At 47.8% G+C, this 230686-nt stretch carries 201 protein-coding genes, 3 rRNA genes and 2 riboswitches (2 of these 206 running past the window's edge); of the genes, 53 read left to right on the top strand and 151 right to left on the bottom strand.

Features of this window, described 5'->3' with window-relative positions; translation table 11 throughout:
- Positions 1–53, top strand: partial view of a glutamate-1-semialdehyde 2,1-aminomutase gene (locus NKT06_RS03510; protein ID WP_253429959.1) — the 3' portion only. The gene continues 1267 nt to the left of window position 1, outside the view; the window shows 53 of its 1320 coding nt (coding positions 1268–1320); the start codon falls outside the window, past its left edge; its stop codon occupies positions 51–53.
- Between the two features lie 138 nt (positions 54–191).
- Here NKT06_RS03510 and NKT06_RS03505 read toward each other — a convergent pair whose 3' ends face one another.
- Complete coding sequence (locus tag NKT06_RS03505; RefSeq protein WP_253429956.1) at positions 192–1586, bottom strand: aminotransferase-like domain-containing protein; 1395 nt, start codon at positions 1584–1586, stop codon at positions 192–194.
- Between the two features lie 158 nt (positions 1587–1744).
- Here NKT06_RS03505 and NKT06_RS03500 point away from each other — a divergent pair, with 158 nt between their 5' ends.
- The 4 genes from NKT06_RS03500 (at position 1745) to NKT06_RS03485 (ending at position 6612) form a co-directional block, all read left to right on the top strand.
- Positions 1745–2677: a DMT family transporter gene (locus NKT06_RS03500; RefSeq protein WP_253429954.1), complete on the top strand. Its 933-nt coding sequence runs from the start codon at positions 1745–1747 to the stop codon at positions 2675–2677.
- 224 nt (positions 2678–2901) lie between these two features.
- Positions 2902–4008, top strand: a complete 1107-nt coding sequence (locus NKT06_RS03495; protein ID WP_253429951.1) for a GerAB/ArcD/ProY family transporter — start codon at positions 2902–2904, stop codon at positions 4006–4008.
- The gene (locus NKT06_RS03490; RefSeq protein ID WP_253429947.1) at positions 3989–5458 is read left to right on the top strand and encodes a spore germination protein; all 1470 of its coding nucleotides are present in this window, start codon (positions 3989–3991) and stop codon (positions 5456–5458) included. The genes NKT06_RS03495 and NKT06_RS03490 overlap by 20 nt, the downstream gene beginning before the upstream one ends.
- A complete protein-coding gene (locus NKT06_RS03485) occupies positions 5455–6612 on the top strand; it encodes a Ger(x)C family spore germination protein (RefSeq protein ID WP_253429944.1) in 1158 nt (385 codons plus the stop codon). Before NKT06_RS03490 ends, NKT06_RS03485 begins: the two co-directional genes overlap by 4 nt.
- Positions 6613–6693: 81 nt before the next feature.
- On the opposite strand, the gene NKT06_RS03480 is transcribed toward NKT06_RS03485, so the two are convergent.
- The 14 genes from NKT06_RS03480 to NKT06_RS03415 all read right to left on the bottom strand — a co-directional run bounded on the left by NKT06_RS03480 (position 6694) and on the right by NKT06_RS03415 (position 22572).
- Positions 6694–7110, bottom strand: a complete 417-nt coding sequence (locus NKT06_RS03480) for a sensory rhodopsin transducer (protein WP_253429941.1) — start codon at positions 7108–7110, stop codon at positions 6694–6696.
- Positions 7111–7484: 374 nt separating this feature from the next.
- Complete coding sequence (locus NKT06_RS03475; protein ID WP_483311608.1) at positions 7485–8693, bottom strand: rhamnogalacturonan acetylesterase; 1209 nt, start codon at positions 8691–8693, stop codon at positions 7485–7487.
- Between the two features lie 108 nt (positions 8694–8801).
- On the bottom strand, positions 8802–9641 hold the full coding sequence (locus NKT06_RS03470; protein ID WP_253442366.1) for a carbohydrate ABC transporter permease: 840 nt from the start codon (positions 9639–9641) through the stop codon (positions 8802–8804).
- Between the two features lie 5 nt (positions 9642–9646).
- A complete protein-coding gene (locus NKT06_RS03465) occupies positions 9647–10549 on the bottom strand; it encodes a carbohydrate ABC transporter permease (RefSeq protein WP_253429934.1) in 903 nt (300 codons plus the stop codon).
- 139 nt (positions 10550–10688) lie between these two features.
- A complete protein-coding gene (locus NKT06_RS03460) occupies positions 10689–11972 on the bottom strand; it encodes an ABC transporter substrate-binding protein (protein ID WP_253429931.1) in 1284 nt (427 codons plus the stop codon).
- A gap of 220 nt (positions 11973–12192) precedes the next feature.
- Positions 12193–13746 (bottom strand): response regulator transcription factor, encoded by a 1554-nt coding sequence (locus tag NKT06_RS03455; protein WP_253429928.1) that lies wholly within the window; start codon positions 13744–13746, stop codon positions 12193–12195.
- Positions 13721–15508: a sensor histidine kinase gene (locus NKT06_RS03450; RefSeq protein WP_253429925.1), complete on the bottom strand. Its 1788-nt coding sequence runs from the start codon at positions 15506–15508 to the stop codon at positions 13721–13723. Before NKT06_RS03450 ends, NKT06_RS03455 begins: the two co-directional genes overlap by 26 nt.
- A 247-nt stretch (positions 15509–15755) precedes the next feature.
- Positions 15756–17078, bottom strand: coding sequence for an SGNH/GDSL hydrolase family protein (locus NKT06_RS03445; RefSeq protein ID WP_253429922.1), 1323 nt, complete (start codon positions 17076–17078; stop codon positions 15756–15758).
- A gap of 305 nt (positions 17079–17383) precedes the next feature.
- Positions 17384–17674: a hypothetical protein gene (locus tag NKT06_RS03440; RefSeq protein WP_253429919.1), complete on the bottom strand. Its 291-nt coding sequence runs from the start codon at positions 17672–17674 to the stop codon at positions 17384–17386.
- 156 nt (positions 17675–17830) lie between these two features.
- On the bottom strand, positions 17831–18694 hold the full coding sequence (locus NKT06_RS03435) for an inositol monophosphatase family protein (RefSeq protein WP_301289691.1): 864 nt from the start codon (positions 18692–18694) through the stop codon (positions 17831–17833).
- A gap of 107 nt (positions 18695–18801) precedes the next feature.
- Complete coding sequence (gene uvsE / locus NKT06_RS03430; protein ID WP_253429912.1) at positions 18802–19803, bottom strand: UV DNA damage repair endonuclease UvsE; 1002 nt, start codon at positions 19801–19803, stop codon at positions 18802–18804.
- A 157-nt stretch (positions 19804–19960) separates the two neighbouring features.
- Positions 19961–20284 (bottom strand): hypothetical protein, encoded by a 324-nt coding sequence (locus NKT06_RS03425; RefSeq protein WP_062837611.1) that lies wholly within the window; start codon positions 20282–20284, stop codon positions 19961–19963.
- Between the two features lie 30 nt (positions 20285–20314).
- Positions 20315–21415 carry a D-alanine--D-alanine ligase gene (locus NKT06_RS03420; protein WP_036614110.1) on the bottom strand — a complete coding sequence of 367 codons (1101 nt, stop codon included), beginning with the start codon at positions 21413–21415 and terminating at the stop codon, positions 20315–20317.
- Positions 21416–21552: 137 nt separating this feature from the next.
- Positions 21553–22572, bottom strand: coding sequence for an amidase domain-containing protein (locus NKT06_RS03415; RefSeq protein ID WP_301290261.1), 1020 nt, complete (start codon positions 22570–22572; stop codon positions 21553–21555).
- A gap of 352 nt (positions 22573–22924) precedes the next feature.
- Between NKT06_RS03415 and acnA the strand changes: the two genes are divergently transcribed.
- Positions 22925–25639, top strand: a complete 2715-nt coding sequence (gene acnA / locus NKT06_RS03410) for an aconitate hydratase AcnA (protein WP_253429909.1) — start codon at positions 22925–22927, stop codon at positions 25637–25639.
- Positions 25640–25778: 139 nt separating this feature from the next.
- Here acnA and NKT06_RS03405 read toward each other — a convergent pair whose 3' ends face one another.
- The 5 genes from NKT06_RS03405 to NKT06_RS03385 form a co-directional block, all read right to left on the bottom strand.
- Positions 25779–25988, bottom strand: coding sequence for a hypothetical protein (locus tag NKT06_RS03405; RefSeq protein ID WP_253429906.1), 210 nt, complete (start codon positions 25986–25988; stop codon positions 25779–25781).
- A gap of 13 nt (positions 25989–26001) precedes the next feature.
- A complete protein-coding gene (locus NKT06_RS03400) occupies positions 26002–26562 on the bottom strand; it encodes a VanZ family protein (RefSeq protein ID WP_253429903.1) in 561 nt (186 codons plus the stop codon).
- 28 nt (positions 26563–26590) lie between these two features.
- The gene (locus NKT06_RS03395; protein ID WP_253429900.1) at positions 26591–27454 is read right to left on the bottom strand and encodes a M15 family metallopeptidase; all 864 of its coding nucleotides are present in this window, start codon (positions 27452–27454) and stop codon (positions 26591–26593) included.
- Between the two features lie 99 nt (positions 27455–27553).
- On the bottom strand, positions 27554–28642 hold the full coding sequence (locus NKT06_RS03390; protein ID WP_253429897.1) for a HAMP domain-containing sensor histidine kinase: 1089 nt from the start codon (positions 28640–28642) through the stop codon (positions 27554–27556).
- Positions 28635–29333, bottom strand: a complete 699-nt coding sequence (locus tag NKT06_RS03385) for a response regulator transcription factor (protein ID WP_253429893.1) — start codon at positions 29331–29333, stop codon at positions 28635–28637. Before NKT06_RS03385 ends, NKT06_RS03390 begins: the two co-directional genes overlap by 8 nt.
- A 119-nt stretch (positions 29334–29452) precedes the next feature.
- On the opposite strand from NKT06_RS03385, the gene NKT06_RS03380 reads away from it, so the two are divergent.
- The 6 genes from NKT06_RS03380 to NKT06_RS03355 all read left to right on the top strand — a co-directional run bounded on the left by NKT06_RS03380 (position 29453) and on the right by NKT06_RS03355 (position 34040).
- A complete protein-coding gene (locus NKT06_RS03380) occupies positions 29453–30403 on the top strand; it encodes a helix-turn-helix transcriptional regulator (RefSeq protein WP_253429890.1) in 951 nt (316 codons plus the stop codon).
- A gap of 81 nt (positions 30404–30484) precedes the next feature.
- Positions 30485–31303 carry a zinc ribbon domain-containing protein gene (locus NKT06_RS03375; protein WP_253429887.1) on the top strand — a complete coding sequence of 273 codons (819 nt, stop codon included), beginning with the start codon at positions 30485–30487 and terminating at the stop codon, positions 31301–31303.
- Between the two features lie 452 nt (positions 31304–31755).
- On the top strand, positions 31756–31923 hold the full coding sequence (locus NKT06_RS03370; protein WP_253429884.1) for a hypothetical protein: 168 nt from the start codon (positions 31756–31758) through the stop codon (positions 31921–31923).
- Positions 31924–32102: 179 nt separating this feature from the next.
- On the top strand, positions 32103–32792 hold the full coding sequence (locus NKT06_RS03365; RefSeq protein WP_253429881.1) for an aspartate/glutamate racemase family protein: 690 nt from the start codon (positions 32103–32105) through the stop codon (positions 32790–32792).
- Between the two features lie 232 nt (positions 32793–33024).
- A complete protein-coding gene (locus NKT06_RS03360; protein ID WP_253429878.1) occupies positions 33025–33801 on the top strand; it encodes a hypothetical protein in 777 nt (258 codons plus the stop codon).
- Positions 33802–33896: 95 nt separating this feature from the next.
- Positions 33897–34040, top strand: coding sequence for a hypothetical protein (locus NKT06_RS03355; protein ID WP_179198606.1), 144 nt, complete (start codon positions 33897–33899; stop codon positions 34038–34040).
- A 150-nt stretch (positions 34041–34190) separates the two neighbouring features.
- Here NKT06_RS03355 and thiC read toward each other — a convergent pair whose 3' ends face one another.
- Positions 34191–35972, bottom strand: a complete 1782-nt coding sequence (gene thiC / locus NKT06_RS03350) for a phosphomethylpyrimidine synthase ThiC (RefSeq protein WP_253442362.1) — start codon at positions 35970–35972, stop codon at positions 34191–34193.
- Between the two features lie 422 nt (positions 35973–36394).
- Positions 36395–36508, bottom strand: a riboswitch (TPP riboswitch).
- A 148-nt stretch (positions 36509–36656) separates the two neighbouring features.
- Positions 36657–37400 (bottom strand): IclR family transcriptional regulator, encoded by a 744-nt coding sequence (locus NKT06_RS03345; protein ID WP_076216717.1) that lies wholly within the window; start codon positions 37398–37400, stop codon positions 36657–36659.
- Between the two features lie 359 nt (positions 37401–37759).
- On the opposite strand from NKT06_RS03345, the gene NKT06_RS03340 reads away from it, so the two are divergent.
- Positions 37760–38785 carry an alpha/beta hydrolase gene (locus NKT06_RS03340; RefSeq protein ID WP_253429875.1) on the top strand — a complete coding sequence of 342 codons (1026 nt, stop codon included), beginning with the start codon at positions 37760–37762 and terminating at the stop codon, positions 38783–38785.
- 159 nt (positions 38786–38944) lie between these two features.
- Complete coding sequence (locus NKT06_RS03335) at positions 38945–40225, top strand: Fe-Mn family superoxide dismutase (RefSeq protein ID WP_253429873.1); 1281 nt, start codon at positions 38945–38947, stop codon at positions 40223–40225.
- A gap of 147 nt (positions 40226–40372) precedes the next feature.
- Here NKT06_RS03335 and NKT06_RS03330 read toward each other — a convergent pair whose 3' ends face one another.
- From NKT06_RS03330 to NKT06_RS03295, 8 genes are all read right to left on the bottom strand, one after another.
- Positions 40373–40597 carry a hypothetical protein gene (locus NKT06_RS03330; RefSeq protein ID WP_091039003.1) on the bottom strand — a complete coding sequence of 75 codons (225 nt, stop codon included), beginning with the start codon at positions 40595–40597 and terminating at the stop codon, positions 40373–40375.
- A 71-nt stretch (positions 40598–40668) separates the two neighbouring features.
- Positions 40669–41523 carry a lipoate--protein ligase family protein gene (locus NKT06_RS03325; protein WP_253429870.1) on the bottom strand — a complete coding sequence of 285 codons (855 nt, stop codon included), beginning with the start codon at positions 41521–41523 and terminating at the stop codon, positions 40669–40671.
- A 191-nt stretch (positions 41524–41714) separates the two neighbouring features.
- The gene (gene folE / locus NKT06_RS03320) at positions 41715–42308 is read right to left on the bottom strand and encodes a GTP cyclohydrolase I FolE (protein ID WP_062837627.1); all 594 of its coding nucleotides are present in this window, start codon (positions 42306–42308) and stop codon (positions 41715–41717) included.
- 112 nt (positions 42309–42420) lie between these two features.
- Positions 42421–42684: a YneF family protein gene (locus NKT06_RS03315; protein WP_017690778.1), complete on the bottom strand. Its 264-nt coding sequence runs from the start codon at positions 42682–42684 to the stop codon at positions 42421–42423.
- A gap of 165 nt (positions 42685–42849) precedes the next feature.
- The gene (locus NKT06_RS03310; RefSeq protein ID WP_091039000.1) at positions 42850–43881 is read right to left on the bottom strand and encodes an HD-GYP domain-containing protein; all 1032 of its coding nucleotides are present in this window, start codon (positions 43879–43881) and stop codon (positions 42850–42852) included.
- Positions 43882–43896: 15 nt separating this feature from the next.
- Positions 43897–45786, bottom strand: coding sequence for a tRNA epoxyqueuosine(34) reductase QueG (gene queG, locus NKT06_RS03305; protein ID WP_253429867.1), 1890 nt, complete (start codon positions 45784–45786; stop codon positions 43897–43899).
- 172 nt (positions 45787–45958) lie between these two features.
- The gene (lepB, locus tag NKT06_RS03300; RefSeq protein WP_442034854.1) at positions 45959–46543 is read right to left on the bottom strand and encodes a signal peptidase I; all 585 of its coding nucleotides are present in this window, start codon (positions 46541–46543) and stop codon (positions 45959–45961) included.
- Positions 46544–46887: 344 nt separating this feature from the next.
- Positions 46888–47313 (bottom strand): GNAT family N-acetyltransferase, encoded by a 426-nt coding sequence (locus NKT06_RS03295; RefSeq protein WP_145326471.1) that lies wholly within the window; start codon positions 47311–47313, stop codon positions 46888–46890.
- 419 nt (positions 47314–47732) lie between these two features.
- Between NKT06_RS03295 and NKT06_RS03290 the strand changes: the two genes are divergently transcribed.
- A complete protein-coding gene (locus NKT06_RS03290) occupies positions 47733–48344 on the top strand; it encodes a superoxide dismutase (protein ID WP_150364015.1) in 612 nt (203 codons plus the stop codon).
- A gap of 322 nt (positions 48345–48666) precedes the next feature.
- Here NKT06_RS03290 and mutY read toward each other — a convergent pair whose 3' ends face one another.
- Together mutY and acpS are read right to left on the bottom strand one after the other, a co-directional pair.
- Positions 48667–50031 (bottom strand): A/G-specific adenine glycosylase, encoded by a 1365-nt coding sequence (gene mutY / locus NKT06_RS03285; protein ID WP_253429861.1) that lies wholly within the window; start codon positions 50029–50031, stop codon positions 48667–48669.
- A gap of 29 nt (positions 50032–50060) precedes the next feature.
- Positions 50061–50459: a holo-ACP synthase gene (gene acpS, locus NKT06_RS03280; protein ID WP_253429858.1), complete on the bottom strand. Its 399-nt coding sequence runs from the start codon at positions 50457–50459 to the stop codon at positions 50061–50063.
- A gap of 249 nt (positions 50460–50708) precedes the next feature.
- Here acpS and NKT06_RS03275 point away from each other — a divergent pair, with 249 nt between their 5' ends.
- Positions 50709–51524, top strand: coding sequence for an alpha/beta hydrolase family protein (locus NKT06_RS03275; RefSeq protein WP_253429855.1), 816 nt, complete (start codon positions 50709–50711; stop codon positions 51522–51524).
- A 131-nt stretch (positions 51525–51655) separates the two neighbouring features.
- Here NKT06_RS03275 and nadE read toward each other — a convergent pair whose 3' ends face one another.
- The 3 genes from nadE to NKT06_RS31840 form a co-directional block, all read right to left on the bottom strand.
- The gene (gene nadE, locus NKT06_RS03270; protein ID WP_253429852.1) at positions 51656–52465 is read right to left on the bottom strand and encodes an ammonia-dependent NAD(+) synthetase; all 810 of its coding nucleotides are present in this window, start codon (positions 52463–52465) and stop codon (positions 51656–51658) included.
- Positions 52466–52603: 138 nt separating this feature from the next.
- Entirely contained in the window at positions 52604–53038 is a 435-nt protein-coding gene (locus tag NKT06_RS03265) for a BrxA/BrxB family bacilliredoxin (protein WP_253429849.1), read from the bottom strand.
- 221 nt (positions 53039–53259) lie between these two features.
- Positions 53260–54954, bottom strand: a complete 1695-nt coding sequence (locus tag NKT06_RS31840) for a two-component system sensor histidine kinase NtrB (RefSeq protein WP_253429846.1) — start codon at positions 54952–54954, stop codon at positions 53260–53262.
- A gap of 195 nt (positions 54955–55149) precedes the next feature.
- On the opposite strand from NKT06_RS31840, the gene NKT06_RS03255 reads away from it, so the two are divergent.
- Positions 55150–56418 carry a BaiN/RdsA family NAD(P)/FAD-dependent oxidoreductase gene (locus NKT06_RS03255; protein ID WP_253429842.1) on the top strand — a complete coding sequence of 423 codons (1269 nt, stop codon included), beginning with the start codon at positions 55150–55152 and terminating at the stop codon, positions 56416–56418.
- A 148-nt stretch (positions 56419–56566) separates the two neighbouring features.
- Here the strand turns inward: NKT06_RS03255 and NKT06_RS03250 are convergent, their stop codons facing one another.
- The 8 genes from NKT06_RS03250 to NKT06_RS03215 all read right to left on the bottom strand — a co-directional run bounded on the left by NKT06_RS03250 (position 56567) and on the right by NKT06_RS03215 (position 64697).
- Positions 56567–56953: a hypothetical protein gene (locus NKT06_RS03250; RefSeq protein WP_253429840.1), complete on the bottom strand. Its 387-nt coding sequence runs from the start codon at positions 56951–56953 to the stop codon at positions 56567–56569.
- Between the two features lie 111 nt (positions 56954–57064).
- Positions 57065–58312 (bottom strand): ABC transporter permease, encoded by a 1248-nt coding sequence (locus NKT06_RS03245; RefSeq protein ID WP_253429837.1) that lies wholly within the window; start codon positions 58310–58312, stop codon positions 57065–57067.
- Between the two features lie 21 nt (positions 58313–58333).
- A complete protein-coding gene (locus NKT06_RS03240; protein ID WP_253429834.1) occupies positions 58334–59065 on the bottom strand; it encodes an ABC transporter ATP-binding protein in 732 nt (243 codons plus the stop codon).
- 185 nt (positions 59066–59250) lie between these two features.
- Positions 59251–59658, bottom strand: coding sequence for a type II toxin-antitoxin system death-on-curing family toxin (locus tag NKT06_RS03235; RefSeq protein ID WP_253429831.1), 408 nt, complete (start codon positions 59656–59658; stop codon positions 59251–59253).
- On the bottom strand, positions 59655–59918 hold the full coding sequence (locus NKT06_RS03230; protein WP_091018775.1) for an AbrB/MazE/SpoVT family DNA-binding domain-containing protein: 264 nt from the start codon (positions 59916–59918) through the stop codon (positions 59655–59657). The genes NKT06_RS03235 and NKT06_RS03230 overlap by 4 nt, the downstream gene beginning before the upstream one ends.
- Before the next feature lie 153 nt (positions 59919–60071).
- Entirely contained in the window at positions 60072–61760 is a 1689-nt protein-coding gene (locus NKT06_RS03225) for a hypothetical protein (RefSeq protein WP_253429828.1), read from the bottom strand.
- Between the two features lie 45 nt (positions 61761–61805).
- Positions 61806–63158: a hypothetical protein gene (locus tag NKT06_RS03220; protein ID WP_253429825.1), complete on the bottom strand. Its 1353-nt coding sequence runs from the start codon at positions 63156–63158 to the stop codon at positions 61806–61808.
- Between the two features lie 207 nt (positions 63159–63365).
- Positions 63366–64697: an MFS transporter gene (locus NKT06_RS03215; RefSeq protein WP_253429822.1), complete on the bottom strand. Its 1332-nt coding sequence runs from the start codon at positions 64695–64697 to the stop codon at positions 63366–63368.
- A gap of 390 nt (positions 64698–65087) precedes the next feature.
- Here NKT06_RS03215 and NKT06_RS03210 point away from each other — a divergent pair, with 390 nt between their 5' ends.
- Complete coding sequence (locus NKT06_RS03210; RefSeq protein WP_253429818.1) at positions 65088–65549, top strand: MarR family winged helix-turn-helix transcriptional regulator; 462 nt, start codon at positions 65088–65090, stop codon at positions 65547–65549.
- A gap of 425 nt (positions 65550–65974) precedes the next feature.
- Here the strand turns inward: NKT06_RS03210 and NKT06_RS03205 are convergent, their stop codons facing one another.
- The 3 genes from NKT06_RS03205 to NKT06_RS03195 form a co-directional block, all read right to left on the bottom strand.
- Complete coding sequence (locus NKT06_RS03205) at positions 65975–67480, bottom strand: MDR family MFS transporter (protein WP_253442360.1); 1506 nt, start codon at positions 67478–67480, stop codon at positions 65975–65977.
- Between the two features lie 119 nt (positions 67481–67599).
- Complete coding sequence (locus tag NKT06_RS03200) at positions 67600–68172, bottom strand: GNAT family N-acetyltransferase (protein WP_253429815.1); 573 nt, start codon at positions 68170–68172, stop codon at positions 67600–67602.
- A gap of 198 nt (positions 68173–68370) precedes the next feature.
- The gene (locus NKT06_RS03195; protein ID WP_253429812.1) at positions 68371–68667 is read right to left on the bottom strand and encodes a hypothetical protein; all 297 of its coding nucleotides are present in this window, start codon (positions 68665–68667) and stop codon (positions 68371–68373) included.
- A gap of 185 nt (positions 68668–68852) precedes the next feature.
- On the opposite strand from NKT06_RS03195, the gene NKT06_RS03190 reads away from it, so the two are divergent.
- Positions 68853–69350: a GAF domain-containing protein gene (locus NKT06_RS03190; RefSeq protein WP_253429809.1), complete on the top strand. Its 498-nt coding sequence runs from the start codon at positions 68853–68855 to the stop codon at positions 69348–69350.
- A 138-nt stretch (positions 69351–69488) separates the two neighbouring features.
- Here the strand turns inward: NKT06_RS03190 and NKT06_RS03185 are convergent, their stop codons facing one another.
- The 7 genes from NKT06_RS03185 to NKT06_RS03155 all read right to left on the bottom strand — a co-directional run bounded on the left by NKT06_RS03185 (position 69489) and on the right by NKT06_RS03155 (position 77579).
- Complete coding sequence (locus tag NKT06_RS03185; protein ID WP_253429806.1) at positions 69489–70262, bottom strand: MerR family transcriptional regulator; 774 nt, start codon at positions 70260–70262, stop codon at positions 69489–69491.
- 373 nt (positions 70263–70635) lie between these two features.
- Positions 70636–72060, bottom strand: coding sequence for an aldehyde dehydrogenase family protein (locus NKT06_RS03180; protein WP_253429803.1), 1425 nt, complete (start codon positions 72058–72060; stop codon positions 70636–70638).
- Between the two features lie 94 nt (positions 72061–72154).
- The gene (locus NKT06_RS03175; protein WP_253429800.1) at positions 72155–72577 is read right to left on the bottom strand and encodes a universal stress protein; all 423 of its coding nucleotides are present in this window, start codon (positions 72575–72577) and stop codon (positions 72155–72157) included.
- A gap of 18 nt (positions 72578–72595) precedes the next feature.
- Complete coding sequence (locus NKT06_RS03170; RefSeq protein ID WP_253429797.1) at positions 72596–73816, bottom strand: MFS transporter; 1221 nt, start codon at positions 73814–73816, stop codon at positions 72596–72598.
- 229 nt (positions 73817–74045) lie between these two features.
- The gene (locus NKT06_RS03165; protein ID WP_253429794.1) at positions 74046–74498 is read right to left on the bottom strand and encodes a helix-turn-helix domain-containing protein; all 453 of its coding nucleotides are present in this window, start codon (positions 74496–74498) and stop codon (positions 74046–74048) included.
- Between the two features lie 190 nt (positions 74499–74688).
- On the bottom strand, positions 74689–75051 hold the full coding sequence (locus tag NKT06_RS03160) for an SdpI family protein (RefSeq protein WP_253429791.1): 363 nt from the start codon (positions 75049–75051) through the stop codon (positions 74689–74691).
- A 185-nt stretch (positions 75052–75236) separates the two neighbouring features.
- Entirely contained in the window at positions 75237–77579 is a 2343-nt protein-coding gene (locus NKT06_RS03155) for a heavy metal translocating P-type ATPase (protein ID WP_253429789.1), read from the bottom strand.
- A gap of 227 nt (positions 77580–77806) precedes the next feature.
- Between NKT06_RS03155 and NKT06_RS03150 the strand changes: the two genes are divergently transcribed.
- Positions 77807–78178, top strand: a complete 372-nt coding sequence (locus tag NKT06_RS03150; protein WP_253429786.1) for an ArsR/SmtB family transcription factor — start codon at positions 77807–77809, stop codon at positions 78176–78178.
- Between the two features lie 151 nt (positions 78179–78329).
- On the opposite strand, the gene NKT06_RS03145 is transcribed toward NKT06_RS03150, so the two are convergent.
- From NKT06_RS03145 to NKT06_RS03100, 10 genes are all read right to left on the bottom strand, one after another.
- Positions 78330–79490 (bottom strand): AI-2E family transporter, encoded by a 1161-nt coding sequence (locus NKT06_RS03145; RefSeq protein ID WP_253429783.1) that lies wholly within the window; start codon positions 79488–79490, stop codon positions 78330–78332.
- Positions 79491–79803: 313 nt separating this feature from the next.
- Positions 79804–80838 (bottom strand): LLM class flavin-dependent oxidoreductase, encoded by a 1035-nt coding sequence (locus tag NKT06_RS03140; protein WP_253429780.1) that lies wholly within the window; start codon positions 80836–80838, stop codon positions 79804–79806.
- Between the two features lie 159 nt (positions 80839–80997).
- Positions 80998–81309 (bottom strand): ArsR/SmtB family transcription factor, encoded by a 312-nt coding sequence (locus NKT06_RS03135; RefSeq protein WP_253429776.1) that lies wholly within the window; start codon positions 81307–81309, stop codon positions 80998–81000.
- Positions 81310–81423: 114 nt separating this feature from the next.
- A complete protein-coding gene (locus NKT06_RS03130; protein WP_253429773.1) occupies positions 81424–82005 on the bottom strand; it encodes an NAD(P)H-dependent oxidoreductase in 582 nt (193 codons plus the stop codon).
- A 174-nt stretch (positions 82006–82179) separates the two neighbouring features.
- Positions 82180–82602 (bottom strand): MarR family winged helix-turn-helix transcriptional regulator, encoded by a 423-nt coding sequence (locus NKT06_RS03125; protein ID WP_253429770.1) that lies wholly within the window; start codon positions 82600–82602, stop codon positions 82180–82182.
- Between the two features lie 191 nt (positions 82603–82793).
- Positions 82794–83471, bottom strand: coding sequence for an NAD(P)H-dependent oxidoreductase (locus tag NKT06_RS03120; RefSeq protein ID WP_253429768.1), 678 nt, complete (start codon positions 83469–83471; stop codon positions 82794–82796).
- Between the two features lie 215 nt (positions 83472–83686).
- Positions 83687–84145 carry a 2-thiouracil desulfurase family protein gene (locus NKT06_RS03115; protein ID WP_253429765.1) on the bottom strand — a complete coding sequence of 153 codons (459 nt, stop codon included), beginning with the start codon at positions 84143–84145 and terminating at the stop codon, positions 83687–83689.
- 58 nt (positions 84146–84203) lie between these two features.
- Positions 84204–85481 (bottom strand): hypothetical protein, encoded by a 1278-nt coding sequence (locus NKT06_RS03110; protein WP_253429762.1) that lies wholly within the window; start codon positions 85479–85481, stop codon positions 84204–84206.
- Complete coding sequence (locus tag NKT06_RS03105; protein WP_253429759.1) at positions 85478–86056, bottom strand: RNA polymerase sigma factor; 579 nt, start codon at positions 86054–86056, stop codon at positions 85478–85480. The genes NKT06_RS03110 and NKT06_RS03105 overlap by 4 nt, the downstream gene beginning before the upstream one ends.
- Positions 86057–86286: 230 nt before the next feature.
- A complete protein-coding gene (locus NKT06_RS03100; RefSeq protein ID WP_253429755.1) occupies positions 86287–87021 on the bottom strand; it encodes a class I SAM-dependent methyltransferase in 735 nt (244 codons plus the stop codon).
- A gap of 162 nt (positions 87022–87183) precedes the next feature.
- Between NKT06_RS03100 and NKT06_RS03095 the strand changes: the two genes are divergently transcribed.
- On the top strand, positions 87184–88539 hold the full coding sequence (locus NKT06_RS03095; RefSeq protein WP_253429752.1) for an MATE family efflux transporter: 1356 nt from the start codon (positions 87184–87186) through the stop codon (positions 88537–88539).
- A 164-nt stretch (positions 88540–88703) separates the two neighbouring features.
- On the opposite strand, the gene NKT06_RS03090 is transcribed toward NKT06_RS03095, so the two are convergent.
- From NKT06_RS03090 to NKT06_RS03045, 10 genes are all read right to left on the bottom strand, one after another.
- Positions 88704–89057, bottom strand: a complete 354-nt coding sequence (locus NKT06_RS03090; protein WP_253429749.1) for a FlxA-like family protein — start codon at positions 89055–89057, stop codon at positions 88704–88706.
- Positions 89058–89320: 263 nt separating this feature from the next.
- Positions 89321–89437, bottom strand: a 5S ribosomal RNA gene (gene rrf, locus NKT06_RS03085).
- Between the two features lie 144 nt (positions 89438–89581).
- Positions 89582–92507: ribosomal RNA gene (locus NKT06_RS03080) — 23S ribosomal RNA — on the bottom strand.
- Between the two features lie 347 nt (positions 92508–92854).
- Positions 92855–94406: ribosomal RNA gene (locus NKT06_RS03075) — 16S ribosomal RNA — on the bottom strand.
- The 16S, 23S and 5S rRNA genes sit together here, the layout of an rRNA operon.
- Positions 94407–94943: 537 nt before the next feature.
- Positions 94944–96164: a TraB/GumN family protein gene (locus tag NKT06_RS03070; protein WP_253429746.1), complete on the bottom strand. Its 1221-nt coding sequence runs from the start codon at positions 96162–96164 to the stop codon at positions 94944–94946.
- A gap of 139 nt (positions 96165–96303) precedes the next feature.
- The gene (locus tag NKT06_RS03065; protein WP_253429743.1) at positions 96304–97599 is read right to left on the bottom strand and encodes an ABC transporter permease; all 1296 of its coding nucleotides are present in this window, start codon (positions 97597–97599) and stop codon (positions 96304–96306) included.
- Positions 97592–98494, bottom strand: a complete 903-nt coding sequence (locus NKT06_RS03060) for an ABC transporter ATP-binding protein (protein ID WP_253442358.1) — start codon at positions 98492–98494, stop codon at positions 97592–97594. The genes NKT06_RS03065 and NKT06_RS03060 overlap by 8 nt, the downstream gene beginning before the upstream one ends.
- Positions 98495–98514: 20 nt before the next feature.
- Positions 98515–99411 (bottom strand): ATP-binding cassette domain-containing protein, encoded by an 897-nt coding sequence (locus tag NKT06_RS03055; RefSeq protein ID WP_253429740.1) that lies wholly within the window; start codon positions 99409–99411, stop codon positions 98515–98517.
- A gap of 15 nt (positions 99412–99426) precedes the next feature.
- Positions 99427–99816 (bottom strand): GntR family transcriptional regulator, encoded by a 390-nt coding sequence (locus tag NKT06_RS03050; RefSeq protein WP_091038380.1) that lies wholly within the window; start codon positions 99814–99816, stop codon positions 99427–99429.
- Positions 99817–99905: 89 nt separating this feature from the next.
- Complete coding sequence (locus NKT06_RS03045; protein ID WP_253429737.1) at positions 99906–100619, bottom strand: hypothetical protein; 714 nt, start codon at positions 100617–100619, stop codon at positions 99906–99908.
- 209 nt (positions 100620–100828) lie between these two features.
- Between NKT06_RS03045 and NKT06_RS03040 the strand changes: the two genes are divergently transcribed.
- The gene (locus NKT06_RS03040; protein WP_253429734.1) at positions 100829–101143 is read left to right on the top strand and encodes a hypothetical protein; all 315 of its coding nucleotides are present in this window, start codon (positions 100829–100831) and stop codon (positions 101141–101143) included.
- Between the two features lie 110 nt (positions 101144–101253).
- Here NKT06_RS03040 and NKT06_RS03035 read toward each other — a convergent pair whose 3' ends face one another.
- The 9 genes from NKT06_RS03035 to NKT06_RS02995 form a co-directional block, all read right to left on the bottom strand.
- Positions 101254–101625: a hypothetical protein gene (locus NKT06_RS03035; protein WP_253429731.1), complete on the bottom strand. Its 372-nt coding sequence runs from the start codon at positions 101623–101625 to the stop codon at positions 101254–101256.
- A 144-nt stretch (positions 101626–101769) separates the two neighbouring features.
- On the bottom strand, positions 101770–102234 hold the full coding sequence (locus tag NKT06_RS03030; protein ID WP_253429728.1) for a DUF420 domain-containing protein: 465 nt from the start codon (positions 102232–102234) through the stop codon (positions 101770–101772).
- Positions 102235–102269: 35 nt separating this feature from the next.
- The gene (ctaG, locus tag NKT06_RS03025; RefSeq protein WP_253429725.1) at positions 102270–103193 is read right to left on the bottom strand and encodes a cytochrome c oxidase assembly factor CtaG; all 924 of its coding nucleotides are present in this window, start codon (positions 103191–103193) and stop codon (positions 102270–102272) included.
- A 108-nt stretch (positions 103194–103301) separates the two neighbouring features.
- The gene (locus tag NKT06_RS03020) at positions 103302–103622 is read right to left on the bottom strand and encodes a cytochrome C oxidase subunit IV family protein (RefSeq protein WP_253429722.1); all 321 of its coding nucleotides are present in this window, start codon (positions 103620–103622) and stop codon (positions 103302–103304) included.
- Positions 103623–103625: 3 nt separating this feature from the next.
- Positions 103626–104252 carry a cytochrome c oxidase subunit 3 gene (locus NKT06_RS03015; RefSeq protein WP_047840264.1) on the bottom strand — a complete coding sequence of 209 codons (627 nt, stop codon included), beginning with the start codon at positions 104250–104252 and terminating at the stop codon, positions 103626–103628.
- Entirely contained in the window at positions 104249–106099 is a 1851-nt protein-coding gene (ctaD, locus tag NKT06_RS03010; protein ID WP_483311607.1) for a cytochrome c oxidase subunit I, read from the bottom strand. Before ctaD ends, NKT06_RS03015 begins: the two co-directional genes overlap by 4 nt.
- Before the next feature lie 71 nt (positions 106100–106170).
- Positions 106171–107223, bottom strand: a complete 1053-nt coding sequence (gene coxB / locus NKT06_RS03005; RefSeq protein WP_253429715.1) for a cytochrome c oxidase subunit II — start codon at positions 107221–107223, stop codon at positions 106171–106173.
- Between the two features lie 567 nt (positions 107224–107790).
- The gene (gene map / locus NKT06_RS03000) at positions 107791–108552 is read right to left on the bottom strand and encodes a type I methionyl aminopeptidase (protein ID WP_253429712.1); all 762 of its coding nucleotides are present in this window, start codon (positions 108550–108552) and stop codon (positions 107791–107793) included.
- 133 nt (positions 108553–108685) lie between these two features.
- Positions 108686–108874: a hypothetical protein gene (locus NKT06_RS02995; protein ID WP_017690840.1), complete on the bottom strand. Its 189-nt coding sequence runs from the start codon at positions 108872–108874 to the stop codon at positions 108686–108688.
- 400 nt (positions 108875–109274) lie between these two features.
- Here NKT06_RS02995 and NKT06_RS02990 point away from each other — a divergent pair, with 400 nt between their 5' ends.
- A complete protein-coding gene (locus NKT06_RS02990) occupies positions 109275–109553 on the top strand; it encodes a transposase (protein ID WP_091018633.1) in 279 nt (92 codons plus the stop codon).
- Positions 109554–109647: 94 nt separating this feature from the next.
- Positions 109648–109986: a DUF4870 domain-containing protein gene (locus tag NKT06_RS02985; protein ID WP_062837331.1), complete on the top strand. Its 339-nt coding sequence runs from the start codon at positions 109648–109650 to the stop codon at positions 109984–109986.
- 280 nt (positions 109987–110266) lie between these two features.
- Here the strand turns inward: NKT06_RS02985 and NKT06_RS02980 are convergent, their stop codons facing one another.
- Both NKT06_RS02980 and NKT06_RS02975 read right to left on the bottom strand, forming a co-directional pair.
- Positions 110267–111628 carry a nucleobase:cation symporter-2 family protein gene (locus tag NKT06_RS02980; RefSeq protein ID WP_253429709.1) on the bottom strand — a complete coding sequence of 454 codons (1362 nt, stop codon included), beginning with the start codon at positions 111626–111628 and terminating at the stop codon, positions 110267–110269.
- A 1-nt stretch (position 111629) separates the two neighbouring features.
- Positions 111630–112217: a xanthine phosphoribosyltransferase gene (locus NKT06_RS02975; RefSeq protein WP_036613196.1), complete on the bottom strand. Its 588-nt coding sequence runs from the start codon at positions 112215–112217 to the stop codon at positions 111630–111632.
- A gap of 302 nt (positions 112218–112519) precedes the next feature.
- Positions 112520–112619, bottom strand: a riboswitch (purine riboswitch).
- A gap of 272 nt (positions 112620–112891) precedes the next feature.
- On the opposite strand from NKT06_RS02975, the gene mscL reads away from it, so the two are divergent.
- On the top strand, positions 112892–113386 hold the full coding sequence (mscL, locus tag NKT06_RS02970; protein ID WP_253429706.1) for a large conductance mechanosensitive channel protein MscL: 495 nt from the start codon (positions 112892–112894) through the stop codon (positions 113384–113386).
- A 236-nt stretch (positions 113387–113622) separates the two neighbouring features.
- Here the strand turns inward: mscL and NKT06_RS02965 are convergent, their stop codons facing one another.
- Positions 113623–113925 (bottom strand): hypothetical protein, encoded by a 303-nt coding sequence (locus tag NKT06_RS02965; protein ID WP_253429703.1) that lies wholly within the window; start codon positions 113923–113925, stop codon positions 113623–113625.
- 80 nt (positions 113926–114005) lie between these two features.
- Here NKT06_RS02965 and NKT06_RS02960 point away from each other — a divergent pair, with 80 nt between their 5' ends.
- Positions 114006–114698, top strand: a complete 693-nt coding sequence (locus NKT06_RS02960; protein ID WP_253429700.1) for an NUDIX hydrolase — start codon at positions 114006–114008, stop codon at positions 114696–114698.
- Between the two features lie 280 nt (positions 114699–114978).
- Here NKT06_RS02960 and NKT06_RS02955 read toward each other — a convergent pair whose 3' ends face one another.
- Positions 114979–115785 (bottom strand): TrmB family transcriptional regulator, encoded by an 807-nt coding sequence (locus NKT06_RS02955; RefSeq protein ID WP_253429697.1) that lies wholly within the window; start codon positions 115783–115785, stop codon positions 114979–114981.
- Between the two features lie 73 nt (positions 115786–115858).
- Positions 115859–116674 (bottom strand): zinc ribbon domain-containing protein, encoded by an 816-nt coding sequence (locus NKT06_RS02950; protein ID WP_253429694.1) that lies wholly within the window; start codon positions 116672–116674, stop codon positions 115859–115861.
- Between the two features lie 349 nt (positions 116675–117023).
- Here NKT06_RS02950 and NKT06_RS02945 point away from each other — a divergent pair, with 349 nt between their 5' ends.
- Complete coding sequence (locus NKT06_RS02945; RefSeq protein WP_253429691.1) at positions 117024–119609, top strand: UvrD-helicase domain-containing protein; 2586 nt, start codon at positions 117024–117026, stop codon at positions 119607–119609.
- 97 nt (positions 119610–119706) lie between these two features.
- Positions 119707–120075 carry a hypothetical protein gene (locus NKT06_RS02940; protein WP_253429688.1) on the top strand — a complete coding sequence of 123 codons (369 nt, stop codon included), beginning with the start codon at positions 119707–119709 and terminating at the stop codon, positions 120073–120075.
- A gap of 90 nt (positions 120076–120165) precedes the next feature.
- On the opposite strand, the gene NKT06_RS02935 is transcribed toward NKT06_RS02940, so the two are convergent.
- The gene (locus NKT06_RS02935) at positions 120166–121236 is read right to left on the bottom strand and encodes a Gfo/Idh/MocA family protein (protein ID WP_253442356.1); all 1071 of its coding nucleotides are present in this window, start codon (positions 121234–121236) and stop codon (positions 120166–120168) included.
- Positions 121237–121283: 47 nt separating this feature from the next.
- Complete coding sequence (locus tag NKT06_RS02930) at positions 121284–121760, bottom strand: GNAT family N-acetyltransferase (protein WP_124117826.1); 477 nt, start codon at positions 121758–121760, stop codon at positions 121284–121286.
- Positions 121761–122009: 249 nt separating this feature from the next.
- Between NKT06_RS02930 and NKT06_RS02925 the strand changes: the two genes are divergently transcribed.
- The gene (locus NKT06_RS02925) at positions 122010–123080 is read left to right on the top strand and encodes a copper amine oxidase N-terminal domain-containing protein (protein WP_253429685.1); all 1071 of its coding nucleotides are present in this window, start codon (positions 122010–122012) and stop codon (positions 123078–123080) included.
- Between the two features lie 636 nt (positions 123081–123716).
- On the opposite strand, the gene NKT06_RS02920 is transcribed toward NKT06_RS02925, so the two are convergent.
- The 15 genes from NKT06_RS02920 to NKT06_RS02850 all read right to left on the bottom strand — a co-directional run bounded on the left by NKT06_RS02920 (position 123717) and on the right by NKT06_RS02850 (position 143939).
- Entirely contained in the window at positions 123717–124118 is a 402-nt protein-coding gene (locus NKT06_RS02920; protein ID WP_253429682.1) for a RidA family protein, read from the bottom strand.
- Positions 124119–124347: 229 nt separating this feature from the next.
- On the bottom strand, positions 124348–125322 hold the full coding sequence (locus tag NKT06_RS02915) for a M15 family metallopeptidase (RefSeq protein ID WP_253429679.1): 975 nt from the start codon (positions 125320–125322) through the stop codon (positions 124348–124350).
- A 392-nt stretch (positions 125323–125714) separates the two neighbouring features.
- Positions 125715–126410, bottom strand: coding sequence for a hypothetical protein (locus tag NKT06_RS02910; protein ID WP_253429676.1), 696 nt, complete (start codon positions 126408–126410; stop codon positions 125715–125717).
- Positions 126411–126456: 46 nt separating this feature from the next.
- Positions 126457–129660: a DEAD/DEAH box helicase gene (locus tag NKT06_RS02905; protein ID WP_253429674.1), complete on the bottom strand. Its 3204-nt coding sequence runs from the start codon at positions 129658–129660 to the stop codon at positions 126457–126459.
- 202 nt (positions 129661–129862) lie between these two features.
- On the bottom strand, positions 129863–130285 hold the full coding sequence (locus NKT06_RS02900; RefSeq protein ID WP_253429671.1) for a chemotaxis protein CheW: 423 nt from the start codon (positions 130283–130285) through the stop codon (positions 129863–129865).
- Positions 130286–130942: 657 nt separating this feature from the next.
- Positions 130943–131890 (bottom strand): aminopeptidase, encoded by a 948-nt coding sequence (locus NKT06_RS02895; protein WP_253429668.1) that lies wholly within the window; start codon positions 131888–131890, stop codon positions 130943–130945.
- Between the two features lie 94 nt (positions 131891–131984).
- Positions 131985–133976 (bottom strand): alpha/beta fold hydrolase, encoded by a 1992-nt coding sequence (locus NKT06_RS02890; RefSeq protein WP_253429665.1) that lies wholly within the window; start codon positions 133974–133976, stop codon positions 131985–131987.
- A 60-nt stretch (positions 133977–134036) separates the two neighbouring features.
- Positions 134037–134603 (bottom strand): TetR/AcrR family transcriptional regulator, encoded by a 567-nt coding sequence (locus tag NKT06_RS02885; RefSeq protein ID WP_253442354.1) that lies wholly within the window; start codon positions 134601–134603, stop codon positions 134037–134039.
- A 341-nt stretch (positions 134604–134944) separates the two neighbouring features.
- Positions 134945–136177, bottom strand: a complete 1233-nt coding sequence (locus NKT06_RS02880; protein ID WP_253429662.1) for an MFS transporter — start codon at positions 136175–136177, stop codon at positions 134945–134947.
- The gene (locus NKT06_RS02875) at positions 136174–137442 is read right to left on the bottom strand and encodes an ATP-grasp domain-containing protein (protein ID WP_253429659.1); all 1269 of its coding nucleotides are present in this window, start codon (positions 137440–137442) and stop codon (positions 136174–136176) included. Before NKT06_RS02875 ends, NKT06_RS02880 begins: the two co-directional genes overlap by 4 nt.
- The gene (locus tag NKT06_RS02870; RefSeq protein WP_253429657.1) at positions 137439–138491 is read right to left on the bottom strand and encodes a YqcI/YcgG family protein; all 1053 of its coding nucleotides are present in this window, start codon (positions 138489–138491) and stop codon (positions 137439–137441) included. The genes NKT06_RS02875 and NKT06_RS02870 overlap by 4 nt, the downstream gene beginning before the upstream one ends.
- Before the next feature lie 22 nt (positions 138492–138513).
- Positions 138514–139737, bottom strand: a complete 1224-nt coding sequence (locus NKT06_RS02865; RefSeq protein ID WP_253429654.1) for an ATP-grasp domain-containing protein — start codon at positions 139735–139737, stop codon at positions 138514–138516.
- A gap of 316 nt (positions 139738–140053) precedes the next feature.
- Positions 140054–141352, bottom strand: coding sequence for an ABC transporter substrate-binding protein (locus NKT06_RS02860; RefSeq protein WP_253429651.1), 1299 nt, complete (start codon positions 141350–141352; stop codon positions 140054–140056).
- 869 nt (positions 141353–142221) lie between these two features.
- A complete protein-coding gene (locus NKT06_RS02855) occupies positions 142222–143058 on the bottom strand; it encodes a carbohydrate ABC transporter permease (RefSeq protein WP_253429649.1) in 837 nt (278 codons plus the stop codon).
- Positions 143058–143939 (bottom strand): carbohydrate ABC transporter permease, encoded by an 882-nt coding sequence (locus NKT06_RS02850; protein WP_253429644.1) that lies wholly within the window; start codon positions 143937–143939, stop codon positions 143058–143060. The genes NKT06_RS02855 and NKT06_RS02850 overlap by 1 nt, the downstream gene beginning before the upstream one ends.
- A 143-nt stretch (positions 143940–144082) precedes the next feature.
- On the opposite strand from NKT06_RS02850, the gene NKT06_RS02845 reads away from it, so the two are divergent.
- The gene (locus tag NKT06_RS02845) at positions 144083–145912 is read left to right on the top strand and encodes a cache domain-containing sensor histidine kinase (protein WP_253429641.1); all 1830 of its coding nucleotides are present in this window, start codon (positions 144083–144085) and stop codon (positions 145910–145912) included.
- Between the two features lie 5 nt (positions 145913–145917).
- Complete coding sequence (locus NKT06_RS02840) at positions 145918–147546, top strand: response regulator (protein ID WP_253429638.1); 1629 nt, start codon at positions 145918–145920, stop codon at positions 147544–147546.
- A gap of 207 nt (positions 147547–147753) precedes the next feature.
- Here the strand turns inward: NKT06_RS02840 and NKT06_RS02835 are convergent, their stop codons facing one another.
- On the bottom strand, positions 147754–148719 hold the full coding sequence (locus tag NKT06_RS02835; protein ID WP_253429635.1) for an arsenic resistance protein: 966 nt from the start codon (positions 148717–148719) through the stop codon (positions 147754–147756).
- 225 nt (positions 148720–148944) lie between these two features.
- On the opposite strand from NKT06_RS02835, the gene NKT06_RS02830 reads away from it, so the two are divergent.
- Positions 148945–149703, top strand: a complete 759-nt coding sequence (locus NKT06_RS02830; RefSeq protein ID WP_253429632.1) for a tryptophan-rich sensory protein — start codon at positions 148945–148947, stop codon at positions 149701–149703.
- Between the two features lie 101 nt (positions 149704–149804).
- Here the strand turns inward: NKT06_RS02830 and NKT06_RS02825 are convergent, their stop codons facing one another.
- The 4 genes from NKT06_RS02825 to NKT06_RS02810 form a co-directional block, all read right to left on the bottom strand.
- Positions 149805–150179, bottom strand: coding sequence for a RidA family protein (locus tag NKT06_RS02825; RefSeq protein WP_017690870.1), 375 nt, complete (start codon positions 150177–150179; stop codon positions 149805–149807).
- A gap of 148 nt (positions 150180–150327) precedes the next feature.
- A complete protein-coding gene (locus NKT06_RS02820) occupies positions 150328–151014 on the bottom strand; it encodes an oxidoreductase (protein ID WP_253429628.1) in 687 nt (228 codons plus the stop codon).
- 52 nt (positions 151015–151066) lie between these two features.
- On the bottom strand, positions 151067–152224 hold the full coding sequence (locus tag NKT06_RS02815; protein ID WP_197997917.1) for an MFS transporter: 1158 nt from the start codon (positions 152222–152224) through the stop codon (positions 151067–151069).
- 208 nt (positions 152225–152432) lie between these two features.
- Entirely contained in the window at positions 152433–153848 is a 1416-nt protein-coding gene (locus NKT06_RS02810; RefSeq protein WP_253429625.1) for a sensor histidine kinase, read from the bottom strand.
- 264 nt (positions 153849–154112) lie between these two features.
- Here NKT06_RS02810 and NKT06_RS02805 point away from each other — a divergent pair, with 264 nt between their 5' ends.
- Positions 154113–154766 (top strand): phosphatase PAP2 family protein, encoded by a 654-nt coding sequence (locus tag NKT06_RS02805; RefSeq protein ID WP_253429622.1) that lies wholly within the window; start codon positions 154113–154115, stop codon positions 154764–154766.
- A gap of 4 nt (positions 154767–154770) precedes the next feature.
- Here the strand turns inward: NKT06_RS02805 and NKT06_RS02800 are convergent, their stop codons facing one another.
- From NKT06_RS02800 to NKT06_RS02775, 6 genes are all read right to left on the bottom strand, one after another.
- Positions 154771–156282: an HD domain-containing phosphohydrolase gene (locus NKT06_RS02800; RefSeq protein WP_253429619.1), complete on the bottom strand. Its 1512-nt coding sequence runs from the start codon at positions 156280–156282 to the stop codon at positions 154771–154773.
- A 249-nt stretch (positions 156283–156531) separates the two neighbouring features.
- Positions 156532–157515, bottom strand: coding sequence for an anti-sigma factor (locus tag NKT06_RS02795; protein WP_253429616.1), 984 nt, complete (start codon positions 157513–157515; stop codon positions 156532–156534).
- Positions 157512–158108, bottom strand: a complete 597-nt coding sequence (locus NKT06_RS02790; protein ID WP_091018589.1) for an RNA polymerase sigma factor — start codon at positions 158106–158108, stop codon at positions 157512–157514. The genes NKT06_RS02795 and NKT06_RS02790 overlap by 4 nt, the downstream gene beginning before the upstream one ends.
- Positions 158109–159269: 1161 nt before the next feature.
- Positions 159270–159581 (bottom strand): hypothetical protein, encoded by a 312-nt coding sequence (locus tag NKT06_RS02785; RefSeq protein ID WP_017690878.1) that lies wholly within the window; start codon positions 159579–159581, stop codon positions 159270–159272.
- A 263-nt stretch (positions 159582–159844) separates the two neighbouring features.
- Positions 159845–159952, bottom strand: coding sequence for a YjcZ family sporulation protein (locus tag NKT06_RS02780; protein WP_253429613.1), 108 nt, complete (start codon positions 159950–159952; stop codon positions 159845–159847).
- A 43-nt stretch (positions 159953–159995) separates the two neighbouring features.
- Positions 159996–160100, bottom strand: a complete 105-nt coding sequence (locus NKT06_RS02775; protein WP_017690880.1) for a hypothetical protein — start codon at positions 160098–160100, stop codon at positions 159996–159998.
- 444 nt (positions 160101–160544) lie between these two features.
- Here NKT06_RS02775 and NKT06_RS02770 point away from each other — a divergent pair, with 444 nt between their 5' ends.
- Positions 160545–161669 carry a PsbP-related protein gene (locus NKT06_RS02770; protein ID WP_253429609.1) on the top strand — a complete coding sequence of 375 codons (1125 nt, stop codon included), beginning with the start codon at positions 160545–160547 and terminating at the stop codon, positions 161667–161669.
- 84 nt (positions 161670–161753) lie between these two features.
- Here the strand turns inward: NKT06_RS02770 and NKT06_RS02765 are convergent, their stop codons facing one another.
- From NKT06_RS02765 to NKT06_RS02755, 3 genes are all read right to left on the bottom strand, one after another.
- Positions 161754–162986 carry a sialidase family protein gene (locus NKT06_RS02765; protein WP_253429606.1) on the bottom strand — a complete coding sequence of 411 codons (1233 nt, stop codon included), beginning with the start codon at positions 162984–162986 and terminating at the stop codon, positions 161754–161756.
- A gap of 25 nt (positions 162987–163011) precedes the next feature.
- Entirely contained in the window at positions 163012–163380 is a 369-nt protein-coding gene (locus NKT06_RS02760) for a hypothetical protein (RefSeq protein ID WP_253429603.1), read from the bottom strand.
- Between the two features lie 228 nt (positions 163381–163608).
- Positions 163609–163935, bottom strand: a complete 327-nt coding sequence (locus NKT06_RS02755; protein ID WP_253429600.1) for an MTH1187 family thiamine-binding protein — start codon at positions 163933–163935, stop codon at positions 163609–163611.
- Between the two features lie 775 nt (positions 163936–164710).
- Here NKT06_RS02755 and NKT06_RS02750 point away from each other — a divergent pair.
- From NKT06_RS02750 to NKT06_RS02735, 4 genes are all read left to right on the top strand, one after another.
- On the top strand, positions 164711–167044 hold the full coding sequence (locus NKT06_RS02750; RefSeq protein WP_253429597.1) for a ribonucleoside-diphosphate reductase subunit alpha: 2334 nt from the start codon (positions 164711–164713) through the stop codon (positions 167042–167044).
- A 192-nt stretch (positions 167045–167236) separates the two neighbouring features.
- Positions 167237–168268, top strand: a complete 1032-nt coding sequence (locus NKT06_RS02745; protein WP_105601435.1) for a ribonucleotide-diphosphate reductase subunit beta — start codon at positions 167237–167239, stop codon at positions 168266–168268.
- Between the two features lie 165 nt (positions 168269–168433).
- A complete protein-coding gene (locus tag NKT06_RS02740) occupies positions 168434–169408 on the top strand; it encodes an SMI1/KNR4 family protein (protein WP_253429595.1) in 975 nt (324 codons plus the stop codon).
- Between the two features lie 21 nt (positions 169409–169429).
- Positions 169430–170464, top strand: coding sequence for a phosphotransferase family protein (locus NKT06_RS02735; RefSeq protein ID WP_253429591.1), 1035 nt, complete (start codon positions 169430–169432; stop codon positions 170462–170464).
- A 98-nt stretch (positions 170465–170562) separates the two neighbouring features.
- Here NKT06_RS02735 and NKT06_RS02730 read toward each other — a convergent pair whose 3' ends face one another.
- Complete coding sequence (locus NKT06_RS02730; protein WP_253429588.1) at positions 170563–172374, bottom strand: alpha/beta hydrolase family protein; 1812 nt, start codon at positions 172372–172374, stop codon at positions 170563–170565.
- A gap of 139 nt (positions 172375–172513) precedes the next feature.
- Complete coding sequence (gene fosB, locus NKT06_RS02725) at positions 172514–172933, bottom strand: metallothiol transferase FosB (RefSeq protein WP_253429584.1); 420 nt, start codon at positions 172931–172933, stop codon at positions 172514–172516.
- Between the two features lie 156 nt (positions 172934–173089).
- On the opposite strand from fosB, the gene NKT06_RS02720 reads away from it, so the two are divergent.
- The 4 genes from NKT06_RS02720 (at position 173090) to NKT06_RS02705 (ending at position 178878) form a co-directional block, all read left to right on the top strand.
- Positions 173090–173989 carry an SDR family oxidoreductase gene (locus NKT06_RS02720; RefSeq protein ID WP_253429581.1) on the top strand — a complete coding sequence of 300 codons (900 nt, stop codon included), beginning with the start codon at positions 173090–173092 and terminating at the stop codon, positions 173987–173989.
- 218 nt (positions 173990–174207) lie between these two features.
- Positions 174208–175818 carry a gamma-glutamyltransferase family protein gene (locus NKT06_RS02715; protein ID WP_253429578.1) on the top strand — a complete coding sequence of 537 codons (1611 nt, stop codon included), beginning with the start codon at positions 174208–174210 and terminating at the stop codon, positions 175816–175818.
- Between the two features lie 367 nt (positions 175819–176185).
- Positions 176186–177199 carry a BMP family lipoprotein gene (locus tag NKT06_RS02710; RefSeq protein WP_253429575.1) on the top strand — a complete coding sequence of 338 codons (1014 nt, stop codon included), beginning with the start codon at positions 176186–176188 and terminating at the stop codon, positions 177197–177199.
- A gap of 26 nt (positions 177200–177225) precedes the next feature.
- Positions 177226–178878 (top strand): methyl-accepting chemotaxis protein, encoded by a 1653-nt coding sequence (locus tag NKT06_RS02705; protein WP_253429572.1) that lies wholly within the window; start codon positions 177226–177228, stop codon positions 178876–178878.
- 796 nt (positions 178879–179674) lie between these two features.
- Here the strand turns inward: NKT06_RS02705 and NKT06_RS02700 are convergent.
- From NKT06_RS02700 to NKT06_RS02655, 10 genes are all read right to left on the bottom strand, one after another.
- On the bottom strand, positions 179675–181354 hold the full coding sequence (locus NKT06_RS02700; protein ID WP_253429569.1) for an NAD(P)H-hydrate dehydratase: 1680 nt from the start codon (positions 181352–181354) through the stop codon (positions 179675–179677).
- A 202-nt stretch (positions 181355–181556) separates the two neighbouring features.
- The gene (locus NKT06_RS02695; protein ID WP_253429566.1) at positions 181557–182189 is read right to left on the bottom strand and encodes an NAD(P)-dependent oxidoreductase; all 633 of its coding nucleotides are present in this window, start codon (positions 182187–182189) and stop codon (positions 181557–181559) included.
- A gap of 263 nt (positions 182190–182452) precedes the next feature.
- Complete coding sequence (locus NKT06_RS02690; RefSeq protein WP_253429564.1) at positions 182453–184207, bottom strand: alpha/beta hydrolase family protein; 1755 nt, start codon at positions 184205–184207, stop codon at positions 182453–182455.
- A complete protein-coding gene (locus NKT06_RS02685; protein ID WP_253429561.1) occupies positions 184189–185655 on the bottom strand; it encodes a tetratricopeptide repeat protein in 1467 nt (488 codons plus the stop codon). Before NKT06_RS02685 ends, NKT06_RS02690 begins: the two co-directional genes overlap by 19 nt.
- Positions 185652–186452 carry a hypothetical protein gene (locus tag NKT06_RS02680; protein WP_253429558.1) on the bottom strand — a complete coding sequence of 267 codons (801 nt, stop codon included), beginning with the start codon at positions 186450–186452 and terminating at the stop codon, positions 185652–185654. Before NKT06_RS02680 ends, NKT06_RS02685 begins: the two co-directional genes overlap by 4 nt.
- Entirely contained in the window at positions 186430–189174 is a 2745-nt protein-coding gene (locus NKT06_RS02675; protein WP_253429555.1) for a lanthionine synthetase LanC family protein, read from the bottom strand. Before NKT06_RS02675 ends, NKT06_RS02680 begins: the two co-directional genes overlap by 23 nt.
- Positions 189175–189292: 118 nt before the next feature.
- Entirely contained in the window at positions 189293–189430 is a 138-nt protein-coding gene (locus NKT06_RS02670) for a hypothetical protein (RefSeq protein WP_161799395.1), read from the bottom strand.
- 186 nt (positions 189431–189616) lie between these two features.
- On the bottom strand, positions 189617–190888 hold the full coding sequence (locus NKT06_RS02665; protein WP_253442352.1) for an MFS transporter: 1272 nt from the start codon (positions 190886–190888) through the stop codon (positions 189617–189619).
- On the bottom strand, positions 190878–191255 hold the full coding sequence (locus NKT06_RS02660) for a ribbon-helix-helix domain-containing protein (RefSeq protein ID WP_253429552.1): 378 nt from the start codon (positions 191253–191255) through the stop codon (positions 190878–190880). The genes NKT06_RS02665 and NKT06_RS02660 overlap by 11 nt, the downstream gene beginning before the upstream one ends.
- A gap of 157 nt (positions 191256–191412) precedes the next feature.
- On the bottom strand, positions 191413–191826 hold the full coding sequence (locus NKT06_RS02655) for a GNAT family N-acetyltransferase (RefSeq protein ID WP_253429549.1): 414 nt from the start codon (positions 191824–191826) through the stop codon (positions 191413–191415).
- A 111-nt stretch (positions 191827–191937) separates the two neighbouring features.
- Between NKT06_RS02655 and NKT06_RS02650 the strand changes: the two genes are divergently transcribed.
- Entirely contained in the window at positions 191938–192825 is an 888-nt protein-coding gene (locus NKT06_RS02650) for a hypothetical protein (RefSeq protein WP_253429546.1), read from the top strand.
- 772 nt (positions 192826–193597) lie between these two features.
- Here the strand turns inward: NKT06_RS02650 and NKT06_RS31620 are convergent.
- Positions 193598–196309: an S-layer homology domain-containing protein gene (locus tag NKT06_RS31620; protein ID WP_301289683.1), complete on the bottom strand. Its 2712-nt coding sequence runs from the start codon at positions 196307–196309 to the stop codon at positions 193598–193600.
- A gap of 364 nt (positions 196310–196673) precedes the next feature.
- Here NKT06_RS31620 and NKT06_RS02635 point away from each other — a divergent pair, with 364 nt between their 5' ends.
- Entirely contained in the window at positions 196674–198995 is a 2322-nt protein-coding gene (locus tag NKT06_RS02635; RefSeq protein WP_253429543.1) for a helix-turn-helix domain-containing protein, read from the top strand.
- Positions 198996–199310: 315 nt separating this feature from the next.
- Positions 199311–200849, top strand: a complete 1539-nt coding sequence (locus NKT06_RS02630) for an extracellular solute-binding protein (protein WP_483311557.1) — start codon at positions 199311–199313, stop codon at positions 200847–200849.
- 75 nt (positions 200850–200924) lie between these two features.
- Here the strand turns inward: NKT06_RS02630 and NKT06_RS02625 are convergent, their stop codons facing one another.
- The 6 genes from NKT06_RS02625 to NKT06_RS02600 all read right to left on the bottom strand — a co-directional run bounded on the left by NKT06_RS02625 (position 200925) and on the right by NKT06_RS02600 (position 208054).
- Entirely contained in the window at positions 200925–201164 is a 240-nt protein-coding gene (locus NKT06_RS02625; RefSeq protein ID WP_253429537.1) for a YezD family protein, read from the bottom strand.
- Between the two features lie 156 nt (positions 201165–201320).
- Positions 201321–202196 (bottom strand): sulfate ABC transporter permease subunit CysW, encoded by an 876-nt coding sequence (gene cysW, locus NKT06_RS02620; protein WP_253429535.1) that lies wholly within the window; start codon positions 202194–202196, stop codon positions 201321–201323.
- A 67-nt stretch (positions 202197–202263) separates the two neighbouring features.
- Entirely contained in the window at positions 202264–203100 is an 837-nt protein-coding gene (gene cysT / locus NKT06_RS02615; RefSeq protein ID WP_253429533.1) for a sulfate ABC transporter permease subunit CysT, read from the bottom strand.
- Positions 203101–203187: 87 nt separating this feature from the next.
- Complete coding sequence (locus NKT06_RS02610; RefSeq protein ID WP_253429531.1) at positions 203188–204267, bottom strand: sulfate ABC transporter substrate-binding protein; 1080 nt, start codon at positions 204265–204267, stop codon at positions 203188–203190.
- A gap of 483 nt (positions 204268–204750) precedes the next feature.
- On the bottom strand, positions 204751–206628 hold the full coding sequence (locus NKT06_RS02605) for a rhamnogalacturonan lyase (protein ID WP_301289682.1): 1878 nt from the start codon (positions 206626–206628) through the stop codon (positions 204751–204753).
- A 370-nt stretch (positions 206629–206998) separates the two neighbouring features.
- Complete coding sequence (locus NKT06_RS02600) at positions 206999–208054, bottom strand: lactonase family protein (RefSeq protein WP_253429529.1); 1056 nt, start codon at positions 208052–208054, stop codon at positions 206999–207001.
- A gap of 235 nt (positions 208055–208289) precedes the next feature.
- On the opposite strand from NKT06_RS02600, the gene NKT06_RS02595 reads away from it, so the two are divergent.
- The gene (locus NKT06_RS02595) at positions 208290–209150 is read left to right on the top strand and encodes an AraC family transcriptional regulator (RefSeq protein ID WP_253429527.1); all 861 of its coding nucleotides are present in this window, start codon (positions 208290–208292) and stop codon (positions 209148–209150) included.
- Between the two features lie 159 nt (positions 209151–209309).
- On the top strand, positions 209310–209993 hold the full coding sequence (locus NKT06_RS02590) for an S-layer homology domain-containing protein (protein WP_253429525.1): 684 nt from the start codon (positions 209310–209312) through the stop codon (positions 209991–209993).
- A 194-nt stretch (positions 209994–210187) separates the two neighbouring features.
- Here NKT06_RS02590 and NKT06_RS02585 read toward each other — a convergent pair whose 3' ends face one another.
- Complete coding sequence (locus NKT06_RS02585) at positions 210188–210814, bottom strand: nitroreductase family protein (RefSeq protein WP_253429523.1); 627 nt, start codon at positions 210812–210814, stop codon at positions 210188–210190.
- 285 nt (positions 210815–211099) lie between these two features.
- The gene (locus tag NKT06_RS02580; RefSeq protein ID WP_253429521.1) at positions 211100–211564 is read right to left on the bottom strand and encodes an RrF2 family transcriptional regulator; all 465 of its coding nucleotides are present in this window, start codon (positions 211562–211564) and stop codon (positions 211100–211102) included.
- A gap of 432 nt (positions 211565–211996) precedes the next feature.
- Here NKT06_RS02580 and NKT06_RS02575 point away from each other — a divergent pair, with 432 nt between their 5' ends.
- Positions 211997–212728: an MBL fold metallo-hydrolase gene (locus NKT06_RS02575; protein ID WP_253429519.1), complete on the top strand. Its 732-nt coding sequence runs from the start codon at positions 211997–211999 to the stop codon at positions 212726–212728.
- The gene (locus tag NKT06_RS02570) at positions 212725–213300 is read left to right on the top strand and encodes a TetR/AcrR family transcriptional regulator (protein WP_253429517.1); all 576 of its coding nucleotides are present in this window, start codon (positions 212725–212727) and stop codon (positions 213298–213300) included. Before NKT06_RS02575 ends, NKT06_RS02570 begins: the two co-directional genes overlap by 4 nt.
- 1001 nt (positions 213301–214301) lie before the next feature.
- On the opposite strand, the gene NKT06_RS02565 is transcribed toward NKT06_RS02570, so the two are convergent.
- The 4 genes from NKT06_RS02565 to NKT06_RS02550 are packed head-to-tail and all read right to left on the bottom strand — an operon-like array spanning position 214302 to position 218226.
- Positions 214302–214487 carry a hypothetical protein gene (locus NKT06_RS02565; protein WP_253429515.1) on the bottom strand — a complete coding sequence of 62 codons (186 nt, stop codon included), beginning with the start codon at positions 214485–214487 and terminating at the stop codon, positions 214302–214304.
- Complete coding sequence (locus tag NKT06_RS02560; RefSeq protein WP_253429514.1) at positions 214465–215595, bottom strand: hypothetical protein; 1131 nt, start codon at positions 215593–215595, stop codon at positions 214465–214467. Before NKT06_RS02560 ends, NKT06_RS02565 begins: the two co-directional genes overlap by 23 nt.
- Before the next feature lie 53 nt (positions 215596–215648).
- Positions 215649–217091 (bottom strand): glycosyltransferase family 2 protein, encoded by a 1443-nt coding sequence (locus NKT06_RS02555; RefSeq protein WP_253429512.1) that lies wholly within the window; start codon positions 217089–217091, stop codon positions 215649–215651.
- A complete protein-coding gene (locus tag NKT06_RS02550; protein ID WP_253429510.1) occupies positions 217072–218226 on the bottom strand; it encodes a HEAT repeat domain-containing protein in 1155 nt (384 codons plus the stop codon). The genes NKT06_RS02555 and NKT06_RS02550 overlap by 20 nt, the downstream gene beginning before the upstream one ends.
- Positions 218227–218443: 217 nt before the next feature.
- Here NKT06_RS02550 and NKT06_RS02545 point away from each other — a divergent pair, with 217 nt between their 5' ends.
- The gene (locus tag NKT06_RS02545; RefSeq protein ID WP_253429508.1) at positions 218444–218929 is read left to right on the top strand and encodes a CcdC family protein; all 486 of its coding nucleotides are present in this window, start codon (positions 218444–218446) and stop codon (positions 218927–218929) included.
- Between the two features lie 120 nt (positions 218930–219049).
- Here NKT06_RS02545 and NKT06_RS02540 read toward each other — a convergent pair whose 3' ends face one another.
- On the bottom strand, positions 219050–220063 hold the full coding sequence (locus tag NKT06_RS02540; protein WP_253429506.1) for an NADP-dependent oxidoreductase: 1014 nt from the start codon (positions 220061–220063) through the stop codon (positions 219050–219052).
- A gap of 174 nt (positions 220064–220237) precedes the next feature.
- Positions 220238–220984, bottom strand: a complete 747-nt coding sequence (gene map / locus NKT06_RS02535) for a type I methionyl aminopeptidase (RefSeq protein ID WP_253442348.1) — start codon at positions 220982–220984, stop codon at positions 220238–220240.
- A 207-nt stretch (positions 220985–221191) separates the two neighbouring features.
- Between map (NKT06_RS02535) and NKT06_RS02530 the strand changes: the two genes are divergently transcribed.
- Entirely contained in the window at positions 221192–221401 is a 210-nt protein-coding gene (locus tag NKT06_RS02530) for a hypothetical protein (protein ID WP_017690946.1), read from the top strand.
- A gap of 419 nt (positions 221402–221820) precedes the next feature.
- On the opposite strand, the gene NKT06_RS02525 is transcribed toward NKT06_RS02530, so the two are convergent.
- The 3 genes from NKT06_RS02525 to NKT06_RS02515 form a co-directional block, all read right to left on the bottom strand.
- Positions 221821–222069: a hypothetical protein gene (locus tag NKT06_RS02525; RefSeq protein WP_253429504.1), complete on the bottom strand. Its 249-nt coding sequence runs from the start codon at positions 222067–222069 to the stop codon at positions 221821–221823.
- A 165-nt stretch (positions 222070–222234) separates the two neighbouring features.
- Complete coding sequence (locus NKT06_RS02520) at positions 222235–223056, bottom strand: serine/threonine protein kinase (protein ID WP_253429502.1); 822 nt, start codon at positions 223054–223056, stop codon at positions 222235–222237.
- Positions 223057–223193: 137 nt separating this feature from the next.
- Complete coding sequence (locus NKT06_RS02515; protein WP_253429500.1) at positions 223194–223880, bottom strand: hypothetical protein; 687 nt, start codon at positions 223878–223880, stop codon at positions 223194–223196.
- A gap of 544 nt (positions 223881–224424) precedes the next feature.
- On the opposite strand from NKT06_RS02515, the gene NKT06_RS02510 reads away from it, so the two are divergent.
- Complete coding sequence (locus NKT06_RS02510) at positions 224425–225378, top strand: L-lactate dehydrogenase (RefSeq protein WP_253429498.1); 954 nt, start codon at positions 224425–224427, stop codon at positions 225376–225378.
- Positions 225379–225638: 260 nt separating this feature from the next.
- On the opposite strand, the gene NKT06_RS02505 is transcribed toward NKT06_RS02510, so the two are convergent.
- Positions 225639–228347, bottom strand: a complete 2709-nt coding sequence (locus tag NKT06_RS02505) for a PAS domain-containing hybrid sensor histidine kinase/response regulator (protein WP_253429496.1) — start codon at positions 228345–228347, stop codon at positions 225639–225641.
- A 340-nt stretch (positions 228348–228687) separates the two neighbouring features.
- Here NKT06_RS02505 and NKT06_RS02500 point away from each other — a divergent pair, with 340 nt between their 5' ends.
- On the top strand, positions 228688–229248 hold the full coding sequence (locus NKT06_RS02500) for an acyltransferase (RefSeq protein ID WP_253429494.1): 561 nt from the start codon (positions 228688–228690) through the stop codon (positions 229246–229248).
- Positions 229249–229343: 95 nt separating this feature from the next.
- Here NKT06_RS02500 and NKT06_RS02495 read toward each other — a convergent pair whose 3' ends face one another.
- Positions 229344–230078 carry an ABC transporter permease gene (locus NKT06_RS02495; protein ID WP_253429491.1) on the bottom strand — a complete coding sequence of 245 codons (735 nt, stop codon included), beginning with the start codon at positions 230076–230078 and terminating at the stop codon, positions 229344–229346.
- A gap of 1 nt (position 230079) precedes the next feature.
- Positions 230080–230686, bottom strand: partial view of an ABC transporter permease gene (locus NKT06_RS02490; protein ID WP_253429489.1) — the 3' portion only. It continues 110 nt past the right edge of the window; only the last 607 of its 717 coding nucleotides appear in the window; the start codon falls outside the window, past its right edge; its stop codon occupies positions 230080–230082.

Genomic DNA, 230686 nt, shown 5'->3' with positions numbered 1-230686 from the left:
AGGCTACATTGGAAGCCGCAGAAGCTTCCTTTAAGGCGATGGCTCAAGAATAAATTGGATTATTTCCATCTACAATATAGCGTACAAGCTGTATTGTAGATGGATAACAACTCATGGAAAAGGAGTCCAACAAGTGCTCAACTTGTGTGGACGCCTTTTGATATATACGGACAACATTCCGATTTTTCTAGTTATTTCTGCCTGATCTGAAGTTTCAGAATTTCCTCCCGGATCACCTGCATCCCTTCCTCGATTCGCTGCTTCGGCACATTGGAGATGTTCAATCGCAACATCTGATCCTGATGTACCTGATAGGTTCCCTCCGGATAATACCGTTCAGTCGTATCCACGATGACTCCGCGCTTTTGAAGCCGGGACAGCAGAACACGAAGCGGCATATCACCCGCCAAAGGTAACACCGTATGCTCCCCTCCTGTTCGAGGAGCCTCCATAAATGGAGCAAAGTCTGGATAGGCGTCCAGCTGCTCATGCACCGTGTGCATCCGGGCAGCATATCGGTTACGAATCACTTTCCTGTGATGAGCAAACATACCGCTATGGACATAGATCTCCAGAGCAGCTTGAGACAGGACGGAAGTGTCGATATCAAGCATTTTTTTGTAAGCCCCAAAAGATTGAATGAGTGGTGCGGGCAGAACAGCTACACCAATGCGCAAGCCTGGAAACAAAATTTTGGAGTAACTCTTCAGATAGATGATCCGGCCTTCCGTATCATAGGACCATAGCGGGTCCTGTTTCGTATTGTCCTCCAGATCCGCCAGATAATCATCCTCCACCAGATACACATCGTACCGCTGTGCAAGCCGGATCAGTCTCTTCTTCTCAGCAACCGTTAACGATGTGCCAATCGGATTGTGAAAGCGCGGCATGACATAGAAAAACTTGATCTCTTCCTCAGCGAACTGACGTTCAAGCGATGCCCAGTCCAACCCATCTTGGGTACGTCTCACACCTGAAATAGGCACATTCAATCCACTCAGTAGGGAGGGCATATTGTGATAGGTTGGTAGTTCAAGCATTACTGTTCTCTTTCCATTGGGAAAAGGCATCAATGCAAGTACAGCCAGCGCCTGTTGCACACCTGATGTGATAAAGAACTGCTCCGTTCTCGCAAACACCTGATAATCCGCAAACTGCTTCTGCAACAATAGAATTAGCGAAGGTAATCCCTGATCCGTGCCATACATGAACAACTCTGTCTGTTTTTTCTCCATCGCCTGATCCACACAATGACGAAAGTCTGCATAAGGGAACACCCGCGGATCCGGAGCAGCCGAAGCGAAGTCCAATGCTCCCTGCCAGTCCATGTCCTGAGCACCTGTCCCGTTCTGTACGGCATAATAACCGGATTGAGGGATGGCGTACACCAAATGCCGCTGTTCCAGCCACTCATATGCACGAATTGCTGTGCTTACACTGCATTGATACTGTTCAGCTATAACTCGAACTGCTGGAAGTCGGATGCCCTTATCTGCCCACTGGCGACGATCCTGCCGCTGCATCTGTTCCTGAATCCATTGCTTTAATGCTTCGGCAATCACTTCATATTTTCTCACCGCACCCATCCCTCTCCTACAATTGTACCGTTACAGTTTAACCTTTTATCTATTGTAGCACGATGCACCCGGCAGTATATTGAATAAGGCAAGCACGTGCCTTGAACCTGACATATTTCAGGATGATAAAGATCATACGCTATGACAAATGTATTGGAGGAGCATTCATGAACACAGCACATACTCGGGGATACGCATATATCGCAGCTGTATTGTACGCGGCTATTATCGGCCTATCTTTTCTATTTGTTAAAATGACGGTCACTGTTGCACATCCCATTGATGTGCTTGCCCACCGATTTGCGCTGTCGCTGATTGTTGTTAGCATTCCTGTCATTTTGGGTTGGATCAAAATCCGACTGAGCCTTCGTGATCTGTGGCGAATTATTCCACTGGGGCTGTTATCTCCCGTCCTATTTTTTGCCTTTCAAGCCTTTGGACTCGTCTCGTCTAACTCATCGGAAGCCGGAATTATTCAGGCTATGGCCCCTGTATTCACACTCGTTCTCGCTTCAGTTTTCCTGAAGGAACGTACATCCACGATGCAGAAGCTGTTCCTGCTACTGTCTGTCGCTGGAGTGGTCTTTATTTTCATGATGCAAGGAAGCGGCGTATCGATGAGTAACCTGAAGGGCATTGCATTATTGCTGCTATCCACGGTCTGTTTTGCAGGTTATGGTGTGCTTGCAAGACCATTAACCCAGAAGTACAAACCAATGGAACTAACATGGGTCACATTAATGGTTGGCTGTATTGTATTTAACGCCGCTTCCCTGATCCGACATGCGTCCAGTGGTTCCATGATGGACTACATCAAACCACTTGGAGATACATCCTATCTGGGTGCCCTCGCATATCTGGCAATTCTCTCCACCATGATCTCCACCCTGCTCGCGAGCTATGCCCTGACCCATCTGGAGGCCTCGCAAATGAGTGTATTCAGCAATCTGTCCACACTCATCTCCATCGTAGGAGGTGCATGGATATTGCATGAACCAGTGGGTAGCTACCACTATATTGGTGCATTGTTGATTATCGCCGGTGTGCTTGGCACTAATATGAGCGGTCGCAAACACAGGCTGGTCACCGGGATCAAGTAAGATTTCCCATATTGAGGCAGCGCGGAAGTTGGTTCGCCGGTTCAACGAGTTATTCGCTCCCATCCTCCCCAAACTCTGCATTTTGACTGGAGAGCGGCTCGGGAAACGATGCTAAAGGTAAAAGAGAAGCCATGGGTATTCGTTATTTCGACTGACAGTATGAAGCACTCCAATCCCGTTAACACTGCTGAGGACAGTCTATCGGGAAAAGGAGACCCCTCAGCATGAAACGAACACAACCTTCTTTTTTACAAGCTATGATGTTGATCATGTTGTCCGTTGGCTTGATCAGCCATGTTCTGATTATTCCTGCCCTTTTGGCTGCGGCCAAAAGGGATTCTTGGATTTCCGTCCTGCTATCAGCCGGACCATTTCTGATATTTGCGCTAATGCTCGCTTATGTCTCTCGTTTCCTCCAGCATCAAACCCTGCATGAATGGTTAACATCCCGTCTCGGCAAGCCTATCGGCCTGTTCTTTCGAGTTGGTAACAGTCTCTTTTTTCTGAGCGCAATCTATTTCACCCTACACGATACCACGACTTGGGCCAAAACAAATTACCTGACAGAAACGCCAATTCTGGTAACCAGTATTGCTCTCATGTCTCTATGTGCCTATGGGGCATATAAAGGCATCCGCTCCCTGGCATTTACGGCAGGATTGATCCTTCCACTGGTGGTACTACTGGGCTTCTATGTTGCAATTGTGAACACTCAATACAAGGATTACAGCCGTCTCCTGCCTGTGTTAGAACATGGCTGGCATCCTGTACTGAATGGCATGATTTATAGTCTTGCAGGCATGTTTGAACTGCTGTTCATCTGGTATATCCAGCCTCATCTCACCAAACGTATACGTGTATGGCAGTATCTGATGCTCGCACTCATTCTTGTGGGACTAACAGTCGGCCCACTCATCGGGGCGATTGTGGAATTTGATCCTTTTGAGGCTGCCAAAATGCGCTATCCCGCCTTTGAAGAATGGCGAATTGCCTCCTTGGGCAAGTACATCGCCCAGACCGACTTCTTTTCCATCTACCAGTGGCTCGCAGGCTCGTTCACCCGGATTAGTCTCGCCATGTATATTGTAGTAGAAATATGGAATATTAAGAGCTCTACCAGAAGGCTTATCAGTTGTATCTCGTTAGGTGTCTTCTTTATTCTAACCATGTTGTATCCTCTGGATGATATGACCTTCGAAAAGCTTCTGGTCGAATACATATTTCCGTTCAATCTCGTGTATCTGAGCGGACTTGCGATTATCGCGACGACGGTTGCCTTTATCCATTCACGCCATCAGAGGAGGAAACATCATGGAGCATCAAGCGATTGACACCACGTCCCATGAAACACTGCTTGCCTCTTTGAAAGAGCAGTTTAATCCATGTGCAGATGTCGTTATTCAGACCTTTCCTGTTAAAGACGAATCTGATCAGCCAGTAATCTTACTGTATTGCGAAGGGCTTGTCGACGGTAAACAAATCAACCAATTTATTATCCCACGTCTAGAGCAGCATGCTCTAATCATTGAGGAATCACAACCCAAAGAGTTGGGATTAACCTTAAATCCGATTGAGGATATCACAAATTTCAAGAAACTTAATCTGTTGATTTTTAGTGGACAACTACTGATCATTTTTGATAATGGTGTTCAGTCCTGCAGTCTGGATATTGCTGATATACCAGGACGCAGTCCAGAAGAATCAGCCATTGAGACATCCGTTAAAGGCCCGCGCGATGGATTCACCGAAGAACTCACTACAAACGTGGCCCTTATTCGCAAACGGATGAAAACATCTTCGATGTGTTACGAGAAATATGTCAAAGGCGGTCGTACTCAAACTGCCATTGGACTACTGTATGTGAAAGATATTATTAATCCAGACATTCTAAAAGAAGCACGACACAATCTGGACCAGATTGAGATCGATGGCATTCTGGGTACCTCGATCATGGAGCGGGCTGTCATGGGAGGGGTTCGGAGCATCTTTCCGCTCACGGATAACACTGAACGTCCTGATTTTGTTGTCGACTCCCTGTTAAATGGACGTTTTGCCGTTCTCATTGAAGGTTCTCCAGTAGCGGTCATCGCGCCAACTACACTTTTCAATCAATTGAAATCTCCTGAAGATAGGAGTACACCGTTTTTCATCGTTACCTTCGAACGAATCTTGCGCATCTCCGGACTGCTGATTGCCTGTTTCTTCCCGGCCTTCTATATTGGCCTGACCAGTTTCAATGTGGAACAGATCCCGCTACCGCTCTTGGCTACAATTGCTGGTACTCGAATGGGCCTGCCCATGCCTGTGACACTGGAAGCATTTCTGATGATTTTTATGTTCGAGCTATTTAACGAAGCAGGTCGCAGATTACCACGTGCATTGGGCCAGACCGTCAGCGTGGTCGGCGGGCTTATCATTGGGGATGCCGCTATTCGCGCGGGGATTACGTCTCCCACCATCATAGTCACGGTAGCCATTTCAGTTATCTCCAGCTATATTCTCGTGAACACCGTGCTGAGCGGAGCTACTGCCCATGTCCGGATCGGGATGCTTCTCATCTCTTCCATTCTTGGATTATTCGGATTTATGATTGGAATATTCGCCCTCTTGGTACATCTCGTATCCTTAGAATGTTATGGGGTGTCTTATCTGACCCCCGTCTCTCCTTACATACCAGGAGATTTCACACAGGCCGTATCCATGCCGCCTTCCATGAAAAAAAATAAACGTCCGGAAGCTCTTCACACTCAAGATTCCACTCGCCGGAGAAAACGGCCATGATCAGATGGACCTCTATGAGTGGCCTACTAGCCGGATGCTTGATCTTGCTAACGGGATGCTGGGATTCCAAAGAGGTGCAAAGTATTAACTTCATCACGGCCATTGGGATAGACTACGTGGACAACCAATATATTGCGTATGCCCAGTTAATTGATTTTTCCAGTATTGCCAAGCAGGAGGGCCCGACTGCGCGGGAAGCGAGTGAGATCTGGGTTGGACGGGGTGAAGGCGCAACATTGAGTATGGCTATTAATGCTCTATATGAAACTTCACAACAACAAACATTATGGACTCATGTCAAAGCCATTGTTTTATCCAAAAATGCTCTGGACGATAAGCTGGGGGATATATTCGACACCTTGTTGCACTCGGGACAGCTGAGATACACACCATGGATTTACGCTACGGAGCAGAATATTCCAGAAGTTCTCTCACCCTCTGCTTTGCTGAACCAATCTGCTCAAACGATTGAATTATTCGAACCGATGAGGCTATATAAACAGCATTCGGGTTATGAGCCCATTCGACTTCATCAGCTTCTCGATGGCCTGAGAGAACCTGCTGCTGTAGTTCTTTTGCCATCCATTACGAATAAGAACCAGACTTGGTACAATGGCGATGAGACTCCCTCACTGATTAAAATGGACGGATTTTATGTCATTTCCAATGGGAAAAGTCAGGGTAGAGTTGCAGGAGCAGATGCGGATGGTACACGATACGTCAATTATGATGAAGTCCATCAATATCCATTGTACGTATATGGCGATGGCGGGAAGATACCTGATCTGACCCTTGTGCTTCATCATCCCAAGACCAGCATTCAGGCGAGGAAAAAAGGAGATGGTGTTACTTTCGATCTGGTGACTTCAGTTAAAAGTTCTATCATTGAGGAGCACGGAGCCCCACGCACACCTCATGCCATGGAACAGGAAGCCGAGAAACAGATTGAGTCCCAAATCCGCGATACATTTGAGAAAACCAAATCACGTAAAATTGATTCATACGGTCTTGTGGAACATCTCTATCGCCACAATTTACCCTTATGGAAACAGGAGGTCGCCCAACGGGCTGACCCTCTCAAGCGTTTCAAACTTGGCAAAGTGGAAGTGCATGTGGATATCCTTAATGCAAGCACGTATAAATACAGTAAATAAAAGAAGACCGGTGACCTGCATTACATGCTCAAGGTTACCGATCTTCTTTTTGGGTTTGAATTTTATGCCAAGTCGCAATGCCTATCCCAATGGATACGCCATGACACTCATCAGAGCCAATTCTGGCTGGGTCGTGTCCAAACGGCTGTACTGGATGATGACAGGGATATTGCTTGAAACAGTGATTGCATAAGGTACGCCTGACGGGATAGAATGCTCCCCAGATTGCAGCGATGCCGTACGAATATGTTTTGTTCTTCTCGCTTGCACCTCCGCCACCATATCTTCTAGTGGTTCTCTGTCTTCAAAGTAAATCGTGATGTGCAGCTCCGCATCCGTGGCACTGGTGTTCAGTACACAAATGCTCTCATGACTCTCCAGTGTGCCACTGCTCTCCGGCGGAATGTAGCCATCAGGGATAACCCAGTAGGTATGACCTGTGGCTGTCGGATCGTTCTTATGGGCTGATGCGCCTTGTTTGGTCGGCTCCAATGTCATTGAATATATCCTCCAATAATTAGATTAAAAACGTGGCGAGGCTCGCGGGGCTGTCGCTCCGGCGGACGGATCGGGCTGTGGGCCGCTTGTTGGCTCGGGATTTCTATTCATTCCCCCTCAAGCAGGGGAAATCCCGCTCCAAAGGCGGACGCTTCGCTCCCACTGCTCCGATTCCGCCCTTCTTCGCTGCTACGCTCGCCATGGGCTTTTTAAAAAATTATTGCCTTCGCTCTTCGCTGGGCAACTTTTTGCTCGCTCGTTAATTCGTTTAACTCGCTTCGCTTAAATACAGACGCACAGGACTTAAAATCCTGCGGTAGTTTATCTCCAAGAGTAGTAAAAACAAGTCGTCTACAACTGCTACGATTAGTCACCTACCGCAGATACATCTGCAACGGTTGTAATTGCAACTCACGGATGGCTTCTGCCACCTGCTGGGCAAGGCGACGGGCACCGCGTTCCTGAAAATGCGTGTTATCCTCCACGCCTGAAGGGAAGTTCACATACTCTCCTGGCAGCACCCACATAAAGTCGTCCTTAGTGGCTTCCACACCCGCCTGCTCGAACAGAAGGCGGCTGCGCTCTGCCAGATCGATCAGCGGAACACCTTCCTCTTCCGCCAACTCACGCACGGCGATGATATAATCGCCATGGGTATCGGTCAATGTGCCATCATCCGCAAAATAGCGACGATGCACCGGGGTTATGAGCACCGGACGAGCCTTGGCTTCACGGGCAGCATCGATATACTTTTTCAGATATTCCTTATATGTTGTGAATGGATCGGTCCCACGTTCAGGGTCCGGCTTCTCATCGTTATGTCCAAATTGAATAAACAGAAAATCTTCGGGCTTGATTCGCTCCAGAATGGCGCTTAATCTGCCTTCATTAATAAAGCTGCGGGAACTTCGCCCTGACTGGGCGTGATTATCCACTGCCACATCATGTTTGAACTGCGCAGGCAACAGCTGGCCCCAACCGCAATACGGATATCCACTTTCCGGCTGATCTGTTACGGTTGAATCCCCGGCAAGAAATACGGTCATGGTCTGATTCGCAAGAGTAATCTCCAAAGCATTGATTCTCGGTGCAGGACCGGAGAATGACAGACGAAGTCTGCCGCCACGAACAACGACCGAGAATCGCACCTCTGCAAATTGCCCAGGAAGTGCACGAATGGTTGGCAGTACAAGCCTGCCCTCACCAGCTTTCACACGGGTCACTGTCTCAGCCAATTCATCACCTGCAACGAGTAATACTTGGTAGGTTCCATCGGGAACATCCACGATGAACGATGCTTTGAGCGGAATACAGAAGCCTGAACGCAATCGGGCAGACATGGTTGTCTGCCCCGGATGGTTATGATGTTGGTTCGTGGAATTCGGCACGTCATCATCTCCGATGCGTTGTTTCTCATACACCAGAGAACCTGCTTCGAATCCGTATCCTCCTCGTTCCTCATATGCGGTTGTTGCAGTTACTTTCAGATAATCCCCTGTCTCATCTGCTCTTCCCGAGTCCGGTCCAAAGTTAAACTTCCAGCGGGTCACGGACACTGCCTGGCCCTCTGCCGCTGCCTCCATGGCAACGGCCTGACTATCCTGAGCTTTATTCAAAAGCGATAACCTCCTTGGTTAACTTTCCGTAAACGTTCAATCGGGCAAGATACGAAGAAATACAGTGAAGCCTGCTTATCCTTTCAATCCGCTGGTGCTCATCCCTTGAACAATTTGTTTCTGGAAGATGAAGAACACAGCTACAACCGGAACCAGACTGACGATGGACATCGCGAACATGGCGCCCCAGTTGGAAGCAGATTCGCTATCCAGGAACATTTTCAGTGCCATCGATACGGTATATTTCTCAGGCGAGTTGAGGTACAATACCGGACCGAGCAGATCCTCCCATCTCCAGTAGAAGGAGAAAATCGCTGCTGTTGCGAGAGATGACTTGATTAGTGGCATAATAATCTGAATATACAGCCTGAATTTGTTACACCCATCAATGGTAGCAGCCTCATCCAGCTCCTTCGGAATCGTTCGAATGAACTGTACCATCAGGAAGATGAAGAACGGCATTCCGAAGAATGTAGGGACAACAATTGGCAGAATCGTATTCAGCCAACCCAGCTTCGTGAAGATAATGTATTGAGGAACCAATACCACGTCATGTGGCAGCATCAGCGTCAACATCATAATGGAGAACCAGAAACTACGACCTTTGAAGCTAAGTCTGGCAAAACCAAAAGCGATCAGCGATGACGATATCACAGCACCGATGGTAGATATAACTACAATTACAAGTGAGTTGGTGATGTAATCCATGAACGGTCTTCCTGCTGTGCCTTTCCAACCATCCACATAGTTACTCCAGATCCACTCCGTTGGAAACAGGGTATCTGCGGTGACAAAGATCGTACGACTTTCCTTGAATGAACTGAAGAGCATCCAGAGTACGGGATAGAGCATCAGGAGGGCAAGAGCTGCAACGAACAGGTGATACACGGGCCATTTCACATTTTTCCATACCATCATCGTTACTTCCCTCCTTCAGATTCGTAGAATACCCAGTACTTGGATGTCAAGAACACAGCTACCGTGAGTATTCCAATCATAATGAGCATGATCCAGGCCATTGCCGAAGCATACCCCATGTTGTTAAACATAAATGCCTGACGGAACAGATACAAGGAGTACAGCATGGTACCATCCATTGGGCCACCTTCGCCTTTAGAGATAATGTAAGCAGGTACGAAGGTCATGAATGCTCCAATCGTCTGCATGATCATATTGAACAGAACGATTGGGCTAAGAAGTGGCAAGGTGATGCTGAAAAATTTTCGAACCGGATTCGCACCATCCACGCCTGCTGCCTCGTACATCTCAGGGGAGATATTTTTGAGACCAGCCAGGAAGATCAGCATGGACGAACCGAACTGCCACACCGACAGTGAGATCAGCATAACCAGGGACGCATTCGGATCACCAAACCAGCTTATAGGCCCAATCCCAATTGCTGTTAGAGCACTGTTGATAACACCCTCATTACTGAAGAGGTTACGCCACATAATGGATACGGCCACACTACCACCGATAATAGATGGCAGGTAATACAGCGTCCGGTACGTTCCAATCATACGAGAGCCAGTGTTCAGGACCATCGCTACGAAGAGAGCAAAGATCAATCTTAACGGTACCCCAATGAATACATACAGAAACGTCACTTTGACCGAATTCCAATATTTCGGGTCATCAAAAAACATTTTGGTGTAGTTATCAAGCCCAATCCACCGCGGAGAAGTGAACAAGTTATAACTCGTGAACGACATATATAAAGACACAAACATGGGGATGAGTGTGAAGCCCAGGAATCCAATAATAAACGGGCTTATGAACGCATATCCGGTTAAGTTTCTACGTAACGACGAATACTGCCTCAATGGAACGAACCTCCTTCATGGATCAGCTTGCTCCCTCATCCTTACTTCGGTCATCTGGACGGGGAAAGGCCCTCGCATTAGCGAGCAGCCCCATTCCCGACCATCCCTGAAGTGGGACGAGCAAGCTATCATTCAACTGTTATTTATTGTTTGCAAGTACCGATTCGGCATTTTTGCGGAATGTTTCTGCTGCCTGCTCAGGTGTAATTTTGCCAAAGTTCAACTCTTCAACCACATCGGCCAGAGCAGAGATTACTTCAGGTGAACCCACCGGTGGCGGAGAACTCATTGGTGAAGCCTTAGGCTCCATGGTTGCTACGAATTCAAAGACCTGTTTCGTGGCGTCACTCAGCTCAGGTGCGATGGCTTCCTTGATTGCTCCTGAGATAGGCACACCGCGCTCCCCTTTGATCAGTTTGTTGGCTTCCACGTCATTCACCCAGAAATCAATGAATTTAGCCGCTTCTTCCTTCACTTTGGAGTTGGACGTTACACCCCAATACATACTTGGTTGCATATAAAGTCCTTTTTCCATATCCGGTCCTGGCATTGGAGCGATTTCGAGCGGACGGTTCGCTACCTGTTGCAAGGCTACGAACTGGTTGGACCATTGCCACACGCCAATTCCTTTTTCCTTCACGAGATCCGATTCCTCAATAATGCCTTTGGTTTGGTTGGCTACATCCGGTGTAGGTGCTGCGCCCTGCTCAATCATGCGACGCATAAGTCCGAAGAATTCAACAAACAATTGGTCATCATCATAACCAAGACCTGTACCTTCCGCATTGTATAGCGACAACCCTTTGGTACGCAGGAAATAGTGGAAGAAGATATCCGGAGCTACCCCTCCATCCAAATACAAACCTTTCTCAGCGGCTTGTTTACCCAGTGCTTCGTACGATTCCCAAGTCATATTGTCAGGGATTGCATCCACGCCTGCTTTTTTAAGCAACGCCGGATCATATTGGAAGCCCAGAACGTTAACACCGGCAGGTACACCGTATTGTTTGCCATTAATTACACCTGTGCTAATTACATTCTCGGACACATCGTCCACTTTGATCTGATTGCCCAGATAAGGAGCTAGATCCTCAAGCTGACCATTCTGTGCATATTGGCTGATGTAGGAAATATCCATCTGAACGATGTCAGGCAACTGATTTGCAGCTGCTTGTGGTGCGAGCTTTTTCCAGTAGTCATCAAATGAAGCATATTCCACGTCAATTTTGACATTCGGATTTTTCGACTTGTACAGGTCAATGACCTTCTGTGTATATTCATGCCGTGCATCCGAGCCCCACCAAGCGATCCGCAGAGTAACCGATCCATCCGAAGACCCTTGTTCGCTTCCTCCACCTGAACTACATGCCGCTGTAAAAACGAGCAACGCAGCCATCATCAGGAATATTGCCTTTTTCACCATGCCAATCTCCCCTTTTATGTTGAAATGGTTGTGTGAACGAGTTATCCTTTTGTTTCTGATAACGCTTTCACAAACTTGTTAATGTCATTTTCGCAAATGTACGACCAGAGTTGAATACACAAAACCGTCTTGTTGGTTCAAAAAACAGAGGAGGACAACAGCCTCCTCTCGGCGCTGTTCGTCCTCCTCAGATAGGAGTCACATGATTGGTAGCCCATTGTTATATGCCGATCCTGCGGAATTCTGTAGGTGTCATGCCGGTCCACTTTTTGAACACCTGACTGAAATATTGCGAATTACCGCCGAATCCGAACAACTCAGCTAGTTCGAATACTTTTACATCCCCGCCTCTGCGAATATGATCACACGCCCGTTCGATGCGCAGACGATTGACGTAATTGGAGAAATTCTCGCCCGTGACTTTTTTGAAAATCTTGCCCAGATAATCCGGGTTCATATATAACATCTGATGAGCGACTCCATTAAGAGAGAGATCCGCCTCTCCATAATGACGATCCACGATATCCATCATCTTCTCCACGGCGGAAGACTGGCGACTGATATGGTTTTTGTAATAACCGGAAGTTAGCCGGGCTGCACTGCTTGCAACAAAAGACTTCAACCCAGATAACGTATCGATATGAGGCAGTTCCGCCATACGCTGGGTGAATTCTGTTGCCTCCTCGGGCGGACAAACATGAACCATCGCAGAATACAGCTGCACTACATAAGAACGAGTCACCTCAATCTCCAACTGCTGACGCGATAATAGATCAAACAGACGATCCACCTCTGCCGCGGTTTCTTCTGTATTGCCCGATTTGATCAACTGACATAGTTGCTCCGCATCCTGCTCTACATGCACACCGTCGCATTCTCCAGCCAGAACGAGATCATTCTTCGTGATTAGTTTGCCTTCACCGATAAAAAAGCGATGGTTCAGATACTGCAATGCCTCACGAAACAACCGCCGGGACTGGATCATTCGATCTGCTTCACTCAGCGCAGCGGTCACTTCCAGCTTATATAGTCGGGTAAATGCAGCCCGAACCTCTTCAATACTTTCTTTCAATCCGGCCGGATCAGCTGAATCCGCAAGCAAAATCAAGAGTTTGCCTTCAATAGTTGTGCTTAACAGGACATGTGGGAGCAGGTCACTGGCAATGTTTTTGATCGCAAATAAGTGACTGTAATCATGCTCATCTACGATTCGGAACAGCAGTAACCGAACTGTGTTCTCTTCAAGCTCCAGATCGAACAGCTCCTGATAATATTCCAGATCAACTGGCCCATAGGTTCGGTTGGTCATGAACTCCAGCAGAAATTGTTCCTTCACATGTGGAAGGACACGCTGTAATCGTTGTTTCATCTCACCAGCAACATGTTCCTTCACCTGGGCATCCTGATGCTCCTGCAACAGTTCAGTTAACGCATCATGGATCTGAGTCTCATTACATGGTTTGAGCAAATAATGCTTAACACCATATTGCATCGCCCTGCGGGCATATTCGAACTCCTTGTAGCCGGATAACATGATGAAACGTACCCCCGGATATGCTTCGGATGCCTTCTCTATGAGTCCGAGACCATCCAGACCTGGCATGGAAATATCCGTAATAATAATGTCAGGTCTCGACTGCCCAATTTTGTCCAATGCTTCGATCCCGTTCCTCGCCGTACCCACCAATTCCGTACCTGCTGCGGCCCAATCGACCACTTGGGAAATCCCCTCCAGAATGACACGTTCGTCATCCACGAGCATCACTTTGTACATCGTCATCGTCCTCTCTAATCCAAGGTATGCTGATCGATACTACAGTTCCTGATCCAGGCTTGCTGCTTATCACCATTCCGCCTTCATCACCGAAGGTCAGTCTGATTCGTTCCTGGATGTTAGATAACCCAATGCCCTGTCCTCTTGTCTGGATACGTCCTTCGTGTAATTGTTCCAGGAATTCCGGTGTCATCCCCGGACCGTCGTCCTCGACTTCAATAATCACCTTATCTCCATCTGCTCTCGCCCGAATACGGATCCTGCAAGGGTCAATGCTTGGTTCGAGTGCATAATGTATGGCGTTCTCCACCAAAGGCTGTAATGTTAACTTCGGTATCCGCGCCGTTCCTACCTCTGGGGCAATTTCCATGTCGAAATCCAGTCTCTCCTCAAAACGAGTACGCTGAATCGTCACGTAACTGCGGACAATGTCCAGCTCTCTTTCCAGCGTGATCCACTTCTCGGACATATTCACAGAGCTGCGCAGTAGAAATCCGAGCGCCTCAACCATTTCCGAGATCTGTCGTTGCTTCTGTACTTTAGCCAGCCAGTTAATCGATTCCAGCGTGTTATATAGAAAATGTGGATTAATCTGCGCCTGAAGCGCTTTCAACTCCGTCTCACGAATCACCAATTGCTTGGCATAGTTCTCATCAATCAATTCGCGTATCCGTTGAAGCATCATCTTGAATGTGCGATGCAGCAGCCCAACCTCATTCTGTGGAGATATCGGAACATTGCCGAGGGCAGCCTCCTCCAGTTTATCCAAATCGCCTTTCTCGATATTACGCATCTTTTTGATCAACTGCGCAATTGGATGGGTAATACTGCGAGAGAATCTTGCTCCAATGATAAGCGCCGCCAGAAAAATCATGATGAAGATTACCATAACCAACTGTTTGACAAACTGGATCTGTTTAAACATCTGGTCATACGGGGTGGTGTACAAATAGGTCCAATCCGTATAGGAAGAATGAGCACGAGCTACAAAGTGTCTTCCCTGCTCCAACATGGCAATTCCGTAGGGCTGGGTGCGCTTCAGTTCAGACTCAATCTCAGCTTCACTGACGGCTGATTCTGTTGGATAGATCACTTCTCTTCCATCGGTAATCAATAATTGGGAGTCCTCGGCCGGTTCTTGCATCTGATCCTGTACAATTCGGTCCAGCCTTACGCGGATGATCAGTGTGCCGAGGTCCTCCAATGTAAATGCTCCGCCAATAAAGGATTTCACCTGTCGGACCGACAAGAGTCGGGACTGTTTATCCCCACTGGTATGCCAGGCATTGGAGCCCGAATATTGCTGCCCCAGTGCAACCAGTTCCTTTTGCTTGGATTCTGAGATTCCCTCCCGATTGCCTGCGGCCATAACGTTATTATCATTATCGATAAATAGCATGGAATAGACGTATTTTTCGGAACCCGCGTAAGCGACTAACCTGTTGGTAATCTTTTTACGCAATCCATTTTTCTCATAACCCGTTTCTACCTTTTTCAGTTGGAGCAGATATTGCTGAAGCGGCTCGTCCGACATCACCTTGAAGGAAAGGTTGGAAATTTCACGCAGTTGATTCTCAATGCCTACTGAAGACATATTGAGGACTTGCGAGGATTTCTCATAGATCTGACGGTCATAGATACTGAACACATATCGGAGTACGGACGCATAAAACGTAAAGCTGATTAACATCAAAAGCCCGATGAGAAGAATTGTTTTGTGATGAATCGGCAGTGTTGTGAAAGCGTTCTTAATTTTACTCATCCTAAGCGCTCCTTTGCCTTGCGAAGGGTTGCTGTCATGTAATGGGTTAGTGGTTTTATTGTAAGTTATTTTCATATTTACACATCCATTGGTCATCTGACAAGATATATTTATGCAACATTTCAGGTCATTAGAGAAGGTATAAACCTCTGTCAGCAATTTTAAAAGAACACAAAACAGCCAGAATGCTTTGATCAGGTCAAGGCATTCTGGCTGTTGAATAACATGTTAGAGCACAAAATACATATTACGGATTAACAAAAACAGTTTTCAGCTTCGCTACATACTGCACATCAAAGCCAAGACCTTCAGCTACCATGGCAAGGGGTACATATGTTTTGGACTCTTTACCTACTTTATTCAGGAATGCAGGTGTATCCACAGTAACCGATGCTCCATTTACCTTCACAGCATTGGCACCAATCTTCACAGCGACCTTTCGGTCTCCATATGTAATGGTTGCGGTTGAAGTTTTGTTATCCCACACCGTAGTAGCACCTACAGCGTTTACGATGTCTTGAATCGCCACAAAGTTTTTACCGTTACGGATAATCGGTTTGTATGGTGTGTTCAATGTTTTGCCACTCACGATAATATTCATGGGTTCACCTGTGGCAGGTGCAGTCAGCTTGGTGTAATCTCCCCAGATCGTTTTGGCAAATACTTCGGCAATGGCCGCATATCCAAATTGGTTCGGGTGGAAATCACGATCTTTGATCATATGCGTCATCGTGCCTTCGCCACCAACAAACTCCTTGGCCACGTGTGCGACTTTGACATCAGTACCTTGAGCAGAGAATTGAGTCGCGATTCCATCAATAGTCTGTGTGAAACCTTGGGAGGCCTCCATCAGTTTGGCATAGAGTGCCTTGCCTGCTACCTCTGGCATCGGTTGATACTGATCGGCGATGACAATTTTAGCTGTTGGATTAATTTCATGGATATCATTAATCGTTGCACTAACGTTGGCAGTATAAGTTGCGAGTAATTCTTTTACCTTCGCTTGCAGTTCCTGATCACTCAGTTTGTCTGCTGTACCGAGAAGTTCAGATACATCATTTCCCCCAATGGTAATTGCAACCAGATTGGCCTGTGCTACACTCTCACGAATTGCAGCAGTATTGGCTCCGATCTGCCCCGCTCTTGGATCAGGAAGACTTGGTTGAATGGCTTCGGAAGTCAGTGTTTTGCCATCCTTAATTGCAGTAGTGAAGTTTTTTAGGCCACTGGTTTTTAATCCGGCAATCCCGTAGTTGTCCACCTGTGTACGTCCATGCAGCAAACCTTGCTCCTGCAGACGTTCTACATAACCATAAGGCAATTCTTTCGTGTTGGGCTCATAACCTACCGTTATGGAATCTCCCAATGTGACGATGCGGAACTCCTTTGTTACGGCTACTGCATCTTTCTTCGCTGTCAGCGAAGTCTCGTTTGTACCCGCTGGCAATACACCGGTTTTGGTGTCAGCCGCGTGTGCAGGCAATGCAGATGATGTAAAGAGCAGCATTCCCGCCAACATGCTTACCGTTAAACCGGCAGCTGTATTTTCCCATATACGTTTACGCTTCATTCGGGGTAACACTCCTTTTCGCGAATCTATCTTAATTCACACTAATATGCGTGTTCACAAAGAGCGCTTTTCAGTACCGACAAGATGGATAAAGCTAAGCATCCTTCGTAATCAAAAGCGGACTTTCTGACCAGTCTCACTATTGTATAGTACATCGGTCAAACCAATGACATAAGTTCGTGTTACTCTATTCTATCATTTTAAAGTAGGCGCTGTCCTCTCTGCTGGAAGTGCGCATGAAATAACAGACTCCCTAATGGGGAGCCTGTTACTGGTGAAGCATAGCTATCACGTTCAGTGACTAATTAAGATTGCGGCTTATCCGAGTCTTCAGCAATCGAATGACCCTTGTCGCTCTCCGGTTTGTTCCCGGTAGTTCGCTCCAGATATCGATCATAACGATCATCCACTTCGCGTGCCATCTTCCGGTACTTTAACGTTTCCTCGACAATAGGATCACGTTCTGTCTGGATTCGCACTTCATATTTGGGAGGAATCAGCTGGCGTTCACGCTGATCGGTGTCGCCGGACTCTTCCATGTCCCCTTCCGTCAGCATATCACTGAGCCGTCGTTCCAGTTCTTTGGATTCATCCATTGTTTTCGCTCCTTTAATTAAAATCATACCTGCGTAACTATTACTTTTTTACTTTCACTTCGTGTACAGAACCATCTTCCACTTCTTCAGATGCTTTCTGTCCCCTCCGTTAATGTACAATTAAAAGTATTTAAAGCATGGATGAGTTGAATAAACTCACTCCAACCCAGTAGCTTTCGCTTCCTTCAGCACATCCGTCAGTGCATCATGGATTTTGCCATTGCTGGCAACAACATGACTCACGGACAGTTGATAAGGCGTTCCAATGGTATCGGTCACCTTGCCGCCGGATTCTTCAACCAGCAGCGCACCTGCGGCAATATCCCACGGTTTCAATCCAACTTCGGTATAGGCGCTGAGACGTCCTGCGGCAACATACGCCAGATGAAGAGCGGCAGATCCGCCTGCACGCAAGTTACGAACTTGCGGAGCAAGCGCCTGCACAGCGGCCATATTCAGTGGCAATGCAAAGGTTGTGTCTGCCGGGAATCCAACCGCAATCAGGCTCTGAGCCAGTTCCTGTTCATCAGATACAAGCATCCGGTTGCCGTGGACGTAAGCTCCTTTACCTTTTTCCGCAACAAACAGTTCATCACGGGAAGGGTCGTAGATCACGCCGACAATGACTTCACCATTGTGAGCCAATGCGATGGACACCGAATAAAACGGGAATCCGTGTACAAAGTTCGTCGTTCCATCCACAGGATCAACAATCCAGAGGAATTCTTCTTCCTCGGCCTCTTTTAGTGCTTTTGCCGAAGCTTCCGGTCCCGGTTCGACGCCTTCTTCACCCAGAATGGCATGGTGGGGAAAATGCGTGAGAATCAGGCGGCGGATCATCTGCTCCGCTCCTTTATCCACTTCGGTCACCAGATCCTGGGGTGAATATTTGGTGCCTGGTTCGGTTACCGTCCCAAGACGGCTTTTGATCCATTCGCCAGCTTTGGAAGCTGCATTAATGGCAACGGCAGTATAGCTTTTGCTTGTCACGACATAAGGTGTCTTTTCCTTCTCATTCAAAGCGTTCACTCTACTTTCTATATCAATCTACGAAAAGTTGAAATACTTGTTAAAAGTATACGCCCCACAGGTCGTAAAGTTTCTCGTTGCCCAGGCCCCTTTTGGCACTACGGATGAATGATGACGGTAGACTCGTCCACCCACTCCACACCCTCTTCGTGATAGAATGCCAGCTTCTGCATCAGCTGCACAAGAGCCTCATCCTTGCGTTTGGCCTCAATCATCACGTCAAGCCTTGGGGTGTCTGCTGCGATATGACGCAAGAAGTCGAGCATAGGCTCTACCTCCACACCATCGGCATGACCTCGCAGATCCTTTTCACTCTTTGGACTGGAGACATGAATTTTGGGTGGCAATGGCTGATCAGCCGGTGAATCTGCCTGGGCGAGTGGTGACTCCCAGGTCTTCAGAATATCAGCCCACAGATCCCACGGCTGTTCTCCTTCGTTGTTCACCCACTGGTGATGGATATCCAATACCATGGGTAATCCCAGGCGCTGGCACACGGCCAGTGTCTCGGGCGCATTGAACGTTTTGTCATCATTTTCGAGTGTCAGCCGCTCCTGGATGTCCCGATCCAGCTTCAAAAAGTTTTCTTCAAAACGAAGCGCCGCCGAAGGCTTGTCCCCGTATGCACCACCAATATGTATATTGTTCTTGGCAGTGGCATTCAGACCCATGGCATCCAGCATCCGAACATGATGACGAAGGTCGCGAATTGAGTTGCGCAGAACTCCCTCACGGGGTGTACTAAGTACGGTAAAATGATCCGGATGAAAGGATACACGCATATGATTTTCCTTCACAAAATCACCAATGGCAGCAAAGTCCTGCTTCAGTGCCGGGAACGGGTCCCAGTCATTCAGGTCCTCGTGTGTTGCCAGTGGAATCAATTTGGAAGAGAAGCGATATACATGAATATGGCTGCCCTTGTTGTGCCTGAGCAAACGTAATGTATTATGCAGGTTCTCTGCTGCAATCCGTTCGAGCTTGCGGATGGCTGCTTCCCTGTCATCAATTTTGTTAAAACTCGACATGGTCATGGTCCGGGAAGGCGAGGCATTCTCTATAAGCACGGACATGGCCACGTAACCAAAGCGTACGAGCATGAATTTCTTCCTCTCTATTAGGGCGGAGAACCAGCACGGCATATTCAGCCGTCAGGATGTACCGTCACTGTATATAACCAAGTTTTACCCTAAAAGAGTGACCATAATCGTATTCTGGCAAATCAGTCCATCCAACCCGCATTCACGGTCAAAATCACTATTCCTGCGCTTGTTCTCCAAAGAACATCTCATCGGCAAGCGCGGTCTGAATACGTGATTCTTCCTCCGTCAGTTTACGGATCAGTTGCATCTCCACCTCGGTTACTTCTTGCCCCTGGAAGTTGATCTCTGCAATGGAAACCACGATCTTGACGATGGCTACAGCCACGTTATCCGGTGTGTATGCAATCACTTTCTGGCCGGTAGGAAATACCCGGAAGCCCTGTTTGACCATTTTGCCGCGTCCGTATTCAAGCAGTTCGAACAGCTCCTGCTCACTCTTGAACTTGCATACGGAATTGAATTCAGTCTGAAATCCCATGCATATCCCTCCTGATCTTATGGTTGCAGGCTACGCCTGTACGCCATTCTCGTAATTCAGTGCCTGCTTGCGGTTATAACGTTCCAGCGCCAGCTCAATCATGCGATCCAGTAACTCGGCATACGATACACCTGTCTCACGCCAAAGAAGTGGATACATGCTATATGGTGTGAAACCAGGCATGGTGTTCACTTCATTAATAAGCAATGCGCCGTCATTTTTCCGAATGAAGAAATCCGCACGTGAAATGCCGTTACCTTCAATCGCACGGAACGCCTGCAGAGCTGCCTCGCGAATGCGATCTGCGGCCTCCGGGTCCAGTGGAGCTGGGATCAGCATCTGTGATTGACCATCAATATACTTGGCTGCATAGTCATAATATTCACCGGAGGATACGATCTCGCCTGGAACGGAAGCCATTGGCTCGTCATTGCCAAGGACGCTGACCTCAACTTCGCGGGCTTCCACAAACTCCTCAATGACAACCTTCGTATCATACCGAAGTGCAAATTCAACAGCTGTCTTCAGCTCATCGCGGTTACGCGCTTTGGAGATGCCTACACTGGAGCCCAGATTGGCCGGTTTGATAAAACAAGGATACCCCAGCTGATCTTCGACCTGTACGATCATTTCGTGCTCTGTCTGCTTCCATTGTGTAGCATTAAAATACGTAAAGGCACATTGGTCGATGCCAGCCTGTGCGAACAGCTTTTTCATGACCACTTTGTCCATGCCGCCAGCCGAAGCCAATACGCCTGCACCTACATATGGCATATCCGCCATCTCGAACATGCCCTGAATGGTGCCATCCTCTCCAAACGTACCATGCAGCAGAGGGAACATCACGTCCAGCGCTTCCGCTCCGCCATACAAACGGCCAAACAGCGCGTTCAGCGCATCCTGTGTTCCACCCGCGGATTGCTCCAGCTTCAAATCTTCAATCTGCGCGAACGGCGCATGCATGACAGGTCCTTTTTTCCACGTCCCCTGCTTGGAGATATAAAAAGGAACCAGTTCATACTTCTCGTAATCAAATGCGTTTGTTACAGCAAACGCCGTTTGCAGCGACACCTCATGCTCGCCTGATTTTCCGCCGTACACGACGCCTACTTTTAATTTATCCATACTCATGTGTACCCTCCGATTATCTGTGCCTGATGCTGTCATGCTTGCATGCTCAGCACCCTTGTTTTTCTGCTTGTGTTATCTGGTCTTATTTTACACGGAACTGGATGTCTGCGTCACCGCATCCCGAAAATCTTTCGTCTTCAAAACTCATCTGCAATATGAAAAAGCCGGTATACCGTCCGCTCCGTCCAAGCGTAAGAATCCCGGTAATCCCAAAATCGGTGACGGCTGCTAACCGTATGTGCGTTAACCAGCGGCATACCGCCCGCATCAAACGCAGTCACAACGGTGCTGTGCTGAAATCGTCCATCTCCATCCCAATCATAGAGAATAACATCGCCGAGCATCAGCTGCTCAGGACGCTCCACTTCTGTCGCAGTCAGACCCCAACTGCTGCCTGACAAATAACGCTCCAGACTATTGGAGACTGCCCAGCTGTAACTCCACATTTCGGAGCCGTTCACATACCCTTTATACCACCAGCCAGCTTCTCTTCTACCAGTATAGTGGATGGGTGCGCCCCCTGCAAAGAGACATTGGGACACGTAATTGGTGCAATCCACATCAAATTCCTCAAATGCCGGATTCCCCGCATTCCACCACCGATCTGCATAGGCAACCGCCAGATCTCTGCGATAGGCCTGTTGCCGTGAGCTTCTTCCCTGACCCAACACTTCCCGATTCAGCAGCGGTCGATTCATCGCCTGTACAAAATCGGCTTGTTGAAACGGACGTCCTTCCCCCGCAGGGCGACGCTCCGGCACTTCTCGCTCAACCCGTCCAATGATCCATCCACCACTCTGCCGCAGAAAGGTTAACCGCTCCCGCTCAATCCGGTCCTCCCGGTGGGTGATACCGCTCTTCTCATAGAACAGTCTGCTGTACAATTGTACATCCACCACCGCTTCTTCCTGTCCATCCATAAGCGTGCGCACAAGCTTGGCGCTGGTCTCGCTGCGAAGAGGCACGGCGCGCCGCTTACGATACCATTCGTCCAGCCTTGCCATACGCTCTCCCCGTTCCACCACGAAGTCAGGATCGGTAACGATCCGTTCGCTGGTCTGTGGACGGTAGTCGATCTCACAGCGATTGTACTGGTTCACGTAAGTATATAAGGCACTCTTCCATTCCCGTTCCAAGCCTATGTCCCCCTTTGGCATGAGTTCTGTCCATTGCGTATATAAACTCCTACTATTCATATGAGAGGGTCCCCGGTTGTATGTACACGGCTCGGGAAGGAGATCCAAAATTCGGCAAATACAGGTACACGAGATATCTTATTCCTGCCCGCTTCACGAAAACGCCTTCATTGGTCCAAAAGCTTGCTTGATCAGGCAAAAAGACCTTTACGTACGGAGGTGAAAACGGTATACTTAATACTAAAGTCATGATTATGAAATTACGTTTCATCTGATGAAACTAACGAACAAGAACACGGAACGATGAAGGCCTGTTCTTCACCTAAATGAACGTTTTCTTCATCTCACCGACACATCCCAAGGAGGTACATGTATGTCAGCAAAGAATCATTTCTCCGCCGCTCGCAGTCTTGAGGTTGGAGGCAAGTCTTACCGCTACTACAGTCTCGATGCTCTTCAGGAAAACGGCCACGGCGATCTTTCCAGGCTTCCTTTCTCCATTAAAGTGTTGCTTGAAGCAGCAATTCGTCAATTCGACGGACGTGCCATTACCGAAGAACATGTAAAACAACTGACCGGCTGGGCAGATGGCCGTGATAATAACAAGGAAATCCCATTCATTCCTGCACGTATCGTACTGCAGGATTTCACCGGTGTACCGGTTGTCGTTGACCTCGCTGCGATGCGTGATACCGTAAAAAAAGCAGGCGGCGACCCGAAACAGATCAACCCGCTTGTACCCGTCGATCTCGTTATCGACCACTCCGTTATGGTTGATGCTTTTGGTACCAACGATGCACTTGATTACAATATCAAAGTTGAGTTCGAGCGTAATGAAGAGCGTTACCGCTTCTTGCGCTGGGCGCAAACGGCATTCAACAACTTCCGTGCAGTTCCACCATCCACAGGGATCGTTCACCAGGTTAACCTGGAGTATCTGGCTTCCGTGGCAGCAACGAAAACTGTTGACGGCGAGACCGTTGTATTCCCGGATTCCCTCGTAGGTACTGACTCCCACACCACCATGATCAACGGACTTGGCGTTGTTGGTTGGGGTGTTGGTGGAATCGAGGCCGAAGCAGGTATGCTGGGCCAACCGCTTTACTTTGTAACACCGGACGTTATCGGTTTCAAACTGACAGGCAGCCTGAGTGAAGGCGCAACAGCAACGGATCTGGCACTGACAGTTACCCAATTGCTTCGTAAAAAAGGCGTTGTTGGTAAATTCGTAGAGTTCTACGGACCTGGTCTTGCCAACATCGGTCTGGCTGACCGTGCAACAGTAGCCAACATGGCACCAGAGTACGGCGCAACGATCGGTTTCTTCCCTGTCGATAGTGAAACGTTGAACTATCTGCGCAGCACTGGCCGTCCTGACGAGCAAGTGGAGTTGGTTGAAGCTTACTACAAAGCTCAAGGCATGTTCCGTACTTCCAGCACCGTTGACCCTGAATTCACAGATGTGATTGAACTGGATCTCGGTTCTGTTGTACCAAGTCTTGCCGGACCAAAACGTCCACAGGATCGCATCGAGCTGACACAAATGAAGGAAAGCTTCAATAGCATCATCCGTACACCTGTAGATAAAGGTGGTTACGGGCTGAGCGATGAGAAAATTGAGCAAGCGGTACCTGTGAAGCACCCGAACGGTTCCTCCAGTGAACTGAAAGCAGGCGCTGTTGTGATCGCGGCGATCACAAGTTGTACGAACACTTCGAATCCAAGTGTTATGGTTGGAGCGGGACTGCTGGCGAAAAAAGCAGTTGAACGCGGCCTGACCAAGCCAGGATATGTGAAGAGCAGTCTGACACCAGGTTCCCTTGTAGTTACCGAGTACCTGGAAAAAGCAGGCCTGATTCCATATCTGGACCAACTCGGATTCAACGTTGCCGGCTATGGCTGTGCGACTTGCATCGGTAACTCTGGCCCGCTGCCGGACGAAGTGAGCGAAGCGATTGCTGAGAACGATATGACCGTAGCGGCTGTATTGTCCGGTAACCGTAACTTTGAAGGCCGTGTGCACGCACAAGTTAAAGCCAACTACCTGGCATCTCCACCACTCGTTGTGGCATATGCACTTGCAGGTACTGTAAATATTGACTTTGAAACCGATCCAATCGGTTATGATACGAACAATGAGCCTGTATTCCTGAAAGACCTCTGGCCTAGCTCCGAGGAAATCAAGGATACCATTGCAAGTTCCCTGAACGCTCAGATGTTCCGCAACAAGTACGAGAACGTATTTACAGCCAATGAGCGTTGGAATGCAATCTCTGTACCGGAAGGTGAATTGTACGAGTGGGATCCAAATTCCACGTACATTCAGAATCCTCCGTTCTTCCAAGAGCTTGGCGACAAGTTGAACGATATCGCAGATATCCGTTCTGCACGCGTTATGGCATTGCTTGCGGATTCCGTAACAACGGACCATATCTCGCCAGCTGGTAATATTGCAGTATCCAGCCCAGCTGGACTGTACTTGAAAGAGCATGGCGTAGAGCGCAAAGACTTCAACTCCTACGGTTCACGCCGTGGTAACCATGAGGTCATGATGCGTGGTACGTTTGCCAACATTCGTATTCGTAACCAGGTAGCTCCGGGTACCGAGGGTGGTATCACGAAATACTTGCCGACAGACGAAGAAATGTCCATCTACGATGCTTCCATGAAGTATCAGGATGAAGGACAGAACCTGATCGTCATCGCAGGTAAAGAGTATGGTACAGGAAGCTCCCGTGACTGGGCGGCAAAAGGAACATTCCTGCTCGGCGTCAAAGCCGTTATCGCCGAAAGCTTCGAGCGTATCCACCGCAGTAACTTGGTAGGCATGGGCGTAATGCCATTGCAATTCCAGGAAGGTCACGGCTGGTCCAGCCTTGGTCTGAACGGACGTGAAACGTATGACATTACTGGCCTCAGCAATGATGTGAAGCCAGGACAAGAGTTGAAAGTTACTGTAACTCGTGAAGACGGTACACAGTTCGAATTCCCTGTTATCGCTCGTCTGGACAGCATGGTTGACGTGGATTACTACCATAACGGTGGTATCCTGCAAACTGTATTGCGTCAAATGATGAAAAAAGCTTAATGATATAAATCATTAATGTGATGAAGTTATACAGAAAAGCTCCCCATTACGTGCACTCAGCACGATGATGGGGAGCTTTTTTGGCTTTGCTTTTCATAATCGGGATACATTTAAAATCAATTTTCAATCCAATCACCTGCTAATGCCCAATGTGATGTGAGGCTTGATCGAACAGTTGAATCGTGCCCATGATCAGAAACAGACACGCCAAGATAATTAACGAGCCTCCGACCCATCTAGACGTAATAACTCGATCCTTGATCTGTTGATCCGAAGCATTCGTAACACTGTGCGGATACACGAGAAACATCAGCCCTGCGCTAATGAATAATACAGCCATTATAATCAAGTTGTTCCCCTCCTTACACGTGACTTTCCTTAGAATTTAACTTTTTCGCCGTCACGCGGGATTCTCCTCCCACCAACACCCTTTTCAGGCCAATGGCCATGGTGAAAATGATATACCCAATCAAGCCGCCGAGCGTATTAAGCATCAGGTCATCCACATCAAATATGCCCATGCCAGTCACTAACTGTGTCACCTCATAGCCCAGACTGAGCAGCAGGGACAGCAGGAATACCTTTATTCCAGAGAATAATTTGTTGCCCGTCAGAACAGGAATGAAGATACCCAGTGGGATAAAAGCCAGAACATTCCCAACCAGATGAATTGCTGTACCTGGGCGATGTGATGACAGGCTGTTCCAGTCTCGTGAAATTTCCTGAAATGGCGTCAGGTTGATGGTTCGCGTATGAATCAGATCCGGTTGTTGCAAGAACGCCATCAGTCGAACCTTCACGATGCCAAAGTCGACAGCACTTCCTTTGAACAGGATCAGCTTAGTCAACAGATATAGATAGATAATGAACACGGCAGTCCAAAGGATGTAATGTTTGCTTTTCTTCTGGTTGTTGTGTTTCATGTTGTTTTGCCTCCTTTGTGTTGCCCTGTTATTTCTTTACGGTGACAATGACGCCATCCATGTTGTCACCCGATATTTCAGTTTCGCCGTGCTCAGGTATGTAAACAGTCGTATCTCCAGTGGCCCGATAATAGCGGATATGATACGTCTCATCCTCTACTTCAACAGAGATGTTCTCCTTCTCCTTCAACATATCAAGGTACTCCTCCAGTACCAGATTGTTCTTATGCATGATAGCACTGTGGGGCAACCCCACATATCGAAAGTGCCATGGTTCATATTGAATACCCGTGATGCTTACTTTATCTTTCGGGTAACGCAAAATAAATCCGTATTTCCATGCATTTTTCTCCAGCCAGTCACCCTCCGGTGCTTCATTCATGGCAGCCAGACTTGAACCGACATCCAGGGATAAGCCGAGATTATGCTCACTGTGACCCGCAGGAAGTGCATAGTCTGAACCCATTTCCTGATATAGCTCGTCCTGCTTCTCAAAGTCCCTGTACCCACTGCTCATGAGAAAATATCGGACTCCCTCTTCGCCTGCTGCTTCAACCATCTTCCGAAACTCCTGTGCCACCTGCCGGGATAACATGATTTTCCGATCCATTATTCCATATCCACGAAGCAGATCATCTTCATCCGCCACATATACAATATCGGATCTACCCCCCTCCTCGTGAACGGGGTATTGCTTATTAACCAGTAACAAATTGCCCTTATGTACCTGATCCTTAATATTTCCTGTGACGGATACCGTATAACCTGCAGGATTTTCACGCGTATTCTGAATCTCGATGGGCATCTCATTCTTCTGCTGAAGCCATCCCGGTGATTGTGTAACAATATATCCAACCAAAACGATACATATTAAAAAGCCCCACTTTTTCATGCTTGTTCCTCCTTTTACCTCATACATCAAGGATAGACAAAACAAGTTAAAGAAAAAGCAGGGCAATTTTAAAGTTTTTCTTAAATTTGACGTCGAACCTTATTGGAATACGGGCAAACGAACTTCAAATTGCGTCCGTACCACATCACTCTGGGCCGAAATCGTACCGTCATGCTGCTCCACGATATTGCGTGCAATAAATAAGCCAAGGCCTGTCCCACCCTCTTGAGGGGTCCGGGCACGATCTCCGGTGTAATACATATCGAAGATATGCGGCAATTCCTCTGGACGAATATGTCCCCCATAGTTAATCACCTGAATAATGATCTGTTCTGCATCACGATATCCGTTAATATCCACGTACATGCCATCCTTGCCGTGCCGTGCAGCGTTAATCAGCAGATTCTCGAACACACGAGCCAGCAGCTCACCATCACCGGAGACAGTAAGTTCAGTGTCTATTTTTAAACGGGTGATCAGTTGGTTCTTTTCAAATACAGGATAGAGCTCTTCGTTCATCTGTTTTAGCAGTTCACTAAGATCCAGCTGTGTCTTGTTTATAGGCAGCATGCCATAATTCATACGGGTAATTTCGAACAAATCATCAATCAGCTTCTCCAGACGTTGTGATTTGGTGAATGCAATCGATGTAAAGTGTCGTACTTGCTCCTCTGTCAGTTGATCATCCTTCATCAGCAGATCCAGATAGCCCAGCACAGAGGTCAGCGGCGTTCGCAGATCATGCGCGAGGTTTACGATGAGCTGGTCTTTGCTGTTCTCGGCAAAGTCACCTCGTTCCATCGCCTCCCGCAGCTTCTGGCTTGCCATATTCACACTCTCCGCAATCGAACCCAATTCATCCTTGGACGAGATCTGGACACGATGCTGAAAGTCTCCATTGGCCAAGTGATTAATGCCTGCGGAAATCTCTTTGAAATACGTGACATAGGGTCTCGTAAACAAGTAGAAAAATAAAATTGCAAGCGGGATGAAGAGCAGCATAAACACATATAAATCGCCAATACTTCTCATGATATTACGATATTCCGCCAGCGGATCTTCTCTCCTGACCCCTGCATAATACATCTGCAACAGCCTGTACACGATAAATGTTACGGCGCCAGAAGACAGCATGCTCAGACCGAGCAGCATAATCATCGTTGTGCGAAAGCTTCTGCGTTTAGTCATTGAACGTGTACCCCACGCCCCAAATGGTTTTGATAAACTTGTTCTTGTCTACATCTTCTCCGAGCTTCTTGCGCAGCGTCCGAATATGTACCATAACGGTATTGCCACTTTCGAAATAAGCCTCTCCCCATACCTTTTCAAAAATGCTTTCTGCGCTAAAGACCTGTTTCGGATTGCTCGCGAGCAACACTAAAATATCAAATTCCTTCGGTGTTAACTCCAGCGGTTTACCGTAAAGCGTCACGCTATGCTGCTCCGGTACAATGACAAGTCCGCCCTTTTCCAGAATCGAGCGCTGAACCGCCGCTGTGGACTGGCTAAATTGCAATGAACGCCGCAATTGAGAATTCACGCGTGCTACAAGTTCCATCGGATTAAACGGTTTGGTCATATAATCATCCGCACCCATCACGAGCCCCGTAATTTTATCCATGTCCGAGGTTTTGGCACTCAGGAAAATGATCGGAAAATGATGCTGTTCCCGTATTTTGCGGGTCACCTCATACCCATCCATACCCGGCATCATAATGTCCAGAACAGCCAAATCAATGGCATGTGTCTGAATCGCCTGTAGTGCTGACTGTCCGTCAGATGCCTTGACGGTATGATAGCCTTCTTTTTGTAAATGTAAAGCCACCAGATCCGCGATCTCAACTTCATCGTCTGCGATCAGAATCGTAATTCGCTTCATTGCTTATTTCACTCCTATATGGGATGCTGGGCAATATAACACCTATGAATCTAACAGATAAGTACCAGATAAACAATTGAAAGCAATGTTATCGCCATAATTGAAAGGACATTAAAGCTATGAAACTGGAGCGTTTGTTGGCCATCGTGGTGCTGCTAATCAATCGTGGGCGGGTACAGGCAAAAGATCTGGCCGATATGTTCGAAGTGTCAATCCGGACGATCTATCGGGATATCGACACATTGGGACAAGCCGGAATTCCGGTCGTGACCTATCAGGGAGCAAGCGGAGGCATCGGTCTAGCGGAAGGGTATCGTCTGGATCGCAATCTGTTAACCGACAAGGATCTTGTTTCCATCGTCACAGCCCTGCGCAGTATATCCACCTCACATACAAATGCTGCACGTGAACTGCTGGTGGAAAAGCTAAGCAGTATCGTTCCGGAAGCCAAAAATGAAGATTTTCAAGCCAGCACGCACCGCTTCATCGTGGATCATTCAACGTGGACGCACCCTGAAGCGCTGCAACAGAAACTAAAAGTTATTGATCAGGGAATCGATCAGCTTCAATGCATTTATTTCGCCTATTGCAGCGCCGAAGGTGCACAGACCTATCGTACGGTTGATCCCCACACGCTTGTGCTGAAGAGGCACGCGTGGTATCTGTATGCTTTTTGCCATGAACGAAATGAATTCCGCATGTTCAAGCTGGTTCGTATGAAAGACGTCTCTCTTGCTGCAGAGCACTTTGAACGAAAATCCATCAACCTTCAAGACCGGCCGTGGCAGCAGGAATGGAGCCGGCCAGACAACCAGATTGGGATTACCCTGAGATTCCATGCCCGTATCCATCATGTTGCGGAGGAATGGTTCGGTATTGAAAATGTATTGCCTGACGGGAACGGCTATTATATCAGCCAGGTCGCTTTTCCAGAAGATAACTGGCTGTACGGCTTCATCTTGGGCTTTGGGGCGGATGTTGAGGTGCTGGAACCCTTGCATATTCGGGATAATGTGTGCCGTATAGCCGAACAAATTGTTCAAAATTATAAAACCTCCGCTCAAACCTGACAGACAGCTGTCCAGTTCCTCCCCGTATACTTCAAATATGTTCAGGTTGAAGTTGCATATATACCCAAGGAGGAATAAAAGATGAACGTTACTGTATGTCAAAGCTGCGGCATGCCACTCACCACCCCTGTTCAATTCGGAACGGAAGCAGATGGAAGCACAACCCGTGAATACTGTATCTATTGTTACAAAGAGGGCCAGTTCGCGCAGCCCGGTATTTCACTCGAAGGCATGACGGAGATGTGCACTGCCATTCTGAAGGACGAGGGCATGGATGAAGAATCCGCTCGTTCGATGCTGCGTAATCAGCTCCCTTTTTTGAAACGTTGGCGCACGAATACAACGGATCAACATGAAGAATCTCTGGAGGAAAACGCTCCCACTTCTGCTATACCTGGCCAGGTTACAACAACTCAATCGTTATCTGCCCAGCCCGTTCGTTATGTCACGCTCCCAGGCAAACGTCTTGCCGGCATATCCGCCCGCACAACCAATGCCATTGAGATTAGTGGCAAAGGCTGTATCCACGGACTCTGGAACAATTATTTTGCCTCAGAGCACCTCCCTGCACCCGAAGCTGCCCGCTATGGCTGTTACACGGATTACACCGATGGCATAACCGGAGAGTACACCATACTGGTTGGGCATGAGGTCAGTCCGGAAGAATCATTACCTGAAGGATTGGACGACATTCTGCTCCCGCCTGCAACTTACGCCATATTCACTTCCAGAAAAGGGCCAATGGCAGAGGTTGTTAGCGAAGCATGGGGAGCCGTGTGGGCATGGGAGAGACAAAGTGATCGTACGTTCACCGGGGATTTTGAATTGTATGATGAACGCAGCCTGAATCCCGAAAGTGTACAAGTCGATATATACATCGCCGTTCGCCAAAGTAGATAAAGCCAACACTATATCACCTCAGACAGGATCAAAGTTTCCTCGCATCCTTCTGCATATCATGCAAGCTGCCGAGTTCGCTCGGCAGTTTTTTGATGTTCATCCCATGATACAACCGCCTATAGTACCAAGTTAGTTAGCATGTAACCTACCTATTCAACCGGACAATATGCCTCATAAGCGGGTACCATTGACTTCCTTAAAATTGGGACTATTCACATAACAACCATTGCTATCCTCCCACACAAAACCTTTCAAATCAGGTCCTTTACTCCTGAATTTCCCTAAAAACGTTTACATCTCCTTAAAACCGGGTAAAATCACTACAATCCAATTGGAATTACGCCTTAAACTCTTCTATTTCGTCTAACAAGTCACATGTACCTATATGCGCACCTGGCATGGTAACCAGTCGAAATACATAACTCAAAAAATGTTTCAAAGGAGGAACCAAGATGATCCAAATGCCTATTCAGCAAATGATCCCGTACCATCACCAATATCCGCGCAACACGGCGACCACTGCTCCTAAAAAGGAGAATGAGAACACTCAAGGTCTATCCTTTCATGAAATTTTACAGCAAAAAATGGCGAAGAAAAATGCTTCTCCTTCCCTTAGATAATAAATGGAACCCGGATGATTGCCAGTCCGTTATGAACCGTCTCTCCGCAGCTTGGCGGAAGGACGGTTATTGGCGTTGAGCAGCAAACAACTGTACAGTTCTCAGGCATGTTTCTATAATGGTTTAAATATCTACGATTGCCATGACATTATACGAACTGTAAAAAGGGGACCTAGCATATGATCACCATCGGTTGTTTTCACGCTCACTATTCCAACATCGCCTTAATTGAAGAGACGCTTGCTGCTTATGAAGTTGAATTGGTCCATTACGTCGATCCAGGTCTGGATCGTCTTAAACATGACGCTGACTTTTCCGAGGTCGTCATTCACAAGAAGGTAGCCCAGACGCTCCAATGGATCGCCGAGTGTCATGCCGATGCTATTCTGGTCACGTGTACCCTGTTTGCGACAGTACTGGAGCAGGAAGCCACACAGGTCCCTGTGCCTGTGATCGGCATAGATGATCCGCTATTGCAGGAGATGCGGCGAGTACCAGGAGATTACATCATCGCATTCACCAACCCAGCAACCATTGAAGGAACGATGGCACGGGTGAATCAGGCATTACAGCAAGAGGATGAGAATGGGCAACTACACATTGCCAAGACATATCAGACGGAAGCGGTATGCATTCCTGGGACATTTGAATTGATTATGCGTGGGGATCAGCAAGGGTATCTTGAAGTGGTACGTGAGGGATTACAGCAGATTGCTGAGCAGTATCCGGGTAAAGCGGTAGTGGCAGCCCAACTGTCTATGGCTCCCGCAGCTGCTCAGGTTACAGCAGACACGGGCATTGCGATCCATAGTCCGCTGGCATTGCTTGCGGCGTATTTGGAGAAGAATTTGGGTGTGACTCGACAGTAGATTCTTCAAACAATTAATTGATTCAAATTTTGGATGTACTCCTGTGATCTAGTTAAGGTTTAGTATAATAAATATAAGTATGTTTAATTTTATTATTTACATTAATACATATTAATCCTATTTTTTAAAATAATAATTAAATATACATAATTTAGGTATACAAACCTAGGGGTTTTATGGTAAATTTATATTGTTATAATTTAACAAATTACTCAGAGGGTGAGGTTTTACATTGAAATTATTGCGTTTATCGAAGTTACTGTTGGTTTGCTGTCTATGCCTATTGCTTGTTCCTACCAGTGCTTTCGCTTCTGCAGAGAATAGAACTGTGAAATTGGATATAACTTTATTAAAGCAGGGTATTCCTTATGAAGTAATAGAATCCTGGAGCCCTGAGTTTAAGAAAAGTCTTTCGAAAGAAGATGGATCAATTGAAGTAGTGGCTCATGAAAAAGCCTCAACACCTGAATTCAACGGAGAGGTTGGACCACTCGGAAATATCAAGGATGATCAATTTGATTATTATATAACCGTAGTTCGAACTGATAACGTTGATAATCGTGAAAGATTTATGGTTGCATTAACGGGCAAATGGAAATCAATGCCTGTATGGCGTTTATCCGATGCCTATGGCGCTTCTTTCGATAAAGATATTTGGAGAGCCGTCCCAGGTTCTGCATATTATGAAGATAAAGTTAAGTACAGTGGGAACTCTACTTTTACAACTTTAGGAAGTGGACGTAATTTTTCATATACTGGTGAGAGTGGTGTTGGATTCAATGCTGATCTCAAAGGGGGCATTATTATAACAGAACAGGTTGCCGCCGCTGTCTTTACAATAGAACATAAAAAGCAAGGAAATCAAAGTGGTCTCTCCCAGATACAATCCAATTATTATCATATTAAAGGTTCTGGTAGTGTTGGATTATCTTTTGGAGCTTTGAGCGTTAGTTTTTCGGGCTCAGCCAATAATGATTCCAGAGGAACACTAAAAGATTTCTACTATTAATTTACTCTGAGTATTAAGAACATTATATCTTATTAGATTCACACTCTTAAGATATGTTAAGCACAGTTCCATTTATTGTAGAGGAGTGAATGCTAGTGCGTTACTTATACATTCTAATTTTGTTTATTATAGGCTTGGCCTGTTCTGCGTTTATCTACGGTGGAAGTCTTAAACTAGCGGACGGCATACTGTTTGTCATTGCAGGTATTCTGTTTCGAATTTGGAGTAAAATGAAGTAAACTATAGTATAGATATCTGTGAAAGACGGCCAATATTCAGTTAAATCCAATAGAGCTAATCTGAAGGCTACAAACAAAAAAACAGTTCATCACTCATTGTATGTGATGAACTGTTTTTTATTGGGCTACACTATCAATCTCCAATCTCACCTACCGCATCCGGTACTCCTCAGCCTTCGCCTGCATCCCTGCGGCTACGGCCTCGTCTTCAGGCAATTTCTGTTCAGCAGCGTAAGCACGAATGTCCTGCGTAATGCGCATGCTACAGAACTTAGGTCCGCACATGGAGCAGAAATGAGCTTCTTTGGCCCCTTCTGCCGGTAGCGTCTCATCATGGTAGGACAGCGCCCGTTCCGGGTCCAGCGAAAGGTTGAACTGGTCACGCCAGCGGAACTCGAACCGTGCCTTGGACAATGCGTCATCGCGGCGTTGAGCACGCGGATGGCCTTTTGCCAGATCAGCGGCATGAGCTGCGATCTTGTAGGCGATGACCCCTTCCCGCACATCATCCTTGTTGGGCAGGCCCAAATGTTCTTTTGGCGTAACATAACAGAGCATCGACGTGCCAAACCAGCCAATCATGGCCGCACCAATGGCGGACGTAATATGGTCGTATCCCGGGGCAATGTCGGTCGTCAGTGGTCCAAGTGTGTAGAACGGTGCCTCTTGGCATATCTCCATCTGCAGATCCACATTCTCTTTGATCTTATGCATCGGCACGTGACCCGGCCCTTCGATCATCACCTGCACATCATGCTTCCATGCGATCTGCGTCAGTTCCCCGAGCGTAGCCAGTTCCGCCATCTGTGCTTCATCATTCGCATCGTAGATACTGCCTGGACGAAGTCCATCTCCCAGCGAAAAAGCCACATCATACCTTTTCATAATCTCGCAGATTTCTTCAAAATGAGTGTACAAAAAATTCTCCTGATGATGCGCAAGGCACCATGCTGCCATAATGGAACCGCCCCGGGACACAATGCCTGTCATCCGCTTGGCAGTCATAGGGATATAACGCAGCAGCACGCCTGCATGAATCGTAAAGTAGTCCACGCCCTGCTCTGCCTGCTCAATGAGCGTGTCACGGTATAATTCCCAGGTCAGCGCTTCAGCCTCTCCATTCACCTTCTCCAGCGCCTGATACAGCGGCACCGTACCAATCGGCACCGGTGAATTACGGATGATCCATTCCCGGGTAGTATGAATGTTTTTACCTGTGGACAGATCCATCACGGTATCCGATCCCCAGCGTACCGCCCAAGACATCTTCTCGACCTCTTCCTCGATGGAAGAGGATACGGCAGAATTACCAATGTTAGCATTGATCTTCACGTGAAAATGACGACCGATCAACATTGGCTCACTCTCCGGATGGTTGATGTTGGATGGCAGAATCGCCCGTCCACTCGCCAGCTCCTGCCGTACAAATTCCGGTTCCACGCCCTCACGAATGGCGGCGAATTCCATCTCTGCCGTAATGACTCCCTGCCTCGCGTAGTGCATCTGGGTCACGCAGCGTCCGCTCTGTGCCCGCAGGGGTTTGCCACGTAATCCGGGGTACTCTTCGGCGCCGGCTCTCTTTCCGCCGGGCTTTAATCCGTTATCCTCCGGTTTAACCGTACGGCCCTGATAAGCTTCGACATCGCCACGCTCTGTGATCCAGCGGGTGCGCAGGGTTGGCAGACCTGCACGGATATCCGCATGAAATGCGGGATCCGTCATGGGGCCGCTCGTATCGTAGACACGCAGCGGTTCGTTATGCTCCACCCCTTGGGGAGTATTCGTGTCATGAAGGGCTATCTCACGCTCCGGTACAGCTATGTCCGGCCGTGAGCCCTGAATGTAGACTTTGCGGCTGCCCGGAAAGGGCTGAACCCGTCCGGCCGCGCTTGTTTCCTTTTCCACCTGCTGACCGTTATGTTCCTGTTCCATCGCTTGTTGTTCTGTTTGATTTCCTGTACTCATGTTTACTCGTCTCCTCCTCCGTGTTCGTTCACTTGGTTTGGTTGGTATCGTCATCAGCTCGCTTACGCACCTATCCCAAATCATGCAGAGCGCAGAGAAGAAAGAGCGATCCTACACCAGACCAAGGGGGAGACATTATTCATGTACAGTTAACGACAGAACGGAGGGTACCACAGATCATGAACCTGTGATGACATCTCTCTTCATCCAAGCCCACTTTCGCAGGTTATTGAAAAAGCAGTCCATGGAATGTGTATTATCTCGCCCGTTCACTGTATATAAAAAAGCCGGTCCCCGAAGGAACCGACTTTAATGTCCATCACCAATAATGCTCCTGGTTGCAGCTCCATAACGGAGTCCCGCAAGAGTCACACATGTGGTGGTTGTGGTCATATCGCCGATTACTTCCCTACGCTGGTATGATCCAGATCAGGTGCTAAGGGTCCGGAATCTCATGCGATTCCGTCTCAGTCCGGACAATTCGGACTCCCCCAGTAACGTTAACAAGTTGCGGCATACATAAGCCGCCGTACATATTCAATGAAGCTGGCCCCGTTGGGCCGTCCATTACAGAGTAGCGCAACCGGAACATAAAAACAACCTTTATATTCCAGAACACCAATTCAATTGGAGAAAAACCTTACATCAACATCAGGATAACATGAGGCCCATCTGCGTAGCAGCTTCCTTTAGCACCGGTGCGTATTCATGCAATGTCTCCTGCGAGAGTCGACTGACAGGCCCTGAGACCGAGAGGGCAGCTGCAATATTGCCTCTGCGATCCATAATCGGTACAGATACCGCGGCAGCTCCCGGCTCACGCTCCTCATAACTTGTCGCATACCCGTTATCCCGGATATCTCCCATCTGCGCCAAATACACCGCCGGATCAATAAACACCGGCCATTCCGGCCCGTTCATCAGTTCCTCACGATCCTCATCCGTGGCAAACGCCATCAAGACTTTGCTGGAAGCGCCCACAGACAGCGGAAGTCTAACACCAACGGGAGCGACTCGGCGAATCGCCTGATCACTTTGCACAGCCTGAATCCGAATCCGTTCACTGCCATCACGCAGGTACAGACTCACGGTCTCCCCCAATCGATCTCTCAGTCGCTCCATCGCAGGCAGCAGCAGAATAGCGGGATCATCACTGCGAGACATATGAGCCGACAGCTCCCAGATTCGGATGCCAAGTCGGTACTTCTCTGTCGCTGCATCGCGGATCACGAACCCTCGATCCTCCAGCGTAGCCATCAAACGGTGCACTGTACTTTTGTGCAGGCCGATCTGGCTGGCAATCTCGGTGAGTCCCAGATCACTGCGAGTGGTAAAACATAATAATATATCCAGCGCCCGTTCCACAGCCCGGACGGTTAACTTACGATCTTCCATGGCATAATGCCCTCCTCATGTTTCATCACATGAAACTTGGTTACATAAATTATATGAGAAACGGTCTCATCTGTAAACCAAAAAGAGCCAAAATTGAAATATGCCAACGTGTAAATTTTTCCTTTTTATAAGACTTAATCCCCTGTAATTTACACACTAAGGTAATGTTACCCATATATCTTAAGAACTATATAACAATTGCGTAACAAATGCCCTCAATCAATTGACTTTGACTATATTGGAACATACGATAAAGATATATTACATTAAGATATCGCTCTGAAGCAGGCTCTGAAATAGACGCAATTCTCTTTTCATGTCGTTGTTATCTTCAACTGAACTTCAAAGGAGGGGCATTCATGTATCCAACATCCCAGAGCGAAGCCCCGCTGCAAACAAAAGTGTCCGATATGCCCTCTTCCCTATCACCGAGGCTGATTCGGTTCAAACATATTATCGTAGCGCTGCTGCTCTCCGTTGTATTTTTTCTACTGTTTTGTTTTATAGCACTGCATGGTTACATCGCATGGGTATTATCCAACCCCACTGTAGCGCCTGTCTTCTCCAATCCGATGCAGGCCAAGAACATGAAGTACGAAGACATCACGTTCCCGGCAGCAGATGGTAGCCGGACGATGCAAGGATGGTATATACCTGCTGACAATGCCGCAAGCAAAACGATTATTTTCAGTCACGGCTATGGTGCCAATCGGGAAGAAACATGGGTACCCATGTATGACCTGGCACACTATGCCCATCAACTTGGGTTCAACGTGGTCATGTTCGATTATGGCTTCGCCTCCCAGGTGAACAAAGCTGTAGCCACAGGTGGCAAGGCTGAGTCACAGCAATTGCTGGGTGCCATCCAGTTCGCCAAGCAGCGCGGTGCGCAGGAACTGGTAGTCTGGGGTTTCTCCATGGGTGCCGGTACGGCGCTTCAAACCGGACTGATTACACAGGAAGTAGATGCGATGATTCTGGACAGTACGTTCCTGCTTGAGCCGGATACGCTGTACCACAACATTCATAACCAGATCGATCTCCCGCGTCAGCCTACCCTGGAGATCATGAAGCTGTTGTTCCCTGTTCTGAATGGTACCGGATTGCAGCAGATTCCATACCAGGAAGTGAAAAAGGAAGATTATCCGTTCCCGATTTTCTTCATTCATGGTACGGAAGATGAGAAGGCGCCTTACCCGATTGCAGAACAGCTCGCCGCCAACCAGACCAATCCGTACTCGGATGTATGGATTGTCCAGGATGCGCACCATGAGTTGATCTTCCGGGAGCATCCAAAGGAATATTTGCGCCGTGTCTCGACTTTCCTGAGTCATGTAACGAAAACAAGCAGTGACGATGTGCAGAACACGAATAATGGAGAATAATCAAACTTCAATCATCGAATTTTCCGTTGATTCTTGAGCCCCTCAGGGGCTCTTTTTTTTGCACTCATAGGACAACAGCCCGGCGGAATATACTCTTGGGACGCATGAAGCAACGATCTACATATGCGATGAAATTCAACTGAAGGAGGTCCATCATATATGAACTGGGATGGATATGGTCACTTGCTGCCTCTGCGGACCTTGGAAGAAATCCGTTTCTGGAAAGAGCAGGAGAAAGAACATACACTCGTCATTCGTGCACTGGTGCCCGATCTGGAGCCCCCATATGTCAAGCTGCTGGAGGAATGGGAGGCTACCTTTGCGAACAGTGAGCGAGTAGCGAATCAGCTGTTAAAACAACTATTCCCCGCAACCCATCCACCTGCTCCCTACATGGTTCGTTGTATCGATCAGCTAGTGTTGGCAGCTCGCGAGCAATCGAGAGAGTTCATCAAACAGCTGTATGTTCTTCTGGAGCAAAGTGCTGCGGTGCAAGCTGTTCCGCTTGCCAAAGTACTTATTCTGCATTTTATCCGCGAATCAGAGTATTTTCTGGGCGTATTGGATACGCTTGGCCAACCTGGCATCTTGCGAGAAACGGATTCGGAGACATCACTCTTTCTGAAAAATGCACTGCATACGTCAGGGTCAGAAAGCATTCATCGCCAAGCCTCAGAAGCTCCAACTTCTCCAGAGGGGAATGTAAACGCACCTGTTGCTTCGGCGCAGATCCAATCCGCAACCGTTCAACCACCTTCTACCGAAACAACACAAGCCATGCCCAGCGCTACTGCAACTCCCGTACAAGAAAAGCCGGTTCCCATTGGAGGCCACACACTGCCACCCCTTCCCTATGCGTACAATGCGCTGGAGCCGCATATTGATGAACTAACGATGCGTATCCATCATGACAAACACCATCAATCTTATGTGGACGGACTAAATGTAGCAGAGAAGAAGCTGGCAGAATCGCGAAAAAAGAACAACTTTGAACTCATCAAGCACTGGGAACGTGAACTCGCCTTCAACGGGGCAGGCCACTACCTGCATACGATCTTCTGGACAATTATGAATCCTGCTGGCGGAGGTAAACCTTCCGGTATGCTCGCAGAGCAGATCAAGCGGGACTTCGGAAGTTATGAAGCGTTCAAGAATCAATTCACGGAAGCTGCGAACAAAGTGGAAGGCAGTGGCTGGGCGATGCTTGTCTGGAGCCCGAGAGCACATCGTTTGGAGATTTTGCAGGCGGAAAAACACCAGAACCTGTCCCAGTCCGATATCGTACCGCTCCTGCCACTGGATGTATGGGAACATGCCTATTATCTGAAACACCAGAATGAACGTAAAAAGTATATCGAGGATTGGTGGAATGTCGTCTACTGGCCGGCTGTTGCCGAGCGTTACGAAACGGCACGCAAGTTGTTGTGGCCGCCTTATTAAGCTTGGGGTTAGATGGATTAGAGGAAAAAGAGATATCTCCAGCCGAGTGACTGAAAGATATCTCTTTTTGGTGTAAACAAAAAAGCAAGCCTCTTGTAATAGAGACTTGCTTATATTTTGAGAGACTTCCTATTTCAAAATGCTCACTTAAGAAGCACAGCCCTCGCACGCCACATAGTTGTCGCCAACCTGTTTGCTAATAGCGATCAGGTCGCCCAGCTTGATATCTGCCTCATCTGTAAACTCCAGATCAGCAATACGAGCAACGATCAGTGCAGCAGCCTCTTCCTTGCTTGTTGCCATTTGGCTGAACTCAGACTTTTCGCCTGTAGATACAACCTCATATAAGTACGTATATCTCAACGTCTCCATCCTAACACTCTCCTTCCGAAATCACATCATATCATCTCTATTACCCAATTCCAAGTCCGATTATCAAGAACTCAATCATAGCGCAGCTTCATCTGCTCAGCTGTCAGACGTACTTCTTCAGAGCCAACGCTAAGCACCCTGCTGGCTTCCGCCTGTGGATAGCGATCACGCAGAGTTCGAACCAAAGAGGCAGTATATGCTGCCGCAGAAGGAACACCTGCCAACTCCTTCAGACTGGCCATCGTGCCAGTCTGAACATCAGGATATCCTTCACTGGCCCCACCTGATGCATGTTGATAAAATTGACGCACGTCTGCTGCCAGTTGATCTCCCTGTCCTTCCACGATGATAAAAGCCGTAATAATATACGCCTTTGCCTGCCTGCGCTGGGCAATACCACAGAATTTCAGCCCACCTACACTGACATCATAATCCCCCGGGCAAAAAGCACCCTGGACCTCACCCGTTTGCGCCTGATTCGACCAAGGCGTTAGCGACTCGGCAATAATCGAAGCCATCTCCCGGAAATCATCATGGATATTGATAGCATGTCCGGGATTAGGCAGAATCAGTGACACATTAACTACCCCTGGATTCAGAGGTACGGCCGCTCCACCGGAAGGTCGGACACAGACTGCTGTCCCTTGGCTTCTTATCCGTTCCATCGCTTCTACAGCCTGTGGCAACCTGCGGTCACGCAGACCGGCTACAAAGGCATCTGGGTGTCTCCATATATGTGCAACAGGTAGATGCCCTGCCCCAACTCGCCTGCACATGACTTCTTCCCAAGCAAAAGCTTCGAGTACACTACTGCCCTGTCGCATGAGTGGTGTCTCCCAGATTTGCAGACGCAATGTAGCCTGTTTATCTGCCTGTAGTCCCTTTTCCGGCTGAACCGGTTGATCTGAATGGGAAGGTACACTCATCGTTCCATTACCTCCGGCTTAACGAATTCGTATGTATTCAGTATATATAGGAATGACAACGCCATATATAAATAAGCCGGTTCCCCTAGGAACACGGCTTATTTATATCACATCCTGCGGCTTCAGAAGCTCTTGCTTCCAATGCTACAAGGAGCTAATCTGGCTTGTCCATGAATTGGACATACCCGATCTTAATCTTTTACCAGAGACAAGAACTCTGCACGTTGTGCCGGGTTCTCACGGAAAGAACCACGTACAGCAGACGTTACCGTCTTGCTTCCCGGTTTCTTCACGCCGCGGGAACACATGCACAAGTGCTCGCCTTCCACCACGACCATCACGCCATGAGGCTCGACAGCTTCTGTCAGAATGTCAGCGATCTGTGAAGTAATTCGTTCCTGAACTTGCAGGCGACGTGTTACCGCTTCAACCAGACGAGCCATTTTGCTCAAACCAACGATCTTGCCGCTTGGTACATACCCAATGTGCACTTTGCCGAAAAACGGCGCCATGTGGTGCTCACACTGGCTGTAGTAGACGATATCCTTGACGATAACCAGTTCTTCATGATTCTCGTCAAACGTGACACCGAGCACATCGCGCGGATCTACTTCATATCCACCAAAAATTTCTTCATACATTCGGGTCACACGTGCAGGCGTTTCAAGCAGCCCTTCACGTGTACTATCTTCTCCGATCAATTTCAGGATCTGCTCTACATGATACTCGATCTTCTCCCGATTGTCGGATACTTTTGAATTCATATAATCTTTAACGCCAGCCACTGCCGAACGCCTCCTTTCGAACCACTACTGTAAGAGGTTGTTCAAAAAGTTCGCTTCAGGTACTGAAAACTCAACTTTTTGAACACGCAATTTAAGCAGCCATTCCCTGCTATTATTTTCGGCGGCCCGAACTTTTACGCGCAGGATGCTGTTGCGGCTGAGGCATTTTCGCTCCTGGCTGCTGATTCTTCATCATCTGCTGGGCACGCTGCATTTGCTTGCCATTCAGGTTGTAGCCCATTTGCTTCGCCATTTTCTGAAGCATGTCCGGATTGCTTTGCATTTTCTCGAGTTGTTTACGCAAGTAGAACACCCCGATGAAAAATCCCCCGACCAGACCAACAATCAATGTGATAATCGGTATAACAATATCCATCTCTTAGACACCTCTGTATGCATTCTAAAAAGCCTGATAATCCGTGTCAATTCATGATGTTAAGCGCACATGTTGCAAACCTGACACAGACCGGATTTCCTGAAAGTATCATAGCATTTCCGCACGCCTTGAGCAAACGGATTTTCCAGTTGAACCGCACACAAGCTACGTCATGACGGCTTCAATGAAAACGGTTGTATGCTGAGCCAGATCAATTTCCACCACATCCAGAGAATAACGCGTACTTCCGCGCGCCACCCGGATTACAGGTCTGCCGGGCAATCCCCGATGTTGACGCACAATGACTCCAGTCTCTTTGGTAGACAGTCGTACCGCTGTACCATTGGGATACACGGATACACTCTTGTTGAACTCAATCAGAATGTCCCGATCCAGCTTTGTACCAGACAACGCCATCATCTCTTCACAGGCCTCATGTGGCATCAAACTGTCCTTGGATAAACCATTAATGAGATTATCATAGATATTAGCCACACTAACGATTCTCGCAAACAGATGAATGTCACTCCCCTTGATCCCTCTCGGCATGCCTGTACCATCTACATGCTCATGATGTTGCAGGGCTGTATGGGCGACCAACAGACTGAACTCCCGTTTGTTCTTAATCACTTCGAATCCACGCCATGTATGGTGCAGCGAAGAATTCGCAGCCGAGCCACTGCCCGGAGGTTCCCCCACTTTGCCTATATCATGCAATAATGCCCCCACAGCGAGGTCTTTCAGTTGATTATAATTGAGTCCCATATTCAGTCCGATGACCGAAGATAACAAACATACATTCATCGCATGAACATACTGTGCATTGTCTTTGGTACGAATATCGGTGAGTTGCACTAACAATTCACGTCCGTTCAGTACATCATTCAGCAACTTCTCTATACTGAGGGCAACCTTTCTCGGACTCCAATCTTTCCCGGAGCGAATGGATTCGAGTGTGACACTCATTTCGTTAATTATTGCCCGTTTCGTGGTTTCATCCAGAATGTCCTCTGGTTCCACATCTTTATACGCTTCATCCTGGATGTATAACATGGTCACGCCAATACGCTTCAGCGTATTGACCATATATACGGTGAGCTGGACTCCGGCGGACAGCAGTACCGTACCGTTACTGGAATATACCGTCTTGCCCAGAAGCTCCCCCGCTTCCACGCTCTCCACGTTTACATACTTCATGAACGTCCCCCGCTCTTACGATAGCTGCTCCAATGCGAGCAATTGCTCCTTGGTTTGCAGACCGCCTACATAACCCACCAGGGTACCGTCTTTACCGCTGATGCGGTGACAGGGAATAATAATCGGAATCGGATTCTTGCTAATAGCGTCCAGAACTGCACGAACAGCCTTGGGTCTGCCGATCTTTTCCGCAACCTGTTGGTGTGATGAGGCCTCTCCATAAGATATATCGGACAGAACTTGCCATACTTGTAGCTGGAATGGTGTTCCAAGCTGATCAAGCTGCAAGTCGAACGTTTTTCTCTCCCCTGCAAAATACTGCTGTACCTGCTTTGCAGCTTCGCTGAGCTTCTCTTCATTCTTCTCATATCGATACTCGCCAATCCAGGTACGTGCCCATTGTTGCAGATGAGCTTCACGTACGTGAAATGCGCCAAAATCAATGTGACACAGTCCTTCATCCGTCGCGCATAACGTAAGTGTACCAATCGGTGTCAGTACCTCATCATAGTATACGGGCTTGCCATGAAGACCCGTAACTGCAGAAGGCCTCCACGCTGCGGCTTCCAGTTTGGCAGGCTGTGCAGGCTGCTCACTACCCGGTTCAATCCCCGCTTCCATTTTCAAATCCTGTTGTAACGCCCGTAAAGCATTGTGCTCTTTCTGTTGTTCTTTTTGTTGCTCTGGCTGCTTCTCACTCATTTGCCCAGCCTGTGGCTGTTTGGGTAAGGTCTCGGACGAACTCAGTCGTTCCTCGGCCTTCTGCAGCATGCTTAGTACGTTCCCATCTTGTTCGTTAGCGGCAGCTTCCCCAATTGCTCTCATGGCGTCTTCTCCTCCGATTCTGCTTAACGCCCAAGCTGCGGTTCCCCGCAACTCAGGGCGCGGATCACGTTTTAGTACTTCTGTAAGTTTGGGTATAGCACTTTTGTCTTTGAAATTGCCCAGGGCAATAACGGCATTGCGTTGAATTGGCTTCTTGCCCCGCCAAGCGGCGGAACTCTGACCGAAACGTTCCTTGAATTCCCGATTACCGATATCTAGTAGCGGCAGCAGGAGTGGCTTCACGATCTCCGGATCGGGGTGAAACTCGGGATGGTGATCCCAGTTCTTGCCCCGGTTCTTCGGACAGACAATCTGACACGTGTCACAACCGTACAGACGGTTGCCTATTTTCAGCATAAATTCTTCATCCACGAACCCTTTCGTCTGGGTTACAAAAGAAATACAACGCTGTGAATTCAACTGTCCCGGCCCCACCAATGCGCCTGTCGGACAGGCATCGATACATTTCGTACATTCACCACAGTCTTCGGTCACAGGAGTGTCCGGTTGAAACGGAATATTCGTCACCAGTTCCCCGAGAAAAATCCATGAACCGAATTTGGGTGATATAATGGCACAGTTCTTGGCACTAAAACCAATCCCCGCACGCTGGGACACCGCACGATCCACCAGTGCTCCTGTGTCTACCATGCTTTCGATCATGGCTTCAGGTACACGTTCACGTATAAAATTTACCAGCTTGTCCATCGCTGTACGCAGCACCTGATGATAGTCCTGGCCCCAAGCCGAACGGGCAAAAATGCCGCGATACGCACCAGGCTCCGATTTCGGTGGATTCACCATTTTGGATGGGTATGCCACGGCTATCGCAATCAGTGACGCCGGCTCGCCATCTTTTAAGGCGGGGTGTACCCTTTTTTCAATATCCGGCTCTTCAAAACCTGAAGCATACCCCTTATCCCGCGACTGCTCCAGCAGCGACTTCAGGGAAACAAAGGGATCAGCAGAAGCAAATCCGATATCGTCAATGCCCAGTCCGGGGCCAGCTGCCTTGATCTCCTGTTTTAACTTCTCCCATACGGAGGCTTCCTGTGCTGCCCCGGTCTGTACGCTCGTCATTTCTCTTCCCTCTCTTCTTCCAACACGTATTCCGTAAATAGTGAACGCCCGCCTCACGGTAAGAGGACAGGCGTTAATTTCTGTATATGCCTTGCTTACTTGATTTCAAAACGGAACGAGTCTATATGGTTTAACGCAAAATGCAGTCTGAAGTTGTTGTCCTGTCAGCATTTTACAATTTCTTCAATTCAGAAAACGGCCAGAAAATAAATTCAGCCTTGCCTACAATCTGGTCGGATGTAATACTGCCGAACACTCGACTATCCTTACTTTTGCCTTCATGACGATTATCCCCCATCACAAAGAAATGATCCGGCTCCAGTGTGATTGGGCCAAAATCCGGGTCCTGCACTTCGATATCCGTGTACGTTTCCGCTTGCCGCTCGCCGTTCACATATAGATGGTGATCCTTGACTTCAATGGTATCTCCAGGAAGTCCAACGATCCGTTTCACCAGAAAATCCTTCTTCTCCACACCTTCACTTGGATCACGAAGTACAATCACATCGGATCGGGATGGTGTATCCAGATGATATACAATTTTGTTCACGAAAAGACGATCTCGCTCAACCAGTGTCGGCTGCATGGACTGTCCCTTGACCATCGACAGATTAAACACAAACAGATTCAGCAGCATCATGATGACAAACGCAACAACAATCGTTTTGACCCAGTCCCACAGCTCGACAACCCAGGATTTCTCCGGTTGTTCAGGCTTTGGCGGTTGATTACGTTCCTCGGAAACCATATGTTCCATTGAATGATTATTGGAATTCAAAGGGACACCTCATTTATGAATTAGTTGAATTAAACTTGTAAAATGGTGACCATACTCCTTTTCAGTCTACTCCATTTGGGAGAGTGAAACAATTGGTTATGAGCACCAATACCTTGGATATCATGTATACAGCCGGGATAGGTGCAGTGGTCTAATCAAATTGGGAGGCACCGAAGCGTGTTCAGAGAATGAGAAAACCAGAGGAATATTACGTAAAGAACGCTCATACAAATAGAAAGGCACATCCCTCACGTTTTTACACGTTAAAGAGATATGCCTAATATGAAATGAACATCTTTTTTATTTCTTTTTAAACATGCAAACTAAGCTTTAGACAAAATACTAAGATTCTGGAAAGCGCTCATAATCTGATTGGCACCGTAACCCATAGCTTCATATAGAGGCATGGCTACTTTGTTGTGCTCATCACCCGCCACCCATACTTGGCTGACTTTACGCTGCTGGAATCTTTGTTCCATAGCCTCGACAAGTGTTTTGCCGACTCCACGGCGACGATAGTCTGGATGTACCGCAATACGGTAGATGCAACCCTGGTTGTGATCAATCGTACCGATCAAAGCGCCGACGAGGTCTCCCTCTTCTTCCGCAACCATGATCAGGTCAGAATCCCATGACAATTGACGGGCAAACGGGCCCATCGTGTTCTCATAACACTCTTCCGATAGTGCAACCTGGAGAAGCTCCGTCATCTGGCTTGCATCACTCAACTGAAAGGAACGAACGTGCATGTCTTAAATCTCCCTTTTCGTTAGCTTAGATGAGGTTTTTTACAAAAAGGAATTCCCTTTTACCAAAAACCCAATGTTCATATAATGACAAAAAACGAGAAAATACCGCTTCTTCGTCAATTAAACCATACTTTACTCCATAAAACACGCATTTTCTTTTGAAAGCGCTTAATTGTAACCGTTTACAATATGATTCTTCATATTTCTGCTTTTTTTTCTATTAAAATCACATAAATATATTCATAAAGGGTAAAATATGTTTGTTATCTCTGGCCCATCATTAGATCAACGCCTCGGGGGACTTAATAAACAAAAATGTTGCTTAATTAGCCCGAATGCGGTTTAATATTAGTGGCAAGGGTATTATTACATATGTACCTGATTTAAAAAAAACCTAAAATCTCAGGAGGTATTTCATTATGGCTTTTCAATTACCGGCACTTCCTTACGCTAACGACGCACTGGAACCACATATCGATGCACAAACGATGGAAATCCACCACGATCGCCATCACAATACTTATGTAACTAACTTGAACGCAGCTCTGGAAAGCGCTCCTGAACTGCAAGAAAAAAGCTTGGAAGATCTGATTGCTAACCTTGACAGCGTACCTGAAGGCATCCGCACAGCGGTTCGCAACAATGGTGGTGGACATGCTAACCACAGCTTGTTCTGGGAAATCATTGGACCTAACGGCGGCGGCGCTCCTACTGGCGATATCGCAGCAGCAATCGATAGCGAACTGGGTGGCTTTGATAAATTCAAAGAAGATTTCGCTAAAGCAGCTACAACTCGCTTCGGTTCCGGCTGGGCTTGGCTCGTAGTTGGCAAAGACGGCAAGTTGTCCATCACTAGCACACCTAACCAAGACAGCCCTCTCTTCGAAGGTCTGACTCCGGTTCTGGGTCTGGATGTATGGGAGCACGCTTACTACCTGAAATATCAAAACAAACGTCCTGATTACATCGGTGCTTTCTGGAATGTAATCAACTGGGATGAAGTGAACAAACGTTACGCTTCTGCAAAATAAGACTATTATTATGCAACAGATAACATAAAAGAGAGCCTGATTCGGTCATCGTGACCGTGATCAGGCTCTCTTTTTGCTATCGCAATCGGTATAGTTATAAGTTAATGGATGTTTTTTTCTAACGAATCCCGGACACGCTATTGCTCCATATTTCATCGTATCGCGAACCTAACGAATCTCAGCGTAGCTATTTCCCAAAATACGGGCTTTGATGCGCACTTTTGGGTTGATTTGGCTAAGATAACGTCACTCAGGTTCGTTAGAATTTATAATTGTGGTATATCCACATGATAAGACCTCTGGAGTTCGTTAGCTCCCCCATTTAATCATTCACTTGATCATACGCACCGGCAAAATAACTGCTGATCAGCTTCAGGAAGATATTCGGGAATGCCATCTTATCCATGTCTTCCGGTCCGATCCAGCGATAGGTCAATCCATCGCCTTTCCCTGTCAGTGTCGGAGTGACCAGCGCCAGGTCACTACCATCCGATGCCGCCAACATCTCTCCATCGTTAAGCGATGTTGAGATGTTCTGCGCATCAGGCATGCCTGACTGCGATGAATGTGTTGTCTCTGACTCAGGTGACGCAGCTGATGACAAGGCTGTGTCCTCCTTCGTTGCCGTCTGTGCATCGTAGGCGGCTCTAGCTTCCGCTGCGATCAGCGGAAGCTCACTGCTCTGGTCCTGCTCGGTACACTTGTACACCTGCAGGCTCCAGACAATGTGACTGAACACATGCTCCGCATGGGTAGCCAGCCCTTCCGGGCGGGCAGCGAAGCCTTCCGCCCACAGACTGCCGGCCAGCAATGCCATGGCCGGCTCATCCGCCAGCGGCGCCGCCTTCTTGCTCGCTGCGGCAGGCGCCGCGAGCACATGCGGCAGCTCCCACATCCGGGCCAGCAGGCCCGTCTCTGGGCGCTGGCGCACAAGCACTTGGCCGCGGTGATCCCCGCGGCCCTCCACAATCGCGACCAGCCGCTGCTCAGGGCGCGGCGGCTTCGCCTTGGTCTTGACCGGCAGCGTAAGCTCTCTTCCGGCGATGCGCCCGGAACATTGCTCCATGACCGGACAAGTCAGGCAGTGCGGCGCTTTGGGCGTGCACACCAGCGCGCCAAGTTCCATCAGCGCCTGATTGAAATCACGCGCTCGCCCTTCCGGAATGAGCTCTCCTGCGAGCTCTTCCATCAACACCCGGGTGCTGCCCTTCATAATGTCCTCATCGATGAGGAAGTATCGGGACAGGACCCGCATGACATTGCCATCTACCGCAGGCTGCGGCTGGTTGAAGGCAATGCTGAGAATGGCCCCGGCCGTATAGGGGCCAACCCCTTTTAATGCGAAGACAGCCTGCTTGTCCTGAGGCATCTCGCCTCCGTGCAGCTCCATGACTTGTCTCGCGGCTGCCTGAAGATTTCGTGCACGGGAGTAATAACCAAGTCCCTCCCAATTTTTCAGAACTTCCTCCTCCGGTGCTTCCGCAAGTGCCTGCACGGTCGGAAAATTCCCGATAAAACGATTGAAATACGGAATGACCGTATCTACCCTCGTCTGCTGAAGCATAATTTCCGATACCCATGTGAAATACGGATTGTTGTGGCGACGCCACGGCAAATCCCGTCGGTTGATCATATACCAGTCCAGCAAATTCACGCTGAAGTGTTGTTTCTGTTCCTGTAAACCCATATTTCCGTCCTCTCCTATTGCCAAGCTAACTACTTTTCCATCTGTTCTACGATCGCAAAGGCCGCTGCCAATTCCGTCTGATGCGTAATGCTCAAATGTATGTCATATTGTTTGTCGTATGGCAGCTGCAGACGCTCCCAGGCTTGACTGGACAGCGAGGCCACTGGACGTCCTGTCCCATCAGGAAGCACTTCAATGTCAGTAAAGCCCATGACGCCACCAATACCGCAGCCAAATGCCTTGGACACCGCTTCTTTCGCTGCAAATCGACCGGATACAAACTCCGTCATCTGCTTTCCTCGAAGAAGCGCGATATCCCGCTCTGCTGGTGTTAAAATTCGTTTCAGAAAAGCTTCCGCATGGCGACCGGACAGCAATTTCCGCATACGTCCAATCTCCAGCACGTCATTACCAATGCCATATATCATCAACGCTTCACCCGCTTAATCTTTTATACTGTAAAGGTGATTCAAAAGGTTCCATCTTCTCTGTACTGAGAACCACTCTTTTTGAACATACATTGTATAAAATCTCCATTCAATCACATGATCCGTATCTATCCGAACACGTATTCTATTGTAGCAGGAGGGGCGCCCAGAAGCGAGTACCTATCCGCATTACCATATATGCTAAAATATGAATCAGGAATCGTCTGAAATTCTGAGGAGGTCTGAATCATGCCCATCACTTTTGAATTGCCCACTGACGTAGAAGCTATCATTCGCGGGGACTTTTTCCCTGCACAACAACCCGCTCAAGGCGTCATCATTCTGTCTCATGGATACAAAGGCTTCAAAGACTGGGGGATGTTCCCTTATGCAGCTGCACAGCTAAGCCAGACGCATCATGTGCTAACCTTTAATTTCTCTCACAACGGTATTGGCGAATATCTGGAGCAATTCTCTGAACTTGAAAAGTTCGCAGTGAATACCTACAGCCGGGAGCTTGCCGATCTGGCCCTGGTACTGGAATATGTGGCTACACAACCTGAACTCACTGGACTTCCTGTATACCTGGTTGGCCATAGCCGCGGTGCGGGCGTAAGTCTCGTCTATGCACTCGATCATCCTGAGCAGGTGGCAGGTGTCATCTCCTGGAATGGCGTAACCAATCTCGATCTCTTCACTGCTGAGCAAAAAGAAGAGATGCGTACCCATGGCCGCAGCCATGTCGTTAACGGACGTACAGGTCAGCAGATGCCACTGGACGTGTCTATACTCGAGGACTTGGACAGGCATAGCGAACGTTACGCTATCATTGACCGCTTGGGTGCTTCACATTTGCGAGTCGCACTCATTCAGGGAACCGAAGATCCCCAGCGTCTGCGGGACGGTTCTGCTGCACTTGTGCAAGCCCGCCCTGATATCCCATGGCACCAGATTAATGAGGGAAACCACACTTTTAATACCGTACATCCATTTAAAGAAACCACTCCGCAACTGGAGCAAGCCATCACCCAAACCCTGCAACAGATCAAAGACTGGAGTAGCTGAACGTGTTCTCATTCCACATAACAAAAAGAGTCACTGCGTGAGCAGTGACTCTTTTTGCATTCCCTAAGAGGGACGGTATTTCAATGTTGGTGTTAACAGCCTAATATAACGATCATGCTCATCCATCCGTATTAGATACCAGGAATGGCATTGCGTTTGTGATGTGTCCGCGTATAGAACGCTTCAAGGCGCTCTTGTGCAGCCGGATCGATCTGTTTGCCTTCGAGATAGTCACTGTTCGCTTCATACGAGATTCCCAGCTCATCTTCGTCCGTCTGACCTTCCCATAGCCCTGCAGATGGTGCCTTGTCCAAAATAGCCTGTGGCACGTTCAAATATGCTGCCAGCTGGCGTACCTGACGTTTGTTCAGCGTGCTCAGTGGTGTAATATCCACAGCACCATCGCCCCATTTGGTATAGAAGCCCGTGATGGCTTCGGACGCATGATCCGTACCTACAACGAGCAGGTTTTCTTCAAACGAAAGCGCATATTGCATAACCATACGAGTTCTCGCCTTAACGTTACCTTTGCCTTGGTGAGTCATATGGCGTGGGCTACCCAAGGATTTGAATCCTTGCTCCACTTCCAGAGCAATCTCGTTCACCGCATCTTCAATATTCGTTTCCACAACATGTTTCAGATCATATGCTTTTGCTACAGCGTAGCTGTGGTCGATATCGGATTGTTCACCATACGGTTGGAATACACCCAGCGTTTTGTACTCTTGTTTATTCTCTTCCGTAAGCTCGTCCGTCGCTTTTTTGCAAAGCGCCGTTGCCACTGCACTGTCAATACCCCCGCTGATCGCAATCAGCAAGCCCTTGGCACCCGCATTTTTAACATACGTCTTCAGAAAATCAACACGCTTGCGTACTTCCTCTTCTTCATTAATGCTTGGTTTAACCTTCAATTCAGCGATGATCTGTTGTTGCAAACTCATCGTTCACACACCCCGTTTCTAAATTAATGAAATTTGATGTCCATCTTGAAAGGTCCGAATGGTTCAATAACCTTATCTATCCAAAATGAAACGCCCCGGCATCGGTGATCCGAAGGGCGGGGCGTTCTATGGAGCGAATTAACGGCAATAACGTTCAAATGCACTTGTCAGATCAGCCGCAATTTCCTCTGCAGAACGGTCTTCCACTTGATGACGCTCGATAAAGTGAACGAGTTCTCCGTCTTTCATCAGGGCAATGGACGGTGAAGATGGAGGATACGGTGCAAAGAATTCACGTGCTTTTGCAGTTGCTTCCTTGTCCTGACCAGCAAATACAGTGTACAGGTGATCCGGTGTAATATCGTGCTGAAGTGCTTGGGACACACCTGGGCGACATTGACCTGCGGCACATCCGCAGACAGAGTTAATGACAATCAATGCTGTTCCTTTTGCATCTGGAATACTTGCTTCCACTTCTTCAGGAGTACGCAACTCCTGGATTCCTAGACGAGTTAACTCATCCCGCATGGGTTGAACCATATCTTTCATGTATTGATCAAATGACATCGACATTCGGTTTCACTCCTTATAAATGGTTGTTCTATGATCTCGATCGAATTAAAGGCGAATAACTTTTCAAAACAACGTTACATTCATATCGAACATTATGGATGTAATGATGTGCTATTCCTATTATACATCCATAAGCAATGAAAGCAAGATTCAGAAACCGCCTGCGGAAAGGCTTCTTCTATAATATTATGTCTCAATGTCTGGCAAAATATGCTGAATGACTAACGTTCAAATGCCACTTTGAAGGTAGTACCCTGGCCTTCCTCCGATTCCACAGTAATGGTTCCATTATGTCGTTCCACAATACTAAGGCACATCGACAATCCAAGTCCAGTTCCCTTAGCTTTTGTCGTGTAAAAAGGTTCAAACAGCTTTTCCTTCTTCACCCGGGGTATACCAGGTCCTGTGTCACGCACACACAGTTCCACCTTATCATCCACGATCCGTGTTTCCAGCGTAAGCACGCCCTTCTCATTCATGGCTTCCATCCCGTTACGGGCCAGGTTCAACACTACCTGTTTGATTTCCTTTGAATTGAGATGCAACTTCGGCACATTATGGGCGAGCATGAGTTCAATACTCTGACCACGCAGGTTCGCATCCGCCCATAACAATGGACTGAGTTCATGTATGATATCGTGCAGCTGGGATTCCTCTTTCTCGGCAATACGATTCTGAGCCAGAGACAAGAAATCATTAATGATACTGTTGGCCCGGTCCAGTTCTTCCAGAACGATCCGGTAATAGTGATCCAGGGAGTCCGGACTTTTTTCCTGCATGAGTTGAAGAAAGCCCCGCACAACCGCCATGGGATTACGCACCTCATGCGTAATGCTTGCAGCCATCTGACCCACCAGACTGAGACGATCCACATTATCCAGTTCACTTCGCAACATCTCAAGCTCCGTGATATCCTGAATGATCAGCATGGCTCCTGTAACTTCTCTCGCAGTCTCTGTTGAAAAGGCATAGATTGGAACGGTTCGGGATTGAAAGACGTGCGCACCATAACGAACGGTTAATCCACTAATCTCACCATGAACGACGGCTCTGCGAATGCTTTTATCCATCTTGTCCGCCTGACCTTGTTCAACAAATTGACTGGCAGGCTGTCCAATGAGATCAGGGGTGGAGGTACAAGGAAGCTGCTCTCTTGCGGTTTGCTCCATCATCTCATTAACAAACATCACTGTGCCTTGTTTATCTACGGTGGCAATGGAGAGCGGCACTGCGTTCAGAATCTGATGAAGTTTCTCCGTTTCGGTTATGTATCGGTGGTGGACTTCCGAGAGATGCTGCTCCAGCCCGCGATAGTGCTTCATCCGTTCCAGCCATAGCAGACTCAGACTGCCCGCAACAATGGCTCCAGCGGTATATCCAAGTGCTGTAAGTATCAGGTAGGTCGCAGAGTACGTGGATTCATTCTGGAGGGATGCGATCCATAACAGACTCGTTACAACCAGTTCCATTGTAATTAGCATAATGAGGATCGTCATTTTGCGCGAAGGTGTATTATGCTTGAATCGTTTGGCAGACAACCATACAATAGGATAGAGAAGAATGCCCGTATGAAGGAGAAATCCGAACAGATCATAGGGATGCGCAAACAGAAAATAGAAGAGAATATGAAGAATGGACAGCGTTACGCCTAGAGCGGATTTACAATACAGAATAACAAGTATCACAGGTACCATACTTAATGATATGGGTACGGCTACCGGGCTTGCATAGAGTGCAAATAGCAGACACAATAGCATGCTCAGGGCACTTGTCACAGCAAAACTGGTATGAACGGTTCCGGCATGATCCATTCTGGCAATAGCCCGCTTGGAGAGTACCAGACGGAATAAGGGAATCAGAAATACCGCCGACCCTGCCAGCAGTACTTGTAAAAGCATGTCCTTTAACGCAACCACAATGCCATCTCCTCCTCTGCCTGCACATTCCCTCATGTATTTCTGATTAAAACATAGGCGACAGTATATTACAATATATCCCTTAGGACTCCACAATAGAACTACCCATAACTCCATTATATTTCAGAAAAAGCCAGGAGTAGACACAGTTTACGTAATACAGACAAAATCAATGAAAAAAGAGGGTAATAACATATGTATGATGTCATTGTAATTGGTGGTGGATCCGCGGGCCTAATGGCTTGCGTTGCAGCTGCCGAGCATGGAGCGTCCGTGCTTCTGCTGGATAAAGGAGATCAACTGGGTCGTAAACTCGGCATCTCTGGCGGAGGTCGATGCAATGTGACCAATGCCAAGGAAACGGATGAACTCATCCGACATATTCCGGGTAATGGACGCTTTTTATATAGTTCGTTTCAGAATCTGGACAACCAGGGAATCATGCGTTTCTTCGAGAATCTCGGAATCGCCCTGAAAGAAGAAGACAACGGCAGAATGTTCCCTGTAACCGATAAAGCAAAAACAGTTGTGGATGCGCTGGTAGGCAAAATTGTCTCCCTTGGCGTTGAGATTCGTACCAAAGAACCAGTTAAGGAACTCATTCAGAACGGTCAGCAAGTGCAGGGTGTTAAATTGATTTCAGGTAAAACCATTCTTGGACGCTCCGTCATTATCGCTACTGGTGGCAAATCCGTACCCCAAACCGGATCAACCGGAGATGGTTACCCCTGGGCTGAGGCTGCGGGTCACACGATTACGGAGTTATATCCAACCGAAGTGCCTATTGTGTCTGGGGAGAGTTGGATTCAATCCAAAGAACTGCAAGGTTTGTCATTGAGAGATATCGGTTTATCTGTATTGGACGCCAAAGGAAAAACCGTCATCTCCCATCGCGGGGATATGATCTTCACGCATTTTGGAGTGTCTGGACCGGTTGCACTGCGTTGTAGCCAATTTATTCGCAAAGTTCAGATGAAGTCTGGAAACCCACAGGTCATCATGAGCATTGATCTGTTCCCAGAGCTGTCGGCAGGGGCACTAGAAACACAGGTTCAACAGGTATTGGAACAAGAGTCCCGCAAGGCTGTCAAAAACATACTGAAAACATGGGTTCCAGAGCGCATGATTCCATTAATGATGAAACGGGCAGAGATCAGCGATGACCTCACGTTCCACCATTTCCCCAAAGGGATGTTAAGCAACTTGTGTGCGTTAATGAAAGCTTTTACCTTCCGTGCAGACGGAACGAGATCGCTCAAAGAAGCCTTCGTCACTGGGGGAGGAATTCACTTAAAGGAAATATACCCAAAAACAATGGAATCCAAGCTGCTGCCTGGACTATTCTTTTGCGGTGAAGTGTTGGATATTCACGGCTACACCGGCGGATATAATATCACCGCTGCATTCTCCACGGGATATACGGCTGGCATGCATGCGGCAGAATATAAACACGTTACAACATAATAGGTATTACACACTTAAAGCGCATGATGAAAAGCTTCAGATGTCAAAAACCCCGATATCCACTGTTTGTGGAGTATCGGGGTTTTTGGGAATTATGCCATATTAGAAAGACGGAACGAACCACTCTTAGCTTGTGATTTTATCCCTTCTATGCTTTGACACTGCCTGAGAATCCATCAGCCGAATCATCGTATGTCGGGTCCTCGCTATAGTTATGTCTGCCTTGCTCCGTCTGGCTTCCCTTATTTCCGCTCGCATACCCCTCATTCCAGTCCTCATTCACGAGATGAGCCGGAATCGATATGTTCTGAAACTGATCCAGTTCTTCCGTCTGCGAGGCAAAAACGGCACTTCCCCCATGAGATTGTACAATCTCTACAGCAGACTGAGGATCTTGGCGATCTGTGGGGATATACAATTCCAGCGGGCCAGACTGATATGGCTTATATCCCAATTCCTCCAAGGTTGCCTTGGCGGCATTCAACGCTGAACCATCTGAGAAATGCACCTGTAGTTCGCTATTATCCATCATCATCAGCTCTTCCTCCTTGCTATAGCAAATCTCTCATCATCCATAGATGAGATTCTTCTTCTATAGCATGGTCAGTTATAGCGTGTGATATGCTCTAACCTGGAAGGAATTCTTTTAAGCTCGGGTCAGCCGGACCCATCCGGCAATAGATAACACACAGAGTCCAAAGACCACCGCACCTGCAGCTGTCAGAATACCCACGATCCAACCGAGCCAGGCCAATCCCAGCGTGAATCCCATAAGAATACCAATCGGGACAAACAACATCCTAACCATCATTGAACCTGCACGATGCAGCGCCTCCGAGTCATACGTTACAAGCTGAACATAGTCCGACGTTGCAAAAACATCCCATGAACGATAAAATATCACCGTCAACATGATGATTAATAACGCACACACGATGACATTGACCGGAAAAGGGGGTAATGCAACTGCTGCAATGGATAGTCCACCAAGCTGCAAATACAATTTCATCGTGGCCGAGTTCCGAAAAAATGCCTTGAATGCAATCTCTGCTGTCCGATTCGCGATGGAACGATTGCGTAACAGTTTACGTGGTTTGCGGAAGATCATGGACCGTGTTCGTGGTGCTTTTGGCTTGCTTACCGCCCGACTTAACATTAGAGCTGTAAGCTGCAACCTGCTCCGCAGATCCTCTCGGACATCCCCTTCAAACGTTCCCTTCATTAACAGCCGCATCTGTCCGACTGTAATTAAAAGAAGCATGATCACCCCGGTACCAAAGATAATCTTCCACGTCTGTCCATGCATCCATGATGTCGCATGGATGGTCACATAACCTATGCCAATCACGAGAGGGATCATCTGAATCCAGCGTCGCCATCCCGTATGTCGAACCTTCGTTATATGTAGTGTTATAGCTTGGAATGAAGCCACTGCACCGAACCAGACAGCCATAAGTGCAATCTGGAGATTCGACATCTCATAGACACGGGACCACAGAGGAGCAGTTAGTGCCGTAACCAAAATCATTTTGCCCAGATGTTGCAGACAGGACCGGTACAGCCCTTGCCTCATTAGGGTGCGTATCCACAACGGCCTTGATTTCAGGAACAATACATCCGCTTCCTCCACAAATATCAGCACACCCCCGGTAAGCATGACCACGTCAATTAGCCCAGTCAGTACGGGAAGCGGTAATCCTGTTGCCCATGCAGGCAGCATTTTGGTCCATAAACTCATGTACCATCCAATCAGATAGAGCAGACCCGGAACAAGCAGGTATACCCACACCGTCCAATCCACGACGAGTCTGAGATTTTTCATCTGTTCCCTAAAATGTTCTTTGCGTCTTCGCCTGTATAAACGAAGTGGTGTATAACGCCGGGAAGTTTCCATCCTCTCTCACCCTCTCTCTATCTAAGACGTCAGTATATCAAAACAGTCAAACAAAGAGGCTTCCGGTAATCCTGCCGCTTCACGAATCTCATCCAATGTTCCCTCGGCAGCAGATCTGCCCGAAGCAATCAGAATAAATCGGTCGCAGATTCGTTCAGCGGTATCCAGTACATGCGTAGACATGAGCACACCCGCACCGCGGCGGCATTCATCATCAAGTAATTTCAGAAAATCCTTGGTTGCACGGGGGTCCAGTCCGATGAAAGGCTCGTCCACAATATAGATATCCGGTGAAGACAGAAATCCGATCATCAGCATCATTTTCTGCCGCATGCCCTTCGAAAAACTGGCTGGAAGATCATTGCGAACGTGGTCCATGCCGAAGCGAACCAACAGCTCCTCCGCTCTGGCGACAAAGACCTCTTCCTCCATTTCATACGCCGCTGCGGCCAGATCAAGATGTTCCCATAGGGTCATATATTCGTAAAAAACCGGTTGCTCCGGAATATAGGCATAGCGACCATCTCCCCCAATCGTCACTTCATAGTTCGCATGTTCCAGCAGACCAAGCAGTGTTTTGATCGTGGTACTTTTGCCCGCACCATTCGGTCCGATAATACCTACCAGTTCTCCTCGCGCCACATTCATTTGAATATTACGTATGGTCGATTGTCCTGGCTCATATCCTGCCTCTGTAATATGTACGTCCAATATGGACTCTTGTATGGCTGTACTGTTATATTCCGTTCCCATATCATTCACTCCCTGTTCTGATCAGGTGTTTAACTCGTTCTTTATGTTTTATTGTAATCTATATCCGTTGAACTAAAGACAAGTTACACTGCACACTCAGATGACAGAATAACCTTCCGATCGCGGTTATTCTCGCAAAAAAATAAAGCAATAAATCATAGTAAAGTATGACTTATTGCTTACTATTATATTTCATTTTCAGTAACACAGTATGTACGAATAATCGAGACTAGTTCCTCAAATGTGTACTTGTGGTTCACCATATTGACAGTAAAGTCCTCAGCAAAAGTTTGATCCATTTTAAGATACACATTGTTATAACGCAGGAAGATTACCAGTGCGGTAAAAGCGGTTCTTTTATTGGCATTATGAAAAGGGTGATTTTGGCCCAAAGATTGAAAGAGCGCAGCAGATTTTTCATATATAGATGGGTAGGCTTCGTTACCAAAAGCCGATGATTGTGCTCTTACAATCGCAGATTCAAGCAGACCAGAATCTTTAACTCCAATCTGCTCTCCAGGACTGTAACGCTTGATCATAGCGACATTGATCGCAATAACCTCTTGAATGCTCAAATACCGGGTCATACTCATCTATCCTTGAGACCTTTCAAAGTTTGATCATATTCACCTATCACATCAGCTAATGTATCCATAAAATCACTACTGATTCCGTTAGGCAAATTGACTTTTGTAGACTTCTTAATAATAATTTCTCCGTTAGACTGATTTACCTCGATTTGAACCATGTCACCTTGCTCAAGACCAATTTGTTTGAAGGCATCCGTCATGGTTAATCCAAGACTATTACCAAATTTCGTTACTTTTCGTTCCATCTCACTCACCCTATTCATTCATTTCCCTCCTTAATTATACTATTCAACTGTTATAACAATTATACTGAAATTCTTGTCCATTTGCATATTATTTCGAATTTTGAAAAGCAAAAAAAAAGAAGCAGGGGTTCCGGAGCCCCTGCTTCTTCATATTACAGTGAAAATCTCATTTTACCGATTTGTCTCCACCACAGATGCAGTTTCACTCTCTGCATCCGCATCCACGTTCAGGCCCAGATCCAGTGCTCCACGGCTTTCGTTCGCATAGCTGCTGCTTGCGTTACGCTCGCTGTCTTTCACGCTGTTGTTGCGTTCAGATTGAGCCCATGTTGCACTCTCTCCTTCGGCTTTTGCGTTCAGACCCAGATCCAGGGCACCGCTGCTTTCGCTCGCGAAGTTACTGCTCACGTTACGCTCACGGTCATTCACGCTGTTGTTGCGTTCAGTTTGAGCCATTGTTGCACTCTCGCCTTCCGCTTTAGCGTTCAAACCCAGATCCAGCGCACCACGGCTTTCGCTCGCATAGCTGTTGTTCACGTTACGCTCACGGTCGTTCACGCTGTTGTTGCGTTCAGTTTGAGTCATTGTTGCACTCTCTCCTTCTGCTTTCGCGTTCAGACCCAGATCCAAGCTTCCACGACTTTCGTTCGTGAAGTTACTGTTCACGTTACGCTCACGGTCATTCACGCTGTTACTGCGTTCGGATTGAGCCATCGTTGCACTCTCGCCTTCAGCTTTCGCGTTCAGACCCAGATCCAGGGCACCGCGGCTTTCGCTCGCATAGCTGTTGCTCACGTTACGCTCACGGTCGTTCACGCTGTTGTTGCGTTCAGTTTGAGTCATTGTTGCACTCTCTCCTTCCGCTTTTGCGTTCAGACCGAGATCCAGTGCACCACGGCTTTCGCTCGTGAAGTTACTGTTCACGTTACGCTCACGGTCATTCACGCTGTTACTGCGTTCAGTTTGAGTCATCGTTGCACTCTCACCTTCCGCATTCACGTTCAGACCCAGATCCAGCGCACCACGGCTTTCGCTCGCAACGTTTTTGCTCACGTTACGCGCGCTGTCTTTTACGCTGTTGTTGCGTTCAGATTGAGCCATCGTTGCACTCTCGCCTTCCGCTTTTGCGTTCAGACCCAGATCCAAGCTTCCACGACTTTCGTTCGTGAAGTTACTGCTTGCGTTACGCTCACGGTCGTTCACGCTGTTGTTGCGTTCAGTTTGAGCCATTGTTGCACTCTCGCCTTCTGCTTTCGCGTTCAGACCCAGATCCAGCGCACCACGGCTTTCGCTCGCATAGCTGCTGTTCACGTTACGCTCACGGTCATTCACGCTGTTATTGCGTTCAGTTTGAGTCATCGTTGCACTCTCACCTTCCGCATTCACGTTCAGACCCAGATCCAGGGCGCCACGGCTTTCGCTCGCGTAGCTGCTGTTTACGTTACGATCATCGCCGCCTCGTGAATAGTCGCTCATCGTTGTACCTTCTCCCGACACATTGGCATTCAAGCCAAGGCCCAGCTTGCCAGAACTACTACGCTCAGCAGTGTGGTCGGAAGAACGGTCATTGTATCGGTTCGTGCTCTCTGAGGATAAGCCGGCATTGAGTCCAAGATCCAAATTCAATGCTCCGCTTGCACTGGAGGAACCTCCGTAACTTCCATTGTTACCGTAACCTGTGTCACGGTGTCCTGACAGAAGAGATCCGAGCTCCAGACGCAAACCTGCATTCAGATCCAGATTGCCACTGCTGTTATTGCTATAGCTATCCGCGTAAGTTGCCTGCGAAGCTCCCAGCAATCCAGCCACCAACGTACCCGACAATACCGACAATTTTACCCAACGATTCACTTTTTTCATGATTATATACACTCCTTCTCAATTTTGGTTGAATTAACGCCATTGTTATTGAGAGAAAGAGGTATATTGCGGCGGCCGCCCAGGCGGTGCCTGTGACCATTGACTGAACCCATCGAGTCGTTCCATTCGAAAAGCATAACCGTAATCTGGCGTAACCAGACCCACTGTTGCTCCCGGAAGTGCAGCGGCTGGAGCGGTTGCTCCACCTCCAGTTACACCGGACGAACCGGAGCTTGTCCCTGCGGAAGCATTAGCCGCTCCGGGAGAAGTTGCCGCAACAGACCAACTTGTTGGTCGTTCTGTGCGAGGCTGCAATGGAGATGCTGCATTATCATCATCTTGTTTCGAATTGGCTTCCAGGTTACTCCGCACTTGTTCAATGACAGATGGTTTAACAGAGTTCTGATCCACGAGGAATAACTCGTTATCAGGCACATCTGCATTGACATCGGAATCCTGCGTCAGATCGGTTCCGTCAACAGGCAATGCCTGCGGGACAACAGGTTGTTCAGGACGTACTCCTGGTTCCGGGGTGACCTCAATCACGTTGCCCGTAACCTGAACTGCGTCCTGCCCTTCCACGTTATTCTGTGATGAAACAGGATCTGGGAGTGCACTCGTAATGGAAGTTTCAACATTCGGTGTTTTGACGACCGGCTGTTGTTCCGGAGTGACTACAGGCCGTTCCGGCTTCACACTTGGAATCTCCATCTTCTCCTGATCAGGATTGAGTTCAGCGGATACGTCTACAACAGGAACCTCTGCTTTCACAGAAGGTAGCTGGACATTCCCCTTACTCAGATCCACTCGGGATGAAGAGATATTGACCGAAGTAACCTCGGGTACATCCACCTTCACGGAAGGTAATTCAACCTTGCCCTGCCGAAGGTTAGTTTTCACAGCAGACGTCTCTGCCTTGATTACCTCGGGTACCTCTGCGGTAATCCCGGGCAAGGAAGCTGTACCTTCGTTCAGGTTCACCTGACTGCTTGATACATCGGCTTTGATCGCCGGCGTATCCGCCTGCACAGACGGCAGTTCAACGGTTCCCTTCTTCGCATCAATACCTATCTCTGATGTTCCGGCCGATCCAAGCGGTGTATCTACTTTCAGCTCAGAGACACTTAGCTTACCTGTGGATTCATTCGCTTTGATCGACGGAACTTCAACATCCAGTAATGGTGTGGATACCGATACCGACGGAGTCAGGTTCAACCCGCCATCCGAATCGCGTGAAAACAAATTTAGCGACAATCCGCTGGACGGTTTTTCAGAAGATATCTGAGCATCATCCGCATACACATGCGAAGATCCAAACCCCAGCATCAAGGTCCCGGCAAGTATTGCCAGTGGTATGCTTCCAAGACGTACTATGGATTTTGGTAACTTTACATTCAAGTTGCTTCACCCCCTTTCCGCTACTGCGTTGGTGGGACAAGGCATATGAGTTTTCCCCTAGGAATAATTAGAATACAGGGATTTCTGCCTGTTCCTCATTAAACGTGAAGGCGTTTACTCAAACGCTTTTTAATCAAAAACTTAAAATTTGAAGTACATTCAAACCTTCATTTCAACTGTTCTAACCTGAACATTTCCGGCATGTTTTCAGTCGCCTGCAATCATGGTCTTAGCCGCAATAGAGCCATTCAGATCGGCTTTTTCCCCGCTCCGTTTCATCAAATAAATCAAACCAAGCAGGGTCAGTAAAATGCCTGAACAGACAAAAGCTGGCACTACACCGAATGAGGTGACCATGAATCCACCTACCACCGGGCCCATAATATTACTGGCTGTCATAATGCTGCCTACCGTTCCAAATACCCTGCCTGTCATTGGCTCAGGTGTCTGTTCCTGCAACAGGATTTGAAAGGGTACAATCGCAAACCCAATTCCGACACCTGCCAAGGCAAAGAGGGATACTAGCAACAGATTGGCACCTAACCCAGCGTGCGGCCAAATCCCAACAATAACTCCGGCTCCACCTATAACCAGACCCATGAGTATGGTACCCAAACCCATTTTCAAAACATGTCCTGCATGCTTCCACTTCCGCACACTCATCGCTGCAATTAATGTACCTACACCACTGGCCGCCACACACCATCCCAGCAGATCACTTGAAATTCCGGGAAGTTGTCTAAATAACACCACGGTCTGGGAATCGGCAAATTGCAGAAAAAGTATAGCTGAAGCAAGCAAGATCAGAGACGTTCCTACATGAGGGAGAGATGCGAGCATGCGGATGCCCTCCTGTGTTTCCTTCCAAAAAGAGTCTTTAGGGCGGTTGCGAACACCCCCAGCTGTCTCTTCCTCTACTTCTGTTACGTTATGAATTGCAGATTGGATCACCCGCGTTCCAGGAATCCACAATAAAATGATGCCGGAAATCAGAAATGACGCTGAATCGAGAACAAAACACCAGGTGATGCCAAAAGCGGCTACCAGCAGCCCACCAAGCGCTGGACCGATGATTTTGGACATCTGTTCAATGATCGAGCTAATGGATACAGCTTGCGCAAGCTGCTCATGAGGTACAATTTCTTTTAGTTTTCCGTTTTTCGCAGGAGAAAAAATGACATCGAACAGGGATTTGAGGACAAGCAGTATGTAGACATGCCAGATCTGATCAGCAAAAATCAATGCACCCACGATGATGATCCGTGCACCATCAGCTACAATCATCAGCCATTTTCGGTTCAAGCGATCTGCAAGCGTGCCTGCGAATGGCCCTGTCAACAGAACGGGTAGTGCTGCAGATAGTGTGACAAATGTAATCTCCCATGGCGTTGCATTCCAGCGGATACCTACGAGGGTCAGGATTGCGAGCAGATGCAGCCAATCACCCAGATTGGAAATGGCCTGTGCCACCATCAATGTTACAAAAGATCGGTTATTCTTCAGCGGTCGATGTCCTCCAAACGTTAAATCACTTGTCATCCTTCTTCTCCTCCAGTACCTTCCGAATTCATGATATGAACTCATTATAAGAGAGCAGGGCTTGACTCAACCTCCTGCCAGAGGCGGAGAAGAAGCGGCACCTCAAGGATGATTTTTCGGTATGATGAATGATCAAATTTTAAATGCTAAAAATGCAAATCTTGTGACATATCGCATGTTTTTCGTAGAAATAGAAGTTTACAATTAAACCATGGTGACAACCTGAATCTTCAAACATAACTAACCAACGCATATAAGTTGAAATTCTCTTTTACATGACAGCATAACGATGGGGATAACAGTGATTGGAAGGTTGTTCTGTCCTCGTAGTGGTAGGTTCTAACTTCATCATTTCAACTTATAAAACTAATCTGAAAAGGCGGGATCAGCATGCTGGAATTACAAGAAATCGGAACCGAACGTTCACTTCATCTGTACCGCACCTTGGCCCAGACATTCAAGAGCGTGAATGAACACGCTGTATCCGGAAGCAAAGTGCATGGCTTCAACCCCACCGCATATGGGGTGCTCGAAGTGTTATATATGAAAGGAGCTCAGCCGATTCAACAGGTTGGTGCACAGCTTCTGCTGCAAAGTGGGAATGTGACCTATGTAATTGATAAGCTGGAGCAAAAAGGATTGCTGCACCGCAAACATTGTCCGCAAGACAGACGGATCATTTTTGTGGAATTAACGGAAGAAGGCCAGCGCACCATGGATGACATCTATCCAGGTTATGCGATGAAAATCGATCGTGCTGTCAGTGGACTGAGTGAGGAAGACAAGGATTTGCTGTCCGAACTTTTGGGAAGGCTTGCACATTCTGCAGACCGTCTATCAGCGAATAGCTAGAGCGTATCTTCAAACCTGCCTAAAGCCGGAGCAGGAGCGCTAACGAACCTGTGACGTCTTATTCAGGGGTTTGAAGCGCTCGCAGCATTTTAAGGAATCTGACACACGCTACCCTTGAATAAACAGCCGTATACAATGTGTTTTTCAGGTGATTTCGGGACATAACGTGTCTCATGTTTCTTACAATTTAAAAAAAGCAGCAGAAGGTCAAATAAGACGTCCTCCGTTCCTTAGAAATTCGTCATTCGTCTGGAAGATTCACCAGGATCATCCAGCCTGTACTTCAAAATACTTTTGACTCGGACATCCTCCAGCGTATCCCTCTCCTGAGTGAAGATACACTCAAGTTCACTGCACATGTGCCAACAAAAATAACCGGATTTGCCTGACAACGGCGAATCCGGTTTTTCGTATATATCCACTTTTTACTTCGAGCCTTGAGGTTGCGGTGGAGCATCTGCATCTTCGGGTACAATTAAACGTTTGCGTAGAGCAAGCGTCGTTACCCATGAGACCAGTGCAATGACAAACATAATGACAAACAAGGAATGCAAGCTTCCTTCCAGCACGCTCCGCAGTAGCGCCCACTTGTCATCCGATAGCGCTGCATCCGTATGTGGTGCGAGAAGTTCGTTCAGATCACTCTCCGAAATCCCAGCTTCGGCCAGATTCTGTTCACTCGATAATGTGGAGATCCGATAGTTCAACCAAGTGCCAAAAGCCGCTGCACCAATCGTCTGTCCCAATGTACGCATGAACGTATGCAGTGCCGTAGAGGAACCACGTTCCTTATATCCTACGGAAGACTGCGAAATAATGGTAAAGATCGTAAACGCAAATCCGAAGCCGAGACCATAAATAAAGGTCAATATAAATAGCACAGCTTGCGGGGATGTCCCTCCCACCAGAAAAAGTCCACCCGATCCGATCGCAATGCCGGTTACTCCAATCAATGCGGTCAACCGTGACCCAATTTTCATCAGCAGGCGACCTGCGAGCACACTACCAATGAGCCAACCGACCGACATCGGTGCGAGTAGCAATCCGGATTCCGTCGCATTTCCTCCCCGAACTCCCTGCACCCAGAGCGGCAAATAACTGGTCAGACCGATCATCAGGGTACTGGTTAACAGTCCGGCGATATTCGCCACACGGATGTCTCGAATTCGGAACAGATGTAGTGGAACCATTGGAGCCTGAGCTCTTTTTTCCACCACAAAAAATAAAATAATAAACAGAGCGGCAACCACACTCAGTCCTACAATCAACGGAGAACTCCAGGCATAATATTGCCCACCCGCCGACAGGACAAATAACAATGCGGTAATGCCCACCGTGAAGGTCAGTGCACCGACATAATCAATTTTGGCTGTACGTGGAGAGATATCTTCCTTCAGGTAACGAAATACAAACCACATCGCGAGCAGACCAAACGGCACATTAAAACCAAAGATCCACTGCCAGCCAAGATTGTCTACAAAATAACCGCCAAGCAGCGGTCCTGCCAGAGACGAAATCCCCCAAACGGAGCTGATCCAACCCTGGATTTTGCCACGTTCTTCAATGGAGTAGATATCGCCAATAATCGTAAATGTAACAGGAACTACCGCACCCGCACCAATCCCCTGAATAGCACGAAAAATAATCAATTGCTCCATATTCTGCGACAGACAGCACAAGAGTGAACCCAGTAAAAATAAGGCACAGCCAATTAGAAATACAGGCTTTCGTCCATACAAGTCACTGATTTTGCCGAAAATGGGCGTACTCACAGCCATCGTCAGCAGGTATGCGGTGAAAATCCAGCTCAGCAGCTGTACACTCCCCAGCTCACTGACAATGGTAGGCCCTGCCGGACCAATTACGGTGCCTTCAATCGCTGACAGAAATGTTGCGAGCAACAGCCCCGTCAAGATGAAACTGCGCTTCAAACCTCCAGTTGCATTCACACGAACCCTTCTCTCTTTGTTCTCTATATAAGTGGTGCTTCTCCAGCTTTGTTCTGTTTCTTCGTTTACGTGTAAATAAAAAACAAATATATACTGTCTCTTTACTTACCTTTTTTACGAAGAAACTCATCATACAACATCGAATACATCACCATATCTTTGTATCCGGTAGATGTATGTTGCACCTGTCGCAGCAGCCCTTCTCGCGTGAAACCGCGGTTTGTCAGGAACTCGCCGGAAGCCAGATTACGCGGATCAACCAGCGCTTCAATTCGATTAAGCCCCATGGTCTCATACCCGAAGGGCAGCAATGCCGAGAAAGCCTCTGTCATATAACCGTGACGCCAATAGTCCCGTCCCAGCTCATAACCAATTTCCCCCCGGAATGCGCCTTCAAGCTGCCATGTGTTAAATCCACAGCTGCCGATGAGTCTGCCTGTTTCTTTGAGTTCGATCCCCCAGCGGATCGCATCCTCTTCCCCTGCCATTTGGTTGAGCAGTGCAATCATGTCCGCCGCTTCGCTTGTCCCAATCATGGGTGCAAGATTCATGTAACGGGTCACCTCGCGATCTGACCAGCATGCGAACATCTGGGCCGCATCCCGGCGACGCATTTTACGCAGACGAAGCCGCGCAGTCTCCATTTCGGGAATTCTTCCTTTGCATTTATACATATCAAGACACTCCGATCCGATCTATCTCCGCAGACCATAAGATTCATTAGTCATCTAATCATAACCTGCGCCGAATGGCAACTGTTCAGTCACGGATACACGTCAAAAAACCGGGCCAATGTCGCTCCCGGTCTTGTTGTCCGTATGGATCCATTCAAGTTTGAATCAATCACGTCATCATGCTTGTCCGAATGAATTTTAGGCTTTGGACGTTTTCTTGCCATTTGCCAGCAATTCGTCGCTAACTCGGCCAAGTACGGTGGTGATTTCCTTGAATTCTTCAATACCAGTCCCGGTTAGGCTCCATTGGTCCCCGTGGGCGGTCAGGAAGTTCTCCTGTGTCAGGTGTTCAAGCTCCTGCTTGATCTCCCGCTCTCCAACGCGATATCCCCGTTCTTCTAGTAGGGGCAGCGCCTCGCTAACGTTCAAATCCTGATTTTGGGCGAAATATAGTAGATGAATCCGTACAAAAAGATTCTGTACCTCTGCATGCATAAGCCAAGCTCCTTCCCGGGTTATAGCCCTCCGTGGTTGCTAAGTAATTACCCCACGCGAGAAGCTGAGAAACAGGAGGATTCTTCTGGTATTCCCTTGCCTTTCCGAAATCCTCCGCTTGACTAACCGCATCCTCTGCACTATCTTGAAAATAAGTACCATTATGCTCGGGAGGGTGATTTACCATGTTTCAAGCTGTTTCCTATGAAGGAACACGAAGTGAGCAGCACACCGCCGTCCTGGGACAGTTAAGTGCTCTGATCCGCGATGAACCTAGTGCGATTGCCAATCTGGCGAACGCTGCTGCGCTGCTCAATGTATTTATGACCAACACCAATTGGGTCGGCTTCTATCTGTATGATGGAAAAGAATTGGTCCTCGGACCATTCCAAGGACTGCCTGCCTGTATCCGAATTCCACTGGGACGTGGGGTATGCGGCACATCTGCTGCGGAAAAACGTACCCTGGTCGTTGACGATGTTCATGCCTTCCCAGGCCATATTGCCTGTGATGCAGCATCGAACAGTGAGATTGTCGTACCTATTATCAAAAACGGCGAACTGTACGGGGTGCTGGATATCGACAGCCCGCTCAAAAATCGTTTTGATGACGAAGACCGTGTCTTCCTGGAGAAAGCCGTTAGCCTGCTCACTGAGCAGTTGGAAGCAACCATAACTCTTTAGGAAATGATGAGGAGTCTCATCACCCGATGATGAAGAACCCGTAATAACAAAGAGCGCAGTCCTCTTAGAGGTCTGCGCTCTTTGTTATCCAAGTTGTATCACACCCATGTTCTTGCTCGCCCATGTTACTTTATGCATCTAGGATAAATCGTGTTCCGCTTTAATCATCATCCCGTCCCGCAGGAATTCAGCCAGCCTCGGGTGGTAACCATCATACATCTGGCGGAAATTTTTATGCTCTACATACAGATTGGCCAGATCCCGATAGATCTCAGCAGTGGGTGTATAATAACCTTTGATCCATTCAAGATGCCTGCCGATAATCCGTTGTACTTTCGCACTACCGGGTTCCAATCCATCCTCAATGGCCTGTTGCAAGTCGAGATGAACCTGATCAATTTTCGCCTGGGAGTCCAGATAATCTTCTTTCGATTTTATCTCCTGGTCAGACTTCTGAACGCTCTCTTTCTGCACTCGTTTCACATCATTATTGACAGGGTTAGAACCCGATTCATTCAACAACTGATGACGCCCCTTATCTACAAAACCGATATACAGCTCATGTTCGTCAATTTCCTGATCTCCTTGCAAATGCGCGATCGTTTTGTCCAGTGTCTGAATCAATCCATGCAAGCGAAGTGCCTTCTCCAGAATCTCAATGCGATGCTGTTTCATGATGCGTATGACATCCTGAGGATCATCCCTTAGCATAGGGCCAATCTCATTTTCCTCCATACCCACTTCCTTACAGAAAAGAATTTGCTGGAGTCTCAATAATTCCTGCTTTTCATAATAGATAGCTTCATCCAAATCCCCAAAGGCCGGATTCAGAAGACCTGTCTCCGCATACTGGCTCAGTTCGTTCAGACTTACGCCTGACATTCCCGATACATCAACCATGGAATATGCCATTTGAATACACCTCCTGCCTGTCCTGCAACTCCAGAGTTCAGGCTTATTATTTCATACTGCATTTTATTTGAATAATGAGAGAATATAAGACTTTCGGCAGTGCTGTACCGCTTCATTCCGCTCGTGCTCTGGATGGGTACATCATGCTTCGGTGATATGAGCGGCGTTTAGTCAGTTAAGTTACGGTATGTTAACTATGTTATACCCGTCTCATCAGATGTGAACCCGCAGTCAGTGAAGAATCCGTATGTATTTTTGAAACTTTTTCCATGATCTTCAATTAAAAAAAATCCTGTGCCATTATTCTGGCACAGGAGCGTCTGGTTATATTTCCATTAGCATACGGTTTATTGAGTAAAAGAATGGAAGAGAATCATCCTTTGTTAAACATGACAAATTTCAATTCCGTCATTTCTTCTACTGCATATTTTACACCTTCACGCCCAATCCCACTTTGTTTCACCCCACCATAGGGCATGTGATCGACTCGGAACGTGGGAATATCATTAATCATAACTCCGCCTGCTTCGATCTGATCGACAGCATGGAGGGCGGTATGAATATCGTTTGTAAATACACCTGCCTGAAGCCCGTATATAGAATCGTTAACATGTTCAATACCCTCTTCAACGGAATCCACCGGATTGATAACAACGATGGGTGCAAACACTTCCTGGCAGGATACCTTGGCATCACGTGGAACGTTAACCAGCACCGTTGGACGTAGAACGCCTCCTTCAGCTTGACCGCCTGCTGCCACTTTAGCCCCGGCCTGTTTGGCTTCTTCAATCCAGTCGAGTGTACGCTGTACATCCTTGGAGGTAATCAGTGCAGAGACTACCGTATCCGGGCTCAGTGGGTCTCCGATCACCACTTGATTAGCCGCTTCAGCGAAACGTCGAATGAATTCTTCCGAGATATCACGATGTACGTAGATTCGCTGTAGTGAGATACATACCTGTCCCTGATACGTGAACGCACCGGTCACACAACGAGGAACCACTTTGTCCAGATCCGCGTCCTTATCCACGATTACCGCTGCATTCGACCCAAGCTCCAATGTCACGCGTTTGAGTCCTGCTTTGCTACGAATGCTCGTACCTACCGCTGGACTGCCTGTAAACGTAATGTGGGCAACACGAGGGTGTTCAACAAGCACATCCCCAATAGTTTTGCCGTCACCACTCAGTACATTCAGTGCACCATCCGGCAGTCCGGCTTCCTGAAGCAGATTAGCGATGTAATAGGATGACAGGGGTGTCTGCTCCGCAGGTTTGAGAACAATCGTATTGCCTGCTGCCAGCGCTGGGCCTACCTTATGTGCTACCAGGTTCATTGGAAAATTAAACGGCGTAATCGCACCGATGACACCTAGAGGTTGCCGCATCGTATAGCCGATACGCCCTTCTCCCCCTTTGGCTGCATCCATCGGAACGGTCTCACCGGTCAGCCGCTTGGCTTCTTCAGCGGCAAAACGATACGTTTCCACCGTACGGTCAACCTCGGCTAGTGCTGCGGTAATCGGCTTCGCCGCTTCAAGCGCAATGATCCGCGCTGCTTCTTCCTTGCGTTCTTCAAGCATGGAGGACAACTTGTACAGAATATCTGCACGCTGATGTGCAGGCATCTGGCGCATTGCCTTTCCAGCCTGAACCGCAGCTGCAACAGCGGCCTCCGCTTCCTTGGCTGAAGCCGACGAGACTTCTGCCAGCGTTTCCCCGGAGTATGGTGCTTGCAGTGCTTTATAATCTACGGATTCGGTCGGCTTGCCACCGATAAACAGATGTTGTTTTTTCATATGCTGCAACCTCCATCCAATAATGACTACAAAAATATGACGGTATATTACCTTATCTATTTATACACTATTTCCGTGCCATCAACCCACTCACCTACTTCACCGTCAGGACGGGGCACTCTGCATGTTTTAACACGCCATGGCTGACACTACCCATGATCATCTCTGCGAGTACACCTTTCCCGCCTGTACCCATCACGATCATTCCACACTCTCGTTCGCGTGCCACACGGCAGATCTCATTAACGGGATCACCCGCAATTAATAGTGTTTCATATGCAACGTCTCGTCCAGACAATTGTCTGGTCACCGGTTCGATAATATGTTGCCCTTCTTCGGCAATCCGAGCTTCCAGATCAACCCCCAGTGCAGGTTCATTAATGGAAATGGCAGGATTAACATGCACAATGATCAGACTTGCGGGTTGTTTCATACTTTCAGCCAATGTTAGAGCTTGCTCCAACGCTTTATGCGCATGATCCGAACCATCAACAGCAACCAATATACGTTTCAGCATTGCAATTCCTCCCGTGAATTAATGAGATGTAATGGCAGAATCAATATCCCGCAGGTGACGACGGCGTACCAGCAGTACCACGACACCAATGAGAACCATTAATGCGCCAAAATAAAACGGCGTTTCTGGCAGGAACCACTCGGACAATTTACCTGCAAGCCATGGAGCAAGTGCACCACCCAGGAAGCGAACGAAGCTGTATGCAGCAGAAGCAACAGAACGCTCCACAGGTGCAGCTTCCATAACAGCCGTTGTAATCAATGTGTTGTTAATCCCAAGGAAGATCCCTGCCACAATGACCGCCACAATAACGGTAGTTGGTGACCCCATCACCGTACCAATGGCCATAACAACCAGATCAATCGCGAACAATGTAAGCATAACACTCATGGACGGCACTGAACCGAATCGGCGTTGTAGTCTTGGAGCGACAAATACGGACGTAATGGCCAGCATCAGTCCCCAGCCAAAGAATACATAACCCAATCCGTGCTCATCCAGATTCATGACATAAGGTGAATAGGCCATCAAAGTAAAGAATCCAAAGTTATAAAGGAAGGCGGTAATCGCCAATGTTTTCAGTGAAGGATAACTTAATGCTTTGAACGGATCAGACAACGAACTTCGTGTTTTTGGTTTTGCCATTTTGGGCAACATAAATGTAATGCTTATAAAGGCAATCGCCATCAGCACAGCAACCCCATAGAACGGGCCACGCCAAGAGATGGAACCCAGCTCACCACCAAGCAATGGACCAACTGCAATCCCGAGACCAAGCGCTGCTTCGTACAAAATAATCGCTTTGGCTGTCCCCGACGTGGACAGTCCCACAATGGCGGATAACGCCGTTGCGATGAACAAGGCATTACCAAGTCCCCAACCGCCACGGTAACCAACCAGTGCACCTACCGTGTCTGAGGTACCGCCAAGGAACGAGAAGATAATAATCAGCAATATGCCGCTGAGCAGCGTCCATTTCACACCGATTCGGCTGGATACCACACCTGTAATCAGCATCGCTACCCCAGTTACAGCGTTATAACTGGTAAATAGCAGCGACACCTGGCTTTTGGAAGCATGCAGCTGATCAGCAATTGCGGGCAAGATCGGGTCAACCAGACCCAGACCCATAAAGGATATGATACATGCAAAGGCGACCGCCCATACCGCTCTCGGTTGAGACAGCAAGTCTCCACGGGATGACGGCAATTCGTCCGGTAATGATGGCTCTCTTTTCATACGTAATTCCTCCTGTGAATCATTTATGTGGTGAAATTTTTTATTTGAAAATGTCGTGAAAAACAATGAAAACCCGTGCTCATTTTCAAAATTGGAGGTAGCAAAACGGCACAAATGACACCGGAACATCCGGTGTTTGTACAGGATTGCCACAGGTACTATGGTGCTCACTCCATGTAGCGATTATGTGTATATACAGTTTTGTATATAACTTTGATTGCCATTCGGGTTAGCCGTCCTCATCACTCTGCGGATCATGTACCTGTAATTTCTGAATACCGCTCCGAACGCGTTCACGCAGCTCTTCCAGTTCAGTCTGTACGGCATGTATGCTCTGAAGTTTCTGCTCAATCAGTTGCAGCTGACCATCCAGCGTTGTTTCCATCGTGGTGAGCTTCTCGATCCGTTCTCTTACTTCGGTCGTCTGCTGGTAGTCAAAACGTTGTTCGTTCAAGGCATCTGCCGTGGCTACATAGGTATGTAACTCCTGAAGGGAGAATCCAAGTACCTCTTTGGCGCGAACCACCTTCTTCAGATAATCGATATCCTCTCGAGTGTACAATCGCGTCCCGCCATCTGTCCGCTGAGGTGAAGGCATGACACCAATCTCTTCATAATACCGAATGGTTCGCTTGGTCAAACCGCATTCCTTGGCTACGTCGTCGATTTTATATAAACTCATTCCCTCACCTCTCTCATATGTCTGTAATGTTATGTATATAATTATATATACTATTAACGTTAACGTCAACGTTAGATTTTATGCATGAAGTCTTGGCGAGTTTAACAGCGTGTTCGCTTCTCCAATTTCAACAAAAAAAGACCCACTTCACTCGCGAGTCTTCCTCTCTACACGATTCATTCATTTTACCTTAAACGTCCTGCTCATTCTGTTGTTGTTGCTGTTGAGCACGCTGCATTTGCTTCAACCGGCCTTCAACTCTGGTAAACAGTCTGAACGTATAAAACCCTGTAGCCACCAGACTCAGCACCAAAGCTCGTACATCTGTAAGCCAGAAACCGATAATGCCGAATATCGTGATAATCACGCCGAATTGCATCATCAGATTGGCACTGTAACTTTGCGCTTCGTCCCACAACTCGGGATTACTCATTGCACGCGGGGTTCGATACCCATATATCCCGTTAATCATTTTCGGTGGTTTTTTGAACACCATTAACCCCAGAATGAAATAGCACACACCAATGATGATCCCAACTACTGCTCCTGTCAAAACGTTCTCCCCTTCTCTGTGTCTTCCATCGACCTGCTTACACTGGCACTTCGATGACAGAATAACCTTTCAGGTTATGTCTGTCCTCTCTGTTCTCGTGTAAATGTCCAGTTAGACTTATCTACATAAAAATATAAAAACGGCTCTACGTATATACGAAGAGCCGCCTGGATCGTTTCGTAAACTTAGATATTCTTCACACGAAGTACACGCATGGCGTTCAGAACAGCCAGCACCGTGACACCGACATCCGAGAATACCGCTTCCCACATGGTAGCTATGCCGAACACACCGAGTAGCAGGAAGATCGCTTTAACCCCCAGAGCAAACGCGATATTTTGCCACACAATCATTCGTGTACGCTTTGCAATGCGGATTGCGCTCGCAAGTTTTGACGGTTCATCGGTCATGATGACCACATCAGCCGCTTCAATTGCGGCATCTGAACCGAGTCCACCCATCGCTACGCCAACGTCGGCGCGTGCCAGCACAGGTGTATCGTTGATGCCGTCACCGACAAACACCATTTTTTCCTTCGGAGATTTGGCAGCTTCCAGTTGCTCCAGTCGTTCGACTTTATCCTGTGGCAACAATTCAGCGTAGACCTCATCCACACCCAGCTCACGTCCTACCGCTTCACCTACGGCTTTGGCATCACCTGTCAGCATGACCGTTTTGCGGATGCCAAGTTTCTTCAGCGCCTGAATAGCAGCGGCTGCATCGTCCTTCACTTCATCGGCGATGATCAGATGACCAACATACGTGCCACCTTCAGCAAAGTGGACTATCGTTCCGGCCGTCTCTGGTGTGGTATAGGATATACCTGCCTGCTTCATTAATTTGGCGTTGCCTGCCAGCACTTCCCGACCATCCACACTTACCTTGATCCCGTGTCCGGCAACCTCATCATAACCTTCCACACCTTGCGTGGGAATGGCCTTGGCCCAAGCTGCGCGAATGGATTCGGCAATCGGGTGATTGGAATTTGCTTCGGCAATGGCTGCCAGCTTCATCAGTTCTTCTTCCGTGCGTCCACCTTCGGGATGAATGGCTGTTACTTTGAATACACCTTTGGTTAGTGTACCCGTTTTATCAAAAACAACGACTTTCACATCGTTCAATGCTTCAAGATAATTACTGCCTTTGACAAGAATCCCGTTACGTGAAGCCGCTCCGATACCACCGAAGAATCCAAGTGGAATGGAGACCACCAGCGCACAAGGACATGAAATAACCAGGAAGACCAATGCACGATAGATCCAGTCCGCAAATGTTGCACCACTAAGTATCAACGGTGGAACAAATGCAATCAGGGCTGCAAGGATCACAACAACCGGGGTATAATAACGGGCGAATTTACTAATAAAATGCTCTGTTTTTGCCTTCCGACTGCTCGCGTTCTGCACCAGATCCAAAATTTTAGATACCGTTGATTCACCAAATGTTTTGGTTACTTCAATCGTCAACAACCCGTTTTTGTTTACAAATCCACTTAGTACATCACTTCCGGGCTCCAGTTCACGAGGTAGTGATTCACCTGTCAGAGCAGAAGTGTCCACCATGGAACGCCCAGCTTGAACGATACCATCCAGCGGTACTCGCTCTCCTGCCTTCACGACAATACGATCACCGATCCGTACGTCTTCCGGAGATACACGACGTGTCTCGTCACCCGACCCCGTCAGAATATTCGCGTAGTCCGGGCGAATGTCCATCAGTGACTGAATCGACTTGCGTGACCGATTAACCGCCATGCCCTGAAACAGCTCTCCGAGCTGATAGAAGAGCATGACCGCTACCCCTTCCGGATACTCTCCAATGGCAAAGGCACCCAAGGTAGCGACGGACATGAGGAAGTATTCATCGAACACCTGACCGCGGATGATGTTTTTGGACGCCTGGAGCACGATATCTCCCCCGGCAATCAGATAAGCGAGTGCATATAGAGTGAACTGTGCCCAGCCCTCCAGCGGCGACCAGATCGCAGCTGCAAGCAACACAGAACCGGCAGCAAGACGAGCAAGCAACACTTTGGTCTGTCCTGCACCATGTTCATGCGAGTGGCCTGCATGGGCATCATCATGGGTATGGCTGTGATCGTGATTATGTCCAGCATGACTCCCGTGCTCGTGTGCGTGGCCCTGCGAATCTCCATGATCATGAGTATGCGAGTGATTGCCATGTGTATGTGAATGTCCGTGATCATGTCCGGCATGGTCATGAGCGTGTCCGTGTGAATCAGCCGCACTCCCTTCATGGGTCTGTACATGTCCGTTTACCTGTTTTCCTTTTTCCGAGATGCGAATATGAGGCTCCAGCCGAAGCACTTTGCGCTTCGCTTCTTCCACTACTTGTTCATCCATATCAGAAGTGGTGTGTAGCGATAATGTTTTGGTAACAAAATTGACAGAGCATTCGTTAATGCCCTTAATTTTTTTGACGCCATTCTCGATCTTTAATGCGCAGTTCGCACAGTCTAACCCATCAAGCAGAAGTTCCCTTTTCACCTGTTCCTGTCCGGTTCCCATGTGAATTCTCCCCTTTGCAGTCCAAAAACAATGTTATAACCCAACTACATTCAATATATGAGCATTCATTCATATGTTTAGATACCCCTATTATATGCACGCCTAAACATGAGTGTCAACAATCGTTGTTGATTTTTTATACAGACTATGCTAATAGTAATTATTTCGCTTTAGACGTTTTTTGGATATAATAGAACTACAGTTGTTAACATAGGCGGTGATAGGAAATGGAACAACCGGTTAAAGCACCAAGCGAATGTGATGCAGCCTGCTCAGGTACTGAAGCGGATGTAGAGAAGATTCGCACTTCACTCATAGATCGGGAGACCTCTTCCGAGATGGCAGATTGGTTCAAGGCATTCAGCGACCCAACCCGTCTACGTATTATTGATGCGCTGTTACAGAAGGAATTATGTGTTCATGACCTGACGGTTCTGCTCGACATGGGACAGTCGGCCATTTCACACCAGCTGCGTTCACTCCGCAACATGCGGATCGTCAAGCGGCGTAAGGAAGGCAAGACCGTGTATTACTCTCTGGATGATACTCATATTGAGCAGATTTTCCTGCAAACGCTCCAGCATATTAAACACAGCTAGGCAGCAGCCAAGCTTGTTCATGAAGAAGAACCCCCGCCTCTCGGCTATATGCCGATGGACGGGGGTTCTTCTTGGTAAGGGTACCGTTTTGTACAGAATACAAAGTGACTATTCCTTCTGATTACCGATCCATTGGAGCTTGCCACTTCGGTTACAACAGATTGTTCTTGTTTGGATCGTACAGGCCGGATCTGTCCTTAAACCAGTTGAAGATATGCGATACACATACTTTCAGCACTGCGTATCCTGGAACAGCGAGCAAAATGCCTACGACTCCAAACAGATTACCTGAAGTCAGGATGACAAAGATAATTGTAATGGGATGAATCTTCAGCGTTTTACCCATGATCTGTGGCGAGATGAATTTACCTTCGATTAACTGTACGATCGTCCATACGGCAACCATCTTCAACAGCATCACCGGCGAAGTGACGAGTGCCACGATTAACGCAGGTGTAATGGCAATTGCAGGTCCCAAATACGGAACAACACTTGTAAACGATGCGATAATTGCAAGAATCAGTGCATAATCCAAACCAATGACCATATAACCGATGTAGAGCAGAATACCGATGCAGAAGCTGACGATAATCTGTCCACGAATAAATGAACTGATCTGGTGATTGATATCTTCCAGCACATGCATTGCACCCGTACGACTCTTGATTGGCAGGAAAGACAGAATTTTGGTTGGAAGCTTCTTGCCGTCTTTCAGCAGATAGAACAGGATGAACGGGACGGTTACGATGGACAGCACGGTCTCAGTGAAAGCTCCGAGGAATCCGCCCAATTTGGTCCAGGTCGAGTTTAGAATTTCAGTAGCCTTCTGGGAGATGGTTCCCCACCAATCCTGAGAATTCAGATTCACCGTCTCCTGGACCTGACCGAACAGTTTACTGCCCGTAAGCTCCTCAAACTGCTGTTTTACCGTCTCGCTGTACGTTGGGAAATTTTCGATTAGCCCCACAATCTGGTTACGCACAACCGGAATGACCGCCAACACGACGACTGTCAGAATGCCTCCAATTGCAAGATACAAGATCAGAATGGACCAGCCGCGCTTAATTTTCCACCTCTCCATCACATCTACAATCGGATTCAACAGATAGTAGAGTATGCCTGACAGAATAATAGGTAACACAATGGTTTTGATGAGTACTGCGAGCGGATGAAGAACAAAGGATACTTTGGTCAGAACCATGACGTTCAGTCCCACTAACAGCAGAATTAGCAGAAATAGGACAAACTTGTTGTTAAGAAAAAATCGCTTGAACCGCTCCGGCCAAACGCGGGGTTGCTCAGGTTGCTCCATAGGCGTGTCGTCCTCTCTTATGTATCCTTAATCAATACTAAACTGTGAATCTAATAATTGCCTCTTACGTGAAAAAATAAAGTACCTTGTACAAGCCAACATATGTATAACACTCTGGATTTATACGTATGGTGCTGATTACCCGTTTCAAATTAAACCGGTAAAGTCATTTTACCCCAAAATGAATCTTCTGCCCCATACAAATCATTTGCAAATTTTCCCTACTCAAAAACGGCTCGCCTCACTCGGAGACGAACCGTAAATTTGGATCTATAGCTACTATTAAGCCAGCTTATATGGTGGAAATTTAAGATTAGGCTTTTCCCGCCAATTGCGCGATTAGCTCATAGGAATGCAGACGTGCCTTATGATCATAGATCATCGACGTAATAATCAGCTCATCTGCCTGCGTCTGCCGAATGAAGGATTCCAGCTGTCCACGTACGGTTTCTGGGGAACCATTAACAGCCGCCTTCAGCGTCTGCTCCACACCAGCTTTCTCACGGTCCGTCCACTTGCCTTCCATCTCTGCTGGAGGCTGTACCAATCCCGTTGTGCCGCGGATAATGTTCAAGAACTGCTGTTGCATCGTTGTACCCAGCCATGCTGCTTCCTCATCTGTATCTGCAACAACAGCATTAACCCCAACAATCACATGCGGCTCCTTTAAGTGATCAGATGGTTGGAAATTGTTTCGATACGTTTCCAGTGCAATCCGGGTGTAATCCGGCGAGAAGTGGCTGGCAAAAGCAAACGGCAATCCCAGCTGACCTGCCAGACGTGCGCTGAAATCACTGGACCCCAACAGGTAGATTGGAATATTCAATCCTTCTCCAGGAACTGCGCGAACAGGCGCATGATAGGATGTCGCCGATGCATCAAAGTATGCTCTGAGCTCTGCGAGCAGCTCCGGGAAATCTTCCCCACTGTTCAGATCTTTGCGTAACGCAAGCGATGTACGGCGGTCACTGCCTGGTGCACGACCCAGTCCCAGGTCAATTCTGCCAGGATACAGGGATTCCAGTGTACCGAACTGCTCAGCGATGACAAGCGGTGCATGGTTGGGTAACATGATACCTCCTGAACCAAGACGAATCGTCTTGGTCCCACCAGCCAGATATCCAATAACAACCGAAGTTGCAGATGAAGCAATACCCGGCATGTTGTGATGTTCAGCTACCCAGTAACGATGATACCCCCAACGCTCGGCATGCTGTGCCAGATCCAGGCTGTTGCGCAAAGCATCAGCAGGTGTTGCACCTACAACGACGGGAGCCAGATCCAGGATGGAAAGCTTAACGTCATTAATATGTTCTTTATGGGATGAAGCCGTATTTTCTGTAGTCATTATCGTTTAATCTCCTCGATGATTATATTTTTGTATATCCAGATATATAGATTAATTAAATCGCAACCGGATAAGGTGATGTGTTCATAAACTAGCCGTTTACATCCGGACGGAATCCCTGCCTGCATATGCATCCTAGCTTCCGTTCCGGCATCCGGCTTATAACTCGTTCTGCACGTACTCGGCAAACTGACGAATCGTCTCTTCGTTGCGCCGATAATACGTCCATTGTCCTCTTCGCTCGGAGAGCAGTAACCCTGCCTTGAGCATGGTCAGCAGGTAACTGGATATAACCGACTGAGCCAGTCCAGCCTTCAATTGAATCGTGCCGACACAGATTCCGTTCTTGCCACCATCCGGATGATGGGACAGTTCCAGCGGTGAAAAGTGTTGCTCCGGATTTTTGAGCCACAGCAAGATTTGTCTACGTGTCTCGTTCGATAATGCTTTGAATATAAGTATAGGTTCCATGGGTACGATTATACCCCCTTTCATCCATTTTGCAAACACATGAACAAACAAACCGACTCATGATCGAGTCGGTTTGGAATCATATGGAATCCGTATCTGGAATCAACATCCATATTAGAATTTGGTTTTAATCGTTTGTTTAACCTGATCCAACATGGCTTGATATGCGGGTGCATCCAGATATCCAATACTTCCGAAGAGCAGATGATCTACGGCTTCAATGCCTACAAAATCGAAGATACCTACGTCTGAAGTTAATTTCAATCCGGTGGTCATGCCAATCTGATCATAAATTTCACTTGGTGTACCATGTGTGTTGATGATGAGTCCTTTTTTGCCTGTCAGTAATTTCTCGATTCCCGCTTCACCCGCTGCATATGCAAAACCATAGGCGAATACACGGTCAACATATCCTTTCATAATGGCAGGAAGACCTGTCCACCAGATCGGATAGATGAATGTAATGGCTTCTGTGTCCGTAACAAACTGTTGCTCTGTCGCGATATCCTGTGGTGTCTGTCCTGCGCGCATGGAAGCTGTATCGGCTTCAGTCAGTACGGGTTGGAATCCAAGCTTATATAAGTCACGAACAACCACTTCATGACCTTGAGCTTCGAGAGCTTCTACAGCAGTATTGAGGATTGCATTATTAAGGCTGTCTGTGCGTGGGTGAGCATATACGATAAGATGTTTCATAGTGTGAATCCCTCCATGTTTGGTTTGAGTATGGTTGCGAAAATGGCGTTACATTGATACGCCTGATACGTTCCATATACATAGACATCTATGTATATGGTCAAAAAATATTTGGGCTCCCCTGCCTCCACCCCATTCGAATGTGGAAGGGTTGCAGACAGAAGAGTTCATTCATTATAACTTTCGGACAATAATGGACAGCAAGCTCTCCAATTGCTCCGATTGTTCATCGGACAAGCCACTATAGATGATGTCATTAATCTGCTCTGATACCTGATGGAAGATCGGTTCGAGTCGTTTCCCCTGTTCGGTAAGGCGAATCATCGTCACCCGGCTATCTTCGGCACTCTTGCTACGTTCAACATAGCCGAGCTTCTCCAGCTTGTTGACCAGTACCGTTACCGTTGGTTGCGTGCGTTGAACACGTTCAGCCAACATCTTGATCGACAGCGTCTCTTCACGGTACAAGAACATCAACACATCCCCATGAGAAGGTACAATGCCTGTCACTTCATGCTGTTCTAATTCGTGTACAATCCGTCTGTTAACATGATCCCTGATTCTTGCAATCAGTGCAATTGCGTTGTATTTTGGCATGATCTCATTATACATAGACATCTATGTATTTTCAAGTTCTTTTTTATAAAAAGAAAAACAGCCCTTTCCATCCTTTTAACATGTGGAAATTTCGGGCTGTTTCGATCCTGCCTTGATCCTGTTCTATAATGTTAGATCTTAGATCATCGTTTTTGGATTCATGTTGGATTCATGTTGAATTTATGCTGTATTCAGTTAATCCATTGGGTAATTTTCTCAACGGATTGTCGGGACTTCTCACGCGTGGGCTCCTCTACCCGATAACCGAAGGCTGCCATCACCGAGACGTCCCATGCACCATCCTCCAGCAAACCCTCTTCTTCCATAATCCGATGGACATCCTCACGGCTGAAACCTTCAATTGGGCAGGAATCAATCTCGATCTGAGCTGCCGCCGTCATCATGTTACCAAGTGCAATATACGTTTGTTTGGATGCCCAGTCGAATAATGATCGTGGATTCTCCAGAATTCTCTGGTTATTTTGGAACTTTCCATAAGCCTGACTTGTTAGCTCAAATACGTCATCCGGCATTCCTTTTGTTTCCTTCAGCATGTACTCCGCATAGGGAGAATTATAACTGGCATCGGACCGGGCCAAAATAACAACAAAATAGCTTGCTGTAGCCAGTTGCTTTTGAGCGCCGGAAGAGAATTCGGACAAACGCTTACGCAGGTTCGGATTTTGTACAATCAGAAACTTCCACGGTTCAAGACCAATGGAACTTGGAGATAATCGGCCTGTTTCCAATATAAATTGGAAATCCTCATCCGAGATTTTGCGGGTATCATCAAATATCTTCGTTGCATGCCGGAAATGATAAGCCTTTAAGATGTCTTCCTTTTTCTTTGACTTTGCTGTAACTTCCATGGAGCTCCACGTCCTTTTTTATATTTTTTATGTTGAATCGTTAGTCTCTATTTTTGGATTTACTTAAGTATTAGTTTAGAATCTATATCCTAAAATGAAAAGTACGCACATTGTTGTTCCTCAGTTTCCAAAAGTAACTATTGTGTCCTAACAAGGAAATAGCCGTTGCTGGATCATAAATCTTCTCCTAGACGGCATATTTTCACACATGAAGTTTACAGTTGCTCCATCCATTCATTTTCAGAAATAACGGTATATCCTTCTTGTCGCAGCAATGCTGAGGTGACACCCTCTCCAGCAATCTTGTGGTTGGCAAAATTCCCATCATAGATCATCTGTGTACCACAGGACGGACTGAACTCCTTCAATACCACACACGATACATTCAATTCTCGTGCCCATTCGAGTGTCTGATAGGCTCCCTTGATATAAAGGTCTGTGACATCCATGCCACTTTTCTCGATCACTTTTGCAGTGCCTGCCAGCACATCCCTGCCCGTGCCACCGATAATTTCAGCCGGTTCCCGTGGGGTGGAGAATCCACCAAGCAGCTCCGGACATACCATCTTAGCCTGCTCCTTCTCCACAAGCTCCTGAATTTTCTTATCCAGGCTCGCTGTTCCATTGTAACGGCAAGCTACCCCCGCCAGACATGAACTCACCAAATATTTCATCGTTATCTCCTTATGCTCATTCCATCTATGAAATAAATTGTAACATAAAGATCAAGCCCTATAACCCGCCTCTGGTAATCATCGTAATTTTTATATCTTCATTGTAACGAACCTGTATAACATCCTTCGTGGACTCTAGTTCAAATATGGCAAGCCCCGGATTATCAACTTCCCTATGAAGAGTGTATCCTTGGAGATCAACGTTAAATACCTGTTTAATCATCGCCCCTACCTGCTCCCTGAGGATTGACTCCTTTACGTCATAAATCTCCTGATGATACGCTTCTACTTCGTCCCAATTAGTAAAATCATTTCGATATAAGTTCTCCCCAATTACAGAGTAAACTTTAGTTTCTTCTCCTACAATCATTTGAACTAAATAATGATCATTGAAACTAAGATTAATTATATCTCTCCCAATTTCATCATCTTTGGAACGACTTACACCCCTAAGTTTTAGAGATGTTTCACCGAATACTGCCTTAACGGCATCCTCGGCATCCGCCAATACTGAATGAGATACCTGATCAGGACTAAGATCGCCTGAAATGGATACGGCTTGGTCCTGCTGCCATACAATCTCCCCATAATTACTCTCATTCACTAATGTTAATGTCGTATGCGATATCGGCTCCGATTCCCCTTGCTTCATACTCACATAACGTTGTACTGCTACAGGTTTAAGCGTTGGAGCAGTACCTATACTTTGCAAAAGCGATGGAACTTGACGCAGATAACGGTGTTCCAACTCGCTTGGCTGCATCTCACGTCTCATCTGTACTTCTCGCAGATTGCCTGTTGCCGCATCGAGCCATATCTGTGCGTACTCCTTCTCACTTTCATTTCCAGCCTCTACATAGATTCTTCCGGACACAGGCAAGTCTTCCACTTTCGTAATCTTCAGCTGTTTACCCAGATCGTCTCGCATCGTAGTCACAACATTTCTTTTCATTTTGTCCGTTAACAGATCTATGCTCAGATGATCAGATAACTGCAATGCTGCTGTAGGATAGACCTGCTCGATCACGGGTTTCACCAGCTTTCCCTCATCCCAGATCCATAGGAACAATCCAGCAGCAATAACCAAAGCACTCATGCCTACAGCAAGGGGCCCTCTTCTAAGGCGACGCTTGTGTGACACGTTGCCTACTTGCGGACTAAACGGTCTGGGCGACCTATAACTTTGCTCCAAACCATCTCCCAGACTCCCCTCCTCCGACTTCTTCATCCACTCCAGCTGTTGAAGCACATTCTGCTTGTGATCCTCTGTAAAAGGAGACGACGCAAACGGTCCCTTCCGGATTTCCTTTTCCCATTGCTCATCCTTTTGTCTCATTTGCTTCGCTCCTCCCAATGTTTCCGTACCTTGTCCTTACCTCGGGAAAGTCTGGATTTTACTGTGCCTGAGCTGATTTTCAACATCTCAGCAATCTCACTCGTCGTAAGCTCATACTTCAGATTCAGCAAAAGAATCTCCCTGAACTTCTTCGGCAACGCCAGAACAATATCCCAGATTTCATGGACATGCTCCTTACGTATCACTTCCATCTCGGCCGAAGGATGTGCAGGCCGCTCTGCAATCATGACTCTTTGGTTCGAATCCCCACGCTCTGTCTCAATGGGTAACGTCTCTCCCCACAGACTGCTACGAAAGAATCTGGATTTTCGATATGTAAAAGTGGTGTTCCTAGTAATCGTCAACAGCCATGTTTTCAGTGAGCAATCTCCACGATAATGAGCGATCCCCGAGTATGCCCGAATAAATACCTCCTGTGACAATTCATCTGCCTGTTCGGCACTTTTGGTCAGAAAATAAGCGTAATTCCACACGTCATTTCCGTAGTCATCCATCATGCTGCTAAGTGTGTAATTGTCTATGGTCTGAGCCTGTGCCAGTAATTGATCATTCAACTGTTGTTCACCTCACTTAATATGACTGAATCTACTGTGGTTTGGTTCCCTGTTTTGGACATTATTTCTTATTATTGTAGCAAAATAAAAAAGCAGCATGTTCAATATCACTGAACACACTGATTCCTTCAGGTTTGCTTAGTTAGAAATCTCTATCAGAAAACTTTTAGGCGGACGCTCCACTTCCACAGTTTCTTTCTGCCCTCTAATCTAACGTAGCATTTTCATCGTTATACTTTAACCGCAGCAATCATCAGAAACATCGGTCGCCGATTCTCGTCTGACATGCCAGGAACCTGTTCAATCATCTCCGGTGATGGTTTGGATTCAGCCACCTGCTCAATGGCAAACCCGGCCTTAATGAGTTCATTCATATGTGATGCCAGTGTACGATGATATTTGACCACATCCTGATTCAGAAAGTTCGCCACGCGCTTGCCTTCATCGTGGTAATCATCCACGGGCCAATGCAGAATCTCACCTTCGGGTCCATAATGCCAATCCTGCGCAGCGCGAGCGGTGAAGATGGGATGTTCAGATGAAAGGACAAACGTGCCACCTTCTACGAGACAATCATTGATCTTAGCATACACCGTATCTAACCGTTCAATATAATGCAAAGCCAGTGAACTAATCACAACATCGAATTGTCCGGGTTCAAAATCAATATCTTCAATCGCCAGTTGCTCGTACTGGATCTGTGGATCTTCCGTCATTTCACGAGCACGCTGAAGCATATTTTCAGACAGATCTACACCGATTACTGAACTCGCTTGTTGCTCGCGCGCATACCGGCAATGCCAACCAAAACCACATCCCAAATCCAGCACACGCTTGTCTTTCAAATCCGGCAGAAGGGTCTGCAGCTCATGCCACTCTCCGGCTGCCTCCAGCCCTTGAACAGAACGAGCCATTTTACTGTAATTATCAAAAAATTCGGATTCATCGTATTTATTTTGTTTCATCAAGAGATTCCTCCCGCCTTATAAATATCAACCTACTCTACCACATAAACGATATTCAAACGCAAAAGTTGCCAAGAGAATTCAAGCCGTGTTATCATACAGAACGAACGTTCAGTATTTTTTTATACAGAATGAACATTCAGTTTACTAACGGAGGTCAATATGAACACGAATTGGACGCATCCATTGGAAGGTCAAACTGTAGGTAAAGCTTTTATAAGTTACCTTGTGCCTTCCGTATTGGGGATGCTGGTAGTTGCTTTTAATTTTATAATCGATGGCATTATGGTTGGACACAAACTGGGCTCTACCGCGATGGCCGGGATCGGCATTGCCTCTCCTGTCTATACGCTTTTTGTTGCCATGTCACTGTGGATTGGCATGGGCGGGGCGACCTTGTACTCTAACGCGATGGGTAGAAAAGATAAAAACACAGCCAAACAAATTTTTACCAAATCCATTATGCTCATTATGCTCGTTACGATGGCTATTGGTTATACTGCATTTACGTTCAAAGACAAACTCGTATACTCCCTCGGTGCTAACGCCGAGACCTTCCCGTTTGCTTCAGACTACATGAATATCATGTTGTTGTTCGGATTTGTCTTTACCATTGAGAATGCACTCTCTGTTTTTGTTCGGAACGACGGGAATCCCAACACATCCATGTACGCTCAGATTACCTTTGCTGTGGCCAATATCTTCATTAATTATGTAACATTGTATGTACTCGAATGGGGTGTACGTGGGGTGGCCATCGGTACCATCGTATCGGCTTCGCTTGCGCTGCTTGTCCTGTTCACTCACTTTTTCAAAAAAACAAATAATCTCACGTTCACCCGGTTCAAATGGAACAATAAACTGCTGGCTTCCCTTCTACTTATTGGTTTCCCCAGCTTTCTGGCTGAACTCGGCATGTCGGTCTTCTCTGTCTCTCACAATATCTCCATGGACCGCATTGCGGGTACGAATGGTGTAGCATCCTTTACCGTGTTGAACTACATTCATGGTGTTGTATTGTTGGCTTTCCTGGGTCTCGCATCCGCTGCCCAACCTCTGATAAGCTATTATCACGGTGCCAATCAGGTTACACGGGTACAACAAACGATACGTTTAGCCACCAAAACGGCTCTGGCATGCGGTTTACTGTTACTGCTTGTTGTTCAAATCGGTGCACCTTATTTCGTGCAAATCTTTGGAAACTTCAGTAGCGGCGTAAAGGATAATGCCGTATACGGATTACGTATATTTACATTTGCCTACGTATTTATGGGTGTTAATTTTGTCATGAGCACCTATTTCCAATCTGTAGGTAATGCCCAAATGGCCATCTGGATTACAGCTGCACGTGAGATGATCATCATGATTGCATTGATTGCAGTCCTCCCTTCCTTCTTTGGTGTAACGGGTGTATGGCTTGCCGTACCGCTGTCCGAAATGCTGGTTCTCGCAACTATAGCCGTGTATTATAGAAAACGATCCCTTACGGATCGAATAAACGCGTTGCAGGCTGAATAACGTTATTAGATGAGTTGACGGCATTAGATGGAAGATAAATGGAACGTAGATAGCATGTAGGCAGACCTCATAAATAATCTAACAAAGCAATAAACAAGCTCTGCCCGATCCATAAAGATCGGGCAGAGCTTTGTTATGTTTTGTCCTATACTAGATGTTAGCAGTTAGATACGTATATCGAATCGGCCATTGCTGTCTGTCGTTGCGTTCGCAATTTCCTTAGGGGTAGCTACGCCCTTTCCATTGGTTGAAGGTTGGGCAGTTGGCGTCTCCTTAGCAACAGCTGTACCGGCTCCTTGAGAGCTTTGCTGTGCAATCTGCGCCTCAATCTGCTTGATCTGCTGTTCAAGCTGTTTGGTCTTTGTCTCCTTAGTCCTTTCATCGTCCTTGCTGGACTGGACTTTCTCCAGTTGAGCCTCAAGCTTCGTCTTTTGTTTCTCTAAACTACTTGAATTGTCCGAACTCGAAGATGTCGATATGTAAGATGTTGTGGAGCTGGCTGCAGAAGATATATTCATTATGGTTCTCCTCCTCTTTACATGGCTTCACTATACCCCATCCCACTGAAACATACGTTAAATTCAACTGAAAGGTTGCTGAAGGAAGCCATGAGGGTCCGGAATTCAAACAGATGAAAATACATATAGCAGCTTTAATCAATAGTCAGTCTAATCATACAGTGTAGATCCTGGTGCACTCTGATCTGTAAAGTTAGTTGTTTCCCGGTGTAAACTAAAAACAAAAAAGACACACTCGATATCATCAAGTGTGTCTTTAGATTGCTTGGCGGCGTCCTACTCTCCCAGGACCCTGCGGTCCAAGTACCATCGGCGCTAGAGGGCTTAACGGTCGTGTTCGGGATGGGTACGTGTGGAACCCCTCCGCCATCGCCACCAAACGCGATTTGTCGAAGCAAAGCTTCTTGAAATCAGATATGGAACTGAAAATCATACACACGTTCTGTGATGTACCAATTTTCATTTCAGAGATCATTCTCTGAAAACTAGATTCGAAACGAAACATGCGAACTATCACTTGCAAATTGGATAAGCCCTCGACCGATTAGTACTGGTCAGCTCCATGCATTGCTGCACTTCCACCCCCAGCCTATCTACCTCGTCGTCTTCAAGGGGTCTTACATACTGGGAAATCTCATCTTGAGGGGGGCTTCACGCTTAGATGCTTTCAGCGTTTATCCCGTCCGTACATAGCTACCCAGCGGTGCTCCTGGCGGAACAACTGGTACACCAGCGGTACGTCCATCCCGGTCCTCTCGTACTAAGGACAGCTCCTCTCAAATTTCCTACGCCCACGACAGATAGGGACCGAACTGTCTCACGACGTTCTGAACCCAGCTCGCGTACCGCTTTAATGGGCGAACAGCCCAACCCTTGGGACCTACTTCAGCCCCAGGATGCGATGAGCCGACATCGAGGTGCCAAACCTCCCCGTCGATGTGGACTCTTGGGGGAGATAAGCCTGTTATCCCCAGGGTAGCTTTTATCCGTTGAGCGATGGCCCTTCCATGCGGTACCACCGGATCACTAAGCCCGACTTTCGTCCCTGCTCGACTTGTAGGTCTCGCAGTCAAGCTCCCTTATGCCTTTGCACTCTTCGAATGATTTCCAACCATTCTGAGGGAACCTTTGGGCGCCTCCGTTACTCTTTAGGAGGCGACCGCCCCAGTCAAACTGCCCACCTGACACTGTCCCCGCACCGGATTACGGTACCAGGTTAGAACCTAGATACGATCAGGGTGGTATCCCAACGTTGCCTCCACAGAAGCTTGCGCTCCTGCTTCAAAGGCTCCCACCTATCCTGTACAGATCGTACCCAAATTCAATATCAAGCTGCAGTAAAGCTCCATGGGGTCTTTCCGTCTTGTCGCGGGTAACCTGCATCTTCACAGGTATTAAAATTTCACCGGATCTCTCGTTGAGACAGCGCCCAAGTCGTTACGCCATTCGTGCGGGTCAGAATTTACCTGACAAGGAATTTCGCTACCTTAGGACCGTTATAGTTACGGCCGCCGTTTACTGGGGCTTCGGTTCACAGCTTCGGATTGCTCCTAACCACTCCCCTTAACCTTCCAGCACCGGGCAGGCGTCAGCCCGTATACTTCGCCTTACGGCTTCGCACAGACCTGTGTTTTTGCTAAACAGTCGCTTGGGCCTTTTCACTGCGGCCCCCTCGTGCTATTCACACTACCGGGGCACCCCTTCTCCCGAAGTTACGGGGTCATTTTGCCGAGTTCCTTAACGAGAGTTCTTCCGCGCGCCTTAGAATACTCTTCTCGCCTACCTGTGTCGGTTTGCGGTACGGGCACCTTCACCTGGCTAGAGGCTTTTCTTGGCAGTGTGAGATCATGACCTTCGCTACTACAATTTTCGCTCCCCATCACAGCTCAGCCTTACGATGTGCGGATTTGCCTACACATCAGCCTCACTGCTTAGACGGACATCCATCAGTCCGCGTCACTACCCTACTGCGTCCCCCCATTGCTCATAACGGCTTACGGTGGTACAGGAATTTCGACCTGTTGTCCTTCGACTACGCCTTTCGGCCTCGCCTTAGGTCCCGACTTACCCTGAGCGGACGAGCCTTCCTCAGGAACCCTTAGGCTTTCGGCGGATCAGATTCTCACTGATCTTTTCGTTACTCATACCGGCATTCTCACTTGTATAATGTCCAGCGCTCCTTACGGTACACCTTCAACCCTTATACAACGCTCCCCTACCCCTGATGCAAAGCATCAAGCCATAGCTTCGGTGGTGTGTTTAGCCCCGTTACATTTTCGGCGCAGAGTCACTCGACCAGTGAGCTATTACGCACTCTTTCAATGGTGGCTGCTTCTAAGCCAACATCCTGGTTGTCTGTGCAACTCCACATCCTTTCCCACTTAACACACACTTGGGGACCTTAGCTGATGGTCTGGGCTGTTTCCCTTTTGACAATGGATCTTAGCACTCACTGTCTGACTCCCGGAAGTAAGTCTATGGCATTCGGAGTTTGACTGAGCTTGGTAACCCTTGCGGGCCCCGCACCCAATCAGTGCTCTACCTCCACGACTCTGTTTTCCGAGGCTAGCCCTAAAGCTATTTCGGGGAGAACCAGCTATCTCCGAGTTCGATTGGAATTTCTCCGCTACCCCCACCTCATCCCCGCACTTTTCAACGTGCGTGGGTTCGGGCCTCCAGTGCGTGTTACCGCACCTTCACCCTGGACAGGGGTAGATCACCCGGTTTCGGGTCTACGTCCACGTACTACATCGCCCTATTCAGACTCGCTTTCGCTGCGGCTCCGGCTCTTCACCTTAACCTTGCACGGGAACGTAACTCGCCGGTTCATTCTACAAAAGGCACGCCATCACCCCTAAAACGGGCTCTGACTTTTTGTAAGCACACGGTTTCAGGTTCTATTTCACTCCCCTTCCGGGGTGCTTTTCACCTTTCCCTCACGGTACTGCTTCACTATCGGTCGCTAGGAAGTATTTAGCCTTGGCAGATGGTCCTGCCGGATTCATACGGGGTTTCACGTGCCCCGCACTACTCGGGATCCGTCTCGGAGGGAACAGACTTTCAACTACAGGGCTTTTACCTTCTTTGGCGGGCCTTTCCAGACCTCTTCGCTTAACCGGTTCCTTTGTAACTCCATGTGAGACGTCCCACAACCCCAAAGAGCAAGCTCTCTGGTTTGGGCTTCTCCGCGTTCGCTCGCCGCTACTGACGGAATCACTATTGTTTTCTCTTCCTCAGGGTACTTAGATGTTTCAGTTCCCCTGGTATGCCTCTACATAACCTATGTATTCAGTTATGAGTAACTGGAAATTACCCCAGCTGGGTTTCCCCATTCGGACACCCCCGGATCAAAGCTTGCTTACAGCTCCCCGAGGCAGTTTCGTTGTTCGCCACGTCCTTCATCGGCTCCTAGCGCCTAGGCATCCTCCGTGTGCTCTTAGTAGCTTAACCAAATTGCTCCGGTTTCGATCGCTCGCTTCCCTTGTTTTGGACTACGTCCAAAGCCAAAAGTCGCTCCCACTCGATACCATCGCAAAAGCAATTATCTACCTTATAAACACTTCACTTGTTTGCACAAGATCAGCTTAAAGGAATGTTCTAATTCGCATTTACTTTCGTTTCGATATCTAGTTTTCAAAGAACAAGCTCCATGCAAAAGCAAGCTGTTTGAGAGTTTGAGCTCTCAAAACTGAGCAACGAGTGAGTTAAAAGCTTTACGAAGTAAAGCTCGCTTCGGAAGCATGCTTCCTGAAGACTTGTATTTGAATGTTTCCGTTACAGGAAACGATTCTCCATAGAAAGGAGGTGATCCAGCCGCACCTTCCGATACGGCTACCTTGTTACGACTTCACCCCAATCATCTATCCCACCTTCGGCGGCTGGCTCCTTGCGGTTACCCCACCGACTTCGGGTGTTATAAACTCTCGTGGTGTGACGGGCGGTGTGTACAAGACCCGGGAACGTATTCACCGCGGCATGCTGATCCGCGATTACTAGCAATTCCGACTTCATGCAGGCGAGTTGCAGCCTGCAATCCGAACTGAGACCGGCTTTTTAGGATTCGTTCCACCTCGCGGCTTCACAGCCCGTTGTACCGGCCATTGTAGTACGTGTGTAGCCCAGGTCATAAGGGGCATGATGATTTGACGTCATCCCCACCTTCCTCCGGTTTGTCACCGGCAGTCACCTTAGAGTGCCCACCCGAAGTGCTGGCAACTAAGATCAAGGGTTGCGCTCGTTGCGGGACTTAACCCAACATCTCACGACACGAGCTGACGACAACCATGCACCACCTGTCTCCTCTGTCCCGAAGGAAAGAACCATCTCTGATTCGATCAGAGGGATGTCAAGACCTGGTAAGGTTCTTCGCGTTGCTTCGAATTAAACCACATACTCCACTGCTTGTGCGGGTCCCCGTCAATTCCTTTGAGTTTCAGTCTTGCGACCGTACTCCCCAGGCGGAGTGCTTAATGTGTTAACTTCGGCACCAAGGGTATCGAAACCCCTAACACCTAGCACTCATCGTTTACGGCGTGGACTACCAGGGTATCTAATCCTGTTTGCTCCCCACGCTTTCGCGCCTCAGCGTCAGTTACAGCCCAGAGAGTCGCCTTCGCCACTGGTGTTCCTCCACATATCTACGCATTTCACCGCTACACGTGGAATTCCACTCTCCTCTTCTGCACTCAAGTCACCCAGTTTCCAGTGCGATCCGGGGTTGAGCCCCGGGATTAAACACCAGACTTAAATGACCGCCTGCGCGCGCTTTACGCCCAATAATTCCGGACAACGCTTGCCCCCTACGTATTACCGCGGCTGCTGGCACGTAGTTAGCCGGGGCTTTCTTCTCAGGTACCGTCACCTTGAGAGCAGTTACTCTCCCAAGCGTTCTTCCCTGGCAACAGAGCTTTACGATCCGAAAACCTTCATCACTCACGCGGCATTGCTCCGTCAGGCTTTCGCCCATTGCGGAAGATTCCCTACTGCTGCCTCCCGTAGGAGTCTGGGCCGTGTCTCAGTCCCAGTGTGGCCGATCACCCTCTCAGGTCGGCTACGCATCGTCGCCTTGGTGAGCCGTTACCCCACCAACTAGCTAATGCGCCGCAGGCCCATCCCCAAGTGACAGATTGCTCCGTCTTTCCAGTTTCCTTCAGGCGAAGAAAACAACTATTCGGTATTAGCTACCGTTTCCGGTAGTTGTCCCAAACTTGAGGGCAGGTTGCCTACGTGTTACTCACCCGTCCGCCGCTAACCATCAGAGAAGCAAGCTTCTCTTCAAGTCCGCTCGACTTGCATGTATTAGGCATGCCGCCAGCGTTCGTCCTGAGCCAGGATCAAACTCTCCAATAAAGTATTGAAAAGAGCGATAAGCTCATTTTGAATCTGACGAGATTAAAAATCTCATTTATGCTCCAGTCGATCCAAGCCAAGGCTTGCTTCGACCTTTCGCGTTCATTCTGCAAGCAGAATGTTTACTCACTCGTTGTTCAGTTTTCAAAGATCAAACTTGTTTTGCTACCGAATGTCGTTCTCTTCAGCAACTCTTATATAATATCATGTCCGAACCAACTTTGCAAGCTCTTTTTTTAAGTTTCTTTCGAAGCTTATTTCATTCGCTTGCCGCACCGTGTATCTCGTGTTTTTTTGGCCGGAAATAGAATATACCATGCAGCACACGTACTTGTAAAGAGTTAATTTATAAAAATATTAATTCTACAATCTATCCCTTTTAAGGACCTTGAATCTCCAATGTAATCATAAGTTCAATAGTATTATCCATGCACTTGATCTTCACTATCTAATCTGTCCTTCTTCTATATATAAGAAGGTAACCCTCTCAACTCTCTTATTCGAGACGAAAGGGTTACCTTCTATAGTGATCTATATTTATTTACGTTCTACGCTATATCCTTTATCCTCAAGCAGTTTCACGATGCCGTGATCGCCCAGGTAGTGTGCCGCGCCAACAACAATGAAATACTCCTCGCCTTTGCCGTTTTTCAGATAACCATCGATTTTGTCCGCCATACCAATGTTACGATCAACCAGCATTGCTTTGTTATATTCCTCGTTAGTGGAGAAGCTGTTTGTCAGTTCAAGCAGTTGCTCGTCATTACCCGTTTTCCACATCTCAGCCATTTCTTTCACACTGTTATCCAACACGTCGAAGTTTTCAATTGTTGTTTTCAATGTTTCCTCTTGTGTTTCTTTGGAAAAGTCGTTAAACATGCCAAGTTGAGATTGATAACTCTCTAACTCAATAACTGGGAGTTTGCGCTCGATCGCTTTCTGGATGAAATACAGATCCACTCCTGCTGACGCTTCGTATCCTGCCGTTGTGGACTTCAAACTTGCGAGTGTGCTTTCTACTACCCACGGCTTAAATGCATCCAAAGCATTAGGCTCTAGACCATTTTTCTTCAATACATCGCCCAGCTTAGTATACGTTTCACTGGAAATGTGGTCTTTCAGCGTTGTTCCATCCTGATATGAACCCAGGCTTAGAACCAGCTTTTGCTGCTCTTCGTCAGCGGCTTTGCTAATATCAATCTCTACCCCAAGATAGTCGGCTTCCGCAAATGCTTCCTCAAACTCCGGACGCAATGGATAGAAGCTCTCATCCGCAATATGCATGGACCCTACCAGATAGACCGTGTTGCCATTGCTTTCCACTTCCCACATGAAGCCACGTCCACCCGTTTGGACAGTTTCCGTTGCTCCACCTTTGGATACCAACAGCACTGTGCGCGTTGCAGCATCCCAGCGAACTTCATAACCCGCTGCATCACCGACAATGCGGATTGGAGCATACGTTACACCGTTGATCCGTGTAAGTTTACTTTTGAGTGTAATTGTTTTGCCATCGATCACAGCCGTGATCGTATCATCTGTCGCAGTTGTTAGCTTCACGTCCATAGCATCCAGCGTAGTCCGCAATGGAACCATGGTTGTACCTTTATCCAGGATTGGTGCTCCTGTAGCATATTTCACTGCCTGGTCATTGACCTTGACGGAAGTTTCTTGTGGAGCAGCCATAGCCGGTACCGCAGATGCGAGCAAGCCTACCGAGATGGTAAGAGATAAGAGCGTGCTTTTCCAATTCTTCATATTATGTATTCTCCTTTAGTACATTTATTTGCCAACCCATTTTAACAGAATGGACATCTTCAGATACTACGGATAAAGTGAGAATTGGTGCCACTCCACAAACGAAGCAGCACTCTATCATCCCCTTCAAACACTCAACTTAGATCTTATAAGCCTTCATGGCTTTAAACAATTCCTTAAAGGTCGGACGTTTACCGTACATCAGCACACCTGTGCGATAGATTTTGGCTGCAAGCCATCCGAAGATGATAATGGATACAATGAGAATCGCTAATGAAGTTAAAACCTCCCAAGTCGGTGCAACTCCCGCACCGATTCGTACCAGAATCGCGGTCGGCGACGTGAATGGAATAAAGCTTGCGATTTTCAACAACAGAATGTTCGGCGTAGAAATACTGAAGATTGCAATATAGAAGGATACAAGCGACAGCATCGTAATTGGCAGAACAGCCTGACCCAGCTCTTCAGTACGGCTTACCATTGAGCCAATGGCAGCGAACAACACGGCATACAGGAAGTAACCCAGAATGTAGAATATGAGTCCGTACACAATAACCGCAATATTCACATCACTCAGATTCATATTGAAATCACCTAACACTGCACGGTTATGCGGTAACAAGATATTTCCGGCAACCACTGCTCCGAAGATTCCAATTTGCAGCATCCCTACCATGAAGATCCCGATGATTTTACCAAACATCTGACTGAGCGGTGATACACTCGTAATCAGAATCTCCATAATACGCGAGCTCTTCTCAGCTGTGATCTCAGAGGCAATCATGTTGCCTGTCATCATCGTCGAGGTGAACAGTAGGATGATCAGCAAGTACACCACAATATAGTTAATCGGGCTCATCGCACCTTCTGACTCAGCACCAGCTCCACTTCCATCTGTACTCAAGCTTTGCTCGGTGAGCTTCACAGGTGTTGTAATCAGTTCCTTCTGCTCCGCCGTGAGTACATCCTTCACAACCACATCCAACTTCACACTCTGCAATGCAGCTTCAATGGATGCAATGATCTGAGGTGATACGTCTTCTGCTGAATAGAGAATGGGCTGTGGGAACTCCTGTCCAGCAACCGGTTCAAACTTCAGATAGCCATCGGTAAGCCCTGCTTCTGCATCCGCTGCAAGAGCCGCTTCATCCTTGTCTCCACTAGCAATGAATCGATAGGCCTGATCTCCTTGCGCCGCCGAGAAACTCTCCAGTTTCTCGGAAACTTCTGGCTGCCCAGTGCTCAGGAGACCAATATTTACAGGATTGCTACTTGAAGCTCCGCCAATGGAACCCCCATTGAATAAGGTAATGAAATATGGAACATTGAGTCCGATAGAAATTAAAAGTGCAAGTACAATGGTTGTCACCATGAATGATTTCGTTTTAACTTTGTTTTTAAATGTAAAACCCGTAATCGTTCCCATTTTATTCATTCGACTCACCTACCTCACGAATAAAGATTTGGTTAAGCGTTGGTTCCTTCAGTTCAAAGTGTTCCACTGTCGTCTGAGTCATGGCTGTTCTCAAAATCTCTTGAGCAGCTTCCACCTGACTAATATGCATCAGGTACCCGCGCTCATTCCGCTCGACTTTCTTCACACCAGACAATTGCTCTAGCCCCTCCACACTTCCAACTGTACCCAGGAATACCTGCTCACGTGGATAACGGCTCTTAATCTCCTTGATCTCGCCTTGTACCACCGTGTTGGAACGATGCAGAATGGTGATCTGGCGACACAACTCTTCAACGTGTTCCATGCGGTGTGTCGAGAACAGAATAGCTGTACCTTCATCACGCAATTCCTTGACAGTGGATTTGAGTAATTCCACATTCACAGGATCCAGTCCGCTGAACGCTTCATCCAGAATGAGAATCTGCGGTCTATGCACTACAGCTGCAATAAAGCCCATCTTCTGCTGATTACCTTTGGATAACTCCTCAATCTTCTTATCGTAATATTCCGGAACTTCGAACCGATCCAACCAGTATTTGAGACTTTGATCTGCATCCTTACCATTCATGCCACGAAGCCGTGCCAGATAATTAATCTGTTCGCTGACTTTCACCTTCGGGTACAATCCGCGTTCTTCCGGAAGATAACCCATAATCTGTTGTAGCTCCGTATTGTAAGGCTTGCCGTTGTACAGGATATTCCCCCCGTCCGGGTGAATAAGTCCAAGCACCATGCGCATCGTTGTTGTTTTGCCTGCACCATTGGCTCCGAGCAGTCCGTAAATCTCCCCTTCTTTTACATTGAGCGTAACTCCATTAACGGCTGTTTTGTCAGCATATTGCTTGACGACTTGCTTCAATTCCAATCGGTTCATCATTTATCGTCCCCCTTCGATTATTTCCACTGTACGGGTGCATACCCGGCAATCCAGAACGCCAGCACTTCATCTAATTCCAAGTTACGGATTTTCAATACTCGGTTATTCGCGAGCTCCAGCCTCTCCTGCGCTTCGCTGACCCGGGTTGTAATGACACGAACTAGACCTCTTTCTTCCAAAGAAGATTCCACAACACCAGGGATACTCTCTGGCCTTAAGTCTCCTTCATACCAGACTTCTTTCCACTGATCGAGCACCATATCTTTCTCGGCCATCCCCAGCGACTGACCACGGTGCATCAATACGATGTAATCCGCAAGTCTTTTGACTTCGTCTGCAATATGCGTAGCAATCAGAATCGTGGTGTCCCCCTCAGCCATGAAGGTACGGAACTGCTCAACCATCACTTTCCAGGCAAAGGGGTCCAGTCCTGACGAAGGCTCATCCAGAAGCAAGAGTCTTGGGCGAGCTGCAATTGCAGCTGCAATCTCAAATTTTCGCCGTTCTCCCTTGGACATCTTGTTCAGCTTCACATCAACGGGTACTTCCATATCGCGAATCAGTTGATCGAACAACTTCATATCCCATCGCGGGTACCAGTATGCACGGAAATGAGCTGCTTCCTGTGCTGTTATCCGGTTCTCTTCCGAACCAGCGTTATCTGCCACAAAACCAATCTGTTGTCTCAGTTCAATGGGAAGTGGCCCATCATGTTCCTGACCAAACCATATAATCTGCCCAGCATCTGGCAGCACCACTTGCTGTAGCATGTTAAGTAGTGTGCTTTTGCCTGAACCATTGTGACCGAGAATGGCCACTACATACCCTTCCGGGATGCTCAGATCAATCGGGCCAATAACTCTGCGTTTTCGCATTTTAGATACGCCGTTCAGCTGGATTGCTATGGGTTCCATGTATGAATCACTCCCTTACTTCGCGTAAATAGCCTTCAGGACTTCCCGGAACAGGCTCTCCATCTCTTCTTCCGTGCACCCTACCGATTTTCCGGACTGCACCGCAGCCTGCATCGCTTCCTGCGCGGCCTTCAATCTATAATTTTCTCTATCGCCGGCTTCTACCTGAGCCACAAATGTACCTGTCCCCTGCTTCGTACGAAGCAGACCTTCGTTCTCCAGATCCTGATAGACCCGTCTAACCGTAATAACACTGCAATTCAGCGCTCCGGCGAACTCACGAATGGACGGCAAATGTGTTCCCTCCCCCAACTGACCCGTAATAATTAACGATCTTAACTGATTTTCAATTTGGTGGTATAAAGGTTCAGCGCTATTTTCATTAATTTGAATGGGTATTTTCACATCTTGCACCTCGCCCTCCGGTACACTCCAGTCTGTTACCTGACCGTGCCGGTTTCATCCTGTATTCGTACATAAGCTCAACTCTCATATTAATTCAAATCCCGATGAACCAGCTTCTTCAGCGTTAAACGACTAAACAGCCATAATCCCGCTACGCCGGCCACCAGAGCAATCCACATGATCGGGGAAAGCAACCCCCATGATTTACTTTCATCCAGTACAAGCCGTAATCCGTAACTGCCTGACATTCGAATCAATAAGGACATGCCAATGGCGATTGGTACAAAAAGCGTACTGAGAAGCAAATATTTCTTGCCACTGTTCAGAAACTCTCCGTAAATATACAATCCTGTTACCAAAAGTCCATAACCTGTACAGGTAAGGCTAAAGGCCAGGTATTGATCCCATCGAAATCCTTCGGAATGAAGGTTAACCACATATAGCGATCCGTAGAAAAAGATACCGTTGTAAGCAAATGCCATCAGAGACTGCTGTAACCTGGACCACATCACCGCTTGTTCAGGGATAGGAATTCTGCGATAGTAAGCCAGCATCTGCGTATAGGAATCCTCATGTATGTAACGAAAGGAGCGCCTGCAGAACATAAACCCTTGAAATGGCAGCATAAGTAAAAAGAAGGCATCCACGACCGGATTAATGAAATCTGTCTGTTGTTGTCCTATTAACATCACACCGCTCATGCTGCCAGTGTATATCATGAATATGGCAGACCATAGCCATTGGAGCTTATCCTTGCTCATTTGGTTGCGGGTCAACCACCACGCCTGTTTCCATTCGTTCATATGCATGCCTGCCTTTCACCTGTCATTCACTCATCTCGTTTACTGTGATCACTGTGTTTACTGTATATATCAATATACACAGTATAAAGACCGAATTCTGATCCCGTCAACCCCTAATTTTCCTGAATCAGGAAGATGGTATAGGACACAGTTCAAATTTACGTTAAAATAAATGATAGTTACGAATCAAAGAAAGGAAGGTTACAGCTATGGATTGGCTGGTCGAGATCGGATTTGTGCTCCTTTTCCTTATCGTCGTTATCTGGTTAATCCTCCGGGATGAACCTCATCGTCATTCTGCCAAAAAAGGCAGACACCGCATACGCCGTAACAACGGTTATGCCGACTCTGCTTCAGGATATCCGGTCATTACAGGAGATGACTCCTATGATCGTCATTCCAGACACACATCGGATCACAAACATCATGATTCAGATTCTTCATCAGACACATATTCTCATCACAGCAGCGATAGTGGTAGCAGCAATGACAGTGGTGGGGATAGTGGGGGTGGCGGGGATTAAACTCAAGTTCCCGGATCACAGCAAAAAAGCTGTACCCGTTATTGTGTAAACACAATTCGGATACAGCCCTTGCCGTTCTCTAGCACCTGTTAGAAGAAGAGGTCTTTCAATTAAACGAGGTTATAGCCACTAGGAAGACTGCGACTGCTGCGGATCGCACGAATCTCGGCCAGAGTCAGCCGCTCATTCGTGGAGATCAGGGATTCCACATCATTGCCACGGATCAGATCATCCAAATCTCTCAAGTTGGTGTTGCCACGGAAGACACGAAATCCACCCTGAAAGTTAGGCCGCGTAAACACGACAAGTGTTGCATTGGAACTTGTTGAGAAAAAACGCAGGCTCTCTACCCCGTCCAAAATATTGTCCAGATTACGGAGACCCGTGTTGCCACGATAGATGCGGCTTCTCCCTCTGTAGTTCTCTTCTGAATACACGGTAAGACGTGGATACGTTTGACTAACACTGACTGTTTTTTTCATTTTGTTTCCCCCCTCTCGAACTCATTCTATGAATGAATAAGAGAGGTAGCGTGGACGAATCTTCTGCTAGATTCGTCCATTTTCATATTTTCATAATATTATAGTGACGCACGCACCATTAACCTTGAGGTTGTGTCCCCACTTTTACACGCCGAGGATAGCTTCCCACACCGGACGTGTATGACCACCAGGATATAAAATATATAGAAGAACATACACAACAACACCTGTTAGCGCTGACCCGAACCAGATCATGGACGTGAACTTGCCCCAGCGACGATGTTTTCCAAACTTCTTTTTGAACCCCAACACCAGTGTTGAAATGCCGAATATCGCCGCCACGGTAGCCAGGATAATATGAAAGATCAGAAATATCCGATAAAAGATCTCCAGATCCGGGTCCCCGCCCCAAGCCGTATTACCTACGAACACCGTGCGAGACATATAGATCACAAAGAAGATTAGAGCTGCAATCGCACCTGCTACCATAGCGGACTGATGAGCCTCGCGTTTGCCCCGAATAATCAGTACCCATCCAATCCCCACCAGTACTGCACTTATCACAATGAAAGAAGTACTGATCGTTGGTAGCCAAAAATACATATCCATCGTGTGTTCCCCCTCTTGTCAGAACATTGACTTAATTATTTGGCAGCCGGATTGAGTGGCCCCCCTGCGCCCCCAGCAGGATACGAATCATCATCATCTTCCTGCTTCTCTTTCCGATACCATTGGAAAAAGACATAGGCCAGCATGGAGGCGAAAATTCCTTCCTGAATAAACTTCATTACAATGCCACCGACCTGCTGATCTTCCTTCGCGGAGGACAGGAAGTTGAAGAAGGCTGGGCCACCAAATGAGCGAAGTAAAGCTGTAGAATCTCCTGACACACAATATCGCATGGCTTCAGCCCATACTGCCGGGTTGCTGTACGTCTGATACAACGGCTCGGACGCAAAAATAATCAATCCACAAGCAGGTGTGAGCAGTACCATATTCAAAAAAATGAAACCGATCTTAGAGAGCCCGGAAGCTTGTCTGCCCTCTGGTAACGGATTCAGCAATGTCCACCACATGAGCATCGAGGTGATAAACAGTCCAATATAATACAACCGGTGAACGGTAAAATTCAGCATAACGTAATCATGTACAATCGGTAGGTGATACAACGAGAACAGCCCGTTAAAGAGCACTGCCGCAACGATCGGATGAGCCAGAAACGATAGCTGGCGTGTTGGCAACCAGCGTACGATTCTGCGCCATACCCAGATCGGCAAGCCTTTCATCATCAGCGGCGGCGCTACCAGATAGGAGAACGCCATGCTTACCATGTGAAAGCTAAACATCACGTGACCAAGCAGATTAAATGGTCCTGCTTGAGCCAGATAGAGGACAAACAACCCTGTAATAAACATAATTTTCTGCCCGGCAGTCGCAGGCTCTGCATCCTTTATTTGCTCGCTCAACGGTCCCACGAGCACTAAATACGCCGCAGCAATGATCAGAAATAAAGCCAATATAAGTGGACTCCATAAGTCGTTGAAGCTAAAATATTGCAACCCGAGCATACGGGAAACCTCCCCGTGACCTAATTTGGTTGTTGCCTTCATTTCGTTGTGAAGATTCATTCGCCAAAAAGGGGAAAAGACGGCGGCATTGCGCCGCCGCCATCTCTTTTACCACCAAACCCAATACAGTGCCATAATGATGCACGTAAAGGCTACGAAAAAGCCAAAGGCCATGAACAGGATTGGCATCAAATGCCCTTTATCCTTCAAGTGCATCCAATAACCCAATTGAACGAATACCTGAAGAATAGCCATCACGAGCAAAATAATAATCGTAAAGGTTGTGTTGACCCCTCCGGCAGAAGCAGCCGCAAACGCAATCAGCGTGAGAATAATGGAGAAAACAAACACCACGACATGTTTCTGTGGCCCTTCCGTCCGGTGACGGTGTTTCACAGGCTGTTGGTCTGTCTTATCTTGTGCTGACATGTGCTACCCCACCTTTCCGAGCAGGTACACGACCGTAAAGATAAACACCCAGACCACGTCAATAAAGTGCCAGTACATTGCGGAGACGTATACTTTAGGTGCAGTTACGACCGTCAATCCTTTTTTGAACAGCTGCCCAATAATGATTCCGATCCACACAATACCGAAAGCAACGTGGGCTCCGTGGAACCCGACCAGTGTATAGAATGCTGAACTGAAGGCACTGGTAGTCATGCCAAACTCTTTATGTTTCACATACTCATAGAACTCGTATATTTCCAGCGCGAGAAATCCCATACCCAGTACCACCGTGATACCAAGCCACAATGCCAGTGCATCTCGCTTGCCCTTATGCATAGCTTGAATTGCAAATACACTCGTCAAACTACTGACCAGGAGAATGAATGTTGCAGCGGCCACGAGTGGCAGGTGGAACAGTTCATTCGCTGTAGGTCCATCATTGGTTTGGCCACGAAGAGCCAGGAAGGTAGCAAAGAGCGTACCGAACAGTACAGTCTCTCCGCCAAGGAACAACCAGAAGGCAATCAGCTTGTTACGTCCCTCCAGCGTCGCTTTCTCCGGTTCATGCGGCAATTTGTCGTTCACCGGTTCGGCATGTGAGGTTGTCATGTTCTAGCCCCCTTCTCATCCTGATCCTCCGGTTCAATATGCCAGCCATGATCATCGTAAAGTGAACGCAGTGCCATTGATCCAAATGTAATCAAAAGGCCAATGACAACCACAATATAATTGTTAAACAACGCATTCATAAACGCATTACCGAATTCATCCTTGCTGAACATCAGGCCAAGTCCAGCAATAAAGATCCCCACAGACATTACAAACGGCAACGGCGTTGCTGACGGCATATGAATCGAACCTACGGGTTCAGCTGGTGTCATCTCCGTATGTCCTGCCATCTTTTCCTTCCAGTACGCATCAATTCCACGTACCAGCGGAGTCTGCTTGAAATTGTATTCCGGTGGCGGTGAAGGAATGGACCATTCCAGGGTACGACCGTCTTCCCACGGATCGTTTGGCGCACCAGCCGGTTTTCTCATGGTGATTACGATGTTCGCGAGGAATAAGATAACCCCCACACCCATCAGAAATGCCCCGACGGAGCTGACCAGATTGAGCAGATCAAAGTCCTGATTCGGCAAATATGTAACGATCCGGCGCTGCATCCCCATCAGACCGAGGAAATGCTGTACAAAGAACGTTAATTGGAAACCGATCATAAATGTCCAGAATGTCCATTTTCCAAGTGTTTCACTCAGAATACGTCCGAACATCTTCGGCCACCAGTAATGCAGTCCCGAGAACAAGCCGAGCACCAGTCCCCCTACAATAACGTAGTGAAAGTGAGCTACAACAAAGTACGTATCATGGAACTGAAAATCCGCTGGAGCAGATGCCAGCATGACACCAGTAACACCACCCATAACGAAGGTTGGAACGAAACCAACAGCAAACAAGTTCGCCGCTGTAAAGCGGATCTGTCCACCCCACATCGTAAAGAGCCAGTTAAAGATTTTGATCCCCGTAGGCACGGCAATCAACATTGTCGAGATGGAGAATAGCGCGTTGGCTACATTTCCCAGGCCTGTTGTAAACATGTGATGCGCCCATACCATGAAACCCAGGAAGGCAATCAGGATGGTGGCAAATACCATGGAGCTGTATCCGAACAACCGTTTACGCGAGAAGGTCGGAATAACCTCCGAGATGATACCAAATGCCGGCAAAATCAAAATGTATACTTCCGGGTGCCCGAAAATCCAGAAGATGTGCTGCCAGAGTACGGGGTTACCGCCACCTGCGACATCGAAGAAATTCGCTCCCAGTATACGATCAAACGTCAAAAGTACAAGTCCTACCGTGATGGCAGGAAAAGCAAAAAGGATAATGGCAGATGTAATAAATGTCGTCCATGTAAACATTGGCATCCGCATGTAGGACATGCCTGGAGCACGCATTGTAATAATCGTTGCGAGAAAGTTAATGCCCCCAATGAGCGTTCCCAGACCCGCGATCTGAAGACCGATGGTGTAGAAATCCACACCATGCGTTCCACTGTACTCACTGCCCGAAAGCGGCGTATATGAGGTCCAGCCAGCATCGGGTGCTCCACCCATAACCCAGCTCAGGTTCAGCAGCAGTCCACCAAAAAGGAACGTCCAGAAACCAAGCGCGTTAAGAAACGGAAAAGCAACGTCCCTTGCCCCGATCTGTAAAGGCACAACTGCATTCATAATGGCAAAAATAAGTGGCATGACACCAAGAAAAATCATCGTTGTTCCATGCATTGTAATCAATTCGTTGAAGACCTGTGCCGATACAAAATTATTCATAGGCTTCATTAGTTGAATCCGAATCAAAATGGCTTCAATGCCGCCGATTCCAAAGAAAAATCCACCAGCAACCAAATAGAGAATGGCGATTTTTTTGTGATCGACGGTGGTGATCCAATCCATCAAGCCCCTGTACCTCTTGACGCTATGCGCATGAGCCAAGGTTGTGTACCCCCTTCTTCGTCCTTGCTGTTCTATTCATAGTCCAATTTGTAGTTGGCCAGATATTCGGCAATTCCGTCGATTTCTTCATCCGTCAACCCAAGATCTTTGGGATTCGGCATGGTATTGCCCGGCTTCACGGATTGTGGATCATGGAGCCATTCTTTCATGTTATCCAGTACCGGACTACCTTCTTCCTGTCCCTCACGAGAATTCAGCAAAATGCCTGCGACAGATTCCTTGCCGCCGATTCCCGTCAAGTTAGGCGCTACTGGTCCACCTTGATCGCCAACAGCGTGGCAAGAAAGGCAGTTTGTTTTGAATTTCTCGGCTAATTGAGTATCTTCAGGAAGGACTGCAGGTGCTTTCATCTGATTCACCCATCTGTCAAAGGATTCCTGACTCACTGCTTTTACCTTAAACTCCATGAAAGCATGCGATCTGCCACATAACTCGGCACATTTACCGCGGTAAACGCCTTCATTTGGTGCAGAGAAACTGAACTTGTTAAGTGTTCCATCCGGGTTTGTGTCCATTTTGCCCGCAAGTGACGGCACCCAGAAGGAGTGAAGCACGTCAGCGGTTTTTAGTTCGAATGCGATTTTTGTTCCGGTCGGGATGATGAGATCTTGAGCGGTGGTTACGTCATATTGAGGATAAGTGAATTCCCACCAGTACTGATGCGAGGTGACTTGGACCTTAAGTGCATTTTTGTCATTGGACAGATCTTCGCCTTGGGCAAAAATCGTTTGGACTGTCGGTACTGCCAGCACAATAACCAGCAATAACGGAATGGCTGTCCATATTACTTCCAGCTTGAAATTACCTTCAACCTGTTCAGGCATGTCGGTCTGCCCGGCTCGTCTACGAAACCGGATCAGAACATAGGCCGCTATAGCAAATACAATGATGAGCACCACGATCATAATCGTGATGGATAACTTCATCAGATCATATTGGCCTTGCGCCACAGGACCCTGAGGTTTCATTACCGACAAGTCTTCCCGCCCGCATGCGGATAGCAGCAAAGAGAACACCGCCAGCAAGGGGAGAATTCGCTTTGCAACCTGCCACTGTTTCATCATTGATCTACCCCACTTTTTTACGTTTTCGTAGATTACCGTTGTCGTTCAATAGAAAGGCAACAAAAGGTACGTTTCAGCACGATACGCATAATCCTCTTCATCATACAGAACGCTTACAAAAATAACGCTTCCAGTACTCCCGTGATTTCCTGCTCAGGGCATGTCTGCGCATTCTTCCAATTCATTCTATATGCTTCAATCACTTATTAAATATAAGTTGAGGGTATGATTTTGTCAATCTTTGGACACATGTTCACAAATTGTTCACTTTATGTAAAAAACCGCTCTACAACTTGATTTGCAAACGATTTCAGTTAAAAGTATTACACTCTACATTTGAAAATTTTTGCCAAATTTCGGTGATAAAACTCGATTTATTGGTGATTTTTCTCACATTCAAAACATGCGATATTATGCAAAAGAAAGATCAGATTTTATGGAAACCCTCTTCCATATCCATTCAGAAAACATACCTATCGCTCCATACCGCTACATTCAAGCTCAAAACAGCATGGAGCATTCCTCAGAAAGGTTCAATTCAAGTCCTCAATCATCACTGACTTCTTCTCATGTACCATTGGTCAGAATCAAGGGACCATCCCCAGTAATTGCAACCGTATGCTCATACTGTACTCCCCAGCTGCCATCTACCGTCCTTACTGTCCATCCATCTTCATCCCACACAACGGCCCCGGAACTGCCTTTCGTAAAGATGGGTTCAATGGTAATGACCATACCCTCGGTGAGCATCGTGCCCGTTCTGCGCTTGCCATACGGCAACACATTTGGCGGCTCATGAATATATTGACCGATTCCATGGCCGATGAGGGGCTTCACAATTCCGTACCGATGCAGTCTGGCTGTTCGTTCAATGGCATTTCCAATATCTCCGAGCGTATTCCCCGGAACTGCCTGGGCAATCGCCCGCTCAAGGGCCTTCTCCGTGCGCCTCATCAGCTTGCGAATGGATCTGCTTGGTTCACCAATGCCATATGTCCAGGCCGAGTCAGCAAGCCAGCCGTCTTTGTTCACCACCATATCGATGGTCACTACATCCCCGCTCGACAGCTCTTCTTCTCCCGGAAATCCGTGGCAGACCACTTCATTGACAGAGGCACACGTCGCGTACGGATATCCTTTATATCCTTTTTGTTCCGGTGTGGCCCCATGTGCTGCCAGAAACTCTTCCACCCGCTCGTTAATCTCCGCTGTCGTGATACCAGGTATCATCCACTGCTCAATATGCTGGTGACAACTTCGCAAAATTCGTCCAGCTTCCCGCATGTAGCCAATCTCTTCTTTGGTTTTCAAAATAGGGTCCACATGCATTCATCCTTCCCGCTGTAGGTGTACTCCCATATATATGCAGCAGGAACGCAAAAAAAACCGCCTGCCGGAGCTTATCGCCCGGAAGACGGTTCTATTCATTATCGGAACAGTATAATCAGAGTTGTGTGTTGTTTCAGGACACGGAAGAATCCATCTTGACAAGCTCATGCTCAACCACAGAAGTCAATTCTTCCTCGTATCCACCCGTAATCCGGTATTTTCTCACGTACTCCTTCACGAATTTTTTTGGATCTTTAGGACGGAAAATCCGAGTCATTTCCCTCAAACTTTCTTTGACCTCATTGTGACCTTTCGTTGCCATTGTAATTCCCTCCCAAAACGTTGAAAGTGAATGCTCCGTTTAGAGAATGCCGAATAAGTCTTAAATGCCATCCATGAAGTTGTGTGCGCGGCTTAAAGCAAGCTTTAGGTCGGGAACCTCGCTAGAAAGCAAGTACCTGACACTATAAATACCCGATATGATTCGGAATGAATCATAATCTTATTGTAGCATATTCGGAAGTATCTTACGACTTGACGATTTCCTCTAATAAATATAACGGTTTTCATGCCCAAAAAGTTTAATTCCGAATCATATGTTATGAATGCCACCATTCTATACGGAATTAATATATCCAGCATAACACTGAACTATTCGGGGGATATTATCACGGACAACCCATACAGTTAAATTAATGGTATCTAAAAGGAGGCGCCGTCTCATGGAACGCAAAGAACAGGATATGCTGCCCCTTTCACATGAAAAGGTGGAAGTCGACGGAGTATATATCAACGAAGCCGGACGTGAGGAACATCTGCATCGTGGGCAACACTTCCCGGCAGACCCCGTTCTCGGCAAGTCAGAATGGAAACTGACGGAGTATGCTTTTGATAATCACCACGAAGGGCGTACCGATGAACGTTTGGTTCCCAAAGAAAACGATACTGATAAAATGGGCAAGATCACAAACCCTCGCAGACAGATCGAGGGCGGAAGATAATATTGTTTGATTTGTTAGTCAGATAAATTCACAGGTTCAGTTCTGTCCATCTCCTTCATAGCCTAGTAAAAAAGGTTAAAGGAGGCTGGACCGGATGTCACCCATGAAATCGTCTAGCGGTCTGGATGAAAATATTGCCGGTATGCTCTGTTATCTATTTACCTTTGTAGGCGGGATTGTATTTCTCGCTGTAGAGAAGCGTAGCCGATTTGTTCTTTTTCACGCTCTGCAATCCGTGACCGTCTTTGGCATCATTATGGTCGGACATGTACTATCCGCTTTTCTTCCGTTGTTTGGGCCACTGGTGGCATCACTTTTATCCCTGCTCGGTGTGGTGGTTTGGCTCATCATGGTGGTCACCAGCCTGCAGGGGAAATGGCTAAAGCTGCCGTGGGTTGGCGATTTTGCAGAGAAACAAATGCGTCATCTGTAACATTAGGAAGACATGATCAAAAAAGACGATCCATCCCCTTTAAAATGGGGTGTGGATCGTCTTTTATCTATATATCCAGCTTCAACATATAATTCGTTGTTTCGCATGTAAAAGTGACTTGTTCATGTGGTTGAACATTCACAGTATAAATGATGTATGTCATAAACCATTCATGCTGTATATTACGATGTATCAACCTGCTTAAATATTCATCTGGTTAAGGTTAAATTCCAAACCGTTAACATAACAATCATGCTGGATTATAGGTCTAGTTCGGCTTTTAAGCCGACTTGCCTGTTTCTCCAAGGATGGCATCTGCCTGTTTCTCAGCCATCTTGGCGGCTGTTTCCTGGGTACCCAGACCGTTGAACAGCAGATTCATGAAGATCGCCGTAAAGCTGCCTGCAATGATACCATTACCGAGCATAATCTGAGCCCAGTCCGGTGCGCCAGCAAACAACTCAGGCACAACGGTAACCCCCAGCCCCATGCCAACAGAACAAGCAATGACAAACAGATTTTCATGACGATTCAGATCGACCTGACTACCGATAATTCGGATACCGGATGATACTACCATGCCGAACAAGGCCACCATGGCTCCGCCAAGAACTGCCCCTGGAACGAGCTGTGCGAGCGCAGCAATCTTCGGCACAAATCCGATGACCACCAGAATTCCACCAGCCACAACAATGACATCACGTGTCTTCACACGTGTCATCTGTACCAGTCCTACATTTTGCGAATACGTTGTATATGGGAACGAGTTGAAAATACCACCTAACACAATGGCCAGGCCCTCTGCACGATAACCGCGCGCCAGATCCTTGGAAGACAGATCTTTGTCCAGGATTTTGCCCAGAGCCATAAATACACCTGTAGACTCTGCCACGCTGACAATCGCCACCAGAATCATCGTCAAAATAGGTACAATCTCAAAGGTCGGTCTACCGAAGTAAAACGGCTGAACAACATGGAACCAACTTGCATCGCGAATAGGGGCAAAATTAACCTCGCCCATAAATCCTGCCGCCACCGTACCAACGAGCAGACCAATCAGTACCGAGATGGAGCGAATAAATCCGGTTGTAAAACGAGTCATTAAAATAATAAAGACCAACACACCGAAACCGAGCAACAAGTTCACTCCGCTGCCAAAATCTTCTGACCCCTGACCACCACCCAGGTCATGGAAAGCAACCGGGATCAGAGTCAGACCAATAATGGTCACAACCGAACCTGTCACGACAGGCGGGAAAAGCCTAATCAGCTTCCCAAAGAGACCAGAGAATATCAATACGAAAAGCCCTGAAGCGATAATCGCTCCGTAAATGGCAGATACTCCACTGTTCATTCCGATGAGAATCATCGGAGACACGGCCTGAAATGCACAACCGAGCATGACAGGCAGCCCTACGCCGAAATATTTATTTCCCCATACCTGAAGCAGTGTAGCCACACCACATGCGAGCAAATCAATAGCAATGAGATAGGTTAATTGTTCCTGTGTAAAGCCTAATGCGTTACTAACGATAAGTGGAACGACAACGGCCCCTGCATACATGGCAAGCACATGTTGAAGTCCGAGTGAGAACGTTTTGATTGGGTGCCGATGCCGCTGAAAAATACGTTCGCGTGCCATATTAGTTCGTGCCCTCCTCGTCCGCAAATGTAACCTGTCCATCTGACAAAGCCCCGATGCGAACCAGTGATTCCACACGGTATCCTGCTTCTTTCAACAAGCGACCTCCCGGCTGAAATGCTTTCTCAATAACAATACCGATGCCAACCACTTCTGCTCCAACCTGCTCCACAATGCGAGCCAAACCAAATGCTGCTTCACCGTTTGCCAGAAAATCGTCAATGATCAATACGCGATCCCCAGGCTTCATGAATTTCTTGGCAACGGTAATTTCATTCGTTTCTTGCTTCGTGAAGGAGTAGACCTTCTCCACCAGAATATCTTCCGTCAGTGTGAGCGACTTCTGCTTCCGTGCAAAAATAAGCGGTACGTTCAGCTCCAACGCAGTCATGATGCCTGGCGCAATCCCTGACGATTCAATCGTTAGCACACGTGTGATATTTTCCCCTTCAAAGCGGCGAATGAATTCCTTGCCCACTTCCTTCATCAGAACCGGGTCCATCTGGTGGTTCAGGAATGAATCCACTTTGAGTACTTGCTCGGACAGGACAATACCTTCCTGTCTTACCTTGTCTTTTAACAATTGCATTGCTATTCTTCCCCCTGAATGCCCTCCGCACAGAAACCCACATGCTACTTCAATCTCATGGTAAAAAAGCAAAAAGCCCGCCTTTTCACATGCTGCGGAATAACCGGAGACGGGAAAAGACGGACTTGTACGTATATGGACAAGCCGTATGGATGCTGCAAGTGTACTGGAAGGATATTAGAGCAGGAGTTCATTTCTGACACGTCAAACTCCAAACAGTCTGTCCAGGATCAGATGTGAAGCTACCTGAACCTGCCTTTCAGTCAAACTGTCCGAGAATAATCTCATTCCAACCATACAACATGTTGCAGCATCTTTCCCGTAGTCCGATCATTCCGGTGATCGGGTAGAGACATGCAGGCCTATTCCTGCACATATACGAGTAACGGCATATTTAATTTTTTGGCTCCATGATTCGTTACAATGTATGATCGCGAACCTGAATGTACATGGTTAAACATAACTGACAATGTTAGAAGTATACCGAATCGGCGGCGTGAAATAAAGAAGTATTTTCATGGAAGTTGCGGAAACTTGTCTTAATTTGCAAACAGGGGGTGATAGGAATCATTTTTTTATGTACAATATGAGAACGGAAGCGCGGATCTGAACGGAGAATGGATGGAAACGCGGCCTACATTATGAATTGAAATGATCAAAGGAGATATGCAGACATGAAAGGCGTACTTAAAGAATTCAAGGAATTTGCCGTCCGCGGCAACGTCATCGATCTGGCGGTCGGTGTCATTATTGGGGCAGCTTTTGGTAAAATCGTCACATCCCTTGTGAATGATATCATCATGCCTCCGGTTGGAAAACTGCTGGGTGGGATTGACTTCAGTCAGAAAATCATCAACCTGGATCGGGATATGAAAACAGCAAACGGACAGGAGATCACCACACTTGCTCAAGCCAACGAAGCTGGGGCTACCGTGATTGCTTATGGTCAGTTCATCAACGTCATGATTGATTTTCTTATCGTTGCGTTCTGTATCTTCATGCTTGTGAAGGGTATCAACTACCTCAAAAGCAAGGAACACAAAAAGCCCGAGCCGCAAAAAACGACCAAGGCTTGCAAGTATTGCCTATCTGAAATCCCAGCTGCGGCTACCCGCTGCTCACACTGTACTTCAGAGCTGGAAGCAGAAGGAAGCGGCGCAACAGCATAATTACAATTAGCGTTAAATCGTACACCGAATTGGCTTCCTGATATGCATCCTGATGCGAATACCGAGAACAACTTCCCGACTTGCTAGGGTTTATGTATGAAAAGCTAAGCACAAATACTTAATACGATATGGCGTAGCTTGAAGGTTCCACCGTAAAGGTGGGGCCTTCTTTTATGCCTTACATACATGTATTACATTTACTGCCCCGTGAATTTCATTCGCCCCATCTTTATGAATTAGAAACGGCGTGGCAGCAAATGCTCCAGAATCGACTTCAGATCCTTATCTTCCTTGTAAACTTCTTCCCCGGTATCCAGTTCTGTTACGCGAATATATTCAAAGTTGGCCGAAGCATCCACTGGCTTGAACAACAATTGGGCCTCATCTTCCAAACGTACATTGAATCCCATATCCTTAAACATGCTGCTTAACTGACTGCTAGCCGGTTCCTGACCCTGCCCTACAAATATAAGTCCTCGAAGGCTTTTACGCTCCTGAGGTTGCGGATAAATCACCTGAAAGTGTACAATGCATTCCATACGATCGTTCCCCTTTCGTTTAAAAACAAACTTTGTGAAATTTTGAACTTTAAAAACTGCTATATAAGGAGATACGTTTCATGAGCCCAGAACGTTTCGACATTTATGATGATCAGCAACATTGGATCGGTACAGCGCCGCGTAGCGAGGTCCATGCCAAAGGATATTGGCACCGTTCATTCCACTGCTGGATTGTGCGTGACGAAGGCGAACAACGACAGGTTCTTTTTCAGCGGCGGCGTGATGTTAAGGATACCTTCCCTGGATGTTACGACATTACAGCAGCAGGTCATCTCACCGCTGGTGAACAACTGCAAGACGCCAGTCGTGAGCTGGAGGAGGAATTGGGTGTACATGTATCTTTCGATGCACTAACCTATCTATTCACGGCTACACAGCAGCTCCAAGGAGAGGTCCGTGGTGTTCCATTCGTAGATCGGGAATTCAGTGCGGTCTATGGATTATGTCTGAACCAGCCGCTTGAAGCCTACGTTCTGCAGCCCAGCGAGGTGGATAGCCTGTATGAGGTGCCGCTGGATGATCTACTGGCATTGTTCCGTAGTGAAATCGATGTCATTCAAGCTACCGGAGTTCAGACTCAGCCGTTGATATCACCACCACATTCCAGCAGTCATAAGGAGCCATTAAGCGATCATGCAGCTTATACACCGGAGCGTATCGTTCGTGAGATTCTGGCAACGGAATTTGTGCCCCATGGCACTGCTTATTATACGGACGTGCTGGAAGCACTGTATCACTTGCCCAAAGATTGATCATGTACAATCCTGCTCAACCCGATCCAGTTCAATCGAATGTTCATAGCTTCATTTTCTCAAAAATAGCATAACTTCATACCTTTACTATTGACCTGACTGGAAACAGATGCTGTGACGAACATCACTGTGATACCTCAAACCAGCATAAACAGGCGTCTGCCTCTCCGGCAGCGCCTGCTTTATGTACGCAACAGAATTATTCGTTCATCGAGATTAAGAAAGATACCTTTGTGCTGGCATGTTCACTCCATCAGAGGTGAATTAGTCGCCGATCTGTCTAACTCTGGTCACCCTCTCCTGAAGGAGAAGACCAATAACGCGCAGAGAGTTCTTCGTACCGGTGCCCATAGCGGGACTCCAGTTCCTCCCCCATATCCTGTTCCAGTTCGTACAACACCAGCTCTTGAGCAAAATGATTCAGTAGCAGTCCGGTCATTACCGGATGCTCCGTCACCACTGCCTGTGTGGCGCATGATTCCCCGCGCATGCCCAGCATGCACCAGCGGCGATCGACCACCAGGGAAAATTTCCGACCATTACCTGTGCCGTACAAAGGCAAACCCGGCCAAGGGACAGGCTGATCAAGCATGCCTTCACCACCATCACACGACCATAACAGCCGCACACCCCGAGCTTCAGCCTGCTGTAAATCATGACGCAGCAGCTCTGCCTCTTCACGCCAGACATCTACAACAATCTCATGCTGAGCCTCAGCCAATTCACGGCTCAGATTCTCAAACACATTTTTGTCACCCTCAATGTTATAGAAGACAGGCTTCTCCGGTTCGCTCTTGGGCATGCTGCTCTGGACATAATCCAGAGAGGTACGCATCTGATCCGAGATCATACGCGTCATCTCCTCAGGCTTCAACACACTATACTTCGCAGGCTCCCCCGGGCTACACCGCAGGAAACCACGTTGTTCCAGCCGTTGCAGGGTCGCATATACATTGGAACGGGACACGCCCAGCCGCTTCGCAACCTCATATCCTGAGGCTGATCCCTGGCGGGCGAGTTCCACCATAATTTTAGATTCCATCTCTGTAAACCCGAGATGACGCAAATGATGCAGCAGTTGGTCCATATTCCCGTCCCCCCATGCTGTCAGCAACCCACACTGCCTCACACTGATGCGGCAGTGCTTCTACTGCATCAGATCAGATCTGTTCAGCACCACAGCGCGGGCACCACTTCGAACCTTTGGGCAGCTCGGCTGCACAAATCTGACAATTCACCATTTCGCGTGACACTTCGGTCTGTACGTCCACCGTGTTCACAATCGGGTTATTTTCTTTCCAGTAGCGGATGCGTTCGTCCAGCTCCTGCTGACGCTCACGTTCCCGTTGCATCTCTTCATCTCTGCGACGTTCCCACTCTGCATCGAACGCTTCCTTTTCTTCCTGCGTAAATTCCGTACTGTTATATTCTGATTCCGTCTCCAGATCGGCTATGGAAGGAATGACCGTGTGATACGGCTCGTCTTCCTCCAGTTCCAATTCAGCTGGCGCATCGTAGAAGTCCGGCTCCGGATTTTGGGTTTGAGTTACAGCTGCCTCTTGTCTCGCAGCTGTGGTCGCTTTTGCAACTCCTGCAGCTCCTACTGTAGGTGCTGCTGTCTTGAGTTCACCCAACTTGCGTCCACATTTAGGACAGAAGTTGGCATCTAGGGAAGCGACATGCCCACACTCGCACAACCGTTCATTCTTCAGCTGTGCAATCTTGTTGCGCAGACCATCAATCTCGTCCTGCAATTCGTCGCAGAGCTGCGACAGATCCACCATCTCTTTTTCTGCACGCGTCATATCCTGTGCCCGATAGCCCTCATAGAAGATGCGACCCATATCTGTAAAATGGACTTCCTGTTCCTGTTGCAAGCCCACAATCTGGTTGTTCAGTTTTCCAATCTCAACGGCGTGCTGGGCACGCTCTGTTGCTTTGTTCGCTCCGTCTTTGATGCGTTGAAGCAGTTTCATGACCATTCCTCCTCTGTCCCGTCAAAACCCATATTATCATTTCTATTTAGTAGTAAATTAGCATATTACATCCTTCATGCAAAATGCTCAGGCATATAACTTATACGATATCATGCCAAAAAGTTGCGTAATCTCGTGCAGGTGCCCGTTTTATACCGATACTGGATGAAATCGGGGGCTTTCGTCAAGACCATACGTTCGGGTATAATGAAGCTTTGACCATACTTAACCGCCTGATTAGGCGACTAACTCTATCATACCAATTTACAATGCGATTGTGAAAAGGGCAAATGGTTTACTTTTAGCTGGGATAGTCCTATCCCTGAATGCATACAGAGGTGGATGAAACATGTTAAGTCCGAACTCAACGTTCTACCCCCGTCCGCTCGGGGTTACCCCGGCGGCATCCCTGCCCCAGTCCCCGTCTGCTCCGCTGGAGACCAGTCGGCAACTCGTGGGCAATGATCAACAGGATGCCTTTTATTTTCGTTCTCTTGAAGAGGCAGGCATCAAGTTAAACGCTCCACAAATCTCGGCTGTCCGCCATGGCAGAGGACCGATTCTGACGCTTGCTGGAGCCGGTTGCGGCAAAACTACTGTGTTGGCTGCAAGAGCCGGCTACCTCATAGAGGTCAGCGGCGTACATGCAGGCAGTATCCTGCTGGTGACGTTCACCAACAAAGCCGCCACCGAGATGAAAGACCGGATCGCCGCATTGCCGGGTATACGTCCGGCCGCCGCAAGAGCCGTGCAGGCTCGCACCTTCCACTCTTTTGCGCTGACATTGCTGCGTCATTATGGCGTACAGGAAGAGATTTTTGGCGAGTCACGGGCTCAGCATACGGTGCTCAAGATGCTTTTGCGGCAAAATGGCATGAGTGAAGCCTTCCAGCCTGAAAGTTTGCTGGCGATGCTGTCCGCGTGGAAGATGCAAGGATCGGAAACAACCGACCTGCCTGAAAAGTCACAGGAAGAACGCGATGCCAAGCGTGTTCTGCTTGGTTACGAAGCTTGGAAGCAGGAGCGGGGCAAAATGGACTTTGACGATATTTTACTGCGCGCAGCCGCTCTGCTTCGTGACCCCGCTGTCCTGGGGCCGCTTCAGAAACGTTTTCAGTACATTATGGTGGATGAGTTCCAGGATACCAACCATCTGCAATATGAGATTGTGCAAAAACTGGCTTCCGCCCACCGCAACCTGATGGTTGTTGGAGATGATGACCAGACGATCTATACCTTTAATGGCGCACGCCAGGAATCGATTTTGGAATTCGATAAAGTATACCCCGGTGCACGCATTGTGACGCTGGATATCAATTATCGCAGTGATGCACGCATTCTGGGACTCGGAAGTGAACTGGTCGCCCGCAATAAACGCAGACGTAACAAACGGCTGCGTGCCGCCGGAAACCGCGGAGATGCGCCGCGTTTTGCCACACCATCCAATGCGGAGGAAGAAGCGGCATGGGTCGTGAATCAGCTCTGCCAACAAGTTGAAGAAGGGCAGCACACCTATCGTGATATTGCGATTCTTCACCGGACTGCAAGCAGCAGCCGGGCTGTATTCGAGCAGCTTGTGTTGAAAGATGTACCTTTTGTACAGCATGGTGCCTCCCCGGTGTTCTACGACCAGTCTCTCATCAGGCCCCTGATGGATCATCTGCGTCTGTCTCTTGATCCACGAGCCATGGATGCTCTTCCCAGTGCGCTGGGACCGCTCTACGTTTCACGGGATGCTGGCCTGGAATGGATACAGCGCTGCGAACAACAACAGGCGAAGAAATATCCACTCATCCATCTGGTGAAATGGGACAAGCTGAAACCATTCCAGCAGGAGCAGGTCAAGGAGCGCATCAAGCTGATCAAATCACTGCACAAACTAAAGCCTATCATCGCCATTCAGGAAATGCGCAGGCAGTTCTACGACAAGTATATGGAAAGTGGTGATCCCAGCATCTTCACCCATTATAAGGAAACGATGCTGGAAACCCTGGATGAATTCGAAGCTGCCGTCAAAAAATTCGAAACGGTGGAAGAGTTCATCCAGTTCGCCGACGAGTTATCCCGCAGACACCGGGAGATGGAATCTTTACGCCGCGCACAGGACAGTGACGCAGTGCAGTTGATGACCATTCACCGGGCCAAAGGACTGGAGTTCCCTTGTGTGTACTGGATCGGAGCCAGTGAAGGCATTGTGCCTCACAGTACAGCACTTCGCCAGGATATCCCCGAAGATCAGAAAGCCGCGCTTGCTATGCAACAGACAGACGCCGAACTGGACATGGCGCTGGAGGAAGAGCGCAGGCTCGCCTATGTTGCCATCACACGGGCCAAGCAGTACTTGTATGTCACTTCACCGGCGAGCCATCACGGAAAACCAGCGGATGTGTCCCGCTTCCTGCTGGAAGCCTTCGGCATGGAAGTTCCGGACAAACGTAAACCTCGTGAAGAGAGCCGGACGAGCAGCCAGGCTTCATATGGTAAAGGTAATGGATCGGGTGCCCGCTCGGGATCGGGTGCCCGTTCCGAAGGTCGGGATGTGGCACAACGCCGTGCCATCAGCCACAGTGACCGTCGTGACTTCGAGGTCCACAACGAACGTGATGAGGATCGCCTTGGTGAACGGCGTGGTAGTGGGGAGATTCGCAATCATAAGGCGTTCAGTACCACAGGTATAAGTCCAACCGCTGCGAGTTCCTCCCGTTTACAGTCTCACAGTTCAGGTTCAGGCTCAGGTAATCCTGAGCGCACAGAGACCGTTGCGGTCTGGAAATGCAGTTCATCCACCTGTAAAGCGTGGCTAAGACAGAAGCCGGCTGTGCCTTCAAAAGCAACCAAGAAGGCATCATCGGGTCCTCCCGCCTGTCCCCTGTGTTCAGGATCGATGGAGGCCGGTACCCGCCAGGTTCCCGTAACGGGGAGATTCGGGAAATAAACGATATGGGATACAGTTATAGCTCGTTTCAGGGCGCTTTTTGCTGTTTATTAACAGTAGAAGCGTCTTTTTTCCATTTCAGAATGGGGGTTGGCTTATGCAGGACGGCAAACAACATCTGTATGTATCGGTAACTCATAACCTGATTGAACGAACAAAGAACGAATCTACACCCTTTGAGGTGTTGGTGGATGACGAACAGTTGGGCCGATTAAAAGACCTGATGAAGGTGCTGGAGGATGACGATGCCTACACGTTGCAACGGGCTCCCGTACCCTACAAATCGGCAGACCACGATGAGGCAACAGAGCAATTTTCAGATGGTATGACTCTGCTGTACACCTTTCTGTATGACCATGGCACGCCGGATACCCGGCAGGCTATTGAGAGCATGAACGTGCTTCCAAGGCTGCAGGATACGGATTATGATGACCCTGGATACGAGAATTCACCACTGAATAAATGACCTGATGCCAAAAAGCATGCGTAACCGCAGATCACGCGGAAGACGCATGCTTTTTAATATGATGAAGGACAACTGCCATGTAAACCAGACTCAATCCAGACGAATCTCCTGCCCTTTCTCAGCGGATTCGTAGATTCCGCACAGCATACGTGTCGAAGCCACCCCATCCGCAATGGGACTGATCGGTTCTGTACCGTTCAGGCAACAATCCACAAAGTGGTCAATCTGGTTCTGAAATGCACTATGAATATGGAGACCCGTATTGTCCGTCTGGGGTTCAATATTCAGGATGGTGTTATTTTTCTCCGTGACGATCAGTGTCTCCGGCTCCAGTTCGAATCCACCACGCTCGCCGTATATTTTCACTGATGATTCATCTCCGCGTGCATGCAGGGTAAAGCTTACATCCACCACTAGCGAAGCTCCGTTTTCAAACCGAATGAGTGCATTCGCCATATCTTCCACGTCATTCACAGCTGCGCTGTAGTCGGCTGCTTTGTAAAAAGAAAGATGTTCGATATGGGCACGATTGCCCAGCTTCCGATACGTATTACCGCTGACGGAAACAGGCTTGGGCTTGCCCATCAGATACCAGCATTGGTCAATGATATGTACGCCCAGATCAATCAGGGGACCTCCGCCGGAACGGCTTTTGTCAGCGAACCAACCGCCTGGATTACCGTGACGACGCAGAATGGAAGCTTTGGCATAATACAATTCACCAAACTCTCCGGCATCTATGAATCTGCGCATCATCTGCATATTGTTGTCATACCGACGCACAAATCCAACGATAAAGGTACGTCCGCTCTTCTTCACCGCTTCTTCAATCCGCAGTGCATCTTCCACATTGGTTGCCACCGGTTTCTCCAGCAACACATGCTTGCCTGCCTCCAGTGCAGCAATGGCGAATTCCGCGTGTGTATTGTTCCAGGTACAGATACTTACAGCATCCACATGCGGGTCCTCCAGCATCTCCCGATAATCGGTATACACCGATTGGGCATCATACTTCTGTGCCGCAGCCTTAGCCCGCTCTTCGTTCAGATCACAGATGGCATAGATGACAGCATCCTCATTTTTGGCATAACACCTCATATGAAGATCCGAGATGGATCCTGTACCGATCATTCCAATGTGCAGCATTTGTTTCGTGCTCATCATCGTCCTCCCTTCCTTTTCCACAACTTCCACAACATCACTATCGTCTAGTCTGCCCGCAGCATGCCTTCGTAAATACCCGGCGTTGAATTTTCAATCTTCACAGCACCCAGCGTTCGGGCATAGAAATCCACAGGTCCCGCTGATCCGATAATGGCATACCCGTAACCGTCCGCCTTCATCGCATGCATACAAGCCAGTAACAGGGCTGTGCCTACACCTTTGCCCCGTGCATCCTGGCTCACGCCTGTCGGTCCAAAGAAGTTCCTGCATGTCGCTTCGTAACAGGCAAATCCGATCATTTTTCCATGCTCAACGGCAATATAACAGGACACGGGCTGACGTGCAAAAGCGACCTCACATTCATCCACCCAAGCCTGGCTAAAATGTGACCTCACCCAATCCAGTACAAGCTGCTTCTCTGGGGCAATGGCTCTTCGAATCACAATGGAGGATTCCTCCAGCTTTCTCAGTCCACTCTCTTGCTCCGGTAAACGATAGAGCGCTACTAACATATCACTCATCTAATCGGTTCCTCCTCGTACTTGAGTATGAAATAGGAAAAAGGTTCGGCCACTTACCTGAAATTAACCTAATCCTGCTGCGGATAACCTGCAATACAAGCGATATTTCAAATCTTAACTAACATACCGCTTAGATTCATTGCATGCCAACTGCAACACTGAGACGATATGTCCCGTCTATTAACTTGAAGCGTGGCCCTAAGGAAGATTTTACCGCGACATTACAAAGATTAGAAGGGATGAATATTGATGAATAACAACATGAAAAAAGTAAGTGCGCTGATGGCCCTATCCATGGCATTGGGTGGTGGAGCCGCTTATGCAGCAACACTGGACAACACACAACCAGTCCATCAAACATCCATTTCAGCAGATAGTAACGCAGCTGGTGCAGTAAACGTATCCGTGAATGGTGCATCCATCTCCGATGGTTATTGGAACAAGGATGGCAAAGTAGCCATGATTCCACTGCGTGATCTTACCGAAGCACTGGGTATTGAACTGAAGTGGCATAAAGAAAATAAAACCGCAGAACTGACGCGAGGTGTTCTCTGGACACAGGTAATCACAGGCAAAGATCAATATTCCGTAAATAAAATGCTGCTCACGCTGGGTACAGCACCCGAAATCACAGGCGGCACGTTGTATGTACCGGCTTCTTTTGCCGAAAAGGTACTCCATGGACAAGTGAACACAACAGGAAATCAGGTGACGATCTCCAGTGAAGAGGACGTGAAGACGGTTACGGAACGTGGTGTAATTACCAGAATCTCGAACCAGGACAAATATAAGTCCATCCAGATTGGCGGTGCAGGTACGGATGGTATTGTGCTCAATTTGAGCGATGAGACGAAATTCATCTCCGTTGAGGGGAAAGAGATTGCACTGACTGATCTGGCCATTGGCATGAACGTGGAAGCTGAGCATTCAATGATCACTACCCGCAGTCTGCCACCTCAAACGCCTACCTATAAAGTTACTGTACTGGATGCGGCTGCAGCATCTGAGGCACAACCTAAAGAGGTACTGGGTACTGCCGGTACGATTGAAAATGTAACAACAACTGAAGGCGGCATCTCACAGATTGAGATCACAGGTACACGTTTATCTGAGACGGCTCCTGACCATGTCGTGCTGAATATCGCTAAAGATACGCTGCTCGTGAATCACGAAGGCGAAACGGTAAAGGCCGAAGAACTGACTAAAGGAACTAAAGTCATCGTTTTCTACAGCCCTATGCTAACACGCAGTCTGCCTCCAATCGGAACGGCATGGAAAGTGGTCGTTGAGACACCAGCAGAACAACTAGAAGCGAAATAAATCGACTAGTAAACGCGACTGGTTGAGCTGAGGCATATGTTCTATGTTGCTAACCGCATGCATATCTTGGCTTGGTATCAGGAAGGCGGCGCATCATAATGTCCAGCCACAGCGAAGTCAATAAAAATAACCTTATCCGCTTGTCTTCCGACAGGCATGGGTAAGGTTATTGGTTTTTGGTTTTTGGTTTTTGGTTTTTGGTTTTTGGTTTTTGGTTTTTGGTTTTTGGTTTTTGGTTTTTGGTTTTTGGTTTTTGGTTTTTGGTTTTTTGGATCGTGCCTTCAAACTTGTTCCAAAGCGAAGCGCACCTGAACTTGTCCGGAGCAGGCACTTGCAACGTACGCTGTATACGACATGCCCCTGAATAAAACATGCGCTGCATACGGAATGTAAGAGCAAGCAGAATTAGCGCTAACGAATCTGAGACGTCTTATTCAAGGATTTGAAGTGCCTGTAAAAACCTAAGGAATCTCAGCCACGCTATGTGTGAATAAACAGCTGTTTACAGCGTTTTTGTCAGGGTAATTCGGAAAATAACGTGCCTGATGTTCCTTACATTTTAAGAAGAAGACCTGAGGGCCAAATAAGACGTCCTGAGTTCCTTAGAAAATCTTCACGATAAACGAGATCGCCAGATCAATCGGCTTGGACTGCTTCTTCAACAATCGCTTCCACTTCAATCTCAACCATCAACAAGGGATCAATGAGTGCGCTAACTTCAACCATGGTGGCTACAGGCTGAATCTGTCCAAAATATTCACCGTGGGCCTTGCCAACTTCCTCCCACCTGGAGATATCGGTCACAAACATTCGGGTTCTAACGACATGCGACATGTCAGCCCCCAATTCTTTCAGTGCATTCTCGATTGTCTGCAAAATGAATCTTGTCTGTGCATACGGATCACCTGCCCCAACAACTACACCATCTTGCATCGCGGTTGTACCCGCCACTTCGATTCGGTTCCCCACACGGATAGCACGGCAATATCCCACCAACGGTTCCCATGGGGAGCCGGTAAAAACCTGCTGTCTGCTCATTCTCTCGTCCCTCGCTTTGGTTGTATTTATCTCATCTGATTAAACATGAATTATATCAGTCCCCCATCATCTCAGACAATGGAATGAAGTTTAATTCTATCTTAACTCCATTAACATTATTGCACAGAAAAAAATCCCCTGAATGATTGCCCATTGTTAGATCAAGAGCGGTTCATTCGGGGATTTTAGGAAAATTAGAGTTTTTTATTTAAGAAATGAAGCTCCTGAATTACAACTTGATATTAGCCTCATCGAAGTATTCTTCCAGAGTTAACCCACTCTTCGCCACATCCGGTGCCAAATCTGTACCGATGTACCGGATATGCCAAGGCTCATAGACGTAACCTGTGGTATCTTCTTCACCTTTCAGATAACGGATGACGTATCCATATTCTGCAGCGTGTTCAGCCAACCACTGGCCTTCCTTCGATGTGCCGAATACCTCTTCCAGCACATTGCCCACACTCGGACTGGATACATCAATAGCAAGACCGGTCTGATGTTCGCTTCTGCCTGGAACAGAGCTTACACGATCCGTGTATTCCTGACCTTTGGTTTTGACATTGTTGTTGTAGATGGACACCTGACGCTGATATGAACGATAACCAGACACCGCACGAAGCTCAATGCCATCCGCTTTTGCACCTGCAAACAACTTCTCCAGTGCCTCCGCCGCTTCCTTGCGCATATGCCGCTTCTCGTGAGGTTCATCGAAGGAGAACGGTACATTAGGTTCCACCAGATCGTCCGGCTCGTACCCTTCAGGCAGACTGCGTTGTTTGTTCACAATGACCGTCATAGATGTGGCATTGGTCACCACAGCTTCTGCGTCAATTGTTGTTTGCAGTGCGCTGATGCTGCGTTTCTCCATCAATGGATCTTCCGCTGTCGCTCCGTTACCATCGTCTGAAGAACCCTGCTCTTCGCCAGCCGATGCATTCCCAGACTCGCTATCCGTGCCTTCACCGCTGTTGCCAGAAGATAATGTATCATCCCCGCCAGCATTGTCACCGTCCGATCCCTTGTCCTCGGTAAAATGTACCGTTGTGCCGTCCGACTCCTGTTGTGCGTTACCTGTTCCATTCGGATTCTGGCTCTCCTCTGTGCCTGAACCGTTCTGGCACGCGGCAAGCAATGCTCCGCATATCATCAATGAGGACAGCATAACCACCATGCGGCGCTGTCTTCCTGTACGTGATTTCATGTAAAAACTCCTATCGCAATAATATAAATGTTGTCTAGTTGTCTGCGTGCAATGTTCCCTGCGAAAGTATACCTTAATTGGCTGCGAAGCTCCACCGGTAAAGACCTCCTTTAGAAGAGATCTTCATGAACATATACGGGTTGTACAGCCTGTATGATCGTTTTTTGGACTTTTAGAGCAGCATTCCCGCGGAAATAAAATGAATTGAATCATGCAACATGCTGCAATACAAACAAGCAGAGGTGATCTGAGATCTCCCCCGCTCTGATGGGTGTATCATTTGGTTGCCGGGCTGTCCGTCTTCTTCTGGACAGCCTGCCACATCCGCGCGGCTACACGCTCGCGGATCAAATCCAGCCCTGCGGTGGCCGGCACGCCCGGCAGCAGCGCCGTCAGCTCCGGCAAGGCCGGCGGCTTGCCCGGCTGCGTGAGGCGCACCTCAACGGCGCCAAAGCCTGGCCCCGGCTGATGCATGGCGCCGTCCGCGGCGGCCTCGGCGATCCACTCGCCAACGGCCGCGCCGCCTTCGCCGCCCCGCACTTGCGGGCGGCCAGCCGTTCCGCTGCGCGGCCGGGGCCGCTGGGATCATGGGCGAGTTCCTCCGCCCATGCCCCCAGCACGCCGGCGAGCAGCGCTTCGCGCGGCAGGCCGGCGTGCGCCAGCTGCAGCAGCGGCTCGGCCGCGAGGCGCGCGGCTACGGCGTGCTCAGCGGCCGCGGCATGCGCGCAGTTCGGGCGGCCACAGGTGCACGCCACGGCTGCGCTGGCCGTTGCTGCGCCTGGCGAGCCCTCGGGCGCTTGCGCAGCCGGCAGCAGACCGGCAAGCTCCTCGGGCGCCGGGCCGCCGCGCAGCAGGGCGTACAGCGTCAGCGGGCGCTTGCGCAGCTGAGCCAGCACAGCCTCGCGCTCGGCTTCGCTCAGTCGCGCCGGCGTTCCCGTGACCGTGAACACGCCTGCAACGGCTGTTCCGGTCTTACCTGCCTCAGCGGAAGCGTGCGCTTCCTGCCCCGCCGCATCCGCTGCTGTATTTACTTCTGCTGTCCATCCACCGGGGGACATATGCAGCTCGATCTTCCATTTTTCGCTCACAACAATCCCCCTTTCTCAACATCTATATTCCCCTGAATGTTCAGGGTCACAGCCACGTCTCGCCCTGAAGAGAAATCAGGCCACGCAGCTCATCATCCGACATCTCAGTCAGCCAGTTCTCACCTGAACCAACAACCTGCTCGGAGAGTGCCTTCTTGCTCTCAATCAGCTCATCAATCCGTTCCTCCAGTGTTCCCTGACAGATCAACTTATGCACTTGCACGTTGCGATTCTGCCCGATTCGGAATACACGGTCCGTCGCCTGATTTTCAACCGCAGGATTCCACCACCGGTCATAGTGAACGACATGACTCGCCCGTGTCAGATTCAGACCTACACCTCCGGCACGAAGAGACAGAACAAACATGGACGGGCCCTCTCCTTTTTGGAAAGTCTCCACCATCTCATCCCGTTGCGCCTTCGACACACCACCATGCAGGAAATAAGGTTCTTCCTCATATCGCTGTTTCAATCTCGACACCAACAGATCTCCCATAGCAACATACTGCGTGAAAATCAGGGCCGATTCCCCGTTATCACGGATGGCGTCCAGCAGTTCAAGCAATCGTTCCATCTTACCGGATGCCTCTGCCTTGCCATGGTCTTTCCGATTGCTGTCCGCCAGCACCGGATGATCACAGATCTGCTTGAGCTTGGTCAGAGAGGACAGAACAATCCCCTTCCGGGCAATGCCATTTCTGCCGTCCAGACCACCCATCAAATCATCCACCACACGCTGGTACAACACCGTCTGCTCAGGAGTCAGAGAACAGTAAGATTTCAGTTCAAGCTTCTCTGGCAGATCCTTGCGAATATCCGGATCACTTTTCAACCTGCGCAGCATGAATGGAGATACCAGTCGATGAAGCTCACGCAAGGAGGCTGCATTTTCTTCGGATGGCCCCAGTCCCGTATACCGCTGGCGGAACGATGAAGCTGTGCCCAGATATCCCGGATTGAGAAACTGGAAAATCGACCAAAGTTCGCTCAATCGGTTCTCTACAGGCGTTCCCGTCATCGCAATACGATGAAGTGTAGACAGGCGCATCACGCTTTGCGCTTGCTTGGTACGGTAGTTCTTAATATATTGTGCCTCATCCAGCACAATGGTGGACCAGTGCAATGAAGCCAGATCCGGGCCATCTCTGCCTGCCAGATGATAGGTCGTCAGTACAATGTCATGCGTCTGTGCTTCTGCCTGAAAATCCTTACCGTGCAACCGTTGTCCGCCATGATGAATGTACAGCGACAGATCCGGGGCAAACCGCTTCAGTTCACGCTGCCAGTTTCCAAGCAGCGAGGTAGGACACACAATAAGTGCAGGCAGATGAACAGGTTGCTCATTCATGTGCTGATCCGCCGGGAAAGAATCATCTGATCCATCCAGCATTTCATTCTCACGTGCTTCCTCTGCAGCCGCCTGGCGTTCTTCGTGTTTGCGATCCAGCAGACAGGTAATGACCTGAATGGTCTTCCCAAGTCCCATATCATCCGCAAGACATACGCCAAAGCCTAGATCACGCATCGCGGATAACCATTGGAAACCTCGTTCCTGATAAGGTCTTAGTTCACCATGCAATTCTGCCGGAACCTGACGAGGCTCAATGCTGCGAAGCACCTGTCCATCAAGCAGGAAAGCAAGCATCCCATCAGATTCGGCGCCAAAGACGGAAAGGCCCTTCCATGCGGAATCCTCCCCTTCATCCGCAGCCAGATGCAGCCATTCGGAGAGAGGCATATATTGTTCTTCTTCTTTTTTCATATAACGCAGGACTTGGCGAATCTCTTTTGTATCCACTTCAATCCACTCACCGCGGAACATGACATAGGGAACTGTGGATTCAGCCAATGCTGCCAGTTCCTCTGCCGTGACCGGTTTACCGTCCAACATGGGCTCTGCTTTGAAAGCAACCAATTGTTCCATACCGAGTGCTGATGTGGCTCCAGGCAACCGCTCTGTTCCCCGATTCAACATCTGCAGACGGAGTCCCGCACGACGTTTCCCAGCACGACTCCACTTTGAAGGCATGAGAACGGTTATCCCAGCCTTCTGCAAACGCGGAACCGCATGCGTTAGAAATTCAAAGAAACCCTGCTGCTCCAGCTTGATTCCCTCCGGGCGAGCGGTAAGTAGCGCCGTCTCCAGTTCAGGTGCCAATTCTGCTGCTTGCCCGAGCGCCATCAGTAACTGCTCTGCCGCCGAGGTATATAACACTTTCCCTCGGTCCAGATCTCGCTCCGGATGTGCCCAGATGGTCCGCGCAGGCAGCCTCAGGCTTGGTTCCTGCTCACTATCTACCCAGAAGCTGATTCCCCAGATCGTTTCATGTTCGCCCAGTGGAGGCTCCAGACGGAGTGCCAGCTTCAATTGGCCTTCAGCAGGCGCCATCTCTTCTGCGCCCACGATCGGCATCGATGTTCCACCAACTTCTTGCAGCGTATGAATAAACGCTGTCATATCGTCCGTTGGCCCTTGCACCGTCACTGGACGGAACATCGAGATCAGACTGTTCCACCAAAGTTCGGCTACTGGCGAAGAGCCGCGTCGATATGGCGTGCGGTAACGGGACAGTTCACTGTCCATGCCCTCCAGTTCACTTGTCACTACAGCATGAATCATGCCACTCATGAATGAAAATAATACCGCAGCCCCTGCTTCTTCACGCGTTTCCGGTTCCAATGAAGCATAGGCTCCAGGAGCAGAAAGTCCAATTGGCGGCATCGCTTCAGCAAGATCGCGGAAGCGTTCAATATCCTCCTCAGACTGCAAGCGCGGCCGCCATACGCCTGTTAATGTCTCTTGCCCGGTCCGTCGCCGTGCTCCGGTCTTTGCTGCGAATTCAGCTGATGGAGCAATTGCTCCCCGCAACAGCAGCTCCTGTGTGAACTGCGCCGCTTTGATCCAGTAACGCATCTCTTCTCCAACCTGAATTCCGGCTGCATTGAACAAACGGTCATCCCATTGCAGCAGCAATCTGAAGGCATCCTTAGGCGAGACCGCCAATCCTTCCAATGTGCGCCCCAACAGTTGACGCCGCTTCGTGTTCTTGGCTTCAGCCGTGTTCCTCAGCGGATTCGGCCAGCGCAGCTCCGCAAGACGCAGAGCGGCAGGCTGAAACAGACGACCCCCGTCGCCAAAATTCAACCGTCTTACCACGTGGCTCCATGCATCCACACGCGGTTCCGATGTTTCACCGGAAAAACAAAAAAATACGTCACCAAGCCATACTCCATACAGCGATTGCATCATTAAAGTCTCCCGTCATCCCTTCGCATTGTTACTCTCCATCATATACGAAAATGATCGGATTTAAAAACCTTTGCCCACAAAAAGTGGTTATTTCGTTGTTTAACAAGACAAAAAAATGTCCCTTCTCCCGAAAAGCGGATGAGGAACATTTGGGTCAACCGAAGGATAATACTGAGTATTGAAAGAATTACGAATCGTTACCTTACGATGATCTGATCAAGCTGCCCAGCAATACATCCAGGTTCAAAATACCTGCACGATGATCTTCACAGAACCCGATTTTGTCAAAAACGCCAAGCATGAAACGGCGGTGCTCCTCAGCAGGTTCTTCGAAACGATCGTAACTTACGACAGAATCAACCATATCGACGATCAGAGGTACAAATCCTCCTTTGTAAGGCACCACAATAATACGTGTAGAAGAGGTATCCTCCTGGTCCGGCATGCCTAGCAATACACGAAGACTCACTACCGAAACTACCTTACCGTACAGCGAAGCAAAACCTCTGATCTCTGGACTTCCAAACGGGACCGTTGTCACCTGCACCATTCTGATGATCTCATGAACTTCATCAATTCGTAGTGCAAAGATCTGGTCTCCTACCGAAAAATTAATATATTGCATTCCCTCATCCATAGTTATCCCCATACCCTCTCATTCCGTATAATCAGACTACTTTCGTCTCATTAGATGTTACTTTGGTGTATCGGTTATTTTGGGTCAAATGTTTAGGCTTCAGATCAATTTGGCCAACTTCAACCAACGTTGTATTACGGTTGCTGTCTCTGCTCATTTGCCCTGTTCGGTTCAACAAGGTTCCTTTCCCTTGAAGCGGCGTGGAAGTCATTCGTTTTAATTATGAGCGTAAGTAACCTGACATTCGATTTATTCAAAAAAGACCAAAGAGTCGGCAAACAGCTGATCTTTGGTCTTTTTTATCCCCAATATTATGGATCTGTTTCTATGTTTTCAAATACTTGGAACAAAAAAAAGATATTCCTGTGGATAACTTGTTTTATTACTCCAAAATGACTGTTTTATCGAATAAAAACATGAGTTATACCTGATTTGTGGATAAGTTGTGCACATATTGCACACATGCTGTGGATATGTTTAGTGTTTCATGTGGATATTCATTATTTTAATGTGGACATGTTGTGTATTTGTTTGTAAATCTAACGTAAAATCTGAATTTCAAATCCATTTTATCCATCACTGTGGACACGTTGTGGACATGCCCACTTCCCTTCAGTGCAGATATGCAGATACGCAGTTATTCAGTTATTCCACCAATTCACCCTGACGCAAGATCAGCTTGTCATCGATGTACACGTCCGGCTTTTGCACAACTGCATCAATATGCACACCCGCGGCAATCGTTCCACCGAATGTGTTATTACTACCAAAGGCCACATGGATCGTGCCGTACACTTTCTCATCTTCCAGCACCACACCTGTGATTCGCGCCTTGTTATTGGTACCAATGCCGAATTCGCCGAGAAAGCGACCATCGCCATCGCCAAGCGTGTCCAGTAATTGAGCCCCGTCTGGTCCTTCAGCTGACACCAACCGTCCTTCCTTGACGGTTAATAACATCGGTTCACGAAGTGCCCCGATTCCAGCAACGGAACCATCTACAACAATACTGCCCTCGCCCTTGCCCTCAACGGGAGCAATATAAGCCTCTCCTGACGGCAAGTTACCCGATTCACCGGGGTTCAAATACATACCTGTACTTGGTACACCGTTACGACTCTCTATAGAAAAGGAAAGACTATGGCCCTGCTTCTCTATTCGCACATGGCGACCTGCGGTTAATAGAGCCGTTACCTTCTCGGTCAACGCCTTCACTTGCGAATATTCAGCTGTAATGGCTCCATTCATAAACATATCCTCTGTCATGCCGGGCATTGTTGCCACTCGGGTCCCTGATGCAGCAGCTTTTTTGCGTGCCTGGGTATGAGTTAATGAATATTTCGTTACACACACGGCTACATCTGCCCGAATCATGGCCTCTGCAATCGGCGCAGGTGGCTCTTCTCCGGATCTGCTGCGTTCCTCCATAATTAACAGGACCGACTCTGCACCAAGTGCTTTTCCCGCCTCATAGATGGATTGGGCCAAGTCCCGTTTCATATCATCTGCGATAACCACCAGATTTTCTCCACTGCGTAGTCCCAGACACTCCGTTAGTACCTTTTTACTGATTTCTACACGTTGCTCGCTCATACATTCATCTCTCCTGTCTAGGTTTCAGCTCTTCACAACTCGACTTGACCCTTTCGACAATTGGCACGGGATTCCTGCATGTCCAGATCTGAACTCACTTCAAGGTATTGGCCCATTCGGCGAGGATTGCAGCTGTTTCCTTATATTGAAACGTCGGAAAGTAATGTCCATAGGGTACATCTATGCGTTTGATCTGTGAGTTCATATCCCGGGGATAGTGATATTCCCGATCTTTATTGGCCCATATAACTAATGCATTTTTGGCGCGATCATCAGCCAACGCTTTCATCCAGAGCAAGGCGTTGACCCTTCCCTGCTTGCCGGAGTGGATCCACCGTAGCAAATCTGCATTCGCTCCCGCAATTCGAGGGGATTGGAGACTGGAGCGTATCCTTTTGGCCATCGTATGGTCCATGCCTCTTCTGTCTTCTCCACTGATATATGCACTGAACATTCGCTTCCAACTCTTCTCCGATCGGAGACGAAGCAAAGAACGCATCACACCTCTTGGCAAACGGGAAACCCATCTGAGCACATTCGGATTTGAATTGTTGGCAACCGGCTGAAGCAATCCCAGCCGAATGTCTGTCCGGCCGCTACGCAACTGTGCGGCAGCCACAATAGCTGCCCCTATCGAATGACCTACCAGCTTCACGGGACCCTCAAACTCACCAAGTGCCTTAAGTAGTGCAGCCACCTGACCTTCAAACGCTTCATCTCCCTGATGTACAGGGGACCGTCCGAATCCCGCGAGATCCATTAACCAAACTGGGTTACCTGTCTCTTTCCAAAGCTGTTCTCCCAAAGGTAACATCTCATCTGCTGTTTGCAGCAGACCATGCACAATAATCCAGGGCTCTCCTTCACCCTCCCAACCGATCATAGCCATATTCCCGCTCCGTGACCGGATATAATCTGCCGGAACATCCTCAGGTAAAGATGCATACCGAAGACGGTAGTCCAGATCTGCTGTAACCAACGGAAGCTGTTCCCTGATGTCCGGCCAGGATTGCCCCATACGTGTAAACAGAGCCTCCGTCTCCTCGACCGGGAATGACCTGTTTGTAATAAAAGCAACCGACTCCGCTGGTACACCAGTGAGGCGTGTGCCCCCTGATTTCATTGCCCATTGAATCCAAGGTAGCGGTACAGATCCTTTGGGTTTGGGTACATCCAATTCATGTGCCAGAAGATGCAACAGTTCCTTCATATTGGGGCTGTCTTCCTTCCGCGCCAACAATGGATAGGTTCCTCCGGCTGGATCTGCTTCCCTGGATAGAAAAACAAGTGTTTGTGCAACAACATCATTCTCCACAAGGGGTAACCAATAGGATGAACCTCCCGGCACTACAGGCATAAGTCGTTTTTGAATCGCCTGAATGAGCAGCCCAATCCCCCCCGTTTGCTCCGTTTCCCCAGTCGGACGTGGTCCAACCACTGTACTCGGATTCACAACGGATAAAGGATAGTTATGTTGTTCTGCATGTTCACGAATATGCAGATCAGCATGAAATTTCATCTCTTCATATGCACTTTCCTGATCGCCCACATGGTCGACCTGAAGATAACCTCCCTGTTCGTTCCGCTGTCCATAGGGACTCATGAAACCAACCACGTGGATAAAGTGTCTCAGTCCGCGGGTATAGTGAATTTCTTGTGCAAGTTGGGCCACTTCTCTCGCCCCGTTCATGAATATCTGCTCGGCTACCGTTCGTTCCAAGGTGACGTCCATCGTTCCCCCCGCATGGATGATCACATTCGCTTCAGCAACACGCTCCCGGTCCACTGCGGTAATTCCAAGACCCGAAATGGATAAATCACCGGTAATAAAGGTAATTCTGGCGAAATCCTTCACTCCATAAGCCTTCAGCACCGTTCTGGCACGCTGTTCCGATCGAACCAGCAAGAGCAATTGAGCGTCTCCTTGCGCGAGTTGTTTGACCGTTTCTTTGCCGATAAAACCAGTGCTGCCTGTCATGAAAATGATTGTTGGCTCCATATCAGACGTGCTCATTACCTGATTAATTTTTGTTGAATTTGACGCTGTATTTTCTTCATTGGATACTTGGATCGTATGTACGTTCATTCCGTTATCGCCCCTTTTAGTACTATGTAGTACTAGTTATATTCAAAAAAAAAGCTTCGTTTACCGAAGCATCTGACAAAAAGTACGTGCCGATTGTTCAATAATGCCTACATCACGCGCAGTTCCCGCAAGAATCAGTGAACCTTCTAATGCTGCAATAAACAACAACGCAGCCGGTCCCGGTTCGATTTCTTTGCGAAATTCACCACGATCCAAACCTTGCTGAAACAGCTTCTCCACCATTGGTCTAAGCTCACGAAAGAATCTGGATATGCTCTCCTTCACTTGGGATGCACTGTCAGGCGTCTGCATATATAACGTGACAAAAGGGCAGCTCCCTTCGTAATTTCGGCCCTCAATACCTGCCGACAGCATTGCCATAAATGAGTAGATGCGCTCCTCCACTCCTCGCTCACGTTGACTGAGCAGCAGATACAGCTCCGACTCATACTGGGCAATCCAGTATTGTACCACGGCCTGAAGCAGTTCCTCCTTGTTTTTAAAGTGGTAATAGATATTGGACTTGGATACCCCACTCACACGCACGACCTCATCCATGCTGACATAGCTGTACCCCTGACGCAGAAATAATTGTGCAGCCACTTCAACTGCCTTGGTCCGGTTCACCGGATTGGAACTCTTGGATTTCGCAGGTCCCGTGTTCATTTTTTGATTTGTCATATTTAGAACTATACAGTACTAGTTGGTTGAAAACAAGTATTTCTGTTAACAAATGATCTTCTTCCGCTCAAACTAATCCATACTTGTCCACATTTAGAGTGTTATACACACAAGATATCCACATATGGTATTAACTTTGTGTTAAATACGTCATGAGATCGTTAACTGCTTTTGGGTTATCCACATTTCTTCCGGTTGAACCACCAAAAAAAAAAGGTCAACCAGAACGTATCTGGCTGACCCTCCATACACTTCATTTCCCAATCTTTAATAACTGTTTACCTCCTTCAAATCGAAGGTTTACTGTCCCCGGCAATAATCGACTCGGTGCCTTGAAGTGGCAATCTGTTCTCCAGCCTTATGGCGACAAACAGGATTATCGTCACCGTAACACCGATTGCTCCTAACAGCACGCCTGTGTTCTCCTGCCCCATAAGGGACAGCGGTAGTGCCAGTACCAGCGGGACAACAGATCTTGTGAATTGAGTGGCAAATGTTGATCTTCCCGACCACTTCATGGTCTCTTCACGACTGCGCAAGTTATCAAACATGACTGATCTTTGCATAATACGAGTCCGATTAAACACAAACCCAAGCATAAATCCACAGATTAACGACACCGCAAACACCTGTACCGTGCCAATGATGATATCAATAACACCGATCAGTATAAATAGATACATTGGAATTCGGTGTTCCCACTTACGAATCAGCGTTGCAAGAAAGGCCCCAAGCCCCATCGCAGCTCCGATAGCCCCGTAACGGGATGAATCCCAATTGTAGATATCATGGAACAAAATTGGTACGATAAAATTGATTGCTCCCAATTGCACGGTTAATACAACCACCGCCAATATGGTCATGTTCAGTACTTTTTTTCGCACAGCGTCGGAGTAGGTAATCTGCGGAGCCTCCGTTTTTTCTTTCTGTACGTTCTGCTCAGCCTGACCGGATCGGGACAGAATTGGAATGAGCCATGGAGCCATCATCCCCACAGCCAGCGTCACCATCAGTACCGTTGAGATCATTGGCAGTCCGCCTATACTGAGCAAAACTCCAGTTACCGCACTTCCTCCAAATGCACCAATCTGAATTGCCGTCTGCAAGTCATGCGAGGCCTTGTGTGATTTGATTTTCCCATCCAACACCATCTGGGACATGTAGATTTCCAGACTCTGATTGGTCAAAAACAGAATCACGGAGAATACGCCACCAATCAGATATAAGCCATACACATTGGTATTGCCGGCAAATTGAATTAAAAACACAAGAAGAAACACAATACCCAGGATGCGCGCTAAGCTGAAAATTAGCAAGGGTCGTTCTTTAAGTGCAGTTTTAAGAAAAAAGCTATACTTCTGCAATAAAATAGGTATCAAACTCATGATCGTAATAATAATACTCAGATGAGTAATCGACCCACCCTGCTCCAGTACCGACCAGATCAGGGTAATGTTTAGAATGGTATCTCCACATAAGGTAATGGACAGGAAGAGGATGAATAAAATAGTCTGTATCATTGAAGCTGTCTCACCTCAGCAACTTGCAAATCCAGCTTTTGTTCCAGCAATCTTGCGGCTTGTTTTACCGATTCGATGTCCTCAGGACCCTGATATTTGGTACGTACAGACAACAGACCTGTAATATCGAATCCCTTCGGAGCAGAATGAACCACTCTACCTTTGGCAGCAACCGGATAATACGCCCGGTACCTCACATCGTCTGCTGCCTCACCGCTGGCATTATTCAACACCTTGCCATCACGGTATACAAATTTGATACAGGTTGCGCACTTGGGAGCCGTTCTTTTCGCAAAATGGGCAGCCAACTTCTCCTCCCCCTGAAGACCATAAGCGTGGGCGGTCACCAGATCAGTGCCGTACACATCACGAATATTGCGATAGACATGCCCACCACTGATACGGCAGCTGAACTCCACCACTTTATACTCATCATTGGCGTTCTGCCTGGCTTCAACGTTAAACAGCCCATTTACAAGTTTCAGACCTGTGCATATTTGCTGAGCCATCTCGCAAAGTTCTTGTTCCACATTGGATTCTCCCTGAAAAGGTAGCGTATATTCATCCTCTTCAAAGTAAGGACCTGGCATTCTGAGCTTGTTATGGACTCCGCCCAGATAAAACCGTCCATTCACAACTACGCCATCCAGCGTAATCTCTTCCCCGGGCAGGAACTCTTCAATCAGCGCTATTGCAGGACATTCCTCGTCAAAATATAGCTCCGATTGCGAAATGGCAAGTTGCGAGATACTATCGAAGGCCTCCTTCAATTCGGCATACGAATGAACGAGCGCAACATGGCTGCTGGATGCGGCCAGTGTGGGTTTAATAATAACCGGATAGCCTACACTTGCCGCCGCTGAAACAGCCTCATCCAACGTATTTACAGCATAAAATTCAGGACAGGCCACGTCCTCCTGCTTCAGGAACTGACGCTGTCTGGACTTGTCTCTGGCAATTTCGGCCGCTTGGACAGGAATATCCTGTCTTCCCAATCCTTCATTCAATCTCGCATTCAGTACAATATCCGTTTCCTGCCAGGTAATGAAAAACGGAACGCCTAATTGTCTAGCCTGCAAGATCATTTCTTCCACATTCTCGTACTTGGGAATATGCTGAACAGACCGAAAGCGCGGATCTTGTTCATATCCAGAAACAGAGGTCCATAAATGGACCTCTTCGAAAATTCTCCCCAGAGCTTCAATATGATCCCCGTGCAGAGAAAAACCTTTTCTCATAAGCAAACCAACGGAGGAACGAGTCATGCCAGAACCTCTTCTTTCGGCTGCTCCACAAACTCCAAAGCGATAATGTACAACGTTCCATTCTCCCCGGCTTTGGAGGAATGCACCGTATTAGCCGGAAGCAGAATGCGGTCACCAGGCGTGCAATGCAGTTCTCCTTCTTCAGTGAAGAAGGTAATATCTCCATTTATAATCAAAAGTGTCTCGTCTGTAGGATGGGTATGGGATTTGTGCTCCCTGAATGGTGTATCTCTTTGTACCTCTACCGAACCGGTTACAGGCAGCAATTGCATTACAGCTTCTTCAAGTGTTACGTCAGACCCTTTGATATATTGAACTGAACTCATAGTATTCCTCCTCATATGATGAAATGGGCATTGCGCTGTAGCGGAAACTTCGTTGGTATCTGGAATAAAATATTGCAGCCACTCTCGATTATTCGGATTCCCATAGATCCCTAGATGCGGGAATGGTTCAATTGCATCGTATTGCCGAAGCAAGCTTCGCACCAAATCCTTGGATTTATCTCCTTTTGGTGTTCCTAAGCCAATCGAATCAAAGACCCATCGGGGTTGAAAGGTAATCATGTATGTATTGGCACGTCTGCTCCTTCTGACCTCATGTGCTGGTGTGTTACAAACGACAAAAATGGGTTCCCCATGAAAGCAAAATTCCCACAAGGGATCATTCTCTTCATTCGGTATGAATTCAGGCCATTCTTTCAAGTCAATGGTGTGTAGCCGGGTCAGGATGGACCAAAACATATGCTGATATTCATGGATGGATAGATCCTTACCAATATTAAAGAACGTGACCATGGAAGTGTAGTTTCCAAAGCTCCTTGCCTGTTCCACGTATTCTCTCAATGCCTTTCCCAGTTCTTCTATGGAATGGTCATCTACATCATCAAAAAAGGAGAAACGTAGCTCATTACGGCTAAGTCCCATGGAACCGAATATGCAGGGAAAACGTGGACTCTCACTGGTCATGTCCTTTTCAAAATGCTCAAATTCTTGCTTTCTCCAATCATGACTATCCAGTCTCTTCACATCAGCGTTATCTAGCAACAACCCAAAGCCCTCCTAGAATGGTTTATTGGTGAACCAGGACAAACTTGTCATGTAGTTCTAGAAGTTGTTTTCTAACGAATTCGATATCTGGACCTTCCACAATGGCAAATCCGGATCGGGACATCGTATCTCGACCACCTGAAATGGACTGACCCGATGTAAAGTTAATTCGGATATCAATGAGTCCTTCCATCGATTTGAAATCTTCTGCTGATGAGATACTTTCGATCTTGCCTACAGCAGATGGGAAATTAACCGCACCGGTATACTTGCCTGTATTAACCAAGGTTGGCGCTTCATATATCCCAAGTTCCGTTTGAATGGCCGCATCAAACAAGTTCACCTGATGAGAATTCAAAACCATAGGTGGAATGATGACAATGCCTCCAATTCGTGCTCCAATCTCTCCAAAACAGATCTCCCCATTCGGCAGAAGGAATACTTCTGCATGGAACACACTGTTACGTATTCCCAGTGTCCGTATGATCTCTTCATTGAACGACTGCATCCGTTCCACATATTCATAATGTGTGTTAGCGGGATAACAGATCGTGCCGGAAGGGCGATCATTTTGGACAATCTCAAGACAATTAAACAAATATTCAGAGACGGAGGAAAATACAAGCTCACCTTCTGAAACGATCGAATCAATATGAAACTCCCTACCCGTAATAAATTCCTCAATGAGCACCGATTCCCGATTCCAGGAATGGCTGATATACTGCTCAAGCTCCTCTTGATTATTGAGCCTGTACGTCATGATCGTCGCCCAGCCGCTAATCGGTTTGATAATGATGGGAAAACCAATGCCTGCGACAATCTTTCTAATCTGTACTGCATTGGACGCAATACGCGTCTGTGACGTGTGGATTCCCGCCTGCCGCAATGTTTCCTTCATGATCCATTTGTTCCGAACCGTCTCGGCCTGATTCTTTTGAATACCAGGTATGCCAAAACGCGATCGGAGATACCCACCGGTCTCCACCACATTTTCGGTCGGGGCAATGACGCGCTCCACATCATATTCATCCAAAATGCGCTCAAAAACCTCTTCCACCTGATCAATCCGAGTAATATCTTCCACTTCGAACACAGCACTGAACAACCCTTCCGGTAAGGAATAAAATTGTTCATATCCCTGTTCTACCAACAAAATATTGGTTGTTTCCGATATGTTGGACAAAGCTTCGATAAACCCCGTTTTGGTGTTCATTCGCTTGTCACACAGAAAGACGATATCCCTCATAAAGAATTTCACCTCCAATTCAAATTTCTTTACTTTCTGCTATATTTTTCTATAATATGGATATTGGTAAGGGCTGTCAATCTAAAAATTACAAATATTTAAATTTTGGCTATTTGTTGCCATATTGTGTACTAACAACAGGTTGTAGACATTATACAAACACCTCCACCTTCTGTATTAGTCGTCCTATTCATTCCTACTGGCACTTCCTAACTGGAAATTTTCACATTAAAAAAGGTGACTCCAATTCATCCGGAGTCACCTTTTTTATGTTTTTTCTTCTTCCCACATGTATTAAACGAGTGGATGGGACCTGTTATTTTTTCAAACTATCCCAGTTCTGTTGTAATGCATCAAGCAAGCCGGCTTTATCCGATTTACCTGCAACGTAAGCCTGAATCGTGCTGCCATACTCTTGTGGAACCCCTTCAGGGAAACGGTTGAAGTTCCAGCTCAGTGTTTTATTGGCCTGGCTATACTTCATGATCTCTGTGGCGAGGTCACCCAGATCCTCCTCGGATGCTGTGATGGAACTGAACGCCGGAATGAATTTGAATTCTTTCGTCATATATTGTTTCCCGATATCCGAAGTCACGAGCCACTCCAGGAACTCTTTCGCTTCCGTTTTCACTTGAGAGTTCTTGTTCACAACCCAATAGTTCGGCACGCCGACAAACAATTTGTCATTTGGTTCATTGTTAATTGGCATCGGCAGGATACCCAGATTCAGATCCGGATCAATTCCATCGATCTGTACTTGAGTCCAGTTCCCTTGCTGCATCATCGCCGCTTCTCCACTCGCAAACAACGTAACTTGCGTATTGTAGTCGGTTGTCAGCGGGTTTTTATTGCTATATTTCAGCGTTAAGTCGAGCAGGTTAATCCAGTCGTTGAACACCTGATTGCCAGGAATTTTCTCCGTGCTTTCATTCAATCCCTGGATGAATTTCACCGGATCTGCCTGATTTGCAAATGCGACGTTGACGTTATGATTGCCCAGCACCCACCACTCCTGATATCCGTTCGAGAACGGGGTGATGCCTGCGGCTTGAAGTTTCTGTGCAGCTTGATCCAACTGTTCCAGTGTCGTTGGAATTTCGGTAATACCCGCTTTTTGGAAGAGGTCTTTGTTATAAATGAAGCCATAACCTTCCAGCGCCAGCGGCTGTCCATAGAGCTTGCCGTCTTTGGTCATTGGCTCTTTGGCTACTTCGAGCGCATCTTTGGCCCACGATTCCCCAGACAGATCTTCCAGATATTCAAGCCATGTATCCAGCTCACGATATCCACCTACGTTGAAAATGTCCGGTTGTTCGCCTGCGGCAAACTTGGCTTTCAATGCAGCACCGTAGTCACTACCACCACCTACAGTTTGAATGTCCAGTTTGACGCCTGGATGGGAGGATTCGTACTCCGCTTTGAGACGGTTAAGCGCTTCCGCAATTTCAACTTTGAATTGGAAGATTTTAATCGTTTTGTCCCCGGCAGCAGCTTCGCTACCACCTTGAGTATCTGTGTTGACCGGACTGCCACTCTTGTCCCCATTGCCACATCCCGCGAGCATTACCGCAAAAGCAATCAGCATAAGCAACGTCAACTTCGTCATTCTTTTCATACATACACTCTCCCTATAGTAGTTTCAGTATAACAAACTGTTTGTGTGTGGCGAGAATCTTGGCTTAGAAGCGTGTTTTTTAATCTAACGAACCGAGCGCACGTTATTCGCCCCTATTGGCGTAATTCTCCATTCTAAAGAATCACAGCGGCGTTATTTCGACGATTTGATCGTTTTTCAAACCTCTGGCGCCTCTTTGTACCCGGATAACGTTGCTGAGGTTCCTTAAAATTTGTATTCCTTGATTATCTGCCTATTAAGATGCGGTAGATTCGTTAGCGCTTTGAATAGGAGCATAACATCGCCCTCTAAAAAAGTTCCTGGCTATGCTAGTGCCTCCCCTTCAAGAGTCATGCCCAAGCTATGCGGGCATGACTCCCCTTTGCACACCTCCGTGCGAGGTGGGAGCAAAGGGATCAAGAATGCGTTGCAGGAGCGGAGCGTTCGCCTTTGATACTCGGTGGCTTCCTTGCCTTAATACATTCAGGCCACCGAGGAGCAACAGCAACCGAAAGCGCAACTTGATCCCGCCAGCGACCTTGCCTCGCCCCTTCTCTGCCTTATCAATCTGGTCTTTAAATCTTTTCTTTCTTGGTCATTTCTTGAAGGATCTCTTTTCTTTAATGCTCTTTTCCCTAGGAGTCATGCCCATGCTATGCGGGCATGACTCCCCTATGCACACCTCCGTGCGAGGTGGAGCAAAGGGATCAAGAATGCGTTGCAGGAGCGGAGCGTTCGCCTTTGATACTCGGTGGCTTCTTTGCCCTAATACATTCAGGCCACCGAGGAGCAACAGCGACCGAAAGCGCAACTTGATCCCGCCAGCGACCTTGCCTCGCACTCCGCCACAGCGACCCCTTCCCTCGCACTCACCCTTTAACTGATCCAGCGGTAATCCCCTGAATGATATATTTCTGCATCAGCAGGAAGAAGATAATGATCGGCATGATGCCAAGCACAAGGGCCGGCAAGGCCAGATCCCATTGCTTCGTATATTGACCGAACAGGGCAAAGGTTGCAATTGGAATCGTACGCAAGTTGGAGCTTTGCAGGATCAGGGATGGGAGCAGATAATCATTCCAGATCCAGAGTGTGTTCAAAATAATGACGGTTACATACATCGGTTTCATCAGTGGAAATACGATCCGGAAGAACACCCCGTAGGCAGAACTTCCATCCACCCGAGCCGCTTCCTCAATCTCCAGTGGGACCGACTTCACGAATCCGTGGAATAGGAAGACAGACATCGGCGCCCCGAAACCAAGGTAACAGATAATGAGGCCGCCAAGACTGTCAATCAATCCAAGATTACTGGTTACAGTAACGAGTGGAATCATGATAGACTGGAACGGAATCACCATGGCGGCAATGAACATGCCGAACAAAATCCGGTTGAACCGTGTATCACTGCGAACCATCCGGTACGCGGCCATGGAACTGATCAGCACAAGCAACAGATTGCTGACTACGGTAACGATAAGCGAGTTCATCAGCGCGGACGGGAAGTTAATTTTCTCCCAGGCGTTTGCATAGTTGCCCCATTGGAATACCTCCGGCCATGCAGCCGAATTGGTGAGCAGGTCACCGAAGGTTTTAACCGAATTCACAAACAGGAAGTAAAACGGAACCAGGAATAAAAGTCCAATGAGCACCATGATAATCTCGGTTAGAATGGTACTGAAGCGGTAATTTTTCGTCGTCTCCATTAGGCTTCTACCTCCTTGCTCTTCGTCAGACGTACCTGAATCATAGTGATGATGGCAACGATTACGAAGAACACGAGTGCTTTGGCGGTTCCGATGCCATATCTGTTATTCACAAAGGCTTCATTGTAAATATTAAGCGCAACCGACTCTGTTGATCCGAATGGTCCACCTTTGGTCAATGACAGATTGAGATCGAACATTTTGAACGACCAGGAGATCGCCAGGAACAGACAGATCGTTACACCCGGCATAATGAGCGGAAGAATGATGCTCCGCAGTACCTGCCAGCGACTTGCGCCATCAATCTCGGCAGCTTCCAGCAGATCAGGGGATACATTCGTCAGAGATGAGATGTAGATGACCATCAGATATCCTGCGGTCTGCCATACAAACACAATCACGATTCCCCAGAAGGCGGTTGGTTCGTCTCCCAGCCAAGGAAGGTTGAAGAAGGACCAGCCTGTTACATCGCCTACTGCTGAAAACCCTTTCACAAATATGAACTGCCAGATAAAGCCGAGCAACAACCCACCGATCACGTTAGGCATAAAAAAGATCGTACGCAGAATGTTTCTCGTCTTGAGCGGTTTGGTCAGAAAATACGCCAGGAAAAAGCCAATCACATTGGTCAGTATCACACCAACCACGGTGAAGCGCACCGTAAACCAAAACGCCGTTTGGAACTTGGGATCATTCGCAAAAACATGCACGAAGTTATCGAACCCTACCCAATTAATGTTCTCGGATACCCCGTTCCAATCCGTGAAGGAATACACCATACCAAGCAGGAAAGGGACCACGATGATGAGAATAAAAAACACGATGGAGGGACCCACGAACACAAGCTGCTGTAACAGCTGTGAAGATTTGCGATGCTTCATATCGTTCTCCCCTTCTATAGATGGATGAAATTGGTCTCTTTTTCTATTAAACCCCATTATCGCCGAGGGAAACACCGACCCTTGTGAACAGTTGGGGGTAAAATATTGTCCTCTCTTAACCTGCAACCAGAAGGGGTGTTCCGATGTCCAAATACTACAGTATACGCACCAAATTGATTGCTTTTATGCTCATTGCTACCACCCTTCCGCTGCTTGCATCGATCAGCATGACGTTTATCCAGACTAAGACGGCCCTGCGGGAACAGGCGGTTGAAGAAAACAAACGCCTGATCTACCAAGCGTCCACGAATCTCAATAACTATGTGGATAACGTGGCCAGAGCGTCGCTTGCTGTGTATAACGACCCGAACTTCCTGCGTAACCTGGCGAAGATTCCTGGTGATTATCGTGCAGTGGCCGAGGTGTACACTACTTTGCAGACCATCCGCGCTGCTGTGCCGGATGTATTCCAGCTGTATTTGCACTCTTTTGCCGCCAATCAATCCACCTTAATTGCGAATCCCTTTCCGAAGCGGGAAGAACGTAAACAGGCCTATTCCGGCTCGCTTCATGGAAAAACAGGCGGTAACAGCCCGGATATTTGGGTGGAATCGGCCCATATGAGTCACACTTACGGATTCAAGGCTGCCTCCCCCGATGATCCTGCAAGAACGGTCATTACCCTGCATCGGGTGATCAAGGATGTTCCGTCCACCGAGCGTCTGGGTGTACTCGCCATTGATCTGAATATGAATACCATTGCAGCAATCTGTGGCAGGCTGTATGATCCGGCTAAGGAACAGATCTATGTTGTAGATGGTCAGAATCAGATCATTTACCAGGGACGTTCCGAGGTCAATCATACGGATGTACTGCGAGAGGAAACGGCTAGTGAGCTGAATATCGCACGGACTAGCGCTGGTACAGGCCAGAATGTCGCAGGACATTTTGAACAGGATCGTTCCATGTATGTATACCAGCAGCTTGGCAGCACATACGCCGACTGGACCATTGTCAAACAGATTCCGAATGAGACGTTATATGCCAGAGCAACTTCACTCACTTGGAATAACGCGATGATTGCTATCGCAGCACTTGTAATGGTCATTGTCGCTACCTTGTTCATTTCCATCCGAATCACCGGTCCGCTCAAGCAACTCATGCGGTATATGAACCAGATCCAAGCCGGGCGTCTGCATGTGGATATCCATCTATCCAGCCGAGATGAATTCGGGGTGCTCGCTCGTCATTTCCGAGATATGATGGATACGGTAAATAACCTTATTTTGCGGGAATATCGACTTGAAATCGCCAATAAGACGAATCAGCTCAAAGCGTTGCAAGCGCAGATTCATCCGCATTTTCTGTATAATACATTGCAATCCATCGGTACACTTGCCCTTCAACAGCAAGGACAGCGGGCGTATACCCTACTCTCTTCCCTATCTAAAATGCTGCGCTACAGCATGCGGGATCAGACCGGCGTGACGTTACGCGAAGAGGCAGAGCATGCCCGGTTGTATCTGGAACTTCAACAGGAGCGGTTCGGTGACCGTCTTGAGGTGGATTTGGATTTTGCCGAAGATACCTTGTCTGTCGAGATGCCAAGAATGACGTTACAACCTTTAATTGAGAACTATTTCAAACATGGGGCAGATATTCAGCCAGGCAAAGGTCACATCTCCCTATCCAGCCGTCGGATCAATGATCATTGGATTGAAATCGAACTGAATAATAACGGGCCCTCCATACCTGATGATAAATTAACGGAGATTCGGGGATGGCTCCATCCAAATCACACATCAACCGGGTTAGCCACGCAAGAATCCGATGAGTCCGAGTCCATCGGTCTACGAAATGTGATGCGCAGACTTCAATTGAACTCACATCCCGGTCACTCCGCCAGACTTGAGATCAGCAATCGGGAACCCAATGGTGTGAAGATCAGGGTTAAACTATACGCGGGAGAGTGAACAACATGAAGGCACTGCTTGTAGATGATGAAAAACATGTCCGCGATGCCATAAAGTTGCTTGGTCATTGGGAAGACTTTGGTATTGATACATTACTTGAAGCAGCAGACGGGGACGAAGCGATCGCCTCCATCACGACACATCAGCCTCAAATCATTCTTAGTGACATGCGTATGCCGGGCAAGGACGGTATGGCATTGCTTGAATGGATATCGGCTAATACCCCACACAGCAAAGTGCTGGTTATCAGCGGATATGATGATTTTGAACTTGTGAGGCATGCCATCAGGCATGGTGGCATGGACTACCTCCTGAAACCTGTGGAAGCAGATGAGCTGAATGCATCTCTATTAAAGGCAGTTACAGCTTGGGTGGAGGAGGACGCCATTCGAATACAATCTACCCGACAATCCATTGTCGTTAATCGAATGCGCCCCCACTACCAGGATCGTCTGCTCACCGAACTTGCCGTCGGAAGAGGCAGCAGCCCATCACAGATGCAGCGATTGCAGGATGAGTTGAATCTCCCCTCTGTTATTCCTGTCTGTAGTGTCGCTGTCACCAGCCTGTCCCATCTGGATGCAGGTTGTCTGGCAAAATATCGCAGTCAACCCGACCTGCTTGTGTTCTCGGTTCTCAATATCTGTGCCGAAATGTTATCCACACCAGACGAAGGCGTAATGTTTCGTCAGTTGGACCAGCCGGACGAGATTGTTCTGCTGCATTGGGGCCCATCCAGCTCATTGGAACATATTCTGGACAAGGTTAATCATGGATTGGAGCAGACGATACAGCGCCGGCTTCATTTCGGCATATCCACCTGTGAGTCCTACCCAGGCGGAATCTCAGCAGCCTATCTGGAAGCAAGTTCTAGGCTGTGGAGACGTAATGCTGTGCAAATCAAACAGCGAATCCATGCTTCCGTGGAGTCATCAAATGGGAATAAAATCAGGCGTTTAACCGCCCATGAAGAACCCCTGCGTATGGCAGCCATGAGCTGCCGAGCTTCCAGTGTATCCGCTGCGGTCGCCGAGTGGCTTGACCCGATTACTGATCTTGAGGTTGTCAGTGCCGAGCAGATCCAGCAATGGATCGATGAGCTGGAATGGATGCTGAGCCGCTGGCTTGATGATACGGCAGGTTCGTCATTCATAGAGGAGGAAGTGACGGAGGAACAGTCTATTCCCTTTGCCGAGTTACCTTTTGACGCTGAAGGACTATTATCCTTCCCCCTGCTTCGTTCATTGTTGGAACAACGACTGCTTGCCGCAGGAAAGGCGCTCACCGCTCATCACCACGCCAATCCTGATCCCATGAGTGAGATAGCACGTTATATGGACGCCCATTATCAGGAGGACCTGTCCTTGCAGCAGATTGCCGCGCGTTTCTACCTGAGCCGGGAGTATATTTCCCGAAAATTCAAACAGCAATTCGGCCTGAACTGGTCGGAATATCTCGGCAAACTGCGAATCAATAATGCGAAGCTGCTACTACAAAATCCTTCTCTACGAGTCGCCAAAATCTCGGAGATGGTTGGATTCCAGGATGAAAAGTATTTCAGCAAAGTGTTCAAAAAAATGGAGGGCCTCTCGCCAGCCGAATATCGTAAAACATTATTGGAGGCTGGTACGTAACGAGTACCTGATCCGAATTAAAAAGAGTACTCCCGGGCATGGCCAATCGGAAGTACTCTTTTTTATTTTACTTTTACAAGGTATAGCTCATATCATGACGACTTGTTGGCTCTTTCTTTTCTAAGATAGGATACGCTCCGAAAGATTGCGGCTGCAGCTACACCAAAGTAGAGATAATAAACTTTATTTCCCGTTGTATGAGCTGCCTCACCGATCTCGCAAAATCACCTCAGGTACAAGTCGAATGTAGATTAGCTCCCCTGCAAGCTCCACCATCGTCTGTGTAACAATAACAGCCGCAGCTATGGTTGCCCATTCTGGAGGGAGTGCCAGCGCAAGTGGCAGAACAACCAGCGAATTCCGTGTGGCTGAACTGAATATCAATGCCCGCCCGGCGCCTGGATTCAATCCAAACCAAGCAGCAATGAGCCGAGATATCCAAGGCATGATGATTAGAAAAGCAACATAGATCGGGATCACGTTCACGATGATCGCCATATCATTGTAGACTTTGTTAATCTGGGAAGCGACAACCACGATCAGCGCCAGTGCCATCATCGGAACCGGCAGCCATGCCGTTGCATTCATGACCCGCTCACCACTCGCTTTACCTTTTGAGAGAACTTGTGTAACGACAGCGAGCACCAGTGGAATAACGATCAGAAACAGAAACGCCTCCATGAACGGCCTTATCTGCATGACCTGTGCCACCTCAGCACCCATCAAAAGCCATAAGTAAAACGGCAACAGGATCATTTGTATAACAAATAAAAGGGGTGTTGCGGCCAGCATCAGTTTCTCATTGCCCCTGCCGAGTTGTGTGAACACAATGACGTAATCAATACAGGGCGTTAACAGTACCAGATAGACTCCAATCAGAACGCCTGGTGATTGTGGAAAGACCAGTGTAAGCAACCATACGACTACAGGTACAACGATAAAATTAGCCACCAGTAACGCGCCCATAAATCGAAGATTCGACCAAGACTCTTTTAACTGTAAAAAGGGAATCTGTACAAACATGCTATATAACAGAACGGCAAGTACCGGGGACACGGTGTAGTGTAAACCATTGCCCCATGCTGGATTACTCAGCCCTATAACTGCTCCTAAGAACAGTGCAACGACATAGAACCAGGTTTGCTGTTTCTCCATCGTTTCTCTTGTGAGCATTCTCTTCCTCCTCTTCTAATGGGACATCGTGGGCATGGACATATTTCTGCTTCGTAAAGCGTACATTGGGACAGAGTACCGTTCCAACATAGCGGCAGAGCACAAGGATCTGAAAGATCAACTTGTGAATTTTTTGCGGCTGTTATTAGAATGTGCAAGAACTGGGTATATTCATTGTAGACTGACCCGTGGTTCATTCATTCGTTAAACCAAGGAGGAAACACAATGTCACGTAACAATCCGTACAAGTGGTTAAACGCCATTGGTTTTATCGCTGTAATTATCGTGAACTACCTTTCCAACGCTCTGCCGATCGGGGGCAGAACCAACAAGGAAGTATCGGATATGTACCCTGTGCTACTCACACCTTCTGGCTATGCCTTTTCTATATGGGGTTTGATCTACTTGCTGCTTGCAGGTTTTGTGATCTATCAGTTCGTGCCTGCTTCGTGGAAAAGGGACTCCATCACCCGTCTCGGATACTGGTTCCTGGCAAGCTGTGCCTTTAACGTCGCCTGGATTTTCGCTTTTCAAAACTTGCAGACCGGTCTCGCTTTACTGATTATTGTACTGCTTCTGTTGTCTCTGATCGTGCTGTATGTAAAAACACGTACCATTACTGTTCCAACCACTGCTGAGATCTGGCTTGTGAAGCTGCCATTCAGCATCTATCTGGGATGGGTTAGCGTGGCAACTATTATCAATGCAGCTGTTCTGTTATATAAAATCGGTTGGGATGGTTTTGGTCTCAGCGAACCGACCTGGACCATCATTATGTTGATTGTGGGTATGGTGCTGGCTGTGCTCGTTAGCTTCCGTTATCGGGACAGTGTATATCCACTGGTCTTCACATGGGCGTACATCGCCATCGCACTTAAACAAAAAGATGTCACTTCCATATATTATACGGCAATCATCATTGCGATCGTACTGGCAATCTACGCAATATGGCTGTTCTTCGCCCGTAATCAGGATCGCGATTGAGCGACCTCCATCCTAACGCAAAAACATAAAGCAAAAAGCCGATTCTGGTCATTCGACCTAGAATCGGCTTTTTATGTATACCGCAGTGAATGAAGATTGTCCTATTTCAGGGCAATAACTTCAATCTCCACCAGTGCGTCTTTTGGCAAACGAGCAACTTCTACTGCACTGCGTGCAGGATATGGCTGTTCAAAGAACGTGCTGTACACTTCATTCACAGGAACAAAGTCATTCATGTCCTTCAGGAACACCGTCGTTTTCACGATTTTATCCATACTTGTGCCTGCTGCTTCAAGGATAGCCTTCACATTGCTCAAGGAAAGACGTGTCTGCTCCTGTACATCTGCACCGAATTCTCCCGTTTGGGGATTCAGACCAAGCTGTCCGGACGTGTAGATGAAATCGCCTGCATCAACGGCTTGACTGTATGGACCAATGGCGCCTGGCGCCTGATCGGTAGAGATTGGTTTTTTCATGGACGAGTTCTCCTTCATGTTCGTTATCCTGCTGCCGCAAGGAGTCAGGGTTCGAACTCATTTTTGTTGCCTATTATACCACGATCTACCTCAAGCGAGAAACGCTCCTCACCAGCCCTATAAAGTGAACAGCTTGTTCAAAGGTTTCTTAGCCCCCGTCCACGCCAAGGACATGAATGACTTCATTCGAATACACATGGTTTCCCTTGGCTTGCACCAGTGCAATATTCGTCATGGCCTGTGCAATGGTTGCTGCGTGGACTGCCCGATACTTGTCCGCTCTGCCTTTCATCCAGCGATCCAGCAACTTCATGGCATGGGCAGCCATCTGTTCACCGAACCGCTTCTCGTTTCGATCTCCCAGAATTAAGGAAGGACGGAAGATATGCAAAGATTGAAAACCGATATCGGACAGTGCATCCTCCATCTCCCCTTTGGTCCGACTGTAAAAGACCCGAGAACCTGCACTCGCTCCCATGGAGGAGATCACCATCATCTGTGGTACGCCATGCTGCTTCGCAAGCGTAGCCGCACGAACAGGGTAATGATAATCCACCTGGCGGAAATTTTCCTGACTGCCTGCTTTTTTGATCGTTGTACCCAAACAGCAGTACAGGTCATTGATCCCGTCGAATAATTCGCCTTGGTTCTCGAGCTGCTCCCAGTCCACGATATGCTGTTCCAATTTGGGATGCTGCAGCTCAAGTGCACGTCTAACCAGTATGCGAACCAGACTATATGCCGGGTGTGCCAGCAGATGACGAACCAATAATTCGCCTACAAGTCCTGTGGCTCCAATCACCATGGCTTTCCGTTCGAGACGATTCAAATACATCCCTCCACTTCGCCATCTTTTTTGAATTCATACCAGTGAAAATAGTTCATTTCTATTTTAACAGTACACGACGTCCAAGGGTAAATGTAAGGATCAGCATCACGACACCAACCCCCACCTGAAATCCATAGGCTGAGATCCAGGCCAGCGCATCGGACCAGGTTTCCATCTTTTCATACAACCAGCCACCCAACAACGGCCCAAGAAACGAAGTTACTCCGGTCAGAGCCGAATACACCGCGACAAACATCGGTCTTTCACTTTTGGGTGTGTCTCCAATCGTAAAGTTAAATGCCAGCTGGTTAAAACCACCTACACCGATCCCAAGGAAGATATGAGATAGAAATAGTGCGATCAATACGGGCATGAACGACATTAAACCCCACGACAAACAGGAGAGTGCAATGACTGGCAATGTCCAAAATAGGAGGGTTTTGTTGCTGAATCTGGCATTCAGATTGCCCCAGACATAGAAACCGGCCATCATAACCAGCGTCTGGACTACCGTGATCAGGGATACAGTCTGATAATTAATGTTCAATAGATCCAACATAACATAGGAATAGAGCGGAACAATCAAGGTCTGGATCAATAACCAGACAGCCAGGAACAGCGTTGCTTTAAGAAAAGAACGATCCTGGAACGGCTTGATGAACATGCGCCAGAAAACCTTTTCGGTAGAACGTTCGAAGGGAACATCCGGATAAAAGAAATAAATGACTGTATTGGCAATGGCACAGATCCACACCGGAATAAACAGGATTAGAAAGCCCATTTCCCCAGGGTATCGGTCCAAAACAATACCGCCCGCGAATAAGCATACGCTTCCAAGAGCATTCAGAATCGTATTTCGAATTCCAAAATAACGCCCTCTCACCTTGGCAGGTACGATGTCCCCAATCAGTGAAGTCCAGATCATACCGCCGATGGTATTGGATATAAAAGCAACCGTATACACGCCAATATATACGCTTACCCACCACTCTTTGGGAAATATAAACGGGATCAGTCCCGTCGCACTCCATAAGATACGATGTGTGCCCACAAATAACAGCAGCATGCGTTTGCGACTGCGAATACGCTGCATCCAGTAAGCTGCTCCGATCTGGGCAATGTTTACAAAGGTCGTAATGGCGAGCACAAAGCCGATATGTCTCGACCCGGCCCCAAGGTACAGCAGAAACCCGGTTAAAAACGGGCCTCCCAGCAAGGTCTGTAAAATAATTGCCGGTACACCCTCCCATGTTGCAATCGATAAATTTGTGCGTTGTGTTGAACCCTTGCGCCGTGGTTTGCTTGCTAACGGGGGAGGGTTAACGTTGACCGTCTTCTGTATGGGGATACACTCCTTAGACCGGGTCTCAAAAGCCGGTCGATGCTAGTTGTCATCCCAAATTCTACTCACGGCGCGGAGGTTGTCAACTCATTTTTTCACGGTTCAATGGAAGATAGAGATGGAAGGTGCTTCCCTTGCCTTCAACGCTCTCAAGTTCAATCGATCCTCCCAGTAATCTCGCCAAATCCCGACTGATCGAGAGGCCAAGTCCGGTACCGCCAAATTTTCGACTAATCGACCCGTCAGCCTGCTGAAATGCTTCAAATATGGAATGATGCTTGTCCTCAGAAATACCAATGCCGGTGTCCTGTACGGAGAAAACAAGCCATCGATTCTGAATACCTGCATTCTTCATCTGCTTGGTGCTTACGATCAGCGTGACCTTCCCCCGGTGAGTGAACTTGATGGCATTCGACATCAGATTCCGCAAAATCTGTTGAACCCGCTGGGGATCAGACCAGAGTGTGTCGGGCAGTCCCGGTTTCTTATCCATCTGCAACTGAATACCCTTTTTCTCGGCAACCAGTTGGAAGTGGCTCATGGCATCTTCGGTAAGTTGTGCCACACTGATATCCTCCAGTACTATATCCAGCCGCCCCGCTTCCACTTTGGACAGATCCAAAATATCGTTAATGAGTGTGAGCAGTTCCTGTCCGGAGTGATCAATCATGGTGGCAAAACGTACAATATCCTCGGGGTCCATCGTGTCCGCGTTCTCGCTGATCATCTGGGCAAAGTTAATAACACTGTTCAATGGTGTACGCAGCTCATGTGACATATTGGCGAGAAATTCGGATTTGTACTGTGAGGCGATCATCAATTGTTTCGCTCGATCCTCCAGTACAATCTGGGCTTTCTGTAGCTCTTCCTTTTGCACAGATAATAGCCGGTTCGTACTTTGGATAAGCAAAATCCGGTTCTGTTCATTCTGAAAATCACGTAATATAAACGCAAACATAAGGCTTAACAAGATACCTGCTGGAAGCGTGTAAGGCATAATATGAGAGAAAAAATATGTAGCCGGGATGACGCCAAAGATAGCGATGCCCACACTATTAACCACATTGACGATAATTACAACAAGGACGCCTTTTGTGATCAGTCTGAAGTCGCTGCGTCTCATCCATATATTTAAACCCGCACATATTACACCGAGTAAAGTCATATTAATTACCGCTGCCACCGTAGCATCCGTGATACCAAACGTTAACCTGGATAAACCTATCCCTACACCCACAATAATTACACTATAGGGTTGTCTGTACGTTAGAACGGCAACAATTAAAGGAACATAACGAAGGTCAAAGACCACTTCATCCGTGAGTTGAAATCCAAAAACCGTACTGATCCAGCCCGCAAAGATAAGGACAAGTACTGAACCGATCTGTTTCATTCGGGAAGAGGCACGTATGACGATATATTTATAGAACACACTGGCGAGATAGGCAATCGTTATAAGCATCCCCATATTCAATACGAACATTTTCAAAAATTGCATTTGCTCACTCCTGTTGTCCCGACTTTACTGGCCTTGTTACCATCGTCCGTATGTGTTTCTATCATATCATGTCCATTGAAATTACTGCATTCCTTCTTCGTCAAAAAAGTACACAAAAATACACAAATCAGGATTCAATTTGTGTGCGGAACGTAGTAAAATATATTGTTGTTCAAATTTGAACTACTATATAGATTGAACTAAAGAAATAGATATTTGCTAGGGGCATGTTCGTCGGAACATGAATGAAAGGAGAACGCTGTTGTGCAATTGTTAAAAAGTAAATCCTATTGGCTGTCATTAAGTTTGATGTTGTCATTGGCTGTCATGGGGCTATTCTATGATATTCTTAATAGTCCGGAACGCGGGTTTGTAGTACTTAATTCCTCGCTTGACCAGATCATTCCCTATGTACCCGCCATGTCCATTCCATATTTGGGCTGGTACCCCTTTGTATTCGGTGTGCTCGCCTACCTGTGTGCCAAGGATCGACTGACGTATTATCGCGTCTTGTTATCCATGAATATCTGTGTCTGGATCTGTTATCTCATCTACTTCAACTTTCAGACCATGGTACCGCGCCCGGAACTGACGGGTACAGGCCTGGGCGTATCTGTTCTCGGATGGCTCTACAGCCAGGACCGCCCGTTTAATTGTTTTCCAAGTATTCATTCTCTGCACTCTTATCTGGTTATGCGTGCCGTTCTCTCGGTTCCAAGCATTCGCAAACCCATTAAGCTGTTGGTGGCTGCAGGAGCAGCGACCATTATCATATCCACGCTTATGATCAAACAACATGTGATCTATGACGCCGTTGGTGCCATCATACTCGGCGAATGTGTTCTCACCATCATAACCGGCCTCGCTCTGCACCGGAGACGCAGAAAAGAATCGAAGTGGACAGAGGGGATCAACTGATCCCTCACTTCGATGGTTTCTGAAGATGCTGTTGTCGTCTCCATTCATCAATAAACAAACCTGCAAAATAGGGGTCCCATTGGGTCCCTTTTCCTTCTTCCAAAATCGTTAGCGCTTTCTCATGACTCATCCCATTCCGATAGGGTCGATCAGACGTCATCGCATCAAAGGCATCCGCCACCGCAATGATGCGGCCAAAAAGGGGAATATCATCACCAGCCATCCCATCCGGGTATCCTTTGCCATCATATCTCTCATGGTGAGATCGTACACCTGGCAGAAAGTCCGCCATGGCATCAATAGGCTCTATCTGTAACAAAATACTCTCTCCCTGCACGGGATGTGTGCGAATAATCGCGAATTCCTCATCGCTTAATTTTCCATCCTTCAGCAGTACCTCATCAGGTATGCCGATTTTCCCGATATCATGAAGAAGGGCTGATTTGTACAACAAATCCGCCTGTTCCTCATTCATTCCGCTCAGCTTGCCAATCATCAGCGAATACTCTGCCACCCGCATGGAATGCCCTGCCGTGTACTTATCTCGGGCATCTAAAGCAGCCGCCAGTGTAGAAAAATAACTTTGCAACAGCTGCCGATTGCGTTCCTGTCTCATCTCCAGCCGATTAATCATCATATTAAAGCCGGAGATCAGTGCCGAAAACTCATCCGCATACAGATCCGGAGCTCGTCTGCCAAGATCTCCCTCCTGAATTCGGTTCATCTCATGCGTCAGTTCAGCAACTGGATCACGAACATCACGAATCAAGAGCCAGCTTCCCACCAGCGCAAACCCCGCGCCCAGAACCACGATGAGAATTCCCCACAGAATGTACTCTTTCGCAAATTCACTGTCCATATACTGAAGCCGGATAGATGTAGCCAGGAAAAATAGAAATAGAGGAAATAATCCGATCAGTGCCGTACTTAGCTGAAATTTACGTTGAATCGATACCAGAATACGTCCTCCCAGTGAAGGCTCCATCCCATACTGAGTTTTGCCTCGATGACGAATCTCAAGTAACAGAGGTCTAATCGCCCGTACCGTTAGGTAATACTCAATCAGCGCATGCATGACGGCAATCAGAAAGGCGCATGCGGCGGCCACGATAATATACAAGTAAGGGAATTCTAGCCCCCCTGTGGATATCATCCATATGGTTAATCCCGCTGCCGGAAGTGAAAAACCAAGCATGTGCGGACCCATGATCCGATATATGGTCTGTCCAGGGAAACGATGAATTCTCTCATACATGTGATTCAATTCGTCTCTCTCGTGATGCTCGGAAGCGAAAAATTGTCTTATGGGCCCAAGCTGCACCCACAGCGTAATTAATTCTGCAACCAACATGAACAAGAGTGAAATCAGTACAATAACGATGAGTCGAACAAATTGAATATTGGGTATTTGCAGCGTAGACACCATAACCACTGTACCGACAACAAAAACAGCTGCCAGTGAACCGATCAGATAATTGCGTATCAGGCGAAAGATAAATGAACGGTATGCTTCCAACTGAACCCCTCACTCTCTATGTGCAACCCGTTCTCCCTTGAGACACGGGGAAATTATGGGTATTGCCTTCTATTTGTTTATCGGCTGCTCCGACTAAAAAAATTAATAAAATCCAATGGATGGGTGCCGAGACTTCAACTGTCGAATCGTTTCAAAAAATTTGACCCTGTCCCGATCTTCTGGTAGTAATCTGTGAAGCACGAAAAGGCTGCTCCATAACGGAGCAGCCTTTGGTGATATATCCTATTTTTATCCTTTAATCTTGGCAGCCAGAATCATCGTACCCCGCGGCTCATCTCCCATTGCATCCGGTTCAAGCGTGATCGCAACCGTATCATAGTCGTTGGCCGAATCCAATGTGTAGTATACCGCTCCCGTCCCATCACGACTAAGGAACGTACCGGCATTCTGAGGGGTATCTCCTTTGATCAACCACACCTGAAAAGCCTCGTTGCCTTCCAGGTTCGGCAGGTTCTCAGCTTGCACAACCAAGTGAGTGCCTTTGCTGTCAATTACGATGGTTGCGAGACCCTGAGCTACAATATCCTGCGTTGCAGGATTCAGCTTCACTGCCTCGCCAGTCTGCATGCCCTGTGCAGGTTCCAAAGCTGATGCCAGCTGCTCTTGCAGCTGCGCATTCTGCGCCTGTGCCTGCACCAGTTGCTCTTGCGTAGCCGACGAGCTCGCTGCTTGCTGCGTCAGCGAGTCGATCTGGCTCTGCAGCTGCGCCGCGTACACGCCAAGCACCAGCGCCGCTGCCGCAAGGCCGGCGCTGGCCACGCGCCAGGCGCGGCTGCTGCGCGCACGCGCGCGCCCTTGAGGCTGCCATGGCTGTGCCTGGGCAGCCTCTTCTCCCCGGGCCGCAGGCACCGCCGTTACCGGCGGCAGGCCTGGCCCGGGCTGCGCCGCACGTTCGTGCTGCGGCGCAAGTTCCTCCTGAAGCACCACGGGTGCTTCAGGCTCAGCAGGAGCAGCCGCTGGCTTCGCCTCGGCGCTCTCCTGCACATGTCCAAGCACGTTGCCCAGCACACGTGCTCGCATGCCTGGCGGCGGTGCTACAGGTTCCGCCGCAAGTGGCAGGAAGCCGGTCACTTCCTGCAATTCCTTCACCTCCTGGCGACAAGGTTCGCAAGTTGCCATATGCGCTTCAAACGCCGCCACTTCCTCTGCTTCCAGTCCGCCCAGCACATACATCGGTGCCAGATCAGACCACTCCTCATGTCGTTCTATCATGGATGTATGCCCTCCCTTCCCGCGTCCGGATGCAATTCAGCATCGGCCAGCAACTTTTGGAGCTGTCGCATGGCAAGCCTGACACGGCTCTTTACTGTACCCAGCGGAATCCCGAATCGGCTGGATACTTCCTGCTGGGTTAATCCCGCATAATAAATCGATTCTATAACTTGCTGCTGATCCCCATTCAGTTGGGACAACGCCTCTTTAATACGGGTGCCTTCCAATTTACGCTGCACTTCTTCTTCCGTATTCGTATGCTCATCGGCATAGGCCGCCAGCGTCTCGTGTTCAACTGAAGTAGCCGCTGCCCCTTTCGATTTCCGCCTCAGCATGTCCACTGCTATGTTGCGCGTAATCGCAAACATCCATGTGGTCAGCTTCCCCTGTGAGGCATCGTATCGTTCAGCATTATTCCAGACCCGCATAAAAAGTTCCTGAACGGTCTCTTCTGCCGTCATGGGATCACCAACGATCCGATAAGCAAAAGAATACACCGCTCGCTCATATCGGTCATATAAAAGCTCCAGTGCGGAGGAATCTCGTTCCGCAATCTGCCGCATTAACCTGCTGTCCTCCATCGATTCAGTCATGCGAGGGCCCCTTTCTGTTTCTTCCCTCTTATTATAACCTACGCACAATCTTTTGAAGAGGATTACCTCAATTGAGAAATAGTTTGAAAATGTTCTGTATATTTTCAGACGAACATTTCAGCTTCTGACTTGAAAGACCACCCGAAAAGCATGTTTTTCTGTTCGCCCTTTCCTTTTTATTGCAATAAATTACAACCTGTGGTATAGTATAAGAGTTGTATAAAACAACCTCATATGATTTCTGTCTTCTTTAAACCCCGGAATATTTTCTTCATGCTGCGACCGCAGCGAATTAAGCACAATCAACCTATGAAGATTGAAGAACCTGCATCACAATAACCCGGTAGTACAGAGTTTCACAAGATGTTCCCATTCACACTGGCGCGGTCATCGGAGCCGCAAGGACAAAAGAGAGGTAGGGCTTTTGTTGTTTTGGATATCACTTATTCTTGAGAAGATTGAAAACATACACAAAGCACCCGGAATTGGGTTCCGGGTGTTTATCCATGTCTACATATTCAGTTCAGCACCACGTACAGACTGCCCTACACCAACCTTCAGTGAGTGAAGTCTCTCCTTCCGCTTATCAGACTAACCAGATATATTCGGCTCTGCTTTTAAAACTTTTCCATTCTCCCACTGACTGCACTCCTGGATACTTAATTCCTTACTTCCTTACTTCCTTACTTCCTTACTTCCTTACTTCCTTACTTCCTTACTTCTCCAATTCTGCAAATAACCCCAGATTCTAAAGCAAATGTTTACGCTCACCAGACGCTAACGAATCCTGTACACCTTATATTGAGGATTTCTGTGCTATGTAAAATCTAACGAATCTCAGCCAACTTAATCCATGTCACTTCATGAATATAGGCTCCAAACATGCCCGGATTGAGGAAATAAGACGCCTACGATTCGTTAAACTTGTGAAATGGCAGAATTTTATGAAATAGAGCCTATGGAGTTCGTTAAAGCAAGTAATCCCAACGCTCCTTCACTTAATTCTAATAAAAAAAGGACACCGCAGGATGAAATCCTACGCTGTCCCTTTCTAAATCATAGGTACGTTATGCCCCAACATGGAACTTAAACTCGGAGTTTATTTAGAACACCTATGGTAACGCCCCACGATCAGCAAATTCTCCTTGCATTCACAAATACTTAGATGAACATCGTTTTGGAGATAATGACCAACAGGATGAAAAGAACAAGAATCGTGCCCATGGAACCCCAGCTTCCGCCGCCATGCCCATAGGATACTCCACAACCCTGTTGATAACCGTGCATCATTGGAGCCTGATTGGCATGGTGTCCGTATCCATAGCCATATCCCATTGGCATTGTTCCACAACCATATCCATACCCATGCATTTCATGACCTGTGTATTGGTATCCTTGCATATGCTCATAACCTCCCATATGTCCGTATACGTGTCCCTGTCCGTTCGGTGAATTCGGTTTTACTTCGCTCATTGTTCATTCCTCCTTAACATTTGCCTACACCCCTAAGCTATGTATTCAGCCTACCTCTGGACCGGGCTATCGCCCTCATTTTGACAAAATGGGCGTTTAGCCATTAGGTACCTTCCTCATTTTTGAAGCATACTCCGTCATTCCATTACTTGAATTCCACCCATTCTTCCGTTCAACCACACGCTATCTTATCTTCCTGACTCTTCATCACGCTTGTCCCCTAGAAAAAAACCCCACCGGTTGCCCGGCAGGGCTCGTCATTATTATACCCAGAATGATTTTGTGATGATTACGAGAAGGATGAACAGAACCAGGATTGCTCCAGTCGATGTCCAGCCGCCGTATCCAACGCCTTCAACTACGTTGCCCATGTAGAACCCTCCTTTACTAATATATTAGGGTCCAAACGGTTTATTAGATCAGGAATGCTTTAGAGATGATGACCAACAAGATAAAGAGAACCAAAATCGCGCCAGTCGATGTCCATGCGCCGCCGTATCCACCTACTACTCCACTCATGTAAACCCCTCCTTTGATTTGAGGTACAGTTCACTATATGCATCGATCACACATGGGACCGGGCTCAGGTCGAAAATGGGCTGTTTTTTTCCACAGACTATTCTCTAATTGAACATACATACAGAGTTAATTCTTAAGTCTGACGGTGTTATGTTCAAATACGTTTAAGTCATATATGAAACACACGGTTACATCAACCAAGTGTATGTACTCTCGTTCAAGATCGATATCAACACGGTATATTATTAGATTTCAACTTGTTAAATACAGCTAAATTACCTTTTTAGTAAGTATGAATACTGAAGTATTTATTTATGTTATTATTTTACTAATAAAGTAGAAAGGAGTTTATTCCCACCATCTAGACTTGAGTATGCCAAACGAAATGATGACCTTAGAAAAAATCCCAGCCGATGGGAAGCACATTAGGAGAAATTAGACATAATGAAGAAACTTATTACGATCTTGGCACTAGCCGCATTGCTTAGCGCTTGTGGTAATTCAGAAACAAATACAACAGCTAGCAGCCAAACTCCAGAAGCAACCCAGACAACTGAAACTGTCTCAACAGAAGCAAAAGCTACGAAATACACTACATATAGTGGAGAAGGATTTTCTTTTGCTTATCCTGAATCCTGGCAAAGCGTAGATACAAGTCAAATGAATGTTCCATCCATTAAAGCTGCTTTTTCAGACCAATCTTCATCAGCCACATTTGCAGATAATATGAATCTGACGATTGAGGCCAGCTCAACCGGTTCAATCCATCCTGAAGAATACGCTAATAATGTGGTTGATTATTACACACAAAACGGTTCAAGTATCGGCATTACCGATTATAAAAAAAACAGCTACACAAACAAGCCTTATAAAGAATATAGTGCAGGTGTATTGGAAGGTACGTATAAGCACTCCTCAGGTACAGATGTTGTCCTTGTCCAATATCTGATTCCAACCAATACAGAACTGTATAGCATGACATTAACCTATGCCAAAGATACATATAATCAGGACGAGATCAAAGATATCTTGGATTCCCTAAGCATCACTGCTCCTCTGGAGCAAACAACACCAACTGCAACGACTGGAGATTCATCTGCCACAGCATCAGCTGCTGATTTCTTTAGTGAGTTAACTCCGTACATTACGGAAGATACAGCCTTTATGGAGCAGGCTTCATATGATTTCTTTGACAAGCATAGCGATGCATTCCCTGCCAGCACGGCAGAACTCCGTAAAAAGGCGAAGAATCTCGTTGACGCCAATGTAACGACCCGGCACCTGAATAAAAATGTGGCCAACTATTACACTACTTTCGTGCAAGTCAACGGTGAAGTTATTTCAGTTGAAGAAGATAACTCTCTCGGAGCGACCTTCTCTATCGTTCATGTCATGGATGAAAACGGAAATGATATTATAGCGATGTACCCTGCATCGACAGGTGATTTACTTGATGGTGACTATGCCACTGTTATCGGTGCTCCAATTACCAACTTCTCTTTTGAAAATGTTGGCGGTGGTTACACCAACGCCACATTGATTGGCGCTTCATTGGTAGTTGCCGATTAAACTGTTCAATGAGTATACAAAAAGGCCAGCTTAATGAATGTTAAGCTGGCCTTTTTGTCTTTATTTTATAGACACATCTCGATCTTATGAACCAAAATAGACATCCAGCTTTCCCGTAGGCTGAGTTGTTGCCATCCATACTGCGGCCAGATTATCAGGTGCCTGGGTGTAAGCCGTGATATAGTCACCAATGAGGACCGTCGGGGTTGGCGAGTTTCCGTTTGGATTAAATGAAGTTGTGGTGAGTCTTCGATTCGTAAACGTTGCTCCCCCGTCAAACGACTCCGCCACATAAACATCCAGCAGAAAACCATCGAGCTGGTTGGTGTAATAGATGACCCTTATTACTCCTGTGAATGGAGATACGGTAATGGAAGGAAAGAAATTCTGCGATCCCACAGGTGCCCCAGTAATACTCATCGGCTCACTCCAGAGCAATCCATCCGGTGAGCTACACATAAATACATCGGTATACCCGTTTCGGGCATCGTTCCATACCGCATAAACTCTACCACTGTAAATACTATTGGATATATCTGCAGCCAGATTCAGGTTGGTTTGAACGCGAAATGCATAATTGGGTACAGGCAAAATCTGTGGTGATGGCACAACGGAGGCAATAAGTGTGGACTGATTACTTATAGGCGGCTGGAATGTAACGCCCCCGTCATAGGATATCCGCAGTAAAGCATACGCGCTGCCCGGACCGGTGAGGATGTAGCCGGCATAGACTTCCCCGGTGAATCCAACCCCGATGGTCGCCCGATCATGAAAGCCCCTTGGATTGGAGATTCGGCTTGGAATCTGCCAGGTAGAAGCCACATCCACAGATCGTTGTAAAAAGATTGAAGAGGCCTCCGTTGCCAGCGGTGTATAACCCACATAAACATTCCCTCGGTACGGGCTGCCTGGTGTACGATCACAGGCAACAAGCGGTTCGTCATTGTGAACAATCAGTCCGTAACCTCTGTTAACAAACACAGGCGGAGTCCAATTCACCCCATCATCAAACGACGTATAGCTGACAATGGTTCCATCGTCATCCCCATTAAATACATGCACCGTCACAATGAATGTGCTTGGAAAGGTATAATCTATCGTAGGGGCTTCCGCACCATCGTATCCGGCAGGTTGCTGCAGGGTCGTGGTCGACCAGGTCTGTCCACCGTCAATGGAGCGGTAAAATCCGATTCTTGTTGGTCCGGTACTTGTATCGACAGCAACAACACACATTATATTGGGCAGTAATTCGTTCACCGCAATCGACGGTTCAAACTGGTTACCTCCCAGAGCCCCTGTAATATTTACAACCGGCATCCGCATTCACCTCCGTCTATTAAAATTATGGAATATTGGTAAATCGGTCGATCCATACCATCTCGGATTGCAACACACGCTGTGTAACATTGCCTACAGAGTCCAAACTATAAGCCTGGATCAACGTGCTGGTCGCACTAAAAAAATCGCTTTGCACCTCAAAATAATCCGCTGTGTTCAGTGTATATAACAAAGTTTTGGACACTTGGGGACCTAACTGGAACAGATCATGACCGATTGGAATACGTGCCGTCTGGGAAGTATCCCAACGAAAGACCTGAAGCTCGATATTGGATGAAATATTGAGAGAATCATTCAAACAGGTCACAATTAATTGAGTGGCACGATCCGCCCCTGTTGGTGAGTTATAGAGAAGACCTGTACTATAGGGCATTGCCTCCCTCCTTTCCTCTATGGTACCGCCGACAAAGTTTGACAGTATGCTATAAAATATGTGGAATCTTGTTGAAAGACACGGCATCTACAACGAAGTGTTGAAAGATTCTGTGCGAGAATGCCTTACTCCGAACCGCTGGCTGAATGCAAAAAACTGCAAGCCCCGGATCGGAACTTGCAGTGTGATGATAGACTATTTAATTTAATTCGCTGACGTGGAGCTTTGTTAATTGGGTCTTGCCTGAAGTGACATCAGTTTATCCTGAACCGATTGTAACTTCTGTATACTAGAGGCATCCGGTTTATCACGACGGTCGTCAATCTTGACGGATGTGGAAACACGCTGAGCTCCTGACAAAAACGGCGCTTCATGCAGAGCCGCAATTGCTGTAAAGATCTCGTTAAGCGGTCCCTCAATAATGGTGCTCATGGAAGTTAACTGATATGTAATGCCCCGTTGATGTTCCAATACCTTTTGCATGTCTGCCACATAACTGCTTAGACTCGTTGTACCCGTTCCGATTGGAATGACAGTCACTTCTGCTATTGCCATTTTGCTCCGCCTCCTCTGGGCCCCGTGAACAACCGCTGCCGCTTATTTTAGTCGAAATTTGACTCCTTTTATTTTACCAGTTGAATACGTTACAATTCAAACTGACGTGAAGACGTCATTGGAATTGGTCAAAATTTTTTTTTGATAATTCTTCAAATCTTCCAGTCCTTTTCCTTTGCGGATTCCTGGCTTAAATGGTATACTCGGAATTACGTTTTACTGGTTCTGCCCACTTTACAAACACAATATGTTGGGTTACAGTATGTTGACAGCTACAAAATGTAGTAACACTAGATTTCTCCGCTTCTAATAGTCAGCTTCTGCATTCTCGCGAAAAACAGGATGAAATCACCTCCAAAGGCACGTCCCTGTAGGTGTAAATCGCTTTCTCGAAACAGAGTTGACACCGAGGTTAAAGGGGCTGTTTGGACTGCATCCGGTATCCTCAAACTACAGGCACATCTGCATATAGACAAAAGCTTACATAAGCACCCTTCTCTGTCGATATTCCTGAACCTCCAAGACAGTAAGGAAGCCAGAGCATCCATGGGCATTTTCAGCCGCGAGGCGGGAGAATGCTTTTTATATGAGCATGTTCTGCATTGTGCTGCTTTGTGCGCTCAAGTTGAGCGATTTAAGACATGATTTGTCGCCGCCGTTTCAGTCCGCAAAACGCAACCCTATTTCTTTTTCTCACCGTAAGAAAGACACTCAATTCTTTATATAAAGAATTTCTCCAATTTATCTCTTAAACATGCGAAAGCGAGGAATATTCATGCCACAAGTTGTGACCAAGCCGAACAACCGCCAGCTTGCCTTTGATGATATGCGCATCTCGGTATATGCCGACCGTATTCTGGAAGGACTGGACATGCTCGACAAGGAACGTCTGGTACGCGGGGTAAACAGCAAGCTCCGCCGTGACGAAGTTACCGGAGACGAGATCAGCAACGCTTTTATGATGAGCGCACTGGAACTGGTAACCAAAGAGGAGCCTAACTGGAAATTTGCAGCGGCACGCTCCCTGCTCACTTCCCTGTACAAAAAAGCGGCGACCAACCGCAGATACAAGTCTTACCCGGACGAGCCTTATGGGGCATTTCACCCTCTTCTTGTAGATCTCGTGAAAAAAGGCATCTACCGTGAGGAATTGCTGGAATGTTACACCAAAGAACAGATCGACGAACTTGCGGAGTGCATTGACTATCGCAACGATCTGCTCTTCGATTACATCGGCTTGCTCACACTGGCAGAACGTTACCTTGCTCACGATTTTGACGGAAAAGTAATGGAGTTGCCTCAAGAGCGTTACATGGTTATTGCGATGTACCTGATGCATCAGGAGCCTGCTGAGAAACGTATGGATCTCGTTAAGGAAGCTTACTGGGCGATGAGCAACATGTATATGACAGCAGCTACACCTACGATGTCCAATGCGGGCAAAAAAGTGGCTGGACAGCTCTCCAGCTGCTTCATTGATACTGTGGACGACTCACTTGAAGGTATCTTCGATTCCAATACAGATGTAGCCCGTCTGAGCAAAATGGGCGGCGGCATCGGCGTTTACCTTGGTAAAGTCAGAGCTCGTGGATCAGATATTCGTGGACACAAAAACACAAGTTCCGGTGTAATCCCTTGGATTCGCCAACTGAACAATACAGCGGTCAGCGTAGACCAGCTTGGTACACGTAAAGGTGCCATTGCCGTATATCTGGACGTCTTCCACAAAGACATTCTGGCCTTCCTTGATCTGAAGCTGAACAACGGTGACGAACGGATGCGTGCACATGACGTATTCCACGGGATCTGTCTGCCTGACCTGTTCATGGAGCGAGTAGCCAGCCGCGGTGAGTGGAGTCTGTTCTGCCCGCACGAAACGAAAAAAGTGATGGGCTGGAAAGATGAGAACGGTCGTGCACTCGGACTGGAAGATTTCTATGATGAGTCCGTAGGCGCAGGCGCGTTCCGTGAGAAATATGAGGAAGCGGTCAACCATCCGCTCTTGTCCCGTATCACGGTTCAGGCGATTGATATTATGAAACGTGTTATGAAATCCCAACTGGAAACGGGTACGCCTTACATGTTCTACCGGGATACCGTTAACCGTTCGAACCCGAACAGTGCACACGGCATGGTGTACTCTTCCAACCTTTGTACCGAAATCATGCAGAACCAATCTGCGACTGTAGTTGAAAAGGAAGAGCTCGTAACCAAGGATGGACAAACCCGTATCGTGATATCCAAAGTACCTGGCGATTTCGTAGTCTGCAACCTGAACTCCATTCACTTGGCACGTGCTGTACCTCATGATGTATTGGAACGTCTGGTACCGATTCAGGTTCGTATGCTGGACAACGTTATCGATATCAACAACATTGAAGTGCTGCAAGCCCAATACACCAACAGTCAATACCGTGCAGTTGGTCTGGGAACCTTCGGACTTCATCATCTGCTTGCTCTTGAAGGCATTCGTTGGGAATCGGAAGAAGCAGTCACATATAACGATAATCTGTATGAAAAAATTAACTATCTGCTCGTGAAAGCCAGCATGGAGCTGTCCAAGGAAAAAGGACATTATCCGAAATTCCAAGGTTCCGATTGGCAAACAGGCAAATACTTCGACCAACGGGAATACACGACTGGTGAGCGCGTAGGCGAATTCGTTACAACGGAACAATGGAAAGAACTGCAAGCCCAAGTTCAGCAAAACGGTGTACGTAACGCTTGGTTGTTCGCCATTGCACCAAATGGTTCAACGTCCATCATTGCAGGTTCAACAGCCAGCATTGATCCGCTTTACGAACTGTTGTCCTATGAAGAGAAAACGACATACAAGATTGCCAACCCGGCACCTGATCTGTCCGAAAAAACGATCTGGTACTACAAAACAGCGTTCATGGTGGATCAACATGCTTCCATCAATATGGCTGCTGCCCGTCAACGCCACGTCGATCAGGGACAGAGCTTCAACCTGTATGTTCGTCCGGATATTAAAGCAACGGAATTCCTGGAACTGCACTTGCACGCATGGAGAGCCGGCATGAAATCGACGTATTACGTTCGTAGCCGGGCATTAACCATTGAAGAATGTGATTCTTGCGCAAGCTAAGTTTTACCCATGATAGAGCAGATTGACCAGATTCACGATGACCACCAGGGCATCCTGTTTTGATTGCAAAATGGCGTTGCCCTGGTTCTTTTTTGCCTAAAACACGATCACAGCATCGCAAGATGTTGATATAGATGATTTTCCAAAGTTCTGTCGGCAGAACATTATGATATTTCAAGGAGTGAACGGACGATGCAAGTACAGAAAATTTTCAACACCGAAGCCCCTAACCAATCCACCCGTATTATTGAAGGTGAATGCTCCGGTATCCTGAACTGGAACGACATTCGCATGCCTCATATGTACAAATTGTACAAAGTACTGCTGCTCAACCACTGGATCGCAGACGAAATTCCAATGTCCAAAGATGCTTCCCAATTTGCTCAACTGGATGAGGAAGAACAACGTACATTCAAAATCAACATCTCCCTGCTCGCGGTACTTGATTCCATGCAGACGATGTTTGTGGGTGACGTAAAACGTTACTTTACCGATTCTTCCCTCGAAGCGATCTCGGCCATTATTGGACAGCAGGAAGTTGTTCATAACCAATCGTATTCCTACGTCCTCTCTTCCATCGTATCTGATCGGGAGCAAAAGGAAATTTTTGAATACTGGAAACATGATCCGGTGCTGCTCGACCGCAACCGTTTCATTGCTGATATCTATCAGAACTTCCGGGACGAGCCGTCTCCACAGACGTTCTTCCAAGCTATGGTAGCCGATCTGGTACTCGAAGGAATCTTCTTCTATAGTACGTTTGCCTTCTTCTACAACCTGGCCCGTGACCAGAAAATGATGGCAACCAGCCAGATGATTTCTTATATCCAACGGGATGAAAACCAACACTGTTACTTCTTTGCTGAAGTGTACAAACAGTTGCTGGTAGACTTCCCTGAACTGAACACACCTGAGAACATGGAGTATGTATACACAACCATTAATCGTGCGGTTGAGCTCGAAACCAACTGGGCACATTATACGCTCAGCAACGTACGCGGCATTGACCTGAACGAGTTGGAAGATTACATCAAGTACATCGCTAACAAACGTCTGCGTCTGATGGGTATGGAAAAAGCATATGAAGGTGTGGATGTAAACTGCATGCCTTGGATTAAACCATTCTCCGATGAAGCACTGAATGCAACCAAAACCGACTTCTTCGAAGCCAAATCCCGTAACTACGGTAAAGTCGGCGACGATAACGGATTTGACGATTTGTAAAATCTTCTGATCAAGTATTCCGATATAAATAAGCACACATTAAAGCACTCCCTTTGATAGAATGCCTTCATGGCTATCTACATGCGGGAGTGTTTTTTTGTCTCTTAACCCTGTAAGATAGTTTGTAAAAGACTCACATCCCTCCCAACGAAATGAGGCCTATTCATGGAAAGAGAACTGCTGGAACAGATCAACTTGTGGCATGAGCAGGACCAATTCAGTCTCATTATAGAACGTATCGAGCGTATCCCCGTCTCGGAACGGGATTATGATCTGATTGGTCAACTCGCCAGAGCCTATAACAATGACGCACGTTACCGCGAAGCCATTCAACAACTGTTGTCTGTCGAGGAGCAAGGAGTCAACGACCCGCTGTGGCATTATCGCTTAGGGTACGCGTATTGTTATATCGCCAACTATGAACAAGCACTATTGGCGTTTGAGAGAGCTAACGAACTTCAGCCACATGATGAATCAACCCTTGAATTTTTAAGTCAGATTCGGCCTTTAGTCGAGAAGATGCGGCGGGATCGACAACGTCATGAAGAACACGTGACAGCATGGCAGCAGCGTGGCACGTTGAACCATCTTCGTGCTGCTTCAGGAACGTACGACCCAGTGACATTCTGGAAGCAGAGTGATTATGCACGGGATAACCATGTGTCGGCCCCCTTTGACGAAGAAATGATTGTATCGCTTGAACACGAATTTGGTTACAAGCTCCCTGCCTCCTATATTCAGCTTATGCATACCCAAAATGGTGGAATCCCTACACGAACGGTGTTCCCAACCGAAGAAGCAACCTCCTGGGCTGTGGACCATATTGAGATTTCAAGTATTTTGGGGATTGGCCGGGACAAGATGTATTCCCTTGGAGGAGAGTTTGGGAGTCGGTTCATGATCGAAGATTGGGGATACCCTGACCTGGGGATTGTGATCTGTGATTGTCCATCCGCTGGCCATGATGTCGTTATGTTGGATTATCGCTTTTGTGGTCCTGAAGGCGAGCCCTGTGTCGTTCATGTGGATCAGGAAAATGATTATGAGATTACATATCTTGCGCCGAATTTTGAAGCTTTCATCCGTGGATTGGTCGATGAGGATTGGTATGACCTGTCTGACGAAGAGAATGAGGACTAAACTTCAGGAGGATCCTGCCATATGACAACCCGTATCTATTTTGGTTCCAATCAACTTGGCGAAGTGGCCGCAGTTTCATTGCAGGATGCGCTGAATGAGCTTGACCTGGGAATACTTGAAGACTATCGACGAACGGATAAAGGGGTTATGGGGCAGACCTTGCTCTTTCGCTCTTCCCGTGGAGAGTATATTCTGAAAGGCAATCCTTTATATGCAGGACAGTTACAGGAAGAAAAGTTCTTTGTAGACCAACTGGCGAAACATACGTCCATTCCTGTCCCTGATCCTTATTTATTACAGGAAGATACCGAACTTCTAGGCTGGAGTTATGCCATCATGCCGCGCCTGCCCGGGAATCACCTGTATGATCCAGCATTCCAGGCTTCACTGTCACAGCAGGATCAGGAAGAGATCGCCTGTATGTTTGCCCATACTTTGGCTGAGCTGCACCGCTGGAAGGTGCCTGACGCCGGGGAATATGACCCTATAGCGCAGCAGATTGTTTCCTTTGCAGGCGATTATCTGGACTGGTTGTACGGAACCATTCGTCACTGGTTACATGATGCGGAGCAATACTCCGTGATTACGGATGAAGATGTTCAGTGGGTGGACGAGCAATTCAAAAATGCTGAACCGGCATTTCGTTCCAAAGCTGTTCCGAGTTTTGTCATGGGAGACTTCAAGGTCGAGAATATCCTGATTCAAAATTTGGACGATCGTTCTTCAGGGTGGCAGATTAGTGGTCTGTTTGATTTTACAACCGCCTATTTCGGAGACGGCACAGCTGACCTAACCAAAATATCCACCAGATATGTTCGTGAGGGTCAACCAGATCTGGCCTCACTGTTCCTTCGCTGCTACCGGGATCTGATCTGTGCAGCAGATGAGGAGAAGTGCCAACACTTCCGTACACGTCTCAGCATGCATCTGCTCTATCAACGGATCTTGTGGTGGGGCGAAGCCAAAGCGACAGGACAAGTGACGTGGGCACCCGACCTGCCTTTTGCACAGTGGGCGGAGCAGTCCATCGATTCGATTCTCGCATTGCTGGATTAATCCGGGCGCACGCATATAACCGCCAAAGATCAATGATGATCTCTGGCGGTTTTCGTCATACACTATATATCTCGAACAATGATGAAACCTTGCTCAACTTAAGCCTGTGCGACGGGTGACTCCTGATGTTTCTGCAAAAACTCCAGCATCCGGCGATACACGAGAATCTCGTTTGCTTTTCTGGAGAAGCCATGGCCCTCATCGTCCAGAACGATATATTCCACATCAAGTCCCTTCGACTGGAGCGCAGCTACGATCTGATCGGATTCGGCCTTCACGACCCTTGGATCATTGGCACCCTGAATGACCAGCATTGGGTTAACCATCTGATCGAGATACGTAATCGGTGAATCCTTCGTTAAGCGTTCGCGGTCACGGACCGGATCACCCAGCCAGTTATCCATCATCGGCTTCCAGTCTTCCGGTACGGATTCAAGGAATGTGAACAGGTTACTTGGCCCAAAAATATCAACCGCAGCCCGGAACAGCTCCGGATGGCGTCCTGCCAATAACAGGGTCATGTATCCCCCATAACTTCCTCCTACCACAAACAACCGCTCTGGTGAGGTAATTCCCTGATCAAACAACCAGTTGATCCCGGCAACACAGTCCAGTCTTGGCCCTTCGCCCCAATCTCGTTCAACCAATTTGACGAATTCCGCACCATATCCGGTACTCCCTCGGAAATTCGGTGCAAAGATATGATAGCCCTGAGCGAGCATCATCTGGAACATCGGCCGAAAAAACTTCGCTTCGGAGGCTTGCGGCCCACCATGAGGCCAAAATACCGTGTAACCATTGGCCTGCTCGGGCTTTGCTTTGAACAAAAGAGCTTCAATCTCCAGTCCGTCGTAGGAGTTATACCAAATAACGTCAGGGTACACGAGATCACTTGGGTGCAGTCCGGTTACCCGATTGGCAGTCAGCGGTTCCCAGGACTCAGCACCTGCCATTTTGCGATAAATGTTATGCGGCTGGATTGCTCCACGTCCGAGGATATACACATTACCAGCCTTCGTAACGTTCACCTGCTCTATTGTATCCAGCGGCATCTCTATGCGCCGAGGCTCATCGGCATTTTTGCCTAATACGTACATACGATTCTCCGGCCCTGTAAGTGTCCAGAAATATAAGGTCTCGGAAGCCTGATGCCAGCGGATAAACTCCACATCTTCACCTTCAATTTTGCACAATGAACGGAATTCGCGGGTATCGATACGGTACTCAGCCACATAGGCGTATGTGGAGTCATCATTGGTAATGAACAGAAGGCGATTGTCATCTGCAAAAATCAGATCGGATACCTGACTATGACGTTCTGAGGCTGGCAGAATGACCATTTCTTCATCGTTACGATACAGATGCGCCGTCTGATACGTATTCGAGTACATTTTGAGAATGACATAACTCTTCTCGTCAGGACTTACGGCAACCAGGCTGCTCGTAACCTCTTCTCCACTGTATAACAGTTCATCTTCACCTGTCTCCAGATCGATGCGCCGTGAATTCAGATAGTTCGGATTACCCGCGCTGGTGACATAATAGAGACGTTGTCCATCCTCGGACAATTCAGAGAAATAACAGCGATCATTCGGCTCAGCCGATACAATAGGTAGTGGAACGCCGCCTTCCGGTTTGAGGGCATATAAATGATAGTTCTCATCTCCATCCCGATCAAACGCGGTAAGAAGATGACGTCCTTGCGGGTCTGCTTTGATAAATTGACTGCTCTGATTCAAGTACGTTAAAGGATACGGGTATCCTCCAGGCAAATCCATCGCCCAAATATTCGGCTGACCGTTCAGATTGCTGTCCATGAACAAACGTTTCTCGTCTGCCGATACGGCAAAATGCGAAATACGGTACGTCTGAAAATATTGCTCAACATCCGGTTTAGGGAACTGAATCATGACAAACCTCCTTGGAATTGAACCAATGAATTTAACATTGGTAAATTAAGGTACCATTTGTCCATATTATAGGTAATGCCAATGTTTAGACAATAGATATGTGAGTTATAATTCAGATTCTCTCCATTTTCCCCTCCACTTATGGATAAAAGGTCATATGAGCTTTGTCTTCGCGATAATAATCCAGCCTTTGCTTCATCGTACCTGTATGCAGTTCAAACAGATGTCCATCCGGATCGGTGAAATAAACGGATAATGCATCCCGCGGATCTCTTGGCCTTCCGGGAAGTATGTCCGCCCCGGCTGCTCGCAGTTGCTGCACAGATTCGTCGAACTCTTCTTCTTTGACGGTAAAAGCAATATGAGTATAGGTTCGTTCCGTATAATTGCGAATAACATCCTCCTGATTCAAGGCAATCCACAGACCGGCCAACTCGAAATAAGCCAGTTTGCGTCCTTTCACTTGAATTCGGGCACCGAGAGCCTGCTCATAAAAGGCAATGGACCGCTCCAGATTGGATACGGAAAAGCACAAATGATTAATTCCTTGAATATTCATGTGGCTCCTGACACCTCCATCGATTTAAAGGATCTATCCTTATTATGTTATATTTTGCGCAAAAAACAACCGCTGTGCCTGCTCCTCTCGCACATCCTTCTGGGCGAATGCATAGGTTATCCGTATCAATGTACGTTCGAGGAGGATGTAAAGCGAATGAATCCTGTTTATCCTTTTTACGGTGAGAAAACGGTGTGCAAGGAGCAAAAGCTGGCATTTCCACCCCAGCATCAGGACCAGCAACCCGGTCTGGAAACCCTGATGGTGCCTGAACCGATTAGTGAAGATCCCGCTTATATCGGCAGCTGCAAACTCGAAGGCAAAGTTGCCATTATTACGGGTGGTGATAGCGGAATCGGCCGGGCAGCAGCCATCGCTTTTGCCAAGGAAGGTGCGGATATCGTCATCGCTTATCTATATGAACGGACAGATGCCGAAAGGACTCGTGAACGGATCGAAGAACTGGGACAGCGCTGTCTCTTAATCGAGATTGACCTCCGCCTGAAGAAAAATTGTGAAACCGTCATTCGCACGACGATGGAGACCTATGGAAAGATCGATATTCTGGTCAACAACCATGGCGTGCAGTACGTGCAGCCAAGCATTGTTGATATTACGGAGGAGCAGTTGTACCACACCTTTCAAACGAATGTGTTCGCCTATTTCTTTCTGATCCAGGCCGCTCTCCCCCATCTGTGCAATGGTGCCTCCATCATCAATACGGCTTCCATCACAGCATACAAAGGTAACGTCCAGTTGATCGACTATTCCTCCACCAAAGGTGCTGTCGTGTCGCTCACTCGTGTACTTTCCCAATCACTCGCAGCACAGGGAATCCGCGTGAATTCTGTTGCCCCTGGTCCCATCTGGACACCTCTTATTCCTGCCAGCTTCTCCGCGGAGGATGTGCAGGTATTTGGAACGGAGACACCTATGGGTCGGGCTGGTCAGCCTTACGAACTGGCGGCAGCTTATGTCTATCTCGCCTCCCGCGATTCATCCTACGTCACAGGTGAATGCATTCATGTCAATGGCGGTGATATGGTAACGACTTAGGGTAATGCGGTGGCTGATGTCACTTCCCTTGGTAGAAACGTATTAGATGATGGCTAATCAAGCCGGGATGGAACGTATTTCTGAACGATGTGCAGCTGATGTCAGGTTGGATTTGGCAGGTGTGGCAGGATATCGGTTGTCCGGTTGCGAAGAGGGTTAGGAGTATGATCCGGTGATGCCGGAACCTGACATCTTGTGACAAGGAGCTGAACAACCTGATGAACTTTGATCCACTCTACCAACCATACCCCTCGTACCGCGTACCTGTGTATGCGAAACAAGGCATGGTCGCCACGTCACAGCCACTGGCTGCACAAGCCGGTCTGGATGTATTGAAAAAAGGCGGCAACGCCATCGATGCAGCCATTGCAACTGCGGCAGCACTCACCGTGCTGGAGCCTACGTCCAATGGCATTGGAGGCGATGCTTTTGCCCTCGTCTGGACCGAGGGCAAACTGCATGGCCTGAATGCCAGCGGCCCTGCGCCTCAGGGCATATCCATTGAGGCGCTTCAAGCGGCAGGCTATACGGAGATGCCGAAGCTTGGGGTTGTTCCGGTGACGGTGCCTGGCGCACCGGCGGGTTGGGCTGAGCTGAGCCGCCGTTTCGGGCGGCTCACGCTGGCGGAAGCGCTGGAACCGGCCATCCGCTATGCGGAGGAAGGTTATCCGCTTGCGCCTGGGCTGGCCCGCCACTGGGCAAGGGCAGCCGAAATCTATGCACGCCAGGGTGATGCGAAGGCAGGGCGTGCGTGGTTTGAGACATTTGCTCCAGGCGGGCGTGTTCCCGCAGCTGGAGAGTTGTGGCGCTCGCCGGATCATGCGGCGACTTTGCGCCAGATTGGCGAGAGCGAAGCGCGAGACTTTTACGAAGGAGAACTGGCAGAACGCATTCATTCCTTTATGGCAGACCACGGTGGTTATCTAACCAAAGAAGATCTGGCAACATTCCAGCCCGAGTGGGTTGATCCCATCTCTGTCTCCTATCGCGGATACGATGTGTGGGAAATCCCACCGAATGGACAAGGGCTGATTGCTCTCGCGGCGCTTAATCTGTTGAAAGGTTACGAGTTTGACGATAAAGAATCCGTTCAGGCATATCATCAGCAACTTGAAGCCATGAAGTTGGCATTTGCTGATGGGGAGAAATATATTACCGAAGAACGCAAAATGGGCGTGACCGTAGAGGAACTACTGTCCGAGGCCTACGCGGAAGAACGGCGCAAACTCATTGGTGATACCGCACGAACACCTGATGCAGGTGATCCACGAGCAAGTGGAACGGTCTATCTGGCTACAGCGGACGGTGAAGGCAACATGGTTTCCTTTATCCAGAGTAACTACATGGGCTTCGGGTCTGGACTCGTTGTTCCGGGGACAGGCATTGCCCTGCAAAATCGCGGACACAACTTCTCACTGGACCCGAATCATGCGAACGCACTGGAGCCAGGCAAACGAACATATCACACGATCATCCCGGGATTCCTCACCCGTGGCAACAAAGCGGTCGGGCCATTTGGTGTCATGGGTGGTTTCATGCAGCCGCAGGGTCATGTACAGGTGGTCATGAATACAATCGATTATCACCTGAACCCACAGGCCGCCTTAGATTCTCCGCGCTGGCAGTGGACGAAGGGCAAAACTATTCTCGTGGAACCAGGTTTCCCGCAACACATTGCACAGGCACTCGCCCGCAAGGGACATGATATTCAAGTGGCGCTCGATCCATCCCAGTTTGGACGCGGTCAGATTATCTGGCGCAACCCGGACAATGGCGTATTATGCGGAGGTACGGAAACCCGAGCCGATGGCTCCATTGCGGCTTGGTAAACTCATGTAATTTCTACAAAGGGAAGATCACCCTCTGATCCATATATGATTCTATTCAAAGGCATAACAGAGATGATTCATGTCATCTCTGTTATGCCTTTTCGACACGTTAAACGTCAGCAAACAACAGACTGTAGTTAATTATGTATCCTTCCAACCAGGAAAATGTGAAAATAATGTGTAATTCATGAAAAATATTTATTTTTTCGTAAATTTTCACTACATACCATAAATCACAATGCCTTTCTAACCGATATAGATAAAGGGAAATCCTCACCACACGTGTCATCCATGTACACGTACTTCCCTGGAGCTAAGAAACCATTCAAAACAGAAAAATGAGAATACAGAAATGAGGGTACCACACATGAAAACAAACAAGAGCAGACGCGCAGGTCTAGGTCTCACCATAATGATAATCCTGACGGTACTGATCCTGGGGGCGTGTTCAGCCAGTAATACAACAACGTCAACAGACACAAGAACGAGGGTCGGGATCGTGCTTACGGAAGTGGGTCTGGGTGACCGTTCTTTTAATGATGCTGCTTTTGATGGGCTGGTTCAGGCCAGAGACGAGAAAAGCATTGTCTTTGACTATCGTGAACCGGGCGAGAATTTAACTGCCGAAGCTGCATTTGAAGAGTTTGCGGAAGCCAAATTCGATCTGATTATCGGCCTGAGTGATACGGTCCAATCAGATATGGAGAAAGTTGCAGCCCAATATCCTGACCAGCAGTTCCTCATGATTGACAGTCAATCCGAACTGCCCAACATTGCCTCCATTTCATTCCGGGCGGAAGAAGGAAGTTATCTGGCAGGTGTTATTGCCGCTATGGCCACAACGGAAAATCATGTCGGTTTCCTTGGTGGAATGGAGATCCCGGTCCTTCGTGATTTCGAGCAGGGTTTTGAGCAAGGTGTTCTGGCTGTCAAGCCGGATGCAACCGTGGATGCCGTCTACGCAGGGGACTTCGGTAATGCCGATCTGGGTGAACAACTGGCTGCACAGATGATTCAGGACAAGGGCGCTGATGTGATCTATGTGGCTGCCGGTCTCACAGGCGTTGGTGCACTGACGGAGATTCAGAAATTAGGGAAATACGCCATCGGTGTAGATACCGATCAATTCTTTTTGGCGGAAAAAGCCATTCTGACGTCGATGCTGAAAAATGTGGATGTCTCTATCTATAATGCCGTTAACACATTTATTAAAAACAATCATACCTTCCCTCAAAAAGAAATTGTGGAGGGGCTGGCGGAGAACGCCGTGGGTCTGACTGCTCTACATAATATCACGCTCAGTGATGAACAGCAGAAAACCTTCGAAGATCTGAAAGCAAAGATCTCTTCGGGTCAAATCAAAATTACGCTTGATCAATAACCCATCGGATACAAGGAGGTACGTACATGAAACTACAGGGAAAACTAATACTTAATGCTCTAATTTCACTACTTCTATGCCTTGCGCTGGTCGCTTATATCATCATGCAATTGCTCGGTATGAATGCCAAGAATCAAAATCTGGTACCAGCCATGCTCAAGGTTAGTGAACTGAATGCCAATCAGATTCAGACCCAGCAGGCACTGGATGTCTATTCGTTCTCCATGACAGCAGGAAATCAGGACGCAGTACTCCGCTTGCTGGATGAAGGCCAAACGATGATTCAGGAGCTTACGGACGGATTGCTCGAAACCGATCCGCAGTTACAACTTATACAATCCATTGAGACAAAATTACAAGCTCTAAACCAGGGAGCCACCGAAGCGATGAGCGCGATGAACAGTGCGGAAGCGAAACGTTACAGCACTAGGGTTCGGGGCATACAGAATGATATCTATTCGTTAGATGAGATGACTCGGGATCGTTATGATCAATATACCGTGGATTTGGAACATGACATTCAGCAAACGTGGCAAGTCGCTCTCGGTGGAGCTATCATATTGCTCGTCGCTGTAATGTTGTTCAATATGTATACTTCACGGCAGATCGCCCGGCGTATTCGTACGCTCAAAGACGCTGCGGGACAAATTGCGGACGGTGACCTGACCGGACAATTATCGGAAGCTCGGGGCAAAGATGAACTCGATGATCTGAGTCGCTCCTTCGGTATCATGACCCATAATATCCGTGGTATTATTCAATCGATTGGTGCAGCTGGTCATCGTGTCGATCTGATGGCGCAAGATATTGACCGCGGTAACGATACAGCCCAAGCGATCGTGCAGCAAGTATCCCGCACCACGGAGGAACTCTCGATTGGTAGTCAAAAGATTGCCGAGGATCTGAGTGAAACGGTGATGGTTGTGGACAAAATGCAGTCTACCTTCAATAGCAATCTGGAGGCCACCTCCCAATCGGTAATCGATGGTCGCGAAGTATTAACTACCGTTGAGGAAGGAAATAAGGCTGTAGCGGAGCAACTCCGTCTGGCCGAAGTGAATCGTCTGGCGATGTCCGAGGTGGAACAAACGGTGCGGGAACTGGAAGAAAGCGCGGTTCGAATCACTACGATGACTGCGTATGTATCGGAGATTGCCAAACAAACGACCATGCTCTCGTTAAATGCCTCCATAGAGGCTGCTCGCGCTGGAGAAGCCGGACGTGGCTTCGCTGTTGTTGCAGGCGAGGTGAACAAACTCGCCGAACAATCTGCGCAATCGGTCAAGCATATCTATGCGGCGGTGGGCGAAATCACAACCTCCATGGACAAGGTGAAGAATTCTGTAGCACAGAGCATGCAGCTATTCGGCGAACAGGAACAAGCCACCAGCCAGACTCGTGAATCCTTCTCTGCCATTCGTGAAAGTGTGGAGCGCATAAGTACGGGTATCCACCAGCTTGCTGAGGACATGCAACAATCCAACGAACTCAGTACACAGGTGCAACAGGCCATTGAAAATATCAGTGCCATCACGGAGCAGTCGGCTGCCAGCAGTGAAGAGATTACCGCCTCCACGTCGGAACAACAACGTTCCTTCGCTGATGCAAGTATCAAGGTGAAGTCACTGCGTGATATCAGTGCGGAGATGCATCAGGAACTGCTGCGATTCCGGCTGTAAGCAGGATGTTGGGAGAATTCAGGCTGTAAGCAAGTTGGCCGAAGAATTCGGGATGCGTGCATCCCAGCATGCAGTGCCCTGCTTCGTGACAAGGGTGAAGAGGTAGGTTGGATGCAGGTCAGATGTAGGTTGGATGTAGTTTATATGCTGTTAGATGCTGATTATAGGTACGCTATAGGTAGGTTATAGGTAAGCCAGGATCAGGCAGCGTGAACATACAAGCAAACAAAGGGGAGCCTCCGTCATAGACCATGACAGGGCTCCCCTTCTCAGTAGCTAATCGTTGTTTCAACTAACCATTGTTCCCAAGACACGCGCAAGTCGGTAACCAGACACGAAAGTGGATCACAAGGCATCAGCGTTTCAGATCCAAACGTTTAACGAACCGAGCAAACCTTATTGGACCACGAATTGAGGATTATAAAATCTAACGAATCTCAGGCACTCTATTCCCTAATTTAGTCCGCTTTTTCAGGTGTTTTCTCTGAAATACATAGAAATAACGTGGATAGGGTTCGTTAGCTTTTGCTCCTCGATATAAACCGTGGCATAAGGTGTATCAGGTTCGCTAGGGCATTGAGCATTGATCATTTGTGTTGGGTGTTGAGCAATGGACAATAGACAATGAACATGAATCATGAATCATGAACACTGAACATGAACCTTGAACAACCCATAACGTTCACACACCTCGTTCTTGGTGTGCTGGTTCCTTGGATTACTTATAGCTTGGACATGAGTAGTCATACACTCACACTTAGATAGCCAAAATCAAGAACTTGCCTCAGCCCCGTCCTCACAATGCGTCGATGATGTCTCCCGCCAGCAGGGACGACGGGTCACCGCGCAGCAGTGCTGCTTGTTCGGCGGCCTGTCCGTGGAGATATACGCCGAACGCGGCAGCTTGCTCCGCGCTGAGCCCTTGGGCAAGCAGACCGGCGATGATGCCGGTCAAAACGTCTCCGGCACCGCCAGTCGCCATGCCGGCGTGCCCGGTGGTGTTGATGTACGCCTCGCCGGATGGCGTTGCGATGACCGTTCGTGCTCCCTTGAGCACAAGGGTCACGCCCTGCTCGCGGGCGTACTGTGCAGCGTGTCCAATGCGGTCACGCTGCACTTCCTGGGTCGACATGCCCAGCAGTCGACCCATCTCGCCAGGGTGCGGCGTCAGGATTGTCGCCGCACTTCGCTGGCCCCAGTCGCGAGGCCCATGTGGGCCCGCGTCTGCCAGCATGTTGAGGGCGTCCGCGTCAATGACGAGCGGACGATCCGTATGTTGCCACAGACGGCGCAGCCAGTCTGTGTCGCCCTTGAAGCGACCGAGGCCCGGGCCGGTCGCGAGCACGTCGCGGCTCTCCGCGAGACGCAGCACGGCGGAGGCGGAAGCCGCGTTCCATTCGCCGCTGTCGCCATCGGCGGCGGCAGCAAGCATGAGCTCGGGCACGGTGCCGATGACATGCGGCAGCAGTGCCGCGGGCAGCGCCCATGTGGCGAGCCCGCAGCCTGCGCGCAGCGCGGCCTTGGCCGAGAGCAGGCCCGCGCCGCTCATCGGCAGACTTCCTGCGGCCAGCAGTACGTGGCCGTAGGTGCCCTTATGGCCGTCCGGTGCCCGGAGGCGGCCTGTGTCCACGCGCAGCGCACCGCGCAGCACCTCGTCCGTCAGCAGACGGACCGAGGGGCCATGCTCTGGCGCAAGCCGCGAGGGAATGCCGATGGCGCGCATCACAATGCGCCCCGCGGCAGAAGCGCCCGGGTACTGCACCAGCCCGCGCTTGAGCAGCGCGAGGCATACGGTCACCCGGGCTTGAATGCAAGGCTCGTACACCTCTCCGGTGTCGGCGTCCAGCCCGCTTGGCACATCGGCGGACACGACCGGCTTGCCGCTGTCGTTCGCCGCCTTAATCAGCGCCGCGTAAGCTCCCCGCGGCGCCCCCCGCGAGCCGGTGCCCAGCAGCGCATCCACGATGCCTGTGCACCGGCTGAAGTCCACGGCTTCGCGCCCGTGGACAAGAGCAGGGATGCCGAGCTTCGCGGCGGCATCCCGTTGCACTGCGGCTTCGCCCCGCAGTGCCTTAGGGGCATCGGCGTAGACCAATGTCACGCCAAGCCCTGCTTCAACCAAATGGCGCGCGGCCACCAGTCCATCGCCGCCATTATTGCCCTTGCCGATCAGCATGTACCACTGCTGATCTCCCGGGCGCTCCATCACCAGCGCCGGATCGGCGATGATGTCGCCACCATAACCCTGCCGATCGCCGGGCCCGGTGTGTGCCCGCCTCGCACCTGCCTTACTGTGATAACCAAGCTGCCCTGAATCCGCAAGCCAGCCGACTTCCTGCCCTTCCCGGCACAGCTTGATCACTTCCTCGGCTATGGCGCGGCCTGCATTCTCCATCAGACTTGCTGCTGGAATACCAAGCTGATGAATCGTATGATCGTCCACAGCTCTCATCTGTTCAGCGGTCACGATAAACAACGGTCATCCCTCCCCGTGACAAGCTCATCTCATACCTAAAAGCAACAACTTCACACTTAAATGCTGATCCTGTATGTGTATCGCTATCTTTCCCCTTACCTTATCCAGTTACCACAATCCAATCGATACATCATCGGAAACTCTATCGATTCCGTGTACGAGATCTTCAGATTAAATCATCCATTCCAAAGCCTGTTTACGCTTAGTAACCTACTGTAAACCGCGCTTGAATAAACTGCGGATCGTCCAGTTCGTCCACCAAAGCCGCTGCAAAATCACCAACGGAAATCGAGCTTTCCCCGATATCATCCGTAATCACACGGTTCATCCCAACTCGGAACTGGCCTGTCCGGCGTCCTGTTGTGATTGTCGCAGCGGGGCTCATGTAGGTCCAGTGAATACCCGATGCTTCAATCAGGTCATATGCATCTGCATGTGCTTTCGCCAGTGGTTTGACTTCTTCCGGGAAGCCAGGCGTATCCATCAGCATATCACCGGAATCGGTCAGCAGGCTTCCCGCTCCACCCACTACAATCAAACGTCCTGCTTTTGCCCGGCGCACACCCTCGATCAACGAACGTGTCACTTCCAGCATCTCTTCTTCTCCACCGAACTTCGGCCCATATGCACTCACAACCGCTTCCTGACCCGCTGCAAAATCAGCCACCTGATCCGGGTTAAGCAGATCTCCCTGTTCTACACGCAAACGCTCATGCACCATCTCAATTTTGGATGGATCACGTACCACTGCTGTCACTTCATGTCCACGATCCATCAGCTCCCACAGTATCGTCTTGCCAATCGCGCCGGTTGCTCCAAAAATGGCTACTTTCATATCAATTCCCTCTTTTCTGTAGATATTATCTCAACAACTTACCGTTATTTTAATACTTAATCCTATTGTTATATACCTTAAACGGCTCACGCCATCTTAAACCGGATGTGACATCTTGTAAACGTTAATGTTCATTCACTTAACCTCTGATACTATGCAACATCCCACGAACAACACGTCACCAACCGCTTTTCCGTTCCGTATCATTACCTTAACCATCGCCAAAAAAGCCGCATTTGCGGCTTCAATATCACGTATTTATCTTACGTGGATACTCTACTGTAGGTTAGAAAATCAACAGCCTTCTGCGCCCAGATTCGCTCCGAATAAGCTTCATGCGCCATATCCTCGATATGAAGCTCAATCCTGCCTACAGCTCCAGACAACCGCTTGTTTTCCATAATGTCCCGATACAATCTCTCCGTCTGCTCTACAGGACACAATTGATCCTCCTGACCGTGAATGAATTGAATATTCACCTCACTGAGCCCGGATACATAGGCTGTTGGGCTTCGATCCCGCAGGGCAGATGGATCATGCAAAAGCTCACCGATTTCCGTTTGCAAGAATGATCTCAGCTTCGCTCCTCCGCCTGCGTACAGTCTTTCCAGATCTGTGAACGGTGCACAGGCAACCACATTACTCCATAGCGCAGGACTTTTACCTGCTACCAGCAATGCCAGATAAGCCCCATAGCTCACGCCATAGAGAGAGACGTTTGAATAGGAAGATAACATCTGCTCCCGCATGAACTGGATGACTTCTGCATCCACGCCGCCCCAGTCGTTCTGAATGAGCATCCTGTAATCCGTGCCAAACCCTGAACTGCCGGGATAGTTCAACCCGATGACCCGCACTCCTGCCTGATATAATCCGCTGATGACCGGACTAAAGCTGTCAAACAGGCAATTATGAGGCCCCCCATGGAGATAGATAACCACCTGTTCAGCACCCTCCGGGTGCATGTCCATGTACGGAATCATGTCTTGTCCATAACGAATCCTCCCATAGATTACATCTGGTTCCTCGCCAGGATAGTTGCCAGTTCTCTCATCTCTCCCAATCGGGAAAGGGGTACTCGTACTCGTTTGCTCTGAAAAACGGTATATTCCCGGCGCAGGAGGGCGGACAATAGATTCATATTTTCCGATCAATCCCTGCCTGTCCCTGCTGAGCACAGCCTGTGTCAAGATTCCCGGATAATCACGTAGCTCAAATCTCTTCTCTCTGTCCAATGTATATTGAACATATTGCCACCTGCCGCAGGTTATCCCTTCACAGAGGACGAGCTGTTGATGTGCATCGAGTTGCATTCTGATCAGTTCAGAGAAGGGTTCGCTATCCATTGAACATACATGTACCAATCCCTCTCCTTGCCTGATCCATCCAGGCTGGAAACCATGTTCCACAGGAATCGATACCGCTACCAGGTCACCCTGCTTATCCATCACAGGGTAGGCATACTCCGTATAAGGGATTTCGGATGATGGAAGGATGTCTTGGGAATACGAATACACTCTTCCGAATCCACCAACGTTTACGCCGACCTCTCGTGTAGATGCAGACCAGAATACAAATTGCGGCTGATCCAGATCAGGAGTAACCCATCTCGCTTCATCCTTTTCCGGATCATAAAGACCTATACGAACAGACCCTGACCGATTCCTAATGGAAAATAGCAGGAGTAATCGCTCCTCTTGCCACGCGGCTTGCATCACAGGAAATGGAAACTTCACAAATCGGCTCTGTACCAGAATTGCTCGCTCCTCATTCTCGTATATATGAAGCCATTTCCCCGCCTTGTCCTGTGTAATCACCAGAACCTGGTTCCTTCCAATGAACTGAATATGCTGCGTGTGCTGCTCTGACTCCGTCCCATGTTCAGAGAGGATCTTCCGGCTACCCATGCGGCCTGTATCATCAAGACTGCACCATTCGCATGTGTTGTCATCATAACCCAATAGCATACTCGTTCGTTCCTTATTCACACTCATTCGTGTCAGGAATGGATAACCCAACCGGATTTCCTCCTCTCATTCCAGCTCTTTAACTGCTCCCATCCCTCCAATTGCGATTCCAGTTTATCAATATACTGGTCCTGCGTGTATGCATCTAGGGGCGTAACGGTCCCCAGTCTGCCTAATGTTTCCCGAATCAACCTGATCTGTGGCAGACTGGCAACCGGCAGCCCCATCATCAATAGACGGTACACCCGGGATGCCCGTTCCTCTAACCCTTGAGTAATCAGCGCGCCAGCGATTTCCACCGCACGGCCAAGCAGTTTGGAATGGACCGTGTTTGTCTTCATACGTAACAATTGAATCAACAGTTCGTATTCCTGCTCCTGCTCACCAAGCTGTTGATGTAATACCATTTTTAATTGCAGCACATGCCCCAGCCAATCTGCATACGTATCAACACATCGCTTCTCCGCAGCCAGCAACGTCTTACCTGCCTCTGCATAGTGCCCCGCCCGGAGCTGCAACCCCGCAATGTTGAGTAGGGTCTGAATCTGAAAAACTCGCTGATCAGGTCCCTCAGGAAGCTGTCGTATACGCTGTCCCGCCTGTCGCTCCAACATAATTGCACGTTCTACATTGCCCTCCTGCATCTCAATTAATGCTTCACCATTATCAAGCGCAGCCCATTTCCCGGTACGATACGTTTCCGTTAGTTCTTCATGGGCAAGGATTTCCCGAGCTTTCGAATAACAGTGTCGTGCTTCGGCATAATACTTCCCGTTTTTGGTCAACAGCTGACCCAGCTCAAACCAGAGTACTGCCTGCTGTGTCACTGACAAACGTTGAAATAACGAATTATGGTCAAAGAAATGAAAACAGGACCTGTAGCGGGCCGGATTATCCGATTTGGACAACAAAATCCAGGCCAGCCTGTTATAGAGCGCCAATGCGGCCTCTTTCTCCTTCCCTTTATCCTTGCTTACCATCCGTAGATGTTCCTCCAACAAACGTCGGGTCTGATCAGGCGTATCCCTGACAAGGGATACCGGAAGTTTGGCTATGTCCTCAGGATTGCTCGCTATGGTTGGATATCGATGAAAAAAAAGTACGACACTTACTCCCCTTAATTTCTGTCGATACAGGATATAGTGGATGGCTCCCAGATCCGCAGGGTGAAGGTAGGAAGATATTTCAATCAGAACCCATTTCCTATTGCCAGGTGTCCACCCTGATCTTTGGAATCTCAATAACGCATTTTTACATGCTACAAGATCATCTATGGGTTTAACCGGACTTAATTGATAGATCAGCGGGAGAGTAGCATACGGATCATCAACCGCGATTTGGATAGCTTTATCCTGCCAATGCGTTGTCAATTTGTGAATTTCATGCTTCACTGCATCCGATGTCCCTTCAACGACAAACAACCCGGGTTCATGACTCGCACGATACCATTTACTTCTCAGATCATGATAATCCGTACTTTCCAGTGGGACAGGCATCATGAAAACTCACTCACTTTCGTGATACGGCATACGTGTATAAGTTCAGGTACCTGTTGTAGATTCAGTGCCGTCATCAATTGATAACTGCCCCGGTTGTTTGCATCCAGTGAAGCTTTAACCCGCTGATTCGGATTGGAACTGCACCGATGGAGGCCATATGCAGCAAGCCAACGGGCCCAACCTTGACGTTTCGCTTCAGGTATCGTGAAGATATGAGCAAGGAGTATACTGCCGAACTCATCGCTTAACAGGCAGCCCCCGATCTTCCTTCCCTCCAGTTCCACAAGGCCGGAACCCTTCAGCAACTTGCCATACACCCCCTCATCAATATCTCGGATAGCTTGACGAGCAGCTTCCCAACTTGGACAGGTAGGATCACTGTCCTGGAGCAAGTGTGCCAGAGAATCCACCTGCCCCTCCGCAGACATCCAAACCGCGTCTTCATTAGGCATAGCCGGCACGGGAACGTCCTTCAGCTTGCCGAAAAACCGGTATCGATGGGCAAGAACATCTGCCCGGTATCCAAGCTTCTCCCACGGAAATGAAGCAGGAGTGGTTGCATAGAGAGAGGACCATGTCATTTTGTCCAAAACGGATGACATTCGATCTTCCCAATAAGAATTGGAATGCGTTTCACTCCATAAATCCAGTGTATACTGCCCTTCTCCCTGATCAATTACCATGAGCGAAGATAGGGTATCCTCATTTCCAGGTTCAACGGCATAATAGCGATTACCCGTCTTTCCCGATTCATGCTGGCATTGCGGCAGAAGTTCAGACATGGATGTTAGCATCATACACTTTTCCCTCCCTGTCATGATCAAAACCTGAGTAAACCAGTGGTTCGGATGCAATAGACGGATAAAACCGGCGAAGCAGGAATGTATAGATCCCCATATATCCCGTCATATAATCCGGGGAGAACGACTCCATATCCTCCAGAGGCCACATCCATATATCTTCCCGTTGATCACTTCGCAATACATGCAAGCTCTGTGTGTATTCCGCTAGTTTGGTTTCATATCTGCCCGGGAACCTGCGATTGGCCAAGAGCAGAAAATCTCCATTACCTGCAATTCCGTGACATTGCCCAAAAGAAGCAAATACCGTTGCCTGTGCCACTGCATCTGCTGCTTGAAGTCCTAGTCTAGTGCAGAGGGGATCTTGCAAAATATCAGCCGCTGCCATTAGGAATCGACCAATACCCGCCGATCCATTACACCAGTGCACCCAGAGTGTATCTGGTTTTTCAGGCGATGCGGGCCACAGACTCACGCCATTCTGTCCGCCATAACTTGTACGGTCGAGTGTATGTACAATTCGCTTCACAGCAGAATAGTACGCTTCCTTTCCTGTACGCTCTGCCAAGGCAAGTAGAACATACCCGATGCCTGCAATGCCATGAGAGAATCCAAGGGAATGATGACCTTTTTTGTCCGATTTATCTTTTACTTTCCACAAACTCAATGATTCGTCTGTCCGCTCTTCTTGTTCCAAAATATAGACACCCAGTTCCTCTGCTCTTGCCAGAAGTTCAGGGCGGCCTCCAATACGGTATATTTCAAGCAGCATCAATCCCAAACCCGCAGCTCCATGACTAATATTGGTCTGCACTGGCTCATGTCGGGTGATTTCCAATGCCAGATCCTCTGCACGTCGCAGCAACGATGGATCTTTTATTCGTTCAGCCGTCTCTGCCATTGCCCAGGGGACAGCGCCATATCCAAAGTATAATGCTACAGGTGTCTCATCTGGAACGTAAGGGTGATTCTTCAAAATCCATTCCAATACTTCATACGCATATTGATGATATTGTCTGTTCTCTGTAATCTGACCAAGCTGATTAAAACCAAAAATCATCCCTGTCCACCCAAAGTTAAAATTAGCCGGATGAAACATCTTGCTCATACTGTTTTCCGGGAACAGTTGCAAGGGGCTATTAAAATCAAGAGAAGTATACAGTGTGTTTACCATACGCTCAGCCTGACGGAGCACTTCTTCTGGTTCCATATTGCATTCATCCTTCTCTATTACATCCCTGCTTCCTCCTGAACGGACCTCTTGCTGCTCCAGTAATGCAACCAACGTTTCACGAATATCTGATAACTTCACATATCCGCCAGACATGATCTCAATACCCAGACTTCCCAAGCCACGAAGTTGTGTATTACTTTGATGATCCAGATAAGCTTGTGCAGCTTCCAGATGGGATTGTCGATATTTCAGATAGGGGTCGATGGATGAAGCCATGTAATAAAAGACGGCTCCCAGTGCATACAGATCATCTGCATGACTGGATCGCCTGCTGTGCTCACGCCCTCGTGGCACATAGCCCGGAGTATGACCGGTCAATGGATCAGCCTGGTTCTCATCACTTCTAACATAAGCCAGTTCAAGATCAATCAGGCGTACACTTCCGTCCGTCAGCACAACAATATTGTTGGGAGTCAGATCATTGATCACAATTCCTTTATCATGACATTGCTGCACCATATCGAGAATATGTACACCCATCCGATGCATATCCGCCAGGTTGTAATCTGCGGCCACATGTCTGCGATGGATATATTCACGCAAGCTGATGCTTTCAAAATACTCCAGGATCAGATAGCGGTTATTTTCAGTACTAAACAGATCAAGCGGCCTCGGGGTAACCCCCGTATCCTTCATCAGATCAAGCACACGATATTCATTATCCAGATAGTCATGAGCAGACCGCCCACCACCGTCTACACGCATGCGGTAGACTGCTTCTTTCATGACAGCCTGTTCATACGATGTGCCAGAGATGAGAAATACTCCGCCCTTGCCGGATTTCTTAAGCACACGCCTTACACGAATGTTTCGTATACCAAACTCATTGTTATTGGAATCGGCATGACGAGAAGTCACCTGATTTTTCTCCATGGCTTGGATGCGCAGTAACTCCTCGGGTTCATTCACCCAATCCGGTTTGTACCTGCCAGGTGTTCTTCGATCCTCCTCCAGCTTACCTTCAGGATTCTGGATGGCATATACTTTTGCACCCGAGTAACGGTCATAGTAGAAACGATCCGTGAATGCACCATAACGGTAAAATACACACTGGCTGCCGAGGTATGCCCGATCTGTCGGAATAGCTGGTCCTTCCAGATCACCTGTACATGAATGCATTAGTTCAAGTAACTTCAAGAACTGTTCTTCGTCTCGTGCGTAGATAGTGACACATTTCCCAGTCTGAGGGAGAGGTATGGAACCGTTAGATGTTTCAATCAGTTTCAGCCCACTGCTCACTACTTTCCATTGCACTTCATTTTCTGTGAGAACAGGTGCAATACGGCGCAGCAATTCAGCTCCTTCCACAGGGATGACCGATATATGGATTTTCCACCCCTGCGCGGGAAGCCTTAATTCCTCCGGTCTAAAACAAATCCAATGGCCGTCATTCGACCATTGGATGGATTGGGGAAGTTCTCGTATTATATGTTCCAAAGCGTTCTCAAAGGCGTCCTTCTTGGGGGTTACGCTTGCGAATTTCAATGAGAATCACTCCTTTTTGGATAAAGTAAGAGGGGGAGGTACAATTATTTTAGTAATGCGCGAAAACCAAAGACTTATCTTTCAAATGATTCAGTGAATAGAGCGTGTAAAGAAGTTCCTAGCTCTCGACAACGATTGTTTGTGAGCTAGTCCAGCTGCACACTGTACACAAGCTTGTTTCCTCAAACATGTTGTTATCCTCTTCAACCTCTAGTGCCATCAAATCCTGTACAGATAAAATTTCCTTGTTTTCCATGATAAATTACCTCCCATTTGTCTCCCCCTCTTATAAACCAAATTCTACATAAATTTTGATATTCCTTCTTTTTAATTGAATTATTTTACATAAATTATTTATTAAATCCATTTATCCCGCCTGATCATGTCACATTACATGTTTCTTTGGACTAAAAAGAGGCGCAATATGACATCAGATTCCAGATTACACAGAGGTCGTTTGTTGTCTCGTACGCTTGCTCCGTTCTTCACGGAAAGGTCGGACAAACAGGCTTGCCATGCCCATACAAATAACAAATGTACCAATCCCCATGTACACCCATGAAGGGTTGTACGTTTCGATGAACCACCCTCCCAGTAACAGACCAAGCGGGTTACTAATGCCACTCATCAAGACACCCATGCTGTTCATGACACGTCCTCTTTTTTCTTCAGGTGTGGATAAAAGAATGGAAGTAACCAAGGGTACATTCACAAGAGCAAGTCCCATCATCAACAAAAATGAACACGCAATAGCGATATACAGGTTAGGAAACATCGGCATGAGCAGCAAACTTGTGCCTGAGATGAGATAACTAATCAAAAACCAGTGAGCGAGCGAGAGTCGTTTGGCATATTTGCCACTGAGCAGAGAGCCTGCAATACTGCCAGCGGCAAAGGCTGACTGAAGAAGACCGTAGCCTTGCGGTCCGGCTTGCAGCACCATATTGGCAAAAATCGGCGTGAAAATATGCAATGGCGCACCTGCAAAATTGATAATGGCTCCAAAGATAATGCAGCAGGCCAAAATTTTACGGGAAAACAGGAATGTAATTCCCTGCATGCTATCTTTGACAAAACCAGAGACTCCTTTTTGTTTCACGACTTTGGTTACAGGGATGCGGATAAAGAAAATGGATATGGCGGATAACAGAAACGTAACTGCATAGATGAACAAGATGGACTGAACGGAGATGAGCGCAATCAATATCCCCCCCATGGCGTATCCAAGCAATTCAATCGTTTTGGAGGAAGAGTTCAGTAATGCATTGGCTGGAGCTAATTGTTTTGTAGGTTCTGGCAAAATTGCGGGGATGACTGTCTGGGTAGCCGGATTGAACAAAAAACCAAGAATTGCAATGAGCAGATTGGCTGCGTAAATATGCCAAGGAAGCATGGAATCTGTCATGAACAAAAGTGCCAGAAGACAGGCTATACCTGCGCGCAGTATATCTGTCCAGATCAAAAGTTGTTTCTTCGGCAGGCGATCACTGATCGTAGCCAGGGGAATGCCTAGAAATGCATAGATCAGATAAGGCAGCATCGGAATCAGTGCAGCAGCGAGTGCCGACTCCGTTAATTGGAGGATATACCACATCGTTGCCATAGAAAATAAAATCTGACCTGCCCCGGAAATCAATCTGCCAACAAGTAGCACAACAAAAGAAGGAAGGCGCAAAACCGCTCGATAGCTGTCGCCGCGAATCTCACTTTTCATCTTTTTCACGCACCTCTCCATCGTACGTAATAGATTCTTCATCACTATTACGATGCAGACGCGCTACTAAACCTGAATCTCGAATGGTCTGTTGTATCTTGGCTTTTACCCGTTCCAGTTCAGCTGTATACTCACGTATCTCGTTTAATAAGGCCTGATGTGTTCGTATGCCTTCCCTAATCAACATCGCAGTTGCGTCAGAACGGTTTTTGGCTAACTCAAGAAATACAAGCTGATCTATGATATCAATCTCCTCCTGACTTAATCGAACGGAAACAACTCCCTTAGCTCCCGAAAGATTTTTGTTCGCCTGCTCCACAGATCGTTCCACCATCTGGTTAAACTGAGCTTTCTGGTCATTGTACATATTCAATTCCTCCATTCTTCACGAGTGCACGCGTATATCGTAATTTGTAAATCGTAAATTGGTTTTAAATTACATTATACCTGTAAATAAATGGTTGTAAAGCAAAAAACCTTCGGATTTATCCAAAGGTTCGCCGAATATGTTTTTAACTAGTTCACTAGTCTCCCTGCCTCCACCACATACCCTCCGATTTTGGGCTGGTGTATTCAAATCCAAATTGAGCATAAAGTTGATCAGCCGGAACATCCGCCAGAAGACTGACCAAACCACGGGCAGGTACTGCTTTACGCAGATAATTCATAATTTCGCTCATGATCAGTTTTCCATACCCCATTCCCTGAACATCCGGGTGTACAGCAATATCGACGACCTGAAAGAAACAACCTCCATCTCCAATCACTCGCCCCATGCCTATCAGCATATCCTCTTCACGCAGACATACGGCAAACAGGCTATTCGGTAATCCAATCTCCGCCCCTTCCCTGCTCATTGCACTAAGGCCGGCAATCTGCCGCAAGGCAAGATACTCCACTGCTGCGGGTGGTGTGTGTTCAATACTCACATGATCCATGAATTGTGCCCCTTTCTGCTTGAATTCATCTACTTCCTGTGTAATAGTGAGAGAAAGCTTACGTGAAGCGTGTTTCATGATACGTGAAGTTGCTGCAAAGGAGGAACAAGTGTGTTTCAACGTTGGATTGAAGATCTAACATCTCGCCCAGGTGCTGTGGCTGTGCTGCTTGGCGTCATGGCTTTGCTTCTGGGGATATACATATGGTCTGCCACTGAAGTTCGCCGCAGCCACGAAAGGCGAATGCGAAGGATACGAGATACATTATACATAAGTACAGCCCTCTTGGGACAACTTACCATCCAGGAAAATCGGAATTATGAACGGTCGGAACACGAACATAATGATCTGATCACGGCAATGTTAGCCTGCAAAGCTGCATCTTACCTATCCCCTCAGCTACAAGATCAGATCCGTGACTGTATTAAGGAACATGATCCTGCCAAACTCGGACTGATGCACAGAGCGCTGGAACGAGAATGCACCGTATTATCAGATGAACTCAGCCGGGATACGCATGCTGATCATTGGGGCGCAGCGGTCTGGACCCTCCTTCGGCCCCTAGCTGAACCAGCCGCACTGGCGGCTACAGGGTTTCTGGTTACAGATCTGGTATTTCGTCAGCGGATGTTGGATGTGCCTGTAGACTCATGGGACAGCATCTTGCCATGGATCCGCGCGATTTCCTTAATGATCACCATAATATATGGTTACCTGCTCTGGGCCAGCCCACGCCGGGATACACCAGGTACAATAACCAAAATGCTCTCCTTGCTGATCGCGCTATGCTCCTTGCTCCATCTGATTGGACTTGTGGCTACGCCCTACGCCCTTGGATTACAGTTGATCTTGTTCACTTCAGGCTTCGGTCTGACCGGAACACGCTCTCGCAGTGATCGCCCTTATGCAGGGCATACGGAGATGGAACCAATGAAGCAAGCCTCTACAGAGATGGAAGTGAACACACGTCGTACATCTGGTACCAACACCGACGAATAACCTACGCATCCAGCCGCTTCCGTATGATTAAACTTAGATACCCACCTCGATGATACGAGACTCGTTCCTCTCTCGACTGGATTTCCACCGATCAGGACGTGTCTCCTTACTCGGCATGCTATACGATGATGGATGTCAGTGTCCCAAAATTATCGAGCTTCCGTCTGGCTGATCCTATTGAGTAGCCATTCGATTTTCTAAGGAACTCAGGACGTCTTATATTACCTCTACAGCCTCTTTCAAAATTGTAAAGAACCTCAGACACGTTATTTCCCAAAATCGCTCGATAAAAACGCTCTAAAACGCCATACATTTCGATATAACGTGTCTCAGATTCCTTAGATTTCTGCGGGTGCTTCAAACCCTTAAATAAGACGCCTCAGATTCGTTAGCGCTCAATCCCTGCTCATGCTCTGTTCCAAGAGCGACTGAGAGGACAAGCTCGTGCCCCTCCCTTACGAAGCGAAAATTTTTATTGGTAGAGGAAAATAGGGAAGCCGCGAGGCATCCTGATCCCTGCTCGTACATCATTATGCTGCGCAGTTGCCTACTCTGGACCCGTTCATGTACGCCTCGGCTTTCAGTAAGTTTGAAGACACGCTATAAATTCTGCAAGTCTGTACGCAAAAAGGGCTGAAACTACATTGTAGCTTCAGCCCTTTTCTATATTACTAATTTTGTCTTGCGAAGAATGATCGGAAGGTTATTCTGTCATCGAAGTGACATGTGTAACCTTCTTTAGTTCACTTTGTATCATGGATAATTACTTCACTTATTTGGCTGCAACATGTGCAATGACACGACCATTTTCGTATGTGACCGTAACGTTATAACCATCTGCCGTTACACTGTCGAATTCACCTGTAACTCCATTCGCCGTGATTAACGTAATATCTTTGGAACCTTCAATCTTATAATTGGACAAGTCGAGTTTGAGACTTCCTCCATCAATATAGAGCTTTCTGCCGACATTCAGTTGACTGTTGCCATCAGCGACAACCAACTCCAGCGTACCCTTATCCATGGTGAAGTTTCTATTCAAGTTTAATGCTCCATCGACATTCACAACAACTGTTCCATTTTCTACATACAGATCACCTGTACCAAAAGCCATTGCGGATTCAGCTACCAGTGTTCCTGCTTGCAGCAATGTTCCGCCAGTATAGCTATTTTTCCCTGTCAATGTAAGGGTTCCTGTTCCCTTTTTCGTCAGCATTCCGCTACCCGTGATATCATTTCTCCACCAGTCTTGTGCATTGAAACGTCCTTTGGATGCGTCCATATCCACAGTTACGTTGTTCAAGAATGCTCCGTATCCATCTGCAGCCGTCACCAGATCAATTCTACCCCAGCCCTTGGATTCATCCAGAACCGGATAACCGGAATCAATCGATGTTGTATACAGTACTTGTCTGCGCTGCTCATCTGTTAAATACGGCTGACGCGTTTCTAACAGGGCTTCTGCTCCTTGCGGTACGACTGGAGCCAAACCTTTGGTTCCGGTTTGTGGCAGACCATACGTCATCTTCTCTCTATAGAAGGCTTTATTGGCGTCATGATCTTCCCATTTGTGTTCATCGTAAGCACTCTTAAACGTGTAATCCTCTGTTACGGTATGTGCATATTCATACAGACTCATATTTTTTTCCTTGGCTGCAGCTCCAAATACTTCCCCTGCATTCTCATAGCCTTTCTCTAACACTTCTCTGTTCTCAGCCTGATTAAGTGCATATGCAGCCATGGCTGTGGATTGTATTCTTCCTCCTATAACATCAAGTGGTGAGTGCATCCCTGCTACGACTCGATTCTCGCCCAACTGAGCTGCTCTCGTTAACAATTCAGAGAATCGTTCTGGTGTAGCGTATGCCAAAGGAAATACGGATAAATAAGCTGCACTGGTATGTCCGCTCGGAAATCCGCCATCTTTTCCTCTTCCATCCTCAGCGATTCGTTTGACATAAGTTAACGCAGGAATAAGCTTAACGTTGGTTTCGTATTGCTGGTAATGTTTTTCTCCTGTTGATTTGGTTCCGCCTGAAGCCAAAGGTACTTCTTTTTTCTCACCTTCACCCAAGGTTTCCCATACAGGCAGTCCTTTGCTGTCAACAACTTCTTTCACTTCTCCATTGGAATTCATTCTCCACGGTCTAGGGGAAGAGTAGAAATATTTAGAGGGATTAGATGAGGCAGGAATTTTGAATCGAACCAGATCAACTAAATGGATCAAGTCTGAAAGCTCCGTTTTTGCATCCCAATCTCCAATGCCTTGGCTTTCATCTTCCACCGTTTCTTCGGTCAATACCACATTCATCTCGTCCACCGTTCGTTCAACGTTTGTCTTTGGCTTGATGATATCTACATACGTGTTAGCCAACGGACCAAAGCCCTCCATCACGCTATAGATCTTATCTCTTTGGTCATCATAGTAGGCTGCCAATGTCTCTTCAGCCGTGCGATTTTGCGTGACCTTTTCTACATATTTGATATTGGCTTCCCAAGTCGCTTTGTTTCGGATCTCTTCATTTGCATATGTTTTCTGATCAGCGACAGCTACGGTTGGATCATTCTTAAAGCCATCATAATATGGGGACGGTCCATCTCCATACTTTGCATTTTTTCCGTCAGCTCCAATTTTGGTTGCCGCCGTTCCATCTCTCCAGTCCGCTTGGTTCATGGACCATACTTGATCAAAACCGTCCAAAATATCAATAAACGGATTGGTCTCCGCAATATTTTTCAAGGTGTCGTCTCCAGCATTGGCTCCGTGCTTCACGGCGGACAACCGAGCTTCATCTGCTGGGGGATTAACATTCAGTACGGTTGCCGTTCCCTTTGGCTTAGCTGGTTTGGCAGCTGTAGTCGAATCTGTCTCTACAGCCTTAACGAGTGCTGATACTGCTTCGGCACGCGTAATGGAATTAAGCGGCTTGAAGCTTCCATCTGCATATCCAGCAATAATTTTCGCTGCTGCCGCTCCACCTACAGCTCCCTTGCTCCAAGCTGCAATAGATGATGAATCGCTAAAGACATTCGCTGCTGTTTCATTCAATTCCAAATTTAGAATACCGGCAATCACTTTAGCTGCTTCTTGACGGGTGATCGGATCTTGCGGCTTCATGGTGCCATCGGTGTATCCATCTATATATCCATTTGCATTTGCAATAGAAATGGCTTCGTAATACCATGCACTCTCAGACACATCGTTAAAGGTAATTTTAGCTTGTCCGGAATATCCAAAAGCACCGTTTACCAAATTCATAAATTCTGCTCTGGTAATATACGTGTTCGGTTTAAATGAACGATCCAGGTAACCTCGAATTAATCCTTCATCACCCCATGCTTGAATATTCGCTTCCGCCCAGTGTCCCTTAATATCAGAGAACTGAATCTTCTGATCGGCTGCAAAACTCTTCTCTGCAAATGTCGGACCTACCATAGACAACATTAGAAGTAGTGCCAGTGACTTTTTAAGTGGTTTTCTCATGGCTTACTAATACACGCTCCCCTAATCGTAAATTCATTTTTTACTTCTGATTCAGCATATGAGGACGAAAGTCTCTATTCAGATGTCTGATCTGCCGTTAATGTAGCATTAGGGAGCATTTCGCATCTATAGAACATATTCCGTTTTATATCAAAATCGTACGTTCCGATGATTTCTGCCCTAAAAAAACAGAGGAGATACTACTTTCGTTAATTATGATATGTTTTTATGTAAACGCTTTATTAAATTGGTGTAAAATATGAGGAAGACGTTTGTTAAATTTCGGTCAATATGATTTCTCGTCCTCGGCCTGCTATATAATGATGAAGTTGTTTAGAAATGAGGAATTGAAGGGGGAAAAAAGATGCGTAAGCCATTTCAGTCTGTGAGATCCAAGATGGTTCTTTCCTACCTCGCTGTCGTGCTTGTCATTGCGCTTCTTTTCGGCTCCATTTTCTATCTCTTCTTCTCCCATCAATACAGCAAAGAGATCCGAATCAATAATCAATTGTCGCTGAAAAGCACGGTTAATACTATTGAGAGCTCTGTGATCCAGAAGGTGAATCAGGTCTATCTGTCCCTGGCACTCGGTAACGCTCCAAGTATCGATTTAGATAGCTTAAAAGGAAACCACAGCAAAATTTTGGACATCGAACAGTCCCTCAAAAATATGGTGCAAAACTATTCCGATCTCATTGAAGCTATTCATGTGTACGATACGGAAAATCATTTCACAGTCTCCTCTGTATATGGTCTGTTGCTCTATGAGGACACGCCATCGAATGTGGATCATACCACGGATTGGATTGCCGCAATGAAAGGGTCCAGTGAGAGTTCCTTATGGATGAAGACTCGCATGGTTCCTCAGGATGCATATATCGAATCGCGGGGACAGAGCAACATGAGCCCTATCATTTCCTATGTCCACAGTTACCCGTTTCAATCTTCTGGAAAAGACAGCAAGGTCATGATTGCGATTGATATCAAAGAGTCAGCGATCAGTCAGATCATTAAGAATATGCTCCCTGCTGACTATGCAAATACATTAATCATCGATCAGGATGGAACTGTCATCTCTGCCGCAGACAAAACGTTGATAGGCAGCTCTACGGAAGAGAATTTGACTCATTCACTGCTCTCCCTTCATTCTTCAGATGAGAGCTTCGCGCCTGTATTTAACTATGACTCTTCTGTTGTTACTCAAGATCAATTTAAAGGAAATGCATGGCTGATCTACACGACCACGCCTAATGAAAGCTTCTACTATAAGCTGGATAGCTTGAAAGAGATATCGGTTCTTCTTGGCTTGCTGGCTGTCGCGGTTGGGATAGCAATGTCGTCCATTTTTACCACAGCCAATTATAGTCCTCTTAAGCGAATCCTGAATAACATCAAGAGCCGGATGGACAGCCCAACCAGCCTCAAGCAGGACGAATACCGGTTCATCGATACAACGTTTAACAGTCTGTCCAATAAAGTTGATAGTCTTGAAGAAACCTTGCAGGCCAATCATAAGATGATTAAACATAGTATCATGCTTAACATGTTGAATAACCGATTTACACCGGAAGAGCTGACGGAGCAACTGCAATCTGTTCAGATTTCGATGGATTATTCCCGCTTCCGCTGCATCGTCATTGACCCCGTCAATGAGAAGTGGAAAGATCTGCAGCCACGACAGTTGCAGCATACGCTGTACACGATGATTCAGCAACTTGAGATGGCAGACATGGAAGGAACTCAACTGCTGGCGGAGGAATTGCAGGATCACAAAATAGCAGTGATTATCTGTACTAACCAATCCGAAGAACCTCTCTCTAATCACATTGTGGACTTTATTCACACGGAGGCAAGAAGCAGATTTGGCCTTGAATTTGTACTTTCATTAGGCGGATGGGTAGAACACTTCACGAAGATTCACAGAAGCTACCATCAGGCTAATGCCTTGATTCGATACAGCTACTTCTTTCCCGATCAGTCTGCCATTCAGGATCTTGATCTGCTGAACAGGGAAGCCAGCAGTCTGGAGATTCCGGAGTCATACCTCGTAAACTTTGAGAAGAAATTACAGAATCGGGATGTGCAAGGTTCGGTTATGGCCATTCAGGAATTGGTAGCGACAATAAAGGAAGGCCCCTATTCAGCCGAATACAGTCGTATCATCTTATTAAAAACGGTATCTATATACGCTGAATGTATTCATCAGGTGCGCCTGCAACCTGCCGAGGCGAGTTCATTGAATTTGTACAAGCAGTTTTCATTGTTCTACAATATCAATCGCTATTCCGAATGGATGATCCATCTCGTGACTGAATTTGTGATGCACATGGAGAAACGAAGCGAGGTACGGAGTGTGGATACCATATCGGCGGTCAAAGCCTATATTCACGAGCACTTGTCGGGCGATCTCACGCTCGATCATGTCTCAGAGCAAGTATTCATCAGCCCTAAATATCTCAGTAAACTCTTCAAAGAAGAAACAGGGATCGTCTATTCCGAATATGTTACGAATCAGCGAATGGAACGCGCCCGGGAACTCATGACACAACGTGAAATTACGGTTGAGCAGGTCGCAAGTACGGTCGGTTACCGTACCCCTGCCTATTTCATTAAGAAGTTCAAAGAAATTCACGGCTGTACGCCAAAAAACTTCATGCGCAGTCTAATGGAACAGGGGTCTATATAAGTTGAATTTAACATTTACACAAAAACGGAGAGGACAGAAAGAACCTGAAGAAGCGAAGCGTTCGCCTTTATTCCCGGATTTCACCCCTTTAGAAGAGGGATCAAAAGAAATCTGGGAATAACAGCGATCGGAAGGTTGTTCTGTCATCGGAGTGTCCGTGTAAATATTATTTGATTGAACCTATATAGAATTAAAATTAGGAAAGGAGCTGCTATGAACATCAACCTTTCAAGAAAGCTATGTCTATATACCACAATACTTCTCCTTCTCGTATTTACAAGTGGGTGTACCTTTTCAGGTGGAGAAACAGCACAAGTGCAACAGCAGGACCATCTAGCAAGCGCTGAGAAGGATACAACACCGCAGTATACGATATCCTGGACCATGCATCAGAATATCCCTGTTCCTGAAGACGCGGAGATGATTGCATATATTGAGGATCGGTTTGATGTTGATCTGGAGGTGTGGAACCTTGAGAACAAGCGGTACGAGGAACTGCTGGATCTGGAGCTGGCTCAGGGAAAAATACCGGATCTGTTCCGGATCAGACAACCGCATGATCTGCTTAAGTATCAAATGCAAGGCGTGTTAGCGGAAATTTCCCCGGAAGTACTTGAACAATATGCGCCAAATATTGTACAGCGAATTCGCGATTATGACTCACGTTATCTGGAGTATGGAAAAATAAATGGCAACATCTATGGAATTCCGGTCATCAATCAGACCAACATCTATCGGACTCCTGTCGTATACCGAGAGGACTGGCTTAAGAAGCTGGGTCTGGACGTTCCGAAAACATTAGATGAATTTGAAACGGTCATGTATGCTTTTGCCAAAGATGATCCGGACGGAAATGGTAAACAGGATACGTATGGCCTATCCAGAGAGGGCTTAAATGTCGTATTTGGCGCCTTTGGACAATCTGTTTTTACCGAGCAGCTGTATTTTAATGAAAAAAACAACCAACTCGTGATCGGCGCTTTGGAGCCTGAGATGAAAAAAGCCTTGGAGTATATGCAGAAATGGTATCGGGATGGGATTATTGATCCTGAGTTTATAACGGGAGAGAATAAAGGTGGCTATAAACATCTGTCCCATGCTTTTATTAATGGCAAAATCGGGATGACCTCGATGGGAAATTACTATCATTGGAATCAAGAGGGAGACTACAGTGTCCTCAATGAAAATGGCGAGGAAACTCCGGCGGAACCCTCCTTCAATGTCAGTGAGTTACTACAGAAGAATGCAGCCGCCAAGATTGTATTCGGTTCTCCGGTTATAGGTCCTGATGGACATAGCGGAACCAAAGGGAATAATCTGCTGATGAATTTTATTGCTATAGGCGCTGAGGCTGCAAACGAGCCGGGAAAACTGGAGAAAATCTTGGAGATACTCGATTATGTAAGTGCCAACCCCGATCCGGTCGAGCAGATCAAAATGGAGTATGGCCTTCCAGGAAAGCACTGGAATTGGAGCGCTGAAGATTCAAAATCGTTCCACTTGCTTCGCCCATACAACCGAATGGAGAATTATACGAATATGATCGGCTCAAGTATTGGCATGATGGTTCCAGGTGCCCCCTCGGACAAACGTGAACAGTGGGCTGCATCTGCAGGGTTGACGGAGAATGGTATCTATAATCGCCTGGAGGTTGCAACCCCTGCCCTGATTCAATATTCATCGGAGTTGATTCGCATGAGAGACAGAGCGTATATCTCCATCATCACCGGCGACCAGCCTGTGGGGTATTTCGATACTTTTGTGGAAGAATTTAAGGATGCAGGTGGGCAACAGGTACTGCTTGAAGCGAATCATTGGTATAAAGAGCATAAGGGAACAAGTCGCACGCAATAGGTAGGACGTATTGGAAGCGTCACATCAAAAATCCACTACACTACCATCCTTGCTTCCCTGACGCAACGTCACTCTCTATCCCTTCGCACTCGCATTCGATCCGCGCAATGGACGGGCTGAACTGCTTCGTGCCGTGCTTCCGGATTTGGAGGAGCTGCCTGAGGGTGTGTTCTCAAAACGCTTGCGTTCGGTTCTCTCCATCTGCACAATCTGACCTTCGTGCACCACGATGTGTAAAGAACCAAACTCCATGTCATTCAGCTGTCCGGCAATTCGGTCCAACCATACCTCATCCACTTTTAACGGCTTAGCCATAGAGCCGCCTCCTCTTCTCGGGCTACTGCCCGCCATATTCCTTAGTCCGTTGTCATGCAACTGATTTATAATTCATTCTTATCCAACCTATATACTTGGTTTATACATTAGCAGGGCTTCCAGTAGCTGTCAATCTGTATTTTCTTCTTCTCATCATCACTTTTCTGAAATGGCTTTGTGACCAAGCCAGCTCTTGAGCAACAACGTGGCGAGAGCCAGAATCAGGAGCAGTGACGCTACGGCAAAAGAAGCTGAGAATTGATATTCGTTATACAAAATCTCCACATGTAGCGGTAGCGTATTGGTCTCTCCGCGGATATGTCCGGACACCACAGATACCGCTCCGAACTCGCCCATGGCACGGGCATTACACAGAATAATACCGTACAGCAGCCCCCATTTGATGTTGGGCAAGGTTACACTCCAGAAGATTCGCCACCCGGAAGCACCCAGCGTAACCGCTGCTTCCTCTTCCCGGATTCCCTGGTCCTCCATAAGTGGAATCAACTCCCTCGCTACAAAGGGGAAGGTAATAAACAGCGTCGCAATGACAATGCCTGGCAGCGCAAAAATGATTTTGATATCATGTTCGGACAGCCACGGCCCAAACCACCCATTCGAACCAAAGACTAATACAAAGATCAACCCGCCCACGACAGGCGAGATCGAAAAGGGAAGATCAATCAGGGTAATCATGAGTCCCTTGCCTTTGAACTGAAACTTGGTAATGACCCATGCAGCGGCCACACCAAATATGGTATTCAGCGGCACGGTAATCGCCGCAACCAATAACGTGAGTTTCAGTGCAGACATGGCATCCGGCTCGGTAAGAGCGGCGATGTACACCCCCCAGCCCTGTTTCAGAGCTTCCATGAGCACGATCACCAGCGGCAGAATAAGCAGCCACAATAACACCAGACTTGCAAGTCCAATCAATAACCATTTGACCCATGGAGCTTCCGTTGTTGCACGGTTCGTTCCACGGCCAGTCTTAACGGGTGGAACGGGGCTCAGTGGAACGGAACCCGCCATATGCTGCACCTCCTTTGGTATGGGTAAGTGACATCTTTGAATATCCTTATTCCATCATGCTTCATCGTCATGCCCTGCCCGCCTTCCGACTCCAGCGTTGCAAGGAATTAATGATCAGCAGCAGGATGAAAGAAACCAGAAGCAGCAGCAAAGCTACAGCTGTAGCACCTGCATAATCGAACTGCTCCAGCTTGGCCATGATCAGCAAGGGGGCGATCTCCGTTTTCATCGGCATATTACCTGAAATAAATACAACGGAACCATATTCACCAATGCCCCGGGCAAATGCCAGAGCAAACCCCGTTAATAACGGGGGGATCAGATCCGGCAGCAGAATCGTACGGAATATCCGCCATCTTCCTGCTCCAAGTGTAGCCGCCGCTTCTTCCACCTCTGCCTCCAGCTCCTCCAATACCGGTTGCACCGTACGAACCACGAATGGAATACCGATAAACATCAGCGCCAGCGTAATCCCGGCCTGTGAATAGGCGAGCTTAATACCCAAAGGCTCTACAAACTGTCCAATCCAGCCATTGCCGGCATAGATCGCCGTGAGGGCAACCCCCGCTACCGCCGTTGGCAAGGCAAAAGGCAGATCAATAACCGCATCGAAGAGCCGTTTGCCAGGAAATTCATACCGAACAAGCACCCATGCCAGGAGTAATCCCAGCACGAGATCGATCAGGGCCGCTGCACCTGCGGTCAGAAAGCTAACTTGGAAGGAAGCCAACACCCTGGGATTGGTCGCAACCTCAATCATGGTTGCCCATGTCAGCCCTGTTGAGTTAAACAACAGCGCTGCCAGTGGAATAAGTACAACCAGGCTCAGGTAGAGCACACTGTAACCCATCGTTAATCCAAATCCCGGCAATGTGCGTCTCCTCGCCACCACCACCTTGCTCATGCACGTTCATCCTCTCTGCCTTCAGCCGGTAAGGCTGGTTGGCCGCTTACAGCGCGATTGATCGGTTGTTCATTGAACAGAGCAACCTTAGCTGCCTGGAACATAGATCTGGTCGAAGATACCACCGTCATTAAAATGTTTGGCTTGAGTATCTCGCCATGTGCCGAATACATCGTTCAACGTAAACAGTTCAAGCGCCGGGAACTGATCCTTGAATTTTTCCTTCACGCTGTCCAGCGTTGGGCGGTAATAATTTTCAGCAGCAATCGTCTGCCCCTCTTCACTATACAAATATTTCAGATAGGCATCCGCTACGTCGCGGCTTCCTTTTTTGTCTGCATTTTTGTCCACAATCGCAACGGGTGGTTCAGCCAAGATACTAACCGAAGGCACGACAATGTCGAATTTGTCCGGACCCAGCTCTTTTACCGATAAGAAGGCTTCATTCTCCCAGGCAAGCAGCACGTCACCAATACCACGTTCCACAAACGTCGTCGTAGACCCGCGAGCACCCGAATCCAGTACAGGCGCATGTTTGAACAATTCTCCAACGAAAGCCTTCGCCTTCTCTTCATCATTGTTATTATGCTTAAGGGCATATCCCCATGCCGCCAGATAGTTCCAACGTGCCCCGCCGGACGTTTTGGGATTCGGTGTGATGACTTGGGTATCGCCTTTGATCAGATCATCCCAGTCCTTGATGCCTTTTGGATTGCCTTTACGTACAAGAAATACAATTGTAGAGGTATACGGAGAGCTGTTATGCTCGTATTTGTCCTGCCAACCTTCATTAATCAGACCTTTATCTTCAATCGCATCAATATCGTATCCCAATGCCAGTGTCACCACGTCCGCATCCAGTCCGTCAATAACAGAACGGCTCTGTTTACCCGATCCCCCGTGGGATTGCTTGATGGTCACTTCTTGGCCTTTCTCTTTCAACCAATGCGCCGCAAACGCTTTGTTATATTGTTCATAGAGTTCCCGTGTTGGATCATAGGAAACATTCAGCAGTTCGATAGCCTTAGTCCCTTCCTTGCCACCTTCCGCTCCCCCCGATGTTCCTGCTGCACTGGACCCGCCGCTATCCGACCCGCATGCTGCCAGTACCCCTGTTAACACCAGTGCCAGACCAACCAGAATACCCTTGTGAATTCTCTTTTTCATCAAAAACACTCCCCCGATATCAATCTGCATGACTACCTCAGGCCGGCTGAACAGGATCGAACGCCCCGTAAAAAAACAAGAAGACGGAGGAACCCCCGCGCACTTCTCCCCATAAAGTCATGCCGGCCCTGGGCCGTGTATGCTTTCATCCGGAAAGGATGCGCTGCGGTGTTCCTCCGTCTATACGGTGAGAACGTTATTCTGTTCAGGTTGCATGGTTGCATCTGTCTGTCAAATGACTGCTTTCACAATGAAAACAGATTCATTTTTATTATTCCTACCTGTTTAGTAAGTTATATACGTATAATAAAGGCAGTCTATATACCTGTCAAACGTTTTTTCCGATTTTTACCGTATTTCTGGGCTATTGGCAAAAAAAAGAGGAACAACGAACCATCGGCCGTTGTTCCCTTCAGCGAATCCCTTGCTTCGCTGGCTACGATAAACATATACGGAGTTGGACAGCCACACCTTATCCATTCCTCATCTGCCCGCATACCGGATATTCGGTACCGGCGGTGTGTTCATGCCTTCGCCCAGATAAAATCCGGTGTGTGGCGGTTGATTGTAAGCTACATTTTGCCAAGCTACGCCAAGACGATATACCGGGTCATGCATCAGCGTATAGATGCGTTTGTCGGTAACTGCTGTTGTGGTATATATCCGCAGCGCTGAGCTGTCATTGGTCCGCCACACGACTTCCTCTCTCCAGTCCCCGAACAGATCGGCCTGCAGATTCGGTGTAGACTTGGTTCCGTTGTTGGAAGAAACGCCGGATGCGGTGAGCAGGTTCACCGTTGTGCTGTTGGTATAATTCCACTTGTCGATTCGGTTGCTGTCCAAGAGTTCACGGAGCAGGTCACCATCCCACCAGATTCCAAAATTCGTGGAGGAAGGCAGGGTTGTCCCGAGTTTCTGCCCTTTGGCTGTGTACAGACTGCCGTCTGCCCATACTTCAGCGCCTTTATATCTTGGATCAATATCTGCCGCCATGCCGCGTCCAATATCCTTTGTTGTTTTGACTCCCCAGATTAGCTGGCCTGTACCTGCATCCCGGAACTCCACTCCGGCATTGGATGGCGTCTCATGGACCTGAAACACCTCAAGCCCAGGGCGATCCGGGTCGAGGTCGCTCAAATGCATCGCATCGCCATGATGAAGACCTGTCGTGTACAATCCTTTACCGTTATCGTCCACCGCCATGGCGCCATAGATGATCTCGTCTTTGCCATCTCCATCTACGTCCGCCACACTCAGATTATGATTGCCCTGCCCGGCATAACCCGAATTGCCCGAGGTATTGGAATCAAACGTCCACTGTTTCGTCAGCTGTCCATTCCGCCAGTTATACGCCACGAGCACACTGCGCGTATAATACCCGCGAGCCATGACCAAACTTGGGCGCTCTCCATCCAGATAAGCAATGGCGGCAAGGAATCGGTCCACCCGGTTGCCATAGTTATCTCCCCAGTCGGACACATTGCCACGTGCTGGTTCGTAGTTCACCGTGGAGAGCGCTTTGCCAGTCTGCCCATTGAAGACCGTCAGGAATTCGGGGCCAGATAATACATAACCGCTGGAATTGCGGTAATCCTTGCTTGCATCCCCAATGACCACGCCAGTACCATCCTTGGTGCCATCGGCTGTTTTCATGGCAACTTCGGCTTTGCCATCACCGTCGAGATCGTACACCATGAACTGGGTGTAGTGAGCGCCGGCACGGATATTTTTGCCCAGACTAATTCGCCAGAGGCGTGTTCCATTCAATTTGTAGGCATCGATAAACACTTCCCCGGTATAACCGCTCTGAGAGTTATCCTTGGAGTTGGAAGGGTCCCACTTCACGATCAATTCATACTCACCATCACCATCCAGGTCACTTGCACTGGCATCGTTGGCACTGTAAGTGTAGGCTACTCCATCGGGTGTTGTCCCACCAGCGGGTACACTGAGCGGTACAGACAGATAGTTGTTGCCCCATACGCTCGCTGCCGCTGAAGCAGCCTGCTCCGTTCCACTGACGACAGCGCGAACCGTGTATTTGGAACTGCTTGTCCCGCTTGCATCCTGAAGGTTGGTGCTGTTTGTTATGGGCGTAGCGTTCACCTTGGTTCCATCCCGATAGACATTAAACGATACATTTGTACCCTCCGTACCCAGAAGCCGCCAACTGACAAACACACCTGTCCCAGTCTTCACAGCCACCACGCCGCGATCGAGATATTCCATCTGTCTTGCACCCGCTGCATGTGTTACCGGCGTGTTGCCAAGGCCTAGCGAAGTGACCAGTAACGTTGAACTCAACAACGATACTCCGGCTGTACGTAATGTGCGCTTCCACAGTGATGATCGATTTCCCATAAACAATTGCCTCCCCAATTGTAGTGGTAAGCCCGCTGCCCTTTTAGCGCCATCTTTTTATGTAAGCGATTTAATACATTCATTTTAAATTAAACATATAATCCCATCTATAGGTCTAATTTAGTAATTAAATGGATGGCATACAAAAAAGCCGAAGGATTTCTCCTTCGGTTAGCCGTTGCCCATTCTTTGAATTGCTTCAGTTGACTGGAATCGCAATCAATTAACTCACAGAAATGAAACAATTCCCTTGTTCTCTTATAAAACAAAAAAACTGTAAAACCATGCGTTTCCCCATGATTTCACAGCTTATAGATCACTTTTTTAGATGTAATATTGCGTTTACCGTTCTCACTCCATGGATTACAACTTATACCACAGGCGCAACACATACCGGACGAGGCAGTTCCAGCTTGAATCCATTATGCGTCAGACGTCCGTCTTCTTCGCTGATCTGGAAACCTACGAGGTTATTGCTATCCTGATTCGCCACGACCAGAATTCCACCTGGCAAAATATTAAAGTTACGCGGTGTCTGCCCAATCGTGGACGTCCACTCTACGGCTTCCAGCTCACCGCTCTCTTGGTCAATATGGTAGAGTACGATGCTGTCATCTCCCCGATTGGATGCATACAGGAAACGTCCACATGGAGATACACGGATGTCTGCAGCCGTACCCTCTCCTTTATGCCCCTCAGGAAGTGTAGAAATGTGCTGCACCGTAGTGAACTCACCTCTACGCTCATCGTATAGGAATGCCGTAACCGTGTTGTTCAATTCGTTAATTACATATGCCCACTTCGAGTTGGGATGGAACACAAGATGCCTTGGCCCTGCACCTGGTGGCTGATCCATCTCACGATGGGTAACCAAACGTCCCTCTTCCAACCGATACACAATGATCTGATCCAGACCGAGGTCACATACGACAGCATACTGTCCGGACGGATCTGGCTGAATGGAGTGAGCATGTGGCCCTTCCTGGCGTTCTTCGTTGATTCCACTTCCCGTGTGCTCCACCCATGCACTCATCTCACCAAGCGTCCCCTGATCGCCTACCGGAAATACATTGACACTGCCGCTGCTATAGTTGGATGAGAACACCCACTGACCATCCTTGGAGACAGACACATAACACGGAGAAGCCCCTCGGGTCTGTTTTCGATCCATCAGGTGCAGCTCACTCGTTGCCGCATCTCTGCGATAAACCAACACCTCTCCCTCGTCCGTCTCACTGGCCACATACAGACAGTTTCCATCCGGGCATAGCGCCAAATAAGACGGATTATTCACGCCATCCATGTGATTGACGATTCGCATCTCTCCTGTATCCGCATTCAACGCACATAGGAATATTCCTGGTTCATCCGCTGACGCATACGTACCTGTATAGAAAAGTGTTTCCTGAGTTGTGACTGGTTCCATATCTCAATCTCTCCCTTATCCTATATATTCACTGATCTGATTCTTCCCACTAGTATGTACTTACCCAATTCATGGGCAACTGCTTCACTTCCTGTAACGTGGCTTTCTATATTGGGAACAACTCCGGTGAGCGCTCTCATATCTGTCATTGACTCCCTTACCCCCGCTCACCATAATACAAAGTATGAGACCTAACAACAGACCACCCCTACAGCGTAAATCTGACGGATTTCGTATGCAAAAACTCATTGTGCTTCCGGACTCACTGCTGCAAGAAACCGCAGCTTATCCGGTCACGTCCAGATTATACGTTACCGATATCGGTTACTTTCACGAAGCGGAACATCATTACCGGGACCGTCCCGATGGTTGTGAATCACACATTCTGATGTACTGTGCCCAAGGCACAGGCTGGTATACGATGGATGGCAGCAAGACATATGATGTCCGTCCGGGAAACCTTGTCGTATTGCCTGCACATATTCCTCATGTGTATGGTGCCAACGTAGCTGAACCATGGAGTATCTTCTGGATTCATCTGCGCGGGGAACACGCTTTAACCTACATAGAGCCATTGCTAACCCAACATATTACTACGATGCCACCAGCCAAGGCCCAAAAATGGCTCGAGCTGTTCCATGAATGTTACGGCGCGTTAGAGACGGGTTACTCCATGCAGACGATGACATATGCCTCCCAGATTATCGGTTATATGCTTGGTATGCTCGCTTATGGACCGGAGACGACAGGAACAGATGGTGGGATTGTGAGCAGCAAACGTGCGGCAGAACAATCCGTTCAATACATGCTGGAGCACCTGGAGAACGGAATCACCCTCAAGGAACTGGCATCACATGCGCGGCTGTCTGTCCCTCATTACTCACAGTTGTTCAAGCAAGCGACCGGGCATTCACCCATCGATTATTTCCTGCGGCTCAAGATCCAGCATTCCTGCCGCTATCTGGATTTTACCGATTGGACCGTGAAGCAGATCAGTTCCGAGCTTGGATTCAAGGACCCTTACTACTTCTCCCGTCTGTTCAGCAAAATGATGGGACGTTCACCCACGGATTATCGAAATAAATCCAAAGGATAGATGCCGTATGCTTCACAAGTGCTTCAACTAAAATCTTTCGGAATGGTTATCTACTTCATTGGAAAATTTCAGCAACCTTTTGAACAGTAAGGTCGTCTATAGGGGCAAATAACTTTTATATAAAGGGATTCAACCCTGGAAAAGTGAGGCGAACCTATCATGAAAAAAAATATACTTGCTACATTAACTGCCGGAGCTCTGCTCACGCTGTCTCTAAGTGCAGGCCCGATCAACGCTGCGCAGGCCAAATTCACGGATATTCAAGGTATCACAGGAGCAGACAAAATCGAATCTCTCCATCAGGATGGATTCATCAAAGGTGTGAGCGACAACTTGTTCAAACCTGAACTGGAGTTAAATAACGCTCAGGGCATTCAACTGATTGCGGACGGCCTGAATCTGAATCTGGATACGATTCGTTTTATCAAAATGCCGGTACCAAGTGACTACTTCTCTGCTGTAAAAGATGGCGTATGGTATAGTGATGCATTTATCCGCGCTCAATATAATGGCATTCAGATGTCACAGGATATCGATCCGTCCAAGCCGCTCACTCGTGAACAATTCACATTGTTCCTGATGCAAGGCATCGAGGCCAAAGGCGGTCTGCCGATGATTAATATCAAACCTGTGGACATTACCGACGAACAGGAACTTACGCCAGAATATCAAGGTGCCATTCAGCGTTCACTCGTTCTCAAAATCAATGAACTGGATGCTGAAGGAAATTTCAATCCGAAACAAACGATTACTCGTGCCGAAGCAGCCGTGATGATGTATAACGCAATCGAGTACATGGAATCGTTCCATGCACCACAGATCCCGGAGACACCTGAGAAGTAATATTTCATGGTAGAAGCTAAGAACTCACTTGAGTGGTGAATCCGATCAAGTGGAGCGCCCGTGAATGGACTTTACCACACAACCTCAATATGCCAAACAGCCGCACCTTCCCTCAGCAGGAAAGTGCGGCTGTTTGTATTATACCAATATTTATACTTATATCACTGACGCAATCATCAGATTCAGCTTTTAACTTAGAAAGAACCTTTAACAACAACCTCAGACAACGGTAAACGTCCTGAAGGGCGAGCTGGCTGGGCCGCTTTACCTACAGTGACCAACAACGTTGGCACAAATCGTGCAGGAATGTTGAAGGTTTCGATCAGTTTTTGTGGATTATATCCACCGATTGGACAGGTATCGTAACCCAGGGAGCGTGCAGCAAGCATGATATTTTGGGAAGCAAAGGATGCATTGCGGATCGCTTCATCGCGAGCGATTTGCGGGCTTTGGTAAGCACCGTTGATCTGTCCAACCAATGCGTCACGAACCTCAGCAGTCAGTGCGCCTGCTTCAACAGCTTGATCGTAGATTACGGTGTTACGGTTCGCTTCCAAATCTCCCAGAACAGCAATGGTAACTGAACTTTCCACGATCTGACTTTGACCGTAAGCAACTGGCAGCAATTTCGCTTTGTCTGCTTCGGATTCAATCACAAGGAATCTCCAGTGTTGCAGGTTCCATGAAGATGGTGCTTCCGCAGCTGCTGTCAAAATCGCATTGAGATCAGCTTCAGGCAATTCAAACCCTTTTTCGTACTTTTTGACAGCATGGCGTTCGCTAATAACGCGAAGTGTTTCATTTTTTTCAGTGCCTGACATGTGTTCCACTCCCCAAATTCTTTTTTTGTTTGTATTTCCTTTTTACATTCGCAAGGCGATTTTGATATCAACCGTACCAAGAACTTGCCTTCCGAAAATAACATCAGCGCAGACGATCTCTCCCATCTGTGTTCACGTTATGCCCGGAATCGCTTTAAAACCATCGATGGATCTTTCACCGGAGCATAAGCCCTCAATCTAACCAGTCGACCACATGAACCTTACGACCACCATGCCTGACTAAACCAAGGCCATATCTCGAAAGACCTTTGATTATGGAATCTGTCAGGACTTCTCTTTTGCAGACAATCCATCTAGCGTTAACTCACATGTATCGCCACGACCTATACGTTCTTTCACATCCTGAATGGATATACGATCAAAATAAGCGCTTAGCGCCTCTTCGCCTCCGTTATAGATGTTCCCCATCACATCCTGCATATTGGAAGATACCACGCACGATGAACCGGACTCCCCTGAGCACCAGTTGGGACCGAGCGAACCACCAGCCACCAGTCTGTACAATTCTCCAAGCTTGATCTCTTCACTTGGACGGCTTAACAAGTACCCACCATGAGCACCTTCCTTAGTCGTCAGGTAACCATGCTTGCGCAGAACACTAAGTACCTTACGGACTCTGGCCGGGTGTGTACCCACACTCTGGGACAAATCTTCACTATTGGCCATACACTCATCTCTCATTGCCAGAAAAACAAGACAATGCACCGCTATGGTAAATTCGCTGTTCATAACTTACTCCCTTCCCGGCTTACAACACCGATGAACTTCAACCCAAGGTAAGTATAACTGTCATTATATGAATAACAGTTATGTTTGTCAACTTTCACCCAGCTTGGAGATCAAACGTGATTTTTCCTGTTATACCAATACTTACAGCTCATCAACACATTCAAGCTAGGATTAACATCCCATCTGCACTTTTATCCAAAAAGAACAAAAAAAGTGAGCCTTTCGCTACGCGAAGGGCTCCAATAAGATAGACATATGAAAGGGCTTACGTGATTATTATAATCGGTAATCTCCATTTTGAAAACGCTTTTTTTGTAAAGTGCATCATTATTTAAAATTTTTTTTATTGGAACAAAATGAACACCGGGTATTGCCAAAACTAATGCCATTAGTTATTATACTAATATCATTAGTTTTAAGGAGGGTTTATCGATGCGCATTACCCGAGAATTCGATGTCGTTCAAGTTACGTTTTTTCCAAGGCTCTTCCCTGTGAACGTATATCTGGTTGAAGAGGAAGATGGATTAACCCTGATTGATGCCGGAATACCGTTCAGTCTTAAGGGGATTTTGGCAACTGCCCAGTCCCTTGGGAAACCCATTACCAAGATCATTCTGACTCACGCTCATAGCGACCATATTGGTGCATTGGATCTTCTCAATGAAGCACTGCCCCAAGCCGAAGTCTTCATCTCCAGACGGGATGCGCAGCTATTGGCGGGAGATACTTCCCTTCTTCCCGGTGAGCCTCAAACCCCGGTACGCGGCGGCGTGCCCAAGCCCCAAGCGGTGCGCACCCAGCCAGACCACTTGCTGGATGATGGTGACCAGATTGGTTCGCTGGTTGCTATTGCCTCCCCAGGACATACGCCGGGGCACATGTCCTTCATGGATACGCGCAGCCGTGTGCTTATCGCTGGCGACGCGTACCAACTGCAAGGCGGCCTTGCCGTATCCGGCCGCGTGCGCCCGCTCTTCCCGTTCCCCGCGCTGGCGACGTGGAACCGCGAAGCGGCTCTGGCCAGCGCGAAGCGCCTGGCGGAGCTTGAACCGTCCGTGCTGGCTGTAGGCCACGGACGGTTGCTGCGCCAGCCCGCGGCCGCTATGCGCGCGGCAACCGCTGATGCACAGCAGCGGTTCGGCCTTGCCGGGGGGCAACTATGAGCCCCCGGCAAGGGCTGGATCGCGGCGCTCTGCTCAGCGCCGCGGCCCAGCTTGCTGACAGCGACGGCTTTCAGGCGCTGACACTCGCCGCGTTGGCACAGCGTCTGGATGTGCGCTCGCCGTCGCTCTACAACCACATCAGCGGACTGCCCGGGCTTCGCCAGGAAATGGCGCTGATGTCCGTACAACAGCTCAGCCGAGCATTAACCACGGCTACGGCTGACCGCACAGGCGACGATGCCATACAGGCCATCGCTGCGGCATACATTGGCTTCGTTCGCGAGCACCCCGGGCTCTACGAAGCCTCATTTCATGCCCCAGACCGCGAGGAGCCACAGCTCGCCGCGGCCAGCACAGCCACGCTGGAGTTGCTGCTGCACAGCTTGCAGCCTTACCCGTTAACCGAAGCGGAAGCATTGCACGCCGTTCGTGGTTTGCGCAGCCTCTGCCATGGATTTGCCTCTATTGAGGCACAAGGCGGCTTCGGCATGAATTTTGATCCGGACGAAAGTCTGCGTCTGACCGTATCCGCCTTCCTGCACGGACTCCGGCATCTTCACGAAAACAAGTAAAGACCGCATGGCATTACGAAAAAGGACTGCAGATCCGCTGCAGTCCTTTTTCATTGCCGTGTACTATTTCATCCCATAGATTTGACAGTAATAATGTTATAGTTACGCCAATTACTTTTAACACATTAACATCCACTTTGAATTCATCTTTCATCGGCTTGTCTTCTTTATAATTTCTTTCTTTACAATTCTTTTAATACAGGAGAAAAAAGGGCACCTCGGTTGCGTAATGCCATGATCGGTGCCCTCTGACCGAAATCTAACGAACCGAGGACACTCTATAATGGCAATTAGAGCGAATTACAAAATCTAACGAACTCCACACGTCCTATTTCGCAGAAAACTGGCAGCGGGACAGGAATAACGAGTATATTCCGTCATTTAACGTGTCTGTGATTCGTTACATTTACCAACGTACCAAATTAGGCCAAATAAGATGTTCTGAGTTCGTTAGAACGTGCTACGTACGGTGCTTCAGATCACGATGCCATAGATACTCATCCACTCATCATATTGGCGCATAAGTCCAGACACACATTATGTTAAGGACTCTAAATACGTAGCGTTCATGCTCCATATTTCATTGATCATGCGGGTACATGGCTAAATAAGTATCTTACTCTTATCGTAATGCACATAGTAGTACAGGTTTTAATGCCATTCATGTATAGATCACGCTACAGTTCAGTGCACACATTGGGGCGATACTCGATACAGAGCTTACCTTGCTCGTAATGCACATGGTAGTGCATGTTTTATTACTATTCATGTATAGATCACGCTACAGTTCATTGCACACATTGGGGCGATACTCGATACGTAGCTTACCCTCGTCGTGATGCACACTTTCGTACTTGTTTTAATACACGAATCATGTAATAGATCACACTACAGTTCATGTTCCATCCCAGTGGGATGAATCCTATTAAGGATCTAGCTACACATCCCATTGCTCATGGCGGTGAGGGTCTATAACATATGCGAGTTTCCCCAGTCCCATTTCACTTGGCCATCCGATGCTTGCTTGATCCGCCCTGTCTCTCACCCACGCTTTTGTCACTCACAACGACGCACTTGTCTAATATGTACATCTCCCGTTCCTCTCGCAAGGTGGAATGGACTTTGGCTTCCCTCTTTCCATCGAAACGGTTCTCGATAGCCAGCCTACGGCCATTGCTGCCGTCCATCCTGCACTTCCTCTAAAATATGCTTCATCACGGGCACATACACCTTCCAGTAGAACATGTCAGGAATATTTTTCTGATCTGGCGTGAGCTTGGACCGGACGACCTCCCATCCCCGGATTCGACGCCAGAAGGAATAATGCTTCATCTCTCCGAATGAACCTGCCATGTAATACGATCGATTATAGTCGTCGTAGCGGACAAGTGCAGCAAATTGCGCAGGTATTCCTGCATTCCCCAGTTTCTGCTCGCCTGTCTCCATCAGATCAGTCTTATACCAAGCCAATATGGAATCCTGTTGTTGCGGCAGAATGATATCAAACCAGCCACTGTATTGAATATCCTGGCTTATGCCGCTCCAATCTCTGCCTTCCCGTGTAAATGCAACCTGTACATCTCCTGTCTTTACATCCGTGCCTTTCTCCAGCACGATGACCTGCCCATCTACACGAACTAGCAGAATACCAGCTCCGGAATAAGGCCATTTCTTCTTTTCTCGCTGCTCATAACTCGCCTGAACCCACCGGGGGACTTCTTCCATACTTTGCAGATTAGATACCGATTTCCCTTGCCATCCACTGCTGTTCACTCCCAAGATGGGATACAGCTGCTCCCTGGTCATCTTCGAAGCCGTATTCGCCAACGCACTGTATTCGGCGACAATCGTTACCCCTTTATACGCAGCCTCGCGAATCTTCTGCGCATCATATATCGTTAGTCCTTCATAGATTCCGTCTTTTTTCCGTTCATTCTTCTGTGCAGACAGACTACTCCGATTCGCCGTCAGATAGATCAGATCCGTATCTGTCACCTCATCCGGCAGCAGTTGCTTCATCCGAGGAAGCCCGTTCTGAATATCATAGCCGTAATAATCCTCTTCATACGAGTAGTATTCCCCTGTGTGCTGTACAATCTTCTGCTGATTCAGAAGCCAGACCAATCCCTTGTGCCCCTGATAGGACGAGTCTGGTCTGCTTTTGTCAATAATCATGATGTTCAGCGGTACAGGGGCCTGGGATTGCCACATAATCCAGGGGACAACCAGCACCACCGATACCACTGTAAAACAAGCCAGCGTCCACATCGTGGCTGGCCTGTAACTTTTTTTCATGAAGCGTCTTCCTCCTTGCTCTGTTCCAAGGTATGAACAGGATTACCGGTAAATTACCCCAATCCATTCCTGATCTTCTTCTCCTCTTCCTTCCTCAATCCCATAGCCTGCAAGATGCCAACCATACGGAATATATTGTTCAGCGGTCTGAACCAGAACGTCTCCGAACAAGCATACAATAGCAGACGCGTCACCTCTCTGGATGTGTACGCTTTGCGTGAACACCATATTTCGAACATGACCATACCTGCGGACAACAGTGAACCATAGAGCATCAGCAGTAGAGCGAGAATGATGCATAGATTGATATCTACCAACTGTAGTCCTATGCCTGAGATGAACAGCAACAACGTTCCCAGTTCCATCACAGGTCCCAACAATTCGATCAGAATAAAATACGGGATGGATACCATCCCCATCCAGCCATAGGCTGGATTAAAAATCATGCTCCGCTGGGCCCATAGACTACTCGCAAGCTGCATATACCAGCGGGTTCGCTGTCTGCGCAGCTGACGCCACGTGCCCGGTGCTTCTACCCTGCAGATCGGATCGGGAATGTATATAATACGACCACGTTCCCGAATTCGCTTCATATGTTTTTGCAACCGCATCACCAGTTCCATGTGAGCGGCATGGTCATCGCCCTTGTAACCACCGACTTCCATCACCCGGTTCTTTTTGAATACACCGAATACTTGGGCCGTAAATAAAAGCACATTAATATTGTAACGAACGAGTCCCACACCACCAATCAAAAAAGCACGCACGTATTCAATGCTCTGCATTACATACAATGCACTGCTCGTCCGTCTTGTGCTATTATCCGTTAATTCCGGATGAGCCGTATTTCTGGGGACCATAAGATCTACTCGTCCACTACAAGCAACAACCTCTTCTCCTGGTAGAGCATCCATAAAGGGTTTCATAATCTTCACCAATGCATCCCGTTCCAGAAATGTCCGGGGTCCAACAGAGGCGATATAAGGATATTGCGAGATATTTAGACCTGCATTTAAGGAGTCCATTCGTCCCCCATACGCCTTATCGATCACAATCAGACGATGATGCAGCCTAGATTGGTAGACACATTTAATCTGAGCCGTCTCCTGACCAAGTCCTGAGTAATGAACTTTACTCCGAATGGGCATCAGATCGTAGGTTTCCATTAACCGCGGCATTGTTGCATCCTCTGATCCATCATTAATGATAATAACTTCATAGCGTGCATATTGAATACCCAATAGACAGTTAATTCGCTGTACGATCGTATTCTCACTATTACGCATCGGGACAAGCAGAGATACCGCCGGAGCCAATTCTTCATCCAACATCTCATGATATTGCAGCGGGTCCAGATCCCTTCTCAGGATCAGTGTACGAGCGGCAGCAACTACCAGAACACTGCACATCACAATCGCTAGCACGAGATAGATAAATATACCCTCGTAACATGCCAAAACAAAACTCCGCAGCATCTCAATCCATCTTTCGTCCATACTGCATCCTTTCCAGCGTTTCCTCCGCTATCTGCCTTGCATATCTATCCGGATGGTTTACAGTCGTATCTCGGAGTTCGTCAAGTCCCTGCTCGTACCGGGCAAGGGAATTCGCAGCTTCCTGTCTGATCTGAAAAGAAGGATCACCCATCATCACCTTCAGGCGAGGAATAAAAGCATCCGCATGAATATCGCCCATGAGCCGGGTCACTGTTAGTCTTTCAGAGCGCTGCCTTTCCTCACCAGATTCGTTCCATACCAGCAATAGACCCGTCAGCAAATCTTCACGACATCTGCCCACTTGAGCCAATGCCTGATAAGCGTGGGTACGCAGCAGTGAATCCTCTCCAAGAATGAGCTTCTCCAGCAGAACAAGAGCACCCTCCGTCTGGTCATCCCGAATACGAATGGCATGGACGATATTAGACTGGACCTGATAAGGTACATCCTTGAAATGATCCTTCAGACGAGTCCAGGATGAATCGGTAAGCAACAGCAGAATCTGCAGAACCTGCGAATCGGACCATACACATTGCTCACGCATCAATTCCTTTACGATTCTGAAATAACCAGTTCTGGCATATATACGCAGAATGATGAAGCGTTCGAGCGGCGTACAGGAGCTAACCCTTAGCATATCCTCTAACTTGGGCAGAAGCTCCACCATATGAAACTGTTCAATATATAACAACGTGTTGACCCGTTCACTCCACTTTCCCGTCTTCAGAACCGACCGGTATGAGCTTCCGAAGACTTGCCAAGATAACAGACGAATTCGCAGATTCTCCTGCTCTACCGGACCTTGAGCGAGCCGTTGCAATAACAACTGCTGCAAAACGATCTGTTGATCTCCAGTCATATTCAATACATCTACACCGATTTCTCCGTTGTTCAGATATTGCTGTAGAAATGAACCTTCTGCAAGTAATTCCTGCCTCAGTGTTGTCTTAACTTTTTCCCTGCGTTTGCTCTTATATTTCAAACATAAGATATAACCGTAGATAATCAGCAAAAGAATCAGTACACTTGCACATATGAAGCTCACCACATGTACCAACCAATCTGTATTACCTGCAAGCCACCCTGTATGATGTGAACCGATGAGCTTAGTATACATCCATTGTTGTCCAATCATTGCATGATTTCCCCTTAATCGAATAAACGGCCTTACAACGGGCACAATAATACAAAATTTTCAAATAAACCCTGTGAATACATATCGGGTATATGATACACTAAGCTTTCTATCGGCTATATGCGTTTGTGATATAATAGGAACTGAAAATTCCGGCAATTCGTACTGGGTTCCGGATCTACGGATAATATATTATTCCAGAAAGAGGGAGTTCTACGTGGCTCAAATCAGTCCGTACTACCTGCAAATTGGAGCAACTGTGGGCATGATCGTCATGGCACTGCTTGCCATCTTCATCCGCATGAAAGCCAGTCACAGACCGGTGACCATTCGCAAAATCCTTATTCCTCCGCTCGGCATGAGCACAGGATTTCTTATGTTTGTTGTTCCTGCAACACATGTTCCTCTACTCTGGGCATTCATTGCGTTCCTGGTGGGCTGGTTCCTCTTCTCCTATCCCCTCATTCGCAGTACACGGTTTGAACGAGTAGGTGAAGAGATCTTCGCCACGCGCTCCCGCAGCTTTGCTTTCATTCTGCTTGGATTGCTGGCCGTACGCTTAATTCTGCATGAAGTCATTCAGCGATATGTAAGCATTCCGCAAACGGGCGGATTGTTCTTCCTGCTGGCTTTTGGCATGATTGTACGCTGGCGTGTATATATGTACAAACACTACAAAGAAGTGCTGGTCGCCGAACACTAGTGTCCCTACATAGACCACGCACATATTTACAGATAAAAAAGACACGTTCTGCTGCACCATCGGTGCGCAGAACGTGTCTTTTCGTGTCCAACCTGATTTTACATGTACATCGTTTGATATCTATTCCGGATCTGCAACCTTAACCAACTGCTTGCCCAGATTATCTCCAGAGAAGAGGCCCATAAAAGCTTCAGGCGTCTGTTCAAACCCGTCCACAATGTTTTCTTCATACTGGAGATGACCTTCCTTGATCCATTTCGCCAACTTGGCGCGGCCTTCCTTGAAGGATTTTGTATAGTCACCCAGCAGGAAACCTTTCATTAATGCTGTGTTTGTTAACAGCAACGTCTGTGGTCGCATCCCGATATCCGGTTTCTCCAGATTATAAGACGAGATCTGACCGCATAAAGGAATACGTGCATTCCGATTGATGTGACGCAAGACTGCATCTGAGATGTCGCCGCCCACATTGTCGAAGTAGACGTCCACGCCATCCGGGCAAGCCCGTTCAATGGCCGCTGACATATCCTGCTCCTTCTTGTAGTTCAACACCACATCGAAGCCCAGTTTTTCTTTCAAATACACGCATTTTTCATCGGAGCCTGCAATGCCGACCACGCGCGCTCCTACGATTTTACCAATCTGACCTGCAATCATGCCTACCGCTCCGGCTGCTCCCGATACAACGACCGTTTCGCCGTCCTTCGGTTTGCCGATGTCTTCCATACCAAAATAAGCCGTCAGACCCGTCAGGCCCAGCGCACCCAGGTATGCCGTGATTGGTGCCTCTTCAGTATCAATCAGCGAAAGATCCGTCGTATTCACTGCAGCATATTGCTGCCAGCCCCACATGCCGGATACGAGATCTCCTTTGCGCAGATTGGGTTCCGAAGATTCCACTACCTGCCCAATGGCGCCACCCTTAATCACTTCATTCAACGCGTACGGTGCAGCATAGGATTTTGTATCTTTCATGCGGCCCCGCATGTACGGATCGACCGACAAATATAATGTACGGACCAGGACTTGCCCAGCTTCCGGTTCAGGAAGAGGTGCATCAATGAATTTGAAATTCTCTCTGGATGGGGCACCTTCGGGACGAGACGCAAGTACGATCTGTTTATTTACAGACACCAAAATTACCTCCTTGTTGCCAAGTGGACGCAAGGTTAACCCTTGTCAGCTGAGATCACTCACCACTGGCTCTGTGTTATCACTTCTTATTAGTTTAAACCGAAACAGGCGGATCACAAACGTGGGCCGCCTTGAAATATGCAAATATCGTCACATTGTAGCTGCTTTTAGCTATTATTGTGCTGTCAAAATCACAGGACCGTCTGCTGTGATCGCAATGGTATGTTCATACTGGGCAGACAGACTTCCATCCATAGTACGTGCAGTCCATCCATCCGAATCCAGCTTGCTGCGAAACGTACCAATGTTCAACATCGGTTCGATCGTAATAACCATACCTTCCTTAAGACGCGGACCCCGATGTGGCGGACCATAGTGAGGGACTTGTGGTTCCTCATGCATCTTCTCACCAATGCCGTGTCCGATAAACTCGCGCACAACCGACAGACCTTCACCCTCTGCATAGACTTGAATGGCATGGGAGATATCTCCGATTCGGTTGCCCACCACGGCAAATTCAATGCCTTTGTACAGTGAGTTTTTGGTTACATCCAGCAGATGTTGCGCTTCCGGAGTCACTTCACCTACAGCATAAGACCAGGCAGAATCGGCCAACCAGCCATTCAGATTAACCACCATGTCGATTGTAACGATATCGCCGTCCTTCAGTGCATATTTTCCCGGAAACCCGTGACAGATCACATCATTAACCGACGCACATGTCGCATATTGGTATCCGTTATACCCCTTTTGTTCCGGTGTAGCGCCATTTTTCTTCATAAAAGCCTCTGCAAACTGATCGATCTCCTGTGTCGTAATGCCTGGACGAATCATCTTTGCAATTTCTCTATGGCATGCGGCCAGAATTTCTCCGGCTTTTTTCATATATTCAATCTGTTCTTTGGTCTTCAATGTAATCATCATAACTACTCCTGTCCGTTAAAATCTTATCCTGTCCTCTATTGTAACGCTAAACGCTCAAAATAAAAAATTCCGCGCAATCAGCAACATCCTATTATACGCCAAGCTCCTGTCCAATGAATACAATTATCCATGAAAAACTCGAAACCCCTTCTGATCTGGCCACGTATATGGTTAAAACAGTTGAAGTCGAAAGGGTGAAAGCTCATGTTCAAAAAAATTATCGGCAAACTTATCGATTCCAAATCTTCATCTCACCGCAAACGTTACAGTTCTTCGGACAGGCGCTCATATAAACGTCACAGCAGTTCCTCCGGCAAGCGTTCCTACAAGCGTTATTCTTCTTCGGATGTGAAATATAGGGACAGCCGCAGTGGCTCCGGGTATTACAAAAGCAGAAAATACAGCTCCAGCTAAGCGGCTTTCGCTACTGATACTAAAGAGCAATGATCGTGCCACCTCAGTGGACACGAACACAAATGAATATGTAATAAAGGGGTGTTCGCGAGCCGTACTTACGGCCCGTAAAACACCCCTTTATTGTTTCTTTATAAGTATGTATCAATTTTGCTGATTTTGATGTCTTAATGCCTCAATGTAGCAAATTTGCTTATCCACCGAGAACGAGTAATACACTTTAAATTTATCAAATAGTATCCGGTACGTCCCTTGCCAGGATGGTTCCTGAGCTGGCATGGATTCCGCCATGACAGCCACCTTCATCTCAATTCTCCGAACCAGTTCAATCTTATAGAGCTTTGTCTCTTCCTGAGTGAAACGAACACTCCGATTTGAGCGAGAGCCTGTCTTGCTGAAGGTGTCCACTGGATAAACATCTATAAATTCCCTTTTTCAATTGCGTCAATTATATCATCTGTAGAGTAGACCTTACCCGATGAAATATCCTTTTTGGCTTGCATAATTAAAGTTTTGAGTTCCAAATCACTCTCTATTTCTTCCTGAACGACGTTTTCCAGCGGCTTGATTAAATAATGCTTTCCTTCGATATCCACTATGGTATCTTTTTTGCTATGAAACCACGTTTTGAATAGTTCGGCATGATCGCCTTCCAGTTTTTTAAGCATATGATGAATCGCCTCCTTCAACGTATAATTGTTATTCATTATATCATTCAACCCACTGTTATGATACGTTATGCATGTATAAGGAAAAAGACCCCTACAGATACAATACGAAGAGGTCACGAATAACAAATATAGGTCCGTCTATAGAACTTATTAGAACTTATTTCATCTTACCTTCAACAACACACGTTCCATCTCTGCCCGTAACTCCATCGCTCCGCCTTCATAACCCGGACGAAGTCCCAGGAGTCGCTCCAGCATCTGGTGCAATTCCGGCGTAAGCTTAAGTTCCTCCTGCCAGCTGGCGGGTTCACGACCTTTCTCTGGCTCATAAGCCGAATACAGCATAAAGAGAAGAAAGTGGCCGATATCCTGCAGATCATGATCCGGTGTAGCCGGTTCATCTTCAGGCTCAGGGACTTCACGCATACGTCGCTTTAACTCCGGCAACAACGGCTCCCCCAAGCGTCTCGCCAGGCCAAAGTCAATCAGATGCACCGTCCCTTCACGTAAAATAACATTGGGAATCCGCACATCGCCATGAATATATCCCTGTTCATGCACATGAGCCACCGGAGCCAGCAGTTGACCTGCAAGTTCCAGACATTCCCGCTCCGTATATCGCAGACCTTGCTCAAATATGCAATCTTCCAGCGTCTGTCCACGAATATACTCGGTAACGATATAACTTCGTCTCCCGGATGTGAACATATCCAATAGATCAGGGATCGCCGGATGATGCAGAAGTTTCATCACGTCCGCCTCCCGCTCCAACAGATGTGCAGCGAGTCTTCTCTTGCTGGGCTTGGACTCCTTCAACGCCACTTCCCTGCCGTTCTGCTCATCTGTACACAGGTATGTCAGCCCATAGCTCCCCATACCCAGCAATTCCTGTATTGTATAACGCTCAGCAAGGGTCGTGCCTTTCCGGCGAGGACTGTCCGTCCATAGTCCGAGCAATCTTTGCCAACTTCGTCGCAGCTCCACAGATCCTCCCACGCCAGCTTTCCGAACTCATCCCGGTCTGTTTCTATACCGAGCGGTCCATGGCCAGTCTTCATGTTGTATGGAGCTTATTATATCAGGCCGATAACGCAAAATCACGATGGGCAATAGTCTGTCGCTCAAGCTTCCTTATGCTTCTTGGGCAGTAGTCCAAACAACATACGCAGTGATGCTCCTTTGGGTTTGCGTTTTCTAGTCTGAAAGCTTCGCAGGTTGGTCACGAGTTCGCGATCTCGCTCTTCCTCCAGCTTCTCATTCATCCATAGGCGTTGTTTCTCCATCTGTTCCTGCAGGGCCATATGTGTCTCTGCCAGGTGCTGAAGTGTCAACTCCAGTTCATCAACCCGCTGTTGCAGCAGCTGTACCCGATCGTCCTGCTGCTGTTCTACAGCACCGTATGTTACCTCACTTACCAGTTGTCCCAGACCCTCATAGGATCTCAGGTTCCCGATGGATTCCGCGCCCTCAGGATATGTTGGTGGCATGACTGTCGCTGCACATTCGGACTCTGACAGACCTTCGATCCCCACCGCCGGTACATCTATTTCTACTACAGCTACAGGTGATTCAGGGGCCAATACAGTCACCACAGCATCAGCCAAAGGCAGATTATGCTCTCTGAGTTCGGTCATCAGGCGTTCAATGCACTCGATGTCGTCGGACTTGAATAGTCTGGATTTGTTGGCGGAACGTTCGAACCGGTATCCCTGCTCTTCCAGTGCCGCCGCATATTTACGAAGAGTACTGGCACCTATGCCCAGGCTCTTGGCCGTTTCCGTCGTTGCTCCTGCTTCTTCAATCATCATTAATTCCCTCCCGGAATGAAGTCTTTTGGGAACCAATTTCATAATACCTTTAGTGAGTTATGAAATTGATTCTTGGATAAGAACATTATGGCTTCAGCGTTCCTTTTTGGAACCGTCATCGGATCGGGGCAACCTGTCTCATGGATCAAGTCTGTTTATCTTTTGCTTGTCCGTATGTATTCGTCAACTTCTCGGCAGATCCCTTTGGCGGTTTTGTTCTGTTTCTGCGGATTCCTAAGAAGTTTTGTCAGGTATATGATCCGCACAAATAACCCCCAATCCGACAACGAGCATGAATGCTGTCATGTCGAATGACATAGGTGCAAACGCCGTCAAATCATATGATTATGAATTATTGATGTCAATTTTGTTAACTCCGTTACTCCAATACGCTCCCGCGATAGCGGATATCATTGCTGTACAGCTTTTTCATGTGTTATCTTATGTAACGTAGAAGTGCATTCCAGCATAAAATAAAGGACTATACTTAACATAGAACGCGTTAGTAACGGAAAATATCAATCTAATTGGGGGCTGAACGGCAGTGTTAGGCAAATCAGGTAAAGTAGCGGTGATCGGGGCGGGTCTTGTCGGTTCAAGTTGTGCGTATTCCATGATTAATCAATCCATATGCAGAGAAATTATGATGGTTGACCGGACGTATGACCGTGCCGTAGCACAGGCACTGGATTTCTCCCATTGTATGGACTTTACACATAACCGAACCAAAGTATATGCGGGTACGTACGAGGATTGTGGCAATATGGATGTGATTATCTTAACCGCAGGGGCGAATCCGAAGCCAGGACAGACACGGCTGGATATTCTGGAGGAAGCAGAGTCCATCGCCAAAGACATCGTGGTTCCCATCATGAACAGTGGATTTAACGGGATTTTTGTCGTCGCTGCTAATCCGGTTGACATAGTAACTTATATGGTATGGAAGTTATCAGGTCTTCCGCGTGAGCATGTCATCGGCACAGGGACGTCCATTGACTCTTCACGACTCAAAACACTGCTGTCTGAAGTCTTCTCCATCGATCCACGCAGTGTGCATGGTTATGCTCTCGGGGAGCATGGAGAGTCCCAGTTCGTAGCCTGGTCACATGTGACCATCGGTGGCAAACCGATAATGCACATTTTGGATCAGCACAAGGAGCGCTTCAAACATCTGGATCTGGACGATATTGCACGAAAAACGAAGGATGCCGGTTGGGAGATCTTTACCCGTAAAGGCTCTACTCAATTCGGAATCGGCAATGCCCTCGCGCACATTACCCGATCAATCCTCAATGATGAACACAAGATCATCGCCGTATCCGCTATACTGGATGGTGAGTACGAGCAACATAATGTCTGCGTCGGTGTTCCTGCAATCATCGGAGGAAATGGCATTCAAGAGATTATCGAATTGAATCTAGATGCGGCGGAACGTCAAAAATTCAATAACTCCTGTGAAATTCTATCCGGCAATATCAATCGTCTGACATTGGCATAACTCATTCGTATACAGTTCTACTTCGGTATGCTTCGACTCAACTCCAAAAGCCTTTCAACGCAAACACGCCAATAACCCTCCATCTAAGGAGGATTTATTGACGTGTTTGCGTTTATTATTTTCACAGCCAGGTGAATCAATTTCATAATACCTTCAGCTGCTTCAATCAAGGCTAGATATAGATCAAAACGGTTCTTTTGTCTATATCTAGGTTACAGAAATTGATTTTAGTGAGTTATGAAATTGATTTGAGTCGTTGTTCAATTCGGTGCAAGCTGAGGTTCGTCCCTTGGCCCCCATTGCTGTAACACCCGCTTCAACTCACTTAGCATGACCGGTTTGCTAATAAAGTCACGCATGCCAATCTCCAGACAAGCTTCCTTATCTTCACGTTTGGCATTGCCTGTAACTGCGATGATTGGAGGTATGCGATCCCGTGGAATTAGGCGGTGTAACAAGTCTGTTGCCTTAAGTCCATCCATCACCGGCATATGAATATCCATCAGAACAATATCATAAGCATTCTGAGAGATGGCATCAATCGCTTCTACGCCATTGGTACACACATCTGCCTGGTATCCAAGCTTCTCCAGATATTCTCGCAAAATCTTGCGGTTCACTGGATGATCCTCCGCCACCAGAATACGCATGGCGACCTTGTCACTCTGACGTGTACGATCATGATGGAACTGACTTGCTGTCTGTTCTGCTGAAGCATCTACACTCGCCGCAGGAACAGCAAACCGGAAGGTTGAGCCTTCCCCTTCTGTACTCTCGACACTGATACTACCTCCCATGATCTCCACGAGTCGCTTGGAGATGACCAGTCCCAGCCCTGTACCACCATATTTGCGGTTAATCACCGGATGCAGCTGAGAGAAGGACTGGAACAACTGATCCAGCTTGTCAGCCGGGATGCCAATTCCCGTATCTTGCACAGCGAAATCAAGCACGCTATCTTCAGGCTTCCTGCCTTTGATAATATCCACGTTAACATCAATGCTTCCCTGATCTGTGAACTTAAGCGCATTGCCAACCAAGTTCACCAGAATCTGCCGGATACGTATGGCGTCACCAACCATGAACTCAGGGATGCTTGGATTGAGACGATATCTGATCTGCAGATGTTTCTCATCTGCACGAGGTTTAAACAGTTCGGCAACCTGTTCCAGCATCTTACGTAATGCAAATGGTTCATAAGCCAGTGCCATTTTTCCGGATTCCAGCTTACTGAAGTCCAAAATATCATTAAGGATGTTCAGCAGCGCATCGCCACTGTCTTGAATAATCTCGGCATATTCACGCTGTTCTTCCGATAAATCGGTACCGATCAATAATTCTGTCATGCCCACGATTCCATTCATCGGTGTGCGGATCTCATGGCTAACCATCGACAGAAATTCTGACTTGGCCTGAGCTGCCAGCTCAGCTGTCTCTTTGGCACGTACAATTTCACGTTCGCCAGTCACATCATTGAACACAACCACCGCGCCCTGAATCTGTCCCTGTTCAATAATCGGCGTCACCTGATACTGCACCAGAAAGCTGCTGCCATCTTTACGCCAGAATACATCTTCCTTGACTGAACGTCTCTGTCCATCCAACACGGTCATGTGAATTGGACACTCTTCTATTGGGAAATGACTTCCGTCTGCACGGGTGTGATGAATAATGGGATGTGAGTTCTTGCCAATGAACTCTTGCGCCTCGTAACCGAACATCGAAGCTGCTGCTGGGTTCATAAACATGGTGATTCCATCCGCATCCAAACCATATATTCCTTCCGTAACCGTGTTGAGGATCAGCTCATGTTGCTTGCTTAACTCCTGAATTCGTTCCGTGTATTCCTTACGCTCGGTAATATCGGACACGATCCCATAGACGCCTACCATTTCTTTATCCACAATAATGGGCACATTCGTAACAGATACTTCAATCTTCCGACCACTTGAATTGACGATTCGGGTCTCATAATATTGCGGTTCGCCTTGCTTCACCATTTCAAAATAACGTTTGCCGTATTGCACTTCGCATTTATCCAGATTGGATAAAAAAGATTGGCCAATAAGCTTATTGCGCGGAATATCCAACATTTGCACCAGTTTGCTGTTCACTGCGCTGTATTTACCTTCCAGATTCAATGAATACACAGCTGCCGGGTTATGTTCGAACAACGATCTGTATCGCTGACGGCTTTCCCGAAGACGTCGGTCCGCATCCTTATGCTGGGTAATATCCCTGCTGATGCTTACAATCTGGACACTCTTGCCAGGCTCTCCAGCCACAGGCTTCGCCAATGTCTCCATCCAGATATAATGTCCCTTCTTGTGCAACACACGCATCTTGCAGCCATTGCTGATCTTGTTAAGATCCATAGGGTCCGGGTAATCTCCCGGATAACAATAATCCTTGAAGGACTTTCCTGTAACTTCCTCCGGCCTATAACCCAGCAAGGCGTACACGGAAGGTGAGACATATAACAACTCTCCATCCGTAGAACAAGTCGTAATCAGATCTTGTGCATGGTCAGCCAGCACCTGATATTTCTCCTGTGCCTCTTTAAGCTCACGTTGCACTTCCAGGATACCGGTAACATCTTTGGCAATACCATAGATTCCTACAACTTCGTTCCCATCTGTTATAGGCACATACGTAATCTCTGCCTGTTTCAGAGAACCATCTTTATGATAAAAAGTAATGGAATTACTGACTGAACGTCCAGCCAGTACCTCTTTAATATATTCATTGCGTAAATTTGCACTGTCCGGAGGACAGAGCTGATTTTGATTCATACGAATCAAGTCATCCAGTGTATACCCCGACATTCGCTCTACCGAGGGATTAGCATCAATATAGTTTCCATGGATATCCATCACATAAATGGCATCCGGGTGATTAAAAAACAGTGATTGGTAAGAACTTCCCTCAGAAATAATGCGCTTCAGGGTTTCCGTTTTATTAATATCCAAGGCTTACCCCTCTTTTCTCAGCCAATATCTTCATCTAACATCAGGGATTGATTATCCCTTGCCAAAATGGGCCTACCCTCGAATAACCATGTAAGCCTGCCTAGAAACAGCTTTTTTTATTTTACCAGATTCTCGTCTCATTTTGCTTACAATCTATGATTAAATTCACATGTTGTGTGATGTAATACTTGGAATTTTAGTTTTACTTCGGAGGCGTCTTCGAACGCATGCAAGTTATACAAGGTAGAAAGCCACGACATAAAATTAACGATACATTTTGTATCAAAAAGGCTATAATCGTTAAAAAAACGTTTTTGACGACGGAGAGGATGGATGAATCATGCTGCCCAACAGAGTTAAAATTGCCTATGGCAAACTAAGAGGCTTGGCCATTTTTGGTAAAATCCAACCCTCAATGGGCCTGCTGCCAAGAATCAGGGGTAAGGTTTATCTGAATAAACGGGGTGACTTACAGGTGGGAAAGAGACTTAACATCATCGGTAAACCCTGGGGAACCCAGCTAACCGTGGTCAAAGGGGCACGATTAACCATTGGTGATGACGTCATGATTAATGCCGGTGTGGGGATTGCCGCCAACGTAGAGGTGACGATCGGTAATAACGTCATGATCGGTCCTCGAACAAGCATATTCGACAGTGCTTATCACCGGATTGATTCACTGGATGACGGGAGCCAGACTGCCAAACGAATTGTTATCCAGGATAATGCCTGGATTGGTACAGGCGCGCTCATTCTGCCCGGAGTGACTATTGGCAGAAATGCAGTCGTGGCAGCAGGAAGCACGGTGACCAAAGATGTACCCGAGAATACACTTGTAGCCGGAGCCCCAGCCAAAATCATTCGAGAGCTGACCATTCATGACGGGTGGGTTAGGCATTAGAAAAAATCCTCCTGAAGCCTACATACAATAGAGCTTTGCATGTTTTGCTTAAGAAGGATCTTGATTTTACGATAACCAGACGTATATCTAATTATTCAAATTTCTTTTTTGGCAAAATACATCATGCCGATTCCAATGAAAATGACAGCACTGCCTCTGACGACCGCCAGTATCGTCATCAGCGGCACGTTGTAGGCTCCGAAACCTCCGCCGTCTACGGGTGTCATCAGAATCATCGGTTGCGCCCAAGGATAATACGGTCCATATGTCGCTGAGTTGACGATGAGGATATTAGGCACGGTCAGTGCAAAATTCAGTGCGAGCGGTGCAGCAAAGCTGCTCCACACCAGGGAAACGAACATCTGCAAGGCAGCCAGTGGTACACAGGCCAGCAACCCAAGCAGCAGTTTGCCCACCAGGAATCCCCATGGGATCTGCATCGTAATGCCATGGATCATGCCTGCCAGCAGAATGGACATCAGCAACAATACTTGTGTACCCGCCAGAAGCATGAGTACAATCGTCAGCTTGCCTGCATACACCCCTGAACGTGTGAGTGGCAATACCAGCATCTGCTTCCACCCTCCTCCTGCATGTTCAAAACGGCAGACAAAGGACGTAAACACGCCAGTCAGCATCGGCAACAGGAGTAATCCGTGCAAGAATACCATCGTGCCCATCAGTACCTGCCAATTCCCCGAAGGCGTGGACAAGAGTCCGATGAGCAACGCAATGAGTGGACTCAACAGAATCAGGAGCCATACGGGGGATTTGCCCATCTTTAGCCGCTCAGCCGATAAAATTCGAAAATATGTTGTCGCGAAGCTCATATCAGGCCACATCCTTTCGGCTAAAGTGCAGCATACCCATCAACAGGATTAAGAGCCCCAGACCTGCACCCATGCCTGCATACAGATATGGATTAGGTCCATTCCAAGCCATCTGTGCCCAAGCAAGTGGAAAGTTCGGTGAGATACTGAGCGCGAACATACCTGTTATCGCGAGAACAATTCCCAGAGTGACGGGAAGCGCCTGATTTTTATTGACCATTGTGAGCCATAACTCCAACGACAACACGGGAAGCGCACCAGCCAAGGGCAACAGCCCCAGCTTGATTGCATGCGTCCAAGGGATCTCATTGGCATGGAATCCGAGGATCAGACCCAAACCTATAATCCCTGCGGTTAGCAGCAGGCAGGAGATCACCAGCAGCAGACATGCCAGCAAGAACTTCGCCAGATATACGGCCGGCCTTGGAATTGGCATTGCGAGAAGCTGTTTCCACGACCCCTGTTCATGCTCGACATTAGCAATCATGGAGCTGAGAATGGTCGCTCCCAGCATCAGGGACAACGGCACAAAGACAACCACATTGCCCAGCAATCCACCCCACAGGTTACCGGCATACTGTTCTTTCAGATAGTCCAACCGTAAGCCA

This window comes from Paenibacillus sp. 1781tsa1, from assembly GCF_024159265.1.
GTDB lineage: Bacteria > Bacillota > Bacilli > Paenibacillales > Paenibacillaceae > Paenibacillus.
This window is presented reverse-complemented; position numbering and strand designations above follow the sequence as displayed.

What these genes read in the sequence shown, in the direction of transcription:
- NKT06_RS02740 (WP_253429595.1), top strand. Translation starts at nt 168,434, where the DNA reads ATGGAAAGAGAACTGCTGGAACAGATCAACTTGTGGCATGAGCAGGAC.
- NKT06_RS02930 (WP_124117826.1), bottom strand. Translation starts at nt 121,760, where the DNA reads ATGAGTGATATGTTAGTAGCGCTCTATCGTTTACCGGAGCAAGAGAGT.
- NKT06_RS03295 (WP_145326471.1), bottom strand. Translation starts at nt 47,313, where the DNA reads ATGCACGTTCGTTCCTTTCAGTTGAGTGATGCAAGCCAGATGACGGAG.
- NKT06_RS02980 (WP_253429709.1), bottom strand. Translation starts at nt 111,628, where the DNA reads ATGGCACGCGAACGTATTTTTCAGCGGCATCGGCACCCAATCAAAACG.
- NKT06_RS03460 (WP_253429931.1), bottom strand. Translation starts at nt 11,972, where the DNA reads ATGGTGAAAAAGGCAATATTCCTGATGATGGCTGCGTTGCTCGTTTTT.
- NKT06_RS02780 (WP_253429613.1), bottom strand. Translation starts at nt 159,952, where the DNA reads ATGGGCAACGTAGTTGAAGGCGTTGGATACGGCGGCTGGACATCGACT.
- NKT06_RS02825 (WP_017690870.1), bottom strand. Translation starts at nt 150,179, where the DNA reads ATGAAAAAACCAATCTCTACCGATCAGGCGCCAGGCGCCATTGGTCCA.
- NKT06_RS02590 (WP_253429525.1), top strand. Translation starts at nt 209,310, where the DNA reads ATGAAAAAAAATATACTTGCTACATTAACTGCCGGAGCTCTGCTCACG.
- NKT06_RS03165 (WP_253429794.1), bottom strand. Translation starts at nt 74,498, where the DNA reads ATGAGTTTATATAAAATCGACGACGTAGCCAAGGAATGCGGTTTGACC.
- NKT06_RS02845 (WP_253429641.1), top strand. Translation starts at nt 144,083, where the DNA reads ATGTCCAAATACTACAGTATACGCACCAAATTGATTGCTTTTATGCTC.
- NKT06_RS03230 (WP_091018775.1), bottom strand. Translation starts at nt 59,918, where the DNA reads ATGAATAGGGTGAGTGAGATGGAACGAAAAGTAACGAAATTTGGTAAT.
- NKT06_RS02595 (WP_253429527.1), top strand. Translation starts at nt 208,290, where the DNA reads ATGCAAAAACTCATTGTGCTTCCGGACTCACTGCTGCAAGAAACCGCA.
- NKT06_RS03100 (WP_253429755.1), bottom strand. Translation starts at nt 87,021, where the DNA reads ATGAAACAAAATAAATACGATGAATCCGAATTTTTTGATAATTACAGT.
- NKT06_RS02570 (WP_253429517.1), top strand. Translation starts at nt 212,725, where the DNA reads ATGAGCCCCCGGCAAGGGCTGGATCGCGGCGCTCTGCTCAGCGCCGCG.
- NKT06_RS03440 (WP_253429919.1), bottom strand. Translation starts at nt 17,674, where the DNA reads ATGGATGAATCCAAAGAACTGGAACGACGGCTCAGTGATATGCTGACG.
- NKT06_RS03340 (WP_253429875.1), top strand. Translation starts at nt 37,760, where the DNA reads ATGTATCCAACATCCCAGAGCGAAGCCCCGCTGCAAACAAAAGTGTCC.
- NKT06_RS03170 (WP_253429797.1), bottom strand. Translation starts at nt 73,816, where the DNA reads ATGAAAAGAGAGCCATCATTACCGGACGAATTGCCGTCATCCCGTGGA.
- acnA (WP_253429909.1), top strand. Translation starts at nt 22,925, where the DNA reads ATGTCAGCAAAGAATCATTTCTCCGCCGCTCGCAGTCTTGAGGTTGGA.
- NKT06_RS02755 (WP_253429600.1), bottom strand. Translation starts at nt 163,935, where the DNA reads ATGGCAATAGCAGAAGTGACTGTCATTCCAATCGGAACGGGTACAACG.
- NKT06_RS02735 (WP_253429591.1), top strand. Translation starts at nt 169,430, where the DNA reads ATGACAACCCGTATCTATTTTGGTTCCAATCAACTTGGCGAAGTGGCC.
- NKT06_RS02925 (WP_253429685.1), top strand. Translation starts at nt 122,010, where the DNA reads ATGAATAACAACATGAAAAAAGTAAGTGCGCTGATGGCCCTATCCATG.
- NKT06_RS02715 (WP_253429578.1), top strand. Translation starts at nt 174,208, where the DNA reads ATGAACTTTGATCCACTCTACCAACCATACCCCTCGTACCGCGTACCT.
- NKT06_RS02835 (WP_253429635.1), bottom strand. Translation starts at nt 148,719, where the DNA reads ATGCTCACAAGAGAAACGATGGAGAAACAGCAAACCTGGTTCTATGTC.
- NKT06_RS03125 (WP_253429770.1), bottom strand. Translation starts at nt 82,602, where the DNA reads ATGCCAAAATACAACGCAATTGCACTGATTGCAAGAATCAGGGATCAT.
- NKT06_RS03030 (WP_253429728.1), bottom strand. Translation starts at nt 102,234, where the DNA reads ATGGATATGTATTTTTGGCTACCAACGATCAGTACTTCTTTCATTGTG.
- NKT06_RS03395 (WP_253429900.1), bottom strand. Translation starts at nt 27,454, where the DNA reads ATGAAAAAGTGGGGCTTTTTAATATGTATCGTTTTGGTTGGATATATT.
- NKT06_RS02905 (WP_253429674.1), bottom strand. Translation starts at nt 129,660, where the DNA reads ATGATGCAATCGCTGTATGGAGTATGGCTTGGTGACGTATTTTTTTGT.
- NKT06_RS03420 (WP_036614110.1), bottom strand. Translation starts at nt 21,415, where the DNA reads ATGAGTATGGATAAATTAAAAGTAGGCGTCGTGTACGGCGGAAAATCA.
- NKT06_RS02665 (WP_253442352.1), bottom strand. Translation starts at nt 190,888, where the DNA reads ATGAAAAGTGAGATTCGCGGCGACAGCTATCGAGCGGTTTTGCGCCTT.
- NKT06_RS03210 (WP_253429818.1), top strand. Translation starts at nt 65,088, where the DNA reads ATGCTGGAATTACAAGAAATCGGAACCGAACGTTCACTTCATCTGTAC.
- NKT06_RS03215 (WP_253429822.1), bottom strand. Translation starts at nt 64,697, where the DNA reads ATGACAAGTGATTTAACGTTTGGAGGACATCGACCGCTGAAGAATAAC.
- NKT06_RS03135 (WP_253429776.1), bottom strand. Translation starts at nt 81,309, where the DNA reads ATGGAACCTATACTTATATTCAAAGCATTATCGAACGAGACACGTAGA.
- NKT06_RS02975 (WP_036613196.1), bottom strand. Translation starts at nt 112,217, where the DNA reads ATGCAATTGTTAAAAGACAAGGTAAGACAGGAAGGTATTGTCCTGTCC.
- NKT06_RS02955 (WP_253429697.1), bottom strand. Translation starts at nt 115,785, where the DNA reads ATGGACCAACTGCTGCATCATTTGCGTCATCTCGGGTTTACAGAGATG.
- NKT06_RS03365 (WP_253429881.1), top strand. Translation starts at nt 32,103, where the DNA reads ATGATCACCATCGGTTGTTTTCACGCTCACTATTCCAACATCGCCTTA.
- NKT06_RS03470 (WP_253442366.1), bottom strand. Translation starts at nt 9,641, where the DNA reads ATGGTATGGAAAAATGTGAAATGGCCCGTGTATCACCTGTTCGTTGCA.
- NKT06_RS03485 (WP_253429944.1), top strand. Translation starts at nt 5,455, where the DNA reads ATGATCAGATGGACCTCTATGAGTGGCCTACTAGCCGGATGCTTGATC.
- NKT06_RS02495 (WP_253429491.1), bottom strand. Translation starts at nt 230,078, where the DNA reads ATGAGCTTCGCGACAACATATTTTCGAATTTTATCGGCTGAGCGGCTA.
- NKT06_RS02635 (WP_253429543.1), top strand. Translation starts at nt 196,674, where the DNA reads ATGCGTAAGCCATTTCAGTCTGTGAGATCCAAGATGGTTCTTTCCTAC.
- NKT06_RS02720 (WP_253429581.1), top strand. Translation starts at nt 173,090, where the DNA reads ATGAATCCTGTTTATCCTTTTTACGGTGAGAAAACGGTGTGCAAGGAG.
- NKT06_RS03325 (WP_253429870.1), bottom strand. Translation starts at nt 41,523, where the DNA reads ATGAGTGTACCTTCCCATTCAGATCAACCGGTTCAGCCGGAAAAGGGA.
- NKT06_RS03315 (WP_017690778.1), bottom strand. Translation starts at nt 42,684, where the DNA reads ATGGATATTGTTATACCGATTATCACATTGATTGTTGGTCTGGTCGGG.
- NKT06_RS03155 (WP_253429789.1), bottom strand. Translation starts at nt 77,579, where the DNA reads ATGGGAACCGGACAGGAACAGGTGAAAAGGGAACTTCTGCTTGATGGG.
- NKT06_RS02745 (WP_105601435.1), top strand. Translation starts at nt 167,237, where the DNA reads ATGCAAGTACAGAAAATTTTCAACACCGAAGCCCCTAACCAATCCACC.
- NKT06_RS02855 (WP_253429649.1), bottom strand. Translation starts at nt 143,058, where the DNA reads ATGGAGACGACGAAAAATTACCGCTTCAGTACCATTCTAACCGAGATT.
- NKT06_RS03090 (WP_253429749.1), bottom strand. Translation starts at nt 89,057, where the DNA reads ATGAATATATCTTCTGCAGCCAGCTCCACAACATCTTACATATCGACA.
- NKT06_RS03370 (WP_253429884.1), top strand. Translation starts at nt 31,756, where the DNA reads ATGATCCAAATGCCTATTCAGCAAATGATCCCGTACCATCACCAATAT.
- NKT06_RS02880 (WP_253429662.1), bottom strand. Translation starts at nt 136,177, where the DNA reads ATGATACAGACTATTTTATTCATCCTCTTCCTGTCCATTACCTTATGT.
- NKT06_RS02600 (WP_253429529.1), bottom strand. Translation starts at nt 208,054, where the DNA reads ATGGAACCAGTCACAACTCAGGAAACACTTTTCTATACAGGTACGTAT.
- NKT06_RS02560 (WP_253429514.1), bottom strand. Translation starts at nt 215,595, where the DNA reads ATGAAAAAAAGTTACAGGCCAGCCACGATGTGGACGCTGGCTTGTTTT.
- NKT06_RS03020 (WP_253429722.1), bottom strand. Translation starts at nt 103,622, where the DNA reads ATGTCAGCACAAGATAAGACAGACCAACAGCCTGTGAAACACCGTCAC.
- NKT06_RS02850 (WP_253429644.1), bottom strand. Translation starts at nt 143,939, where the DNA reads ATGAAGCATCGCAAATCTTCACAGCTGTTACAGCAGCTTGTGTTCGTG.
- NKT06_RS03040 (WP_253429734.1), top strand. Translation starts at nt 100,829, where the DNA reads ATGGATTGGCTGGTCGAGATCGGATTTGTGCTCCTTTTCCTTATCGTC.
- NKT06_RS03120 (WP_253429768.1), bottom strand. Translation starts at nt 83,471, where the DNA reads ATGGAAGTTACAGCAAAGTCAAAGAAAAAGGAAGACATCTTAAAGGCT.
- NKT06_RS02765 (WP_253429606.1), bottom strand. Translation starts at nt 162,986, where the DNA reads ATGCCGGTTGTAAATATTACAGGGGCTCTGGGAGGTAACCAGTTTGAA.
- NKT06_RS03115 (WP_253429765.1), bottom strand. Translation starts at nt 84,145, where the DNA reads ATGAAATATTTGGTGAGTTCATGTCTGGCGGGGGTAGCTTGCCGTTAC.
- NKT06_RS03175 (WP_253429800.1), bottom strand. Translation starts at nt 72,577, where the DNA reads ATGCTGAAACGTATATTGGTTGCTGTTGATGGTTCGGATCATGCGCAT.
- NKT06_RS02900 (WP_253429671.1), bottom strand. Translation starts at nt 130,285, where the DNA reads ATGCAATATATTAATTTTTCGGTAGGAGACCAGATCTTTGCACTACGA.
- NKT06_RS02625 (WP_253429537.1), bottom strand. Translation starts at nt 201,164, where the DNA reads ATGGCTAAGCCGTTAAAAGTGGATGAGGTATGGTTGGACCGAATTGCC.
- NKT06_RS02995 (WP_017690840.1), bottom strand. Translation starts at nt 108,874, where the DNA reads ATGGCAACGAAAGGTCACAATGAGGTCAAAGAAAGTTTGAGGGAAATG.
- NKT06_RS02960 (WP_253429700.1), top strand. Translation starts at nt 114,006, where the DNA reads ATGAGCCCAGAACGTTTCGACATTTATGATGATCAGCAACATTGGATC.
- NKT06_RS03455 (WP_253429928.1), bottom strand. Translation starts at nt 13,746, where the DNA reads ATGTACAAAGTGATGCTCGTGGATGACGAACGTGTCATTCTGGAGGGG.
- NKT06_RS02790 (WP_091018589.1), bottom strand. Translation starts at nt 158,108, where the DNA reads ATGACTGAATCGATGGAGGACAGCAGGTTAATGCGGCAGATTGCGGAA.
- NKT06_RS03450 (WP_253429925.1), bottom strand. Translation starts at nt 15,508, where the DNA reads ATGAGTAAAATTAAGAACGCTTTCACAACACTGCCGATTCATCACAAA.
- NKT06_RS03505 (WP_253429956.1), bottom strand. Translation starts at nt 1,586, where the DNA reads ATGGGTGCGGTGAGAAAATATGAAGTGATTGCCGAAGCATTAAAGCAA.
- NKT06_RS03415 (WP_301290261.1), bottom strand. Translation starts at nt 22,572, where the DNA reads ATGCCAAAGGGGGACATAGGCTTGGAACGGGAATGGAAGAGTGCCTTA.
- NKT06_RS02710 (WP_253429575.1), top strand. Translation starts at nt 176,186, where the DNA reads ATGAAAACAAACAAGAGCAGACGCGCAGGTCTAGGTCTCACCATAATG.
- thiC (WP_253442362.1), bottom strand. Translation starts at nt 35,972, where the DNA reads ATGGAACAGGAACATAACGGTCAGCAGGTGGAAAAGGAAACAAGCGCG.
- ctaG (WP_253429725.1), bottom strand. Translation starts at nt 103,193, where the DNA reads ATGCTCGGGTTGCAATATTTTAGCTTCAACGACTTATGGAGTCCACTT.
- NKT06_RS02525 (WP_253429504.1), bottom strand. Translation starts at nt 222,069, where the DNA reads ATGCTTAAAAAACTGGAAGGCGATCATGCCGAACTATTCAAAACGTGG.
- NKT06_RS03065 (WP_253429743.1), bottom strand. Translation starts at nt 97,599, where the DNA reads ATGAATAAAATGGGAACGATTACGGGTTTTACATTTAAAAACAAAGTT.
- NKT06_RS03345 (WP_076216717.1), bottom strand. Translation starts at nt 37,400, where the DNA reads ATGGAAGATCGTAAGTTAACCGTCCGGGCTGTGGAACGGGCGCTGGAT.
- NKT06_RS03225 (WP_253429828.1), bottom strand. Translation starts at nt 61,760, where the DNA reads ATGAAAAAAGTGAATCGTTGGGTAAAATTGTCGGTATTGTCGGGTACG.
- NKT06_RS02785 (WP_017690878.1), bottom strand. Translation starts at nt 159,581, where the DNA reads ATGAGCGAAGTAAAACCGAATTCACCGAACGGACAGGGACACGTATAC.
- NKT06_RS03140 (WP_253429780.1), bottom strand. Translation starts at nt 80,838, where the DNA reads ATGACTACAGAAAATACGGCTTCATCCCATAAAGAACATATTAATGAC.
- ctaD (WP_483311607.1), bottom strand. Translation starts at nt 106,099, where the DNA reads ATGGATTGGATCACCACCGTCGATCACAAAAAAATCGCCATTCTCTAT.
- NKT06_RS02840 (WP_253429638.1), top strand. Translation starts at nt 145,918, where the DNA reads ATGAAGGCACTGCTTGTAGATGATGAAAAACATGTCCGCGATGCCATA.
- NKT06_RS03265 (WP_253429849.1), bottom strand. Translation starts at nt 53,038, where the DNA reads ATGTCGATGTCATTTGATCAATACATGAAAGATATGGTTCAACCCATG.
- NKT06_RS02530 (WP_017690946.1), top strand. Translation starts at nt 221,192, where the DNA reads ATGTTCAAAAAAATTATCGGCAAACTTATCGATTCCAAATCTTCATCT.
- NKT06_RS02500 (WP_253429494.1), top strand. Translation starts at nt 228,688, where the DNA reads ATGCTGCCCAACAGAGTTAAAATTGCCTATGGCAAACTAAGAGGCTTG.
- NKT06_RS02555 (WP_253429512.1), bottom strand. Translation starts at nt 217,091, where the DNA reads ATGGACGAAAGATGGATTGAGATGCTGCGGAGTTTTGTTTTGGCATGT.
- NKT06_RS03475 (WP_483311608.1), bottom strand. Translation starts at nt 8,693, where the DNA reads ATGGAGGCAGCGGCAGAGGGCCAGGCAGTGTCCGTGACCCGCTGGAAG.
- NKT06_RS02950 (WP_253429694.1), bottom strand. Translation starts at nt 116,674, where the DNA reads ATGAAACTGCTTCAACGCATCAAAGACGGAGCGAACAAAGCAACAGAG.
- uvsE (WP_253429912.1), bottom strand. Translation starts at nt 19,803, where the DNA reads ATGCTCGTACGCTTTGGTTACGTGGCCATGTCCGTGCTTATAGAGAAT.
- NKT06_RS02655 (WP_253429549.1), bottom strand. Translation starts at nt 191,826, where the DNA reads ATGGATCATGTGAGTATTGAACACACACCACCCGCAGCAGTGGAGTAT.
- coxB (WP_253429715.1), bottom strand. Translation starts at nt 107,223, where the DNA reads ATGATGAAACAGTGGCAGGTTGCAAAGCGAATTCTCCCCTTGCTGGCG.
- NKT06_RS03055 (WP_253429740.1), bottom strand. Translation starts at nt 99,411, where the DNA reads ATGGAACCCATAGCAATCCAGCTGAACGGCGTATCTAAAATGCGAAAA.
- NKT06_RS02670 (WP_161799395.1), bottom strand. Translation starts at nt 189,430, where the DNA reads ATGGAAAACAAGGAAATTTTATCTGTACAGGATTTGATGGCACTAGAG.
- NKT06_RS02865 (WP_253429654.1), bottom strand. Translation starts at nt 139,737, where the DNA reads ATGAGGGATATCGTCTTTCTGTGTGACAAGCGAATGAACACCAAAACG.
- NKT06_RS03035 (WP_253429731.1), bottom strand. Translation starts at nt 101,625, where the DNA reads ATGAAAAAAACAGTCAGTGTTAGTCAAACGTATCCACGTCTTACCGTG.
- NKT06_RS03290 (WP_150364015.1), top strand. Translation starts at nt 47,733, where the DNA reads ATGGCTTTTCAATTACCGGCACTTCCTTACGCTAACGACGCACTGGAA.
- NKT06_RS03310 (WP_091039000.1), bottom strand. Translation starts at nt 43,881, where the DNA reads ATGAAGTATGTAAACGTGGAGAGCGTGGAAGCGGGGGAGCTTCTGGGC.
- NKT06_RS02685 (WP_253429561.1), bottom strand. Translation starts at nt 185,655, where the DNA reads ATGATGCCTGTCCCACTGGAAAGTACGGATTATCATGATCTGAGAAGT.
- NKT06_RS03255 (WP_253429842.1), top strand. Translation starts at nt 55,150, where the DNA reads ATGTATGATGTCATTGTAATTGGTGGTGGATCCGCGGGCCTAATGGCT.
- NKT06_RS03190 (WP_253429809.1), top strand. Translation starts at nt 68,853, where the DNA reads ATGTTTCAAGCTGTTTCCTATGAAGGAACACGAAGTGAGCAGCACACC.
- NKT06_RS02585 (WP_253429523.1), bottom strand. Translation starts at nt 210,814, where the DNA reads ATGTCAGGCACTGAAAAAAATGAAACACTTCGCGTTATTAGCGAACGC.
- NKT06_RS02730 (WP_253429588.1), bottom strand. Translation starts at nt 172,374, where the DNA reads ATGATTCAGTTCCCTAAACCGGATGTTGAGCAATATTTTCAGACGTAC.
- NKT06_RS03180 (WP_253429803.1), bottom strand. Translation starts at nt 72,060, where the DNA reads ATGAAAAAACAACATCTGTTTATCGGTGGCAAGCCGACCGAATCCGTA.
- NKT06_RS02935 (WP_253442356.1), bottom strand. Translation starts at nt 121,236, where the DNA reads ATGAGCACGAAACAAATGCTGCACATTGGAATGATCGGTACAGGATCC.
- nadE (WP_253429852.1), bottom strand. Translation starts at nt 52,465, where the DNA reads ATGAGTTTGCAACAACAGATCATCGCTGAATTGAAGGTTAAACCAAGC.
- NKT06_RS02820 (WP_253429628.1), bottom strand. Translation starts at nt 151,014, where the DNA reads ATGTATTTGAATCGTCTCGAACGGAAAGCCATGGTGATTGGAGCCACA.
- NKT06_RS02810 (WP_253429625.1), bottom strand. Translation starts at nt 153,848, where the DNA reads ATGCAATTTTTGAAAATGTTCGTATTGAATATGGGGATGCTTATAACG.
- NKT06_RS03385 (WP_253429893.1), bottom strand. Translation starts at nt 29,333, where the DNA reads ATGAAGCGAATTACGATTCTGATCGCAGACGATGAAGTTGAGATCGCG.
- NKT06_RS02915 (WP_253429679.1), bottom strand. Translation starts at nt 125,322, where the DNA reads ATGAAATCACGTACAGGAAGACAGCGCCGCATGGTGGTTATGCTGTCC.
- NKT06_RS02890 (WP_253429665.1), bottom strand. Translation starts at nt 133,976, where the DNA reads ATGAACGTACATACGATCCAAGTATCCAATGAAGAAAATACAGCGTCA.
- NKT06_RS02860 (WP_253429651.1), bottom strand. Translation starts at nt 141,352, where the DNA reads ATGAAAAGAATGACGAAGTTGACGTTGCTTATGCTGATTGCTTTTGCG.
- NKT06_RS02550 (WP_253429510.1), bottom strand. Translation starts at nt 218,226, where the DNA reads ATGATTGGACAACAATGGATGTATACTAAGCTCATCGGTTCACATCAT.
- NKT06_RS03250 (WP_253429840.1), bottom strand. Translation starts at nt 56,953, where the DNA reads ATGATGATGGATAATAGCGAACTACAGGTGCATTTCTCAGATGGTTCA.
- NKT06_RS03500 (WP_253429954.1), top strand. Translation starts at nt 1,745, where the DNA reads ATGAACACAGCACATACTCGGGGATACGCATATATCGCAGCTGTATTG.
- NKT06_RS02940 (WP_253429688.1), top strand. Translation starts at nt 119,707, where the DNA reads ATGCAGGACGGCAAACAACATCTGTATGTATCGGTAACTCATAACCTG.
- NKT06_RS31620 (WP_301289683.1), bottom strand. Translation starts at nt 196,309, where the DNA reads ATGAGAAAACCACTTAAAAAGTCACTGGCACTACTTCTAATGTTGTCT.
- NKT06_RS02875 (WP_253429659.1), bottom strand. Translation starts at nt 137,442, where the DNA reads ATGACTCGTTCCTCCGTTGGTTTGCTTATGAGAAAAGGTTTTTCTCTG.
- NKT06_RS03185 (WP_253429806.1), bottom strand. Translation starts at nt 70,262, where the DNA reads ATGGCATATTCCATGGTTGATGTATCGGGAATGTCAGGCGTAAGTCTG.
- NKT06_RS02575 (WP_253429519.1), top strand. Translation starts at nt 211,997, where the DNA reads ATGCGCATTACCCGAGAATTCGATGTCGTTCAAGTTACGTTTTTTCCA.
- acpS (WP_253429858.1), bottom strand. Translation starts at nt 50,459, where the DNA reads ATGATATATGGCATTGGTAATGACGTGCTGGAGATTGGACGTATGCGG.
- NKT06_RS03240 (WP_253429834.1), bottom strand. Translation starts at nt 59,065, where the DNA reads ATGGGAACGGAATATAACAGTACAGCCATACAAGAGTCCATATTGGAC.
- NKT06_RS03130 (WP_253429773.1), bottom strand. Translation starts at nt 82,005, where the DNA reads ATGAAACATCTTATCGTATATGCTCACCCACGCACAGACAGCCTTAAT.
- NKT06_RS02965 (WP_253429703.1), bottom strand. Translation starts at nt 113,925, where the DNA reads ATGGAATGCATTGTACACTTTCAGGTGATTTATCCGCAACCTCAGGAG.
- NKT06_RS02695 (WP_253429566.1), bottom strand. Translation starts at nt 182,189, where the DNA reads ATGAAAGTAGCCATTTTTGGAGCAACCGGCGCGATTGGCAAGACGATA.
- NKT06_RS03060 (WP_253442358.1), bottom strand. Translation starts at nt 98,494, where the DNA reads ATGAACCGATTGGAATTGAAGCAAGTCGTCAAGCAATATGCTGACAAA.
- NKT06_RS02680 (WP_253429558.1), bottom strand. Translation starts at nt 186,452, where the DNA reads ATGATGCTAACATCCATGTCTGAACTTCTGCCGCAATGCCAGCATGAA.
- lepB (WP_442034854.1), bottom strand. Translation starts at nt 46,543, where the DNA reads ATGGAACATATGGTTTCCGAGGAACGTAATCAACCGCCAAAGCCTGAA.
- NKT06_RS03235 (WP_253429831.1), bottom strand. Translation starts at nt 59,658, where the DNA reads ATGAGTATGACCCGGTATTTGAGCATTCAAGAGGTTATTGCGATCAAT.
- NKT06_RS02580 (WP_253429521.1), bottom strand. Translation starts at nt 211,564, where the DNA reads ATGAACAGCGAATTTACCATAGCGGTGCATTGTCTTGTTTTTCTGGCA.
- NKT06_RS03110 (WP_253429762.1), bottom strand. Translation starts at nt 85,481, where the DNA reads ATGAGACAAAAGGATGAGCAATGGGAAAAGGAAATCCGGAAGGGACCG.
- NKT06_RS03330 (WP_091039003.1), bottom strand. Translation starts at nt 40,597, where the DNA reads ATGGAGACGTTGAGATATACGTACTTATATGAGGTTGTATCTACAGGC.
- NKT06_RS02895 (WP_253429668.1), bottom strand. Translation starts at nt 131,890, where the DNA reads ATGAGCGAGCAACGTGTAGAAATCAGTAAAAAGGTACTAACGGAGTGT.
- map (WP_253429712.1), bottom strand. Translation starts at nt 108,552, where the DNA reads ATGCATGTGGACCCTATTTTGAAAACCAAAGAAGAGATTGGCTACATG.
- NKT06_RS03195 (WP_253429812.1), bottom strand. Translation starts at nt 68,667, where the DNA reads ATGCATGCAGAGGTACAGAATCTTTTTGTACGGATTCATCTACTATAT.
- NKT06_RS02920 (WP_253429682.1), bottom strand. Translation starts at nt 124,118, where the DNA reads ATGAGCAGACAGCAGGTTTTTACCGGCTCCCCATGGGAACCGTTGGTG.
- mscL (WP_253429706.1), top strand. Translation starts at nt 112,892, where the DNA reads ATGAAAGGCGTACTTAAAGAATTCAAGGAATTTGCCGTCCGCGGCAAC.
- NKT06_RS02660 (WP_253429552.1), bottom strand. Translation starts at nt 191,255, where the DNA reads ATGTACAATGACCAGAAAGCTCAGTTTAACCAGATGGTGGAACGATCT.
- NKT06_RS02795 (WP_253429616.1), bottom strand. Translation starts at nt 157,515, where the DNA reads ATGATAGAACGACATGAGGAGTGGTCTGATCTGGCACCGATGTATGTG.
- NKT06_RS02990 (WP_091018633.1), top strand. Translation starts at nt 109,275, where the DNA reads ATGGAACGCAAAGAACAGGATATGCTGCCCCTTTCACATGAAAAGGTG.
- NKT06_RS03145 (WP_253429783.1), bottom strand. Translation starts at nt 79,490, where the DNA reads ATGGAGCAACCTGAGCAACCCCGCGTTTGGCCGGAGCGGTTCAAGCGA.
- fosB (WP_253429584.1), bottom strand. Translation starts at nt 172,933, where the DNA reads ATGAATATTCAAGGAATTAATCATTTGTGCTTTTCCGTATCCAATCTG.
- NKT06_RS03015 (WP_047840264.1), bottom strand. Translation starts at nt 104,252, where the DNA reads ATGACAACCTCACATGCCGAACCGGTGAACGACAAATTGCCGCATGAA.
- NKT06_RS03095 (WP_253429752.1), top strand. Translation starts at nt 87,184, where the DNA reads ATGAACACGAATTGGACGCATCCATTGGAAGGTCAAACTGTAGGTAAA.
- NKT06_RS02775 (WP_017690880.1), bottom strand. Translation starts at nt 160,100, where the DNA reads ATGAGTGGAGTAGTAGGTGGATACGGCGGCGCATGGACATCGACTGGC.
- NKT06_RS03375 (WP_253429887.1), top strand. Translation starts at nt 30,485, where the DNA reads ATGAACGTTACTGTATGTCAAAGCTGCGGCATGCCACTCACCACCCCT.
- NKT06_RS03335 (WP_253429873.1), top strand. Translation starts at nt 38,945, where the DNA reads ATGAACTGGGATGGATATGGTCACTTGCTGCCTCTGCGGACCTTGGAA.
- NKT06_RS02705 (WP_253429572.1), top strand. Translation starts at nt 177,226, where the DNA reads ATGAAACTACAGGGAAAACTAATACTTAATGCTCTAATTTCACTACTT.
- NKT06_RS03275 (WP_253429855.1), top strand. Translation starts at nt 50,709, where the DNA reads ATGCCCATCACTTTTGAATTGCCCACTGACGTAGAAGCTATCATTCGC.
- NKT06_RS03400 (WP_253429903.1), bottom strand. Translation starts at nt 26,562, where the DNA reads ATGAAACACAACAACCAGAAGAAAAGCAAACATTACATCCTTTGGACT.
- NKT06_RS03480 (WP_253429941.1), bottom strand. Translation starts at nt 7,110, where the DNA reads ATGACATTGGAGCCGACCAAACAAGGCGCATCAGCCCATAAGAACGAT.
- NKT06_RS02770 (WP_253429609.1), top strand. Translation starts at nt 160,545, where the DNA reads ATGAAGAAACTTATTACGATCTTGGCACTAGCCGCATTGCTTAGCGCT.
- NKT06_RS02750 (WP_253429597.1), top strand. Translation starts at nt 164,711, where the DNA reads ATGCCACAAGTTGTGACCAAGCCGAACAACCGCCAGCTTGCCTTTGAT.
- NKT06_RS02985 (WP_062837331.1), top strand. Translation starts at nt 109,648, where the DNA reads ATGTCACCCATGAAATCGTCTAGCGGTCTGGATGAAAATATTGCCGGT.
- NKT06_RS03445 (WP_253429922.1), bottom strand. Translation starts at nt 17,078, where the DNA reads ATGAAGCGTAAACGTATATGGGAAAATACAGCTGCCGGTTTAACGGTA.
- NKT06_RS02830 (WP_253429632.1), top strand. Translation starts at nt 148,945, where the DNA reads ATGTCACGTAACAATCCGTACAAGTGGTTAAACGCCATTGGTTTTATC.
- NKT06_RS03380 (WP_253429890.1), top strand. Translation starts at nt 29,453, where the DNA reads ATGAAACTGGAGCGTTTGTTGGCCATCGTGGTGCTGCTAATCAATCGT.
- map (WP_253442348.1), bottom strand. Translation starts at nt 220,984, where the DNA reads ATGATTACATTGAAGACCAAAGAACAGATTGAATATATGAAAAAAGCC.
- NKT06_RS03245 (WP_253429837.1), bottom strand. Translation starts at nt 58,312, where the DNA reads ATGGAAACTTCCCGGCGTTATACACCACTTCGTTTATACAGGCGAAGA.
- NKT06_RS03150 (WP_253429786.1), top strand. Translation starts at nt 77,807, where the DNA reads ATGGAACAACCGGTTAAAGCACCAAGCGAATGTGATGCAGCCTGCTCA.
- NKT06_RS03070 (WP_253429746.1), bottom strand. Translation starts at nt 96,164, where the DNA reads ATGAAGAATTGGAAAAGCACGCTCTTATCTCTTACCATCTCGGTAGGC.
- NKT06_RS02945 (WP_253429691.1), top strand. Translation starts at nt 117,024, where the DNA reads ATGTTAAGTCCGAACTCAACGTTCTACCCCCGTCCGCTCGGGGTTACC.
- NKT06_RS02610 (WP_253429531.1), bottom strand. Translation starts at nt 204,267, where the DNA reads ATGAAAAAGAGAATTCACAAGGGTATTCTGGTTGGTCTGGCACTGGTG.
- NKT06_RS02515 (WP_253429500.1), bottom strand. Translation starts at nt 223,880, where the DNA reads ATGATGATTGAAGAAGCAGGAGCAACGACGGAAACGGCCAAGAGCCTG.
- queG (WP_253429867.1), bottom strand. Translation starts at nt 45,786, where the DNA reads ATGACGAGCGTACAGACCGGGGCAGCACAGGAAGCCTCCGTATGGGAG.
- mutY (WP_253429861.1), bottom strand. Translation starts at nt 50,031, where the DNA reads ATGGGTTTACAGGAACAGAAACAACACTTCAGCGTGAATTTGCTGGAC.
- NKT06_RS03200 (WP_253429815.1), bottom strand. Translation starts at nt 68,172, where the DNA reads ATGTATAAATGCAAAGGAAGAATTCCCGAAATGGAGACTGCGCGGCTT.
- NKT06_RS03045 (WP_253429737.1), bottom strand. Translation starts at nt 100,619, where the DNA reads ATGAACGAATGGAAACAGGCGTGGTGGTTGACCCGCAACCAAATGAGC.
- cysT (WP_253429533.1), bottom strand. Translation starts at nt 203,100, where the DNA reads ATGAGCAAGGTGGTGGTGGCGAGGAGACGCACATTGCCGGGATTTGGA.
- NKT06_RS02605 (WP_301289682.1), bottom strand. Translation starts at nt 206,628, where the DNA reads ATGGGAAATCGATCATCACTGTGGAAGCGCACATTACGTACAGCCGGA.
- NKT06_RS03490 (WP_253429947.1), top strand. Translation starts at nt 3,989, where the DNA reads ATGGAGCATCAAGCGATTGACACCACGTCCCATGAAACACTGCTTGCC.
- NKT06_RS03495 (WP_253429951.1), top strand. Translation starts at nt 2,902, where the DNA reads ATGAAACGAACACAACCTTCTTTTTTACAAGCTATGATGTTGATCATG.
- NKT06_RS02760 (WP_253429603.1), bottom strand. Translation starts at nt 163,380, where the DNA reads ATGCCCTATAGTACAGGTCTTCTCTATAACTCACCAACAGGGGCGGAT.
- NKT06_RS03425 (WP_062837611.1), bottom strand. Translation starts at nt 20,284, where the DNA reads ATGGGATTTCAGACTGAATTCAATTCCGTATGCAAGTTCAAGAGTGAG.
- cysW (WP_253429535.1), bottom strand. Translation starts at nt 202,196, where the DNA reads ATGGCGGGTTCCGTTCCACTGAGCCCCGTTCCACCCGTTAAGACTGGC.
- NKT06_RS02565 (WP_253429515.1), bottom strand. Translation starts at nt 214,487, where the DNA reads ATGGACGGCAGCAATGGCCGTAGGCTGGCTATCGAGAACCGTTTCGAT.
- NKT06_RS03390 (WP_253429897.1), bottom strand. Translation starts at nt 28,642, where the DNA reads ATGACTAAACGCAGAAGCTTTCGCACAACGATGATTATGCTGCTCGGT.